The organism is Citrobacter sp. RHBSTW-00671 (genome assembly GCF_014103415.1).
Lineage (GTDB): Bacteria > Pseudomonadota > Gammaproteobacteria > Enterobacterales > Enterobacteriaceae > Citrobacter.
In genome coordinates, this window is record NZ_JABXPR010000002.1 from 57672 (window position 1) to 287499 (window position 229828).

The 229828-nt window shown below is 49.9% G+C and carries 244 protein-coding genes and 14 pseudogenes (2 of these 258 only partly in view); 159 read left to right on the plus strand and 99 right to left on the minus strand.

Annotated features, from left to right (window positions below; all coding sequences use genetic code 11):
* From HV261_RS23515 to HV261_RS23530, 4 genes are all read right to left on the minus strand, one after another.
* A protein-coding gene (locus tag HV261_RS23515; protein WP_009653863.1) for a hypothetical protein crosses the window boundary here: on the minus strand, window positions 1-198 show its 5' end (the start). It extends 264 nt beyond the left edge of the window; the window shows 198 of its 462 coding nt (coding positions 1-198); the start codon lies at window positions 196-198; its stop codon lies off the left edge, out of view.
* Window positions 199-581: 383 nt separating this feature from the next.
* Complete coding sequence (locus HV261_RS23520) at window positions 582-917, minus strand: PerC family transcriptional regulator (RefSeq protein WP_008786801.1); 336 nt, start codon at window positions 915-917, stop codon at window positions 582-584.
* Window positions 918-925: 8 nt separating this feature from the next.
* Window positions 926-1243 carry a hypothetical protein gene (locus tag HV261_RS23525; RefSeq protein WP_020996134.1) on the minus strand — a complete coding sequence of 106 codons (318 nt, stop codon included), beginning with the start codon at window positions 1241-1243 and terminating at the stop codon, window positions 926-928.
* A 109-nt stretch (window positions 1244-1352) separates the two neighbouring features.
* Window positions 1353-2423 (minus strand): phosphoadenosine phosphosulfate reductase domain-containing protein, encoded by a 1071-nt coding sequence (locus HV261_RS23530; protein WP_007372151.1) that lies wholly within the window; start codon window positions 2421-2423, stop codon window positions 1353-1355.
* A gap of 205 nt (window positions 2424-2628) precedes the next feature.
* On the opposite strand from HV261_RS23530, the gene HV261_RS23535 reads away from it, so the two are divergent.
* Window positions 2629-3326 (plus strand): IS1 family transposase gene (locus HV261_RS23535; RefSeq protein ID WP_223429336.1). Its coding sequence is split into 2 segments (ribosomal slippage): window positions 2629-2878 and window positions 2878-3326, totalling 699 coding nucleotides; the frame shifts between segments, so codons are not numbered across the junction.
* Window positions 3327-3637: 311 nt separating this feature from the next.
* Window positions 3638-4627: a hypothetical protein gene (locus HV261_RS23540; protein ID WP_007372150.1), complete on the plus strand. Its 990-nt coding sequence runs from the start codon at window positions 3638-3640 to the stop codon at window positions 4625-4627.
* Between the two features lie 26 nt (window positions 4628-4653).
* Here the strand turns inward: HV261_RS23540 and HV261_RS23545 are convergent, their stop codons facing one another.
* The 5 genes from HV261_RS23545 to HV261_RS23565 form a co-directional block, all read right to left on the minus strand.
* Window positions 4654-5058 (minus strand): hypothetical protein, encoded by a 405-nt coding sequence (locus tag HV261_RS23545; protein ID WP_008786799.1) that lies wholly within the window; start codon window positions 5056-5058, stop codon window positions 4654-4656.
* Between the two features lie 326 nt (window positions 5059-5384).
* Window positions 5385-5936: a LexA family transcriptional regulator gene (locus tag HV261_RS23550; protein ID WP_007372149.1), complete on the minus strand. Its 552-nt coding sequence runs from the start codon at window positions 5934-5936 to the stop codon at window positions 5385-5387.
* A gap of 29 nt (window positions 5937-5965) precedes the next feature.
* Window positions 5966-6202, minus strand: a complete 237-nt coding sequence (locus HV261_RS23555; protein WP_007372148.1) for a hypothetical protein — start codon at window positions 6200-6202, stop codon at window positions 5966-5968.
* A 77-nt stretch (window positions 6203-6279) separates the two neighbouring features.
* On the minus strand, window positions 6280-6570 hold the full coding sequence (locus HV261_RS23560) for a hypothetical protein (protein WP_007372147.1): 291 nt from the start codon (window positions 6568-6570) through the stop codon (window positions 6280-6282).
* A 185-nt stretch (window positions 6571-6755) separates the two neighbouring features.
* Window positions 6756-7157, minus strand: a complete 402-nt coding sequence (locus HV261_RS23565; protein ID WP_008786797.1) for a hypothetical protein — start codon at window positions 7155-7157, stop codon at window positions 6756-6758.
* A gap of 356 nt (window positions 7158-7513) precedes the next feature.
* On the opposite strand from HV261_RS23565, the gene HV261_RS27810 reads away from it, so the two are divergent.
* Complete coding sequence (locus HV261_RS27810; RefSeq protein WP_008786796.1) at window positions 7514-8197, plus strand: hypothetical protein; 684 nt, start codon at window positions 7514-7516, stop codon at window positions 8195-8197.
* A gap of 85 nt (window positions 8198-8282) precedes the next feature.
* Here the strand turns inward: HV261_RS27810 and HV261_RS23575 are convergent, their stop codons facing one another.
* From HV261_RS23575 to HV261_RS23600, 6 genes are all read right to left on the minus strand, one after another.
* A complete protein-coding gene (locus tag HV261_RS23575; protein ID WP_000217395.1) occupies window positions 8283-8774 on the minus strand; it encodes a GNAT family N-acetyltransferase in 492 nt (163 codons plus the stop codon).
* Between the two features lie 170 nt (window positions 8775-8944).
* Window positions 8945-9202, minus strand: a complete 258-nt coding sequence (locus tag HV261_RS23580; protein WP_001333498.1) for a helix-turn-helix domain-containing protein — start codon at window positions 9200-9202, stop codon at window positions 8945-8947.
* A gap of 288 nt (window positions 9203-9490) precedes the next feature.
* Window positions 9491-10069 carry a hypothetical protein gene (locus tag HV261_RS23585; RefSeq protein ID WP_020996130.1) on the minus strand — a complete coding sequence of 193 codons (579 nt, stop codon included), beginning with the start codon at window positions 10067-10069 and terminating at the stop codon, window positions 9491-9493.
* Between the two features lie 114 nt (window positions 10070-10183).
* Complete coding sequence (locus HV261_RS23590) at window positions 10184-11074, minus strand: DNA replication terminus site-binding protein (protein ID WP_007372144.1); 891 nt, start codon at window positions 11072-11074, stop codon at window positions 10184-10186.
* A gap of 149 nt (window positions 11075-11223) precedes the next feature.
* Entirely contained in the window at window positions 11224-12489 is a 1266-nt protein-coding gene (locus tag HV261_RS23595; RefSeq protein WP_009652912.1) for a translesion error-prone DNA polymerase V subunit UmuC, read from the minus strand.
* Window positions 12489-12905, minus strand: coding sequence for a translesion error-prone DNA polymerase V autoproteolytic subunit (locus tag HV261_RS23600; RefSeq protein ID WP_008786793.1), 417 nt, complete (start codon window positions 12903-12905; stop codon window positions 12489-12491). Before HV261_RS23600 ends, HV261_RS23595 begins: the two co-directional genes overlap by 1 nt.
* A gap of 253 nt (window positions 12906-13158) precedes the next feature.
* On the opposite strand from HV261_RS23600, the gene HV261_RS23605 reads away from it, so the two are divergent.
* Entirely contained in the window at window positions 13159-13662 is a 504-nt protein-coding gene (locus HV261_RS23605) for a hypothetical protein (protein WP_007372141.1), read from the plus strand.
* Between the two features lie 356 nt (window positions 13663-14018).
* On the opposite strand, the gene HV261_RS23610 is transcribed toward HV261_RS23605, so the two are convergent.
* Window positions 14019-15041: an IS110 family RNA-guided transposase gene (locus tag HV261_RS23610; protein WP_001572362.1), complete on the minus strand. Its 1023-nt coding sequence runs from the start codon at window positions 15039-15041 to the stop codon at window positions 14019-14021.
* A 23-nt stretch (window positions 15042-15064) separates the two neighbouring features.
* Window positions 15065-18103, minus strand: a complete 3039-nt coding sequence (locus tag HV261_RS23615; RefSeq protein WP_045269834.1) for a Tn3 family transposase — start codon at window positions 18101-18103, stop codon at window positions 15065-15067.
* Between the two features lie 167 nt (window positions 18104-18270).
* On the opposite strand from HV261_RS23615, the gene HV261_RS23620 reads away from it, so the two are divergent.
* A complete protein-coding gene (locus HV261_RS23620) occupies window positions 18271-18912 on the plus strand; it encodes a recombinase family protein (protein ID WP_045269835.1) in 642 nt (213 codons plus the stop codon).
* Window positions 18913-19175: 263 nt separating this feature from the next.
* Here HV261_RS23620 and HV261_RS23625 read toward each other — a convergent pair whose 3' ends face one another.
* Entirely contained in the window at window positions 19176-20834 is a 1659-nt protein-coding gene (locus HV261_RS23625; protein WP_025760366.1) for an FAD-dependent oxidoreductase, read from the minus strand.
* Window positions 20835-20994: 160 nt separating this feature from the next.
* On the opposite strand from HV261_RS23625, the gene HV261_RS23630 reads away from it, so the two are divergent.
* Entirely contained in the window at window positions 20995-21345 is a 351-nt protein-coding gene (locus HV261_RS23630; RefSeq protein WP_000928911.1) for an ArsR/SmtB family transcription factor, read from the plus strand.
* A gap of 304 nt (window positions 21346-21649) precedes the next feature.
* Here the strand turns inward: HV261_RS23630 and HV261_RS23635 are convergent, their stop codons facing one another.
* The 14 genes and pseudogenes from HV261_RS23635 to merT (HV261_RS23700) form a co-directional block, all read right to left on the minus strand.
* Window positions 21650-22126, minus strand: coding sequence for a Dps family protein (locus HV261_RS23635; protein WP_000043177.1), 477 nt, complete (start codon window positions 22124-22126; stop codon window positions 21650-21652).
* A 114-nt stretch (window positions 22127-22240) separates the two neighbouring features.
* Complete coding sequence (locus HV261_RS27815; RefSeq protein ID WP_230128415.1) at window positions 22241-22474, minus strand: hotdog domain-containing protein; 234 nt, start codon at window positions 22472-22474, stop codon at window positions 22241-22243.
* A gap of 364 nt (window positions 22475-22838) precedes the next feature.
* Window positions 22839-23300, minus strand: a complete 462-nt coding sequence (locus HV261_RS23645) for a NifB/NifX family molybdenum-iron cluster-binding protein (RefSeq protein ID WP_000626969.1) — start codon at window positions 23298-23300, stop codon at window positions 22839-22841.
* Window positions 23275-23595 (minus strand): DUF134 domain-containing protein, encoded by a 321-nt coding sequence (locus HV261_RS23650; RefSeq protein ID WP_001137910.1) that lies wholly within the window; start codon window positions 23593-23595, stop codon window positions 23275-23277. Before HV261_RS23650 ends, HV261_RS23645 begins: the two co-directional genes overlap by 26 nt.
* A 459-nt stretch (window positions 23596-24054) precedes the next feature.
* The gene (locus HV261_RS23655; protein WP_000427614.1) at window positions 24055-25059 is read right to left on the minus strand and encodes an IS110-like element IS5075 family transposase; all 1005 of its coding nucleotides are present in this window, start codon (window positions 25057-25059) and stop codon (window positions 24055-24057) included.
* A gap of 78 nt (window positions 25060-25137) precedes the next feature.
* Complete coding sequence (locus HV261_RS23660) at window positions 25138-26535, minus strand: DUF4158 domain-containing protein (protein ID WP_045269836.1); 1398 nt, start codon at window positions 26533-26535, stop codon at window positions 25138-25140.
* A 2-nt stretch (window positions 26536-26537) separates the two neighbouring features.
* Complete coding sequence (locus tag HV261_RS23665; RefSeq protein WP_001162010.1) at window positions 26538-27095, minus strand: recombinase family protein; 558 nt, start codon at window positions 27093-27095, stop codon at window positions 26538-26540.
* A gap of 129 nt (window positions 27096-27224) precedes the next feature.
* Window positions 27225-27452: pseudogene (locus tag HV261_RS23670) on the minus strand (DUF3330 domain-containing protein); the annotation flags it as partial.
* Window positions 27453-27502: 50 nt separating this feature from the next.
* Window positions 27503-27739, minus strand: coding sequence for a broad-spectrum mercury transporter MerE (gene merE, locus HV261_RS23675; RefSeq protein WP_001087807.1), 237 nt, complete (start codon window positions 27737-27739; stop codon window positions 27503-27505).
* Complete coding sequence (gene merD / locus HV261_RS23680) at window positions 27736-28101, minus strand: mercury resistance co-regulator MerD (RefSeq protein WP_001277466.1); 366 nt, start codon at window positions 28099-28101, stop codon at window positions 27736-27738. Before merD (HV261_RS23680) ends, merE (HV261_RS23675) begins: the two co-directional genes overlap by 4 nt.
* A 17-nt stretch (window positions 28102-28118) precedes the next feature.
* Window positions 28119-29804, minus strand: coding sequence for a mercury(II) reductase (gene merA, locus HV261_RS23685; RefSeq protein WP_000209296.1), 1686 nt, complete (start codon window positions 29802-29804; stop codon window positions 28119-28121).
* Window positions 29805-29842: 38 nt separating this feature from the next.
* Window positions 29843-30268, minus strand: a complete 426-nt coding sequence (gene merC / locus HV261_RS23690) for an organomercurial transporter MerC (RefSeq protein WP_000522996.1) — start codon at window positions 30266-30268, stop codon at window positions 29843-29845.
* Window positions 30269-30295: 27 nt separating this feature from the next.
* Window positions 30296-30571, minus strand: a complete 276-nt coding sequence (merP, locus tag HV261_RS23695) for a mercury resistance system periplasmic binding protein MerP (RefSeq protein ID WP_000732275.1) — start codon at window positions 30569-30571, stop codon at window positions 30296-30298.
* Window positions 30572-30586: 15 nt separating this feature from the next.
* Window positions 30587-30937 (minus strand): mercuric ion transporter MerT, encoded by a 351-nt coding sequence (gene merT / locus HV261_RS23700; RefSeq protein WP_031623830.1) that lies wholly within the window; start codon window positions 30935-30937, stop codon window positions 30587-30589.
* Between the two features lie 71 nt (window positions 30938-31008).
* Between merT (HV261_RS23700) and merR (HV261_RS23705) the strand changes: the two genes are divergently transcribed.
* From merR (HV261_RS23705) to HV261_RS23725, 5 genes and pseudogenes are all read left to right on the plus strand, one after another.
* On the plus strand, window positions 31009-31464 hold the full coding sequence (gene merR, locus HV261_RS23705) for a mercury resistance transcriptional regulator MerR (RefSeq protein WP_001166628.1): 456 nt from the start codon (window positions 31009-31011) through the stop codon (window positions 31462-31464).
* 32 nt (window positions 31465-31496) lie between these two features.
* Window positions 31497-31922, plus strand: a pseudogene (locus HV261_RS23710) (TrbG/VirB9 family P-type conjugative transfer protein); the annotation flags it as partial.
* Complete coding sequence (gene virB10, locus HV261_RS23715; protein WP_012561145.1) at window positions 31922-33082, plus strand: type IV secretion system protein VirB10; 1161 nt, start codon at window positions 31922-31924, stop codon at window positions 33080-33082. The pseudogene HV261_RS23710 and the gene virB10, both read left to right, overlap by 1 nt.
* Window positions 33083-33123: 41 nt before the next feature.
* The gene (locus HV261_RS23720) at window positions 33124-34119 is read left to right on the plus strand and encodes an ATPase, T2SS/T4P/T4SS family (RefSeq protein WP_012561144.1); all 996 of its coding nucleotides are present in this window, start codon (window positions 33124-33126) and stop codon (window positions 34117-34119) included.
* Window positions 34119-34652: a phospholipase D family nuclease gene (locus HV261_RS23725; protein WP_000792636.1), complete on the plus strand. Its 534-nt coding sequence runs from the start codon at window positions 34119-34121 to the stop codon at window positions 34650-34652. Before HV261_RS23720 ends, HV261_RS23725 begins: the two co-directional genes overlap by 1 nt.
* A 172-nt stretch (window positions 34653-34824) precedes the next feature.
* On the opposite strand, the gene HV261_RS23730 is transcribed toward HV261_RS23725, so the two are convergent.
* From HV261_RS23730 to HV261_RS23745, 4 genes are all read right to left on the minus strand, one after another.
* Window positions 34825-35139: a hypothetical protein gene (locus HV261_RS23730; RefSeq protein ID WP_000091613.1), complete on the minus strand. Its 315-nt coding sequence runs from the start codon at window positions 35137-35139 to the stop codon at window positions 34825-34827.
* A gap of 254 nt (window positions 35140-35393) precedes the next feature.
* Window positions 35394-35750 carry a cupin domain-containing protein gene (locus HV261_RS23735; protein ID WP_000215515.1) on the minus strand — a complete coding sequence of 119 codons (357 nt, stop codon included), beginning with the start codon at window positions 35748-35750 and terminating at the stop codon, window positions 35394-35396.
* A complete protein-coding gene (locus HV261_RS23740; protein ID WP_001293886.1) occupies window positions 35740-36141 on the minus strand; it encodes a HepT-like ribonuclease domain-containing protein in 402 nt (133 codons plus the stop codon). The genes HV261_RS23735 and HV261_RS23740 overlap by 11 nt, the downstream gene beginning before the upstream one ends.
* Entirely contained in the window at window positions 36138-36428 is a 291-nt protein-coding gene (locus HV261_RS23745) for a nucleotidyltransferase family protein (RefSeq protein ID WP_001247892.1), read from the minus strand. The genes HV261_RS23740 and HV261_RS23745 overlap by 4 nt, the downstream gene beginning before the upstream one ends.
* A gap of 158 nt (window positions 36429-36586) precedes the next feature.
* Here HV261_RS23745 and HV261_RS23750 point away from each other — a divergent pair, with 158 nt between their 5' ends.
* From HV261_RS23750 to HV261_RS23775, 6 genes and pseudogenes are all read left to right on the plus strand, one after another.
* Window positions 36587-39553 (plus strand): Tn3-like element ISPa38 family transposase, encoded by a 2967-nt coding sequence (locus HV261_RS23750; RefSeq protein ID WP_032640605.1) that lies wholly within the window; start codon window positions 36587-36589, stop codon window positions 39551-39553.
* Between the two features lie 78 nt (window positions 39554-39631).
* Window positions 39632-40636: an IS110-like element IS4321 family transposase gene (locus HV261_RS23755; RefSeq protein WP_022542389.1), complete on the plus strand. Its 1005-nt coding sequence runs from the start codon at window positions 39632-39634 to the stop codon at window positions 40634-40636.
* Window positions 40637-40913: 277 nt separating this feature from the next.
* Window positions 40914-41234 (plus strand): annotated as a pseudogene (trbF, locus tag HV261_RS23760) (conjugal transfer protein TrbF); the annotation flags it as partial.
* Complete coding sequence (trbG, locus tag HV261_RS23765; RefSeq protein ID WP_011191356.1) at window positions 41231-42280, plus strand: P-type conjugative transfer protein TrbG; 1050 nt, start codon at window positions 41231-41233, stop codon at window positions 42278-42280. The pseudogene trbF and the gene trbG, both read left to right, overlap by 4 nt.
* Window positions 42277-43497, plus strand: a complete 1221-nt coding sequence (locus HV261_RS23770) for a TraB/TrbI/VirB10 family type IV secretion system protein (RefSeq protein ID WP_011191355.1) — start codon at window positions 42277-42279, stop codon at window positions 43495-43497. Before trbG ends, HV261_RS23770 begins: the two co-directional genes overlap by 4 nt.
* Before the next feature lie 2 nt (window positions 43498-43499).
* A complete protein-coding gene (locus HV261_RS23775; RefSeq protein ID WP_026227538.1) occupies window positions 43500-43736 on the plus strand; it encodes a DUF2274 domain-containing protein in 237 nt (78 codons plus the stop codon).
* Here the strand turns inward: HV261_RS23775 and HV261_RS23780 are convergent.
* Window positions 43733-44629, minus strand: a complete 897-nt coding sequence (locus tag HV261_RS23780; RefSeq protein WP_011191354.1) for a LysR family transcriptional regulator — start codon at window positions 44627-44629, stop codon at window positions 43733-43735. The genes HV261_RS23775 and HV261_RS23780 overlap by 4 nt on opposite strands.
* 367 nt (window positions 44630-44996) lie before the next feature.
* Between HV261_RS23780 and HV261_RS23785 the strand changes: the two genes are divergently transcribed.
* Window positions 44997-45419, plus strand: a complete 423-nt coding sequence (locus HV261_RS23785) for a MarR family winged helix-turn-helix transcriptional regulator (protein WP_223296479.1) — start codon at window positions 44997-44999, stop codon at window positions 45417-45419.
* 26 nt (window positions 45420-45445) lie between these two features.
* A complete protein-coding gene (locus tag HV261_RS23790) occupies window positions 45446-46405 on the plus strand; it encodes a YeeE/YedE thiosulfate transporter family protein (protein WP_004099025.1) in 960 nt (319 codons plus the stop codon).
* Between the two features lie 38 nt (window positions 46406-46443).
* Here the strand turns inward: HV261_RS23790 and HV261_RS23795 are convergent, their stop codons facing one another.
* The gene (locus HV261_RS23795; RefSeq protein WP_166479491.1) at window positions 46444-46803 is read right to left on the minus strand and encodes a DUF6314 family protein; all 360 of its coding nucleotides are present in this window, start codon (window positions 46801-46803) and stop codon (window positions 46444-46446) included.
* A gap of 297 nt (window positions 46804-47100) precedes the next feature.
* Here HV261_RS23795 and HV261_RS23800 point away from each other — a divergent pair, with 297 nt between their 5' ends.
* On the plus strand, window positions 47101-47589 hold the full coding sequence (locus HV261_RS23800; protein WP_004099027.1) for a YkgB family protein: 489 nt from the start codon (window positions 47101-47103) through the stop codon (window positions 47587-47589).
* A 557-nt stretch (window positions 47590-48146) separates the two neighbouring features.
* Window positions 48147-48641, plus strand: a complete 495-nt coding sequence (locus HV261_RS23810; protein WP_004099028.1) for a MarR family winged helix-turn-helix transcriptional regulator — start codon at window positions 48147-48149, stop codon at window positions 48639-48641.
* Between the two features lie 396 nt (window positions 48642-49037).
* Here the strand turns inward: HV261_RS23810 and HV261_RS23815 are convergent, their stop codons facing one another.
* The 3 genes from HV261_RS23815 to HV261_RS23825 form a co-directional block, all read right to left on the minus strand.
* Window positions 49038-50063, minus strand: a complete 1026-nt coding sequence (locus HV261_RS23815) for a zinc-binding alcohol dehydrogenase family protein (RefSeq protein WP_004357654.1) — start codon at window positions 50061-50063, stop codon at window positions 49038-49040.
* Window positions 50063-50551, minus strand: a complete 489-nt coding sequence (msrA, locus tag HV261_RS23820) for a peptide-methionine (S)-S-oxide reductase MsrA (protein ID WP_045269765.1) — start codon at window positions 50549-50551, stop codon at window positions 50063-50065. The genes HV261_RS23815 and msrA (HV261_RS23820) overlap by 1 nt, the downstream gene beginning before the upstream one ends.
* Before the next feature lie 107 nt (window positions 50552-50658).
* Entirely contained in the window at window positions 50659-51891 is a 1233-nt protein-coding gene (locus tag HV261_RS23825) for a bifunctional alpha/beta hydrolase/OsmC family protein (protein ID WP_045269764.1), read from the minus strand.
* A 228-nt stretch (window positions 51892-52119) separates the two neighbouring features.
* Between HV261_RS23825 and HV261_RS23830 the strand changes: the two genes are divergently transcribed.
* From HV261_RS23830 to HV261_RS23850, 5 genes are all read left to right on the plus strand, one after another.
* On the plus strand, window positions 52120-52995 hold the full coding sequence (locus tag HV261_RS23830) for a LysR family transcriptional regulator (protein WP_011191349.1): 876 nt from the start codon (window positions 52120-52122) through the stop codon (window positions 52993-52995).
* A 145-nt stretch (window positions 52996-53140) separates the two neighbouring features.
* A complete protein-coding gene (gene msrB / locus HV261_RS23835; protein ID WP_004099035.1) occupies window positions 53141-53584 on the plus strand; it encodes a peptide-methionine (R)-S-oxide reductase MsrB in 444 nt (147 codons plus the stop codon).
* Window position 53585: 1 nt separating this feature from the next.
* Window positions 53586-54125: a peptide-methionine (S)-S-oxide reductase MsrA gene (msrA, locus tag HV261_RS23840; RefSeq protein ID WP_004099036.1), complete on the plus strand. Its 540-nt coding sequence runs from the start codon at window positions 53586-53588 to the stop codon at window positions 54123-54125.
* 132 nt (window positions 54126-54257) lie between these two features.
* A complete protein-coding gene (locus tag HV261_RS23845; RefSeq protein WP_004099038.1) occupies window positions 54258-54962 on the plus strand; it encodes a glutathione S-transferase N-terminal domain-containing protein in 705 nt (234 codons plus the stop codon).
* Entirely contained in the window at window positions 54959-55927 is a 969-nt protein-coding gene (locus HV261_RS23850) for a magnesium and cobalt transport protein CorA (RefSeq protein WP_045269763.1), read from the plus strand. The genes HV261_RS23845 and HV261_RS23850 overlap by 4 nt, the downstream gene beginning before the upstream one ends.
* A gap of 63 nt (window positions 55928-55990) precedes the next feature.
* Here the strand turns inward: HV261_RS23850 and HV261_RS23855 are convergent, their stop codons facing one another.
* Window positions 55991-58999: a Tn3 family transposase gene (locus HV261_RS23855; RefSeq protein WP_012817690.1), complete on the minus strand. Its 3009-nt coding sequence runs from the start codon at window positions 58997-58999 to the stop codon at window positions 55991-55993.
* 163 nt (window positions 59000-59162) lie between these two features.
* Here HV261_RS23855 and HV261_RS23860 point away from each other — a divergent pair, with 163 nt between their 5' ends.
* A complete protein-coding gene (locus tag HV261_RS23860) occupies window positions 59163-59735 on the plus strand; it encodes a recombinase family protein (RefSeq protein ID WP_001556711.1) in 573 nt (190 codons plus the stop codon).
* A 119-nt stretch (window positions 59736-59854) separates the two neighbouring features.
* Window positions 59855-60148: pseudogene (locus HV261_RS23865) on the plus strand (ArsA-related P-loop ATPase); the annotation flags it as partial.
* A gap of 30 nt (window positions 60149-60178) precedes the next feature.
* Here HV261_RS23865 and arsC read toward each other — a convergent pair.
* The 5 genes from arsC to arsR are packed head-to-tail and all read right to left on the minus strand — an operon-like array spanning window position 60179 to window position 64487.
* The gene (arsC, locus tag HV261_RS23870) at window positions 60179-60604 is read right to left on the minus strand and encodes a glutaredoxin-dependent arsenate reductase (RefSeq protein ID WP_000065758.1); all 426 of its coding nucleotides are present in this window, start codon (window positions 60602-60604) and stop codon (window positions 60179-60181) included.
* Window positions 60605-60616: 12 nt separating this feature from the next.
* Window positions 60617-61906 (minus strand): arsenite efflux transporter membrane subunit ArsB, encoded by a 1290-nt coding sequence (arsB, locus tag HV261_RS23875; RefSeq protein WP_000922630.1) that lies wholly within the window; start codon window positions 61904-61906, stop codon window positions 60617-60619.
* Between the two features lie 48 nt (window positions 61907-61954).
* Entirely contained in the window at window positions 61955-63706 is a 1752-nt protein-coding gene (gene arsA / locus HV261_RS23880) for an arsenite efflux transporter ATPase subunit ArsA (protein WP_001556710.1), read from the minus strand.
* A 17-nt stretch (window positions 63707-63723) separates the two neighbouring features.
* Complete coding sequence (gene arsD / locus HV261_RS23885; RefSeq protein WP_000783215.1) at window positions 63724-64086, minus strand: arsenite efflux transporter metallochaperone ArsD; 363 nt, start codon at window positions 64084-64086, stop codon at window positions 63724-63726.
* Window positions 64087-64133: 47 nt separating this feature from the next.
* Entirely contained in the window at window positions 64134-64487 is a 354-nt protein-coding gene (gene arsR / locus HV261_RS23890) for an As(III)-sensing metalloregulatory transcriptional repressor ArsR (protein WP_001114073.1), read from the minus strand.
* Between the two features lie 397 nt (window positions 64488-64884).
* Here arsR and HV261_RS23895 point away from each other — a divergent pair.
* Together HV261_RS23895 and HV261_RS23900 are read left to right on the plus strand one after the other, a co-directional pair.
* A pseudogene (locus HV261_RS23895) lies at window positions 64885-65946 on the plus strand (ISNCY family transposase); the annotation flags it as partial.
* A 38-nt stretch (window positions 65947-65984) separates the two neighbouring features.
* Window positions 65985-66158: pseudogene (locus tag HV261_RS23900) on the plus strand (ISNCY family transposase); the annotation flags it as partial.
* A gap of 27 nt (window positions 66159-66185) precedes the next feature.
* Here HV261_RS23900 and HV261_RS23905 read toward each other — a convergent pair.
* The 7 genes from HV261_RS23905 to glgB all read right to left on the minus strand — a co-directional run bounded on the left by HV261_RS23905 (window position 66186) and on the right by glgB (window position 76841).
* Window positions 66186-66464: a hypothetical protein gene (locus HV261_RS23905; protein WP_004197671.1), complete on the minus strand. Its 279-nt coding sequence runs from the start codon at window positions 66462-66464 to the stop codon at window positions 66186-66188.
* A gap of 334 nt (window positions 66465-66798) precedes the next feature.
* Window positions 66799-67365 carry a LuxR C-terminal-related transcriptional regulator gene (locus HV261_RS23910; RefSeq protein ID WP_004197678.1) on the minus strand — a complete coding sequence of 189 codons (567 nt, stop codon included), beginning with the start codon at window positions 67363-67365 and terminating at the stop codon, window positions 66799-66801.
* A gap of 124 nt (window positions 67366-67489) precedes the next feature.
* The gene (gene pgm, locus HV261_RS23915) at window positions 67490-69133 is read right to left on the minus strand and encodes a phosphoglucomutase (alpha-D-glucose-1,6-bisphosphate-dependent) (protein ID WP_004197675.1); all 1644 of its coding nucleotides are present in this window, start codon (window positions 69131-69133) and stop codon (window positions 67490-67492) included.
* Window positions 69134-69246: 113 nt separating this feature from the next.
* The gene (glgP, locus tag HV261_RS23920; protein WP_094543334.1) at window positions 69247-71694 is read right to left on the minus strand and encodes a glycogen phosphorylase; all 2448 of its coding nucleotides are present in this window, start codon (window positions 71692-71694) and stop codon (window positions 69247-69249) included.
* An 18-nt stretch (window positions 71695-71712) separates the two neighbouring features.
* Window positions 71713-73146: a glycogen synthase GlgA gene (gene glgA, locus HV261_RS23925; protein ID WP_004197677.1), complete on the minus strand. Its 1434-nt coding sequence runs from the start codon at window positions 73144-73146 to the stop codon at window positions 71713-71715.
* An 89-nt stretch (window positions 73147-73235) separates the two neighbouring features.
* The gene (gene glgC, locus HV261_RS23930) at window positions 73236-74519 is read right to left on the minus strand and encodes a glucose-1-phosphate adenylyltransferase (RefSeq protein ID WP_015632388.1); all 1284 of its coding nucleotides are present in this window, start codon (window positions 74517-74519) and stop codon (window positions 73236-73238) included.
* A 129-nt stretch (window positions 74520-74648) separates the two neighbouring features.
* Window positions 74649-76841, minus strand: coding sequence for a 1,4-alpha-glucan branching enzyme (glgB, locus tag HV261_RS23935; RefSeq protein ID WP_004099052.1), 2193 nt, complete (start codon window positions 76839-76841; stop codon window positions 74649-74651).
* Between the two features lie 372 nt (window positions 76842-77213).
* Between glgB and HV261_RS23940 the strand changes: the two genes are divergently transcribed.
* Entirely contained in the window at window positions 77214-78182 is a 969-nt protein-coding gene (locus HV261_RS23940) for an IS5-like element IS903B family transposase (protein WP_004099053.1), read from the plus strand.
* A 300-nt stretch (window positions 78183-78482) separates the two neighbouring features.
* On the plus strand, window positions 78483-78683 hold the full coding sequence (locus HV261_RS23945; RefSeq protein WP_022631502.1) for a hypothetical protein: 201 nt from the start codon (window positions 78483-78485) through the stop codon (window positions 78681-78683).
* A 529-nt stretch (window positions 78684-79212) separates the two neighbouring features.
* On the opposite strand, the gene HV261_RS23950 is transcribed toward HV261_RS23945, so the two are convergent.
* The gene (locus tag HV261_RS23950; protein ID WP_023307208.1) at window positions 79213-82110 is read right to left on the minus strand and encodes a Tn3-like element Tn5403 family transposase; all 2898 of its coding nucleotides are present in this window, start codon (window positions 82108-82110) and stop codon (window positions 79213-79215) included.
* Window positions 82111-82204: 94 nt separating this feature from the next.
* Between HV261_RS23950 and HV261_RS23955 the strand changes: the two genes are divergently transcribed.
* Entirely contained in the window at window positions 82205-82810 is a 606-nt protein-coding gene (locus HV261_RS23955) for a recombinase family protein (protein WP_000509966.1), read from the plus strand.
* A 72-nt stretch (window positions 82811-82882) separates the two neighbouring features.
* Complete coding sequence (locus tag HV261_RS23960) at window positions 82883-83032, plus strand: hypothetical protein (RefSeq protein ID WP_176564481.1); 150 nt, start codon at window positions 82883-82885, stop codon at window positions 83030-83032.
* A 167-nt stretch (window positions 83033-83199) separates the two neighbouring features.
* Here HV261_RS23960 and HV261_RS23965 read toward each other — a convergent pair whose 3' ends face one another.
* Together HV261_RS23965 and HV261_RS23970 are read right to left on the minus strand one after the other, a co-directional pair.
* A complete protein-coding gene (locus tag HV261_RS23965) occupies window positions 83200-85887 on the minus strand; it encodes a cation-transporting P-type ATPase (protein ID WP_016241527.1) in 2688 nt (895 codons plus the stop codon).
* Window positions 85888-85937: 50 nt separating this feature from the next.
* Window positions 85938-86369 (minus strand): universal stress protein, encoded by a 432-nt coding sequence (locus HV261_RS23970; protein ID WP_016241528.1) that lies wholly within the window; start codon window positions 86367-86369, stop codon window positions 85938-85940.
* Window positions 86370-86893: 524 nt separating this feature from the next.
* On the opposite strand from HV261_RS23970, the gene HV261_RS23975 reads away from it, so the two are divergent.
* The 3 genes from HV261_RS23975 (at window position 86894) to HV261_RS23985 (ending at window position 92151) form a co-directional block, all read left to right on the plus strand.
* Window positions 86894-87979 (plus strand): efflux RND transporter periplasmic adaptor subunit, encoded by a 1086-nt coding sequence (locus HV261_RS23975; RefSeq protein WP_016241530.1) that lies wholly within the window; start codon window positions 86894-86896, stop codon window positions 87977-87979.
* Window positions 87979-91035: an efflux RND transporter permease subunit gene (locus HV261_RS23980; RefSeq protein WP_045270087.1), complete on the plus strand. Its 3057-nt coding sequence runs from the start codon at window positions 87979-87981 to the stop codon at window positions 91033-91035. Before HV261_RS23975 ends, HV261_RS23980 begins: the two co-directional genes overlap by 1 nt.
* 192 nt (window positions 91036-91227) lie before the next feature.
* Window positions 91228-92151 carry an acyltransferase gene (locus HV261_RS23985; protein WP_024196075.1) on the plus strand — a complete coding sequence of 308 codons (924 nt, stop codon included), beginning with the start codon at window positions 91228-91230 and terminating at the stop codon, window positions 92149-92151.
* Window positions 92152-92158: 7 nt separating this feature from the next.
* Here HV261_RS23985 and pagP read toward each other — a convergent pair whose 3' ends face one another.
* The gene (gene pagP, locus HV261_RS23990; protein ID WP_045270086.1) at window positions 92159-92734 is read right to left on the minus strand and encodes a lipid IV(A) palmitoyltransferase PagP; all 576 of its coding nucleotides are present in this window, start codon (window positions 92732-92734) and stop codon (window positions 92159-92161) included.
* A 48-nt stretch (window positions 92735-92782) separates the two neighbouring features.
* The gene (gene merR / locus HV261_RS23995) at window positions 92783-93238 is read right to left on the minus strand and encodes a mercury resistance transcriptional regulator MerR (protein WP_001166628.1); all 456 of its coding nucleotides are present in this window, start codon (window positions 93236-93238) and stop codon (window positions 92783-92785) included.
* 71 nt (window positions 93239-93309) lie between these two features.
* On the opposite strand from merR (HV261_RS23995), the gene merT (HV261_RS24000) reads away from it, so the two are divergent.
* The 9 genes and pseudogenes from merT (HV261_RS24000) to HV261_RS24040 all read left to right on the plus strand — a co-directional run bounded on the left by merT (HV261_RS24000) (window position 93310) and on the right by HV261_RS24040 (window position 98498).
* The gene (gene merT, locus HV261_RS24000; RefSeq protein WP_031623830.1) at window positions 93310-93660 is read left to right on the plus strand and encodes a mercuric ion transporter MerT; all 351 of its coding nucleotides are present in this window, start codon (window positions 93310-93312) and stop codon (window positions 93658-93660) included.
* Between the two features lie 15 nt (window positions 93661-93675).
* Window positions 93676-93951: a mercury resistance system periplasmic binding protein MerP gene (gene merP / locus HV261_RS24005; RefSeq protein WP_000732275.1), complete on the plus strand. Its 276-nt coding sequence runs from the start codon at window positions 93676-93678 to the stop codon at window positions 93949-93951.
* A gap of 27 nt (window positions 93952-93978) precedes the next feature.
* The gene (gene merC / locus HV261_RS24010; protein ID WP_000522996.1) at window positions 93979-94404 is read left to right on the plus strand and encodes an organomercurial transporter MerC; all 426 of its coding nucleotides are present in this window, start codon (window positions 93979-93981) and stop codon (window positions 94402-94404) included.
* Between the two features lie 38 nt (window positions 94405-94442).
* Complete coding sequence (gene merA, locus HV261_RS24015; protein ID WP_000209296.1) at window positions 94443-96128, plus strand: mercury(II) reductase; 1686 nt, start codon at window positions 94443-94445, stop codon at window positions 96126-96128.
* A 17-nt stretch (window positions 96129-96145) separates the two neighbouring features.
* On the plus strand, window positions 96146-96511 hold the full coding sequence (gene merD, locus HV261_RS24020; RefSeq protein WP_001277466.1) for a mercury resistance co-regulator MerD: 366 nt from the start codon (window positions 96146-96148) through the stop codon (window positions 96509-96511).
* Window positions 96508-96744 carry a broad-spectrum mercury transporter MerE gene (merE, locus tag HV261_RS24025; RefSeq protein ID WP_001087807.1) on the plus strand — a complete coding sequence of 79 codons (237 nt, stop codon included), beginning with the start codon at window positions 96508-96510 and terminating at the stop codon, window positions 96742-96744. Before merD (HV261_RS24020) ends, merE (HV261_RS24025) begins: the two co-directional genes overlap by 4 nt.
* Window positions 96745-96794: 50 nt before the next feature.
* Window positions 96795-97022, plus strand: a pseudogene (locus HV261_RS24030) (DUF3330 domain-containing protein); the annotation flags it as partial.
* Between the two features lie 129 nt (window positions 97023-97151).
* On the plus strand, window positions 97152-97709 hold the full coding sequence (locus HV261_RS24035; protein WP_001162010.1) for a recombinase family protein: 558 nt from the start codon (window positions 97152-97154) through the stop codon (window positions 97707-97709).
* 84 nt (window positions 97710-97793) lie between these two features.
* Window positions 97794-98498, plus strand: a complete 705-nt coding sequence (locus tag HV261_RS24040; protein WP_001067855.1) for an IS6-like element IS26 family transposase — start codon at window positions 97794-97796, stop codon at window positions 98496-98498.
* A gap of 320 nt (window positions 98499-98818) precedes the next feature.
* On the opposite strand, the gene HV261_RS24045 is transcribed toward HV261_RS24040, so the two are convergent.
* The 8 genes and pseudogenes from HV261_RS24045 to HV261_RS24080 all read right to left on the minus strand — a co-directional run bounded on the left by HV261_RS24045 (window position 98819) and on the right by HV261_RS24080 (window position 107693).
* Window positions 98819-99319: a non-heme ferritin-like protein gene (locus tag HV261_RS24045; protein WP_001752509.1), complete on the minus strand. Its 501-nt coding sequence runs from the start codon at window positions 99317-99319 to the stop codon at window positions 98819-98821.
* A gap of 326 nt (window positions 99320-99645) precedes the next feature.
* Window positions 99646-100350, minus strand: coding sequence for an IS6-like element IS26 family transposase (locus HV261_RS24050; protein ID WP_004118358.1), 705 nt, complete (start codon window positions 100348-100350; stop codon window positions 99646-99648).
* 119 nt (window positions 100351-100469) lie between these two features.
* Window positions 100470-101450, minus strand: a complete 981-nt coding sequence (locus HV261_RS24055) for an IS5-like element ISKpn26 family transposase (RefSeq protein WP_016947617.1) — start codon at window positions 101448-101450, stop codon at window positions 100470-100472.
* 277 nt (window positions 101451-101727) lie between these two features.
* The gene (gene relB / locus HV261_RS24060; protein WP_000780222.1) at window positions 101728-102009 is read right to left on the minus strand and encodes a type II toxin-antitoxin system RelB family anti-toxin; all 282 of its coding nucleotides are present in this window, start codon (window positions 102007-102009) and stop codon (window positions 101728-101730) included.
* The gene (locus HV261_RS24065) at window positions 101990-102319 is read right to left on the minus strand and encodes a type II toxin-antitoxin system RelE/ParE family toxin (protein WP_000493286.1); all 330 of its coding nucleotides are present in this window, start codon (window positions 102317-102319) and stop codon (window positions 101990-101992) included. Before HV261_RS24065 ends, relB begins: the two co-directional genes overlap by 20 nt.
* A gap of 1046 nt (window positions 102320-103365) precedes the next feature.
* Window positions 103366-104388 (minus strand): IS110 family RNA-guided transposase, encoded by a 1023-nt coding sequence (locus tag HV261_RS24070; protein ID WP_001572362.1) that lies wholly within the window; start codon window positions 104386-104388, stop codon window positions 103366-103368.
* A 184-nt stretch (window positions 104389-104572) separates the two neighbouring features.
* A pseudogene (locus tag HV261_RS24075) lies at window positions 104573-106936 on the minus strand (Tn3 family transposase); the annotation flags it as partial.
* Window positions 106937-106988: 52 nt separating this feature from the next.
* Window positions 106989-107693: an IS6-like element IS26 family transposase gene (locus HV261_RS24080; protein ID WP_001067855.1), complete on the minus strand. Its 705-nt coding sequence runs from the start codon at window positions 107691-107693 to the stop codon at window positions 106989-106991.
* 57 nt (window positions 107694-107750) lie between these two features.
* Here HV261_RS24080 and HV261_RS24085 point away from each other — a divergent pair.
* A pseudogene (locus tag HV261_RS24085) lies at window positions 107751-109283 on the plus strand (helicase HerA domain-containing protein); the annotation flags it as partial.
* 504 nt (window positions 109284-109787) lie between these two features.
* A complete protein-coding gene (locus HV261_RS24090) occupies window positions 109788-110285 on the plus strand; it encodes a hypothetical protein (protein ID WP_016241538.1) in 498 nt (165 codons plus the stop codon).
* 36 nt (window positions 110286-110321) lie between these two features.
* On the opposite strand, the gene HV261_RS24095 is transcribed toward HV261_RS24090, so the two are convergent.
* Window positions 110322-110573, minus strand: a complete 252-nt coding sequence (locus HV261_RS24095; RefSeq protein WP_007372348.1) for a hypothetical protein — start codon at window positions 110571-110573, stop codon at window positions 110322-110324.
* A gap of 100 nt (window positions 110574-110673) precedes the next feature.
* Entirely contained in the window at window positions 110674-110880 is a 207-nt protein-coding gene (locus tag HV261_RS24100; protein ID WP_032951190.1) for a hypothetical protein, read from the minus strand.
* 554 nt (window positions 110881-111434) lie between these two features.
* Here HV261_RS24100 and HV261_RS24105 point away from each other — a divergent pair.
* A protein-coding gene (locus HV261_RS24105; protein WP_088569505.1) for an IS3 family transposase occupies window positions 111435-112642 on the plus strand; the annotation gives its coding sequence in 2 pieces (ribosomal slippage) (window positions 111435-111756 and window positions 111756-112642; 1209 coding nt in all).
* 419 nt (window positions 112643-113061) lie between these two features.
* Here the strand turns inward: HV261_RS24105 and HV261_RS24110 are convergent.
* A complete protein-coding gene (locus HV261_RS24110) occupies window positions 113062-114675 on the minus strand; it encodes an HNH endonuclease signature motif containing protein (RefSeq protein ID WP_007372347.1) in 1614 nt (537 codons plus the stop codon).
* A 137-nt stretch (window positions 114676-114812) separates the two neighbouring features.
* Between HV261_RS24110 and HV261_RS24115 the strand changes: the two genes are divergently transcribed.
* Entirely contained in the window at window positions 114813-115517 is a 705-nt protein-coding gene (locus HV261_RS24115) for an IS6-like element IS26 family transposase (RefSeq protein ID WP_001067855.1), read from the plus strand.
* 54 nt (window positions 115518-115571) lie between these two features.
* Here HV261_RS24115 and HV261_RS24120 read toward each other — a convergent pair.
* The 3 genes and pseudogenes from HV261_RS24120 to HV261_RS24130 all read right to left on the minus strand — a co-directional run.
* Window positions 115572-116117, minus strand: a pseudogene (locus HV261_RS24120) (ATP-binding protein); the annotation flags it as partial.
* Window positions 116114-117505, minus strand: a complete 1392-nt coding sequence (locus HV261_RS24125; protein ID WP_004098990.1) for an SIR2 family protein — start codon at window positions 117503-117505, stop codon at window positions 116114-116116. The pseudogene HV261_RS24120 and the gene HV261_RS24125, both read right to left, overlap by 4 nt.
* A 7-nt stretch (window positions 117506-117512) precedes the next feature.
* Window positions 117513-118082: a recombinase family protein gene (locus tag HV261_RS24130; RefSeq protein ID WP_004098989.1), complete on the minus strand. Its 570-nt coding sequence runs from the start codon at window positions 118080-118082 to the stop codon at window positions 117513-117515.
* Window positions 118083-118241: 159 nt separating this feature from the next.
* Here HV261_RS24130 and HV261_RS24135 point away from each other — a divergent pair.
* Window positions 118242-118463: pseudogene (locus tag HV261_RS24135) on the plus strand (DUF4158 domain-containing protein); the annotation flags it as partial.
* Between the two features lie 38 nt (window positions 118464-118501).
* Window positions 118502-119206, plus strand: coding sequence for an IS6-like element IS26 family transposase (locus HV261_RS24140; protein WP_001067855.1), 705 nt, complete (start codon window positions 118502-118504; stop codon window positions 119204-119206).
* A gap of 54 nt (window positions 119207-119260) precedes the next feature.
* On the opposite strand, the pseudogene HV261_RS24145 reads toward HV261_RS24140, so the two are convergent.
* Window positions 119261-119470: pseudogene (locus tag HV261_RS24145) on the minus strand (PLP-dependent transferase); the annotation flags it as partial.
* A gap of 81 nt (window positions 119471-119551) precedes the next feature.
* Window positions 119552-120454: pseudogene (locus HV261_RS24150) on the minus strand (L-serine ammonia-lyase, iron-sulfur-dependent, subunit alpha); the annotation flags it as partial.
* 56 nt (window positions 120455-120510) lie between these two features.
* Between HV261_RS24150 and HV261_RS24155 the strand changes: the two are divergent.
* A protein-coding gene (locus HV261_RS24155) for an IS1 family transposase (RefSeq protein WP_223429336.1) occupies window positions 120511-121208 on the plus strand; the annotation gives its coding sequence in 2 pieces (ribosomal slippage) (window positions 120511-120760 and window positions 120760-121208; 699 coding nt in all).
* 105 nt (window positions 121209-121313) lie between these two features.
* Here the strand turns inward: HV261_RS24155 and HV261_RS24160 are convergent.
* The 5 genes and pseudogenes from HV261_RS24160 to HV261_RS24180 form a co-directional block, all read right to left on the minus strand.
* Window positions 121314-121605 (minus strand): annotated as a pseudogene (locus HV261_RS24160) (L-cysteine desulfidase family protein); the annotation flags it as partial.
* A gap of 347 nt (window positions 121606-121952) precedes the next feature.
* Complete coding sequence (locus HV261_RS24165) at window positions 121953-122594, minus strand: ABC-type transport auxiliary lipoprotein family protein (RefSeq protein ID WP_000948259.1); 642 nt, start codon at window positions 122592-122594, stop codon at window positions 121953-121955.
* Window positions 122594-123532 carry an MlaD family protein gene (locus HV261_RS24170; protein WP_000449980.1) on the minus strand — a complete coding sequence of 313 codons (939 nt, stop codon included), beginning with the start codon at window positions 123530-123532 and terminating at the stop codon, window positions 122594-122596. The genes HV261_RS24165 and HV261_RS24170 overlap by 1 nt, the downstream gene beginning before the upstream one ends.
* A gap of 1 nt (window position 123533) precedes the next feature.
* Complete coding sequence (locus HV261_RS24175; protein ID WP_001325019.1) at window positions 123534-124325, minus strand: ABC transporter ATP-binding protein; 792 nt, start codon at window positions 124323-124325, stop codon at window positions 123534-123536.
* A gap of 5 nt (window positions 124326-124330) precedes the next feature.
* The gene (locus HV261_RS24180; RefSeq protein ID WP_001325018.1) at window positions 124331-125476 is read right to left on the minus strand and encodes an MlaE family ABC transporter permease; all 1146 of its coding nucleotides are present in this window, start codon (window positions 125474-125476) and stop codon (window positions 124331-124333) included.
* A 266-nt stretch (window positions 125477-125742) separates the two neighbouring features.
* Between HV261_RS24180 and HV261_RS24185 the strand changes: the two genes are divergently transcribed.
* Window positions 125743-126447: an IS6-like element IS26 family transposase gene (locus HV261_RS24185; protein WP_001067855.1), complete on the plus strand. Its 705-nt coding sequence runs from the start codon at window positions 125743-125745 to the stop codon at window positions 126445-126447.
* A gap of 242 nt (window positions 126448-126689) precedes the next feature.
* Here the strand turns inward: HV261_RS24185 and HV261_RS24190 are convergent.
* From HV261_RS24190 to HV261_RS24205, 4 genes are all read right to left on the minus strand, one after another.
* Window positions 126690-127816 (minus strand): IS3-like element ISSen4 family transposase gene (locus HV261_RS24190; RefSeq protein ID WP_085954994.1). Its coding sequence is split into 2 segments (ribosomal slippage): window positions 126690-127552 and window positions 127552-127816, totalling 1128 coding nucleotides; the frame shifts between segments, so codons are not numbered across the junction.
* 806 nt (window positions 127817-128622) lie between these two features.
* On the minus strand, window positions 128623-129597 hold the full coding sequence (locus HV261_RS24195; RefSeq protein WP_202039748.1) for a hypothetical protein: 975 nt from the start codon (window positions 129595-129597) through the stop codon (window positions 128623-128625).
* 23 nt (window positions 129598-129620) lie between these two features.
* Window positions 129621-130736, minus strand: coding sequence for a toxic anion resistance protein (locus tag HV261_RS24200; RefSeq protein ID WP_016241599.1), 1116 nt, complete (start codon window positions 130734-130736; stop codon window positions 129621-129623).
* A 6-nt stretch (window positions 130737-130742) separates the two neighbouring features.
* Window positions 130743-131513 (minus strand): hypothetical protein, encoded by a 771-nt coding sequence (locus tag HV261_RS24205; protein ID WP_016241598.1) that lies wholly within the window; start codon window positions 131511-131513, stop codon window positions 130743-130745.
* Between the two features lie 170 nt (window positions 131514-131683).
* Here HV261_RS24205 and HV261_RS24210 point away from each other — a divergent pair, with 170 nt between their 5' ends.
* The 7 genes from HV261_RS24210 to HV261_RS27820 all read left to right on the plus strand — a co-directional run bounded on the left by HV261_RS24210 (window position 131684) and on the right by HV261_RS27820 (window position 137631).
* Window positions 131684-132100, plus strand: coding sequence for a hypothetical protein (locus tag HV261_RS24210; protein ID WP_016241597.1), 417 nt, complete (start codon window positions 131684-131686; stop codon window positions 132098-132100).
* A gap of 4 nt (window positions 132101-132104) precedes the next feature.
* On the plus strand, window positions 132105-132833 hold the full coding sequence (lepB, locus tag HV261_RS24215; RefSeq protein ID WP_007372211.1) for a signal peptidase I: 729 nt from the start codon (window positions 132105-132107) through the stop codon (window positions 132831-132833).
* A 6-nt stretch (window positions 132834-132839) separates the two neighbouring features.
* Entirely contained in the window at window positions 132840-133475 is a 636-nt protein-coding gene (locus HV261_RS24220) for a hypothetical protein (RefSeq protein WP_016241596.1), read from the plus strand.
* A complete protein-coding gene (locus HV261_RS24225) occupies window positions 133472-133780 on the plus strand; it encodes a hypothetical protein (RefSeq protein ID WP_016241595.1) in 309 nt (102 codons plus the stop codon). The genes HV261_RS24220 and HV261_RS24225 overlap by 4 nt, the downstream gene beginning before the upstream one ends.
* A 459-nt stretch (window positions 133781-134239) precedes the next feature.
* Window positions 134240-135319, plus strand: coding sequence for a restriction endonuclease (locus tag HV261_RS24230; protein ID WP_007372212.1), 1080 nt, complete (start codon window positions 134240-134242; stop codon window positions 135317-135319).
* A gap of 232 nt (window positions 135320-135551) precedes the next feature.
* Window positions 135552-136880: a prolipoprotein diacylglyceryl transferase gene (locus HV261_RS24235; protein ID WP_007372213.1), complete on the plus strand. Its 1329-nt coding sequence runs from the start codon at window positions 135552-135554 to the stop codon at window positions 136878-136880.
* Window positions 136881-136938: 58 nt separating this feature from the next.
* Entirely contained in the window at window positions 136939-137631 is a 693-nt protein-coding gene (locus HV261_RS27820; RefSeq protein WP_016241592.1) for a hypothetical protein, read from the plus strand.
* 35 nt (window positions 137632-137666) lie between these two features.
* Here HV261_RS27820 and HV261_RS24245 read toward each other — a convergent pair whose 3' ends face one another.
* Window positions 137667-138239, minus strand: a complete 573-nt coding sequence (locus tag HV261_RS24245; RefSeq protein WP_016241591.1) for a phospholipase D family nuclease — start codon at window positions 138237-138239, stop codon at window positions 137667-137669.
* 261 nt (window positions 138240-138500) lie between these two features.
* Here HV261_RS24245 and traA point away from each other — a divergent pair, with 261 nt between their 5' ends.
* On the plus strand, window positions 138501-138836 hold the full coding sequence (traA, locus tag HV261_RS24250) for a TraA family conjugative transfer protein (protein ID WP_007372215.1): 336 nt from the start codon (window positions 138501-138503) through the stop codon (window positions 138834-138836).
* 48 nt (window positions 138837-138884) lie between these two features.
* Here traA and HV261_RS24255 read toward each other — a convergent pair whose 3' ends face one another.
* A complete protein-coding gene (locus HV261_RS24255; protein WP_007372216.1) occupies window positions 138885-139172 on the minus strand; it encodes a DUF1294 domain-containing protein in 288 nt (95 codons plus the stop codon).
* Window positions 139173-139347: 175 nt separating this feature from the next.
* Here HV261_RS24255 and HV261_RS24260 point away from each other — a divergent pair, with 175 nt between their 5' ends.
* A complete protein-coding gene (locus tag HV261_RS24260) occupies window positions 139348-140823 on the plus strand; it encodes a UvrD-helicase domain-containing protein (RefSeq protein WP_007372217.1) in 1476 nt (491 codons plus the stop codon).
* 39 nt (window positions 140824-140862) lie between these two features.
* Here HV261_RS24260 and HV261_RS24265 read toward each other — a convergent pair whose 3' ends face one another.
* On the minus strand, window positions 140863-141762 hold the full coding sequence (locus HV261_RS24265) for a DsbA family protein (protein WP_016241590.1): 900 nt from the start codon (window positions 141760-141762) through the stop codon (window positions 140863-140865).
* 22 nt (window positions 141763-141784) lie between these two features.
* The gene (locus tag HV261_RS24270) at window positions 141785-142354 is read right to left on the minus strand and encodes a hypothetical protein (protein WP_016241589.1); all 570 of its coding nucleotides are present in this window, start codon (window positions 142352-142354) and stop codon (window positions 141785-141787) included.
* A gap of 149 nt (window positions 142355-142503) precedes the next feature.
* Here HV261_RS24270 and mobH point away from each other — a divergent pair, with 149 nt between their 5' ends.
* The 18 genes from mobH (at window position 142504) to HV261_RS24360 (ending at window position 161918) form a co-directional block, all read left to right on the plus strand.
* Window positions 142504-145206 (plus strand): MobH family relaxase, encoded by a 2703-nt coding sequence (gene mobH / locus HV261_RS24275; protein WP_007372219.1) that lies wholly within the window; start codon window positions 142504-142506, stop codon window positions 145204-145206.
* Complete coding sequence (gene traD / locus HV261_RS24280; RefSeq protein WP_048242093.1) at window positions 145199-147175, plus strand: conjugative transfer system coupling protein TraD; 1977 nt, start codon at window positions 145199-145201, stop codon at window positions 147173-147175. Before mobH ends, traD begins: the two co-directional genes overlap by 8 nt.
* Window positions 147176-147177: 2 nt before the next feature.
* Complete coding sequence (locus tag HV261_RS24285; RefSeq protein ID WP_009654243.1) at window positions 147178-147564, plus strand: hypothetical protein; 387 nt, start codon at window positions 147178-147180, stop codon at window positions 147562-147564.
* Window positions 147549-148199 (plus strand): IncC plasmid conjugative DNA transfer DtrJ family protein, encoded by a 651-nt coding sequence (locus HV261_RS24290; RefSeq protein ID WP_007372221.1) that lies wholly within the window; start codon window positions 147549-147551, stop codon window positions 148197-148199. The genes HV261_RS24285 and HV261_RS24290 overlap by 16 nt, the downstream gene beginning before the upstream one ends.
* 84 nt (window positions 148200-148283) lie before the next feature.
* On the plus strand, window positions 148284-148577 hold the full coding sequence (locus tag HV261_RS24295) for a hypothetical protein (protein WP_007372222.1): 294 nt from the start codon (window positions 148284-148286) through the stop codon (window positions 148575-148577).
* A complete protein-coding gene (locus HV261_RS24300) occupies window positions 148574-149392 on the plus strand; it encodes a DsbA family protein (protein WP_007372223.1) in 819 nt (272 codons plus the stop codon). The genes HV261_RS24295 and HV261_RS24300 overlap by 4 nt, the downstream gene beginning before the upstream one ends.
* Window positions 149393-149441: 49 nt before the next feature.
* Complete coding sequence (gene traL / locus HV261_RS24305) at window positions 149442-149726, plus strand: type IV conjugative transfer system protein TraL (RefSeq protein ID WP_007372224.1); 285 nt, start codon at window positions 149442-149444, stop codon at window positions 149724-149726.
* Entirely contained in the window at window positions 149723-150349 is a 627-nt protein-coding gene (locus tag HV261_RS24310; protein ID WP_007372225.1) for a TraE/TraK family type IV conjugative transfer system protein, read from the plus strand. The genes traL and HV261_RS24310 overlap by 4 nt, the downstream gene beginning before the upstream one ends.
* Window positions 150350-150508: 159 nt before the next feature.
* Complete coding sequence (locus tag HV261_RS24315) at window positions 150509-151627, plus strand: type-F conjugative transfer system secretin TraK (protein WP_016241588.1); 1119 nt, start codon at window positions 150509-150511, stop codon at window positions 151625-151627.
* Between the two features lie 4 nt (window positions 151628-151631).
* Complete coding sequence (locus HV261_RS24320; protein ID WP_007372227.1) at window positions 151632-153029, plus strand: TraB/VirB10 family protein; 1398 nt, start codon at window positions 151632-151634, stop codon at window positions 153027-153029.
* Window positions 153026-153592: a type IV conjugative transfer system lipoprotein TraV gene (gene traV, locus HV261_RS24325; protein WP_016241587.1), complete on the plus strand. Its 567-nt coding sequence runs from the start codon at window positions 153026-153028 to the stop codon at window positions 153590-153592. Before HV261_RS24320 ends, traV begins: the two co-directional genes overlap by 4 nt.
* 93 nt (window positions 153593-153685) lie before the next feature.
* Window positions 153686-155284 carry a YadA-like family protein gene (locus tag HV261_RS24330; protein WP_007372228.1) on the plus strand — a complete coding sequence of 533 codons (1599 nt, stop codon included), beginning with the start codon at window positions 153686-153688 and terminating at the stop codon, window positions 155282-155284.
* Between the two features lie 180 nt (window positions 155285-155464).
* Complete coding sequence (locus HV261_RS24335) at window positions 155465-156229, plus strand: DsbC family protein (RefSeq protein WP_007372229.1); 765 nt, start codon at window positions 155465-155467, stop codon at window positions 156227-156229.
* A 27-nt stretch (window positions 156230-156256) separates the two neighbouring features.
* Window positions 156257-158743: a type IV secretion system protein TraC gene (gene traC / locus HV261_RS24340; RefSeq protein ID WP_007372230.1), complete on the plus strand. Its 2487-nt coding sequence runs from the start codon at window positions 156257-156259 to the stop codon at window positions 158741-158743.
* Window positions 158740-159012, plus strand: coding sequence for a hypothetical protein (locus tag HV261_RS24345; protein WP_007372231.1), 273 nt, complete (start codon window positions 158740-158742; stop codon window positions 159010-159012). The genes traC and HV261_RS24345 overlap by 4 nt, the downstream gene beginning before the upstream one ends.
* Before the next feature lie 10 nt (window positions 159013-159022).
* Window positions 159023-159547, plus strand: a complete 525-nt coding sequence (gene lepB, locus HV261_RS24350) for a signal peptidase I (RefSeq protein WP_007372232.1) — start codon at window positions 159023-159025, stop codon at window positions 159545-159547.
* Complete coding sequence (locus HV261_RS24355; RefSeq protein WP_016241583.1) at window positions 159541-160854, plus strand: TrbC family F-type conjugative pilus assembly protein; 1314 nt, start codon at window positions 159541-159543, stop codon at window positions 160852-160854. Before lepB (HV261_RS24350) ends, HV261_RS24355 begins: the two co-directional genes overlap by 7 nt.
* Complete coding sequence (locus HV261_RS24360; RefSeq protein WP_007372234.1) at window positions 160851-161918, plus strand: TraU family protein; 1068 nt, start codon at window positions 160851-160853, stop codon at window positions 161916-161918. Before HV261_RS24355 ends, HV261_RS24360 begins: the two co-directional genes overlap by 4 nt.
* Before the next feature lie 48 nt (window positions 161919-161966).
* Here the strand turns inward: HV261_RS24360 and HV261_RS24365 are convergent, their stop codons facing one another.
* The gene (locus HV261_RS24365; RefSeq protein WP_048242087.1) at window positions 161967-162710 is read right to left on the minus strand and encodes an AcaB family transcriptional regulator; all 744 of its coding nucleotides are present in this window, start codon (window positions 162708-162710) and stop codon (window positions 161967-161969) included.
* 437 nt (window positions 162711-163147) lie between these two features.
* Here HV261_RS24365 and HV261_RS24370 point away from each other — a divergent pair, with 437 nt between their 5' ends.
* From HV261_RS24370 to traN, 21 genes are all read left to right on the plus strand, one after another.
* Window positions 163148-163759: a hypothetical protein gene (locus tag HV261_RS24370; protein WP_009653893.1), complete on the plus strand. Its 612-nt coding sequence runs from the start codon at window positions 163148-163150 to the stop codon at window positions 163757-163759.
* Window positions 163760-163821: 62 nt separating this feature from the next.
* Window positions 163822-164322, plus strand: a complete 501-nt coding sequence (locus HV261_RS24375) for a hypothetical protein (protein ID WP_016241582.1) — start codon at window positions 163822-163824, stop codon at window positions 164320-164322.
* Between the two features lie 366 nt (window positions 164323-164688).
* Complete coding sequence (locus HV261_RS24380; RefSeq protein ID WP_016241581.1) at window positions 164689-165453, plus strand: single stranded DNA-binding domain-containing protein; 765 nt, start codon at window positions 164689-164691, stop codon at window positions 165451-165453.
* A 75-nt stretch (window positions 165454-165528) separates the two neighbouring features.
* Window positions 165529-167085, plus strand: coding sequence for a recombinase RecT (locus HV261_RS24385; RefSeq protein ID WP_007372238.1), 1557 nt, complete (start codon window positions 165529-165531; stop codon window positions 167083-167085).
* Window positions 167086-167142: 57 nt separating this feature from the next.
* Window positions 167143-168252 carry a lambda-exonuclease family protein gene (locus HV261_RS24390; RefSeq protein WP_007372239.1) on the plus strand — a complete coding sequence of 370 codons (1110 nt, stop codon included), beginning with the start codon at window positions 167143-167145 and terminating at the stop codon, window positions 168250-168252.
* Between the two features lie 371 nt (window positions 168253-168623).
* Complete coding sequence (locus HV261_RS24395) at window positions 168624-169001, plus strand: hypothetical protein (RefSeq protein ID WP_007372240.1); 378 nt, start codon at window positions 168624-168626, stop codon at window positions 168999-169001.
* A gap of 59 nt (window positions 169002-169060) precedes the next feature.
* Window positions 169061-170140: an AAA family ATPase gene (locus tag HV261_RS24400; RefSeq protein WP_007372241.1), complete on the plus strand. Its 1080-nt coding sequence runs from the start codon at window positions 169061-169063 to the stop codon at window positions 170138-170140.
* A gap of 59 nt (window positions 170141-170199) precedes the next feature.
* The gene (locus HV261_RS24405) at window positions 170200-171555 is read left to right on the plus strand and encodes a DUF3150 domain-containing protein (RefSeq protein WP_016241580.1); all 1356 of its coding nucleotides are present in this window, start codon (window positions 170200-170202) and stop codon (window positions 171553-171555) included.
* Between the two features lie 64 nt (window positions 171556-171619).
* Window positions 171620-173533 (plus strand): VWA domain-containing protein, encoded by a 1914-nt coding sequence (locus HV261_RS24410; protein ID WP_048242086.1) that lies wholly within the window; start codon window positions 171620-171622, stop codon window positions 173531-173533.
* 63 nt (window positions 173534-173596) lie between these two features.
* Entirely contained in the window at window positions 173597-174097 is a 501-nt protein-coding gene (locus HV261_RS24415) for a hypothetical protein (protein WP_016241579.1), read from the plus strand.
* Between the two features lie 55 nt (window positions 174098-174152).
* Window positions 174153-174461 carry a hypothetical protein gene (locus HV261_RS24420; protein WP_016241578.1) on the plus strand — a complete coding sequence of 103 codons (309 nt, stop codon included), beginning with the start codon at window positions 174153-174155 and terminating at the stop codon, window positions 174459-174461.
* A gap of 10 nt (window positions 174462-174471) precedes the next feature.
* On the plus strand, window positions 174472-174699 hold the full coding sequence (locus tag HV261_RS24425) for a hypothetical protein (RefSeq protein ID WP_016241577.1): 228 nt from the start codon (window positions 174472-174474) through the stop codon (window positions 174697-174699).
* A 33-nt stretch (window positions 174700-174732) separates the two neighbouring features.
* The gene (locus HV261_RS24430) at window positions 174733-174954 is read left to right on the plus strand and encodes a hypothetical protein (RefSeq protein ID WP_007372244.1); all 222 of its coding nucleotides are present in this window, start codon (window positions 174733-174735) and stop codon (window positions 174952-174954) included.
* Between the two features lie 27 nt (window positions 174955-174981).
* Window positions 174982-175242: a hypothetical protein gene (locus HV261_RS24435; protein WP_016241576.1), complete on the plus strand. Its 261-nt coding sequence runs from the start codon at window positions 174982-174984 to the stop codon at window positions 175240-175242.
* 24 nt (window positions 175243-175266) lie between these two features.
* Window positions 175267-175656 (plus strand): hypothetical protein, encoded by a 390-nt coding sequence (locus HV261_RS24440; RefSeq protein ID WP_016241575.1) that lies wholly within the window; start codon window positions 175267-175269, stop codon window positions 175654-175656.
* A gap of 21 nt (window positions 175657-175677) precedes the next feature.
* Window positions 175678-176199, plus strand: coding sequence for a hypothetical protein (locus tag HV261_RS24445; RefSeq protein ID WP_007372245.1), 522 nt, complete (start codon window positions 175678-175680; stop codon window positions 176197-176199).
* A 216-nt stretch (window positions 176200-176415) separates the two neighbouring features.
* The gene (locus HV261_RS24450) at window positions 176416-176754 is read left to right on the plus strand and encodes a hypothetical protein (RefSeq protein ID WP_024196083.1); all 339 of its coding nucleotides are present in this window, start codon (window positions 176416-176418) and stop codon (window positions 176752-176754) included.
* The gene (gene traF, locus HV261_RS24455; protein WP_007372246.1) at window positions 176732-177832 is read left to right on the plus strand and encodes a conjugal transfer protein TraF; all 1101 of its coding nucleotides are present in this window, start codon (window positions 176732-176734) and stop codon (window positions 177830-177832) included. Before HV261_RS24450 ends, traF begins: the two co-directional genes overlap by 23 nt.
* Complete coding sequence (locus tag HV261_RS24460) at window positions 177829-179271, plus strand: conjugal transfer protein TraH (RefSeq protein WP_009653894.1); 1443 nt, start codon at window positions 177829-177831, stop codon at window positions 179269-179271. Before traF ends, HV261_RS24460 begins: the two co-directional genes overlap by 4 nt.
* A gap of 14 nt (window positions 179272-179285) precedes the next feature.
* Window positions 179286-182804 carry a conjugal transfer protein TraG N-terminal domain-containing protein gene (locus tag HV261_RS24465; RefSeq protein ID WP_007372249.1) on the plus strand — a complete coding sequence of 1173 codons (3519 nt, stop codon included), beginning with the start codon at window positions 179286-179288 and terminating at the stop codon, window positions 182802-182804.
* Window positions 182805-183239: 435 nt separating this feature from the next.
* The gene (traN, locus tag HV261_RS24470) at window positions 183240-185897 is read left to right on the plus strand and encodes a conjugal transfer mating pair stabilization protein TraN (RefSeq protein WP_007372250.1); all 2658 of its coding nucleotides are present in this window, start codon (window positions 183240-183242) and stop codon (window positions 185895-185897) included.
* A gap of 44 nt (window positions 185898-185941) precedes the next feature.
* Here traN and HV261_RS24475 read toward each other — a convergent pair whose 3' ends face one another.
* The 6 genes from HV261_RS24475 to HV261_RS24500 all read right to left on the minus strand — a co-directional run bounded on the left by HV261_RS24475 (window position 185942) and on the right by HV261_RS24500 (window position 190053).
* Window positions 185942-186712, minus strand: coding sequence for a putative periplasmic lipoprotein (locus tag HV261_RS24475; protein ID WP_007372251.1), 771 nt, complete (start codon window positions 186710-186712; stop codon window positions 185942-185944).
* A 127-nt stretch (window positions 186713-186839) separates the two neighbouring features.
* Window positions 186840-187370 (minus strand): FlhC family transcriptional regulator, encoded by a 531-nt coding sequence (locus HV261_RS24480; protein WP_007372252.1) that lies wholly within the window; start codon window positions 187368-187370, stop codon window positions 186840-186842.
* A 2-nt stretch (window positions 187371-187372) separates the two neighbouring features.
* Complete coding sequence (locus tag HV261_RS24485; protein WP_016241572.1) at window positions 187373-187903, minus strand: hypothetical protein; 531 nt, start codon at window positions 187901-187903, stop codon at window positions 187373-187375.
* On the minus strand, window positions 187896-188456 hold the full coding sequence (locus HV261_RS24490) for a transglycosylase SLT domain-containing protein (protein ID WP_016241571.1): 561 nt from the start codon (window positions 188454-188456) through the stop codon (window positions 187896-187898). The genes HV261_RS24485 and HV261_RS24490 overlap by 8 nt, the downstream gene beginning before the upstream one ends.
* A gap of 29 nt (window positions 188457-188485) precedes the next feature.
* Window positions 188486-189016, minus strand: coding sequence for a hypothetical protein (locus tag HV261_RS24495; RefSeq protein WP_016241570.1), 531 nt, complete (start codon window positions 189014-189016; stop codon window positions 188486-188488).
* A 14-nt stretch (window positions 189017-189030) separates the two neighbouring features.
* Window positions 189031-190053, minus strand: a complete 1023-nt coding sequence (locus tag HV261_RS24500; protein WP_007372253.1) for a ParM/StbA family protein — start codon at window positions 190051-190053, stop codon at window positions 189031-189033.
* 1183 nt (window positions 190054-191236) lie between these two features.
* Between HV261_RS24500 and mobI the strand changes: the two genes are divergently transcribed.
* The 40 genes from mobI to HV261_RS24700 all read left to right on the plus strand — a co-directional run bounded on the left by mobI (window position 191237) and on the right by HV261_RS24700 (window position 215167).
* Window positions 191237-191668, plus strand: coding sequence for a conjugative transfer protein MobI(A/C) (gene mobI, locus HV261_RS24505; RefSeq protein ID WP_016241569.1), 432 nt, complete (start codon window positions 191237-191239; stop codon window positions 191666-191668).
* An 876-nt stretch (window positions 191669-192544) separates the two neighbouring features.
* Complete coding sequence (locus HV261_RS24510) at window positions 192545-193234, plus strand: hypothetical protein (RefSeq protein ID WP_009652897.1); 690 nt, start codon at window positions 192545-192547, stop codon at window positions 193232-193234.
* 594 nt (window positions 193235-193828) lie between these two features.
* On the plus strand, window positions 193829-194392 hold the full coding sequence (locus HV261_RS24515; RefSeq protein ID WP_007372259.1) for a hypothetical protein: 564 nt from the start codon (window positions 193829-193831) through the stop codon (window positions 194390-194392).
* Window positions 194393-194404: 12 nt separating this feature from the next.
* Window positions 194405-194821, plus strand: a complete 417-nt coding sequence (locus HV261_RS24520; protein WP_016241566.1) for a hypothetical protein — start codon at window positions 194405-194407, stop codon at window positions 194819-194821.
* Between the two features lie 121 nt (window positions 194822-194942).
* Complete coding sequence (locus HV261_RS24525; protein ID WP_007372261.1) at window positions 194943-195194, plus strand: hypothetical protein; 252 nt, start codon at window positions 194943-194945, stop codon at window positions 195192-195194.
* 15 nt (window positions 195195-195209) lie between these two features.
* Window positions 195210-195482, plus strand: coding sequence for a hypothetical protein (locus HV261_RS24530; protein ID WP_016241565.1), 273 nt, complete (start codon window positions 195210-195212; stop codon window positions 195480-195482).
* Window positions 195483-195495: 13 nt separating this feature from the next.
* Complete coding sequence (locus tag HV261_RS24535) at window positions 195496-195879, plus strand: hypothetical protein (protein WP_007372262.1); 384 nt, start codon at window positions 195496-195498, stop codon at window positions 195877-195879.
* 62 nt (window positions 195880-195941) lie between these two features.
* Window positions 195942-196646: a hypothetical protein gene (locus HV261_RS24540; protein WP_007372263.1), complete on the plus strand. Its 705-nt coding sequence runs from the start codon at window positions 195942-195944 to the stop codon at window positions 196644-196646.
* A gap of 168 nt (window positions 196647-196814) precedes the next feature.
* The gene (locus tag HV261_RS24545) at window positions 196815-197987 is read left to right on the plus strand and encodes a hypothetical protein (protein ID WP_048213837.1); all 1173 of its coding nucleotides are present in this window, start codon (window positions 196815-196817) and stop codon (window positions 197985-197987) included.
* 792 nt (window positions 197988-198779) lie between these two features.
* Window positions 198780-199115 (plus strand): hypothetical protein, encoded by a 336-nt coding sequence (locus tag HV261_RS24550; protein WP_007372266.1) that lies wholly within the window; start codon window positions 198780-198782, stop codon window positions 199113-199115.
* A 147-nt stretch (window positions 199116-199262) separates the two neighbouring features.
* Window positions 199263-199856: a hypothetical protein gene (locus HV261_RS24555; RefSeq protein WP_007372267.1), complete on the plus strand. Its 594-nt coding sequence runs from the start codon at window positions 199263-199265 to the stop codon at window positions 199854-199856.
* 92 nt (window positions 199857-199948) lie between these two features.
* On the plus strand, window positions 199949-200215 hold the full coding sequence (locus tag HV261_RS24560; protein ID WP_007372268.1) for a hypothetical protein: 267 nt from the start codon (window positions 199949-199951) through the stop codon (window positions 200213-200215).
* Window positions 200216-200323: 108 nt separating this feature from the next.
* Window positions 200324-200782 carry a hypothetical protein gene (locus HV261_RS24565; RefSeq protein ID WP_007372269.1) on the plus strand — a complete coding sequence of 153 codons (459 nt, stop codon included), beginning with the start codon at window positions 200324-200326 and terminating at the stop codon, window positions 200780-200782.
* 35 nt (window positions 200783-200817) lie between these two features.
* Window positions 200818-201294: a hypothetical protein gene (locus tag HV261_RS24570; RefSeq protein ID WP_007372270.1), complete on the plus strand. Its 477-nt coding sequence runs from the start codon at window positions 200818-200820 to the stop codon at window positions 201292-201294.
* A gap of 74 nt (window positions 201295-201368) precedes the next feature.
* Window positions 201369-201644 (plus strand): hypothetical protein, encoded by a 276-nt coding sequence (locus HV261_RS24575; protein WP_007372271.1) that lies wholly within the window; start codon window positions 201369-201371, stop codon window positions 201642-201644.
* 114 nt (window positions 201645-201758) lie between these two features.
* A complete protein-coding gene (locus HV261_RS24580) occupies window positions 201759-202031 on the plus strand; it encodes a hypothetical protein (RefSeq protein WP_007372272.1) in 273 nt (90 codons plus the stop codon).
* 154 nt (window positions 202032-202185) lie between these two features.
* Window positions 202186-202491, plus strand: coding sequence for a hypothetical protein (locus HV261_RS24585; protein WP_016241563.1), 306 nt, complete (start codon window positions 202186-202188; stop codon window positions 202489-202491).
* Between the two features lie 12 nt (window positions 202492-202503).
* Window positions 202504-202797, plus strand: coding sequence for a hypothetical protein (locus tag HV261_RS24590; protein WP_007372274.1), 294 nt, complete (start codon window positions 202504-202506; stop codon window positions 202795-202797).
* A 94-nt stretch (window positions 202798-202891) separates the two neighbouring features.
* A complete protein-coding gene (dinG, locus tag HV261_RS24595) occupies window positions 202892-204964 on the plus strand; it encodes an ATP-dependent DNA helicase DinG (protein ID WP_016241562.1) in 2073 nt (690 codons plus the stop codon).
* Between the two features lie 20 nt (window positions 204965-204984).
* Window positions 204985-205305: a hypothetical protein gene (locus HV261_RS24600; protein WP_016241561.1), complete on the plus strand. Its 321-nt coding sequence runs from the start codon at window positions 204985-204987 to the stop codon at window positions 205303-205305.
* Between the two features lie 87 nt (window positions 205306-205392).
* Window positions 205393-205815: a hypothetical protein gene (locus HV261_RS24605; protein ID WP_024196082.1), complete on the plus strand. Its 423-nt coding sequence runs from the start codon at window positions 205393-205395 to the stop codon at window positions 205813-205815.
* Between the two features lie 81 nt (window positions 205816-205896).
* Window positions 205897-206061, plus strand: a complete 165-nt coding sequence (locus HV261_RS24610; RefSeq protein WP_007372277.1) for a hypothetical protein — start codon at window positions 205897-205899, stop codon at window positions 206059-206061.
* Between the two features lie 26 nt (window positions 206062-206087).
* Window positions 206088-206483 carry a hypothetical protein gene (locus HV261_RS24615; protein ID WP_024196081.1) on the plus strand — a complete coding sequence of 132 codons (396 nt, stop codon included), beginning with the start codon at window positions 206088-206090 and terminating at the stop codon, window positions 206481-206483.
* A 181-nt stretch (window positions 206484-206664) separates the two neighbouring features.
* Entirely contained in the window at window positions 206665-206856 is a 192-nt protein-coding gene (locus HV261_RS24620; RefSeq protein ID WP_016241560.1) for a hypothetical protein, read from the plus strand.
* Between the two features lie 130 nt (window positions 206857-206986).
* Window positions 206987-207682 (plus strand): hypothetical protein, encoded by a 696-nt coding sequence (locus HV261_RS24625; protein ID WP_007372278.1) that lies wholly within the window; start codon window positions 206987-206989, stop codon window positions 207680-207682.
* A gap of 22 nt (window positions 207683-207704) precedes the next feature.
* Window positions 207705-207902, plus strand: a complete 198-nt coding sequence (locus tag HV261_RS24630; protein WP_032155220.1) for a Lar family restriction alleviation protein — start codon at window positions 207705-207707, stop codon at window positions 207900-207902.
* A gap of 52 nt (window positions 207903-207954) precedes the next feature.
* A complete protein-coding gene (locus tag HV261_RS24635; RefSeq protein ID WP_008786599.1) occupies window positions 207955-208413 on the plus strand; it encodes a hypothetical protein in 459 nt (152 codons plus the stop codon).
* 147 nt (window positions 208414-208560) lie between these two features.
* Complete coding sequence (locus HV261_RS24640) at window positions 208561-208701, plus strand: hypothetical protein (protein ID WP_007372281.1); 141 nt, start codon at window positions 208561-208563, stop codon at window positions 208699-208701.
* A 15-nt stretch (window positions 208702-208716) separates the two neighbouring features.
* A complete protein-coding gene (locus HV261_RS24645; RefSeq protein ID WP_007372282.1) occupies window positions 208717-209349 on the plus strand; it encodes a hypothetical protein in 633 nt (210 codons plus the stop codon).
* Window positions 209350-209806: 457 nt separating this feature from the next.
* Complete coding sequence (locus tag HV261_RS24650; RefSeq protein ID WP_008786597.1) at window positions 209807-210481, plus strand: hypothetical protein; 675 nt, start codon at window positions 209807-209809, stop codon at window positions 210479-210481.
* Window positions 210478-210942, plus strand: coding sequence for a hypothetical protein (locus tag HV261_RS24655; RefSeq protein ID WP_008786596.1), 465 nt, complete (start codon window positions 210478-210480; stop codon window positions 210940-210942). Before HV261_RS24650 ends, HV261_RS24655 begins: the two co-directional genes overlap by 4 nt.
* A 138-nt stretch (window positions 210943-211080) precedes the next feature.
* Window positions 211081-211320, plus strand: a complete 240-nt coding sequence (locus tag HV261_RS24660) for a type II toxin-antitoxin system CcdA family antitoxin (RefSeq protein WP_007372285.1) — start codon at window positions 211081-211083, stop codon at window positions 211318-211320.
* A gap of 2 nt (window positions 211321-211322) precedes the next feature.
* Window positions 211323-211631, plus strand: a complete 309-nt coding sequence (locus HV261_RS24665) for a CcdB family protein (RefSeq protein WP_007372286.1) — start codon at window positions 211323-211325, stop codon at window positions 211629-211631.
* 20 nt (window positions 211632-211651) lie between these two features.
* Window positions 211652-211810: a hypothetical protein gene (locus tag HV261_RS24670; RefSeq protein WP_016241558.1), complete on the plus strand. Its 159-nt coding sequence runs from the start codon at window positions 211652-211654 to the stop codon at window positions 211808-211810.
* 154 nt (window positions 211811-211964) lie between these two features.
* Window positions 211965-212519 (plus strand): hypothetical protein, encoded by a 555-nt coding sequence (locus HV261_RS24675; protein WP_007372288.1) that lies wholly within the window; start codon window positions 211965-211967, stop codon window positions 212517-212519.
* Between the two features lie 69 nt (window positions 212520-212588).
* Window positions 212589-213206, plus strand: coding sequence for a hypothetical protein (locus tag HV261_RS24680; protein WP_007372289.1), 618 nt, complete (start codon window positions 212589-212591; stop codon window positions 213204-213206).
* 22 nt (window positions 213207-213228) lie between these two features.
* Window positions 213229-213759, plus strand: a complete 531-nt coding sequence (locus HV261_RS24685) for an HAD domain-containing protein (RefSeq protein WP_016241557.1) — start codon at window positions 213229-213231, stop codon at window positions 213757-213759.
* A gap of 301 nt (window positions 213760-214060) precedes the next feature.
* Window positions 214061-214348, plus strand: a complete 288-nt coding sequence (locus tag HV261_RS24690; RefSeq protein ID WP_016241556.1) for a glutaredoxin family protein — start codon at window positions 214061-214063, stop codon at window positions 214346-214348.
* Between the two features lie 10 nt (window positions 214349-214358).
* Window positions 214359-214757, plus strand: coding sequence for a hypothetical protein (locus HV261_RS24695; RefSeq protein ID WP_007372292.1), 399 nt, complete (start codon window positions 214359-214361; stop codon window positions 214755-214757).
* A gap of 83 nt (window positions 214758-214840) precedes the next feature.
* Window positions 214841-215167 carry a hypothetical protein gene (locus HV261_RS24700; protein ID WP_007372293.1) on the plus strand — a complete coding sequence of 109 codons (327 nt, stop codon included), beginning with the start codon at window positions 214841-214843 and terminating at the stop codon, window positions 215165-215167.
* A gap of 362 nt (window positions 215168-215529) precedes the next feature.
* Here HV261_RS24700 and HV261_RS24705 read toward each other — a convergent pair whose 3' ends face one another.
* A complete protein-coding gene (locus HV261_RS24705; RefSeq protein ID WP_007372294.1) occupies window positions 215530-215868 on the minus strand; it encodes a hypothetical protein in 339 nt (112 codons plus the stop codon).
* A 237-nt stretch (window positions 215869-216105) separates the two neighbouring features.
* Between HV261_RS24705 and HV261_RS24710 the strand changes: the two genes are divergently transcribed.
* The 4 genes from HV261_RS24710 to HV261_RS24725 all read left to right on the plus strand — a co-directional run bounded on the left by HV261_RS24710 (window position 216106) and on the right by HV261_RS24725 (window position 218038).
* A complete protein-coding gene (locus HV261_RS24710) occupies window positions 216106-216549 on the plus strand; it encodes a hypothetical protein (RefSeq protein ID WP_007372295.1) in 444 nt (147 codons plus the stop codon).
* 118 nt (window positions 216550-216667) lie between these two features.
* Window positions 216668-217009, plus strand: coding sequence for a hypothetical protein (locus tag HV261_RS24715; protein WP_007372296.1), 342 nt, complete (start codon window positions 216668-216670; stop codon window positions 217007-217009).
* 158 nt (window positions 217010-217167) lie between these two features.
* Window positions 217168-217722, plus strand: a complete 555-nt coding sequence (locus HV261_RS24720) for a hypothetical protein (protein WP_007372297.1) — start codon at window positions 217168-217170, stop codon at window positions 217720-217722.
* Between the two features lie 49 nt (window positions 217723-217771).
* Complete coding sequence (locus tag HV261_RS24725; RefSeq protein WP_007372298.1) at window positions 217772-218038, plus strand: hypothetical protein; 267 nt, start codon at window positions 217772-217774, stop codon at window positions 218036-218038.
* Between the two features lie 67 nt (window positions 218039-218105).
* On the opposite strand, the gene HV261_RS24730 is transcribed toward HV261_RS24725, so the two are convergent.
* The 3 genes from HV261_RS24730 to parS are packed head-to-tail and all read right to left on the minus strand — an operon-like array spanning window position 218106 to window position 219275.
* Window positions 218106-218336, minus strand: a complete 231-nt coding sequence (locus HV261_RS24730) for a hypothetical protein (RefSeq protein WP_007372299.1) — start codon at window positions 218334-218336, stop codon at window positions 218106-218108.
* A 43-nt stretch (window positions 218337-218379) separates the two neighbouring features.
* Window positions 218380-218838: an RES family NAD+ phosphorylase gene (locus HV261_RS24735; protein WP_008786589.1), complete on the minus strand. Its 459-nt coding sequence runs from the start codon at window positions 218836-218838 to the stop codon at window positions 218380-218382.
* The gene (gene parS, locus HV261_RS24740; protein ID WP_007372301.1) at window positions 218835-219275 is read right to left on the minus strand and encodes an Xre family toxin-antitoxin system antitoxin; all 441 of its coding nucleotides are present in this window, start codon (window positions 219273-219275) and stop codon (window positions 218835-218837) included. The genes HV261_RS24735 and parS overlap by 4 nt, the downstream gene beginning before the upstream one ends.
* Before the next feature lie 154 nt (window positions 219276-219429).
* On the opposite strand from parS, the gene HV261_RS24745 reads away from it, so the two are divergent.
* The 13 genes from HV261_RS24745 to HV261_RS24805 all read left to right on the plus strand — a co-directional run.
* Window positions 219430-219747, plus strand: a complete 318-nt coding sequence (locus HV261_RS24745; RefSeq protein ID WP_016241555.1) for a hypothetical protein — start codon at window positions 219430-219432, stop codon at window positions 219745-219747.
* Between the two features lie 41 nt (window positions 219748-219788).
* Complete coding sequence (locus HV261_RS24750) at window positions 219789-220631, plus strand: hypothetical protein (protein ID WP_007372303.1); 843 nt, start codon at window positions 219789-219791, stop codon at window positions 220629-220631.
* Entirely contained in the window at window positions 220603-220881 is a 279-nt protein-coding gene (locus HV261_RS24755; RefSeq protein ID WP_007372304.1) for a hypothetical protein, read from the plus strand. The genes HV261_RS24750 and HV261_RS24755 overlap by 29 nt, the downstream gene beginning before the upstream one ends.
* Window positions 220882-220940: 59 nt before the next feature.
* Window positions 220941-221384 carry a hypothetical protein gene (locus HV261_RS24760; RefSeq protein WP_007372305.1) on the plus strand — a complete coding sequence of 148 codons (444 nt, stop codon included), beginning with the start codon at window positions 220941-220943 and terminating at the stop codon, window positions 221382-221384.
* A gap of 286 nt (window positions 221385-221670) precedes the next feature.
* Complete coding sequence (locus tag HV261_RS24765; RefSeq protein WP_007372306.1) at window positions 221671-221835, plus strand: hypothetical protein; 165 nt, start codon at window positions 221671-221673, stop codon at window positions 221833-221835.
* Window positions 221836-222402: 567 nt separating this feature from the next.
* The gene (locus HV261_RS24770) at window positions 222403-223245 is read left to right on the plus strand and encodes an HNH endonuclease signature motif containing protein (protein ID WP_007372307.1); all 843 of its coding nucleotides are present in this window, start codon (window positions 222403-222405) and stop codon (window positions 223243-223245) included.
* A 442-nt stretch (window positions 223246-223687) separates the two neighbouring features.
* Entirely contained in the window at window positions 223688-223918 is a 231-nt protein-coding gene (locus tag HV261_RS24775; protein WP_172743054.1) for a hypothetical protein, read from the plus strand.
* A 455-nt stretch (window positions 223919-224373) separates the two neighbouring features.
* Window positions 224374-224895 carry a hypothetical protein gene (locus HV261_RS24780; protein WP_007372310.1) on the plus strand — a complete coding sequence of 174 codons (522 nt, stop codon included), beginning with the start codon at window positions 224374-224376 and terminating at the stop codon, window positions 224893-224895.
* A gap of 46 nt (window positions 224896-224941) precedes the next feature.
* Window positions 224942-225211, plus strand: coding sequence for a hypothetical protein (locus HV261_RS24785; RefSeq protein ID WP_008786584.1), 270 nt, complete (start codon window positions 224942-224944; stop codon window positions 225209-225211).
* Window positions 225212-225874: 663 nt separating this feature from the next.
* Complete coding sequence (locus HV261_RS24790; protein WP_007372312.1) at window positions 225875-227128, plus strand: ParA family protein; 1254 nt, start codon at window positions 225875-225877, stop codon at window positions 227126-227128.
* On the plus strand, window positions 227125-228129 hold the full coding sequence (locus tag HV261_RS24795) for a ParB family protein (RefSeq protein WP_007372313.1): 1005 nt from the start codon (window positions 227125-227127) through the stop codon (window positions 228127-228129). Before HV261_RS24790 ends, HV261_RS24795 begins: the two co-directional genes overlap by 4 nt.
* Window positions 228130-228168: 39 nt before the next feature.
* Window positions 228169-228654 (plus strand): hypothetical protein, encoded by a 486-nt coding sequence (locus HV261_RS24800; protein ID WP_172745723.1) that lies wholly within the window; start codon window positions 228169-228171, stop codon window positions 228652-228654.
* Window positions 228655-228694: 40 nt separating this feature from the next.
* A protein-coding gene (locus tag HV261_RS24805) for an AAA family ATPase (protein WP_224771500.1) crosses the window boundary here: on the plus strand, window positions 228695-229828 show its 5' portion. 498 nt of this gene lie beyond the right edge of the window; the window shows 1134 of its 1632 coding nt (coding positions 1-1134); it begins with the start codon at window positions 228695-228697; its stop codon lies off the right edge, out of view.

The window sequence follows — 229828 nt, forward strand, 5'->3', positions numbered from 1 at the left end:
GAAAACCAAGAGCCCTGCTATATTGCCGACGAACTGTACAGACCAGTCAGAGGTTATGTAAAACCATATCCCGGCATTAACCGAAACCAGAACCAATAACCATGTTCCATACGCTCGCTGAAATGGAGGGAAGCAGTTATCTCGCCACATTCGAATACTTTTTCCAATGCTGTTCAGCAGGTTTTCGTTTGTTTTCATCAGTTATCTCTGTTCCTCTTCAGCATAGGCCGTTTGTATCAATTCAAACCTGTTCACCCTGACTACTTGAAGAACTATCTGATCGGTAATGCACCTAACCGGCGTAGTGCATCAGTAACCTCGTCTATGCCGAATAAAGACATTGGCGGGACTTTATCTCCAGAGATTGAGCAGGCTGTACACAATGCATTGTATGAGCTTACTCGTTCACGATGTAGAGACTGAAGGCTTACGATCAACAGATCTCGCTCTGGGCCCGTGGTAGCTCCTATAAGGTCAAATAAACTTTGTTTAACCACTTACGTAATCCTCCGTCAAAATCAGTCAAGAGTGCGCTCATTCTCCTCAGTTTCATTTTTTAATGAACGGAAAAGGTCGACAAATCAGGCGGTATTAAAGACACCATCGTCTTTTAGTCCCATCCGTGTGTATACATCATTAATATGCTTGTGAATATATTGAAGATCACTTGCCTGCTCATGCTGTCTGATACGGTCTTCATGGCGAGAATTGGATAACCGAATGCAACGTTCCCGTTGTTCAACAATGTACTCAGTACACTGGGTATGTTCAAACATGACCTCTCCCCATTGCCTGGCAGCGCGGAGATACAACCCTCTTTCTTCCAGGTCCCGGGCAAGTATCACCGATTTGGTCGCTGGTATCTGGTACATTTCTTCAGCGAGCAGGAACGCTGCTGCACATTTTCTTTGTCCCATATCTACCTCTACCCTTTGTATAGAGTCGACATCTGGGCAGAAGTGAATGAGATTAACTCTTCAACCTGCCATTCGCTGATACTCTCCTGGTGGATAACCGAGTCCAGAAGTGAGCAGAAGACCCGACCTTCACAGAAGGCATCGAATAAGGTTTGCCAGGCACCGGCGAATCGCCCGGCCAGTTTACTTCGCTGACGTTTACTGCGGCAGCGATGCAATTCTTGCTGAAACAAGGATTCGTTTTCCGCACTGCTTTTTTCATGCAGAGCATCCCATAACTGGTTGAACCGTGTTTCAGTACAATTTCTGGCCGTTACCATCGTCATAATATTTCCTTCAGAGGCGGTTAAGCCTGTATCAATGTTGCTATTTGATATCTATTTTCCACGTAATATTCAGGTGACGAAATCTCAGCTATAAATCGCTGATGGCTAATTAGTCTGACCCGCATTTCTCCCGGTTGTACGCCCCACCAGGTAGCACCCATTCTTTTGACATGTTAATGACGGGCAATGTATAGACCGGATTTACCGCTTGCAGCAGCGCTTCCTCATCCGTGATATTAATAGGAGAAATATTCTGGCTTAGATCCAGAACATTTATTCGTTTACGACTGATAGTGACCCCAAAGCGGTTTTCATAGTTGGCCATTGCGTGAATACGCTCGGGGAAATAATGTTTGATGGTTGCCCATATGCGAGCACTGTTGTATATACACGTTAAGCATGAACTGCGACCCCATCCAAGACGATACGGTACTGGGGCTGTAACACGATGTTTTGCTAAAATCTCCCAGACTTGTTCTTCAGACCATTCAAGTACTGGCCTCCAGGCATCAACTTGTCTTTTTTTGCAACTGCTGGTATGTGGCTCCAGTTGTAAGTAATTGAATCTATTAGAGCTTTCCGCTCTCCTTTCCCCCGTAATAAAAAGCACCTTTTTTCCGTCAAAGCGTCTCTGATTTGTGAGTGCTCGCCGACCAACATCAATTTTTAGTGCTGATGAGCACCAACGTGTTTTAAGGCTTGGTGATTGCTGAGGGAACCGAAGTCGCGTGGCGGGAGTGCTTCGCTGGATATCACGTTCCGCGATTATTAATCCATCTGGGGTTTCGATACATTGCGGGCGACTGTAGCCATTCTCTTTCAGCATCTCACCTTCCATTCCTCCCTGAAGCCAGGAGAACATCAACGGTATCTGAAATGTTGAAGCTATTTTGCGGTTGTAGTCGGCCATAAATGGCCAGTCCATTAAAGTACTTCCCTCGCGGCCATCAACATCGTGATGCCAGAGTTCCACCCTGGACAGATCGACCCCGATGTCAATTAAGTGGAGAAGGCAGGCTATGGAGTCTTTTCCGCCGCTAAGGCAAATGATTATCACGTCATAGCAAGATATGTCGATATCTGGAGCGTTCCTGTACGTTTGTCCTGATAGTGGCGTGGTGATGCCTGCTATGCTACTCAGTGCAGGAATAATAAAGTTATCGTCGATTAAATCACTCACTTGCCGCGCTCCTGCTCTGAAGTGAATTTGTCAGAATCGCAGCAAGTCTAGTCTCGCCTAATGATGAGGCCAGATCTGATAGCGCTAGTTTACCTGCTGCTTCCATACCAAGTGCCTTTACTCGACTGGTATCAAGAACTGCAATTCTTTGGTGATGCTGCCAACTTACTGATTTAGTGTATGATGGTGTTTTTGAGGTGCTCCAGTGGCTTCTGTTTCTATCAGCTGTCCCTCCTGTTCAGCTACTGACGGGGTGGTGCGTAACGGCAAAAGCACTGCCGGACATCAGCGCTATCTCTGCTCTCACTGCCGTAAAACATGGCAACTGCAGTTCACTTACACCGCTTCTCAACCCGGTACGCACCAGAAAATCATTGATATGGCCATGAATGGCGTTGGATGCCGGGCAACCGCCCGCATTATGGGCGTTGGCCTCAACACGATTTTACGTCACTTAAAAAACTCAGGCCGCAGTCGGTAACCTCGCGCATACAGCCGGGCAGTGACGTCATCGTCTGCGCGGAAATGGACGAACAGTGGGGCTACGTCGGTGCTAAATCACGTCAGCGCTGGCTGTTTTACGCGTATGACAGGATACGGAGGACGGTTGTGGCGCACGTCTTCGGTGAACGCACTCTGGCCACACTGGAGCGTCTTCTGAGCCTGCTGTCGGCCTTTGAGGTCGTGGTATGGATGACGGATGGCTGGCCGCTGTATGAATCCCGCCTGAAGGGAAAGCTGCACGTAATCAGCAAGCGTTACACTCAGCGCATTGAGCGACATAACCTGAATCTGAGACAACATCTGGCAAGGCTGGGACGGAAGTCACTGTCGTTCTCAAAATCGGTGGAGCTGCATGACAAGGTCATCGGGCATTATCTGAACATAAAACACTATCAGTAAGTTGGAGTCATTACCAATTCTTTGGCCTGTTGCCTTACAGACAAGCGCATATCGACATACGCTTAATGTGCGATGGATGATGAATGAGAACATTTGATTGTCGATTTGTGCGCTGAATTTGCAGATCACATTTACTTTATGCGTCAACCCATTCTGGATTATGATTGTTGCAACATCGTCTTTAGGCATATCTACCTCCGGCTTTTTACTAAGCCTAATACGACGCTAACAGCTGACGAAATTTGCTTACAGATATAACTTTCACTGCAAATATCGTGTTATGAGTGACTGATTACTGCTTTGGAGACAGAATGGATTTTTCTAAAACTACTGTAGTGAAACCCGGTTTAATTGGTGATAACAACGCGTATTGGGCGATGCACTTTTGCTCAATTATTGAAACCCTTTATGATAATAACCGGATGAAGGTACGTTTTAATTCCCCTCTCATGGGGAAACATACACCAACAATGAGAAACCTAGTTTCATTAGCTGGTGAAGGATATTTTTCTTTAATTAAAGATCAGTTCAGAAACTTCGGTCTACAAAATTTGCTCTGCCACTATCTGATGAGTTATGAAGGTAGAGAAGTCTTAAATACTATACTTATTAATTTGTCTGATTATCGCAATGTCGATATCCTCGCTAATATGAGCCAGTTTGGTGTATTCATTAGCTGCCGTGACTTTAGAAGTGGCACTAATTTTGCGGTAGAGCATAATCCTTATCTACTTGGCCATGAGAATGTCTTTTATAATTCAGTTTATAATAGCTTAAAGTTTGCAGATCTATGCATTCTTTTCCGTATGAGAACGAATCCTAACCAAGAATCAGCTACTTTGTTTGGCATTCTTGGAGAGGTCGAAGGAAACAATGGTCAGGACTTGAAGAGACCGGCCTTCTGGGGAAGGAAAGGTTTGTATTTGTCTTTTGGTATTGGAGTCAATCCTAAACCCAAGGGGGAAAAACGTTCTAATCAATTTCAGCTTAATGACTGTACTTGCCAGTGGGTAAACGCTGCTGATGGTTATAAATTTGTCGCTATTTTTGAGTCAGAACACCATCTTGTTACAGATTATCTCGATGCAATAGGTACTATTGAACACCTTAATAAATTTGGCCCCAACCATCCTTTTCTAACACATTATCCAGCTCGGCACATTCTAAACATTGTGAGAGATGGCTGGGATAAATCAGTTGATATATTGATTACTGAACTGCGACGTTATCTTGCGCCTAACGAATTAGCTTCGCTAGGAACAAATCCAGTAATACCCTTTATACCCTCATTCAAACATTAAAATAAATGGGGCTACGGCCCCATTTTTTACTCACGATATAAGATGTAATAACATTTTCTGACCTGCATACTGTTGTTCAGGTAACCACAAAGTGCTTCACGACCATCCTGACTACGACCTATCCATAGGCCAGCCAAGCGTTTATCTGGTTGCTCAGACAGTATGAAAATTTTGCTGTTAATAAGACCAATGAATGGGCGTTCTACTCCCTGGGGGACTACAAAATTCCCCAGCGGTTTGTAACTTTCCAGGTTCAATACGATCGCAGCTGTCTGGTCACTGGAATTGTCAGCATCGTCCTGTTGCTCGCTGGCAGCAGGTTGTTGGTAGTTTTGAGAAGGCTGCTGAGCATAGAAATCGTTCGGATCGATCGATTCTGCGCTGGTTATGAAGGGCAATAGTGCTAAAAGGCCAAAAACAGCTTTTTTCATATGTCCACCATAGGGTTATGCGTTTAAATATGATTAGGCTATCAGTACCAATGCTGTCAGGCTAAAAACAATGGGGACAAATTGAGGGCTTTTATGTTGTGTTTATTGCTATTTTTGTCCTGCAATAGCATCTATTTCACACAATACACAGTGACATTTAGCTGGTGGCTCAAGTCGTTCGAATTGCGTCAGATTATGCAGACGTAATCGAGGTATACGTCTGACAGCATGATGGCCACACGAAAGTTCAAGAAACCAGATTCGTCCGTTACGGCTCCCGTCCTGAACCTTTACGTTTACAACTTCTCTCCATATGCGAATCATGGCTAACCTTCTGCCGGGCTCGGTGGTTCATCGTTGTCCTGGGTAATTTTAACGTAATCACCCTGATTGATAACGATTACTTCATTAAGATGAGGGCTGTAACGTACCCTCTCTACTTCGTCGAGATAGTCCACATGTCTACGCGCCTTGTTATTCGAGAAGCCGAGCGCTTTCCCTATTGCGTGAACTGATGGCCCACGGCCACCATTTCTGTTCATGTATTTTTTGACATACGTGATGATTGCTTTCCTGTCACTGGTCATGTCCGGGAGTTCGGCAATGTCATCATGACCTTGTCCTTTCGCTACGCGCAGCGTCATAGACTTTCTTTCACCATCGATAATGATTCGTCCCTGGTCATGCAACTGCCGGATACGCCGGGAAACGAGCCCTTTTGAATACCCCAGAGAAGAACAGATCTGCTCGTAAGACGGTGCTGCACCCTGCTCTTTGATTTCTGTCACAATGAAATCAAAGAGCCTGTCCAGGTGGGCATTTGCTTTTGGGGCGTTCTGTGCTTTTCCAGAAACACTACCGGCGTTGTCTTCAGTCATATCCCTTCCGTCCAGTTGGTGGTTGTTAATTAATGCGGGCTATCGACGTTCTTCGTCGAACTGAGACTAAAAGGCACGACGTCCGCTTTTACATCAGTTAAGGAGTGATTACCGCAGAGTTGCCCTTTAACTTTAGTCAGGCCCACCAGCGCATCCTCAAGCAGTTCTGATTCCTGAGATGTCACATTACTACCCAGTTCCATACCGATTTTTTCGCCCGCGTCCTTGAGGATACTGATAGCACGATCGATAGATTCACTGTACATAATCGCCACCTTGTTCGTTTTGTTAACATAGCCAATTAGTGCGTGTTCAGCTATAGCTGAGTTGTTTTATCACCTGTTTATGCGGCCCTTTTTCTTGCCAGGCAGCGAGCTAAAACCCGTTCCCTGGCTTCATGCTGCTCATCGATACAAAGCTGAATTCCCAACCCCAGGATGTAACGCTCCTGAAGTTCTGCCGGATGGAGGAAATTGAGCGCGGTGAAACCAGCTGGCACGGAACCATATTTGGCCAGGCTGTCTTCGTAACGTCGCTGGGCTATTTCACAAATTAAGTTATATTGAGCAATAGCTGCCTCACGTCCAACTTGATTGAATATTTCAACCGCCAGGACTTCCGAACATGTCTGCATTTTTGCATCCGTTTTGTTTACCTGACATCAGTATCACCCCGATGTGCTGGCTAACGAAATTTACGGATAGATGAATGTAATGAGGGGAATAGAACGTAATGGAATGTTTATACTGAACCCAAATTATGGGGAGCTTGATAATCAAATGTGGAAGTCTGTTGAGAAGCAGACTTCCAGACTTGGTATTAACTGGTTTTCTGACTATTAAGCCAGCTGATTAGCTCATCTTGCGTGTCAAAAGACGCGACAAAGGTCTGCTCCTGATCAGGACGTTGTGCATCCCTTATCGCTCTGAATGGAGCTTCACCGCTATAGTAGAATATTGGCTCCGCACGGCGTTTGACCCATGCTGATTGCTCGCGCTCTGCGAGCTCGCAGGCTTCTTCGTAATTGTCCGCTACTCCCAGCACTGTCGAACGATCCCAAGCTCCTCCATTCAGGCATCGAACAGTGATTTTCCCGTCCGGGCAAGTAATGCCATATGGATGATCCCACCAGGCATCAAGCTGAGACTTTGAGCGCTTTTCATTAGGTGTATCGTCGAAGTTTTTAGGTAATACCGGATTAAGGGGTATGCAGTTTGGCACTTGGATTCTCCCTGTAGCCTGAATCTACAAATAGGCAGTAAGCAATGTTCGTCAGGTTAACATGTACCTCCTGTTAGGTAATTAAGTACTTCGTTCCATTTTCGATATTCGCGTTATCTGACTCATTTTCTCCGACTTCAGGAGATCTCCATGCTGCTACGTAAGCCATGTGAATCAGGCTTGTTTTTCGCCCCGCTTTGACCCCATTTCCATGATGTTCTCAAACCTCGCGCTGTTACAGTAGGACAACTGCTACTGACGAGGTGAATATGACCAGATACCTTGGATACTGCGCCCTTGCGCTCCTTACCGTCCTGCCGACCGCTTCGGTATATTCTGCTGTACAGAATGATACAATGGGCCTATACGCTCCCGATCCCAGCTACACACCTGACATCCAAAATTCAGCACCTGTAACGCCTTCTCCGGGGGATGACAGTCTGTACAGTGATGACGTACCCGATTCATCTACCGCTCCAGAAAGCACCATTACCCCCCTGAATAGCTTTGATGTTATGTCTTTTTCTATAGGGCCGGTAAGCCTGCGGATGACAGCTTCTGAAGCGATCACTGCTATCACTGACAAACTTGGCCAGTCTGCTGGTGAAGAAATTCAAAAGCGCTACAGTAACAACTCATTGAATAGTATTTTCTGGGGAGATGCTCACCAGGAGACGGTGGTCTATTTTATCCCCGATACGGCAGTTGACCCCATTGAGCCGGTGGCTTACAAAATCCGCTTTTCATTCAGCAACCCTGATCTCTTACTGAAGTCGGCGATCGAGAAATATGGAGAGCCTTCAGTCTCTGATGCCCAGAGAGGTCGTTATATCTGGTGCAAGGCACTGGCGGAGAAAACGAATAAGTGTGATGACAGTAAATCTGAGCTTACGCTGACAACGCGAGAAGTTGAAGACACTGGCATCCTGACTCTCAGCGACCCAACGGTCTCATTTGATGCCTCGCGGACTGCAACGGCCACCCCGGATAAAGACCAGGCTGCGACTGAAGATAACCAGGGGCCATTGCCACAGCTCTGAAGTCGTCCGTCGCTGTCCAGCATCCTTTTGCAGGATTACTAAACCGACTGAATTCGTCAGCCGGTTTTTTTATCTGAATTTTACATTAGCGTCTGAAAGTACGCTTTCCAAACGGGCTTATCTCTTTGACGTGAAAACCCGCATTAGTCAGCATCCTGGCCATGACAACTGATGCAGGAAGACAGGATGCCTCCACTTTATGGCCGGGAGTAGCATCCAGAATACTTTGCAACATGGAGCGCCCAAATCCTTTTTGTCTTTGACTCCTGGTAACACCAAACATCCTGATTTCCAGATGTGAAGCAAGTCCATTTGCACCATTTTTGCCCGTCAGTAGGGCAAAACCTATCGCTGCGCCATTATGTTGAGCATCAAAGACAAACAAGAAATCGGCGCAATTCTCTCCCCGTTCCCGCCTGGCAATGGCTTCTGAGATCTGACTTTCGAACTGAGACAGTCCGTCATCATCATCAAAGTTAAAATACCCATCCCGCATACCGTCGCGAATCACCGCTATGATAAAGGGAACATCCTGTTTGGTTCCAAAGCGCATTTCAGGGGCAGATAACACCGTCATCAGTTTGTCTCTCGTAACCGTTATTATTCCATCAATTTGATTACATGGAGGTAAAGAGGTCAATAGAAATGAACGGGGTATTTCGCTGATGACCATTTGATCGGTGTTAGTGGTTTCAGTAGCAGAGCCAGGAGGTATATAAGGCCAGCAAAAATGCCAGCCTTTTTCATTTAAACCGGTTTTCTTATGATTCTCTTGATCGGCATTCCTGCCTTATCAAAATATCGGGTTGGCCATATTTCTTGAGGTTCTTCACCAATTGCATTAGCGATGATGATCTCGCCTCTAGGCCAGTCACGTGTCAGTGCATTTGCCAGAGTGCTGCTTGAAAGACCGTTAGCCCTACTCAGTGAGGCAAGTGACAAACCTTTCTTATGTAGCGCAGCTATGATGTCTGCCTTATGCCAGTCCTGTTTTTCCATCTCCATTTCCTTTGGTGGTGAATCGGAACATGGTTTGCAGTACCAGCTAATGACGACTGGCGAGCCGTAAGGCTCCCACGCCCCGACCCACCATTGACAAAAAACAGGCGAGCGAGTGCGAACCGTTCAAGTACATGAACGGCGTGTCATTAGTCGGGGCTGCAAATCCCCACTCTTACGATTTAGTAAGGGCTACAACAGTTTACAGCATTTAAAGGGTGTATCAGAAGTGTTAATGCCGTAAGTTTGCGAGTCGGTTTGAAATTCAGATAATAACTATGCTTAATGGCCTGTTCAGGAAAGCACTTCGATGCTGTTCATATAGCCAAAGCCGAATATCCGCTTTCTGCCGATCCCGAAAGCGTATGCCTGTTCAAGTGCGCCGACATCTTCAATCACGCATTCAGCATCGTACTGGCTCATCGGTACAATGATCTTGTGGGATGTACGGCCAACGCTCCCGGGCTTAATAATATGGAACTTGGTGCTTCGAACGATACGTAACCGTCCACAGATCACTCCGGCCCGTTCCAGGTGATAGTGGATATAATCCGGGAGTTCATGGGCAGGTGGACAAATCTCTCTTTTCCGGCCTCCAGCTTCCTCGCGTCGAATAGTGGCCAGCGAGCCGCAGATTCGAATTTTCTGGCCAGACACAAACATGATTTCCTTCATGACTTCGCCAGGGAGCCCGAGTGCAACAGCCGTTCTCAGAACAACCTGGGTGTCGGAGGCACTTTGTTTGCGAGAGTAGAAGGTGTATGGGAGTCGCGACCCAGAACGTTCCTGGACTACCTTATCCAGTTGCTGGTGGATCCCATACACGTCACCTGGGGCGATTCTGAACCTGAGCGCACATTCAAAGTATTTCACGCCACATTCCTTGCTGAACATAATGAATTTTCAATATTAGTTTCAGGGTATGGCATGGACGGCGAGTGACGAAATTATGAGGGGGGAATACGGCCAGTCCTTTGGCCGGTGTGGTCAGAGAATCATTTCGATACTTTCGCCGTGGAATATACCGATCACATCTGTCTTGAGGCGGTTACTCCTCGGCTTTACTTCATTGGCCACGAACTCTGGCAATGGCCGAATTTTCACGTGCTCATCCTGAATGATAATGAACGGCATAGATGAAGCGGCAGAAAGACGCAGTATCTGGTCGGGGTGTTCAGGATCAGCCATCGCGATGTTTGCAGCTGGATGCACTTTAACCGGACGGCGTAAGCGAAGCTTTTCTTCCGGTACACGCGCAATAGCCTTAATCAACGAGTTGAGTCTGACTGATTTATCTTCATCTTCCTCGATGTCCTTGCCCATCTTCTGGAGCAACTCGATTTTGTTAACCCTGCTAAAAAGCGTCTTTTGCCTCCAGCCGAAACTGACCAGATTGACGTTAGCATTATCAAACATACGCAGCTGCCGATAGAGATGCAGGGTCATGACACCAGGGCAGGCGCTATGCAGCGCGTTGAAGCGCATGTATTCCGGTCGGCGATCACCACCGTAGTTTTCGATGATGTGGCGTTGAATGCTCTCTTTATGCTGGTTGATGGATGTCACCAAACGGGTAACCAGCTGAGAGAATTCCGCATCTGTATTGTCGTACCATAATACGCCGGTAGTGCGCCGAGCGGACTTCTGCGAATAGCCATCCCTGATATGCAGGTCAGCGTATGCCGCGCAGGCAGCATGGACAGCATCGTGTCCCTGTTTCAGCTCAGGCATGATGTGTTCGATGGCCATATCTTCTTCGCCATCAGCAACGGCTGGCAGGACGCAGACACTCGCCTTGAGCGGAAGCCGGGAACCCAGCACTCCACGAAGTTGTGTGATCTCGCTCTCCAGCGTCTGGAAAGTTGTTGAGATATTCATTTCTATCCCCGAAAAAGGGCTCTAAACTCCCTCCGCTGCACGGAGGACTGTATGTACATACATACTCATAACAAGCGAAACCGAGTATATCAAGTTCGTTTTGTTTACAGACGAATTTTATCGATGACGAATGAAGTTTTCACTGCTGATTAGCCAATCCTGACGCGAGGGATTTCATTAATGTTAGTGAGATAGGATGGTGACAATAACTCCCGCCGCATCGTCCAGTCTTTGTCGATGCCCTGGCCCGCAAACCATAATTTCCCCCGACCTGACCGGTTAATTCTATCCATCACGCCCATCAACGCTTCACCATTGGCAAAGAGTCGGTTCTCACCAAACAAATCGAGCTGGCTGGTGGCGCTATCATAAAAGTCAGATAGCATCACTCCGGCTTTATGGTATCGGTATCCCTCCTGCCAGATATGCCGGAGCCCTGCGACCGCAGCCGCAATGATTTCCCGGGTATCGGCGGTGGGGTTTTCCAGCTTGACTGTCTGCTGGCCACTGTAAGGGGCCGTTTTCGAATAGTAACTTGTGCCAATAAAAACCGTTATGCAGCGACAGTATTGCTTCTCTTCGCGCAGCTTCTCGCCTGCACGTTCGGCATACTCACACACCGCCTGGTGCATTGCTTCGTAGTGCTCTATTTTCTGGCCGAATGAACGCGAGCTGATGATCTGCTGCTTAACCTTCCTCACCTCTTCCAGGGCTATGCAGGACTCGCCATTCAATTCGCGCTGCGTTCGCTCCAGTACGACTCCAAATGTGTTACGGATAAGCGATGTTGGCGCATTGGCCAGATCGAGAGCAGTCCTGATGCCCATGCTGTTCAGTCTGGTGGCATATCTCCGGCCCACCCCCCAGACATCGCTTACGTCAATATATGGCAATAATTTACGTTGTCTTTCTGGACTGCTGAGATCAACCACTCCGCCTGTTTTAGTCCATGTTTTTGCAGCTTTATTTGCTAGTTTTGCCAAAGTTTTAGTTGTCGATATGCCCACCCCCACGGGTATATGGGTGCTCTTTAATACGGTTTTCTTTATTTCTCTTCCATAGTCATCAAAATTATAATTTTTCTGCATTCCTTCAAACGAAAGGAAAACTTCATCAATACTGTAGACCTCAGTATTACTGGAGAATTTAAATAATGTCTCACACACCCTACGGGAGATCTCCGCGTACAAGGCATAGTTAGAACTGAAAACATGTACACCGTTAGCTTCAAAGAATGCTTTCTTCTGGAAGTACACGTCACCATTCTGGATACCTAATTTTTTAGCTTCCGCTGAACGTGCCACGACCATGCCATCATTGTTCGAAAGGCATACAATTGGCTTGTTCACCAGATCGGGCCGAAAGACTCTCTCGCAGGAGGCGTAAAATGAGTTGCAATCCACCAGGCAGAACATCACAAGGCCTTGTACACGATGAAGGTCACCACGCCAAAAATGGCCAGTTCTTCGCCTTCTTTCAGATAGATCGGTGACATCCGGCTATTCATTGGCAGTAGCGCGGGAGCCGGGCTTAGCTGCAACCGCTTAATGGTGAAATCACCATCAACGGTCGCAATCACAATATCCCCCTCTTTCGCCTCAAGTGAGCTATCCACGATGACCAGATCGCCTTCGTGAATACGTGCCTCTACCATCGATGAACCTGTTACTCGTAAGAAGTAGGTTGCAGATGGATGTTTGATGAGGTGAGTATTTAGATCAATAAATTCATCAACATAATCGGAAGCGACTGAAGGGAAACCTGCGCTGACAGGCTCAACGAACAACGGGAATTGGCCTGGTGATTGTTGTGTCACTGGGATAAGTTTCATAATGCTCTGCTCTTCGTGGTGCTGTATATCCATACAGTATTATAGACAGGAGCCAGGAATTTTCGCACCTCCTTTTCCGAAAGTTATTTTCCGCTATCACTCTTCAGGTTTTTCTTATCACTTGTCCAGAAGTGGGTAACTGCACATAACAAATTGCAACCATATGATTCCTCAGTTCATTTTCAGAATTTACTCGTGCTTACTTCGTATACAATTCGGAATTTATCCGTACATTTTATAAGGAGTAATAACGATGAAGCAGTTTACAAATGAAGCAACTCAACAAATGCTGGCCGACTTTGACAAATCCCCTTTCTCTGACGCTGATCTGGCCGCAATGGATGTGGATGCTCGACAAATTATTGAGCAGAACGCTGAAAGGGATCGCCAACACCCGGTAACAGCAATCTGGCGTGTTGCGGTCGAGGGAAGCCTGACTGCGCGAGGTGGTGTCGTAACCGCTGTTGATAGCGCCAGGGTTATGGATCTAGGCAACGGTCAAATGGTCAAAATCGCAGTGGAGGGTGATGCAGTCACTTATACCGATGGTTCATCTGCACGGATTGTTTCAAGCGCTGGCCAGAAAGCTACACACTTCGAGAAAGGGCTCGCGCTGGTGGGCAGCGTACTGGATAACGGGGATGAAATTGTCTCGACCCCGCAGGACAGATTAGTGCTGTTATCGCGCAAAGGTATGGCTGAAGCCCCCGACTTTCTGGCAATACCCGGAGGCGTGACTCATGGGGTATCGAACTAACAATTATGGCCGGGGCCAGGCGCTCCACGGAGATAAAACCACCACAGGCGCGACCGTCCTTACTTGGGGTCAGTTTGGATATCGAAAATTATTGTACTATAAGGGCTTCCCCGGCGTGTCAACGCCGGTGTTTATGGTTTCTGTCTGCTCTTCAGTAAAAATAAAGGGGAGAGACTGCGGTACTATAAACGGCCATGATGAATCGTCATCGATTCGGACCCTGATGAAAGACGCGCGTGAGGTTCTTGTTCGTTAAGCGGATACGTATATCCTGTACAATAGCCAGATAGGCCTCACGGGGTCTAACCCTTTATCATCAACGAATTGCAGGTCAGATGGTTATTTTGTTTCGTGCTTTAGCTGGCTGAGTACAGCCTGAAATCATCACCGTAATGCAATGATGCCCAGCACAGCCTTGCGTTTTTGGCGGCGATGGCTACAACGGCACGCCAGTATCCTCTGCGATCGACCAGTGAACAGACCCAACGACTGAATAAATCAGTCCTTTTCTCGGCACCAATCAGAACCGAACGAGCCCCCTGAACCAGTAGCGTTCGCAGATACGAATCGCCAGCTTTAGTTATCCTGCCAAGCTTTGATTTCCCACCACTGCTGTACTGCGATGGCGTTAGTCCCAGCCAGGCTGCCAGTTGTCGCCCATTTTTAAAATCGTGTGCATTACCGATACTGGCGACCAGCGCACAGGCCGTTGTGGGACCAATCCCTTTCAGTTCCATCAATCGCTGGCTGCGGTGATCTGTTTTTGCCATGCGGGACAAAATCCGGTCATATTCAGTAATATTATCTTCAATACGATCAATGTGTTCCAGCAGGTCATTAACACATTGTTGAACCTGAAGTGGCAAAGAACTCTTCTGCTCAGAAACCATGTGACGCAGGGCATCTGTACTTTGTGGGGCGATGACACCGAATTCCGATATCAAACCTCTCAATCGGTTATATGTTGCTGTTTTCTCTTCGATAAAACCCTGTCTGATACGGTGTAGGCATTGCATCGCCTGCTGGCTCTCATCCTTCACTGGTACAAACCGCATATGCGGGCGACGAACTGCTTCACAGATAGCCTGAGCATCAGCTGCATCATTTTTGCCTGATTTACCGGCCATGCGGTAAGGAGATACAAATTTAGCAGCCATCAGCCGTGGTTCATGACCATATTGCCGAAACAACCTTGCCCAGTAGTGAGCCCCGGAGCATGCCTCCATCCCGATAACACAGGGAGGTAAACTGGCAATCAGCTCAGGAAGGGCAGCACGCGATACTTTGGGTTTAACCAGAACAGTTTTACCGTGTTGGTCAACGCAGTGAACAGCGAACACATTTTTAGCAAGATCGATACCGACAGTCGTGATGGTCATAACGAATCCCTCCGGGGCTATGTTTACCCCATGATTGCACAAGAGTTAATCAGGCGCATATCCAGGGGAAGTCCCTTCCATTCGTTAAGGCTATTTTTTGACCTTTCGACTTTAGCGGGTCTCAACCGACGAAACTTACCGGAAGCCGGTATCCGGTTGCTTTTCCAGATATAATCGCCTGTCAGATTGATATGCTCCCAGCCTAGCGGGGACAAATGCGACAGCAATTGATCGTTGATCTTCACCCCTTTACGCTTCAGGGCATCGACCGCTCTTTCCATATAGACGGTATTCCACAGCGAGATAGCTGCCGTCAGCAGCGTCAGTCCACTGGCGCGATAGCTCTGATTTTCCGGTTTACGATCCCTGATTTCACCCAGACGGTGCAGGAATACCGCGCGCGCCAGCGCGTTACGGGCTTCTCCTTTATTCAGTCCCGCCTGGACCCGCCGACGAAGTGCCGGATCGCGGAACCAGTCGATCATAAACAGCGTTCGTTCAATACGGCCAATTTCTCTCAGTGCTTTGGCAAGTCCATTTTGCTTTGAGTAGCTGGCAAGCTTTTTCAGCATCAGGGATGCCGTCACTGTTCCCTGCTTTATCGAGGTTGCCAGACGCAACACTTCACGCCAGTGAATTTCGATCTCTTTCAGGTTCAGGCTGGTCGTTGATATCAGTGACTGAAGCGCCGGGTACTGGTCTGCTTTCCCTTTGATAAACAGCTTCTTGTCATGGAGATCCCTGATTCGCGGACAGAACGCAAATCCCAGCAGATGCATCAGGGCAAAGACATGATCGGTGAAACCCGCGGTATCGGTGTAATGCTCCCTGATTTTCAGGTCACTTTCGTGGTACAGCAAGCCATCGAGAACATGGGTTGAATCCCTGACCCGACTTATTATGCAGGTGTAAAACGGGCTGTATTGATCCGAAATATGGGTATAAAACTGTCGTCCGGGCTCCTGCCCATATTTCGGGTTAACCTGTCCTGCGTAGCGGCCAGTGCTGCCTGTTCTGAAATTCTGTCCATCTGATGATGATGTTGTCCCGTCTCCCCAGAATGCCGCCAGCGGCCTTTTCCCCTGCGCGTTTACCAGTTCTGCAAGGGCGGCTGAATAGGTTTCGTCGCGGATGTACCATGCCTGAATATCTTCAAGTGATGATTTGGTACTCCCGGGGCAGGCTTCTGCCATTTTTGTCAGGCCAAGATTGATGCCATCCGCAAGAATGGTGGTGAGAAGCAGGCGGGTATCGGGACGGGTAATGTCATTTTTTATATGCGAAAAATGTCGGGTAAACGTCGTCCAGCCGTTTACCTCATCGAGAATTTCCGTGATTTTAGGGCGCGGTAGCATGCTGTAAACCAGCTCTGCCAGCGGTGAAACCTGCGCCGGTACGCAGTTATCCAGCGGAGAGACTTTTACGCCCCTGTCGGAAATTTCCACATCGGGCAGTTCACCAAGGGCTGCCATGGCATTGACCTCTTCAAGTCTGGACTGAAGCAGGGTCATACGGCTGGTAATGTACTCATGGTAATCAGCAGATACGGGCAGTGGCAGCGCCGGAGTGAGTTTGTCAAAGTCCTTTTCGGGAATGAGGTAATCATCAAAATTTTTGTAGCGCCGTGAGCCTTTAACCCAGATGTCCCCGGAGCGCAACGCTCCCTTAAGCTCGCTGAGCGCACAAAATTCATAATACTGCCGATCAATACCCGCAGGTGTAATCACCACCCTGTGCCAGCTTTCAGGGACAAACTCAAGCGGCGCAGTCGCCGGAACTTTACGTGAGTGCTTCAGGTACATATCCTTGATCACAACCAGCGCATCAGCCAGAGGTTGCGCTGCCGGGGTTGCGACTAACTGTAAAGTGGATAACATGCGTGGGGCATATTTCCGTAATATGCTGTATTTCTCGGTAATAATATGCAGCGGGTCAAAATTATTTTTTCTGGCGAGATGGCGTGTTTCCTCCAGACTGGCGACAAATTCAGGCCATGGGAGTATATTTTCTATTGCGAGCCATGGATCGTCACCGGAATCGCGGGCATCAGACAGCGCCTGACCGACATCGATGTACTGCCTCAGTTTTGACTGGATCAGCTTTCCGGTCTGCTGAAGGCGCTCTGCCTGTGTTCTTTTGGCTTTGCTGAAAAGGCTGTTCAGCATTCGCTCATGCAACTCAATCACTTCGTCTGTCAGTGTGGCTCTGGCTTCTTCCAGCACGCACACCAGGATCGCATGACGCCGGGTTGCTGAAAATCGGGTCAAATCACGGCTACTCATCTTCCGGCCTTCCCGCGCCAGTTTCAGCAACCGGTTCTGGTGAATGGTACGATCTATACCTTCCGGTAATGCCAGCGATTCAACGCTGCTGAGCCGATCAAGATGTTGCAGCACGTTCTTACCATTGATTTTACCCGGCGGTTGCAGAAGCCATGTCAGCCTGGAAGACTGATTATCCGATGACTCAAGTAAACGATCCAGGGCATCCCTGTGAGCCGGAGTTAACGGGGCATTCAGAGTCTGAAATACGATTTTATCGCCGCCTGCCATGGCCTCAGCACAGGTACGCTCCACGACATCAATCGCGGGGATTATTACGTTGTTCTGCCGGAGCCAGACCAGCATCTCTTCGGCCAGGAGAATACCTTTATCAGTACGCGTCGCCATCGACAGCAGGTGTGTAATACAGTCCTGCTGTATTTTGCCGGTAAATGCCTTCACGCCAAGATAGCGGTACAGTTCGGTTAAATGCTCGCGCCGGGTCGTATCCCTGCCGGAAAGGTAAGCAGGCCAGAGATCACCGGTAAGATTTAGCCTGCTGGCGATATGTTTCAGCAGTGCATCAGAGGGTGGGATTTTTTTATCCGGGGCAAAGCCAACATTTTTCAGATAGCAAAGAAGGACGGCAAAACCAAAACGGCTGGCGGGTTTACGGTGAGCACAGATAAGCGCCAGATCATGCTCACTGAAATAGGCCATCCGGGTCAGCGTTAACTCATCGTCTGGCAATGCCAGTAATGATTCTCTTTCCGACAGAGAAAGAATCTGCCTCCTTGCCATATAGTTTCCCTCATAAATTATCCGATGCGGTATTTTTAACAAAAATGGTTATCGCATAAGGGTACACCCTGACGGTATAACCAAAACGTGACATCACACGATTTATGCCATAACCTATATGCGATAGATTAAATGCAATAACTTAAATGCGATATTATGGCGGAAAAATGTTCATCAGAGCTTATTTAAGGGCATCGACGGAAGATCAGTTCGCTGACCGGGCAAAAGAGATGCTGGAGCAGTTCGTTCAGCAGCGGGGACATAAAATCGCCAGCTACTACCGGGAGAATATCAGCGGCACAAAACTTGATCGCCCTGAGCTGGGGCGCTTACTGATGGACAGTCACCACAATGATATCTTGCTGGTCGAACAGATAGACCGTCTGACCCGTCTGAGCAACAGCGACTGGATGACGCTGAAAAAGCAGATAGAAAAACATGAGCTGCGGATTGTCAGTCTTGATGTGCCCACCTCATGGCAGGCGCTGTCAGATAAAGATCCTTCGCAGGCGGACCCGATTACTCGCGCAGTAATAACCGCCATCAATAACATGCTAATCGACCTGATGGCCGCGATGTCGCATAAGGACTGGCTGAGCCGCCGACAGCGGCAAAAACAGGGGATTGAACGGGCTCATACACTAGGTAAATACCAAGGTAAGCAAGCTGATCGGGAGCGTCACCAGAAAGTACTGTATTATCGGCAGGTTAAGAAATTGAGTATTCGTGAAACCGCAGATGCAACAGGTTACAGTGCTTCGCAGGTATGTCGGATACAAGCGCTGTATAAAAATAATGAATTTTCCTGAAAGGCTGGAATAACGGTGTTTATTGCGATCATTGCATAGGCGTCATAGTTAGGGCTTGTTAATGACTAGCAGCCTGGAAGTACGCTGTGTGCCAAATCCAAAAATAGTCATTCACACCCTGAATCACTTTAAAGTGATTCAGGGTATGCGCTTATAGCTGCCATTCAAGGCGTTAATAATTTTTGTAGATTTTCTATTCCATATAATATGTTTTCAACGAATCTGGAGAAATGAAGTGCCATGTGTGTATGGCACTTCATCTCTTATTTACTCATTGACTCCGTTACCGTCTGCCAGGTTATGAAACCACCACTCAGATTATATGTCCGGAAGCCGTGAGCCTGCAGAATACGGTATGCCACATGCCCGCGCAGGCCACTCTGACATCCTATAAAAATTTCTTTATCTTTAGGCAATTTTCCAAGGTTTTCCCGCAGGGAATCAAGAGGGATGGATAGCGCGTCAGGATATTCACCAAATTGTTTCAGTTCGGCAGGAGAGCGAATATCAAGTAAACAATAACTGCCCGGTTCCCGTTGTAACACATCGCTGACATGACATATGACCGTATCTCCTTTCATTACATTTGTCGCCACCATACCAGCCTGGTTAACGACGTCCCTTGCACTGTTAAAAGGTGGAGCATAAGTCAGCTCAAGATGTTCGAGATCGTTGACGGTAAGCCCCGCGCGCTGTGCGACAGACAGGACATCGATGCGTTTATCAACCCCTTTTTTCCCTGATGCCTGAGCCCCGAGAATTTTACCGGTATCGGGGCTGAACAGCAGTTTCAGACTGATCATCGTTGCCCCCGGGTAGTAACCGGCATGATCAGCGGCATGGACGTAAACCTTCTCGTATCGGGTGCCATGAACTTTCAGCTGCTTTTCATTCGCACCGACGCTGCCAATACTCAGCGAAAATACCTTACAAATGGATGTCCCCTGACTGCCATGGTAAAGGCTGTGACGATCTAGCATGTTATCAGCAGCAATGCGTCCCTGGCGGTTGGCGGGCCCTGCCAGAGGAAAATTAGCGGGTTCCTGAAAGACAAAGTCTGGGGTTTCAACGGCATCCCCCACGGCGTAGATGTCAGGGATACTGGTCTGCATACAGGCATTGACGCTTATGCCTCCCCGTTTACCCACTGCGAGCCCGGCTCCTGTGGCAAGGCTGTTCTCAGGTTTTACCCCGATGGCGAGAATAACCATGTCGGTCTGCAGAAACCCACCCTCAGACAGTGCAACGCGGAATCCCGTCTCTGTCCGCAGTACCTCGGTGAGCGCCGTTCTGAGACGCAGATCCACGCCATGACTCCGGATTTCCTGATGCAGGGCAGATGCCATTTCAGGATCAACCGGAGCCATAACCTGTTCCCCCATCTCCAGCAGGGTCACACTGATCCCCCGTTCGCTCAGAGCCTCCATCACTTCAAGTCCGATAAATCCCCCCCCGACAAGCGTGGTGTGAGCTACGTGATGTTGCTCAATCCACCCCAGGATAGCATCCATGTCAGTAAGATTTCGCAGCGTAAAGACACCCTCTTCCTGTAGCCCGGGCAAAGGAGGGACAACCGGAGCGGCGCCGGTACTGAGGAGCAGACGATCCCATTCTTCGCTATAGACCTCCCCTGAGGTCAGATTTTTAACCGTCACCGTTTTATTAACCGGATCCACTGACGTCACTTCATGACAGATACGGACGTCTATGTTAAAGCGGGATTTAAAATCCTCCGGGGTTTTCAGAATCAGTGACTGCCTTAAAGGAATTTTTCCGCCTATATGATAAGGTAATCCACAGTTGGCGAAAGAGACATCGCTTCCCCGTTCAAACACAACAATACTGACATCCTCTGATAACCGACGAGCTCTGGCTGCAGCGGATGCCCCGCCGGCAACACCACCAACAATCACTATTTTCATTACATCCTCTCTGTTCACCCGGGGCGAAATGCCTGCCAGATATAATCGTTTCCCCGGGCCGGCAGGACGCTGCAGACCTGACGAACACGATGGCAAAATTACGATACCGTCAGTATACTAAATTATATTATATAAAAACACATAGTATGAGAAATCAGCAATGCTCATGAATGAAGACACAAAACGTCAGACAGATATGAAGAATGCGGCCCTGAGGGCAGCAGATGTCTTACGGGGACTGGCCAACAGCGACCGGTTGCTGTTGATGTGTCAGTTAAGCCTGGGGGAAGCGAATGTGGCCGGGCTGGAAGCGGCGGTCGGTATCACTCAGCCGACCCTGTCCCAGCAGCTGGGTGTAATGCGCCGCCTGAAGCTGGTCGAGACCCGACGGGCAGGTAAAATGGTATATTACCGTATTGAGGATAACCGTATCATGACGTTGTTAAATACCTTATATGATCTCTACTGCCCGCAGGCAGGCACCGGTAAAGGAAGCCATAACAACGAATAATATGATCCTGCTTTCCCCGTAAACCGTTTTATCCGTGCATCATTAACCCTGTTCAGGCTGTGAAATGCCAGACCGGAACCTGCGATACCTTAACGGGAAAACAACAGTGGTCCGGATATACCAGCCGATGATGCCCGTCACGGACAGTATTTCTCGTTCACGCATTCACTGATTAACCCACTGATTCAATGGTGTTTAATACTGTGACGGTCAGAAAAAACAGCCACAGGAACACGGATGATTCTGCACTGTCAGTAATAGCCTGTGGCTGACAAACCGTTTTTTCTGCTGCCACGGGGTGACATTATTCAAGCAGGCTACGCAACATCCAGGCAGTTTTCTCATGTAACTGGATACGTTGTGTAAGCAGATCTGCTGTGGCTTCATCATTCGCATTATTAACGAGCGGGAACAGGGAGCGTGCAGTTTTAACCACGGTCTCCTGGCCCTGGACAAGATTTTCAATCATGTTTTTTGCTGCCGGAATATCCTTATCTTCATTAACCGCTGTTAGACGTGAAAATTCATGATATGTGCCGGGCGCGAAGCATCCGAGCGAGCGTATACGTTCAGCGATATCATCAACGGCAGTGGCCAGCTCATTGTATTGATTTTCAAACATTAAATGTAAGCTGTTAAACATGGGGCCAGTTACATTCCAGTGATAGTAATGTGTTTTTATATACAGGGTATAGGTGTCAGCAAGAAGCCGGGACAGGCCGTCTGCAATCTCCACCCGGGATGATTCAGCAATACCAATATCAATGATTTGTTTACTCATAACTACCTCTTACACGGTTTCAGTGGAATATACGATATGCGATTATTCTTTCCGGTCTGAGCAAAACACGCCTCAAATTTTTATAATAACCAGGTACACCTGTCGTCTGTCACACTAGCGATGCGCCAGAGCAATATCCTGCGACGGAACAATGAATTTCGCCGTGGCACGTGCCACTGTCTGCTGTCCTTTTGTCAGCCATGCTTCAAGCAGGTAAATCCCCCTGCGTTGCCCAAGCAGTCTGGCACATACCATCAGTTTGTCTCCGGTACAAACGGGTGAAATGAATCTTACCGTCAGTTCAGCCGTCAGGGCTTGCACACCCTGCATGAACAAACAATGAGTCATTGCTGCATCCAGCAGGGTACTCGTCATTCCGCCATGTAAAAGACCCGTATACCCCTGATGCCTGTGATTGGCCGTGTAGTCCGCACATACAGAGCCATCCGGGTGCTCTGAAAACATTAAGTTCACCGTATCAGGGTTGTTGTCGCGGGAACTACAGACCATACAACAGGTATGGGCCTTTCTGGCATCAAGATAACAATTCATCTGTTTCTGCTCAGCGTCCGGTTGTACTGACGGGAGGCATCCGGAATTCAGTCAGCTGAGGGGCTCCCCCGGCATCATTACTGCCTCCTCCACACATTCCGGCTCCTGGTTTATACACAATACGGGTCTGATAAAAATCACCGCCCGTGATGAAATAAACTCATGAATGGCAACAGCGCCCGTTTCCGTGATGATGCTGACGCCCACCCTGGCACGCATTTTCTGCTGTGTTCCCGTCAGAGTGACAGCATTTTTTCCCTTTCGCCTCATGATGAAAGGACTGGCGTCCCTGCTCCGGCTTATTCAGTTCAGTCAGAACACGGGTATCCGGATCACACAGTTCAGTGAACAAACGACGACCACAGTCAGTCTGGTACACCGCGATCTGATGCCCCAGTAATTTACCCAGCATCCGTTCCCCGATGTTACGGACCACAACGCGGCTGACTTGCTGTTGAACCAGCAGGTCAACCAGCTTCCGTTTACCTGAACAATCTGCGCCCAGCGCGGGATTTTCTGTCCGGCTGAGCTCCACACCGCGCTCATCCACCAGGACAAGGTGACTCGCTTTGGTAAAATGATTTGCTACCCGGTCGTCATTCACTGGAATGGCTGTGATCATCTTGTGTAACTCCTTCCCTTTCAGAGTGCATTATTAAGGCCTTGCCCTGAGTGAGACAGTCCACAACCTTAAAACGGGCTGCTTTCAGGACATTGGCCAGTGTCTGCCTTGAAACCCCCATTGCAACAGCCGCTTCCTGCTGTTGCATGCCCAGTAAATCGACCAGCCGTAACGCTTCAAACTCATCTTCTTTTAAATGAACATGTTCAAGCTGGCTCATCGGTCGCGCATTGGGCTTAAAACAGGTATCCGCAGGGCGGCCACAGATGTTACGGGGAATTCTGGGTCTTGGCATGAAGGCTCCTTATTGGCATATGCTATATATACACTCATAAACTGGCATATGCAATATACTCTGCTCACCGGTGGAGAATTTTTTGCTTTACCCTGGAGTCTGTAAGTGGGCAGCAGGTCATGAGAGATGAAGAGAAAGAAAACAGATACTGTATGAGACTCAATTTAAAGTGCTGCCATAAGGGGGTCGTCTCAGAAAACGGAATCTATGGTCACTCCCGTTTTTGCAACACCGATTTTGACGACAAGTTGGCTTGCTTGAATCTATCCGGCGTCTGAATGGGATTTTATTCCCGCGCCTCGATGAGTTCCGCGCCTGATGAACCTCCAGAAAATATACGGCTTCAATGAGCCTTTCCGTTTTACAGGTTCCTCAACAGGCCGGTGGGCCGTTAGTATCATCAATATCAGTATTCGCAAAACCAGATGAATGATTGTTTAAACTGGTGTATTTCTGCCTTTATGCTTCGTAAGTTTGCTGTCGCGCCGTCAGTGCCCAGGCTATTCTGGCCAGCTTGTTTGCCAGAGCACAGGTGACGACAAAGTTGCTTTTCCGACACAACAACTCCCTGACCCAGTCGGCCAACTTGCCAGACTGGTGTTCCAGTTTTTGTATGAATACCCTGGCACACTGAACCAACAAAGTTCGGATCTTTTTGTTGCCCCGCTTGCTAATCCCTAACAATGTCGTCCGACCTCCCGTGCTGTACTGTCGGGGTACCAGCCCTGTTGCCGCCGCAAAGTCACGGCTGCTGGCGTACTGCTTCCCGTCGCCAATCTCAGTTGAAATAGTACTGGCAGTCAGCGTTCCAACGCAGGGAATACTCAGCAAGCGCTGTCCAACCTCATCTTCGTCCAACTTTCGTTTCAACTGAGATTCCAGATCTTTAATCTGCTCAACAAGATAGTGATAATGCTGTTGTAATTTCAGCAGTAACTGGCTGAGATAAAGAGGCAAACTACTGTCCTCAAGAAGGGTACTCAGTCGACTAATAACGGCAGCACCTCGCGGAACGCTGATACCAAATTCCAGCAGAAAAGCATGCATCTGATTAGTTGTTTTCACCTTATCCTGAACCAGGGATTCACGGACACGATGCAGAGCTCGCATTGCCTGCTGAGATTCGGTTCTGGGCTGCACGAAACGCATAGATGGACGTGATGCTGCTTCACAGATAGCTTCAGCATCAACGAAGTCATTTTTGTTGCTTTTAACGAATGGGCGGACAAATTGCGGTGATATCAGCTTTGGAAAATGCCCTAACTCTGCCAGCTTGCGTGCCATAAAGTGAGAACCGCCACAGGCTTCCATCGCGATGGTTGTTGCCGGGCATGTCGCCAGAAATTCGATTAGCTTTGGTCGGGTGAATTTTTTACGGTAAACGGCCTTCCCACGATGATCCTGACAATGAATATGGAAAGAGTTCTTACCCAGATCGATACCAATAAGCGCAATGTTTTCCATGATGGTTCTCCGAATGAAAGCCTGTCCTCAGCATAGTACTGGGAAGGAGGGAGTGACCATCTCATTAAATAAAGCACGCTAAGCCGGTGGCAGCGGTCGCAATGGCCTGAACTTCCCCGCACCGACCTTGGCACTGCTGCGCCATAGGTAATCGCCGGTCAGGTTGATATGCTCCCACCCCAGCGGGGACAGATATTGCAGCAACGTGTCGTCCAGCGCCTTGCCGTGGGCACGCAAAGCACTGGTGGCACGCTCCAGATAGACCGTGTTCCACAACACGATGGCCGCCGTCACCAGATTGAGGCCGCTGGCCCGGTAGCGCTGCTGCTCAAAACTGCGGTCGCGGATTTCACCCAATCGGTAGAAGAAGACCGCCCTGGCCAGCGCGTTGCGCGCCTCGCCCTTATTCAGCCCCGCATGGACGCGGCGGCGCAGCTCCACGCTTTGCAGCCAATCCAGAATGAACAGCGTGCGCTCGATGCGCCCATACATCCGCACCTTGTCGTTGATCGCCTTGCCGGAAGCCTGGAACTGCTGTTGATGCTTGTTCTTGGCCGCATTGAACAGCTTGCCGATGATACGGTCGTGAAGGTCGATGATTTCATCAGTGACGGTGGCCATGCCCTCGATGGCCAGTGCTACCAAGGTGGCGTGACGCCGCTGCGACTCGAACTTGGCCAGGTCGGCGGGCGTCATCTGGCCGCCTTCGCGGGCGATCTTGAGCAAGCGGTTTTGGTGTACCTGCCGTTCGATGCCAGCAGGTAGGTCAAGCGCCTGCCAGGCTTTGAGGCGTTCGATGTGTTCAAGCATGTGGCGCGAGTTCGGCTTGGCGGGCGATTGGCGCAGCCACGCTAGCCACGTCATTTTGCTACCATCCTTGCGCTTGAGGAGTTCGTCCAGGCGCTGGCGATGGACAGGTATCAAGGAATCGGCCAATGCCGCATGGATGCTTCGGTTGGCACGGGTAATGGCCTCGGCGCTTGCGCGCTCGATGGCATTCATGGCGGGTAGGATGATGCTCTGCCGCCGCTGGTTTTCAACAAGGGTGCTGGCCAGCACAATGCCTTTGTCTGTTTGCAAGGCCAGTTCGGTCAATGTATGCACGGCTTGCCGGTAATGACTCATGGTGAAGGGCTTGAATCCAAACACCGTTTGCAGCTCGACCAAGTGCTCCCGCCGTGTCTGCTCGCGCTGGCCGTAATGGTTCCAGCTTTCCACCGGCACCTTGAGTTGTGCGGCCACCATGCGCAGCAGGGGCAGAAATGGAGGATCATCGACGCCCAAGAAGATGCCAGGGAATCGCAAGTAGCAAAGCTGCACGGCGAAGCCCAATCGATTCGCGGCGCCGCGACGCTGACGGATCACCGACAGGTCGGTTTCGTTGAACGTGTAGTGCCGTATCAGTTCGTCTTTGGCATCTGGCAGTGTCAGCAGACTTTCGCGCTCGGTGGCGGACAGGATTGAGCGGCGTGGCATGGTCAGTCTTCCCGCAGGTACTGGTACAAGGTTTCGCGGCTGATGCCGAAGTCACGGGCCACCAAGGTTTTCTGGTCGCCTGCCGCAACTCGCCGTTTCAACTCGGCAATTTGTTCGCTGTTCAGCGATTTCTTTCGTCCCCGGTAGGCCCCGCGCTGCTTAGCCAGCACGATTCCCTCGCGCTGACGTTCGCGGATCAGAGCGCGCTCGAACTCAGCAAAGGCTCCCATGACCGACAGCATCAGATTGGCCATCGGTGAGTCCTCGCCGGTGAACGTTAGCCCTTCTTTGACGAACTCCATGCGCACGCCCCGTTGTGTCAGCCCTTGGACGATGCGGCGCAGGTCATCAAGGTTGCGTGCCAACCTGTCCATGCTATGCACCACCACGGTGTCGCCCTCGCGGACGAAGGCCAGCAGCCTTTCAAGTTCGGGACGTTGTGTGTCCTTGCCTGAAGCCTTATCGGTGAATACCTTGCCGACTTCTATTTGTTCCAGTTGTCGATCAGGATTCTGGTCGAAGCTGCTGACGCGAACGTAGCCGATACGTTGACCTTGCAAGATGCCTCCAAAGGTAAAAATGTCAGGATGAAATCTATTACCCTTGGCTGAATGTGTCAATAAATATAAATTAATACCCTACTCTGACGTTGTTTGTGCTCAACATCTGACATCAGGTTAGGGTATGCCTCAATCTGACGGCTGCGAACCGCCAGGGACAGGTGCAATGTCAGATTCTGTCGCGGCCTTGGCGCGTGCCTGGAAGCGTTCATAGCAATCCAGCCCGCAGAAATGTTCGACGTATTCCGCGCCTTCCGGGGTGAAGGCGGCATCGAGCGGAATTTCTTTGCAGCATACGCAGCAGGTGGTGCAACTGGCAGTGTTCGGGGCGTTTGCGTTCATGGTGGTACTCCTCCAGATTGGTAGCGAAGCTCAAAGCTGCCCACTCTCGGCTGGCTGGGAAGCGGTCATGATCTTCCCTTGAAGGCCCGCAGCAGCCGCGTCACAGACAGGACAAACAAGCCGGTCAGCGTGAGGGCTGCAATACCCCAGTGCTCCCCGATGAACGCGCCGGCCGTCGTGCCGGCTAGCACAATGGCGAGAATCGGCAAATGGCAGGGACAGGTGAGCACGGCCAGCGCGCCCCACAAGTAGCCGGTGATCGGTTTGTGCGTCTCAGACGGCAAGTGCTCTGGGCTGTTCATGGCAGACTCTCCGCGTGCTGTGCCGGTTCGGTTGGCATGGCGGCCAGTTGCATTTCGAGGCTGGCCAGGGCCTCGCGCCGACGCTCGACGAGTTGCCGCAACACGGCAAGCTGCGCAGACGCACCGTCACCGTCCGCAGCATCCAGCGCCCGGCACAGCCGCGCCAGTGCGTCCAGGCCGATACCCGCTTCGAAGGCAGCCCGTACAAAGCGCAGCCGTTGCAACGCGGTGTCATCGAACAAGCCGTAGCCGCCCGTGGTGTACGCGACCGGCCGTAGCAATCCGCGCAGCAGGTAGTCGCGCACGATATGCACGCTCACCCCGGCATCAAGGGCCAGCCGGGACACTGTGTAGGCGCTCATTGAACACCTCCTTTTCCTCATCCGGCGCAGCACGAAAGCTGCTTCACGTCCTTGCTGAAGGTCTGCGCCGCGAGCTTCAGCCCTTCGACCATGGTCAGGTAGGGGAACAATTGGTCGGCCAGTTCCTGCACGGTCATACGGTTGCGAATGGCGAGCACCGCCGTCTGGATCAGTTCACCCGCTTCCGGGGCCACCGCTTGCACGCCGATGAGCCGTCCGCTACCTTCCTCGATGACCAGCTTGATGAAGCCGCGTGTGTCGAAGTTGGCAAGCGCACGCGGCACGTTATCCAGTGTTAGCAGGCGACTGTCGGTCTCGATCCCGTCGTGATGTGCTTCCGCCTCGCTGTAGCCCACGGTGGCGACCTGCGGGTCGGTGAACACCACGGCCGGCATTGCGGTCAGGTCCAGGGCCGCATCGCCGCCAGTCATGTTGATCGCCGCACGAGTGCCGGCCGCTGCCGCCACATAGACGAACTGCGGCTGGTCGGTGCAGTCGCCGGCCGCGTAGATGTTCGGGCTACTGGTGCGCATGCCCTTGTCGATGACGATGGCCCCCTGCGCATTGACGGCTACCCCCGCCGCTTCCAATGCCAGGCTGCGCGTGTTCGGTGTCCGGCCGGTGGCGACCAGCAGCTTGTCGGCGCGCAATTCACCGTGCGTGGTGGTCAGCACGAATTCACCGTCCATATGGGCGACCTGGCTGGCTTGCGTGTGCTCCAGCACCTCGATGCCCTCGGCACGGAAAGCGGCTGTCACCGCCTCGCCGATGGCCGGGTCTTCACGGAAGAACAAGGTATTGCGCGCCAGGGCCGTGACCTTGCTGCCCAGCCGGGCAAAGGCTTGCGCCAGCTCCAGCGCCACCACCGACGAGCCGATTACGGCAAGGCGTTCGGGAATGGTGTCGCTCGCCAGGGCCTCGGTGGAAGTCCAGTAGGGTGACTCTTTCAAGCCCGGAATCGGCGGGACCGCCGGGCTGGCACCCGTGGCGACCAGGCAGCGGTCGAACATCACGACGCGCTCGCCACCCTCGTTCAAACTAACGATAAGGCTCTGGTCGTCCTTGAAACGCGCTTCACCGTGCAGAACGGTGATGGCTGAATTGCCGTCCAGGATGCCTTCGTACTTGGCATGACGGAGTTCTTCGACACGGGCCTGCTGCTGGGCCAGCAGCCGCTCGCGCAAGATCGTCGGCGGTGTGGGTGGCATGCCGCCGTCGAATGGGCTTTCCCGGCGCAGATGGGCGATGTGGGCGGCGCGGATCATGATCTTGGACGGCACACAACCGACGTTGACGCAGGTGCCGCCGATGGTGCCGCGCTCAATCAGCGTGACCTGCGCGCCTTGCTCGACGGCCTTCAGTGCTGCCGCCATCGCGGCTCCACCGCTACCAATGACGACGACCTGCAACGGGCGTTCGTTGCCACTGGGCTTATCAGCGGCCCCTATCCAGCCGCGCATCTTGTCGAGCAGGCCGGCGCGGTTGTCCGTCGGTGGCGCATCGGCAAGCGTTGCCTCGTAGCCCAGTCCGGCCACGGCGGTAGTCAGCGCATCCGATGACGTGCCCGCCTCAATGGCGAGTTGCGCTGTGCCCTTCGGATAGGACACCAGCGCCGATTGCACGCCGGGCACTTTCTCCAAGGCTTCCTTGACGTGAGCCGCGCACGAGTCGCAGGTCATCCCGGTGATTTTCAGGGTGGTCATGTATTTTTCCTTTTCTGTGGTGGCTACGGCTGTTGCCGTCAGCCACGTTGTTCTGGCAATTCACAGCTGTCCGGCCCGCAGCGGCGATGTGCTGGCGAGATGAAATCCCAGACCGACACCCCAACCATCAAGGCCAGGCCGACATAGAGCAGTCCACCGCTCTGCCAGCCGTAAGCCCGCATTAAAAACACCGCTGCCAGCACCAAGATCGGGCCTATCGTGCCGAGCGCCGTGCGTCGCCACTGTCGATGATTGAGCCAAGCGATAGCATTGGCGAGTAACGCGATGCCGGCGAACATCGGCAGCAGGATGCCAATGAATAGCCCCTCGTACTGGCTCAAGAAGCCCAGTCCGATGGCCGCGCCAAAGCTGGCGATGGCAGGAAAACAGGCGGCGCAGCCCATCGCGGAAACGACGCTGCCGAGCGCGCCGGTTTTGCCAGCGATGCGCGTGATGAGTCCCATGTGTCGCTCCCGAGTTCGGTTAACGGATCAGCGTTTGAGGCTGGACGGATAGCCCGCGTCCTCGGTCGCCTTGGTCAACTTCTGGACGTTGGTCTTGGCATCGTCGAAGGTGACGACGGCCTGGCGCTTGTCGAAACTTACGTCGGTCTTGCTCACGCCCTCAACCTTGGAAAGCGCGTGCTTGACAGTGATCGGGCAAGAGGCGCAGGTCATGCCAGGCACGGACAGCGTGACGGTCTGGGTGGCGGCCCACACGGGGGCAACAACGGCAGCGAGGGCGAGGGCGGCAAACAGTTTTTTCATGATGAACTCCTGTGATTAATAGAAAAATGGCATGACGTAGGGAAATCCGAGCGAGACCAGGACCAGCGCGGCCACGATCCAGAAAATGAGCTTGTAAGTAGCTCGCACTTGGGGAATCGCGCAGACCTCACCCGGTTTGCAGGCTTGCGCCGGGCGGTAGATGCGCCGCCAGGCGAAAAACAGCGCGACCAGCGCTGCGCCGATGAAGATCGGGCGATAGGGTTCCAGCACCGTCAGGTTGCCGATCCATGCCCCGCTGAACCCCAAGGCGATCAAAACCAGCGGCCCCAGGCAGCAGGCCGACGCAAGAATGGCGGCCAGCCCACCGGCGAAGAGCGCGCCGCGCCCGTTTTGTGGTTCAGACATACGCTTGTCCTTTCAAATTTGGTTTGGATAGCTTAAGCTTACTTCCGTAGTTATGTACGGAGTCAAGCGATATGCAAATTAATTTTGAGAATCTGACCATTGGCGTTTTTGCCAAGGCGGCCGGGGTCAATGTGGAGACCATCCGGTTCTACCAGCGCAAGGGCCTGCTGCCGGAGCCAGACAAGCCCTATGGCAGCATTCGCCGCTATGGCGAGGCGGATGTAACACGAGTGCGGTTCGTGAAATCGGCCCAGCGGCTGGGCTTTAGCCTGGACGAAATCGCCGAGCTACTGCGGCTGGAGGATGGCACCCATTGCGAGGAAGCCAGCGGCCTGGCCGAGCACAAGCTCAAGGATGTGCGCGAGAAGATGGCCGACTTGGCACGCATGGAGGCCGTGCTGTCTGAACTGGTGTGCGCCTGCCATGCGCGGAAAGGGAACGTTTCCTGCCCGCTGATTGCGTCACTGCAAGACGGAACGAAGCTCGCTGCATCGGCGCGGGGGAGTCACGGGGTGACTACGCCTTAGCGTGCTTTATTTTCCGAATTCTGAGACGACCCCAGCAGGAAAAAGCCAAAAGCGCGGCTGATAAAAAACGCATTACGCAGAAGCTGAAGCAGACGGCTTTTGCGGGGGCGAAGAACTATCAGTACGTAATGAGCGAACAGCCTGAAATGCGCAGCATCCAGCCGGTTCACGTCTGGGATAACTACCGCTTTACCCGGTTTGAGTTTCCGGCCAATGCGGAGTTACCGCAGGTCTACATGATCTCGGCCAGTGGCAAAGAAACGCTGCCTAACTCTCATGTTGTGGGTGAGAACCGCAACATCATCGAGGTGGAAACCGTCGCTAAAGAGTGGCGTATTCGTCTGGGCGATAAAGTCGTTGGCGTTCGTAATAATAATTTCGCGCCGGGCGCCGGTGCGGTAGCAACCGGTACGGCTTCCCCGGATGTGCGCAGGGTTCAAATTGGGGAGGATAACTGATGGCCCGTAAAAGTGTCGATGTAGATCAGGAACTCGATGAAAACACCGGAGACGGTGAATTTGAAAGCGAGCGTGGCGGATTTAATGGCAGTAACCGCCGTTCGGCTCCTGGTATGAAAGCCTTTGTCATACTGATGGCGCTGCTTGCTTTGGTATTCATCGGGATTACGGTCATGGGTAAAATTCGCGCCCCGGCTAAAGCTGAAGCTGATAAAGACGGTGGTAAAGCGCAACAGGCCAATACACTGCCAAACTACAGCTTTAACAGCGATCCTGATGTTAATAAACCTGCAACTGCGCAGAATAGCGCCACTGATGCCCGTGCTGTGCAGGCTGCCGCACAGGCAGATGCAGATGCGGGCAGCAGCAATACCGGCGCGCGTACCTCTAATAAGCGTAAAGAACCTTCGCCTGAAGAACTGGCTATGCAGCGTCGTCTGGGCGGCGAGCTGGCCCAGACTAATCAGGCGGCTACAAGCAATAGTCCCGGAGTGCAGCCCCAGGACAACGAAACAAGCGAAGGTAGTTCAGCACTCGCTAAAAACCTGACTCCTGCAAGGCTGAAGGCTAGCCGCGCTGGAGTCATGGCTAATCCCAGCCTGACTGTTCCGAAAGGCAAAATGATCCCCTGTGGTACCGGCACCGAGCTGGATACCACTGTTCCGGGTCAGGTTTCCTGCCGGGTTTCACAGGACGTTTACTCAGCTGATGGACTCGTTAGGCTGATTGATAAAGGCTCATGGGTTGACGGGCAGATTACCGGTGGTATCAAAGACGGCCAGGCGCGCGTGTTTGTTCTCTGGGAGCGTATCCGCAATGACCAGGACGGAACAATCGTTAATATTGACAGTGCCGGAACGAACTCACTCGGCAGCGCGGGGATTCCGGGCCAGGTGGATACCCATATGTGGGAGCGTCTGCGTGGTGCGATCATGATTTCGTTGTTCTCTGACACCTTAACGGCGCTGGTTAACCAGACGCAGAGTAATAACATTCAGTACAACAGTACAGAAAACAGCGGTGAGCAGCTGGCGTCTGAAGCACTCCGCTCTTACATGTCTATCCCCCCTACCCTCTACGATCAGCAGGGTGATGCGGTGAGCATTTTTGTTGCCCGCGACCTCGATTTCAGCGGCGTTTATACGCTCGCAGACAACTAAAAAAGTGGGCGCTTAGCGCCCGCTTTTCTTCAGGAGTAATCATGACTGATGCAGCTTTCTATCAACTTGGCCCACTGCGCGAGTATTTAGAAGATCCTACTGTTTTTGAAATTCGCATTAACTGCTTTCAGGAAGTTATCTGTGATACGTTCAGCGGCCGCAGGGTTGTGCAGAACGCGGCAATTACGGCAGATTTTATTAGGAACCTTGCTAAATCGTTGGTGAGCAGCAACAAGCTGACCATGCAGGCCATTAATGACGTGATCCTGCCTGGCGGGATCAGGGGCGTTATCTGTCTGCCCCCTGCGGTGATTGACGGTACAACGGCCGTAGCGTTTCGTAAGGATTTGGCGGCCGATAAAAATCTGGAGCAGCTGACCCGCGAGGGGATTTTCAGTGACTGCCGGAAGATTACCGGCAGCAAGCAAAGCCTAACGGATGATGATTTTTTCCTTAAAGAGCTGCACAGCAGCGAAAAATGGCCCGCATTCCTGCAAACCGCCGTTGAGAAGAAACGCACTATCGTGATCTGCGGTGAAACCGGGTCGGGGAAAACGGTACTCACGCGCGCGCTGTTAAAATCGCTACATAAAGACGAGCGTGTAATTATTTTAGAGGACGTTCACGAAGTCACGGTCGATCACGTTGTAGAAGCCGTTTATATGATGTACGGCGATGCAGGAAAGATCGGCCGCGTCAGCGCCACTGATGCCCTGCGAGCCTGTATGCGTCTGACACCGGGCCGTATCATCATGACTGAGCTTAGGGATGATGCTGCGTGGGATTATCTTAAAGCACTTAATACCGGCCATCCAGGCGGTGTTATGTCAACGCACGCTAACTCTGCGCGCGATGCCTTTAACCGTATTGGGCTGCTTATCAAGGCGACCCCTATCGGCCGTATGCTCGATATGAGCGATATTATGCGAATGCTCTACTCCACCATTGACGTTGTGGTGCATATGGAAAAGCGGAAAATCAAAGAAATTTATTTTGACCCTGAATATAAAATGCAGTGTGTGAACGGGAGCCTGTAATGAAAAACTTAGCAACCTGGCTTCTGGCCGCAGCATTTACGACAGCCGCCCTGCCCGCCTTTGCGGTGGAACCATCCGTTCAGGTTGGCTACTCGCCTGAAGGAAGCGCCCGCGTTCTCGTCCTGAGCGCCATTGACTCCGCAAAAACCTCGATACGGATGATGGCTTATTCTTTTACCGCCCCGGATATTATGAAAGCACTGGTAGCAGCCAAAAAACGGGGAGTTGATGTGAAAATCGTAATTGATGAAAGGGGCAATACGGGGCGCGCCAGCATTGCGGCCATGAACTACATAGCGAACAGCGGCATCCCTTTGCGTACTGACAGTGATTTCCCTATCCAGCATGACAAGGTGATCATCGTGGATAATGTGACCGTTGAAACTGGCAGCTTTAATTTCACCAAAGCGGCCGAAACGAAAAACTCGGAGAATGCGGTGGTGATCTGGAACATGCCTAAGCTCGCTGAATCATTCCTCGAACACTGGCAAGACCGCTGGAATCGGGGGAGAGACTACCGTTCCAGCTACTGAATACTGACCGCCAAAAGGCGGTTTTTTTGTTCAAAGAAACTGATCTCAGTATCGCGCCCGGGGCAGCTGGCCAACGTCGCCGGCATCGCGCCGGCAAAAATCGAAAAACAGAAATATCAGCAAGATAGCTTAAACAGGTGTCGGGAAATTTCGTTGAGATATTTTGAAGGAATCACAGTGTAAGCAGGCGCTTTTTCAGGGAGGCGCGTTCTTGCGGGTTGCGTCCCTTGTGATTGGCGATGCGATCCGCCGTGGCGGCCTGGCGCTTGACGGGCCAGTAGGAGCGGCCATCCTTGCCCATCGACCAGACGCTGCTGGCCTGGTTTTCCAGCAGGGGCAGATGGGCGCTCAGGGCTTCGGGCGACGCGCTGGTCAGCGCCGTGCGCTCACGGGTGCGCCAGCGCTGATGCCAGAGCTTCTTGTCCTCGCGCTCGCTGCCGCAGGTCGTGTGCCCGACGATGGGTGTTTTGCGGCGGCTGCGGCTCATAACGTAGTGGTCTCCAAGAACATTCAGGACTGATCCCAGGCGTCGATGGTCAAGACCTGATCGGCAGGACAGGCGGCTACGCGGTCGGGAACTGGATGGTGTTCAGTCTCATGCCGACCCCATTCGATTGATCGCGTCGCTTGCGGCACGCTGCGACGCAAGGAGGTTTGCGACCTGGTTTAGCAGCCGTGTCCGCTGCATGTCTGTTACCTATCTCCCCGACCGCTCATTGGACCAACTCCAGAGATTGGGCTCTATCGCTCAGCCAATACGAAACCGGCATTGGCTGATGCCACAACCGAGACTAACACAAATGGCTCGGTACCTGTATTTCGCGCCCCGTGCACTTGGCCCGGTCTTGCCACGGCTATCTCACCTTCCCTGAGGGCACGAACAATCCCATTGCCCTGAAAGTAATCAGCCATTCCCGACAAAACAGTCCACGTGTCTTGGCCGTGAGGATGAATGTGAGCCGCAATTTCCTGCCCGGGATGGACATGCCAAACCACGATAATTGAGTCTCGGGTTTCAAGCACAACGGAACGAATAGGCTCGCCTTCGGACGGCTGAACATACTCGGCTACAGAAAATATTCTCGATTCAACAGTCATCGGAGATCCCTCTTTCACAGTTGTCGTTACGGTCTTCATCGTCGGCATCCTGACGCACGGCGGGCAATTGCTGGAGCAACGCCGGCAGCCATTCCTGTACCGTCTCCCACACCACATCGAGGTTGATGTCGAAATAGCCGTGAGCCATGCGATTACGCATATTGCGCATGCTGCGCCACGGCACGTCGGCATGCGCCTGGGTGAACTCGACGTAGCCATCCATCACCTTTGTGGCCGCCTCGCCGATGACGATCAGGCTCATGATGACGGCCTGCTGGGTGCGCTTGTCGGCCAAGAAGTCGTCCTTGGCCATCCCTTCCACGAAGCTGCGCGCATCGGTTGCGGCCTGCTGAATGTGGTCGAGGTAATCGGGCAGGCGGTTCTCGCTCATATCGGTTGCGCCTCCGCGAGCACCTTGGCCCGGAACTTCGGCGGCAGGTCGCCGGGAGTCAGCAGATCGACGTCAACGCCGAGCAGCGATTTCAGTTCTTCTTCCAAATCGCCCAAGTCCAACAACGTGGCACCGGGCAGCGCATCGACCAACAGGTCGAGGTCGCTGCCATCCCGGTCGGTGCCATGCAGCACCGAGCCGAAGACGCGCGGGTTCGCGGCGCGAAAGCGGCCTACCGCTTCACGCACTGCGCTTCGCTTCATGTCAAGCACAACAGACGGTCGCATGCGCATCCTTTCTTATCGAAACTCGTTGAGATGATATGCAATCAAGAATAGAATTTCAAGAACTATTTTCGAGAATCGCAATGCCTTGATTCCCGTGCCGCGCCGGTTGCCTTGGCGGGCTTGTCACAAACCTACGTTTTCAAGAAGAAGGAAACCGCATGCCCCGCCGTTCGATCCTCTCCGCCGCCGAGCGCGAAAGCCTGCTGGCGTTGCCGGACACCAAGGATGAGTTGATCCGTCACTACACGTTCAGCGAAAGCGACCTCTCCATCATCCGGCAGCGGCGCGGCCCGGCCAATCGGCTGGGCTTCGCGGTGCAGCTCTGCTACCTGCGCTTTCCCGGCGTCATCCTTGGCGCTGATGAGCCACCGTTCCCGCCATTGCTGAGACTGGTCGCCAACCAGCTCAAGGTCGGCATCGAAAGCTGGGACGAGTACGGGCAGCGTGAGCAGACCCGACGCGAGCACCTGGTCGAGCTGCAAACGGTGTTCGGCTTCCAGCCGTTCACGATTGGCCACTACCGGCAGGCTGTCCAGTTGCTGACCGAGCTGGCCATGCAAACCGACAAGGGCATCGTGCTGGCCAGAGCCTTGATCGAGCACCTGCGGCGGCAGTCGGTCATTGTGCCCGCCCTCAACGCCGTCGAGCGGGCGAGCGCCGAAGCGATTACCCGCGCCAACCGGCGTCTCTACGACGCCTTGGCTGAGCCGCTGACGGACGTGCATCGCCGTCGCCTCGACGATCTGCTCAAGCGCCGCGACAACGGCAAGACGACGTGGCTGGCCTGGCTGCGGCAATCCCCGGTCAAACCGAACTCGCGGCACATGCTGGAACACATCGAACGCCTCAAGGCGTGGCAGGCGCTCGACCTGCCCTCCGGCATCGAGCGGCTGGTTCACCAGAACCGGCTGCTCAAGATCGCCCGCGAGGGCGGCCAGATGACGCCCGCCGACCTGGCGAAGTTCGAGCCGCAGCGGCGTTACGCGACCCTGGTGGCGCTCGCCATCGAGGGCATGGCCACCGTCACCGACGAAATCATCGACCTGCATGACCGCATCCTGGGCAAGCTGTTCAATGCCGCCAAGAACAAGCATCAGCAGCAGTTCCAGGCATCCGGCAAGGCGATCAATGCCAAGGTGCGGCTGTTCGGGCGCATCGGCCAGGCGCTGATCGAGGCCAAGCAAGCGGGCCGCGATCCGTTCGCCGCCATCGAGGCCGTCATGTCCTGGGATGCTTTCGCCGAGAGCGTCACCGAAGCGCAGCGGCTCGCGCAACCCGAGGACTTCGATTTCCTGCACCGCATCGGCGAGAGCTACGCCACGCTGCGCCGCTACGCGCCGGAATTTCTCGACGTGCTCAAGTTGCGGGCCGCGCCCGCCGCCAAGGACGTACTCGACGCCATCGAGGTGCTGCGCAGCATGAACAGCGACAACGCCCGCAAGGTGCCCACCGACGCGCCGACCGAGTTCATCAAGCCGCGCTGGCAGAAGCTGGTGATGACCGACACCGGCATCGACCGGCGCTACTACGAACTGTGCGCGCTGTCGGAGCTGAAGAACGCGCTGCGCTCCGGCGACATCTGGGTGCAAGGCTCGCGCCAGTTCAAGGACTTCGAGGACTACCTGGTGCCGCCCGCGAAATTCGCCAGCCTCAAGCAGGCCAGCGAATTGCCGCTGGCCGTGGCCACCGATTGCGACCAGTACCTGCATGACCGGCTGACGCTGCTGGAAACGCAGCTCGCCACCGTCAACCGCATGGCGCTGGCCAACGAGCTGCCGGACGCCATCATCACGGAGTCGGGCCTGAAGATCACGCCGCTCGATGCGGCGGTGCCCGATACCGCACAGGCCCTGATCGACCAGACGGCGATGATCCTACCGCACGTCAAGATCACCGAATTGCTGCTGGAGGTAGACGAATGGACGGGCTTCACCCGGCACTTCGCCCACCTGAAGTCAGGCGACCTGGCCAAGGACAAAAACCTGTTGCTGACCACGATCCTCGCCGACGCGATCAACCTGGGCCTGACCAAGATGGCGGAATTGTGCCCCGGCACGACCTACGCCAAGCTGGCCTGGCTGCAAGCCTGGCACATCCGCGACGAAACCTACGGGGCGGCACTGGCCGAGCTGGTCAACGCGCAGTTCCGACATCCCTTCGCCGGGCATTGGGGCGACGGCACCACGTCATCGTCGGACGGCCAGAACTTCCGCACCGGCAGCAAGGCCGAGAGCACCGGCCACATCAATCCGAAATACGGCAGCAGCCCAGGGCGGACGTTCTACACCCATATCTCCGACCAGTACGCGCCGTTCCACACCAAGGTCGTGAACGTCGGCGTGCGCGACTCGACCTACGTGCTCGACGGCCTGCTGTATCACGAATCCGACCTGCGGATCGAGGAGCACTACACCGACACGGCAGGGTTCACGGACCACGTCTTCGCGTTGATGCACCTGCTGGGCTTCCGCTTCGCCCCGCGCATTCGTGACCTGGGCGACACCAAGCTCTACATCCCGAAGGGCGATGCCACCTACGAGGCGTTGAAACCGATGATCGGCGGCACGCTCAACATCAAGCACGTCCGCGCCCATTGGGATGAAATCCTGCGGATGGCCACCTCGATCAAGCAGGGCACGGCGACGGCCTCGCTGATGCTCAGGAAGCTTGGCAGCTACCCGCGCCAGAACGGCCTGGCCGTCGCCCTGCGTGAGCTGGGACGCATCGAGCGCACACTGTTCATCCTGGACTGGCTGCAAAGCGTCGAGCTGCGCCGCCGCGTGCATGCCGGGCTGAACAAAGGCGAGGCGCGCAACGCGCTGGCCCGCGCCGTGTTCTTCAACCGCCTGGGGGAAATCCGCGACCGCAGCTTCGAGCAGCAGCGCTACCGGGCCAGCGGCCTCAACCTGGTGACGGCGGCCATCGTGCTATGGAACACGGTCTATCTGGAGCGGGCCGCGAACGCCTTGCGTGGCCACGGTCAAGCCGTCGATGACGGCCTGTTGCAGTACCTGTCGCCGCTCGGCTGGGAGCACATCAACCTGACCGGCGATTACCTCTGGCGCAGCAGCGCCAAGATCGGCGCGGGCAAGTTCAGGCCGCTACGGCCGCTGCAACCGGCTTAGCGTGCTTTATTTAATGAGATGGTCACTCCCTCCTTCCCGGTATTATGCTGAGGACAGGCTTTCATTCGGAGAACTATCATGGAAAACATTGCGCTCATTGGTATCGATCTGGGTAAAAACTCTTTCCATATTCATTGCCAGGATCGTCGCGGGAAGGCTGTTTACCGTAAAAAATTTACCCGGCCAAAGTTGATCGAATTTTTGGCGACATGCCCCGCTACAACCATCGCAATGGAAGCCTGTGGCGGTTCTCACTTTATGGCACGCAAGTTGGAAGAGTTGGGGCATTCCCCAAAGCTGATATCACCACAATTTGTCCGCCCGTTCGTTAAAAGCAATAAAAACGACTTTGTCGACGCCGAAGCTATTTGTGAAGCTGCATCGCGTCCGTCTATGCGTTTTGTGCAGCCCAGAACGGAATCTCAGCAGGCAATGCGGGCTCTGCATCGTGTCCGTGAATCCCTGGTTCAGGATAAGGTAAAAACAACCAATCAAATGCATGCTTTTCTGCTGGAATTTGGCATTAGCGTTCCCCGAGGAGCTGCCGTTATTAGCCGACTGAGTACCCTTCTTGAGGACAATAGTTTGCCTCTTTACCTCAGCCAGTTATTGCTGAAATTACAACAGCATTATCACTATCTTGTTGAGCAGATTAAAGATTTGGAATCCCAGTTGAAACGAAAGTTGGACGAAGATGAGGTTGGACAGCGCTTGCTGAGCATTCCCTGCGTCGGAACACTGACAGCGAGTACTATTTCAACTGAGATTGGCGACGGGAAGCAGTACGCCAGCAGCCGTGACTTTGCGGCGGCAACAGGGCTTGTACCTCGGCAGTACAGCACGGGAGGTAGGACGACATTGCTGGGAATTAGTAAGCGAGGTAATAAAAAGATCCGAACTTTGTTGGTTCAATGTGCCAGGGTATTCATACAAAAACTGGAACACCAGTCTGGCAAATTGGCCGATTGGGTCAGGGATTTACTGTGCCGGAAAAGCAACTTTGTCGTCACTTGTGCTCTGGCAAACAAGCTGGCCAGAATAGCCTGGGCCCTAACGGCACGACAGCAAACTTATGTAGCATAACGGCAGAAATACACCGGTTTAAAGAATTACTGATCTGGTTTTGCGAATACTGATATTGATGATACTAACGGCCCACCGGCCTGTTGAGGAACCTGTAAAACGGAAAGGCTCATTGAAGCCGTATATTTTCTGGAGGTTCATCAGGCGCGGAACTCATCAAGGCGCGGGAATAAAATCCCATTCAGACGCCGGATAGATTCAAGCAAGCCAACTTGTCGTCAAAATCGGTGTTGCAAAAACGGGAGTGACCATAGATTCCGTTTTCTGAGACGACCCCTGGCTGCGCGCCTACGACTTCACGACTGACCGCGGCGCCATGGCGCTCAATGACTACGCCCGCTCCAACGACCCCTTTACACGGGTCGGCCGGCAGCAGGTCGCTGTCGACGTCTCCAGCGTCATCCGCGCGTCCCCGGACAGCTTCCGCGTCGCCTGGGTCGAGCGCCGATACGAAAATGGCCAGCTCGCCGAGACCACGCGCTGGACCGCGATCCTGACGATCGTCGTGCAGATCCCCCGAAACGCCGACCGGCTCAGGGCGAACCCGCTCGGCATCTACGTCAACGCCATCAACTGGTCACGGGAGCTTGGGCAATGAAGCCGTATTTCCGTAAAGCCGGAAACCCGGCTTCACACACACACGTACTCCCGGCTCTCCGTAGAGCCGCATTCCCGGTCGTTCTGCTAGCGGCGACCGCGCTCGCGGGCTGCGCGACCACCAATCCGCCGCCGGAGATTTCCTACGACAATGCGGCTCCGGCGGTGCAGACCGTCGATCCACCCGCGCCGGTCACCGTGGTCGAGCTGCCCCGGCCGCTGCCGCTGCCTGGCCAATTGCAGCGTGTGGAGGAGACGCGGCGTGCCCCGGAGCCTTCTAATCCGACCGCTCGCGTCAACCAGGCAAACGAGGCGGCACGAGTCCAGCCGGTGCGCGACGGCTTCATTAACTCGATGCAGGTCTACCCGTGGACTCAAGGGGCGCTTTATCAAGTCTATACCGCCGTCGGGCAGATCACCGACATCGCGCTCCAACCCGGGGAGCAGCTTGTCGGCGCAGGCCCGGTGGCCGCCGGCGACACAGTGCGCTGGATCATCGGCGACACCGAGAGCGGATCGGGGGCAACGCGCCAGATCCACATCCTAGTAAAGCCCACCCGCGCCGACCTGATGACAAACCTCGTCATCAACACCAACATGCGCACCTATCACATGGAGCTGCGCTCGACAGAGCGCACCTATATGGCGTCGGTCTCATGGCAGTATCCGCAAGACCAGCTCATTGCGCTGCGCCGTCAGAACGCCGAGGCGCAGGCGGCCCAGCCGGTGGCGAGCGGCGTCGATCTCGCGAACGTCAACTTCCGCTATGCGATCGAGGGCGACCGTGCGCCGTGGCGGCCGCTGCGCGCCTTCGACGACGGACGCCAGGTCTTTATCGAGTTTCCGCGCGGCATCGGTCAGGGCGAGATGCCGCCACTCTTCGTCGTCGGCCCCGAGGGCAACACCTCTGAGCTCGTGAACTATCGCGTTCGCGGCCACCACATGATCGTTGATCGTCTGTTCGCGGCTGCCGAACTTCGCTTCGGCTCCGGCCGCGAGCAGAAGCGCGTCAGGATCGTCCGCACAGACGGGAGGCCGACCTCGTGAGCGAGAACCCGCCCCGGATTGAGGAAGTGCCGGACGACGATGCGCAGCCCCTGACCGGCGAGCCGGTCGGGCCTGCGCCGATGCGGCTGCGGGCCGAACCGCCCCGCGTCACCCGGTTGTCGCGGAAGGTTCTCGCCGGCCTCGGTCTTGTCGCCAGCGTCGGGCTCGGAGGTGCGCTGATCTACGCGCTTCAGACCCGCGACGCCGGTCGGCCGAACGACGAACTCTATTCGACCGAGAACCGCTCGACCGCTGACGGACTGGCCGGCCTGCCGCGAGATTACAGTGGCGTGCCACAGCTCGGTCCCCCTCTTCCCGGTGACCTCGGCCGGCCGATCCTTAGTACCCAGGATCGCGGACAGCCGGTGCCCACACCCGGGACGGCCACGCCCAATCCCGGCATCAGCCCGGAAGAGCAGCGCCGCCTTCAGGAAATCGAGACCGCGCGCACCAGCCGTCTCTTCTCCGGATCGGAAAGCCGGGGCACACCCGCTGCTGCGGGAGCTGCCCCAGCGCTCGCGCCGGTGCCGGATTTGGCGAGCATTGGCCTCGCTCCGCCGCCCGCCACGCCCTCGGCGCAGGACCGGCAGAACGCGTTTCTGAACGCCGCGGCCGATCGCAGGACGGTTGCGCCCGATCGCGTCGCTGCGCCAGTATCGCCGAACGTCCTTCAGGCGGGAGCAGTGATATCCGCGGCGCTGATCACCGGCATCCGATCCGATCTACCCGGCCAGATCACCGCGCAGGTCACCGAAAACATCTACGACAGCCCAACCGGCCGTATCTTGCTTGTGCCGCAAGGCACTCGTGTGGTCGGGCAGTACGACAACAACGTGCAGTTCGGCCAGAGCCGAGTCCTGCTCGTCTGGACTCGGCTCGTCTTCCCGAACGGGCGCTCGATCGTTCTCGAGCGCCAGCCTGGTGCTGACGCTGAAGGGTTCGCCGGGCTGCAGGATGGCGTCGATTACCATTGGTGGGATCTGGCCAAGGCTGCGGGATTGTCGACACTGCTGAGCGTCGGCGCCGAACTCGCGGTCGACAACGACGATCAGCTCGTTCAGGCGATCCGGAACGGTGGGCAGGACACCATCAACGACGCAGGGCAGCAGATTGTGAGGCGTCAGCTCAACGTCGCGCCCACGATCACTATTCGGCCCGGATTTCCCGTGCGCGTTCTCGTGACGCGAGACTTGGTACTGGAGCCATATGGAGGGTGATGATGTCGAAGCTTAAGCTAGGCCCCATCGCGGACGACAAGCCGCTTAAGGTACAGGTCGAGCTACCTGCAGCTCTCCACCAGGACCTTGTTGACTACGCCCACCTATTGGGCCGAGAGCAAGGTCAGTCCGCTGTTGACCCAGCTCGGTTAATCGTCCCGATGTTACAACGGTTCATCGCGACAGACCGTGGCTTCGCCAAAGCCAGGCGAACGTTGACGCCGGGGAGCGCCGATTAATCCGTGGTCCCCGCTCTAGAGGGGGTGTCGAAACACTTCAGCAGCAGCGGCAGAGTCGGGTTGTCGTTGTCACTGGAAGAAATTATAGCGGCCGTCGGCGCCCGCGCCGATGGGAGCGGGATCAACGCGATATCCGGCCGGTAGATCACGCTGGTGATGGTCAAGCCGAAGCCCTGTTCGACCATCGTCAGCAGGGTTTCTCGGCTGACTTGTTGGATCGAGAGTTGAACCGCTCCGTCTCCGGCGCCCACCATGCGCCGGAGTATGCCAGCGAGCTCACGCCCAGCGCCATCCGAGCGAACGAGGAAGACTTCGTCACAAACGTCCTCCCACGACAGCTGTGGCCGTGCTGCCAACTCGTGAAGCGGGGACAATGCCACGAACAGATCTGGTTCGCAGAGACGTCGAACTTGGAACTGAGGGCTCTTGCTCGCACTCAGGCTGATTGCTGCGTCCAGTAATCCGCGCTTCACCCCCAAAGTGTTTTCTTCTGAAGTGCCTTCCTCAAGCTTTACCTCGATCGTCGGATGTCTATTTCTGAATGCCGAGAGAATGTTGATGATCGGGCACGCCGGGAACGCTTCAAGCATTCCAAACCTCACGAGCCCGGTCTTGAGTTTCCGCGCGGAGCGGATCTCCGTTGCGGCGTTACGAAGGTAGCGCGCTCCCACCACCGCTTGTTGAAGGAAGCGCTCACCTTCTGGAGTCAGCCCTGCCCCCGCTCGCGTACGCTTGAAGAGAGAAAAGCCAAGTTGGCGCTCAAACAGCTGCACACGTCGGCTGACGGTGGATTGCGATATCGATAGGCGCTCCGCCGCTCGGCGGAAGCTGCCGGCCTCGGCGACCTGAACGGCGTACTTCAGGTATCGGAGATCAAGAGTCAGGTCGGGCATGAGACCCGTCCGATCATACCGGCGGTCTCATCGGCGAACCGCCTGCGCCCGGTGAGCGGCACCCATGCACGTCCACTTTCATCGAGCCCACCCCCGCTAGCGCCTGGGGAACGAGCACGTCCGTTGATCTCAGATGTGGAATCCGAGCTGAGCCCCTCAATGAGCATGACCATGTCCGAATCTGTCATAGATGCATGCGGCGGTCATACATTTTCACACGCTTGAAGTCTATGCGCGAAGCATATATTCTTGCGGTATGGAGCCTGAGGTCGCCAAGTACCATTTAGGTGCACTCGCGTTGGCCGTTGCAGACAGCATCGCCAGTGTCTCGGCCTCGTTTTCACCAAGCGGCCCGGGGACCGCCGTGATGGTGTTACTCAGCATGGAGCCCGGACTGCCGATCAGCGTTTTGGCTACCTCGATCGGGCTTTCTCATGCCGGGACGGTGCGATTGATCGATAGGCTCGAGCGCGAACAGTTGGTGGAACGACGAAGACAAATCACCGACAGGCGGGCGCGCTTCATTCACCTCACCAATTCGGGGAAGAAGATAACGGACGCCTTGCTCAAGGCACGGGAGCAGGTGATCTCCGAATGTATTTCGCCCCTGTCGCCCAATGACCTCGACATTCTAGGCATGCTGTCGGAGCGGCTCCTTGTGGCAAACGGCTTCGACAAAGATGGCTCGGTCAGCCTTTGCCATCTGTGCGGCTACAGCAGGATCGCGCCTTCCCGTGGTAAAGCTAAGCCGGGGCGCTCGCCACGCTGGAACGTCGCATCAGAAGGCTGACGATATGATCAGGCAGGCTTGAAATAATGGGATCGTTTGCGCTCGAACTTCTTCTATGCGTACTTGCCTTCGGGTTCGGATATGCGGCGAACCAAGGCGGAACCTGTTTAGTGGTGGCCGCTCATGAGTTACACAGAAGACAGCCGCCGAAAATGTTCGTCGGATTTCTCGCAGCGTCGGCAGCGGCAGGCCTGGTTGCGGTCCCGATAGTCTGGACGGGAACACTGGGCGCAACACTCGCACCCTCGACCAGCATCAATTTCCTCCTGCTCATCGGCGCCATCGCCTTCGGCCTCGGCGCACTCATTAATGACACATGCCTGCTCGGATCGCTGGCGCGGCTTGGGGATGGGGAGATGCGACTTCTAGCTCTACCCTTGGGATTAACGATTGGTATCTTGGCTGCCGACCATGGCAGGTTCGGCTACGATTCAACATGGCCAAGCTTAATCTCCAAACCGAGCGCAACAGGCCTCGTTACTCTCCTAGCCTTCCTAGTTGTGCTCGTGCTGGCACTCGTTTTCGTTTCCACGAAGAGCGTTCTGCGAACAAAGCCGGGTTGGTCGTTCGGCGCTTCGATGATTGGACTCGGTATCACTGGCGGACTTCTATATGCACTCTCGCCGGCCTGGACCTTCGCAGACGTGATTCAACGCGCCCTTCCTCTCAGAATGTCCCCGGCCGGCGAGGTCGCGCTCACTGCGGTGATCTCTTCGATCGCAGGCGCCCTAACCGCCTCCTTTCGCCAAGGCAATCTGCGTCTCCAACTGCCGACAGCCAATGGCATTCTGCGATCTGTCGTCGGCGGCACATTGATGGGTATCGGCATCGCGCTCATACCCGGCGGGAATGATGGGTTGATCCTCGCAGCGGTTCCGACTCTTTCACCTGGTGGGATAGTCGCCTACCTTCTGATGACGACGACAATCGTCTTCGGATTTGCAGCGCGTGGTAAGTTATTCCGGCGCTGCCTTTCACGGCCATGATAAGGGCAACAGAGGACTTGCCCTCCTGACATGAGCATTTATCCCGACCGGGAATATCGGCTGACTAGCTCGTATGCCTTTGCAGGCCCTTGGACCATGATGACCACTTCAAAGGCCGCCGGCCCCAGAATCCTGTAGGTTGCATGGTAGGTGTCGTCTCCGCAGGCATAGACGCCACTCGCTTCCAACCCGGTATCCGTCCGCGAGAAACTCAAGCTGAGGAACTGCGTCCCGATATGAGGTCCGTCTGCGAACTCGACGACAACACTGTCCTCGCTCAAGCGATAGCGATACTGCCGGCACGCGGAGAATACTCTGCCATCTGCCAGTGAGAGAATGCCGCTCTCTCGATAAGCGAGCGCGCCTTCGCCGATCGCTGCTACGATTTCGGTGGGCATGGTTATCTCGTCCAGGGCCGCGTCCATCCGTACAGGCTGGACGTTTGCCAACGGGCTATAGGCCCACCCGGAGCGCCAGCCCCATCAAGTCAAAATCCCGCAAAGGTCGCGCGTTTGCTGGGTAAAGGCATCGCCGATGAGGATGGCTTCGTGAGGCAGCGAAGCGCGAGCCAGCCGCTCGACATATCTCGCTTATTAGTATATGGTATATGCGTCGCGCATATACTGCAACGCCTGCCCGAAGCACGTAGACGACGTTCGTGACGTTCCCACGGGACCACTGTTGAGGAATTTTAGATGAGCATTTTCGACCGTTATGAATTTCTTGTCCCCGAGCACGGTCGGAGGGATCTTGGCCTGCTTAGATGGGCTCTCGTGATCGTATTTCTGTGGTTCGGCGCGATGAAGTTCACAGCGTACGAGGCCTATGGTATCGCCCCGTTTATCGAACACAGCCCGATCATGAATTGGCTCGGCATGTTCGGGACGCAGGGGCAAAGCTATTTCATCGGCGTTATCGAGTTATCGACCGGTCTCGTTCTGATCCTTGGTGCATTTCGTCCACTCTTCTCTGCGCTAGGCGCACTAATGTCAGCAGCGACCTATCTGATCACGCTGACCTTTTTCATCACCACTCCAGGTGTCGCGGAGCAGACTGCCGGCGGCTTTCCTGCGATTTCGGCTGCACCAGGGCAGTTTCTACTGAAGGACGCAGTTCTGCTAGCGGCGTCCCTCGTGCTGCTGCGTGCTTCGGTCCGCCACAGAGGGGCGCTTGTGCTCTCGTGACTGTGGTCCTCTCGTGACGGCGGGCGTGCAAATCCTGCAGAACCTCCGCGGGGCATGGATGCTCCGTCGCGATATCGAGCCCGGAGGCGCTCAGCTGCATGGCGACGCGGTCTTCGCCCGTTTCGCCGCAATCCCCGACGTCGTGGAGCACGGACTGTTCCTCAATGGGATTGATACAATCGTGATCGCGCGCGGTGACACGATGGAAGTGCGACGCCGGGGGCAAGCTAGGTCTCGCTGATCTGCACCTGCGCGGCCTGGATGACAGCGCTGACGCGGAGTGATTCTCGGGCGCGACCTACGGCGATTCCGAGCGAAAAGGCTTGCCCTATAGCCGCCAGGTATCAACGGTTCCGCGGCCTTAACGAGCCGGACCCGTTTTTTTCGGCGCGCTCGATCAGTCGAAATCCTCCGAAACCCTTCTAAAACAGGACATTTTCCACAAGCCGCGCGGAGGAAGAGGACCACGGTATGGCTTGCTGTCTATGCTCCGCGCACATATAGATGTGGCAATGGATGGACCTCGAGATCGAAACATTTTCGGGGCGTTCGCACTCATGATCAGCGACGACATCGTTCGCGCTAGTTCATCGCGGGCGCCGGAAGCTGGACCCGCCGCCTCAGCGCTGGCGTTGCTCGCGCACAAGCCCGGGCTCTCGATCCGTATGCTTGCGATCGGGGTGGGCCTTTCACATGCTGGAACTGTTCGCCTGGTGGATAGATTGGTAAGCGAGGGATTGATCGAGCGTAGGGAGCATTCGACAGACGGGCGCGCGCGATCCCTCTATCTTACTCCAACTGGCAAGGTCGCGAGCGACGAGGTCCTGGCCTCGCGCGATCAAGTGATTGCCGAAGGGCTATCGATCCTTAATCCAGACGAACTGAAAACCTTATCGGACATCGCTGAACGCGTTCTCCGAAATCGCTTGGAAAACCTCGAGCAGTCATACCGCATCTGCCGCTTGTGCTGCTACGAGGGCTGCACGAACTGCCCCGTCGATGCCGAATTGCATGAGCGAGGTGTGGACCGCGAGAAGAACGACGACGCGTAGGAGACTCGCAATTGCGGCAGCTCAACGCTGCTCAGATGGCGGGGCTTCATAATGTCAGCGAGCCTACCATCAGCCGCATTCTTTTGGCTACGCGTCAAGCCGGCCGATCGGGCATGGCGGTCTCATTCTAATATGTCGGTGATCGCCCCACTTTTAGCCGCTCAATTGATCGGAACGCGGTTTCGGAAGCGGCCGTTCAAACCACTCGCTGCATTCCCATTTCTCTATGTCCGATAGGTAGTTTCGGGGAAAAGCAGTCGGGAACAGGTTTCGGGAACGCATGCTCCGGCAGGAGCGCAGCGCGCGTCCCACACGCGTTTTCCCGGTAGAGCTTCCCAATCGGCAAAGTGCGGGCCACCTCAGACTGCGAACGCGAAAAACCGCCTGGCTGGTCACTCAAGGCAGGGTAACGACGATTTTCGCTGCGGATACACCCGCCTTCAGGGCTTCCAAGGCAGCCTGGAGCATTTCAAGGCCCTGGCCCACGATCTTCGCCGGAGGGGCGGGGACGAACGTGCGCGCCGCGAGAGCCTGCGGCAGGAATTCGCGGTAGATCATTGGACCAACCTCGTCATCCTTGAGGCTCGTCCCGGAGATGTGCGTCGCCTCGACTCCAAATGAACGCTCGTCGGGCGGGGCCAGCGTCGCTGCCACCCGGCGCGAGCCCTCGCATCTCGCAACTACGGCAAAACAGTCTTTCATGTGACCGGTCGCGTGAAGCGTTCCAGCGAGACTGCGCCCGCGCATTGCCTCAATCACGTCTTCCACGATGGCTGGACTCGAGTGGTCAAGAACCTCGCTTGCACCCAGCTCCTTCAACAGGCCGACGTTGCGCGCCGAAGCGGTGGCGACGCACCTGTAGCCCGACGCCACCGCGAGCTGGATGGCGTTGCAGCCAACGCTCGACGATCCACCCCAGACCAGAACGACCTCTGGACGCGCGGTCGGCGAGTGTAACGGTGGCGCGAGAGCCAACTGTGTCCGTCCGTAGAGCCCGCTTGCGGCGGTGCCAAGGCCAAGCGGGAGGACTGCCGCATCAGCGAAGGCAATGTTGTTGGGGATCGGCGCCGCCATGTGGTCCAGCACGATCGTGTGGTGCTGGAACGCACCCTGCGCAGGTTGATTTACGGTTGTCCCGACCGCCTGTCCGATGACTCGATCGCCGACCTTGAACCGCTCGACCGCGCCACCGACCGCCGCGACCTCACCGGAGACGTCGCTGCCGAGAATCGCGGGATAGTCGAGCCATGGCAAAAGCGCGACGTCCTGCAGAATCCAGTCGAGTGGGTTGATCGCGATGGCCGCGTTGCGGATCAATATCTCGTTCGCCGCCAGATGCGGCAGAGCGGTGACACCGATCCTCAGTGGCTGCCCCGGCGCTTTCTGCCAGGCGGCCTGATTAGTCACGGTTTCGGTCATCATCAACTCTTTCTGTCAAGTATTACAGCTGGGCGTTCGTCTGAGCGGTCCAACCGCCAGGTCGGGCGCACGAAGTGGCAGCTATAGCCCCCAGGATAGCGCACCAGGTATTCTTGGTGCTCTGGCTCCGCCTCCCAAAAGGGTTCTTCTGGGTTGATCTCCGACACGACCGGGCCAGGCCAGCTTCCTGATGCCTCGATTTCCGCGATGGTTGTGAGGGCGACTTCCTTCTGCACTTCGGTGGTGTAGAAAATCGCCGATCGATAGCTCGGACCGACATCGCTGCCTTGTTGCTCGTAGGTCGTGGGGTCATGTATCTGGAAGAAGAGTTCCAAGAGCGAGCGATAGGCGAGAACGGAAGGGTCGAAGGTCACTTCCACTGCTTCCGCATGGCCGTAATGTCTCGCGTAGGTCGGATCAGGCATTTCTCCGCCTGTGTAACCGACACGCGTCGAAATGACTCCCCTGGCTCGGCGCAGCAAATCCTCCATGCCCCAGAAGCAGCCGCCTGCGAGAATTGCTCGCTCTGTCGCGGCCGCCCTATTGCCGGTAGGCGATTGGCTCACAGTCCGTTCGCCCTCCTCCGTGTGCGCCACGGTCAAGCCAGCCTCGCGGGATCCGCAGCCTGACTGGCGCTCAAGAGCTCGGTCTGCACGTCCGAACCCCGGATGAGACTCAGATCGACGGGACACCGATCAGCGATCGCGAGGATCCGAGCGCGCTGATCATCACTCAGCGGCCCATCGAGGACAATGGTGCGGGTGAACCGGTCGGGTGGCATCATGTCCGGCACCTTCTCGTGCTGCACGGTCGTGCTCGCCCGTTCGAGCGGAAAGCCCTTGCGGTTCGCATAGAGACGCATCGTCATCACCGTGCAGGCTGCGAGGCCGGCAGATACGAGTTCGTAGGGAGATAGTCCGGTCCCGAGGCCACCGACCGATGCTGGCTCGTCGGCGAACAGAGTGTGCTCGCCGCTGCGGACCTTGAGCTGGAACGTCCCTGCAAGAGTTTCGGTGGCGACGACGCCCTCCGCAACCTCGATCTGCGGAAGATCCGCGCTGAGTGGTGGGAGAAAGCGGCTCGCCCAAACCGCCACCATGGCCGCGGCGTAGTTCGCGTCCGCGACGTCGGTGAGAAGGTGATCCGCGTTGTCGAGCGAGATGAAGCTTTTAGGGTGCCTGGACGCGACGAAGATGCGCGACGCGTGGTCGATGCCGACCACCTGATCCAGCGGAGAGTGCATGACCAGCACCGGCCGTCGCAGGGAGGCAATGGCCTTCTCGACGTCGATCCCCTCAACCGCCTCAAGGAACCCTCGGCGAATGAGGAAGGGCCTACCGGCAATCTCCACCGAGGCCTCGCCCTCGCTCGCGATGGTGTCCAGATCATTCGGTCCGAAGAGGCGCAAGATATGCTGAAGGTCGGCCGGCGCACCAATCGTCGCTACCGCCGCAATATCAGGCATGTCGGCGGCGGCTACGATCGCAGCGGTGCCACCCAGGCTGTGCCCGACGAGGAGGGACGGTGACATGCCCGCCGCCGCCATCGCATTTGCGGCGGCCCGAAGGTCCTCGACGTCCGACGCGAAGTTCACAGGTTCTCCCGTCCCACCGCCGATCCCGGTCCCGGCGAAATCGAACCTCAAGACCCCGATGCCCGCACGCGACAGCGCGCGCGAGATGTGAACAGCGGCGCGACTGTCTTTCCCGCACGTGAAGCAGTGGGCGAAGATCGCCCAGCCCCGCGGCGTCCCTTCCGGCGGTTCGAGGTGCCCGGACAGCGGAGAGCCAGCCCCACTGACAAACGTAAATGATCTTCCTGCCATGTCCATCAAACCTCCAGCACGCGGCTTGGCGGTTGCGCTCTCAGAACCTTCGACGGAGCTGAGCGGAGCGCACCGCCAACCGGTAATCGTCATCTCAGGCTATCATTTATATGTCTGGCGCATATAGACAAGCCCCTATATCATGATTATATGCGCCAAGCATACTTCTGCGACCTGCGTTCCAAAGGCGGTCTCACGGAAGAGGTATCAGTCAGGCGCGTGGGCCAAAGGACTATGGAACTCAATCAAGTCAGCTATTTCATCAACTTGGCCGAGACGCTGAATTTCACAGCGGCCGCTCGCTTGAGCGGTGTGTCACAGCCAAGTCTGACCCGCGCGATCCGCCGCTTGGAAGATGAGCTTGGCGGGCCGCTGATCTATCGCGACGGGAAGAACAGCCGCCTGACTGGCCTTGGCCATGACGTCGAGGCAGAATTCCGGCGCATGGTGGTCGCGATGAAGAGCGTTCGCAATCACTCGGAGCACTGGGCGATGGGGGGGCACCGCGTGCTGGATGTCGCCGTCGCGCCCACCGTCGGACCAAAGGAATTTACGGCATTCTTCGAGAGCGCATTGGCGGAGATGCCATCCATCGAAATCAAGCTGCACTCGCTCCAGTCGAACGAGGACACATCGGAGGTGCTTTCAGGAAAATACCACGCGTGCATCATGCCGCGTGAAACAAGACCGGAACGCAAGCTGGATGTGCATCCTCTATTTCGGGAGCGCTTCGTGCTCGGCTGTTCTGCAAACCATCCCTTGGCTGCCAACGAGATCGTGCGCGGCGAAGACCTGCTCGAGTTTCCTTTCGTCGATCGCCTGAAATGCGAGTTTCGCGATCGGATCCTCGATCACTTCGCGCGACGGGACTTGCTCATGCGACCTCGCTTTCGATCAGATCGCGAGGACTGGGTGCAACGGGTCGTCGCTGACGGCCACGCCATATGCATTCTTCCGGAACGATCGCCGACCGTGCAAGGCCTCGTCACTCGGCCGATCGACGGATTTGTCTTGGAGCGCGAAGTCGTGATCGCGACAGTATCCGGCTCCACGGCAACGGTCGAGATACGGAACATCGCGCAGCTGGCAGCCCGGTATGAGTGGAACTGAATCACGACGTGAAGAGCTTCGGCGCTATGGAAACTATACGCGCAGCGTATTGGATAAATCTGGGGCGCATGCTATAGTCGGCGCAATGACTGCAAAGATAAATGACAGTGTGTCGAGCTCTCTAGATTAATTATTGGAGACTATCATGAAGTTTGAGAAGTCACAGGCAGCAGTTGACCGCCTGACCCCCGAGCAACGCCGGATTACCCAGGATTCGGGGACCGAAAGGCCCTTCACGGGTGAGCACAACGACAACAAGGAGCCTGGCATCTACGTCGACATAGTGTCGGGAGAGCCGCTGTTCGCTTCAACGGACAAGTTCGATTCGGGTACTGGCTGGCCCAGCTTCACCAAGCCGATCGTTCCGGCAAACGTGAACGAGGTGCGGGACAGTGCACACGGCATGGTCCGGACGGAGGTCAGGTCGGTACACGCCGACAGCCATCTGGGCCACGTTTTCCCGGACGGTCCTTCCGACCGCGGCGGTCTGCGCTACTGCATCAACTCTGCGTCCCTTCGCTTCATCCCGCGCGACGAGATGGAGTCCGAGGGATACGGTGAATATCTCGATCAAGTAGAGGAGGCTTAACATGCATCAGCGCGCTGTTCTCGCAGGAGGATGTTTCTGGGGCATGCAGGATCTGATCCGCAAGCGGCCCGGCATCATCTCGACCCGTGTGGGTTACACGGGCGGCGATATTCCGAACGCCACGTATCGTAATCACGGCACGCATGCCGAGGGGATCGAGATTGTCTTCGACCCGACAGTGACGAGCTACCGGCACATCCTGGAATTCTTCTTCCAGATCCACGATCCGACGACGCTGAACCGCCAGGGCAATGATCGTGGGCTCTCCTACCGGTCGGGCATCTATTATGTCGACGAGGAGCAGAAGCGCGTCGCCGAGGATACGATCGCCGATGTGGATGCCTCGGGGCTGTGGGATGGCAAAGTGGTGACCGAGGTCCAGCCGGTCGGCGAGTTCTGGGAGGCCGAGCCCGATCACCAGGATTATCTGGAGAAGCGGCCGGGCGGCTACACCTGCCACTTCGTCCGTCCCGACTGGGTTCTTCCAAAGCGGCATGAGGCCGGCGATGTGAGCCCTGCGGCCGGGGCTGCAGCGGAATAGGCTTCGCTGCCGTTAGTGCCGCGCCGATCCGGTTCGCAACCTCCGACGACCGCGTCAATCGACGCGGTCGTCGAACCCGGCCTTGAAGCAGATCATTCCATTCAGCCGCCGTCGCAGTGCCAGGATCCAGATATGACAGACCTCTCCTCCTTTCCCATCACGCAGCGCTGGCCAGCATCTTATCCGGATCGCTTGCAACTATACGCGGCCCCCACGCCCAACGGCGTCAAGGTCTCGATGATGCTGGAGGAGACTGGCCTGCCGTATGAGCCCCACTTCGTCGACATCTCGAACAACGAGTCGAAGGATCCAGCGTTCGTGTCGTTGAATCCCAACGGCCGCATACCCGCGATCATCGATCCGGCTGGCCCTGACGGCCAGCCCATTGGCATATGGGAAACCGGTGCGATCCTCATCTATCTGGCCGACAAGACGGGGCAGCTCATCTCAACAACACCCGCCCAGCGGTACGAGACTCTGGCCTGGGTGTTCTTTCAGGTGTCGGGCGTTGGGCCGACCTTCGGACAGCTAGGCTTTTTCCTGCGATTTGCCGGCAAGGACTATGAGGACAAGCGACCTCGGCAGCGCTTTGTTGATGAATCCAGGCGTCTTCTCGGGGTCCTGGATCACCGGCTGGAGGGCCGCGAATGGATTGTCGATGATTACTCGATCGCGGACATTGCGACGTTTGGCTGGGTGAATGCGCTGGTCGAATTCTACGCAGCGGGCGACATCCTCGGCCTAAGCAGCTATTCGAACGTGCAGGCATGGCTCGAACGCGGGCTGGCGCGACCGGCTGTACAGCGTGGCCTGCGAATTCCTGCGAGGCCTGCATGACCATTATCGCCGCATATTATTACAACGAAGGTAAGCGAGTCCGTGAAATCAGGCTCGATGAGCACGTCGAACTAAACGAGAATCGCTCGGGCTTCTGCTGGATCGCGCTTAGCGAGCCCACCGCAGACGAACTCAGCGCGATCCAGACGACGTATAACCTCCATCCTTTGGCGATCGACAACGCCATGCACCCGCTGTGCCCGCCCAAGCTCGAGGTCTACAACAATGAGTTGTACGTCGTCGCCCAGACCGCCGAGCTGGTCGGCGACCGGATCAGCTACGGCAAGATGGCGATCTTCACCGGTCACAATCACCTTATCACCGTGCGGCACGGCAATGCCGGAGCGCTGGGCAAACTTCGGGAGCAACTCGAGGCATCGCCGACGCAGTTCGGCAAGGGTGTCGACTATGTGCTGCACGCGATCTTGCACCGAGTGGTCGACCAGTATCTGCCCATCTTCGAAATGATCGAGGACGACGTCCTGGCGATGGAGCGACGGTCGCTGCACGATTTCCTCGGGCCAGAAGAGGTGGCGCGAATCTTCGAACTAAGGTCCGAACTCACGCGGTTCCAGCGCACGCTCGGGGCTATGGCCGAGCTGGTGCGAAAGCTCGTTCGCGGCCACTTTCCCTGCATCAGCGCCGAAATGACACCATATTTCCACGACGTCGCGGACCATGTCCACCGCGTGCAGTCCATGGTCGACGGCCTCCTGCTTGTCCTGTCCACGGTCTTCGAGGCCAGCAGCCTTCTGGAAGCGCAAAGGATCGGTGTGGTCACTCGCCAGCTCGCGGCCTGGGCGGCGATCTTGACGGTCCCGACGGCGATCGCCGGAATATATGGCATGAACTTCAAGCACATGCCGGAACTGGACACGCCATATGGCTACTTCGTCGTGCTCGGAGTGATAGCGGTGTTCTGCCTTCTCCTGTTCATGCGCTTCAAGAAGGCCAAGTGGCTATGAGTAACGCACTTCGCGAGCTTCTCCGTCCGCGGGGTTTGAGAGCCAATGGAACGAAAACGTACGCTAAGAAGTTAATTCATTGTTTAAATTGAAATTTAGTTCTCTCAGTTCCCCCTTCAAAATATCCTCCGGTAGCGTAAACGTATAATGCCCCAGCATATTGATATGCCCGTGCATCAGTGGGGACAACCGGGCGATATCTTCAACCCCGATTTCTTCTCCATTACTGCGTATCCAGCTCAGGGCTTCCTGCATATAAAGTGTGTTCCACAGTACCACTGCGTTAGTGACCAGGCCCAGTGCCCCCAGCTGATCTTCCTGACCTTCACGATAGCGCTTTCTGATCTCACCGCGCTGCCCGTAGCAGATCGCCCTCGCCACAGCATGGCGGCCTTCCCCCCGGTTTAGCTGCGTCAGGATCCGCCGACGATAATCCTCATCATCAATATAATTAAGAAGGTACAGCGTCTTGTTGACGCGCCCCACTTCCATGATCGCCTGTGCCAGCCCTGATGGGCGCGAGCTTTTCAGCAAAGAGCGAATGAGTTCTGAAGCATGAATGGTGCCCAGTTTCAGCGAACCGGCGGTTCGCATCATCTCATCCCACTGATCCTCGGCTTTCGACAGATCGGCACAACCACGTGCCAGTTCGTCCAGTGCACCGTAATTTGCCGATTTATCCACTCGCCAGAATACCGCTTCACCGGCATCGGCAAGCCGGGGGGAAAACTGGTATCCCAGCAGCCAGAAGAGGCCAAAAATAATGTCGCTGGTACCGGCTGTGTCTGTCATGATCTCAACCGGATTCAGCCCTGTCTGCTGCTCCAGAAGGCCTTCCAGCACAAAAATGGAATCTCGTAATGTGCCGGGGACAACGATGCCGTGGAATCCAGAGTACTGATCAGAGACGAAGTTGTACCAGGTGATGCCACGTCCGGAACCAAAATATTTTCTGTTAGGTCCTGAATTGACGGTTTTCACCGGCGTGACAAAGCGCATGCCATCAGCTGAAGCCACTTCGCCACCACCCCAGCGGCCAGCAAGCTCCAGTGTGGACTGAAAATCAACCAGGCGGGCATTGGCGCTGACCAGCGTTTCTGCCCGGAGGTAATTCTGTTTTACCCAGCTAAGCCGGTGGCGCGTCAGCGCCGGTATATTGTGCTTTATCAGCGGTTCCAGCCCGATATTGCAGGCCTCTGCCATCAGGACCGCGCACAGGCTGATGTGCAGATCCTGTGCCCGGGCCCCGGATTCACTGACATGCGTAAACTCACGTGTAAATCCCGTTCTGGCATCTATTTCAAGCAACAGTTCCGTCAAATCTACTGGCGGGAGTAGCAGCCTTACCCGACTGTTGAGACGATGCAACGATGTTGGCTCCTCCAGTTTCTCCAGGCTGCTGATAGTCAGGGAAGGATGTTTACCGTCATGGCAAATATGAACCTCCGCATTTCCTTCAAAGCGGGATGCGACGGTTTTCCAGGTTTCATCTAGCTGGACCGCCAACTGTTGCACGCCTTTATGTCCATCAGTGGGATGTCCCAGCGCCCGGCAAACGGGGACCCGCTGAGCCTGCCATTCTTCCCCCTGCAACAGCTTCTCGCGGGGATTTCCCCAGCGATCGCTGTTTTCGAGCCAGATGTCCCTTCGACGTAGTGCATCCTGAAGGCGCTCCAGCAGACAAAGCGAGTAACCGGCACGCTGTATCCGGCCCTCCGCATCGTATACCAGGCGTTTCCAGGGGCCGGTAATAATATGTTCAGGCGCATTGTCCAGGATGCGCTTTTTCGAGCAGTTCAGTTCGGTCAGATAATGAATGGCGGACAACGTATGTTCTCCGGCTGGCGCTGCCTGGAAATGCAGGTCGCGCAATACCGCCGGAAGAAAGCGCTTTACCCGCCCGTACTGCTCCACCATTTCGTCATGGAAATTGTTGTTCTGAGGCCGGGCCAGCTCATTTACCTTGCAGACGGATTCTGCCAGCCTGCTTTTCGGTATGCTGTTGAATATGGTCTCCCTCAGTTCAGCATCGTCAGCCTGTTCATCCAGCAACAATGAACATGCCCGCGCCAATATTAGCGCAGCACGATCAAGATCTTTAAGCGTCCTGAGCCGTTTTTTCTGCCCCGTTTTCTTCGCCGCACGAGTGATATCCAGTATCAGCATATCGAGCACATCAACGGCCTCATCCAGCGCCGCAGTCTCCTGCGCTTTAACGAATGCTGTGAGTACGGCCAGTTTTCTCTGCTGTGGCATTCGCGCGATATATTTTACCGACGCCATGCCTGCGTAACGGGCCAAATTACGCAGTTGTATAGCAGGCAGACCGGTAAAATTCAGTCGGGAAAATTCCAGGTTTCGCAGCCGGATATACCGCTCCAGCGCTTCGGTAAATGCCGGGCCGCTGACGGTGACCGGTCCCTTTTTCAGTTGCTCCAGCGGTGAAGTACGCTGCCCCTCAGGAATGTCCAGAAGCTCCGTCACGCGGGCGGTCTGCCAGCTGTCCGGCAACGCGGCCAGTTTCTTCCACAGCCGCTGATTTGCCCGTTCGCGTATTTCACTGACGAGACGTACAAGTGTGGTTGCTCCGGGCAGCAGGACCTTATTCTGAAGCAGCCACGCGGTGGCAAAATCAAACATAAGGCCGGGTCGCTCATTACTGAGCCATGCGCGGGTGTACAGCAGGCGCTTCAGGCGGAAAGACCAGGGGAAATCGCCAAATTCATGGTAACCGTAATATTCCTTAATCAGCGCAGTATGCTCTCTGAGGGTGGTAACCCGTTCTGCGTAGCGGGTAAGGACTTCTGGACGGCGAATATTAAGCTGCACCGCGACAAATTGCTGAACACCTGGCAGAACCCGGGTTAAGTCTGTCAGAAAGGTGCCCAGAAAACGGGCGGTGGTGAGCTGAAGCGCAATTCCCAGCCGGTTATGCCTTCCCCGCCGCTGGTTAATGAAGGCAAGATCCCGCTCATCAAGATGAAAATAGCGCGCCAGCTGCACGTCATTGGGTTCTGCAACATAGCGACCATAATTCAGTTCCTGCTCAGTGGTCAGAAAATCGACGGGCATACCGGCCTCCCTGCCTGATGGTCATGAATTAACAATTTCGCAACCGTCCGAAATATTATAAATTCTCGGACACACTAAAATGGTGTTGTCTAGGTGTCTATTAAATCGATTTTTTGTTATAACAGACACCCACTGTCCGATATTTGATTTAGGATACATTTTTATGCGACTTTTTGGTTACGCACGGGTATCAACAAGCCAGCAGTCCCTCGATATTCAGATCAAGGGGCTTAAAGAGGCGGGGGTGAAAGCCAGTCGCATATTTACCGACAAAGCATCCGGCAGTTCTACCGACAGGAAAGGACTGGATCTGCTGCGAATGAAGGTGGAGGAAGGTGACGTCATCCTGGTGAAGAAACTCGACCGGCTTGGCCGCGACACTGCCGATATGATCCAACTGATAAAAGAATTCGACGCTCAGGGAGTCGCGGTCCGATTCATAGACGACGGGATCAGCACCGACGGTGAAATGGGGAAAATGGTTGTGACCATTCTTTCAGCTGTAGCCCAGGCCGAACGCAGGAGGATTCTGGAGCGTACGAACGAAGGACGGCAGGAGGCCAGGCTGAAAGGTATCCGGTTTGGCCGAAAGCGCATCATCGACAGAAATAGTGTACTGGCACTTCATCAGCAGGGAACTGGTGCAACAGATATTGCCCGCCGGCTCAGTATTGCCCGTTCCACTGTTTATAAAATTCTGGAAGATGAGAGCCGGGTTAATCTGAGCAAAATTTGAGGACGAACATGAGTGATGTAAAGGCATTCAACAATTGCATGAGTGTGTTCTGGCGACAGCATGAAGCCGAATTCTCTCGCTTTCTGACATCGAAGACAGGTGATAGCGAAAAAGCAGCAGACCCGGAGAAGACGAAGGTGATTATCGTGACGCTTGCCGAAACGACACCTGTACTGGAAGCCGCTAACCTGCAGCAGGATCTACGCCGAGCTGGCATCGAGCCGTGGGCATGGGTCGTTAATAACAGCCTGGCAGCTGCTCAACCGTCTTCGCCTTTCCTGAAGATCAGGGCGAACCGCGAGCTGCCTCTCATCTCTGATGTGGAAGAGCAGTATGCAAAGCGTATTGCATTAACAGCGCTACAGAGCGAAGAGCCGGTTGGTATTGACCTGCTGGAAGAAATGGCGAAGTAATAATGAAGGGGGCAAATGCCCCCTTCGTCTTTATTTCAGTCTTTTACCTGAATCATCAACGACTTTTTCACCGTCTTCCTTGGTGAAAGCCGCTTTCTGGGCATCTGGAAGGATATCGAGAACAACCTCTGAAGGACGGCAAAGTTTAGTTCCCAGTGGCGTCACTACGATCGGACGGTTGATCAGAATCGGATGCTGTAGCATAAAGTCGATGAGCTGGTCGTCAGTAAATTTATCTTCTGCAAGACCCAGTTCCTCATACGGCTCGACGTTCTTACGCAGCAAAGCCCGGACGGAAATGCCCATATCCGCAATGAGTTTGAGCAGCTCATCGCGTGAAGGTGGAGTCTCAAGGTAAAGAATAACGGTCGGCTCGATACCGCTGTTGCGGATCATCTCCAGCGTATTACGCGACGTGCCGCAGGCTGGGTTGTGATAAATGGTGATGTTGCTCATATCAGTATCTCATTACAAAGTGAAAGAGAGACGTAGCGCCAGCGCGGCCAGCGTTACAAACAGCACAGGCAGAGTCATGACGATCCCGGTGCGGAAATAGTATCCCCATGTGATGGTCATGTTCTTCTGTGAAAGGACATGCAGCCAGAGCAACGTTGCCAGGCTACCAATAGGTGTAATTTTCGGTCCAAGATCGCAGCCAATCACGTTGGCAAAAATCATCGCCTCTTTGATAACGCCTGTTGCAGTGCTGCCATCAATAGAGAGAGCACCAACCAGCACGGTAGGCATATTGTTCATGATGGAAGAGAGGAAAGCCGTCAGGAAGCCAGTACCAAACGTCGCGGCCCAAAGTCCTTTATCTGCCAGCACGTTCAACACACCGGAGAGGTATTCTGTTAGTCCGGCATTACGCAGACCATAGACCACCAGATACATTCCCAGAGAGAATATGACGATCTGCCATGGCGCACCGCGAAGCACTTTGCCAGTGTTAATGGCATGGCCTCGCTTCGCCACCGCAAACAGAATGACAGCCCCTACAGCAGCAATCGCACTGACCGGGATACCCAACGGCTCAAGGACGAAAAAGCCAACCAGAAGAAGGATCAACACTATCCAGCCGGTTCTGAAGGTTGCCAGATCTTTAATCGCTTTTGCCGGTGCTTTCAGGAGAGCCAGGTCGTAAGTTGGCGGAATATCTTTGCGGAAGAACAGATGCAGCATCACCAGCGTGGCGATAATGGCTGCGATATCCACCGGCACCATTACCGACGCATACTCAGTGAAACCCAGCCCAAAGAAGTCTGCAGAAACGATGTTAACCAGGTTGGACACGATAAGCGGCAGACTGGCCGTATCGGCAATAAACCCGGCGGCCATGACAAATGCCAGCGTAGTGCCTTTGCTGAAACCTAATGCAAGCAGCATGGCGATAACAATTGGCGTCAGAATCAATGCCGCACCATCGTTGGCAAACAGTGCCGCCACCGCTGCGCCGAGCAAAACGATATAGGTAAACAGCAAACGCCCGCGACCGTTACCCCAACGTGAAACGTGCAGCGCCGCCCATTCGAAAAAGCCCGATTCATCGAGCAGAAGGCTGATAATAATCACGGCAATAAAGGTCGCCGTCGCATTCCAGACAATATTCCACACTACAGGGATATCACCAAAATGGACTACGCCAGAGATCAGCGCCAGTACCGCGCCCAGCGTCGCACTCCAGCCGATCCCTAATCCCTTCGGTTGCCAGATAACCAAAACGATGGTCAGGACAAAAATAGCGCCTGCCAGTAACATAAATCCTCCAGACAGGACGGCTTTGCCGCCCTGTATATACAAAAAAAATTAAACAACCAGCTCTCTGAGTTTCTCGATGCCAGTGGGCTCTGCAGCCATTACCGGTACTAACGCTATGCGGCTTGCATGCTGGTTTTTCACAACCTCGATTTGAGGACGCTCTTGTAGGGCGCGCTGGCAAAGCAGCGGCGATTGCGTCTGTGCAATCGAAAGGCTGTTATTGATAATCCAGCCCCAGGGATGAATCCCCGCACGTTCAAGATCGGACTGCAGGTTTGCCGCTTCCAGTACAGGTGTGGTTTCAGGCAGAGTGACCAGCAAAACTTTGGTACGTTCCTGGTCCTGAAGCTGCATCATCGGAGTGGTAAAATGACCTTTATCCCCCATCTTCCTGGCAATCTCACGGTGATAAGCCCCGGTAGCATCAAGCAGTAATAGCGTATGCCCGGTAGGTGCCGTATCCATGACCACAAACCGTTTGCCAGCTTCACGAATTACGCGTGAAAACGCCTGGAACACCGCAATCTCTTCTGTGCAAGGAGAACGTAAATCCTCTTCGAGCAGCCGTTTCCCAGCCTCATCCAGATCCCTGCCTTTCGTCTCAAGAACATGCTGACGATAGCGTTCAGTTTCATCGTGAGGGTTGATTCGGCTGACCTGCAGATTTTTGAGGCTGCCATTGAGCGTTGTACTGAGATGTGCAGCAGGATCTGAGGTGGTGAGATGCACATCAAAACCCTTATCCGCCAGACTGACGGCGATAGCCGCAGCCATTGTGGTTTTGCCCACACCACCTTTGCCCATCAGCATAATCAAACCGTGTTCACTGCGGGCGATATCATCAACCAGGACAGACAACGACATATTCTCTGGCTTGTTCTGTGGGCTTTGTTCAGGAAGCGATGTTATCTCAGCGTGTTCGTTGAGCAGGCCTTTCAATGCGGATACACCAACCATGTTCAGCGGCTGCAGGTATAAGTTGTCTGTCGGCAAATCAGATAACCCGGCAGGAAGATTTGCCAGCGCCTCTTGCTCCCGTTGCCATATTGCAGCGGCCAGTGCATCACGTTCTGCTTCGCTCGCAGGCAGGACACCGTTAATGACTAAATACTGATTTTTAAGGCCAATAGCTGATAATTCGTCATGAGTACGAGCGACTTCCTGCAGTGTTGATTTTTGCAATCGCGCGACCAGCACAAGGCGAGTTCGTTCAGGATCGGATAATGCCTCAACCGCATGAGCATATTGCTCGCGTTGTTTTTCCAGCCCAGCCATTGGACCAAGACAGGAAGCACCATCCGGGTTACTTTCGATGAAGCTGCTCCAGGCTCCGGGAAGCTGAAGAAGGCGAATAGTGTGGCCAGTTGGGGCAGTATCAAAAATGATGTGATCAAAGCGGGTCAGCAGAGAAGCGTCAGTCAGTAAGCCAGTAAACTCGTCGAATGCAGCGATCTCTGTCGTACAAGCTCCTGAAAGCTGTTCACTGATGCTGTTAACAACGTCATCAGGCAAAAGACCTTTAATAGGGTCAACGATTCTGGCGCGGTATTGCTGGGCGGCGTCCTGCGGGTCAATCTCCAGAGCCGAAAGACCAGACACAGCAGTCACGGGCTGGATAGTGTTACCGATAGTCTGATCGAATACCTGACCGACATTGGAAGCCGGGTCGGTACTGACAAGCAGAACACGCTTTCCCAGTTCAGCCAGACGTATAGCCGTTGCGCAGGAAATCGAAGTTTTGCCTACACCTCCCTTACCGGTGAAAAACAGGTAAGACGGGATATTCTCTAAGAATTTCATATGTCCTCCTGACATACTCAACAACAGGAAGTTTTACCACCACAGCAACTGGTGGAAGCTAAACCCACCTTTTCCAGCGGTATACCAAACCAGCGAGCCAGTTCAGCGCGTTTTGGGTATCGCCCGGCCATCACCGTTTCACCATCAAGCAACAGCAGCGGAAGCCCTTCAGCTCCAGAAGCCTCAAGGAATGCTTTCGCTTTTTCGTTCTCAACGAAGCTCATAGGCTGCTGCGCCAGGTTATAACGTTCGATCTGAACCCCACGCCCTTTCAGCCATTGCACATCAGCAGAAAAATTGACCAAAACCTGATCGACATCTGAACCACAAACGCCGGTACTGCAGCACATCGCCGGATCAAACACCGTTAACATTTTCATCTTTAACACCTCATATTCGTAAAAACATATATGTACAGGCAAAATTTTTAGATACAAACAGCCTTACCGCTGCCAGAGCAGTTGGCCGATGCCAGCTTACGGGCGATGGCCTGTACGTCGTCCTGTTGACTTAACCAGGCCTGCTCAATCACCAGGGCAGCCCAGGAAGGAATATGCGGGGATAAGCGATAATGAACCCATTTCCCCTGCTTGCGATCCAGCAACAGGCCACTTTCCCGAAGCATCGCCAGATGGCGGGAGGTCTTGGGTTGTGATTGTTCCAGCGCTGTGCAGAGATCGCATACGCACAGCTCCCCCATCTCCCTGAGCAGTAGCACGATACCCAGGCGGGTTTCATCAGATAGTATTTTGAAAAGTTGTAGGGATGCAATTTCTGGCATTATGTACTCCTGCTATGAATGGGTATTGTCTCTCCACCAAAACAAGAAGTCAAAATCATATGTGTTTTCTCGCATGTGAGTGCAGGTGTCACTATGCGGTTGAAAAACGACCTGATGTGCGATCGTTACGTTAGTTGGGTAGGTAAAAAAGTCATTTGAGGCTAAAACATTGCTTAGTGCGGGCTTTCAGTTCATAGAGAAGAATGAATAATATCAATTATAACAATTGGTTATTTCCTTAGCGTACGTTTTCGTTCCATTGGCCCTCAGACCCCGACTTAGTTTATCAAGGGTATCATCGGGAAAAACCTCACTAACACAGAGGCTTATGTTAATTCATTAAAAACAGAAAGTTATCGTCTTGGCGTGGTTTTTTACATCATTGACCGTCAAACCCCTACGTAAGCTTATGACCCGGGATGGTTTATGGATCCCTCGTAAGTTACGGCCACCTCGTGTGCATCAGCCACGCCCACGTCGGGCCTGCACCGGCGAACTCATCCAGATTGATGGCAGTGAACATCGCTGGTTCGAGGACCGTGGTCCGGCCTGCACGCTGCTCGTTTACGTTGATGATGCAACAAGTCGGTTGATGCAGCTTCTGTTCGTCAGTTCGGAGTCCACGTTCACCTATTTTGAAGCCACCCGGGGATATCTGGAGCGCTACGGTAAGCCTCTGGCATTCTACAGCGACAAAGCCAGCGTCTTCAGGATCAACAACAAGCAGGCCACCGGCGGAGATGGCCAGACTCAGTTTGGTCGTGCCATGAACGAGCTGAATATCACTGGTATCTGTGCCAACACCAGTTCAGCCAAGGGGCGTGTTGAACGGGCTCATCTGACATTACAGGACCGCCTGGTCAAGGAACTGCGGCTCCGCGGTATCAGCACACCTGAGGCTGCAAACGCCTTTGCTGATGAGTTCATGGAAGATTACAACCGTCGGTTTGCAAAGCCGCCACGTCACGATTTTGACGTACATCGCCAGCTGGATAATGGCGAAAACCTGCAGGCGACATTCACCTGGCGCGAGCAGCGTAAGGTCTCGAAAAACCTGACATTACAGTATGATAAAAAGCTTTATCTGCTTGAAGATAATGAAGAAAACCGGCGTTTTCAGGGGAAGTACATCGAGGTATGGCAATACCCGGATGGTGACATTGAGCTCCGGGCCAGCGGCACTTCCCTGCCCTTTACCACTTACGACCGACTGGGAGAACTGGACCAGGGCGCCATCATCGACAACAAGCGTCTGGGACGTGCCCTGGAAATGATAAAGCTGGTTCAGGACAAACGGGACAACACCCGCTCACAGGCCCTGCCATCACTGGACGGCCAGACCTCACGCAGAAAGAAACAACCCGGCAAGAAATCACAACGAAGTCTGGACCATAACGACATGCTGGAAGCCCTGCAGCAACTTCAGACCCGGAGTAAAGACATCTTCGGCAAAGGCTGAAACATAACCTACATGCGGACATTTCAATTTAGATTGATGTTCAGGATAAACGCGATAACAACCGTTCACAGGCGATCCCTGCCGGTGATGGCTCTTTGCGGCGGCGCAGAAAACCAACAGAGAAATAATCGCAGCGCTCACTGAACGGCGACGACATGTTAGATGCGTTGAAGACATTGCAGTCACGTTCTGAGAAAAGTTCCAATGTTTAACGAGCGATTAAAAAATATATTAAATCATTATTCTCTCATTTCTCTGTTGCAATACTGACCTCCCAGGGCCTGTGTAATTCTGTCACCAAATAGTATCGTCAGACTACGATCATAGTAAATGGTTTCACCAGTGATAGATTCATGCTTTAATATTATCCCATAGCCATATCTTTCAAGCATATTCATACCCACCCTTGCCAAATTGTAAGAATAATTTATTCCCCAAATGGAACCATTTCTTCCTTCAAAAAACTCCGCTCTGTAATATCTTTTTAGAAATTCATAGTGTGCGTCTTCACTAAACATACCCCCTCCCGCTACAGAATTTACATAACAGTTTTTTATAATAAAAAGATGAAATGCATAAATATATATCCCGTTTTTCCTCTGCCGCCCACCATTCACAGATAGAGGATATAATCCTATATTATTTATTGTATGCTTAAATCATTTGATGACTATAGTTTCATATATTTTCATCATGTTAGCACCCATGATGTATGTTTATTTTTTCTGAAGCATACCAATAATCAAACCCCGTTCAACATAACAACATAAAATAATTTATAACAAATTTAGTTGAAACTTAATATATGAAATAGTGACTTTCCATAAGCAGATCATTAGTTTATAGGGCATCCTAACGATGCAGGCTCCTCCTGGCAAAACTGTCGATGATGAGATTTTTTTTGCGGTATATTCCACTTATTTTGGTGGTATTCAGTTTATGCAAAACAATACCGACAAAAGACTGAACCGTTTTTTTGGAGATCAGCAGGCTACGGGAAATTTCATCTATCGAATAACCATTTAAAATCATATTGATAACATGTGTTTCTCTTTTGGTAAATGACAACTTGTCCCTCTTCAGATTGATCCCCATTTTTTTAAACGCCTGCCTCATCATGAGATATTCATTACCGCTTAATTCAGTGTCAATGCATACCGCTTCACGCCCTGTCCCGCTCATTCCTGACGCCGGTTTTAATAAAAAGATAAGATTGACCGGTGAAATGTGTAGGTACTTGAGACGTTCGGCATCGCCGGTGTTCAGCTCTGACTCCACAATCACCACATCGCTGTTGCTGAAGGCAATATCGCTGACCCGTGAAAACACAACCCTGTTGACGGAGAGGCTGTTGTCGCTGAACATACATTTCAGACCTACAAGCATGAAATTATTATTGGTAATAACATAGATATTCATATAGTCCCCGCAGCAATACCTTTTGCGAAGCGTCCCGTTCCTTATGTTCTGACAAAGTGGTGCCTGTATTGGTGTCGCCGGGTAACTATGACGTACTCCGGCTCAGCGGAGTACGTCAACTGCTCTACTGGTGCGCCGCTAGCACGCTATTCACGATTTCCACCGCTTCTTTCTCGATCTGCTTGCGATGTGCTTCCCCGAGGAAGCTCTCGCAGTAGATCTTGTAAGCGTCTTCCGTACCTGACGGTCGGGCGGCGAACCAGCCGTTGTCGGTCATCACTTTCAGGCCACCAATCGATGCGCCGTTGCCCGGCGCGGCGGTCAGACGCGCAGTGATCGGGTCACCCGCCAGCTGACTGGCCCTGACCATTTCCGGCGACAGCTTCGACAGCACCGCTTTCTGTGCGGAAGTGGCCGAAGCCTGCAGCCGGTTATAGCTCGGCGCGCCGAAGCGGGCGGCCAGTTCGTCGTAGTGCTCCTGCGGGTTTTTACCGGTGACGGCGGTGATTTCCGCCGCCAGCAGGCACATGATGATCCCGTCTTTGTCGGTCGACCACGGCGTTCCGTCAAAACGCAGGAACGAGGCGCCCGCGCTCTCTTCTCCGCCGAAGCCGAAGCTGCCGTCGAACAGGCCGTCAACAAACCATTTAAAGCCCACCGGCACTTCAACCAGCCTGCGGCCGAGGTCGTTCACCACACGGTCGATCATCGCGGAAGAGACCAGCGTCTTGCCCACCGCCACATCCTGGCCCCACTGCGGGCGATGCTGGAACAGGTAGTTAATCGCCACCGCCAGATAGTGGTTCGGGTTCATCAGCCCTGCCGGCGTGACGATGCCGTGACGGTCATAATCTGGATCGTTAGCAAAAGCCAGGTCAAACTTATCGCGCAGCGCCAGCAGGCCCGCCATTGCGCACTCAGATGAGCAGTCCATGCGAATGGCGCCGTCTTTATCCAGATGCATAAAGCGGAAGGTTTGATCGACGTGATCGTTGACGATAGTCAGGTCGAGCTTGTAGTGCCCGGCAATACGTTTCCAGTATTCGATACCGGACCCGCCCAGCGGATCGATCCCGAGCTTGAGGCCGGCTTTCTGAATTGCCGCCATGTCGACGATATCCGCCAGCCCTTCGATAAACGGCTGTACCAGATCCTGCTTTTTAACATGACCGGATGCCAGTGCCGCATCGAGGGAGATGCGCCTGACGCCCTGCAGACCCGAGGCCAGCAGTTCGTTAGCGCGATTCTCTACCACTTTGGTGACGTTGGTATCCGCCGGGCCGCCGTTCGGCGGGTTGTACTTAATACCGCCATCTTCCGGCGGGTTATGAGACGGCGTGATCACGATGCCGTCTGCCAGCGGACCACCTTTTTTGTTGTGCACCAGGATGGCATTGGAAATGGCCGGCGTCGGGGTGAAACCGTTGTGTTCCTGCACGATAACATCAACGCCGTTGGCCGCCAGCACTTCCAGTACGGAAATAAAGGCCGGTTCGGAGAGCGCGTGGGTATCTTTACCCACGTAGCAGGGACCGGTAATCCCGTTCCTGGCGCGGTCTTCCGCAATCGCCTGCGCGATCGCCAGAATATGCTGCTCATTGAAGTTATGGCGCCCTGCACTGCCACGATGGCCAGAGGTACCAAACTTCACCGCATGCTCCGCGTTGCCCGCTTCCGGCCTCAGTACGTAGTACTGCGCGGTCAGCTGAGCGACGTTAATCAAATCACTCTGTTGTGCAGGCTCCCCTGCGCGTTTACTGTCCGTCATTTTTCTCTCCTGTCATATCCGTCAGGCTTATTTATGTGTTGCTGCCGGGTCGCTCATCGACGGGGCCGGTCTCCTGCCACCCGCCCCGGCGTTTCCTGGTTGTCAGTACGCGCTCAGAGTTGCGTTTTGTCGATATACCAGATCTTTTGCGCATACTCCCGCACCGTACGGTCCGATGAAAAATAGCCCATGTGGGTTATGTTGAGCATCGCTTTGGCGGTCCACTCTTCCGGGGTTCGGTAGAGCGCATCCACCTTGTCCTGACAGTCAACATAGCTGCGGTAATCGGCCAGCACCTGATAGTGGTCGCCAAAGTTGATCAGCGAATCCAGCAGACCGCGATAGCGGCCCGGCTCCTGTGGGCTGAACACCCCGGTCCCCATCTGGGTCAGCGCCTGGCGCAGCTCTTGATCCTGGTCGTAGTAATCATGCGGCTGGTAGCCGTTGCTGCGCAGCGCCTCGACCTCTGCAGCGGTATTACCGAAGATAAAGATATTGTCCTCACCCACGTGCTCCAACATCTCAACGTTGGCGCCGTCCAGCGTGCCAATGGTCAGCGCACCGTTGAGGGCGAACTTCATATTACTGGTCCCGGAGGCTTCAGTCCCTGCCAGCGAAATCTGCTCAGAAAGGTCCGCGGCCGGAATGATCATCTGCGCCAGACTGACGCTGTAGTTGGGAATGAACACCACCTTTAGTCTGTCGCCAATCTGCGGATCGCTGTTGATGACTTTGGCGACGTCGTTTATCAGATGGATGATCTGTTTTGCCGTGTGGTAAGCGGACGCGGCTTTGCCGGCGAAAATCACCACTCGCGGCACCCATTCGGCCTGCGGGTCCGCCTTGATACGGTTGTAGCGGGTGATCACATGCAGCACATTCATCAGCTGGCGTTTATATTCGTGGATCCGTTTAATTTGCACATCAAACAGCGCGTTCGGGTTCACCACCACGCCCAGCTGACGGGCGATATAATCGGCCAGACGCTGTTTATTCGCCAGTTTGGCGGCGCTGACGGCCTGGTTAACCAGCGGATAATCCTGATATTCCCCCATTTCGCTCAGCTGGCTTAAATCCGTTCGCCAGGTCTGGCCGATATGGCGGTCCAGAACCGCGGCAAGGGACGGGTTAGCGGCAGCCAGCCAGCGGCGCGGCGTGACGCCGTTAGTCACGTTGGTGAAGCGGCGCGGAAAGATTCTGGCGAAATCGGCAAATAGCGACTCCACCATCAGCCGGGAGTGCAGTTCCGACACGCCGTTAACCTTGTGACTGACCACTACCGCCAGCCAGGCCATCCGCACGCGGCGACCATTGGACTCATCAATAATCGAGGTCCGGCTCAGCAACGCCATATCATCGGGATAGTGCTCCTGCATCGTTTTCAGAAAATAGTCATTAATCTCGAAGATAATCTGCAAATGGCGCGGCAGGATTTTCCCCAGCATATCGACAGGCCAGGTCTCCAGCGCTTCGCTCATCAGGGTATGGTTGGTGTAGGAGAAGACCCGACAGGTCACCTCAAACGCGTCATCCCAGCTGAAGCGGTGTTCGTCAATCAGCAGACGCATCAGCTCCGGGATCGACAGCACCGGATGGGTGTCATTGAGGTGGATAGCAATTTTATCCGCCAGGTTGTCATAGGTTTGATACAGCTGGTAATGACGGGTGAGGATGTCCTGTACCGTCGCCGAAACAAGGAAATACTCCTGACGCAGGCGCAGTTCACGCCCGGAATAGGTCGAGTCGTCCGGGTAAAGCACGCGGGAAACGTTCTCAGAGTGGTTCTTATCCTCCACGGCGGCGAAATAGTCCCCCTGGTTAAATTTACCGAGATTAATTTCACTGCTGGCCTGGGCACTCCACAAACGCAGGGTGTTGGTGGCATCGGTGTCATAACCCGGGATAATCTGATCGTAGGCCACGGCAATAATTTCTTCGGTTTCCAGCCAGCGTGAGTTTTTGCCCTCATGTTGAACACGTCCGCCAAAGCGCACGGTATAGCGGGTTTTATGGCGCTCGAATTCCCACGGGTTACCGTACTCCAGCCAGTAGTCCGGTGACTCCATCTGCCGGCCGTCGATGATGTTTTGCTTGAACATACCGTAGTCGTAGCGGATACCATAGCCGCGGCCTGGCAGCCCCAGTGTGGCCAGGGAATCGAGAAAACAGGCCGCCAGACGACCGAGACCGCCGTTGCCCAGCCCCGGATCGTTCTCCTCATCAATCAGCTCTTCCAGATCCAGCCCCATCCCTGCCAGAGCCGTTTTCACATCCTCATAGATGCCCAGCGACAGTAAGGCATTAGAGAGGGTTCGGCCGATGAGAAACTCCATCGACAGATAATAAACCTGCCGGGCCTGCTGCGAGATCCGCGCCCGATGCGCCCGCAGCCAACGTTCTACCAGCCGATCGCGAACGGCGAACAGCGTGGCGTTGAGCCATTCATGTTTATTGGCAAGTGAGGGATCTTTACCAAGAATAAACATGAGCTTATAAGCGATAGCATGCTGTAGCGCTTCTTCATTCAGACTGGGTGAAATATAACTTAAGCGTGGTTCCATTTTTCTTATCCGTAGCAATTAAATAATACGCTGATACAACTGGTGGAAAGACTTAGCGGCAATTTGCCAGCTAAAATCCATGCTCATTGCCTGACGTTGCACGTACCGCCACAGCGATGGACGGGACCACAGGACAAAGGCCCGGTGGATGGCATGTAATAGTGATTCAGTCTCGCTGTCGGTAAACACAAATCCGCTCGCGATCCCGTCAGCAAGGTTTTCGAGCGAACAGTCGGCGACGGTATCCGCCAGTCCGCCGGTGCGACGAACCAGCGGCAATGTGCCGTAGCGAAGGCCATAGAGCTGGGTCAGACCGCAGGGTTCAAAACGGCTGGGCACCAGGATGACGTCGGCGCCGCCAATCATCTGATGCGACAGCGCCTCGTCGTAACCGATCCGGATACTCACCTGCCCGGAGTATTGCGCCGCAGCGGCAAGAAAACGGGCCTGCAAATCCGGGTCGCCGGATCCCAGTAGCGCCAGCTGCCCTCCCTGCGCAATGATTCCCGGCAGTGCGCCAAGGAGCAGATCCAGCCCCTTCTGGCTGGTGAGCCGGCTCACGACGGTGAACAACAGCGCCCGGCCGTCCTCCTTCAGCCCCAGCGTCGTCTGCAGCTGCTGCTTGTTCTTCGCTTTCTCAGCCAGCGAGTTCCGGTCGTAAGGCGCAGCCAGCAGCGGATCGCGGCGCGGATCCCAGATGCTTTCGTCGACGCCGTTAAGGATCCCCGACAGTCGCCCTTCCCGCTGACGTTGCCGCAGCAACTCTTCCAGACCGAACGCGTACTGCGGTTCGGTAATTTCACGGGCATACGTCGGGCTGACGGTGGTGATATGGTCAGCGAAATAGAGGCCCGCCTTAAGGAAGGAGATCTGTCCTTTAAACTCCACCCCATGCATCTGGAAGAATGACCACGGTAAAGCGATCTCCGCCATATGCCGGGCGAGGAACAAGCCCTGATAGGCAATGTTGTGCACCGTAAACACTGACCTGGCGGGGTTGCCGCGGGCGGCCAGATAAGCCGGCGTGAGGCCCGCATGCCAGTCATGGGCGTGGACGATTTCAGGCCGCCAGAACGGATCCAGACCGCCAGCAAGCTCAGCCGCGACCCAACTCAACAGCGCGAAACGCAGGACGTTATCGGGATAATCCTGCATCTGCGGGTCATGATAAGGATTACCCGGTCGGTCATAGAGATGCGGGGCATCAATCAGATAGATGCCCACGCCGTTAAAGTCGCCAAACAACAGCGTCATCGGCCCGGCGAAGGTCTCCCTGCTGGCCACCACCTGCGGTTCCCCTACTCCGTCGCGGATCGCGGGAAACCCCGGCAGCAGCACGCGGGTATCCACGCCCTCGGCTATTTGCGCCGCCGGGAGAGCACCGGTCACATCAGCCAGCCCCCCCGTTTTCAACAGAGGGAACATCTCCGCTCCTACATGTAAAACTCGCATGGATGCTCCTTAATTATTCAGGCATGAAGGCGACGCGATGCCAATGACGGCAATCACAGCTGCGGCAGCTTTTATTTCCGCCAACGGCTTCATAGTTCAAGTCGGTTCAGCATTTCTTTGGTAACCAGAACGATGCCTTCTTCCGAACGATAAAAGCGTCGCGCATCCTCAACGGCATTTTCGCCAATCACCGTCCCCTCCGGAATAACGCATCCCCGGTCGATCACGCAGCGTCTTATCCTGCAGGAGCGACCGACCCAGACGCCCGGTAATAAAACCGACGAATCAATATTACAGAACGAGTTAATCCGAACTCTGGAAAATAGAACCGACTGCACCACCACCGAGCCAGAAATAATACAGCCGCCGGAGACCAGAGAATTCATGGTCATGCCATGACTGCCGGAACGGTCCTGAACAAATTTGGCGCTGGGCAGCGATTCGACATAGGTACGGATAGGCCAGTTACGGTCATAAACGTCCAGCTCTGGCACTACTGAGGCTAAATCCAGATTCGCTTTCCAGTACGCCTCCAGGGTTCCGACATCGCGCCAGTATGGCTCGGCATTATTATCCGACTGAACGCAGGAGCGCGGGAACGGATGCGCATACGCTTCACCTGCCGCCGTTATCCTGGGAATAATATCTTTGCCAAAATCATGGGTGGAGTGTTCATCCCGATCGTCGTCTTCCAGCAGCTGGTAGAGATATTCCGCATCAAACACATAAATGCCCATACTGGCAAGCGAGCGGGTTTCATCGCCAGGAATGGTGGGCGGATTAGCCGGTTTTTCAACAAATTCAATGATTTTGTCATTCTCATCCACGGCCATGACGCCAAAAGCGCTTGCCTCTTCAACCGGGACCGGCAGGCAGGCCACGGTACAGCGCGCCCCTTTTTCAACGTGATCGAGCAGCATCCGCGAATAATCTTGTTTATAGATATGGTCCCCGGCCAGAATAACGACATATTCCGCATCATAGCGGCGGATAATATCCAGATTCTGGGTCACGGCATCCGCCGTCCCCCGATACCAGTTCTCACCATGCACCCGCTGCTGCGCCGGTAATAAATCCACGAACTCATTCATTTCTTCGTTAAAGAATGCCCAGCCGCGTTGAATATGCTGCACCAGTGAATGGGACTGATATTGTGTAATGACCCCGATACGTCTTATTCCGGAGTTAATACAATTCGATAAAGCAAAATCAATAATTCTGAATTTACCGCCGAAATGCACCGCAGGTTTTGCGCGAATAGTGGTCAGGTCTTTTAATCGTGTGCCACGTCCGCCGGCGAGGATCAGGGCCACGGATTTAAGCGGTAACTGGCGCGACAGCATTAAGTTGTCAGTATATTCAAGTTTACTCATAATAATGTCCTGCTATTAAATAAAAGCCATAAAAGAAAATAATGAAGAAAAAGCCTCACTCTTCTGCAAAATAATTCAGAAGTGATCACCTCCGGTAATAAGTCAGCTGCAATAAATCAGCTGCGCGTTTTATTGCCCTGCAGATTCCCGTACCAGCCAGATTGTCGCCAGCGGCGGCAGAGTCACCGACAGCGAATGCTCCCGACCGTGGCTGGCGATCGCCTCGCTTGCCACGCAGCCGCCGTTGCCGGTGTTGCTCCCGTGGTAGTGCATCGAGTCGGTGTTCAGCTCTTCACGCCAGCGCCCCGGCTGGTTAATCCCGAAGCGATAGCCGTGACGCGGTACTGGCGTGAAGTTGCTCGCCACGATTATCTCGTTCCCGGCTTTATCGCGACGGACAAAGATAAACACCGACCGTTCATGGTCATCCACAACAAGCCATTCAAAGCCGTAGGGGTCAAAATCCAGTTCGTGCAGTGCCTTATGGTGGCGATAGGTATGGTTCAGATCGCGCACCAGACGCTGCACCCCGTGATGCCAGTTGTCGCCCCCTTCCAGCAGATGCCAGTCGAGGCTGGCGTCGTGGTTCCACTCCCGCCCCTGGGCAAACTCGTTGCCCATAAACAGCAGCTTTTTACCGGGGAAGGCAAACAGCCAGCCGTAGTAGGCGCGCAGGTTGGCGAACTTCTGCCAGGCATCGCCAGGCATCCGGTCAAGAATCGATTTTTTGCCGTGAACCACTTCATCGTGTGACAGCGGCAACACGAAGTTTTCGGTGTAGTTGTAGAGCATCCCGAAGGTCATCTTGTCGTGATGATAACGACGATAGATGGGATCGAGCTGCATATAGTCGAGGGTGTCATGCATCCAGCCGAGGTTCCATTTGAACCAGAAGCCAAGACCGCCCGTCGAAGACGGTCGTGTAACCCCGGCGAAGTCGGTGGACTCCTCCGCCATCGTGACCGCTCCCGGCGTCTGCTCACCGAGCACACGGTTGGTATTGCGCAGAAATTCAATCGCTTCGAGGTTTTCCCGGCCGCCGTACTCATTGGGCACCCACTCCCCCTCTTTGCGGCTGTAGTCGCGGTAGATCATTGACGCAACCGCATCCACGCGCAGGGCGTCGATCCCGAAGCGTTCAATCCAGTACAGCGCGTTCCCGACCAGAAAGTTGCTGACTTCACGGCGACCGTAGTTGTAGATCAGCGTATTCCAGTCCTGGTGATAACCTTCTCGCGGGTCGCTGTGTTCATACAACGCGGTGCCGTCGAACGATGCCAGCGCAAAGTCATCCGACGGGAAGTGGCCCGGCACCCAGTCGAGGATCACGTTCAGACCCGCGGCATGGGCAGCATTCAGGAAGTAGCGGAAGTCTTCACGGGTACCAAAACGGCGGGTCGGCGCGTACAGCCCGGTGGGCTGATAGCCCCAGCTGCCGTCGAACGGATGTTCGTTTACCGGCAGCAGCTCCAGATGGGTGAAGCCCATCCACTTCGCGTAAGGCACCAGCTGGTCCGCCAGCTCGCGGTAGCTGAGCCAGAAATGGTTATCGGCGTGGCGGCGCCACGAGCCAAGGTGCACTTCATAAATCGAAATCGGTGCATCAAACTGGTTGGCCTGCTGACGGGACTGTGGCTGTTCGACCTTTTCCGGCATGCCGCAGATAAGCGACGCGCTTTCCGGGCGCATCTGTGCCTCAAAGGCATACGGGTCGGATTTCACCCGCAGGTGGCCGTGGGCGTCAATCAGCTCGAACTTATACAGCTGGCCGTTATGCGCGCCGGGGACAAACAGCTCCCAGATGCCGGACTCTTTGCGCAGACGCATCGGGTGGCGGCGGCCGTCCCAGTAGTTGAACTGTCCGACCACCGACACACGACGGGCGTTCGGCGCCCAGACGGAAAAACGCGTCCCGGTGACGCCGTCCATGGTGTCGGCATGGGCTCCCAGCGTCTCGTAGGGCCGCAGATGAGTCCCTTCAGCGAGCAGCCAGGCATCAAGCTCCTGCAGCAGCGGGCCAAAGCGATAGGGGTCGTCAATCAGGTTTTGCTGACCGTGCCAGGTGACGGCCAGCTGGTAACGAAAAGGATTTTTCCGGCGCGGCAGAACGCCGCTAAAGAACCCGCGTGTGTCGAGGCATTCGAGTTTACCGACTTTGCGCCCGGTTTTCGGTTCAATCACCCATACATCGGTGGCATCGGGTAATAATGCGCGCACTTCCAGACCCGCATCGGTTGAGTGCATGCCAAGCACGGAAAATGGATCGGAACAATGACCTGCGAGAAGTGCGGAGATCGCACTTTTTTCATTATAATCAGACATGGCAGTCACCCTACTATCATCCTGCGGAAAGAATTAAAACGCCTCTTCCTGCTTTATTGATCCGGTAACATTCCGCTGCATGCTACGCATCGAAATATCAACACGTTATTCCAGAGCCTTAAGACATGTCGGTTGTCCACAAATAGAGAGTGATTAACCTCCTGAGAAGTGAGTTAAATGCGCTGTACGACTTCTGTATTATCTGTCTTCAGAATAATTACTCCTGATTTTCTTTCTGTGAGTAAACACTCATTTCTATATTAATGGGGAAACTAATTTTTATTTCGTCACGAATGATGAGTTTCCTTCTGCTGAATTCGTCAGATCGTATATAAAAAAAGGCTTTGTTGAATAAATCGAACTTTTGCTGAGTTGAAGGATCAGATCACGCATCTTCCCGACAACGCAGACCGTTCCGTGGCAAAGCAAAAGTTCAAAATCACCAACTGGCCCACCTACAATAAAGCCCTCATCAACCGTGGCTCCATAACTTTCTGGCTGGATGATGAAGCTATTCAGGCCTGGTATGAGTCAGCAACACCTTCTTCACGAGGCAGACCTCAGCGCTATTCTGACCTTGCCATCACGACTGTGCTGGTCATTAAACGCGTATTCAGGCTGACCCTGCGCGCTGCGCAGGGCTTTATTGATTCCATTTTTTCTCTGATGAACGTTCCGCTACGCTGCCCGGATTACAGCTGTGTCAGCAGGCGGGCAAAGTCGGTTAATGTCAGTTTCAAAACGCCCACCCGGGGTGAAATCGCACACCTGGTAATTGATTCCACCGGGCTGAAGGTCTTCGGTGAAGGCGAGTGGAAAGTCAAAAAGCATGGCCAGGAACGCCGCCGTATCTGGCGTAAGCTGCATCTCGCCGTTGACAGTAAAACACATGAAATCATCTGCGCTGACCTGTCGCTGAACAATGTGACGGACTCAGAAGCCTTCCCGGGTCTTATCCGGCAGACTCACAGAAAAATCAGGGCAGCATCGGCAGACGGCGCTTACGACACCCGGCTCTGTCACGATGAACTGCGGCGTAAGAAAATCAGCGCGCTTATCCCTCCCCGAAAAGGTGCGGGTTACTGGCCCGGTGAATATGCAGACCGTAACCGTGCAGTGGCTAATCAGCGAATGACCGGGAGTAATGCGCGGTGGAAATGGACAACAGATTACAACCGTCGCTCGATAGCGGAAACGGCGATGTACCGGGTAAAACAGCTGTTCGGGGGTTCACTGACGCTGCGTGACTACGATGGTCAGGTTGCGGAGGCTATGGCCCTGGTACGAGCGCTGAACAAAATGACGAAAGCAGGTATGCCTGAAAGCGTGCGTATTGCCTGAAAACACAACCCGCTACGGGGGAGACTTACCCGAAATCTGATTTATTCAACAAAGCCATAAAAAAATAAAACATACGCCTGATGACAGCTCAATCATTCTGGGTTGCAACTTCATGGCAGCATTTACCTCCACCAGACGGCCTGACAGGCGGATTGCGGCGGCAGGAAACGCCCTAAAGTACAAAATCTGCGGCTGGCCTCACAGTTTTCGCGACTCTGCAGGAGAATATCGAGAGGCTGGGCCATACTGAAAATAGCAGAGCATAAACCTTACTCTTCATGGCGATTAAAAGGGAGGAATATGCAGGCAATACACCACGTAGAAAAGTTTCATCCAAAAGATTTTGATTTTATTGCATTAAGTCTGGCCCAGATGAACTCACAAGGGCGGAAAGTGGACGTTGAACAGGTCACCGGCAGTATGAATGATGCATGTAAATCCCGGTTCCTCGACAGCTACCGCTACCATCTCAATCTATTTGTCGAAAAATCACCAAGTTGACACAACAGGCCGGATAGCATAATCCGGCCTGTTCATTATTGTGTTCCGGCAACATCTCTGTGAAGGCAGATAACACCCCCAGATGGGGTTCACGACTTTGCAGAAAAAGTATTTTTCCACCCTGCTCCTCATTACCAGTAAGAGACGTTGTCAGTCGCTGATGCACGTATCGGTGTATACCCCTGCAAATCACATATCTTTTTTCCGCATGCTGGTTCCCCGGTCAGCAGACTTATCTATGGTGATAAAAATTACTAATGAGACATGCGAAATAAAAAATTAATTTTATGACTTAAATTCGCTGTATTCGGGCATCACCTAAAACCCCTGAAATGTTATCAAATGGTTAAATAATATGATTTAAAACCACCATTAATTAACATTTTATTTTGTCTTCCCCCATCAATCCCTCATGATTTAACACAAAATCAACATAAAAAATCATGAATTTTAACATTAATGTGCATAACTCACAATTACGTAATCCTGACTTCCTGGGGTCGGTTCCGGCTGAGGGCGAAATGACACCCTAAGCTTTCGGTTCCTTGGGCCAAAGATATTCGCCAGTCAGTAGAATGTGCGCCCAGCCCAATGGGGATATGTGGGGAAGAAATTCAGGGGGAACATCCAACCCTTCGTTCCGCCGCTCCGTGACGGCATGACCAAGATGGACGGTATTCCAGTAAATGATCACCGCAGTCAATAAATTGAGCCCAGCGATTCGGTAGTGCTGCCCCTCTGTCGTGCGATCGCGAATTTCCCCCTGCCTCCCGATACGGAGCGCATTTTTGAGCGCATGGTGGGCCTCTCCCTTGTTAAGACCGATCTGAGCACGCCGCTGCATGTCCGTATCCAGGATCCACTCAATAATGAAAAGGGTCCGTTCAATACGACCAACTTCACGAAGCGCAACTGCAAGGTTGTTTTGTCGTGGGTAAGAAGCGAGCTTGCGCAGGAGTTGGCTGGGCCTGATTTTGCCAGCGGTCATCGTCGCGGCACAACGGAAAATATCAGGCCAGTTCGCAACGATAAGATCCTCCCGGGCTTTTCCACCTACCAACTTGCGTAACTCCCTGGGGGTCGTATCGGGATTAAATACGTACAACCGCTTCGATGGCAGATCCCTGATTCGCAGAACGAGATTGTAGCCGAGCAGGCTACTGGCTCCGAACAAATGGTCGGTGAATCCTGCTGTATCGGCATACTGTTCGCGAACATGGCGACCGACCTCGTTCATCAGTAGTCCATCGAGAATATACGGTGCCTCGCTCACGGTCGCCGGGATCGACTGACAAGCGAATGGCGCGAACTGGTCGCTTACGTGAGTATACGCTTTGAGGCCGGGAACAGAACCATATTTGGCATTGACCATGTTCATGACTTCGCCATGCCGCGCTGTCGGGAAAAACTGACCATCGCTCGATGCTGACGTGCCCATCCCCCAGACGCGTGACATCGGCAGTTTACCCTGCGCGGCCACCACAATTGCCAATGCCTGGTTCATGGCTTCGCTTTCAACATGCCAGCGGGCAAGGCGTGAGAGCTGCCAGTAATCATGCGTGTTTGTAGCTTCCGCCATCTTACGCAGGCCCAGATTGAGCCCTTCAGCGAGCAGGACGTTGAGCAGACCGATCCGGTCGCGACATGGAGCCCCGGTTCTCAGATGGGTAAACGCATCTGTGAAACCAAGGGCTGCATCAACTTCAAGCAGCATGTCGGTAATCCGAACGGACGGCATTCGGCGATACAGATCCAGTATGAGTGCCTCGGCACCATCCGGCACGTCTGCTGTCAACCTGTCGATCCGCAACGTTCCATCTTCTATGCTACCGTGCGGAATAGTGCCGTTACGGGCAGCCCGGGCCAGCCGCTTAAGAGCGATCGTGAGTCGCGCCTTTCTGTCTGCCAGCCAATCCTGTGGGTTGGAAGGCACGGCCAGTTTTGCATTTTCCTGCGCCGCGATCATCGGCACCAGTACCTGCTTGAGGTCACCATAGCGGCGCGAATGAGCGAGCCAGACATCTCCGGAACGAAAAGCATCCCGGAGGTGAAAGAGTACCGCCACTTCCCAAAGACGGGTATCTCCTTTTTCCTGAGCTCGTAAATGACGGTTCCATTTGGAGCTGGGCCGCAGGAAACGCCTTTCTGGCGATGCAACACCTTTCATCTCTCCGATCGACAAAGCTGCTGCTACCAATGGTCCGGCGACCGGCGCGGCTTCGAGCTTCAGACAGCGCAACATGCGGGGCGCATAACGACGAAAGCGATGGTATCCCTGCCCGACATATGCAAGAGGCTCATCGGCTAGCGTGTTGCTGAGTTGAGTCCCTGTCGCTACCAGTTGAGCGAGCCGGTCCCATGCAACCGAACTGGCGACAGCCATCTCCAGCGGGGTTCCGTCACTGCGGGCCTCAAGCAACGAAGCTCCCAGCGCGGTGAAGGTACGGATCGTATCCGTGAGTGTGGCTTTAGAGCCGGAAATTGTTTCGTCATGCTGGCGCTTCGCTTCCCGCCAGGTTTTTCCTACGATCCTGTCATGGGTTTCGACTATGGCATCAGCAATCGCCGCTTCCCACTCCACAACACAGACGGCAAGGATCGCCCAGCGGCGGTCCGAAGTGATGTCACGCAAACCGTCGGTGAAGTAGCGTTCACCCTGCCGACGCAGCCGGGCAATGCGATGGGCAGGTATGCTGGCCAAAGCACTATGATTGATATTCAGGGTACGCAGAAATTCGAGCCTGTCGAGCAAACGGTTAGCAGCAGCCGAGTTGTTACCAACCTCGAAGTTGCGAAGCCAGATGAAACGACTGATATTGCCGGCGAGCATTTCACTCAGAAGTTTGTCCAGGTGATCGCGAACATCCGCTGTTAAATTTTCCGCAATCCGCGTTTCAATCCGCCGCTCAGCGGCGACCAGAGCATCCGCGCACAAGCGCTCGATTGTCGATACTGCGGGCAGAATGGTGGAAGTTTCCCGACACCGCACAATAAAACGATGAGCAAGATCCTCGTTTGATCTGGCATCTTCGGCCTGGCCGAAAGTCCACTCCCGCAGATCACGGGCACCACGGCCCGTGAAGGTCTTGTAGCCGTAAATTTCGCGCAGCGTGTCCATGTGCTGCTGACGGGTTTGGCGCCGTGTGGCATAAGTGAGAAGCGCATCAGCCGGAACTCCAAGCTGAGCACCGACGAAGGAAAGGACTTCACGCGGGATCATCTCACCAGGAGCCAGTGCACGGCCCGGATATCGTAAGGCACAAAGTTGCAGGGCAAAGCCAATCCTGTTTTCCGGTCTGCGGCGCTGCCTAATGTTTTCCAGGTCATCATCGCCCAGCGTGTAGAACTTCAGTAGCGACAGTTCGTCCGTGGGCAGATCGAACAGCGCTGCTCGCTGCCGTTCGGTGAAAATATGGCGTCGTGACATACAAATTCGTCCCTTTTGAAGTATAGTCTGTTTTGGACAACAGCCAGCCCATATAAATCAGGGCGTTCCGATACAAAAATCCAGGAGGGTTCAATTGGGACATCGTGCCGCCATTTACTGCCGGGTTTCAACAGCGGATCAGTCTTGTGAACGCCAGGAATTTGATCTGCGAGCCTTCGCCGGCCGTGCCGGCTACGACGTGGTGGGAATATTTAAGGAAACAGGTTCAGGAACTAAACTCGACCGGGCCGAGCGAAAGAAAGTCCTGGCGCTTGCCCAGTCCAGACAAATTGATGCAATCCTGGTCACTGAGCTTTCCCGGTGGGGGCGCTCGACGCTCGATCTGCTCAATACGCTACGTGAACTGGAGAACTGGAAGGTTTCCGTGATAGCCATGAATGGAATGGCGTTCGATCTTTCGTCGCCGTATGGACGAATGCTGGCGACGTTTCTTTCCGGCATTGCGGAGTTTGAGCGGGATCTCATCAGCGAGCGGGTCAAGTCAGGCCTTGCTGTTGCGAAGGCACGTGGTAAGAGGCTTGGTCGTCAGGCCGGAGTGCGACCAAAATCAGACCGACTTTTGCCTAAGGTGGTTGCGATGAGGGCCGAGGGACGCAGCTATCGCTGGATCGCACGCGAGCTCGGTATCAGCAAGAATACCGTCGCTGACATCGTGCAACGACACAGAGCTAACGCTTAGGGTGTCATTTCGCCCTCAGCCGGAACCGACCCCTTCAAGCGTCATGAGTGGGATTTCACTGAACCAAAATATGTGGATTTCCCGTCACGCGGTATTTTCCATGTGCAGGTCGGCGGCGGTGCCACCACTGGCGTGGTGAGCGCGGTCAATAACAACAGCAGCAGCTGGATGCGCGCGAAGCTGGCGGCCTATCGTAATAACCCGGTTAAACTCAAAGATTGATCGATTAAGATCGTGTTCTTTGTCTGAAACGGAAAAGCCGACGCGTTATGCGTCGGCTTTTGTTTTTTGGTTTTCCACGGTGGCGGCGCGCTGCGTCTGTCCGGGCTACCGATTATGCGGCTGTCTGGTAGCCCGGACAGGTGCGCAGCACCGCCTCCGGGAATGACTCAGGCCGTGCGCCACTTGCGCGTCAGCGGCTTCTCAATTTCCACAATCAGGAACATCACAAAACCGATAATAAAGGTGATCACCCAGTAGCGGAACGGCAGCGCTTCGGTACCGAACAGCATCTGCATAAACGGCGCGTAGATAATCAGCAGTTGCAGCACCAGCAACACGCCGCTGACAATCCAGATACCCCGGTTCGCCAGCAGCCCTTTGCTCAGTGAGAAACCATCCGCCACCCGGCAGTTGAGCATATAAAACCACTGTGCGGTGACCAGCGTCTGCAACAGTACGGTGCGGATAAACTCAGGTGAGTAGCCTCGCGGCTGTAGCCAGGCCTCCAGCACAAAGGCGCTCACGGCGATCATCGAACCGACAAAAATTACCCGCCAGATGGCAAAGCCGTCCATCGCATGCAGCTTAGGATCGCGCGGCGGACGGCGCATGATGTTCTTTTCACCGGCTTCGAACGCCAGACCAAACGACAGCGTGGCCGACGTCGCCATGTTCATCCACAAAATCAACACCGGCGTCAGCGGAATCAAATTCCCCGCCAGCAGCGCGATAATGATTAACAACCCCTGCGCCAGGTTGGTTGGCATAATGAACAAGATCGTTTTCTTCAGGTTATCGTAAACCCGCCGCCCTTCCCTGACTGCACTGGCGATGGTGGCGAAGTTATCATCGGTCAGCACCATATCAGCGGCCTCTTTGGTCACTTCGGTGCCCTTGATGCCCATCGCGATACCAACATCGGCCTGCTTCAGCGCCGGGGCGTCGTTCACCCCATCACCGGTCATCCCGACCACCTCTTTCCTGCTTTGCAGCGCCTGAACCAGACGGAACTTATCTTCCGGACTGGTACGGGCAAAAATATCGAATTTCTGCGCCGCTTCACTCAGTTGGGTATCGTCCATCACCTCCAGCTCGCGCCCGGTAATGGCGTTCCCGGCGTTGCCGATCCCCAGCATCTTGCCGATACTCATCGCCGTTTGCGGGTGGTCCCCGGTGATCATCTTCACGCGGATCCCCGCCTGCAGGCAGTCGCCGATAGCGGTAATGGCCTCTGGTCGCGGCGGGTCCATCATCCCGGCGATCCCTAACAGAATGACGCCATGCTGCAAATCCTGATGGGTGAGTTCGGTTTGCCCGTCAGCCGCCGGTTTCCACGCTGCCGCCACCATGCGCAGCCCTTCCCGCGCGTACTCTTCAATTTTCGCTTCCCAATACGGCTGGTCCAGCGGCTCCAGCCCATGGTCGGTTTGCTGATGCTGACACAGGCGGAACAGCACATCTGGCGCACCGGTAATTAAAATCGTCTCCTCATTGCCGATGCGGTACAGCGTTGACATATATTTGTATTGCGAATCAAAGGGGATCTTACTGCGCAGTTCGGTGCTCGCCGGCGAAAGCGTCACTTTCGCCGCCAGCACCTTCAGCGCCCCTTCCGTAGGGCCGCCAGTGATTTTCCACAACCCGCTTTCATCTTTGATTAGCTGGCTGTCGTTACACAGGTCGATGGTGCGCAGATAGCGCTCCAGCAGCGTGCCCGGCGCGACGGTTATCGGGTCCGGCTCATCGATCGGGTGAATATTCCCCACCGGCTCGTAGCTGTCCCCTTCCACCCGATAGACTTTATCGGCGGTGATAACGGCCTTAACCGTCATCTCGTTCATGGTCAGCGTCCCGGTTTTATCCGAGCAAATAACCGTCATCGCCCCTAGCGTTTCGACCGTCGGCAGCTTGCGGATAATCGCCTTCTGCCGGGCCATGGTTTGCACGCCAAGCGAGAGGATAATCGAGATAATCGCCGGCAGCCCTTCCGGTACCGACGCCACCGCCAGGCTAATCAGCGACAGCATCAGTTCAGAAACCGGCATATCGCGGAACAGCAGGCTAAAGACGAATAGCGCAGCCATCATCACCAGAATGATGATAAAGATGGCTTTGCCGAGCTTATCCATCTGCACCAACAGCGGAGTACGGTGTTTCTCGATATCCGCCATCATCTGGTTAATGTGGCCCAGCTCGGTATCGCCACCGGTTGCCACCACCAGGCCTTTGCCACCGCCGGAGCTTACCGTGGTGCCTGAGAACAACAGGTTCGTCCGGTCACCCAACGGCAGTTCGCCGCTAAGCGCTTCGGTACTTTTCTCCACCACCGTTGATTCACCGGTCAGAATCGCCTCTTCCACCCGTAGGTTATGCGCTTCGATAACCCGCAGGTCTGCTGGAATGCGGTCGCCGGCGCGGATCACCACGATATCGCCGGGAACCAGCGCCGTGGTCGGAATGGTTTCATGATTCCCCTGACGAACCACCACCGCTTCGCTGGAGAGCATATTGCGAATGCTCTGGAGCGATTTTTCGGCGTTACTCTCCTGAATATGACCAATCAGGGCGTTGATCACCGCCACGCCGAGGATCACCAGAGTATCGACCCAGTGGCCCATCACCGCCGTCAATAGCGCCGCCGCCAGCAAGACGTAAATCAGCACATCATTAAAATGCGCCAGAAAACGCAGCCATGCCGGTTTACCCGCTTTTTGCGGTAGCGCATTTTCACCGTACTGCTGTAAGCGCGCCGTCGCTTCAGCGCTGCTGATGCCATCGGGAGTGCTGTTGGTGCTGGTCAGGGTTTCATCCACGGAGAGCTGATAAAACGGGCCGCCCGGTTTTTCTGTATTCATAGTTATCTCCTCACTCCTGTAACGGAAATCAGGACAGCCTCAGGCTGCCCTTAGCGCACCACAAAAACCGGCACATGGGCATAACGCACGATACTTGCCGCCTCTGAACCCAACAGATGGGTTTGAATATTGGGATTGCGTGAGCCAATGATCACCACATCCGCCTTCAGTTCATCTGCCAGTTTCGTCACTTCATCGCGGACGTTGCCGCTGCGAATATGAATCTGGACATCGCTTTCCTTCAGAGAGAGTTTATTGATGAGTTCAGCGAGTTTTTCTTTTGAATTATTAACCAGATAGTCTTCCATTTTTCGCGCATCGGAAATAAATCCGCGCGTCAGTGCAGGAGAAAATGTCGGGATGACGTTGAGTAAATGAATCTGCCCGGAGGAGCTTTGCGCGAGGAATTGAGCATGGGACAAAGCCTTGTCCGCAAGGCCGGTTTCAAACACATCAACCGGGACGAGGATATTTTTATACATAGAGACAATCCTTTTATTACCTATAAAAAAAGGTGGTGAAAACAGCGCAGACAATGGCGCTGAGGAAGAAATCTCGATTCGAAGTATGATGGGTATAATTAAACGTAGCACACGGCGATTAACATTATTAAGATGCCAATTAATATATTGAAAAATATCACAGACTCAGTCGACCTCAGACAATTCAACTGAAAACCCAGCAAAATCGTCAACATTACCGCAAATTTTACTCTTTTTAACATTTCCTTTTTTCAACGACTATGCTCATTATCAGAGGCCTGCGCGCCTCTAAAAACCATTCAACAATTATGTAGATAAGAATCTACTTAGCACAAGGTTGATACCAGAGGAGGAGCAATGTTCGGCTACAGCCTGTTTCGCCTGAGCCTGTTTATTGCCCTGGCAATAATCGCCTGTACGGCTTCCGGGTTATTTACCTATTTAGTGGTCTCAGCGCTGGCTGAATAAAGCCGGCATTTGTGAAAAATATGTAAAATAAAACCTTTAGCACCGAGGGGAATACAGTGAACCGTTATTTTTCTCTCATTCCCGTTGTTATTTTAATAACAACGGCTTGCGATCAGAAAGCACCGCAAGTTACCCCGCTGCCGCGGATGGTAAAAGTTGCGGATGTCGTCGCCATTGGTGATTCACAGCAGCGCATTTTTCCTGCCCGTATTGAATCCGGGGATTCTACCGATCTGTCGTTCAAACGCGGCGGACAGATTGAATCCCTTGATGTGCGTCAGGGAGCCAGTATCTCTCAGGGGCAAGCGCTCGCCCGGCTCAACGCCCGGGAAGCGCAGCAACGCGTCAACGAACGGCAGACCGCAGCAACCCTCGCTCAGCGGCAGTTCGACCGCTTCCAGACGCTGGCCGGTCGCCAGGCCATTTCAAAAGCGGAAATGGATATCCAGCGGGCCAACCGTGATTCCGCCAACGCTGCGCTAAAAATCGCCCGCGAAGAGCTAAGTCAAATGACGCTCACCGCGCCGTTTAGCGGTATTGCCGCCAGCGTCCCGATCCGTAATCACCAGGTTGTCGCCGCCGGACAGCCGATCGTCACCCTGACGCGAACCGATCTGCTCGACGTGGTGTTCAGCATTCCGGAGAATCTTTTTACGACTATTGATATCCGCAATGCGCAGTATCGTCCGGTGGTGAAAATCAACTCTATGCCGGACCGTCAGTTCACCGCCGAATATAAAGAACATACCGGTAGCAGCGACAGCAACACTCTGACCTGGCAGATCATTTTAACCATGCCGCGCCCGGCCGATTTTCCGTCAGTGGGCGGCGTGAGTGGGACCGTGACGGTCAATCTGGCAAACCTGCCCGCCAGCGCGGGCGATAAAGCCGTCGTGGTGCCGGTTGAAGCGGTATTTAATCCGGATAATCGCCAGCGCAATGAGCCCCACGTCTGGGTAGTTAAAGGCGAAGGCGAACAGCTACAGCTTGAGGACAGAAAAGTTGGCGTCGGCCAGGTCACCTCTCAGGGAGTGGTCATTACCGAAGGGCTTAGCGTCGGCGAGCGCGTCGTGGCGGCAGGCGTCAGTGAACTGCATGCGCAGCAACCGGTTCGAATCTGGACGCGTGAACGAGGTTTGTAATGGATATCTCTCGTCAGTTTATTAACAACCCGATTCGCGTCTGGCTGACTATTTTACTGCTGGGCATCGGGGGTATTTTCGCCCTGCTGAATATCGGTCGCCTGGAAGACCCGGCGTTTACCATCAAGACCGCCGTGGTCATCACCCACTATCCGGGAGCCTCGGCGCAGCAGGTTGAGGAAGAAGTCACCCTGCCGCTGGAGAACGCGCTGCAACAGCTGCCCTATCTGGACAACGTCAGCTCAATTTCCTCCAATGGTCTGTCGCAAATCACCGTCAATATCGCCTCGAATTATCACTCCAGCGAGCTGCCGCAAATCTGGGATGAGCTGCGCCGTCGGGTAGGAGACGCCGCCCGGATGTTCCCGCCCGGCGTGGCCTCCCCCTTTGTGAACGACGATTTTGGCGATGTCTTTGGCTTCTTCTTTGCTATCTCCGGCGAGAGCTTTACCAACCCTGAGCTGGTCCGCTACGCCGAGCAGCTCAGGCGCGAACTGGTGCTGGTTCCCGGCGTTGGCAAAGTCGCTATCGGCGGTGCGATCCCACAACAAATCAATATCGATATCTCGCTGGCAAAAATGACCGCCCGCGGTATCACGCTCAACCAACTGGCGGCAATCCTCAGTCGCTTGAACGTAGTGTCTAACGCCGGTGAGATTAAATCCGGCAGCGAGTCAATTCGCCTGCATCCAACGGGGGAGTTTGAAAATCTCGACGAGCTGGGCGATTTGTTAATCAGCCCGCACGGCTCAGGTTCAGCGACGCGATTGCGCGATATTGCCACGCTATCGCGCGGACTCAGCGAATCTCCTTCCAGCATTTATCACGCTAATGGCCGCCAGGCGGTCACTATGGGGGTGTCGTTTATTCCCGGCGTCAACGTCATTGACGTTGGTCGCGCGCTGGAAAGCAAACTGGATCAGATGTCGGCGGAAAAACCGGCAGGGATCAAAATTGACCTGTTCTACGACCAGGCTGCAGAAGTGGCTCACTCGGTGAACGGCTTTATCACTAACTTCCTGATGGCACTGGCCATTGTCGTCGGCGTGCTGCTGATCTTTATGGGCGTGCGCAGCGGTATCATTATTGCCCTGTCGTTAGCGCTTAACGTGCTCGGTACGCTGCTGATTATGTATCTGTGGGGCATCGAGCTACAGCGTATCTCGCTGGGGGCGCTGATTATCGCCCTGAGTATGCTGGTCGATAATGCCATCGTCATCGTCGAAGGGGTACTCATTGCCCGCCAGCAGGGGTCGACGCTGCTCACGGCGATTAATTATGTGATTCGCCGCTCGGCGCTGCCGCTGCTGGGGGCGACGGTGATTGCTATTCTCGCCTTTGCGCCGATTGGCCTGTCGCAGGACTCCACCGGAGAATACTGCAAATCACTGCTCCAGGTGCTGCTGATTTCACTCATGCTGAGCTGGTTCTCAGCGTTAACCATCACGCCAGTACTGATTAAATGGTGGCTGTTCAAAGGGCAACAGCCGCCTGCTGAAACCTCGGATACCGACCCCTACAGCGGGCGCTTTTATCGCATTTATCAGCAGATTCTGCACACCCTACTGATGCGCAAAGCGATCACCCTGACCGTCATGGCGGCGCTGCTGGCAGCTTCAATATGGGGATTCGGCTCGGTGCGGCAGAACTTTTTCCCCTCATCGAACACGCCTATCTTCTTTGTTGACCTCTGGCTTCCCTATGGCACTGATATTGCGACAACCGAAAAGATGGCCAGCGATATTGAAACCTCGATTAACGGCCAGCCGGGCGTTGTCACCACCATCGCCACCGTTGGTCAGGGCAGTATGCGTTTTATCCTCACCTACAGCGGGCAACGGCAATACAGCAACTACGCGCAGATCATGGTACGCATGGACGACCAGCGCAGTATTAACGCTCTGACGCAGCATGTTGACAGCTATATTGCGCGCAACTATCCGCAGGTTAATGCCAGCAGCAAACGCGTGATGTTCGGCCCTTCCGGCGATAGCGCCATTGAAGTGCGCATCAAAGGCCCGGATCCCGACCGCCTGCGCCTGCTCGCCAGCCAGGTGGGCGATATTCTCTCCGCAGACCCGGCCACCGACGGCGTGCGCAACGACTGGCAGAACCGCAGCAAGGTTATCCGCCCACAATATTCCGCCAGCTTAGGCCGCGAACTGGGAGTAGATAAACAGGATATCGATAACGCGCTGGAGATGAATTTCTCTGGTAGCCGTGCGGGACTCTATCGCGAAGGGGCTGACCTGCTGCCGGTGGTGGTTCGCCCACCAGCCGCCGAGCGCCAGGATGCTAACCACCTGAATAATGTGCTGGTCTGGAGCCAAAACCGCCAGCAGTATATCCCGCTCAGTAACGTGGTCAGCGGCTTTAATCTCGAGTGGGAAGATCCTTTGATCCTGCGCCGCGACCGCAGCCGCGTACTGACCGTGCAGACCGACCCCGATCCGCTGAGCAATCAAACCTCAGGCGATATTCTGGCGCGCGTGAAGCCGCAAATCGATGCCCTCGCCCTACCGCACGGCTACAGTATTGAGTGGGGCGGCGACGCGGAGAATTCCCGCGAAGCGCAGCAGGGGTTGTTCACCACCCTGCCGCTGGGTTACCTGGTGATGTTTGTTATCACTGTGCTGATGTTCAGCTCGCTGAAAAACGCGATCGCTATCTGGCTGACGGTGCCGCTGGCGCTGATTGGCGTAACGCCAGGCTTTTTGATTACCGGTATTCCTTTTGGCTTTATGGCATTGATAGGCTTGCTTAGCCTGAGCGGGATGTTGATTCGTAACGGCATCGTGCTGGTTGAGGAAATTGAGCAGCAGAAGCAGGAAAAAGCGCAGCAGGAAGCCATTATTTATGCCGCCACCTCGCGTCTGCGCCCTATTCTGCTGACCGCCTTCACCACCGTTCTCGGTCTGGCCCCTTTATTATTGGATGTCTTCTTCCAGAGTATGGCGGTAGTTATTATGTTTGGTCTGGGTTTTGCTACTATTCTGACGCTGCTGGTTCTGCCAGTGATTTACGCCTGTTTCCATAATAAGAGCCTATCCCAGTAGGCGTATATTGTTGCAGCCAGTTTGGGCACGGACAGCGCGCAACAACCGAAGCGTACACGCAGTACGTGAGGCTTGTGAGCACTGCCCAGGACCAAAATGGCAAATAAAATAGCCTAATGGGATAGGCTCTAAGGATATGAAGCCACAATAATGAACAGTACCGGATTAAATATTATTAAAACGCTGGGATGCATGACGGCGGTGACCTTCTTCACCATTTATAACACCCGGGATCACTATGATTACGACTATCACTGGATCCTCGGTTTTCTGACGTTTATTTCGACCATAGCCACGCCGCTGTTTTTTGTGGTGGCGGGCTATCTGGATTCGCAGTCACGGCACGATGCGCAGTGGCAAATGGGTAAAATCAAAAGCGTAGTTATCGTCTTCCTGTTCTGGATGACAGTGTACTATCTCTGGGAACCCTACCAGCGCGGTTATCTTATCCAGCCGTGGTTTGTTTTTGCCTTTATTGTGATTTACACCTTTCATCCGCTTATCGAGTGGCTCAGCCAGCGACGCAAGCTATTTTTCGGCGTGGTATTTGCGCTGCTGTTGCTCTCATATGGCTACGATCTGCTGTCCGCGCTGTATCCTGATGTTCATGCGCTGAGCCTGGCCCCGCAGTACCGTTTGTGGACCTGGCTGCTGTTTTACCTGACCGGCCAGCTGTTCAGCGATCCGCTGGTCGCCAGTTGGCTGACCCGCGAGAGAGTGGTGAAAGGCGCGATGATCGCCATTCCGTTTATTTATCTCTTCACCTGGTTTTACGAGCGCCATTTCTTCTTCGCCCTGTTTAAGGCTGACAGAAATGCGTTCATTCTTACCGGATCACAAATTTATATTTTGGTGGTGGCGCTGGTGATTGCCGCCAACGGCGTGCGGTTTCGTAAAAACAGCGAGTTTAAAGAGACCATTCTGGCGACTATCAGCAAAACGATGACCGGCGTCTATATTCTTCACTACTCCGTTTTTCATCTGCTGACCGCGCTTATCCCAATTAGCTCGCTGGGAACCAAGTTAATGCTGATTGTCCTGACGTTCATCGCCTCGGTGTTAATTTCAATGCTAGCGCTGTCCAATTCGCTGGTGAAAAAGGTGATTACGATTTGATGCCCTCTTAAAAACCGTAGCGCAGCCACGCAAACAGCACGTTGCCGTTATTGTAGGTGCCGGGAATATAGGTGAACTGCACGCTCAGGCGGCGATAGCTGGCGGAAAAGAGCGGCAAAATAATCGGTAGCGGTACGTAGTTGGCGAAGTCTTCTCGGGCGGTGATCCCGGCGGTCACCCCAAGCCCCAGGCGAAAATCGCGACTACTGTCCAGATACCAGCCCTTCTCCCAGCCGTAGCCGATAATCGGCTGCCACTCGTTGTGCGAATCCTTAAACATCATCGCGTAGAGTGAGCTCCAGTTACCTTCTTCGTTATATCTTGAGACACCAAATCCCCCGCCCCACGGCATCTCATTGTAGTTATCGGTTTTCTCTTTATCGTACATAAAGCGGTTGTGCCAGCTGAGAAATGGCAGATACAGGTCGTAGTTTTGCGGCTGATTCCAGGTTTGCGAGACATCGTCTTTTAGCCAGTTCCACCAGCCGCTGACGCGTTGTTCGCCATAAACCTTTGTTTCCGCCTGTACCGCAAAGGCGAAAATAAACAGAGTTCCCCACACTATCCGCAGACAACGTCGCATTGTTTTATCCTTAAAGGGGTCGTCTCAGAATTCGGAAAATAAAGCACGCTAAGGCGTAGTCACCCCGTGACTCCCCCGCGCCGATGCAGCGAGCTTCGTTCCGTCTTGCAGTGACGCAATCAGCGGGCAGGAAACGTTCCCTTTCCGCGCATGGCAGGCGCACACCAGTTCAGACAGCACGGCCTCCATGCGTGCCAAGTCGGCCATCTTCTCGCGCACATCCTTGAGCTTGTGCTCGGCCAGGCCGCTGGCTTCCTCGCAATGGGTGCCATCCTCCAGCCGCAGTAGCTCGGCGATTTCGTCCAGGCTAAAGCCCAGCCGCTGGGCCGATTTCACGAACCGCACTCGTGTTACATCCGCCTCGCCATAGCGGCGAATGCTGCCATAGGGCTTGTCTGGCTCCGGCAGCAGGCCCTTGCGCTGGTAGAACCGGATGGTCTCCACATTGACCCCGGCCGCCTTGGCAAAAACGCCAATGGTCAGATTCTCAAAATTAATTTGCATATCGCTTGACTCCGTACATAACTACGGAAGTAAGCTTAAGCTATCCAAACCAAATTTGAAAGGACAAGCGTATGTCTGAACCACAAAACGGGCGCGGCGCGCTCTTCGCCGGTGGGCTGGCCGCCATTCTTGCGTCGGCCTGCTGCCTGGGGCCGCTGGTTTTGATCGCCTTGGGGTTCAGCGGGGCATGGATCGGCAACCTGACGGTGCTGGAACCCTATCGCCCGATCTTCATCGGCGCAGCGCTGGTCGCGCTGTTTTTCGCCTGGCGGCGCATCTACCGCCCGGCGCAAGCCTGCAAACCGGGTGAGGTCTGCGCGATTCCCCAAGTGCGAGCTACTTACAAGCTCATTTTCTGGATCGTGGCCGCGCTGGTCCTGGTCTCGCTCGGATTTCCCTACGTCATGCCATTTTTCTATTAATCACAGGAGTTCATCATGAAAAAACTGTTTGCCGCCCTCGCCCTCGCTGCCGTTGTTGCCCCCGTGTGGGCCGCCACCCAGACCGTCACGCTGTCCGTGCCTGGCATGACCTGCGCCTCTTGCCCGATCACTGTCAAGCACGCGCTTTCCAAGGTTGAGGGCGTGAGCAAGACCGACGTAAGTTTCGACAAGCGCCAGGCCGTCGTCACCTTCGACGATGCCAAGACCAACGTCCAGAAGTTGACCAAGGCGACCGAGGACGCGGGCTATCCGTCCAGCCTCAAACGCTGATCCGTTAACCGAACTCGGGAGCGACACATGGGACTCATCACGCGCATCGCTGGCAAAACCGGCGCGCTCGGCAGCGTCGTTTCCGCGATGGGCTGCGCCGCCTGTTTTCCTGCCATCGCCAGCTTTGGCGCGGCCATCGGACTGGGCTTCTTGAGCCAGTACGAGGGGCTATTCATTGGCATCCTGCTGCCGATGTTCGCCGGCATCGCGTTACTCGCCAATGCTATCGCTTGGCTCAATCATCGACAGTGGCGACGCACGGCGCTCGGCACGATAGGCCCGATCTTGGTGCTGGCAGCGGTGTTTTTAATGCGGGCTTACGGCTGGCAGAGCGGTGGACTGCTCTATGTCGGCCTGGCCTTGATGGTTGGGGTGTCGGTCTGGGATTTCATCTCGCCAGCACATCGCCGCTGCGGGCCGGACAGCTGTGAATTGCCAGAACAACGTGGCTGACGGCAACAGCCGTAGCCACCACAGAAAAGGAAAAATACATGACCACCCTGAAAATCACCGGGATGACCTGCGACTCGTGCGCGGCTCACGTCAAGGAAGCCTTGGAGAAAGTGCCCGGCGTGCAATCGGCGCTGGTGTCCTATCCGAAGGGCACAGCGCAACTCGCCATTGAGGCGGGCACGTCATCGGATGCGCTGACTACCGCCGTGGCCGGACTGGGCTACGAGGCAACGCTTGCCGATGCGCCACCGACGGACAACCGCGCCGGCCTGCTCGACAAGATGCGCGGCTGGATAGGGGCCGCTGATAAGCCCAGTGGCAACGAACGCCCGTTGCAGGTCGTCGTCATTGGTAGCGGTGGAGCCGCGATGGCGGCAGCACTGAAGGCCGTCGAGCAAGGCGCGCAGGTCACGCTGATTGAGCGCGGCACCATCGGCGGCACCTGCGTCAACGTCGGTTGTGTGCCGTCCAAGATCATGATCCGCGCCGCCCACATCGCCCATCTGCGCCGGGAAAGCCCATTCGACGGCGGCATGCCACCCACACCGCCGACGATCTTGCGCGAGCGGCTGCTGGCCCAGCAGCAGGCCCGTGTCGAAGAACTCCGTCATGCCAAGTACGAAGGCATCCTGGACGGCAATTCAGCCATCACCGTTCTGCACGGTGAAGCGCGTTTCAAGGACGACCAGAGCCTTATCGTTAGTTTGAACGAGGGTGGCGAGCGCGTCGTGATGTTCGACCGCTGCCTGGTCGCCACGGGTGCCAGCCCGGCGGTCCCGCCGATTCCGGGCTTGAAAGAGTCACCCTACTGGACTTCCACCGAGGCCCTGGCGAGCGACACCATTCCCGAACGCCTTGCCGTAATCGGCTCGTCGGTGGTGGCGCTGGAGCTGGCGCAAGCCTTTGCCCGGCTGGGCAGCAAGGTCACGGCCCTGGCGCGCAATACCTTGTTCTTCCGTGAAGACCCGGCCATCGGCGAGGCGGTGACAGCCGCTTTCCGTGCCGAGGGCATCGAGGTGCTGGAGCACACGCAAGCCAGCCAGGTCGCCCATATGGACGGTGAATTCGTGCTGACCACCACGCACGGTGAATTGCGCGCCGACAAGCTGCTGGTCGCCACCGGCCGGACACCGAACACGCGCAGCCTGGCATTGGAAGCGGCGGGGGTAGCCGTCAATGCGCAGGGGGCCATCGTCATCGACAAGGGCATGCGCACCAGTAGCCCGAACATCTACGCGGCCGGCGACTGCACCGACCAGCCGCAGTTCGTCTATGTGGCGGCAGCGGCCGGCACTCGTGCGGCGATCAACATGACTGGCGGCGATGCGGCCCTGGACCTGACCGCAATGCCGGCCGTGGTGTTCACCGACCCGCAGGTCGCCACCGTGGGCTACAGCGAGGCGGAAGCACATCACGACGGGATCGAGACCGACAGTCGCCTGCTAACACTGGATAACGTGCCGCGTGCGCTTGCCAACTTCGACACACGCGGCTTCATCAAGCTGGTCATCGAGGAAGGTAGCGGACGGCTCATCGGCGTGCAAGCGGTGGCCCCGGAAGCGGGTGAACTGATCCAGACGGCGGTGCTCGCCATTCGCAACCGTATGACCGTGCAGGAACTGGCCGACCAATTGTTCCCCTACCTGACCATGGTCGAAGGGCTGAAGCTCGCGGCGCAGACCTTCAGCAAGGACGTGAAGCAGCTTTCGTGCTGCGCCGGATGAGGAAAAGGAGGTGTTCAATGAGCGCCTACACAGTGTCCCGGCTGGCCCTTGATGCCGGGGTGAGCGTGCATATCGTGCGCGACTACCTGCTGCGCGGATTGCTACGGCCGGTCGCGTACACCACGGGCGGCTACGGCTTGTTCGATGACACCGCGTTGCAACGGCTGCGCTTTGTACGGGCTGCCTTCGAAGCGGGTATCGGCCTGGACGCACTGGCGCGGCTGTGCCGGGCGCTGGATGCTGCGGACGGTGACGGTGCGTCTGCGCAGCTTGCCGTGTTGCGGCAACTCGTCGAGCGTCGGCGCGAGGCCCTGGCCAGCCTCGAAATGCAACTGGCCGCCATGCCAACCGAACCGGCACAGCACGCGGAGAGTCTGCCATGAACAGCCCAGAGCACTTGCCGTCTGAGACGCACAAACCGATCACCGGCTACTTGTGGGGCGCGCTGGCCGTGCTCACCTGTCCCTGCCATTTGCCGATTCTCGCCATTGTGCTAGCCGGCACGACGGCCGGCGCGTTCATCGGGGAGCACTGGGGTATTGCAGCCCTCACGCTGACCGGCTTGTTTGTCCTGTCTGTGACGCGGCTGCTGCGGGCCTTCAAGGGAAGATCATGACCGCTTCCCAGCCAGCCGAGAGTGGGCAGCTTTGAGCTTCGCTACCAATCTGGAGGAGTACCACCATGAACGCAAACGCCCCGAACACTGCCAGTTGCACCACCTGCTGCGTATGCTGCAAAGAAATTCCGCTCGATGCCGCCTTCACCCCGGAAGGCGCGGAATACGTCGAACATTTCTGCGGGCTGGATTGCTATGAACGCTTCCAGGCACGCGCCAAGGCCGCGACAGAATCTGACATTGCACCTGTCCCTGGCGGTTCGCAGCCGTCAGATTGAGGCATACCCTAACCTGATGTCAGATGTTGAGCACAAACAACGTCAGAGTAGGGTATTAATTTATATTTATTGACACATTCAGCCAAGGGTAATAGATTTCATCCTGACATTTTTACCTTTGGAGGCATCTTGCAAGGTCAACGTATCGGCTACGTTCGCGTCAGCAGCTTCGACCAGAATCCTGATCGACAACTGGAACAAATAGAAGTCGGCAAGGTATTCACCGATAAGGCTTCAGGCAAGGACACACAACGTCCCGAACTTGAAAGGCTGCTGGCCTTCGTCCGCGAGGGCGACACCGTGGTGGTGCATAGCATGGACAGGTTGGCACGCAACCTTGATGACCTGCGCCGCATCGTCCAAGGGCTGACACAACGGGGCGTGCGCATGGAGTTCGTCAAAGAAGGGCTAACGTTCACCGGCGAGGACTCACCGATGGCCAATCTGATGCTGTCGGTCATGGGAGCCTTTGCTGAGTTCGAGCGCGCTCTGATCCGCGAACGTCAGCGCGAGGGAATCGTGCTGGCTAAGCAGCGCGGGGCCTACCGGGGACGAAAGAAATCGCTGAACAGCGAACAAATTGCCGAGTTGAAACGGCGAGTTGCGGCAGGCGACCAGAAAACCTTGGTGGCCCGTGACTTCGGCATCAGCCGCGAAACCTTGTACCAGTACCTGCGGGAAGACTGACCATGCCACGCCGCTCAATCCGGCACTGTTGCAAATAGTCGGTGGTGATAAACTTATCATCCCCTTTTGCTGATGGAGCTGCACATGAACCCATTCAAAGGCCGGCATTTTCAGCGTGACATCATTCTGTGGGCCGTACGCTGGTACTGCAAATACGGCATCAGTTACCGTGAGCTGCAGGAGATGCTGGCTGAACGCGGAGTGAATGTCGATCACTCCACGATTTACCGCTGGGTTCAGCGTTATGCGCCTGAAATGGAAAAACGGCTGCGCTGGTACTGGCGTAACCCTTCCGATCTTTGCCCGTGGCACATGGATGAAACCTACGTGAAGGTCAATGGCCGCTGGGCGTATCTGTACCGGGCCGTCGACAGCCGGGGCCGCACTGTCGATTTTTATCTCTCCTCCCGTCGTAACAGCAAAGCTGCATACCGGTTTCTGGGTAAAATCCTCAACAACGTGAAGAAGTGGCAGATCCCGCGATTCATCAACACGGATAAAGCGCCCGCCTATGGTCGCGCGCTTGCTCTGCTCAAACGCGAAGGCCGGTGCCCGTCTGACGTTGAACACCGACAGATTAAGTACCGGAACAACGTGATTGAATGCGATCATGGCAAACTGAAACGGATAATCGGCGCCACGCTGGGATTTAAATCCATGAAGACGGCTTACGCCACCATCAAAGGTATTGAGGTGATGCGTGCACTACGCAAAGGCCAGGCCTCAGCATTTTATTATGGTGATCCCCTGGGCGAAATGCGCCTGGTAAGCAGAGTTTTTGAAATGTAAGGCCTTTGAATAAGACAAAAGGCTGCCTCATCGCTAACTTTGCAACAGTGCCTGATTCGATGTGTTTGCGGGAAAAAAATCGGCCCAGATCCGCGAAATTTTAATCAGCGAGTCAGCTTGGGAAGAAATGACCTGCTTATTCGCACCTTCCTTAATATAAAGACACAAGCAGAGACATTTTTGGCACGATATAAAAACGCTAAGTTAAAAAATCACTATGACGTGTTGGGTATCAAATGTTCACTGGCATAAACCTCTGTTTCTGATGTAAAACAGATTTTCTGAGGAGGCGTAAAACCTCCTCGTACTGCGAAATTGATTTAGTGATAGCGATCGATCACGCCAACCAGATAGTGGTCGGTTTGCTGCATGTTGATGCCCGCTTTTTTAGCGCTGCGGACTTCATCCAGAATGATTTGCAACAGCGTCCCGTCCACGATTTCCTCTTTTCTGTATCGCTTCAGGAAGTTAATCGCTGACTTATCGTTTGCTGCCTGGGCGTCTTCCGTCAAAGAGGTCAGCGCATTAATGCGCTTCTGGTAATCGCTTACCGTCTGCTCAAACAGATCTTCCAGCGTGGAAAATTCACCGCACCGGGCGTGTTGCTCCTGTAACACCGGCGTGGCGCCGCTCTGTTTGATGTATTCGTACATGCGCATCATTTGCGTCACCGTATTTTGCGCCTGATGACGCAAAAATAGTGCGGTGCCATTAAGGCTATTCTCGCTGCACCTCTGGCTGAGCTGAAGATACAAATTTGAGGTATAAAACTCCTGATTCATTTGCGCATTCAGTTTTTGAACTATTCCGCTAGCGATCATAGGACTTCCTTATTTCTTGTCATCTCAGAAAACGGTCACTCTTCGAAAAAACAACCAGAATAAAAGCGATTCTTTCGCTTTTTTTATTGCGCCTGGTTACGCAGTCATATTCATTTTAAGTCGGGATGCTCCTTATTTAAATATCCAACCCTACTATCGCATTTCTATCTGGCATTATTCTGTGATGGTGTTTCGATATTCACACTCCCTGTGCCAATCCTTTCTTATCGACAGTAGGAAACTTCCTCCGGCTATTCTGCTGAACACGATTAGGGGCACTGTTGCAAAGTTAGCGATGAGGCAGCCTTTTGTCTTATTCAAAGGCCTTACATTTCAAAAACTCTGCTTACCAGGCGCATTTCGCCCAGGGGATCACCATAATAAAATGCTGAGGCCTGGCCTTTGCGTAGTGCACGCATCACCTCAATACCTTTGATGGTGGCGTAAGCCGTCTTCATGGATTTAAATCCCAGCGTGGCGCCGATTATCCGTTTCAGTTTGCCATGATCGCATTCAATCACGTTGTTCCGGTACTTAATCTGTCGGTGTTCAACGTCAGACAGGCACCGGCCTTCGCGTTTGAGCAGAGCAAGCGCGCGACCATAGGCGGGCGCTTTATCCGTGTTGATGAATCGCGGGATCTGCCACTTCTTCACGTTGTTGAGGATTTTACCCAGAAACCGGTATGCAGCTTTGCTGTTACGACGGGAGGAGAGATAAAAATCGACAGTGCGGCCCCGGCTGTCGACGGCCCGGTACAGATACGCCCAGCGGCCATTGACCTTCACGTAGGTTTCATCCATGTGCCACGGGCAAAGATCGGAAGGGTTACGCCAGTACCAGCGCAGCCGTTTTTCCATTTCAGGCGCATAACGCTGAACCCAGCGGTAAATCGTGGAGTGATCGACATTCACTCCGCGTTCAGCCAGCATCTCCTGCAGCTCACGGTAACTGATGCCGTATTTGCAGTACCAGCGTACGGCCCACAGAATGATGTCACGCTGAAAATGCCGGCCTTTGAATGGGTTCATGTGCAGCTCCATCAGCAAAAGGGGATGATAAGTTTATCACCACCGACTATTTGCAACAGTGCCTCGAATCAGCCTATTTAGGCTATTTTTTCCACCATTTCTGGCGTTATTTCCGGTTTTTACTGAGATCTCTCCCACTGACGTATCATTTGGTCCACCCGAAACAGGTTGGCCAGGGTGAATAACATCGCCAGTTGGTTATCGTTTTTCAGCAGCCCCTTGTATCTGGCTTTCACGAAGCCGAACTGCCGCTTGATGATGCGAAACGGGTGCTCCACCCTGGCACGGATGCTGGCTTTCATGTATTCGATGTTGATGGCCGTTTTGTTCTTGCGCGGATGCTGCTTCAAGGTTTTTACCCTGCCGGGACGCTCGGCGATCAGCCAGTCCACATCCACCTCGGCCAGCTCCTCGCGCTGTGGCGCTCCTTGGTAGCCGGCATCGGCTGAGACAAATTGCTCCTCTCCATGAAGCAGATTACCCAGCTGATTGAGGTCATGCTCGTTGGCCGCGGTGGTGACCAGGCTGTGGGTCAGGCCACTCTTGGCATCGACACCAATGTGGGCCTTCATGCCAAAGTGCCACTGATTGCCTTTCTTGGTCTGATGCATCTCCGGATCGCGTTGCTGCTCATTGTTCTTGGTCGAGCTGGGTGCCTCAATGATGGTGGCATCCACCAAAGTGCCTTGGGTCATCATGACGCCTGCTTCGGCCAGCCAGCGATTGATGGTCTTGAACAATTGACGGGCCAGTTGATGCTGCTCGAGCAGGTGGCGGAAATTCATGATGGTGGTGCGATCCGGCAGGGCGCTATCCAGGGATAATCGGGCAAACAGGCGCATGGAGGCGATTTCGTACAGGGCATCTTCCATGGCACCGTCGCTCAGGTTGTACCAATGCTGCATGCAGTGAATACGCAGCATGGTCTCCAGCGGATAGGGCCGTCGGCCATTGCCCGCCTTGGGATAAAACGGCTCGATGACAGCGGTCATATTCTGCCATGGCAGAATCTGCTCCATGCGGGAGAGGAAAATCTCTTTTCGGGTCTGACGGCGCTTAGTGCTGAATTCACTATCGGCGAAGGTGAGTTGATGGCTCATGATGTCCCTCTGGGATGCGCTCCGGATGAATATGATGATCTCATATCAGGAACTTGTTCGCACCTTCCCTAAGTCACCGGCGGCTTGCCTGCCACACATTGAACATTACAGACCAATTAGCACTTTGTCACCGGGGAAAGATGTAAAGATTATGTATAAATAGATTGGCTTAGAAGTGACATTTCAACTTTGGAGAAACAGGTGACATTTTAAACTTGCTTTAACAAAATTTTGGGACTGACCGAAACAAAAAGGCCAGCCCCGGAGGGCTGGCTATTCAGTACAGGGCAATGACAGGTTTCTTGATGCCGCAGGCGTGAGCGTAGCGGGTCAGTGTGTCGATGCTGGCTTTGGTGATGTTGTTTTCCAGGCGAGAAATAACCGGAGGTGTAACCCCCATGCGTTCAGCAACCTGCGCTTTTGTCAGGTTGTCATGCTTGCGCCATTCAGCAAGCAGCTCCCTGAGCTTTTCCTTACGTTCTTCTTCCTGCCATGCAGCGCGATATTCATCGTCCTGCATCCACTCGTTATGCAGTTCTTTATGGCTTACCAGTTTCATTAAGTACCTCCGCTAACCGCTTTTTGGCGAGATCGATTTCTTTCGCTGGCGTTTTCTGTGACTTCTTGATGAAAACACGGAGCATGATGATGGTATTGCCTTTGTGGTATACCCAGATTCCCCTGGCTATGTCCGTCCCCATCGTGCGGATCTCAAAAAGTCCATCGCCCAGGGGCTTCGTGTCCGGCTCCCGCAGTAATCGGGCGTCATACTCCAGTTTGCCGATGAGACGGTCAAACTTCACCCTGATTTTTACGGGTAATGCTGTGGCTTCTTCCCTGGCTTCCGGGTGATAAACAACGCTAAACATGTGACCTCCCATTTCTATTAATATTAACCTATAGGCTAATTTCAGACAAGGTAGAATTAACCTATAAGCTAATTTTGTTGGCAGTTATCGTGGCTACCCGGTCACTACCCTGTTAGCGTGAGTTTTCGTTCCACTGAGGAACGGGGATTTATGCGCGTTAGCGCATGTAAGGCGGCAGGATGAAATGACAGGTAGCACCGAGGGTTAGCCGCCGATACCAGTGAGGGATCGAAAGGGATCGCCTATCCATCCCTTCACCCTGCAAAGCCATATTCCGCTAAAAGCGGCTCAGAGGCTTTTGTGCGCGGTCGGAGTGGTCACAACAAGGCCGAAGCCGCAGTTGGGGCGTATCTCCGCGTTAGCGGGTCGTAAGAGCCGCTTACGAGCGTGTAATCTAATTCTTCAGCGATATTTGCTGACGTATCCGGCGTGGCCGGATTTGTCCAATCCCTCGATGGCTAACAGGCGAGCTGTTAGCCATCGAGGGATTCCGTTCTGAATGCCCCGCGCTTTAGCGTGGGGAGCTACTTTTGAGGCGCTCGCGCCGATGCTGTTCGGTTATCCACTTTTTAAAGGGGATAACAGCAATGTCTTTTATTTTTTGGTTTATCTTTTAATACGTAAGTAATTAAAAGATAAACCAAAAGAGTATTTGCGCCATCTCGTTTGCACTTCATTATCACTTACCCACAAGCTATACAGCAGTTGTGGTGGGTCTACGCCGGAACCGCCGAAAAATCCGTCATTCCTGTAGGCGGGATGGGTTGGATTTCGAAAATTATTGTACTATAAGGGCTTCCCCGGCGTGTCAACGCCGGTGTTTATGGTTTCTGTCTGCTCTTCAGTAAAAATAAAGGGGAGAGACTGCGGTACTATAAACGGCCATGATGAATCGTCATCGATTCGGACCCTGATGAAAGACGCGCGTGAGGTTCTTGTTCGTTAAGCGGATACGTATATCCTGTACAATAGCCAGATAGGCCTCACGGGGTCTAACCCTTTATCATCAACGAATTGCAGGTCAGATGGTTATTTTGTTTCGTGCTTTAGCTGGCTGAGTACAGCCTGAAATCATCACCGTAATGCAATGATGCCCAGCACAGCCTTGCGTTTTTGGCGGCGATGGCTACAACGGCACGCCAGTATCCTCTGCGATCGACCAGTGAACAGACCCAACGACTGAATAAATCAGTCCTTTTCTCGGCACCAATCAGAACCGAACGAGCCCCCTGAACCAGTAGCGTTCGCAGATACGAATCGCCAGCTTTAGTTATCCTGCCAAGCTTTGATTTCCCACCACTGCTGTACTGCGATGGCGTTAGTCCCAGCCAGGCTGCCAGTTGTCGCCCATTTTTAAAATCGTGTGCATTACCGATACTGGCGACCAGCGCACAGGCCGTTGTGGGACCAATCCCTTTCAGTTCCATCAATCGCTGGCTGCGGTGATCTGTTTTTGCCATGCGGGACAAAATCCGGTCATATTCAGTAATATTATCTTCAATACGATCAATGTGTTCCAGCAGGTCATTAACACATTGTTGAACCTGAAGTGGCAAAGAACTCTTCTGCTCAGAAACCATGTGACGCAGGGCATCTGTACTTTGTGGGGCGATGACACCGAATTCCGATATCAAACCTCTCAATCGGTTATATGTTGCTGTTTTCTCTTCGATAAAACCCTGTCTGATACGGTGTAGGCATTGCATCGCCTGCTGGCTCTCATCCTTCACTGGTACAAACCGCATATGCGGGCGACGAACTGCTTCACAGATAGCCTGAGCATCAGCTGCATCATTTTTGCCTGATTTACCGGCCATGCGGTAAGGAGATACAAATTTAGCAGCCATCAGCCGTGGTTCATGACCATATTGCCGAAACAACCTTGCCCAGTAGTGAGCCCCGGAGCATGCCTCCATCCCGATAACACAGGGAGGTAAACTGGCAATCAGCTCAGGAAGGGCAGCACGCGATACTTTGGGTTTAACCAGAACAGTTTTACCGTGTTGGTCAACGCAGTGAACAGCGAACACATTTTTAGCAAGATCGATACCGACAGTCGTGATGGTCATAACGAATCCCTCCGGGGCTATGTTTACCCCATGATTGCACAAGAGTTAATCAGGCGCATATCCAGGGGAAGTCCCTTCCATTCGTTAAGGCTGTTTTTTGTACTGAGGTTTATTGCAGACGTGCAGAATCCCCGCCAGCTAAGGCGGTAGTGGGGTTCGAGGTCCAATGATGTAAAAAACCACGCTAAGAGGTTAATTCATTGTTTGTATTCAAATTTAATGGTCTTAACTCGCCCTTCAGAATATCTTCCGGTAACGAAAACGTATAATGTCCCAGCATATTTATATGGCCATGTATCAGCGGCGATAATCTTGCCAGATGCTCCTCTTCAGGTGTTTCCCCCGATTTGCGAAGATGTGACAACGCCTCCTGCATGTAAAGTGTATTCCACAGCACAACCGCATTGGTCACCAGACCCAGAGCACCGAGTTGATCTTCCTGCCCTTCACGGTAGCGTTTTCTAATCTCACCACGTTGTCCGTAGCAAATGGCTCGAGCCACTGCATGGCGTCCTTCTCCCCGGTTGAGCTGAGTGAGGATCCGACGCCGGTAATCCTCATCATCGATATAGTTGAGAAGATACAACGTCTTGTTGACCCGGCCCACTTCCATAATCGCCTGAGCCAGACCAGATGGTCGGCTACTTCTCAACAGTGAACGAATAAGCTCTGATGCATGGATGGTCCCAAGCTTCAGTGAGCCCGCCATTCGCATCATTTCATCCCATTGGGATTCTATTTTTGACAGTTCAACACATCCCCGGGCCAGCTCATTCAGGGCACCATAATGTGCCGTTTTATCTGCCCGCCAGAATATCGCCCCGCCTGCATCGGCCAGACGAGGGGAAAACTGGTAGCCCAGTAACCAGAACAGGCCAAAAATGATATCGCTGGATCCTGCCGTGTCCGTCATAATTTCTACCGGATTCAGCCCGGTCTGCTGCTCCAGAAGCCCTTCCAGTACAAAGATGGAATCACGAAGCGTCCCGGGAACTACAATGCCATGGAAACCGGAGTATTGATCGGAGACGAAGTTGTACCAGGTGATACCGCGTCCTGAACCAAAGTATTTACGATTTGGTCCGGAATTAACCGTTTTAACCGGTGTGACAAAACGCATACCATCTGCGGAGGCAACCTCACCACCTCCCCAGTACCCCGCGAGCGGCAGCGTGGACTGAAAATCAACCAGCCGTGCATTAGCGGTGACCAGCGTTTCTGCCCTGAGATAATTTTGTTTAACCCAGCTCAGACGATGGCGAGTAAGCGCGGGAATATTATGCTTTATCAGGGGTTCATGCCCTATATTGCAGGCTTCTGCCAGCAGTGTTGCGCACAGACTGACCTGGAGATCCTGCGCCCGAGCACCTGATTCACTGACGTGGCTGAATTCGCGGGTAAAACCGGTTCGGGCATCTATTTCAAGCAACAGCTCCGTCAGATCAACCGGAGGGATCAATTCTCTTACCCGACGATTCAATTGTATCAGTGCCGGTGGCTCATCCAGTTTATCCAGACTGCTAATCGTCAGTGAGGGATGCTTACCTTCATTGCTTATGCTGACCGCTGCGTTGCAGGCAAAACGTGAAGCCACTGATTTCCATGTGTCATCAAGCCGCGTAGCCAGTTGTTCTGCTGCTTTAGTTCCGTCTGATGGATGACCCAGCGCCCGACATACCGGGATGCGTTGTGCCTGCCATTCAGCTCCCTGAAGCAATTTTTGACGCGGGTCCCCCCACCGATCACTGTTCTCCAGCCAGAGATCACGACGGCGCAAAGAATCTTGAAGGCGCTCGAGAAGACACAGCGAGTAACCCGCTCGTAGAATCCTACCATCTCTGTCGTAGACCAGACGTTTCCATGGGCCGGAAATGATTTGCTCTGGTGCATCGTCGAGAATTCGCTTTTTTGAGCCACTCAGTTCGGCCAGATAATGGATTGCTGACAACGTGAGCTCCCCGGCCGGGGCGGCCTGAAAGTGTAAGTCACGCAACATCGCGGACAGGAAACGCTTCACCCGTCCATATTGTTCCACCATTTCATCCTGAAACTGAGTATCTTGCGGGCGCGCCAGCTCATTTACCTTGCCGACGGATTCAGCCAGTTTGTCCTTTGGTATGCGGCGAAAAATAGCCTGCCGCAGAGCTGCTTCATCGGTGTTCTCATCAAGTAATAACGTGCATGCCCGTGCCAGTAATAGCGGGGCACGATCAAGATCTTTCAGGGTCCTGAGCCGCTTTTTCTGCCCGATATTTTTTGCAGAACGCGTGATATCCAGAATAAGCATATCCAGCACATCCACGGCCTCGTCAAGCGCCGAAATTTCCTGTGCTTTCACAAACGCAGTAAGCACGGCCAGTCGCCGTTCGTCAGGCATTCTTGAAATGTATTTCACCGAAGCCATTCCGGCATAACGGGCCAAATTCCGCAGCTGGATGGCAGGCAGACCGGAGAAATTCAACCGGGAAAACTCCATGCTACGCAGTCGGGTATATCGCTCCAGGGCGTCTGTAAATGACGGCCCACTGATAGTGACAGGACCTTTTCGGGCACTGTTGCAAAGTTAGCGATGAGGCAGCCTTTTGTCTTATTCAAAGGCCTTACATTTCAAAAACTCTGCTTACCAGGCGCATTTCGCCCAGGGGATCACCATAATAAAATGCTGAGGCCTGGCCTTTGCGTAGTGCACGCATCACCTCAATACCTTTGATGGTGGCGTAAGCCGTCTTCATGGATTTAAATCCCAGCGTGGCGCCGATTATCCGTTTCAGTTTGCCATGATCGCATTCAATCACGTTGTTCCGGTACTTAATCTGTCGGTGTTCAACGTCAGACGGGCACCGGCCTTCGCGTTTGAGCAGAGCAAGCGCGCGACCATAGGCGGGCGCTTTATCCGTGTTGATGAATCGCGGGATCTGCCACTTCTTCACGTTGTTGAGGATTTTACCCAGAAACCGGTATGCAGCTTTGCTGTTACGACGGGAGGAGAGATAAAAATCGACAGTGCGGCCCCGGCTGTCGACGGCCCGGTACAGATACGCCCAGCGGCCATTGACCTTCACGTAGGTTTCATCCATGTGCCACGGGCAAAGATCGGAAGGGTTACGCCAGTACCAGCGCAGCCGTTTTTCCATTTCAGGCGCATAACGCTGAACCCAGCGGTAAATCGTGGAGTGATCGACATTCACTCCGCGTTCAGCCAGCATCTCCTGCAGCTCACGGTAACTGATGCCGTATTTGCAGTACCAGCGTACGGCCCACAGAATGATGTCACGCTGAAAATGCCGGCCTTTGAATGGGTTCATGTGCAGCTCCATCAGCAAAAGGGGATGATAAGTTTATCACCACCGACTATTTGCAACAGTGCCCTCGGAAATACTGGTAGCGGTAAGTCTTGCTCTGTATCTGGATTAATCCAGTGGTCACTCGAATCTGCATTGGAATCACAAATAAAACCAAATGCCAGATTTATCATCCTAGACCCCAACGGCGAGTATGCACGTGCTTTGGGGCCAACGACGAAATTTAAAGGTAGAGTATTTAAGGTTGAGGCTGAAGGCAGTGAAAACCAATTACAAGTACCCTCATGGTTTTGGAATAGTTCGGAGTGGGCATCATTCACGCAAGCAAGTCCTAAAGCACAACTTCCATTACTAAAACGCTCCTTGAGAGCAATGAGAAATGAAGAATTTGATTTACAAAAGAATATAGATATAGAAGTTAAAAAATACCTAGGTACAATTTTGGTTTCTTTAAAAGCGGATAAATCTAAAGGAGCAGCGGCACTTAATGATTTCCCTGGAGCCAAAAATCTTTTGGCTAAAATTAATATTTGGCGTCAGAGTCTGGAAGAATACAAAGCGAGATTAACTACACCATGCCCTGAGCTAGATAAATTAATCATCTCTATTCAAGATTTTTGTGGGCAAAGAGAAGGCAGATATCCAGATTACAATGCTAAAGTTAGCGCAGTTGATAACATCATAAATGGAGTGTTATCTTCATTTCAGAGCCTTGGAGGCGATGAGTGTGAACTCCTTCCTAAAAACGAGGATATCCCCGTCCCTTTTGACGGAAATAATTTAGTCTCCTATTTAGAGGCGTTAGCACAAGAAAATGGTAGCGAGCAATATGTTGAATATCTAGTAGCTAGAATACGCACAATGCTTGCGGATACAAGAATGAAACCCATAACCAATGACTCAGAGCATAGAGTTGACTTGGCTAATTGGTTAGAAACATATATTGGGAAAGATGGTGATGGTGATAGCTGCGTTTCAATTATTGATCTTTCTTTAGTACCAACTGAAATTACTCATCTTGTGACAGCTGTCATTTCAAGAATTATTTTTGAATCATTGCAACGTTATAGACGACTATATAACAAATCTTTACCTACGGTACTTGTTGCTGAAGAAGCACATACATTTATTAAACGGTATCGTGAGGACAGTGAAAATCAGGATGTCGCAGCTGTTTGCTGTCAAGTATTTGAGAAAATTGCACGAGAAGGCAGGAAATTTGGTCTCGGTATGGTTATTTCTTCGCAACGACCATCAGAATTATCACCTACAGTTTTATCTCAATGTAATACTTTTCTTCTGCATCGAATTAGCAATGACAAAGATCAGGAGCAAGTTCATAAAATGGTACCCGACAATTTGCGAGGATTACTCCGTGAATTGCCTTCATTGCCATCTCAACATGCAATACTGATGGGCTGGGCATCTGAACTTCCTGTCTTAGTTAAAATGAAAAATTTGACGAAAGAGCAGCAACCCCATTCTGATGACCCTGATTTCTGGGATGTTTGGACAAGAAAGGATGCTGATGGGAAATTGGTCGAGAGAACGGCCAATTGGGAAGCTGTTGTAAAGGAATGGCAACAAAATTGAACTGAAGTAGGATGTGAAAACGGGAGGGCAGATCGGAATTGAAGGAACTTTATGCAATCAATCTACTTGGTATTGCGTTCCATCGACCATCAGCCCCATGATCATTGGAGTAGCTGTAAATGCAGCACCTAATAATTAAAATAAAACAATAGGTTAACCTATTAACGTGGTTTTTTACATCGTTGGCCCTCAAACCCCTAAAATCAGAAAAGTATCTTTCCAGACCTGTCAAATGGAAGCATTAACAAATCAGTTAACAAAACGGACAATATAGTAAAAAGTGGCTGGTAAGCATACTAACCACCTGATAGGCAGGTAGCAGCATAAAAGGGGAACCGAGTAATGAAAGGCTGTATCACCCGAAAAAGGTGTTTTCAGAGATGCACTATATGATGGAATAACAAGTTTTTGCAGATACTACCGGCGTAGAGGATGTCCCGAACACCTATAGCTGGAGTATCGATATTCACGGCATAATACGAATAAACCGAATGGGATATAAATATGGCAATTATTTTGGGTGTTTTATTTGTGATAACATTAACACTTAGCATCTATCAGTTGCGGAAGATAAGAAGACTATCATCCCGAATTAACACATTGGAATCCGTTATCCTGGGTGAACGGACGGGAAAGACAATTCCTTATGAATCGTTGCACCTTCTCAATATTTTGAGATTACAGGCACGACAATGGACTAGTTCGGAGGAAAATCCCGCTTTATTAACTATCCGGCCAGTTTGTATTGAACTGCTGGATGATTATATGTCTAAACTTTTAGCTTCTATTCCAGAATTGAATTTGATGATAGAACCTCGTCCTTCATATGCATCGCTATACAGTATCAATTCTGTAATGTTCTACATCGATAGTGAGAAACATGAAAAGTTGCCTATTCGCTTTCATTGCGCCAATCAAGACCTGGCAGAGCGCATTGCAAACTTGTTGCTATCGAAGGGCATTGAAGCTCGCGCAGCGATTGAAATGTCACACGTAGATTAGCCTGATATAAATAGATGGGCATTCTGTCCGGGTTGTTTATGCAGCCCTGTTTACAATGCACTGAATAAAACGGACAGCAATAACATAAGCCGTTAGCAAAAACCCCTCAATCAGAACCGTGGAAACAGCGACAGTCGTAAAATCCGTTGTTAGCTTGATCGCTGCTACTATCACCAGTCCGCCAAAAAGAATGCAGCGGGTAGCGATAGTTTCACGTTGAAACCAGCTAAAGAAAGCGCCCGCGATAATGACCAGGGAACAGTAAATCGAAAAAAGAAGTGTCATCATATTCTGTTATCCTATCTAACACAGAAAAAACTGGCCCGAAGCTTTTGAAACATATATGGAAATCAATCAGAGCACGTCTAACGAGCACGGTCTTATATATTCAATAACTATACATGTTGCTTATCATCATAAATGGATTTGGTATAGAGTGGCCAAAGAAAAAGGTAACAACAGTGGCAAGGACAACACAGGCTAACAATATCCACTCAAACTTTTCTGGAATGAATAATACCCGGATGGAACCTGCTGCGATAGTGCCACCAACTAAACCACCAATCAACGCTTCAGAAATTGTTGATAGTTCCATAAATTAAGTCTCCTGGTGTTTGGAGGGCTTCGGGAAGTTGCACCAGCTTATTCGCCAGACGCGTCCACTCACGTTAATAATAAAATCTGTCAGAAAACAACTCTACCAGAACCGTTGAAACTTCGATAAAAAAAGGACGCTGTTTTGAGGGCGTTTTCTATGCAAGTTATTTACAATGTTTCAGGCAATTACTTCACTACCGTAAGTTTTCGTTCGACAAACATTCAGATCCCATAGTTTGCGCTGGAACTGACCTATGTGGACGAGATCTGCTGTAGGTCTGTAGGGATTGGGGGCCATAGAGTAAATCTGGCATTTTTAGCTATAAAGTAATGATTGGGCTACACGTATGTAGGTTTTAAGGTTATGTTATCTCTGCCTCGTAATTCTGCGAGCACCTCATTAGGGAATAATATGAGTAACTTAAACCACATGGATAGAACCGTAACACAATACGTAAACATGATGTAGCCCCCTGAAACTCCAGACAGTAGCTGTATCTCCAGATAAGAGATAGGCTTGAATATATGTCTAACACTAACGCCAATTTTGAGATGACCGGGATCCTGTTAGGGCAAGAAGTCCGTAAACGTAAAACTCCTCAGGAGAAGATCGCCATTATCCAGCAGACGATGGAGCCGGGCATGAATGTCTCCCATGTCGCCCGCCTGCATGGCATCCAGCCCAGCCTGCTGTTTAAGTGGAAGAAGCAATATCAGGAAGGCAGCCTCACCGCCGTTGCGGCCGGAGAAGAAGTTGTTCCAGCTTCTGAGCTTACTGCTGCTCTGAAGCAGGTCCGGGAGCTTCAGCGCCTGCTGGGCAAGAAGACGATGGAAGTTGAGATCCTGAAAGAAGCCGTGGAGTACGCTCAGTCGCGAAAATGGATAGCGCACGCGCCCTTGTTGCCAAAGGACGGGGAATAGCCCTGGTCAGCCGCACCATGGGCGTGTCGCGTGCGCAGCTGTCACTGCGAATTAACCGTTCTGCCGACTGGCAGGACAGGCGCTGTAACCGGCGTGATGACGAAGCAGACGCTGAAATACTGTCAGAGATCCTCGATATCATCAGCGATATGCCCAGTTACGGCTATCGCCGTGTGTGGGGCATCCTGCGTACGCAACGCCGTACAGAGGGACTGCCCCCCGTGAACGCCAAACGGCTTTACCGGCTTATGAGCGAGCATAATCTGCTGTTACTGCATGACAAACCAGAGCGGTCGAAGCGTGAACATAAGGGCAAAATCGCGGTGGCAGAAAGCGATATGCGCTGGTGTTCAGATGGCTTCGAGTTCGGCTGCGACAACGGTGAGAAGCTGCGGGTCACGTTCGCGCTGGACTGCTGCGACAGAGAAGCCATAGACTGGGCAGCGAGCACAGGAGGCTACGACAGTTCGACGGTGCAGGATGTGATGCTGAGGTCGGTGGAAAAGCGCTTCGGCGACGGGCTGCCGACCACACCGGTTCAATGGCTGACGGATAACGGTTCAGCATATACCGCGCATGAAACGCGGAGGTTCGCCAGAGAGCTGAATCTGGAGCCGTGTACAACAGCGGTGAGCAGCCCGCAGAGCAATGGCATGGCCGAACGGTTCGTGAAGACGATGAAGGAAGACTATATCGCGTTCATGGCAAAACCAGATGTGAGAACAGCCCTGCGAAACCTTGCAGCAGCGTTCACACATTACAATGAAAACCACCCGCACAGCGCGCTGGGATATCACTCCCCGAGGGAATATCGGCGGCAGCGGACATCGTTAACTTAAGATACAAAAGCTGTCCGGAGATGGCGGGTCAAGATCAACACAATACGTAAACACTAAAGTATTAGTGGCGCGTTTAGTACATCTTAGCGCCACTATCAGAAAGCTTGAATCCTACCAATCGTCATCTTGGGCAGATAGAGCTCTCCATGATTTATATGCAGAACTTCAGCGAATTTGGCCACAGGTGGAAGAGTATTATACTCAGATGCCAACATACCAAATGGAACGTGAGTTTTACGCTGAACTCGTGCAAATAAAGATAAAGGCTGAAGAGTACCTACGTAGAACTAAGCAGGAACAATAAAACAATTCGTTTTTGGGGAGCCCGGTGGGCTCCTTTTTTGTGATGGTTCAATCCGGTGACGTGGGGTTACCGAGCTGGCGCATTCCCACGATTCGCACCTGATGGATTACCGGTTTTACTTGGTCAGTTCTAACCGGCGCTGATAACGCTCCCAGCGCATGACGAGATTCGCCGGGTCTATCGGACGGCAAAGCCCGGTAATCACATGGCCATCGTATTGCTGCAAATCGGGATCTTCGGCCTGCGCGACAGGGTCAACGTGGACGGTCAACGTCTCCGGGCAAATGGCAAGGACGTTGTCGTCAAACAGCCGGTGCAGATCGATACGAAGCAGCAAGCCATTACTCCAGTGATCCAGACCACCAGCACTATGCTCTACCAGGTGTGCGGCCTCTGTCCTGCGGCGTAAGCTTGCTCCTGTAATCACGCAGCGGTCGTTACAGTTTCGACGGACGGTAGCAGCGAAATCAGCCTGATCCGGCCTGGTCACCACGCAGGTTGTAGAGCCTTCACGTTTAGGGTGCGCCAGGGGCGCAACAGACGGTTCCTGCATGGAGACGCGGGATTGTTCAACTTCGACGGAGATCAGGGCTGGCTGGGGTGCTGGCTGCGATTCTCGCACTACATCGTGCGTAATGCCGTTGGTTTCCGCTTCTTTAAGCTTTCCGACCTGGCTTGCTGCGGCCAGCGCACGGTCACGCGCTTCCTGCTTTTCTTCCTTCGTCCATTTACGTTTGGCAGGTTCGTGTGTGGGAGCCGGGAGATTATCTGGTTCATTGACCGGCACAGGGTCAACCATCTTTTTGCCTTGCATTGACTCAGCCATAAACCGGCGAGCCAGCACATCAGCGCGTAGTCCCGTATCGCGATGCTCATAAAGATAGGTGCGAAATTCCGTCACACGTCCGCCCACCAGCTTAATGGCCTCACTCATTCCGGCCTTGTTGATGGAAGCGCTACTGGTTTTCAGGTTGGGCAAACCGTACTGACGTGGGTTTTCTTTCTGGGTGCTTTCAGCGCCGGTCAGACGGCTCTCTCTGATTTTTCCATTATGCCGGGTCGGTGAATCGCCATTCGGATGTTCAGGAGATCGCCAGGTGTCTGCGGGAGGCGTATACGTTGTACCGTTCTTCTGGGCCATGTAGGCGAGCACTTCCCGCATATCAACACGGGTCTTTTTGCGCTCGGCAATACCTTCATCAATCTGACGTTCAAGATCCGCTCGCTTCTCTTTGTGCAGGCGGCGCGATTCCAGTACGGTTTCGTTATCATTCAGGCGTTCTACTATCTCACCGGTATTTAAATTCTGGTTTGCCAGTTCGCGCACCATGCTCAGCACTAAATCGCCCATTGGATGCCGGGTTGTGATACCCAGGCGCTCAAACGCCCGGTTGGTGATCTCGTTTCTGCGGGTTTGATTGGCCAGTTCCGTGATCTTCTTCAGGCGCTCGATTTCGGCAAGCTGTGCCCGCTTCATCAATTCGCTGCCGGTTAGCATGGCAACAATCTGAACCTGACTCTCACCCTTCAGTAAGTGCTCGGTGATGAATGTAGAAAGAGCTGCCCGCCCACCGTGATTTTTAGGGATACCCAGCGTGGCCAGAATGTCTCTCTTTAGAATATTACGCAGGTTAGCGGCCTTTTTTTCCGCTTCATGTTTGGCCTGCATGTCCCGGCTATGCTGCTTACGTTCGGCCCGGGTTTTCTTCACCTTCACTTTCGTCGTCACTACTCTTTACCTGGCAGGGCATCATCATCATTGATACCGGTCGCGGAGGCCTGCGGTCGTTACCTATCCCCCGCGGCACTGTTGCAAATAGTCGGTGGTGATAAACTTATCATCCCCTTTTGCTGATGGAGCTGCACATGAACCCATTCAAAGGCCGGCATTTTCAGCGTGACATCATTCTGTGGGCCGTACGCTGGTACTGCAAATACGGCATCAGTTACCGTGAGCTGCAGGAGATGCTGGCTGAACGCGGAGTGAATGTCGATCACTCCACGATTTACCGCTGGGTTCAGCGTTATGCGCCTGAAATGGAAAAACGGCTGCGCTGGTACTGGCGTAACCCTTCCGATCTTTGCCCGTGGCACATGGATGAAACCTACGTGAAGGTCAATGGCCGCTGGGCGTATCTGTACCGGGCCGTCGACAGCCGGGGCCGCACTGTCGATTTTTATCTCTCCTCCCGTCGTAACAGCAAAGCTGCATACCGGTTTCTGGGTAAAATCCTCAACAACGTGAAGAAGTGGCAGATCCCGCGATTCATCAACACGGATAAAGCGCCCGCCTATGGTCGCGCGCTTGCTCTGCTCAAACGCGAAGGCCGGTGCCCGTCTGACGTTGAACACCGACAGATTAAGTACCGGAACAACGTGATTGAATGCGATCATGGCAAACTGAAACGGATAATCGGCGCCACGCTGGGATTTAAATCCATGAAGACGGCTTACGCCACCATCAAAGGTATTGAGGTGATGCGTGCACTACGCAAAGGCCAGGCCTCAGCATTTTATTATGGTGATCCCCTGGGCGAAATGCGCCTGGTAAGCAGAGTTTTTGAAATGTAAGGCCTTTGAATAAGACAAAAGGCTGCCTCATCGCTAACTTTGCAACAGTGCCTTTCCGAGCACTGCTATATGACGACCAAATAATCTATCAGGATCTACAGCTACATTTGCATTGTTCGCAAGTGGACTTTGTCCAATGATCACTCGCCTATTATTTCCAGATTCGACTATTGATCTAAGTTGTAAATCTGTCGGTAGTAAAATAGCAGCCCCAATAGAAGGAAACGATTCAGAACCTCGTTGAAATCTGAAATAATCAGTACCATCTTTGGACAAACGTTTAAGCATTCCCACCGGATTCAAACTTATTTTTTTTCGGGGGAATGGTAGATTTACTAAACCAAATTCTTGAACATCTCTTTGTTTTGGATAAGGCGAATGTTCTACAGCAAGCCACTCTATTTGCCCAACTAAGTAACCATTATCACATGATATTAATACATAACTGTTTACTCTTGGAAAGTTTCTAGGCGTTCCTGCATTCAAAGCAACAGTATCAGGTGAGTCAATCTCTAATATTGCTCTAATTTCATTAGGTGAAACAAAATCTACAGTGCCGACCCTGAGTTGCTCACCTTGTTCAATCGGAAATGAGTTCATTCAGCATCCTCGCTATTATTTGAAATTGTTGTACGATATAAACCCCTTGATTTCAATAGTTCTGCCATACGAATTGATGATCTGTCTATCGCTGCTTTAGGAAGATAAAAATCCACTAAATTCTTGATATCTCCAAAGTGGTCACCAAGTAATAAAGATATTTGAGCTTTTCTTCCACTTTCGTTTACAAAGCGCATAATTCTACCGAGTGGATCGCCGTAGGCAATTATTACTATATGCGTTGAGGGTATTGTCAGCATGTCAATAATAACACGGTTTATATGTTCATCTCCAAAACTATAACCATATGTTACCAAAGTACTATTAGGACGACATGTTGCAGATGCTAAGTCTCTGAATAGTTCAACATAAGGGTATTCTGATGTTTCTCGGTCTTTAACCGAGTTTGGATAAATCATTAATTGATGATAGTTCGCTGCTCCAGCAGCCTCCACTTGTAAAAAGGGTTCCACCGAACTCGCACCAAAAGGTAATCCAAATCGCCTTATGGCTCCTTCGGTAGTATACCAGTCCAATGAGCCATGTAATTTAGTAAAGCGCGCCACACCTTCCAAATATCTTGGTTCACCACGAATACCCGGTGGATTATAATGATAGTCGACTTCTAGTCGCGAAGATCTGAAAATAGGCGCTATAGTACCAACAAATCTGTCAATTAGTCGAATACCTGCTATTTCAGCTCCTGCTTCAATTATCCTGTCGTAATTCGTCGTGAAAATATGTAATCGATCCCTTGTCGCTGTTCGACTTGAAAAACTCATCAAAAAACTTACTAAATAATTAAACGTTTGTGTTTTTAAATCGTTTTTTGCATCGCGAATTAACTTTTCCCCATTACTAACTGAATCTGAGAATAATTTCAAACATCTTGTTAGCTCATTATTTAACTCAACTAACTCACTTTTTAAATTTCGATATGGGAGAGCACCAGGAGGCGGTTCTGGAAGTGGGAGATTTTGCGCAGTTAAAATCTCTAATCCTTTAATTAACTCATTAATTGAACGGATTTGGTCTTCAATATTACCTCTTCCTCTTCCTGAGGCTTCAGCTGTTTTAGCTACATAACTATCTATTTCAGCCTTGCAAACTTTGAGATCATTAATCCATCCCATGCCTTGAGGTTTCGTGCCTGTCGCTGACTCTTGGATTGCTGAACTAAGTCCCGCGCCAATAAGTATATTTAGGTGTTCAGACTGAAAAAGAGCAGTTAACCAAGGTTCTATTCTTAAACGCAAAAAATCAGGAGTGATTTTATCTCCTGGTTTTGCCCATGAGCAGTGTCCAACAACTTTAAATGCACCAACTTCGCTGTGTGGATCCAACTGAACCGGAGACTGGTCATCTCCAAGCTTTAAGTATTGACTCACTTTGAATTCATCCTTCGTTAGAGTTAATAGCTGTTTTTCTTTTCAGCCTAAAATAGGTCGCCCTTGATATACCCGTTTTTTCCATTACTTCCTTAACTTGTACGTCCTTATTAATCAATTCATTAGCTAATTCAGCCTTCTTGTGAGGCTTTCTTCCGAATTTGACCCCCTTAATCATAGCGGTCTTCCGCCCATCGTTAGTTCGCTCCAAGATCCTTTCTCGTTCCGCCTCGGCAACAGCTGCTAGTATCTGGATAACCATTTTTCCCATTGTGCCTTCAGTACTAAGACCATTCTCTAGAAATCGGATAGCGATGCCTTTTTTATAGCAAGTATCCACAATACGAATCATATCAGCGGTATTACGTCCTAGACGATCCATTTTAGTACAGAGGATGATGTCATCTTTCTCCGCTCTGGCAAGGAGTCTCTGTAGCCCTGCACGCTCATCAGTTGCTCCTGACATCATGTCAGTAAATACACGATCATCCCTCACTCCCGCTGTTTTGAGTTCAGTAATCTGGCTCGTCAGTTTCTGATGGCTGGTTGATACTCTTGCATATCCTAATAATGCCATTTTGGTCTCATAAATCGATATTGATACTGCGTAGTATCATAAGGTATAAATCGCGATTTTTGATACTAATGTATGATGCCGTTTTGAGCAGTCTCACAATTTATAATATTTGAGACGGTTAAAAAAAGGACAGAACTCCCGTTTACGAAAGGATGCGCAATGAGTGATGACTTTCTTACCAGCGAACAGACAGAAAACTACGGTCGCTATGTGGCAGACCCAAATGAGGTTCAGCTGGCTCGGTATTTTCATCTGGATGAGCGTGACCTTGCTTTTATTAATCAGCGACGGGGAAAACATAACCGGCTGGGGATTGCACTTCAGCTGACTACGGCGCGCTTTCTGGGAACGTTTCTGGCACTGTTGCAAATAGTCGGTGGTGATAAACTTATCATCCCCTTTTGCTGATGGAGCTGCACATGAACCCATTCAAAGGCCGGCATTTTCAGCGTGACATCATTCTGTGGGCCGTACGCTGGTACTGCAAATACGGCATCAGTTACCGTGAGCTGCAGGAGATGCTGGCTGAACGCGGAGTGAATGTCGATCACTCCACGATTTACCGCTGGGTTCAGCGTTATGCGCCTGAAATGGAAAAACGGCTGCGCTGGTACTGGCGTAACCCTTCCGATCTTTGCCCGTGGCACATGGATGAAACCTACGTGAAGGTCAATGGCCGCTGGGCGTATCTGTACCGGGCCGTCGACAGCCGGGGCCGCACTGTCGATTTTTATCTCTCCTCCCGTCGTAACAGCAAAGCTGCATACCGGTTTCTGGGTAAAATCCTCAACAACGTGAAGAAGTGGCAGATCCCGCGATTCATCAACACGGATAAAGCGCCCGCCTATGGTCGCGCGCTTGCTCTGCTCAAACGCGAAGGCCGGTGCCCGTCTGACGTTGAACACCGACAGATTAAGTACCGGAACAACGTGATTGAATGCGATCATGGCAAACTGAAACGGATAATCGGCGCCACGCTGGGATTTAAATCCATGAAGACGGCTTACGCCACCATCAAAGGTATTGAGGTGATGCGTGCACTACGCAAAGGCCAGGCCTCAGCATTTTATTATGGTGATCCCCTGGGCGAAATGCGCCTGGTAAGCAGAGTTTTTGAAATGTAAGGCCTTTGAATAAGACAAAAGGCTGCCTCATCGCTAACTTTGCAACAGTGCCTAGATACCTCCTTCCAACTCAGCCAAGGCGGTTTCATATGCATATCTTGTCGGGTTACTGCAACGGGAATAACAAAACTCCCCTTCTTCGCCTAAATTTGGCTGAATGAAGGAACTGGCGGTAGTAATCGGTGGAAAAATAGCATTATTGCCCCGGTCAACTTGATCTCCGGCATGGATAACCAGAGTCGCGATCGATTTTGATTTGCTCATTATTTGTCCCTTTAAATTTTAACGATAGCCCGCCGATCATTATTAATAATGACGTTAGGCCACGCGGTTAAACCGTAATATTTATTTACGTGTCATTATACTGATAATTTCTTTATCTGTTTGCCTCATTGGCGATAACACTAATTTACATAAATTATTGATAGAACCTTCAACATCGCAGGAAACAATGCCATCACGCTCCCCTGCAACACTATTTTGTTGCGCCATCAACACCGACTTAAATGCACAGGCGGTAGCGGTAGACACTTTCATGGCACAACTATTTGATGCACCATCGCAAATAATGCCACTAATATCACTGATCATATTACTGACCGCGTAGGAGATAGTTTGAAAATCTTGGGTCAATAACCAACTCATACCTGCCGCCGCCCCCATTGCTGCCGTTGACGCCGCACACAATGCAGACAATCGGGTATAACGCATATGAATTGAGATTGCGGCTAGATGGGCCAACGCTAATGCCCGGGCCAGTGTTTCATCATCTGTATTAAGATGTCGGGCAAGTGTCACTACCGGCATTGTCACGGTAATCCCCTGATTACCAGAGCCATAATTTGACATCGCGGGTAAGGGTGCGCCGCCCATACGGGCATCTGATGCCGCAGTGGTGTTGATCAACATTTGACTCAGTAAGTCAGTGCTGATAAAGCCATTTTTTCTGGCTTGCGACAACGCGCCACTCACGTTCAAACCATAGTTCTTCCTTTGCCCCTCGTCAGAAAGCGCGGTATTAATCTCAGCACTTTTCAGCATAAACATGATGTCTTTAGCGGCGACATCGGTTACAAATTTAAATGCGTCGTTAAGGGAAAATTCGGGTAGTACCCCACTATCATTGGCGGCAATTAGGTCTCGGACTAATATTTGCTTTATATTATTAATATAAACTTCAGTGACATTAGTATGGCTACCTTGAATCACTACCCGGCACTGATCACTAAGACTATATAGCGTAATATCGGGTGATGCTGCCAACTTACTGATTTAGTGTATGATGGTGTTTTTGAGGTGCTCCAGTGGCTTCTGTTTCTATCAGCTGTCCCTCCTGTTCAGCTACTGACGGGGTGGTGCGTAACGGCAAAAGCACTGCCGGACATCAGCGCTATCTCTGCTCTCACTGCCGTAAAACATGGCAACTGCAGTTCACTTACACCGCTTCTCAACCCGGTACGCACCAGAAAATCATTGATATGGCCATGAATGGCGTTGGATGCCGGGCAACCGCCCGCATTATGGGCGTTGGCCTCAACACGATTTTACGTCACTTAAAAAACTCAGGCCGCAGTCGGTAACCTCGCGCATACAGCCGGGCAGTGACGTCATCGTCTGCGCGGAAATGGACGAACAGTGGGGCTACGTCGGTGCTAAATCACGTCAGCGCTGGCTGTTTTACGCGTATGACAGGATACGGAGGACGGTTGTGGCGCACGTCTTCGGTGAACGCACTCTGGCCACACTGGAGCGTCTTCTGAGCCTGCTGTCGGCCTTTGAGGTCGTGGTATGGATGACGGATGGCTGGCCGCTGTATGAATCCCGCCTGAAGGGAAAGCTGCACGTAATCAGCAAGCGTTACACTCAGCGCATTGAGCGACATAACCTGAATCTGAGACAACATCTGGCAAGGCTGGGACGGAAGTCACTGTCGTTCTCAAAATCGGTGGAGCTGCATGACAAGGTCATCGGGCATTATCTGAACATAAAACACTATCAGTAAGTTGGAGTCATTACCTAATATCGATAAAAATAAAATCCGTAGCATCTACTGCGTTTAGACACACGTTACCTGATTCATTAAATATATAGGCTTCGGTAATTTGTGTCGCAGTAATATCTTTTAATACTTCTAAATCGGCATCCGCGTTACCACCAATAGCCCCTATTGCCGCCGCAAGAGTGACTCCGCAATAGCTTGTTCCCGGAATAGTGACTCCCATCGCATTTTTATACAGATTCTCCGATATATTCCCCGTTATTTTTAATATCGGTGCGTTGAGATATTTAGCAGCCACTGCGGCAGCATACGCAATAGCAATAGGCTCAGTACAACCTAATGAAAGTTTCACTTCCTTTTTCAACCAATCGAGTAATTGTTGATGTGTTATTTTTTGCATTTGAAGTAATTAATCAGTGATTTGGATTATTTTTATCTTAGGGTTTTACGGGGAGAAATACTTTTCCTATTTTCTTGTTGTTTTTAATGCTTGGAGAATATTGTTCTCTTTAACAAAAAAGATAACCACAGAACAATTTAAATAAAAACATATTAAAAACAATGAAATAGATAACTCAAACACCATTAATCCCTTACTCAATGAGATACTAATCACAAAACAATAAAGAGAATATTTTCCCCTTAGACGCAATTATTCGCCTTGAATCATTAAACTAGACGATAAAAAAGGCGAGTTAGCTACTGCCAACTCGCCTCAGATAAAACCAACCGGTGCTGGTTTAGATATCAACCCTGCGCAGGGGATTGCTGCATCGTCCAGTTGAGCACTTGAGTGGCTAACTGGTCACTGGCCAGGCCAAAGGCCTGAACCACCTCGTTCATCTCGTTACCTTTTATCGGTTGGCGAATGTCAAACTGGCGAGTCGCAATAATCCTACGATCTGAAATTCTTACCAGCCGAGCATCAAAACGGATCAGCACTTCGCTGCTACCAACATGGTATACCCCTTGGAACGCGGACAGATCACCACTCAACTCCACATCAGCCTGCAAGCTATCATCGTCGCTACTGACTGCACGGATTCGCCCATCGCTACGGAACGCCTGAATAAGACGATTGCGCACCAAAATCGGCGCCGAATCACTCCAACGGGAGTTTTTATAAACCGCAATCTCCTGGCCCTGAGGCTGCACCGCTATGCGTGAGCTATTAAGAAACTGGTTCGTCGCCGGTTGTGAAACCCGTAATGACCAGTTTACTGTCTGCGCGTGTGGCACACTGACTGCAGGTGGCACCGGCAGAAGATAAACTTGTGATACAGGGGCCGAAGGTAAAATGGTGCAGGCAGAGAGCAGTATCGCCCCCCCGGATATCATCAATAGCCACACGCGGCGGCCTGCATAGCGCATCACATTAAAAGAGAGCATTAAGGCGTAAACTCCTGTGTTCTTTCACGGCCGCGCAACAAGGCCGCTGGGTTTTCTTCCAAACGAGAAACGGCGGCACGTAATGTCGCTAATGTTCTGCGCAGCTCATCTACTGCCGGCCCCAGCTCATTCATCCCTTGCATCCCGTTATTGAGTGAGGTTTTATTTTCACTCACCAATTTATTGAGGATGGTACTGGTATTTTGCAACGATGCCATGGTTTTGGCGGCATCACTGACCAGTTGTTTCCCCTGCCCATCCATTAAGCCGTTAGCATTACGCAGCAGGCGATTGGTTTGAGTCAGTGTCTCATTAGCCTGTTTACTGGCCTGCGCCAACTGCTGCAACAGGGTACGGAGATCACCACGTTGATCAGCCACAGTTTGGGTGACCAGCGCGAGATTATCCAGTGTCGTTACTAGGCGCTGCTGGTTATCCGGTGCCAGCAACTGGTTCAAACGCACCAACACTTCATTCGCATTGGTCATGAAATTCTCACCGTTAGCCAGTAACTGGCTCATCGGCGAAGGGGTAGCAATAATGATAGGAACCTCGTCATCTTTGCCCTCCAGCAACGGGCTGGTCTGGCTGCCACTGCTGAATTGAATATTTGAGGTGCCGGTAATACCCGCGACGGTGAGACGAGCTTGGGTATCTTCGCGTATCGGAGTAGATGCAGAAACGCGAATACGTGCCCAAACCTTATTCGGATTGTCTCGGTCCAGGCGTAATTGCGTCACCTCACCGACTCGAATCCCGCTGTACTGAACGGTGCTACCCTGTGACAGGCCACTCACAGGCTCATTGAAAACGATATCGTACAATCTGAACTGGCGATCAGAACCGGAATTTGTCAGCCATAGGCAAAACAGCAGCGCGGCACTCACCACAATAAGAGTGAACAAACCAATAACGACATGATGAGCACGGGTTTCCATATTACAACCTCTCTCCACTGTTAATTGCCGCTGCCTGATAAGCAGCCCGGCCACGTGGGCCATGAAAATACGCCTGAATCCAGCCATCATCAGTCGCTGCAACTTTATCCAGAGTATCAACCACCAGCACTTTTTTCTGCGAAAGCACCGCCACACGATCACACAGTGTATACAGCGTATCCAGATCGTGGGTCACCAAGAATACCGTTAGATTGAGGGCATCCCGCAGGGTGCGGATCAAACTGTCAAACGCCGCCGCACCAATGGGATCAAGACCCGCAGTCGGTTCATCAAGAAACAGAATATCCGGGTCCAGTGCTAAGGCACGGGCTAGCGCAACACGCTTGACCATACCACCCGACAGAGATGCTGGATACTTACTGCCAGTGCCCGGCGGTAGCCCAGCCAGTGCCAGTTTAACCTGAGCCAATCGCTCAGCCTCAGACCGGGGTAATCCGGCGTTTTCTATTAATGGTAATGCCACGTTCTCGGTCACGGTTAGAGAACTGAACAGTGCGCCTCGTTGAAATAATACGCCGAATCGGCGCTCGACCATGGCGCGGGATTGACCTGACAGTGCCATTAAATCCTTGCCAAAAACATGAATTTTCCCGTCAGTCGGACGACGTAACCCAACAATACTGCGTAACAGAACAGATTTACCGGTACCCGAGCCACCAACCACGCCAAGAACTTCGCCGCGCTTAACATCAAGATTCAACCCTTGATGCACGCACTGTACGCCAAAGCAGTTAACCAGATCGCGAATTTGAATGATTGCATCTTGCGTCATTTGGCTCACCACCCCATTTCCATGAAAAATAGCGCTGCCACGGCATCAAGCAAAATCACCACAAAGATCGAATGCACCACACTGGTGGTGGTATGAACCCCGACTGATTCAGCACTACCGGTTACTTTGAACCCCTCCAGACAGCCAATAATAGCAATCAGGAAAGCAAAAATAGGGGCTTTACTTATTCCCACCAGAAAATGCTGCAACCCATTACTGTTTTGCATAATCGACAAAAACATAGTGGGAGAGATATCCAGTGTTAAGGCACACACCACCATGCCACCGAAAATACCGCAAACCATGCCAATAAAGGTTAGCATCGGCAGAGAGATCAATAGTGCCAAGACGCGCGGTAGCACCAACAGTTCGACCGGATTCAAGCCCAGTGTTTGGATAGCATCAATCTCTTCATTGGCTTTCATCAAGCCAATTTCAGCGGTAAAAGCACTGGCTGTTCGCCCTGCCATCAGGATCGCGGTAAGCAGTACCGCAAATTCACGTAGAAAAGAAAATACCACCAAATCGACGGTAAAAATGCCCGCGCCGAAAGTAGTGAGTACGGTTGCACCGAGAAAGGCGATAACTGCCCCCACCAAAAAGGTGAGCAACATAATGATCGGCACAGCATTGAGGCCAATCTGTTGAATATTGGCAATTAATGAGGTAATGCGCCAGCGGGAGGGGCGAAAAAGTGTTCCCAGCAAGGTTTCCAGCGCCAGACCAATAAAGCCCAATAGTGACTTAATATCTTGCCATAAGTTATCTACCGAACGGCCGGTATTAGCCAGCATCTCAAGCCAAAACCGTGTGGGTTTTTCAGACAACTCAGGGGTTAAGTCAGGCAATACATGGCTTACCGTTTCAAGTAATATCCTCCGCTCTTCTGGCAATTTAGGCGCAAGTTCGCGTAAATTTGCTACACGGTCCTCACCCAGAAGCAGAGCTAACAACGTTGCACCGGCGGTATCTAACGCCCCCAGTTGGTTGAGATCAAATACCCCCCCACTGGGCATATTAGCGCGCAATTGCGCAACGCGCGGCTCCAAAACGCAGTAATGCGCCAACACCCAGTCCCCCCGGATATAAACTCTGGGGGGCTGAGCCGCGCTATCGAGATCAAGTTGTGCGGGGGACGTTTGCTCAGTCATTGCTCAGACCTTACCTATTTCAAACTCTAATGTTTCAAACCCTAAATAGGTATATCACACAGTTAAGTAAGAGTAATGACTGTTTAATTAATGAAGTGTTAACCACACCCTAATCAGTGAGGTGTGGCACGCTGTTTGCCCAATTGCCGTATTTTCCTCTCTGGCAGGGTAAACCAAACGACTACCGCCAGCAGAATTAACAGGGCACTGTTGCAAATAGTCGGTGGTGATAAACTTATCATCCCCTTTTGCTGATGGAGCTGCACATGAACCCATTCAAAGGCCGGCATTTTCAGCGTGACATCATTCTGTGGGCCGTACGCTGGTACTGCAAATACGGCATCAGTTACCGTGAGCTGCAGGAGATGCTGGCTGAACGCGGAGTGAATGTCGATCACTCCACGATTTACCGCTGGGTTCAGCGTTATGCGCCTGAAATGGAAAAACGGCTGCGCTGGTACTGGCGTAACCCTTCCGATCTTTGCCCGTGGCACATGGATGAAACCTACGTGAAGGTCAATGGCCGCTGGGCGTATCTGTACCGGGCCGTCGACAGCCGGGGCCGCACTGTCGATTTTTATCTCTCCTCCCGTCGTAACAGCAAAGCTGCATACCGGTTTCTGGGTAAAATCCTCAACAACGTGAAGAAGTGGCAGATCCCGCGATTCATCAACACGGATAAAGCGCCCGCCTATGGTCGCGCGCTTGCTCTGCTCAAACGCGAAGGCCGGTGCCCGTCTGACGTTGAACACCGACAGATTAAGTACCGGAACAACGTGATTGAATGCGATCATGGCAAACTGAAACGGATAATCGGCGCCACGCTGGGATTTAAATCCATGAAGACGGCTTACGCCACCATCAAAGGTATTGAGGTGATGCGTGCACTACGCAAAGGCCAGGCCTCAGCATTTTATTATGGTGATCCCCTGGGCGAAATGCGCCTGGTAAGCAGAGTTTTTGAAATGTAAGGCCTTTGAATAAGACAAAAGGCTGCCTCATCGCTAACTTTGCAACAGTGCCTTCCTGAATACTCCAAGCTCATTAATCAAGGTATCGTGCCTGAAAAACTAAGTACGGGGGCTATTCACTTCCACGAAACGGCAAAGAGCGACATTGCTCAAGCCTGTTGTGAGTTGTATCAGCAATCACCTGAAAATAGTCGCGTCATGGCACCGACCAAGTGACCTGCCCCCACGATTAGATACAACACTCAGTTAGTAACGTCGGAATCTTCATTCTCAGAATGACCCTTTCTCCAGCCCGCTGCAAATTCAGACGGTGTCTGATAATTCAGCGTGGAGTGCGGGCGGCATTCGTTATAATCCTGCCGCCAGTCATTAATAATTTTCCTGGCATGAACGATATCGCTGAACCAGTGCTCATTCAAACATTCATCGCGAAATCGTCCGTTAAAGCTCTCAATAAATCCGTTCTGCGTTGGCTTGCCCGGCTGGATTAAGCGCAACTCAACACCATGCTCAAAGGCCCATTGATCCAGTGCACGGCAAGTGAACTCCGGCCCCTGGTCAGTTCTTATCGTCGCCGGATAGCCTCGAAACAGTGCAATGCTGTCCAGAATACGCGTGACCTGAACGCCTGAAATCCCAAAGGCAACAGTGACCGTCAGGCATTCCTTTGTGAAATCATCGACGCAGGTAAGACACTTGATCCTGCGACCGGTGGAAAGTGCGTCCATGACGAAATCCATCGACCAGGTCAGATTGGGCGCCGCCGGACGGAGCAGCGGCAGACGTTCTGTTGCCAGCCCTTTACGACGTCTTCTGCGTTTTACGCTCAGGCCACTGAGGTGATAAAGCCGGTACACGCGCTTATGATTAACATGAAGCCCTTCACGGCGCAGCAACTGCCAAATACGACGGTAGCCAAAACGCCTGCGCTCCAGTGCCAGCTCAGTGATGCGCCCTGATAAATGCGCATCAGCAGCCGGACGGTGAGCCTCATAGCGGCAGGTCGACAGGGATAAACCTGTAAGCCTGCAGGCACGACGTTGCGACAGACCGGTCGCATCACACATCAACATCACGGCTTCCCGCTTCTGGTCTGTCGTCAGTACTTTCGCCCAAGAGCCACCTGAAGCGCCTCTTTATCCAGCATGGCTTCGGCAAGCAGCTTCTTGAGTCTGGCGTTCTCTTCCTCAAGCGACTTCAGGCGCTTAACTTCAGGCACCTCCATACCGCCATACTTCTTACGCCAGGTGTAAAACGTGGCATCGGAAATGGCATGCTTGCGGCAGAGTTCACGGGCGGGTACCCCAGCTTCGGCTTCGGCTTCGCGGAGAATACTGATGATCTGTTCGTCGGAAAAACGCTTCTTCATGGGGATGTCCTCATGTGGCTTATGAAGACATTACTAACATCGGGGTGTACTAATCAACGGGGAGCAGGTCACTATTGCCTTCTTTTATGAATTTTACTCAGAAGAAGTTAACCTTTAATCCACGCTAAATCAATTGCTTCCAAGCGTACATCATTTCGCTAAGTAAGCGCTCTAGCGGTTTCGCGCCCGCAAGACCGTGGTTAAAAACTTAATAAGAAATACTAAACGTTAAATCAGCTTATACTGTTGATGGATAGTGCAGGTGTTTGGGAGATTTATTCGTGGATTAACTAAAACCTGCAATTCAGTAACAGCCAAAGTCAATGTCCGTTTTTGGCACAAAGCCGAGATCCGACGAAGTGGTACTTTCCGTGAAAGTTGTGGTGCGATTAATTTGCAACACGTGGTAAGGAGCGGTTGCAATGTGGTGGTAAATTAAGTGCAATTAATCAAGAAGGTGAATCAATGAGTGAACAACTGAACTGTCAAAGCCGCATGGATGCGGCGACAACTCTGTACTTGCCGCAAATAACTATCCCCGTCCTGCTAAACCAATGACGTAACTCCTATCTCTCCCGACTTGTTGGAACAAGTCGCACTCACAAGGTGCAATTAAACACTGAACAAAAATTCATGGATGAATGGTTACCGCCGAAGGACTCGGCGCAAATAAAAAACGTACATACCATTATACACAGTATGTACGTTTGAAATGAAAGCCGCTGACGTTATATGTAAAGCCCTGTCACTCACTCACACGCGAATAGACACTGTTTTTACTATATACTCCGCAGGGGCGTTTTATTTTATTTCGACAGATATTTAATATTAGACTCTATCAAATAAGTAAGCCTACGGCCATTTCTAACCGTCAGCAGTATAATCACCACAAAAATTACGGCAAGTATAAAAAATATTAGAGCAGTACTTTTTATAATATATTTAATATAATTGGATTTAAGATCATTTCCCGACTTCCAAGCAGAAAGAGGATTTGAAGCAAGCGCACCAGACTTGTAACCAATGTCATAAATATGGTAATCAATAGCTTTATAAAGTTGTGAATCAAACAGTGTGTTTTTGTCTTTGACACTATCCTCTTTATATTCAGGCATTAACAAAACCAAGTTTCCAAGATGATTTTTATAATTGCTATCAGATACTTTTTCAGCAGTAATTATTACACCTCTGAGTAACAGGCCATCGATATCTCCCAGTTTTTTTGCAGTAGCTGGTTTAGGATCTGCAAGTGCTTTTTCAACTGACTTTCTTAGTAAACTCCCTCTGTCTCCATAGATTTCATACAAAGAGTCCAAGTCTCCAGTTTTCATAGCAGTACTTATTTTGTCGGTATTGTATTTATAATTATGAGGCTCATCACCAAATGCAGCAATAAATAAATTAAACCCTACAAACAATACTATGCAACTTGTCATTATCTCAAGTTGTAAACCATTCCCATTAATAATTGCCCCTAGTATTACAATCAATATACATACACCCACACCAACTCTTCCATATATGGAAATAAATGATCCTGTCGTATCAAAAGCATTTTCAGGAACTAACTCATTGGAGCGTAGAATGTTGAATATATCGTCAGAAACCTGTTTGACTTGCTCATCTACTGGCATGTCTGATGGAATACAAAACCATAATATTAGAAATATAATAGCGAAGATTAGAGATATAGCTAAGGTAAAATATATAGCTCTATCACGCTTCCGTCTAATAGCATTCTCAACATCATCATATGGATTACTTTGTCTGATTCTAGCCATAGCACATCCTCTAAATTTAACTATTATTTGGAAGACAGTTCTTTTGCTACCATAAAACGCTTCTCCTTCCATTGCGCTGCGCGAGCTTCAAGCTGGGTATGTTGCGTCTTGGCTCGGTCGTGGATTTTTTTAATTTCTCGACCGGCCTCATTGATCTGGTTTGATATGTAATCAATTGTCTCAACATCATATACAGTACGATTAGCTGTTTTGGCTACACGAATACTGCTCTCTTTTACTAACAAAGCTTGACGTCTGGCTTGTTGATTTACAGAATCACCAATTGCCTGAATCAGTAATGAGCTTTTATCACTCCTTTCGGCCTGGTCAATAATAAGATGGCTGCGTTTAGAAGATGGTATCGTTACTTTAATAATAGTTTCAAACTGGTCTACCATCGAGAGGTTATTGAACTTCATCATTTTCATCATCTTTAGGTCTTCAAATGCCTTTTGTTGTTCCGTGATCATGTCATTTCGACGTTTTGTTATGAGGGCGATTTGATGTTCAATATTCATTGCTTCCATGCTCAGCATGGTATTATCAGGCTGATTTTTTAGTTCCTTACGAATAGAAGCCTGAACTGTTTGTAACTTCTCCAGAATGTAATAGGCAGCTACAATGTTAACCCCTGTATTTTTTACACTAGTTAAAGCTTGGTCATACATTCCATCAATATTTTTATTCATTTCAAACAACCCCTCCGATATGCTTTCGATATCCGAGGTTAAAATATCGATTTGTCCTTTAACTAAATCAAATCTTGACATTGCACTAAAATGAAGACCGATGGCTTTCATTATGAAAGGCCCAACATACGGTATCCGTGACAGTTTCTTTTGAAGATAACTTGGTTCGACTGCATTACTGACTTCACGAGCCAGTGCAACAATCTCATTCAGAGTCTCTCCCTTCTTGCCCTGAGATGATGAGCTGACGCTGAGAAGGAGGTTATCAAGATAATTAATATCAGTAGTGTCCTCCAATCGTCCAAAGTTATGCGCGGCATCAATATCACCAATCTGGAAAGATCTGACTGCATCTTTTATTGATGATTCCATACTTACATCAACAGCATATTTATCAAATTCCTTAGCCACTTTGACATCTAATATATCAATACTATTTATGATCTTCATGTTATCTCACCTTATGTTCTTATTTAATTTATTGACCAGCTTCTTGAATTTTTCATGAGCCACTTCATCAATACCACTACAAACACCACTGGCGTTGATGTTCTTAGCCTGCCCTTCCCACATAGGTAATAAATTATCTTTAATATCTCGAAGGCTATCTTTTACATCGACAGCTGTTTCATAGCTCATTTGTGCTTGAACCTGACTTAGTTTTAAACCAACAAGAACTCCCTGAAAGTTATTAACTCTTATCCGTAGCCTGTTAATTGCCATATATTCATTGCTTGTGACACTATAGTCACACTCGTTCTTATTTTTCAGATATGACTCAACAACATCTATGAAAACCTCTAGCTGATGAATATCTTGCGCATAGATTGCCTCCAAACCCTTCGTGATTTCAGCATGAGCGGTTAGCATTTTGAAATGATCAGGTATCCGTTCGCATAGTTTCATAACTACTTTGTTATAAATATCTAGCTGGGCTTTCCGTAAGATTTCGGAACCTGTTAAATGATCGAACATCCGACGAAAAAGATTCTTTTTTCCCTTTGAGAAATTGACTTCCGCTTTTGTCATTGCGTCTATGAGATGGTAAATTTCATCTAAGAGCGACTTTTCAATATCACTCATCTTAACTGCTTCATCAATTGACATTTCATGCCCATTGATGTTGAGGACACATTTTTGATTTGAAATAAGCTCTGGCCCAAATCTATCGTAACTTAATGGGTCTTTAACAAAGGCTTCAACCATCTTAGTGGCATCACTGCTCATTTCAATTCTCCACAAATTTCGATAGAAAAAATTTACCATGTTCTCTTAAACTATCGAAATTCCTGACCATATAATGTCCGTTTTTCGGGGTCGTTTTGCGTTCAAAAAAAGTCGGAGAAAATTTGTCTGTCTATAAGATGGTGTAAACAAGTATAACTATGGTGGATTTCATGGTTAAATTTATACCCATTATGGTGGTAGCGGGCAGAACGCAGGCCAACTCTATTGCCAGGTTTCTACTGGATTCAGTGCTGGTGTGGTCATTATTGTGCTGGCTCAATACAATTATTCCATTCTATGTGCCGTTGGTAATAACCATTACAACATGCACAATTTATGCACGAGTTGGTTATAAAGTATTTTTCAAGCCGTTAACCTTCATGAAAACTAGAAGTTTTTATGTCGATGCTGAAAAACCAACAGTTCAACTCAATTACACATTAGCTGGTGGGCAGGCGAACCAATTTTTCACTTTAGCCCAAAAAACCACCAGCATCCATTTTGTTTACCTTTTCACCTGTCTCGTATACCTGTTTTTGGGTAAATCGCTCTCTAATTACGCAAAAAATATTAAGCGTGGTATATAACTCCATGAAACCGTTAATTATTGTTTTTATCATCTCTGCACTTTACCTCTCTTATCAGCTGATAAGGTCTCGTCGTCCAAAACATTGGTTGATAGTTTCCTCCTCATTGTCGCTTGCGGTTATTGTGTCCTTTCAGTTTCTCGGCGGTGTATTCCTGATCCCGACAGAATCCATGTACCCAACTATAAAACCTGGAGACTTGGTTATCGCTCAGCGTGTAGGTGGTTTATTCGATCATCGCGCTATTAGGCGTGGGGACGTACTCGTTTTTAACGCCCCTTCTGTTCCCGGCGTTTACTATGTCAAACGCGTATTAGGTATTCCTGGCGATACCGTCACATACAACGAAGAGAAAATCTTCTCGATAAACGGTAAACAAAACGGAAACCAGATTAAAAAAGATGGTTTTACTACTCAATACCAGGCAGATACCGACACTGCCGGTCAAAGTTATATCTTCCAGACAGATAACCGTATCGGCTACGTGAAAACGGGTAAGAAATGGATCATTCCCGAAGGATACTACTTTATGGCCGGTGATAACCGAGACCATTCGCTTGATTCCCGTTACTGGGACAATCCCCCTGGCACACCTAGGAACCTCAGAGGTCTCATTCCCCATGATAGTCTCGTAGGGCGAGTAAATTTCAGGATCGTCAATTTAGGCTTTCTGGCGCGTGGGGATTCAGGTGACCGTTCCATTAAACAACGACAGCAGCCGCATCAAAGGTAATCAGTCATGATGATCGAAACCTTTTACAAAACCAATAATGTGGAGGTCAGAAGCACTTACGAGGAGGTACTATCTGCCTACCAATTGTGGTTCAGGTTAACAAACCAGCTCTGTAACGATGAAGGATTCGAAGGTTTTACTGCTCATGATTTTTGTGTGCCTGATTTGTTTCTGCGATCAGTCGAATGCCATATCCAACGTGTGTCTGGTTTCCGTCAATTCAAAGAGCAATGCTTAATTAGCCCCGACAATACTATTCCTTTTGCCCTAAGAACAGACCATGAACATGGCTCTGCGCTATTCAATAGGTTTAATGATATATCGAAGTCTGCACTGACATCGCTGGGTATCGATCCAATACGCTTTGGTAACCCACCATTTGGTTTTGCGAAGGCTGTATTTTCGATTCTGAAAATTCACCATGAAGCAAAATTAAATGGATTAGTTGGGTACAGCCAGTTGTGGGCACTTGAAAACCAGTTCGACGAAATCCTGTTTGTTTGTTCTCTACCCGTAGCAGGCTGCGGGAGAATTCCATTTTATGAGGCTCCAGCCATCCCTCCTTACTGGATACCCATCACGGGAACTGAAGCCATCGACCTCTTTAATACCCACAACACCAAAATGAGGAAGAGAGAATGAAATCTATCACGACTGTTCTTTTATGCTTCCTTATCCTGGGTTGTGGAAGTCGGGATAAATTACCAATTCCCGCAACCAAGGCAATAAACGCGCTTCCAGATGCGATGGCAACCCTTTCTAATGCTGGTCTCTGGAATGAAAATGAACTTTCTGGCGCTGAATTCCTTGAAAACAGTGACAGAAGTATGATAGTTGCGAACTTAACGAGCGTTCCATGCAGAATGGTGTTCAGTTACGTCAAGACTTCAAATCATCCTTATTGGATGCCGAGCCAAATTGCTTGTGAGGGAGATGAGAATGATTAACTAGATACACTGATATGCTTCGTCAATCGCTACACGGTGGTATTCTGTTATACAGGCCTGTAAAGTGTATGAGGAAACCATGAACTCTCTACTCCAGCGTGTTGTGATTTACGCCATTGTGATTCTGATATGTAGCGTTTATTGCGTTCTGTACTTTGTGCCGCTCACTTCCATAAAGACGATCAACGCCATAGGCATTGCAAACTTAGTGGTACTGGCGTTACTCACATGGTTGTTAGTAAGACCACGGTTGTTCCAATTGTGGGGTGGGTATCTTGTACTGTCAGCAATTTATTTAGGTGCGATTTACCCTGATTTTCCATATGTTGAAGAAATCATCGTTTATACATTTGCCCTGATTTGTTTATCAGTCATGTTTTACGATGTATTCATTGATAACTGTAATGGGATACTGAGGCGCACCTTTCTTAGAATTAATTCTGAATGAATGGTGACCATATGGTTTTTAGAAAATTGGCAGCAAAAGGAATGTCCCGATGCGCCAAATTCCAGTGGTGCTTTTTCCTGCTAGCGTCATTAGCTTTATTCTTTCTACATGATGGCCCGTTGGTCATTGCGGGCCTCTTTATTACACAATTGTCTCTCCAGATGTCGATGACCCGTACAGGAAAGGAAGTCTTCGGCGTTATTTTTAATATCCAGTCATGGAGAAACAGTGGTGCTAGCCAGCAAACCTATTTTTTCCGGTGGTATATCGGCTTCCCGATTTCCTGCTTGCTATATATTCTTTCTCTTACTAATTATGTGTACGTTCCAGGCGATTTGTATTATCAGTTTATTGCAAGCAGTACTGATGACCTAGCACTCGTAATGAATCGTTTTGCTGTAGGCGTGAGTAACATACTCCCTGAAATCCTTCGAGGCGCATCTCTAACCCTTTCGATGATGATGTTTGTCGCAACATTGCTAAAAAATGTACAACTTGCTGAAGTACGTCGAATTTACTCCTCCATTCAGGATGGAAATGATTCCCAGAAAATTCTCTCGAATATGACATGGGAGCAATTCGAAAAGATTATAAGACTGCATTTCGAACTCAATGGCTACAAAGCAACTCTGACTAATACAGGAGCTGACGGCGGAGTCGACATTCTGCTGCAAAAAGATGGTCGCCGCGAAATGGTACAGTGCAAATTATGGAAAACCAGCAAAGTAGGAGTCTCGGTAGTCCGCGAAATTTACGGTGTAGTGCAAGCCAATGCATATGAGCGGGGTTATATCATCACCTCTGGGTTCTTTACTCAGGATGCATGGGAATTCGCTCTTAGCGCAAATGTTAAAGGAACATTATCGCTTATCGATGGTTCCAGACTTCTGAAAATAATCAAGGATAAAGAAATCCCCCCGCCTGCCACTGAGATAATAAATGTTGGTCCAGGTGAGAATCAAATATACGATCTTAATGTCATACCTAGCTGTCCCCGTTGCCATAGCAAAATGGTTAGAAGAATGTCGAATGGAAATTATTTCTATGGTTGCTCGGCTTACCCAATTTGTAAAGGAACCCGTAACCTCTAGAAATCTATTTTCAAGAAAACCATCTCATTTTGCGGTCGTTTTCAGGCCGCAAAATTTCGAGAGCTACCTCCCTCAAGATATAATCCGTTTATTATCGCGAGAGCATATTTTCCTAATCAATTCCGGGGCAACCATCTCACGCGATTATGGGGCTTTCCATATCATGCTCACTTTCATATACACCGTGAGTTGGGGCTTCGGCCAGAACGAATAGTGATCAACGAGGTTTTCAATGACGAGTGAAAAACGTGGCACAAGTGCTGAATACGGCCAGGAGAAATTACGCGAACGCGCAGCGCAGAATGCTGGAGATGAAACCCCCAGTGTTAAGGCGCGATTTTCTAAAAAAACCTTGAGTATCCTGGTTGCCGGTATCTTTGCGGTAAGCACATTAGGCGCATTTATTTTAATGAATGGTAAACCAGACAAAGAACCGAACCTATCTATCGTCGAAGTTGCAAAGAGTGGGATCAGCGTTAACCCGGATATTGCAAAACAACATGGTATCGATGTGGATGACGATGACCTTGATACCGATGAGGCTGGGCCTCAGCCAACACTGACACTTCCTATCACAAATAATGAACAGGAACCCGCATCAGCGCCCCCTGATGATGATAAAAGTGAACCTACTGTCACAAAGCAAGATAGCGCCGGTGTTTCCCCTGCATCGTCTGATAATCTTGGCGATCAGATGCTAAAAATGGCCACAACCACGCCACCAGCTAACCCGGATGCAAATTCACCAGTTGTATCTAAGTCAGATCCTGCTACGCAGTCATTGGTTGACTCAATTAAGGCTGAACCTGGGTTTACTGACGGTAGCGAGGTTTCACAAAACGCAGAGCAACCTGGAACGGTTGAGATAACTCCTGCACAGGAAATCGCTAAAAAAGCACTATCTGGGGCCACTAGTGAAGCCCCGGCTTCAGCTCCAGTTACAGCAGAACCAAATCAACACGCTGCGGCGCAGACCAACCCGGTTCAAACACCGCCATCACCTACCACACGTGATATTGCAGGTGTTGAAAACATCACTAAAGATACCTCTGGCCATCAAATTGACCCAGCTGAGTTCGGTTATACGGAACCCACTAAAACTACTGCTACGTCAGACTATAAAGCAGCATCAGAAGGCTATACAGCCCAACAGTTTGTTGTTCAGGAGAAGAATGCGCTTACTGGCGCTGACCTGGACTATAGTGGGCACTTTAAAACTGTTGAATACAATTCGCAGGGACAAAATACGGTATTCGTTTATTCAACCTTTTCATCAAAAGTATTCTTGTTACCATCGAAAGGTAAGGTCAACGTATACCTTTCTGATGAAAAAGGTTGGTCAGTCTCACTCCTCCCAGGAAATATCCTGCGGGTACAGCGTTCTGAAAACAAGGGGGCATGGTCGCAGGCAACCGACCTCTTTGTACTCAATGGCGAAAACTCCTACTCGTTGATTCTTCAGGCTGTTGGCGATCCTGATAAACGAACCGATTCCCTCAAATTCACAAAAAAGGAACTTTCTAAGCAAACGGACAAGTTGGCCAAAAAATCCAAAGCCTGACTGTTGAATTGAAAATACGAGCGCATCTTTGGTGCGCTTTTTTTTCGGGAGAAGTTACATGACAGATTCATGCATCGACGGCTTAAGGCTGGTTTCGACCAGTTACCACATTGGTTTACCCTGGATTGAATGGTCAGAGGCGAGATCCTACATCGTATGCCGAGCACTGGTAGATCAGGGAGTAATTGCCGGAACTGCTACTATAGGAACACGTCGAAAAAAGGTCAAAGAACGCATCAATCCAGGAGATCGTGGGTTATACCAAGTCACTGAAACTCAGTACGGATGGATAGCACTTAAGGGTGGTGGCGTGATCGATCCCTGCGGCTTTCTTGGTAACTCTTTTTCCGGCCCGGAACCCCAGTTTTGTATCCTTGAGAATGATGAGTGCTATATCAGGGGTATAAATCCTGTTCAGTGCCCGAGAACTCACTTACCTGAACATCTTGTAAGTGATGAGTTATTCCCGCTAACACGCGGTGTTATGCGCGATACATGCAGCCGTCTGCTGGGTTACAGGTTGCATATACAGGGATTGACTATGTCAGAGGCAGCATACCTTCTGTCGAGACCGCTTACCGATTTTGACCGGTACAGCCGCCTGGTATATGAATACTTTATTAAAATGGGACTAAGCAGCATTATGCCATTAAGCAACATCAAAATGCTGCATCCGAATTTAGCCCGTAAAGGTTGGCGTTCATTTTATAACGACCTGGATATGGACGAACTTGAAGCGTTTCTTAAATGATAAAATCAGGGTTCATCCCGAACCCTGATTAAAATTCAATAATTAGGTATGTAATCCACACCACCAGTCCAACGAGATTCCCAGTGGGCCAGATACAGCGCTGTAACATCTGGTGCGTTATAAAGTACAAGGCTATTTTCACTATTTTTATTGAAAGCCGAACTTGAGTAATTATAACTACCGGTTTCAACAGATATCCTATCAACACACAAATACTTATCATGGTGCAGAAGAAATTGATCATTCGTCCGTAACGGAATGCCCGCGTTAACTACTGTATTCATAGTCGAGACTGCATATCGGTTATTATTTTGCCCTTTGTCAACTACGATCCTGACATCTACTCCCCTTCGGTGAGCATTAATTAATGCTTTCGCAATTACGGGTGACGTAAAAGAGTATGCCGCCATACGGATTTCCTGCTGAGCTGAATTGATCAGATCCAGTATTGCTTTCTGTGCAGACCCTTCAGGTGAAAATCCGACAACGACTCTAACGCCACCAGCCGGTAGCATTACTTCTGTTGGATTATCAGCCTGTGCAAAAGTAGAAAAAAATAATAATCCCAACGATGTCAACGTACTGACCAACACCTCTGATTTCAACATATCCACCTCGTTTAAATGTGACACTAGTAAAGTTGGCTTTCATACTCAAAAAGAAGTTTTCATCCAGATTTTCATATATGTTAATAGACACGGATAAATGTCACCTTATATCACACATTGCTATTGTATAACGCCCTGCTTTAACAATGAAATCAAACAAAACAAATTTTATATTAATAAAGTTCCCGGCTCAAACTCGTTAAATAGCTGGAGAACATCCAAAGATCGAAATTATTAAAACTCGTTATTAAGGATGTTTAAATGAACGCTATCAAATTTGAGAAGTTTAAAACCCCGCTGGTGATCACCGGCATTCTGATTCTTGCCATTGTTACCGCTCACGCTTCTGGTTCAACCCAGGCAGGTTTTGACGATGTATGGCTCAAAATCTCTGATTACATGCAGGGTTCTCTGGGTAAGGTGCTGATCGGTCTTATCGTTCTGGTTGGTCTCGCAGCTGCTGTTGTACGTCAGAGTCTGATGTCACTGGCGGTTGCTGTTGGTGGTGCGATCTCCCTGTACTACTCACCGGACATTATCAATGGCATGATGGCCGCATCCCACGCAGTGCAAACCACTTTACCGGCATTCATGTAACCATCATGGATGTAAAAAAAACCGGCTCTGGCCGGTTTTTTTACATCTTCATATTTTATTTCCCGCCCATAGAAAATTCCATAATCCGATGTAAAGAACTATCCAGACCGCAACGATAACCCGGAACCGACGTTGGTAAGCACTGCGTGTTTTGTGTTTAAACATTCGTTGAGCAATGAAACAACCTGGCCACCCGCCCAGCACAATGAGCGCATCCAGCGTCAGTTCATCCACACGGTACTCGCCAGCAGTCGCGGCCTTTTTATCTTTGTAATAGATGTAAATCGAAATCAGACTCCAGATTGACATCCAGACAAAGGACGATAAATAAAACATAGATTACCTCCTGTTGAGGGCCGCAGTAATAGTTTGATGGTACTATCTTATTGTATTACTCATGAACAGATAAATTTGTATTCTTAAAAATGGGTACAATTTGCCCCCATTTTTAAATCATTCGCGCCGTGTCAAAAGGTACTATGAAACGATATCTAACATAAAGGTAATTCTGATGCCGGTAACTGATGAACAGAACGTGATCATAGGTTTCAAACCTACACCTGGCAGTATTGTTTCAGTACAGGCATACGCGGGGTCTGGTAAGACCTTTACACTAAAAGAATTCGCGGATGCAAACCCCTCACTCAAAATTCTCTATATCGTTTTTAATAAAGCTATTAAAGATGATGCAAAAAAGAAATTCCCAAAAAACGTCGAGTGTAAAACATCTCATGGTTTGGCCGTGACCCGGTACAAACACTTTGCTCATAAATACAGACAGTTTATATCCGTGAGCGAATACCGCGCAATGATGGGTGAAGATGACTGGAGAGTGGTTAAGCTTGCAATAAATGGGCTTACCCATTTCATGAATTCAGATGAACACGAAATTACTACTGAACACGTACTTAAAGACTTAAGTAAAACCGATAAAATATCTCAAAGCAGGTTGGATCAAGCGCTACGTGCAGCAAAACGTACATGGCAAATGCAATCTGACCCACTCAACGATGCCTATTGCTCACCGAATACCATCCTCAAGTTGTTCCAGTTATCGAACCCAGCCCTAGACCAGTTCTACAATGTCATTCTCTTCGACGAATCGCAGGACGCAAATCCGGTAACGATCGATATCGTTCTTAGAAACAACTGCTGCAAAGTTTTTGTCGGCGACCAGCACCAAGTGATAAACCGCTGGCGCGGTGCGGAAAACGCCCTTGAGATTGTTGAAGACCACGGGGCTCAGGTTATGCGCCTGACTAAGTCATTCCGGTTTGGGCCTCTTGTTGCAGCACTGGCCAACGTTGTGCTGTCAATGAAGGGTGAAACGTTCCCCTTGGTAGGCCTGGGTAGTCTTGATGCTATCGTTGAGCCATCGGCGATACAGGATCAAAACTTTTACGCCATCATCAGCCGCACCTACATGGGAGTCATACAATCTGCCTACGAGTCGATTATGTGGGGCAAACGGGTGATGTGGAATGGAGGTATTTCAAAATACCGTCTCGACGAGCTCCTTGATTTACATGCGCTAAAAACAGGTAACATTGCTGCTATTAAAAATAACCGTATCACTACGGAATACGGGAACTGGGCAAATTTTTTAGAGATCGCAGAAACCACCAAGGACGTGGACATGGTGCGGGCGATTAAGTTAATGGAAGTCTATGCTGATATCCCCGGGATGGTTGAGACCATGAGGATGAATGAAGCCAGAACAGAAAAGGAAGCTGATTTAATTGTTACCACAGCCCATACCTCGAAGGGAAAGGAATTTGACCATGTCATCATCAATGACGACTTCCCATCCATTATAGAAGCCGTTGTGATGAAGAAGCCACGGGAAGTAATTATTGACGAACTTAATCTGCTGTACGTAACTATTACCAGAACCAAGAAATCTGTAAACATCAATACTTCGTTAATGGAGCTATTAGAAGAATACCGAAGTCGTATTGAGCGAAATGTTTCAGTAGTGATAATCTGACAAAAAAAGCCCTGGTTAATTCAGGGCTCTTTTTTATTTCTATTTATCTTGTTGAGCTGGTGAGGCTTCGCCTGATGTGTCTCTCTGAGAATCGACAACCATAGACTGGATCACTTCAACGAATTTTGAGAAGGGCTGTGCGCCTACAACAGAGACTTCTTTACCGGTGACATTATCACGCACAATCGTGGTTGGTGTACCATCAACACCGGCAGCTGAACCGGCCTCCATATCCTGCTTAATGCGCTTAATCACTTCAGTACTGCCCATACAGGTATCAAATTTCGCCTGGTCTACCTCAAACAGTGCTGGGATGCTGTCCGCATCCTTAAAACCTTTACCGTTTGTTTCAGTATGGTTAAACCAATAATCAGTAACGGCCCAGAAAGCACTCGGCCCTTTCTGCTCCGCAATACACTCAGCAACAGCTGCGCCCTTCGATGCGACCGGCTCATGGAATGACATAGGGTAATGACGCCATTCCCAGTTAACAGCCCCGGCTGTCGCGGTATCAACGATATACTTCGGCGTTTCTTTGAAGCGTTTGCAGAATGGACACTCCAGATCTTCATAGTTGATCAACGAAAACCGAGCGCCAGGCTCGCCATAGATATAACGGCCATCAGTATTTTTATTTGCTTTGTCCCAGCCTTTATAGAGTGCCTTTCGTTCTTCCGCGAGCTTTTGGTCGGCGATAGACTTAAGAGCACCCTTTACTTCGTCCTGAATATTTCCGTTCACTCCCTGTTGAACTGCGGGGTTCTTGGCCAGCGATGTACTAATTTTATCCAGCAGTTGATTGGTCATCACCTGGGTTTTGTACGAGATAAAACTAATTACCATCAACCAAACCATTCCGATTACAACAACGATTCCCCCGGCCCAGGCAAAAATTGTTTTATTTCCAGAACTGCACTTTTCATTTCTTTGCTTATCCATTGTACCCTCGCATTTTGATGGATTAGGACTTAGGTTGTTGGTTATCGATCTGCATCTGAATTCGATATTTCCGCAGCTCTTCCGGTTCACCACTGGAAAGCACATTTAATTCGTGGGCACTTAACCGATAGCCAGGTGTTGAGCAGTATTTATCTTTGATACGGAGGTATTCAGCCCTACTGGCGTTCTGTGTGTTATTAGGAAGGAGAAAGGTATTTTCCCCGCAAAATGCTGGGGTCTGTGTGAACGTGCCACGCGGCCCATTGGCATACTTTGTGTTTGCCACTGAAGTGAGCAAGACCTGGGTGTAATTGTCATGTGCCACATATCGCTTCCCGGATGGATCATTGATGGCATACGGACTCACGAGCGTATGCTCATACCCAGGGTAACGTATAGCCGCGCCACCGCGTTCTGTACCACGCCAGGATTCGGAGTACTGATACTGGTAGGGGTACTCGGCCCTGGCGGGGAGATTGCGCGTTTCGTCGAGGTAAGTACGTTGTGGCTTACCTGTCCCACTGCAACCGCTGGTGATTACGCCGGTAATAACCACCAGCAGGGGCAAAACAATTTTATTCGCCAATTTCATTGCTTAGTCTCCAATTGGATAGCAACGTCATTATCTTAATTTCTCACCCTTGACGTTATGTTTTATGAAGACAAAACGTCGTCATTTTCCAGCACGATTTTTTTCTCAATCGGTTAACTTACAAGGTACTTAACCGGAGAAATCTTTTAATGCTGAGACACATTAAAAATATTCTGAATACTTTTTTGCCTGATAACAAAAAGGCTACCACTGATCTATTCGGTGACGAAATCGATATGTCAGTAGATGAAGAAATCGGGAAACTCATTTCATCACGAGATAATATGCGCTATCCGGCAAGCGAAATCGGATTCCCGGCTCAAGTACCGGGTGAGTACGTATTACGTCATTACCAGAAACCACTTGTGATGGCGATTAAACGAGAACTGGATATTAGGGACTCTGAGTTTAATCAGCTTATTCTTCCTATGCTGATAAATTTCGCTAACTTTGTTCACCTCTTCCCGGCATCCGAAAACCATCATCACCGTGCTGCAACCGGATTGTTGCGTCATTCATTGGAAGTGTGTTTCCAGTGTATCCGGCGTTCTAAAAACATCGAGTTTGATTCAATGGCGGTTCCCGTACATAAATCAAATCGTGCATTAGCATGGCGACTTGCAGTCGCAGCTGGTGGGCTACTTCATGACCTCGGGAAACCATTTACCGATTTTGAAGTATGGAACGAAGACGGGAAAATTCACTGGCCTCCAGGCCATGAACCAATCCATGTCTGGGCAAAAGAGAACAATGTAAAAAGATACTATCTTGTATGGAAACCAGGCCGTCACCGCCAGCATACCTCCAGCACGAGCAATATGTTGTTGATGATCATGCCAAAAGAAATGCATGTTTACCTTCTTAACGGCGGGAATGATATTTTCAATGAATTGACCCGGGCACTGAATGCCAGTGCGCAGCTCAATGCAGAAAAAATCAGTGGTCAGGACGTCAAAAACAAGATCCTCACTACCATTAAGGCCGCCGACTCAGCATCCGTTAACTATGATATGCGGCAATACGCCGGTGATGCGATTCGTGCAAGCCAGTCAGGTGTACCTGCGGTTCAGCGTGTAGTTGATGCCATGCGCCATAGATTGAAAAAAGGAGATTGGATTCCCAACAAGCCAGGAAGCCCTGTATGGGTGACTACCTATGGCGTATTCATCGTCTGGGGTGTTGCGGTCAAGGATATTATTGAGACCGTTAGGAACTCCGGCGCTGTTATTCCACAAACCCAGAATAGTCTGGCTGACCTGATGCTAAGTTATCATCTCTGTCGACCAAACGTTCACCAGGACGATGACACTGCATACTGGCGTATTGCCCCTCATATCTTGAATGATAAAAGTTCAAGAGAAAGCAAAGACCCTAAAGTTGCGTTGAGCTGCATCCTTCTGATATCTCCAGAAGTACTATTTGTCGATACTGTTGACCCTCTACCATGCAGCAGCCGCATCCGTATTGAAGGTAAATGGGTGGAATACCTGACCGGGAGGCCAAACCAGCCAAAACTCGTCGAAAGCGAACCCTACATTGGTCAGAAGCCGGTTCCGTCAACCGGAATACCGAATGAGGTCGACCGCTCAGTTTTACAGGGCGGAACAATCATTGCTGATGAACAGGAATCTCCACTGGAGAGTATTTTTGGAAACCGACAGGTTACGCCGGAAAACGCCCACGAACTGCTGCATAAGCTCAATCTGCTTTCTGATGAGGACTACAATCGTGTAAAGGAAAGAAATACCAGTACCAAAAATCAAAAAGATTGTCTGGATGACACTAATTCACCAACAACTGAGCTGGCGGGCAGCGGGGAATCAAAAGGGCTCAAAGATAATCAACCAAAGCCAGTGTCGGAGAATAATGAACCCAAGCGCCGTCTTTCCCTCAAAGAAACCCTGGCATCGGCACAAACAGAGATTGAGTTCTCTGTACCCAGTTCACTTATAAAAGAACCAAACCATAAAACTCTGAACGAAACCCTTGAGTTTCATTCAATCATCAACTCGTATAATAGCAACGAACCAACTTCAAGCGATGCATTGGATCAGACCCAGCCCTCACCTACCCGTCAGGCATTAAAGGAAATTCAGCTGCACCAGGATGCTGTCGATACCGGCATTCAGTCTGGTGAGGTAATTGATGATTATTCAATTTACGAAGATTATGATTCCATGTGGCAGGATGACGTGAAAGCTGATAACGATTTTGGTTACTCGGCTCATGCGGATACTTCGGCCAACATACCGGCTAACGTAAAATTTTACGATAAATTTAGTCAGCTATACGTATCTGGTCTTGAAGCGGCCAAAGAATTTCTCGTTAAATATGTTACCGACCACTCAGACGATCTTTTCATTGAATCAGGCCACTTAATCATTGCTATTGATAAAGATTTTGATGAGCGTAATTATGCTCTGCTTCAGGACTCCAACTGGTTATGGCAAAGGTTTATGGAAGCCCCAGCCCAGTATTATTTCCATCGTACTCAGAAGTGCTTATATCTCAGAAAAGAACTTAATAATGATATCGACTTGCTGATGGATGGGAAGTTTAACGATCTGCTTTACTCTGCTTTAACTGATGTTTCTGATAAAGATTACAACATTACAGATTTATGCAATGAAATGATTTCAAAAGGTATGCTGAAGCGAACCTATTCTGGAGAGCCTGTCATTGCCGTAAGCGTTGCCTTAAAGCGACGTATTGCGGATGAACTCGGCATTGATATTACTCAATTGCAGAAGATTATGCTGATGCACTTTGATTTCTATTCAAAGACCGGTGTTGACTACATTCTTCCTAATAGTGAACGAATGCATAATCAAATGGTGGATAAAGATGAGTGAGTGGAAATATAACTTACGTTGGCGCACAAATTTTGAAGGCCTTGAGACTCTTGGTTGGACAGCAGGTATAGCCGCAACTATCGGGGTTAATACACTGTTTAACATGCCATCTCTACCCTGTTACCTCTCAGTTGCAGTCCAGGCTGCTTATGGTATTCGTAGTCTCCCGGCAGCATGGGATATTTATACGCACAAACGCCGCCTGAAGCGAAAACCAAAACCACTCGTAATGGACATGAAATCATTTATCGAACAGATGATTCGTGAGCCTGACAGCTATCTTATTTGCAGAGGCTTTGAGTGGGGCCAGAATGAGGGTCAACTGGCATCTGAGTTGATAAAGCGTGACATAAAGAAATTTGTAGCCAAACCATCCAAAAATTTTATGGGCCTCGGCTGGATTCATGCGCTAGGTAAAAAAAACGAATGGATCGGAATTTCTGAAGAACTTTTATCGTTGCATACGCTTATAACTGGCACAACCGGCTCAGGCAAAACAACATATTTTAAACTACTTATTCTTCAAGCCGCACTAAAAAAACAACCACTAATCCTCATTGACCCCAAAAATGATGAAGAACTGGCTGAATGGATGAAGTTCTGTCTGGAATTGGTGGATCGCTCAACGAAATATAATTACGTTTCATTGGCGCATCCTGAAAAATCAGCTCGAATATCTCCAATTACTAACTACACTCAGGCTGGCGAGGTAGCTAACAGAATTACATCGGTTATTCAACGTGCTGATAGTACGAGCAATCCGTTTGTTTCATTTGGTATTATGTCATTAACTACGGTTGTTGAGCTGATGAAAATCTGTGAAATCAAACCGACTTTACGCAATATTAAATCACAACTGAGTGCTGACATCTCTTCATTAGCATCTCTATTGATTATGGCCATCACTAAATTCGGCCACAAGACTTTAGGAGAGTCCGATTTCGACATTATTTTACAGGCGAAAATTGACCGTTACTCGTCTAAAATTAAAGGCCCAAAAGAAATAGCAGAAATATGTGCAGACATTTACCGAAATGACATTAAAGGTAATAAAGGGAAAGGCGATACTTCAATTGAAGCCGGTATTGATATGTTCGGTCATCAGCGCGAACACTTCCAGAAAATGATTCTGAACGTGATGCCAATTCTTAGTCAACTAACTCAAGGGTTTATGTCAGAGTTGTTATCCCCTGACAGTGCTGATGAAGATGAACTGAATGATACTCGTCCAATTTCGAATATTCAGGATATCATCACTACCGGGGGAATGTTGTATTTGGGGTTAAATTCCCTTGCAGATGCTGAGACTGGATCTGCGGTCGGTTCTATTTTCCTGTCTGATATAACATCTGTTAGCTCGACTGTGTACAATTTTTTAAAACCTGGTGGTCAGGACTTGGCTTCTGTAATGGTGTTAATCGATGAAGCAGCTGAAGTTATTAATGACCAAGTTATTAAAATGTTGAATAAAACCCGTGGTGCTGGGTTCCGCTTATTTATTTCGTCGCAATCGACTTCCGACTTCGAAGCCCGTCTCGGTTCAGAAGCCAAAATGAAGCAGGTTATAACCAATACGAACCACTTTACGGCGCTACGCACACCAGATCCTGATGCCCAGGAAGCAGTCATGAAACGAGTACCACCGACAAAGTTCAAATATATTATGCGTGGTCATGGCTCCAGCGCAGGTGCAGATCCTGAACAAATCACCGGCAGTGTCGGGGAACGATTGATGGAGGAAGAAGGCGAGTTATTTCAATCTCAACTGCTAGGTTGGTTACCCAACCTCGAATGCATGGCCATAAATCAGGCTAATAAAATAGTAAAAGGTAAAGTCCCCGTCATATTAATGCCGAGGAATGAGTCCGAGTTAAGCGATGTCCGAACTATCGCTAAAAAGTACCTTTCAATCTACGAACGTCAACAAAAGGTTCGTGGTGAAAAATCACGTATCAGCGCCGAGGGGTAAATATGATTAAAACCAAAACTCTATTAAAGCGTAAAGATGATCAAGCCTCATATGACGGTTTGACCATGATCTGGCCATGTGTTGATGGCATCACTGGGCAAATGTTAGCTCTACTGAAAACCCTTACTCCTGATGAACGCGTTGGTGCAGCAGTGAGCTCCGCTATCAAAGCTTATCATCAGGACAACGAGCAGGAGCTGAATGACTGGGAGCGGCTTGCGATCTATATCATTGAGCTTGGCTTGTTCGTTTGCCGGGAACTTCAACACACGTTGAATTTCTGTGAAATTACTTCACGGATAAATCTCCCGAGAAAGCTAACCAACGAACTGATTATCCAGGCTGGGAGGAAGGCGAAGATTGGGGATATCGAATGTCTGATAAGTTGAATGAGGAAAAGTGGCCTAAGACGATAAAGACACTGATCATCTGGAGTTCGACGATTCTCCTTTTTATCTCTGTCTTCTTTCCGGTTGAGTATTTTAAGTCTAATGCTCTGAAAGAAATCGCATGGGGTCATAAAATGATAGGCGAAAAAGATTTCGTCATGGTATTGCAAAAGGCTCGCGACAATTATACTGAAGCATTTGTAAATACGGGGATTGATAAGGCGTTAAAGGATTTTTACCAGCTTCCTCCCAGCGACATGGCCAACCACGGCGGGCCACTGAAATACTTTGTTGGGCTTTTCCAGAACATTGCCGAGAACCTGAATTATTGGCTCTACATGATTATGTATCGTTTAACACTTGATATGTATTGGTTACCGTACATGGCCGTGGTCATCATCCCGTCTCTGTTTGCAGGGGTAATGCGGTGGATGGCAAAAAGATATAACTTTGGATATGCCAGTCCGTTTCTTAACCGTCGTAGCATGGTATTGATTGGCTGGGGTGTATATAGCGTTCTCCTGTCGCTTTTTATACCGTTACCTGTGCCTCCAATGATCGGGGCACTCATAATGATAGTAATGATTCCTATTGGTTCATCTCTACTTATTTCAAACCTACCAAAACGTATTTAACCTTAAGAAAAGCACCTCAATTTGCGGTGCTTTTCTTTTTCCTCAATATTTCATGTTTGTTAAATTAGCTGTGCGAGGTGATGCATGACTAATTCGAAACCATTTATTCTTTCTGCCCTGCTCTGCCTGACGTTTACCGTAGGGATGATTAGCTATTTGCTAATTTCTGATGTCCCAGAAAAAATCCGTATCCTCAATCAGAAGATCACGGCATCAACTTACCCTCAGTCACGGGATGTCCTGAACAAAGACATGGCTGAAATCATACTGCCCTATCTTAAAAAGCAAAAAGCTGCTGAGGCGTCTCAGGTCAAAGTCCAAAAGCCAAACGAAATCTATACGCCGGAACAATTGCAGCAATCAAGAGGCTACAAATGAAAAAGAACATTTTGAACTCTCTTATATTTGGAATTCCGCTCATGGTTATGGTAAGCACGGCTGCATTTTTTACTTACCAAATCGATAGACAGTCCCAACTTCTTAATGACCTAGCGATCGTTGCTGAGACTCACAAGCCCGTAGTAAACAACAAAAGCGAACTACTGGACGCATTTGCAAAATACATTAATGCAGCGGGCCTAAAACCTGAATCGCAGAAACAATCCAATGTCGGTTACCGGACTGGAAACAAACCCGATACCGCCTATGCGCCTTCTACGGACAACGAACGTATTTATGGGAACCCGGATGCTCAGTTCTATATCATTGAGTATTCCGATTTTGAATGTCAGTACTGCAAACAACATTTCCCAATCGTTATGGATCTCGTGGATTCATCACAAGGGAATATTGCGATGGTTTTCAAACATGTTCCTGTTCACGGGCAGGCTTCCCGTACTGAAGCTTTAGCAGCGGAGTGTGCTGTTGAGCAGGGAGGAAATCCATCTTTCTTCCAGTTATCTAAAGCGTTATTCCGCTACAGCCAATCTGACGGGCACGGTCTTAGCGCACCGCTAGACCAAATCGCCCGCGAAACTGGTTTAGACCCGAACCGCTTACTTGAATGTATCAATGCGGCCAGGCCGTCCAGCAAGATAGCCGACGACGTTCGTGAAGCAGGTCAGCTTGGTATCCAAAAGACCCCTACAAACATTGTTGTCTACGGTGATAAGTCAGCCATTGTTCAGGGCGCAGTAGATGGAGCAGGCCTTATGCAAATGATGGCTCAGCTTGCAGGCTCTGGTCAGAAATAGGCGCATTTTGTCGTCAATAAATCTGAAAAAATTCATATGAGAGGTCATCATGGAACCTGTTTATATTTCTCACTCGATTGACGAACCACCAAAGTTATTTTTTTGGTCGATTGATGAAGCCATGCCATTTTTCGTTGCTCTCGCGGTTGGGATTATCACTGGACGATTATTACCGATGATAATTCTGGGTGTTGTAGTTTCACGTGTTTATGGCGGTTTTCTGGCGCGAGCTTCTGAGAAATATTTTATGCACCTCTGTTACTGGAAATTCGGAGTCACATTCGGTGGTGGCACTTTTGTACCTGAATCCTTCGACCGGGAGTTTATTGTATGAATATCCATAATTTCAAAAAAGGGTTAGTTGGACTTCAGTTAGAAAACAAAAGTTTCAAGTTAATCTCTGCCTCAATGATTCTGGCAAACCTTGTACTTGGTTATGCTCTGTTAGCCAAAACACAACCCATCACTATTATTCCGCCAAACCTTACAGAAACAGCCTGGCTGGATGAAAAAGCCGCCAGCAGCTCTTATATGAAGGCATGGGCGTTATATATAGCCGACAGTTTTGGAAATGCTAACCCAGCCACTTTAGATCTACTCAAGAATTCTATCGGCCCGTTTCTTGACGCTTCAATTTACACAAAAGTTATGAAAGCAATGGACGACCAGATTGACCAAATTAAGCGCGACCGAATCTCGCTTTCTTTTAATCCGGTCGGGGTTATCACCGACCCGTTAGCAGTTGGTACTTTTTATGTCACCGGTAACCAAACTCTCGAAGGTATCACCGGCAAACCATCGACCACGCCAGTCTATTACGAGATTACTGTTAACGTAAAAGGCTACCGGCCCATTATTACGTTCATTGAGATAAAGAGTGGCAAACCGTTGCTGCCAAGTGAAGAAGATAAACACAAAGGTCAAAGGCAGAAATCTTCGGCAGCTCGAACTTCCTGACAGAATTTCGTTAGTTGATTTAACCGAGATATAAATCTTTAAGCGAGAGATTAATAAATCAGCAATCAGTAAACAAAACGGATGTGCCGAAATGAATTTTCTGATTGGTAATAGCCAATTTAAAAATGAACGTAGTGTTGCCACTTATCGGGGGGCTAAATGTTGAATAGTAAACGCATAATTATCCTGTTGCTTACCGCGTCGTCCACATTAGCGACCCATAGCGTAACGGCGGGCGAAATGTCTGTTGATCAAGGCATGGTATTTGAGCAGCCTGATGCGCAGTCGCAACCCAAAGTCACTGCAAAACTCGCCTCTCGACCAGCATCCTCAACTCAGGCAATGCTCAGCACAGAAACACGCCCATATCCTGACAACTATACACCACCAGCAAGTAACTCTATCAATGGCGGGAGTGAACCAGCTATTGATGGCCGTAATATTCAACCAGTACCTGCTGCAATTGCCAGTCCCGTTCCACTCACAAAAGAAGTCATTCCTTCTCGGCTGGAATATATCGTTGCGCCTGGCGTGAACACCCTCGTACCGATTTCGATTAACCAGATCAACCGGCTTGTTACACCGTTTGAACACCCTGTAGTGCAGAAAGTTAAACAGGAGGGTGTAACTGTAAATGTAAAAGATAACGCTCTCTACGTTTCCACCTCAGACAGTAACCCGGCAAGTCTCTATATCAGTGAGAAAGGTGACGAAAGTGTAGCGATCTCCGTGTCGTTAGTACCTCAGAAAATTGCACCGGTGCAAGCCACTCTCATGCTTTCACGAAAGCTGAACAACACGAGTACTTCTGGTGTTATGCCTGCGGCATATAACAACTATGGTGGAAGCGAAGTCAAAGCCAGGCGATGGGAACAGAAAGATAATTACATCGAGACGATTCGCAACATAATGCGAACCATCGCGCTTGGGGACATTCCACCCGGATACTCTCTGGGAAATCTCTCTTCAGGAGTTGGTATCCCGAACTGTAATTTCCGCACGGGTACTGACCAGGATCAGATTCGCTACTCCTTTGCAAATGGCCAGTATCTTCAGGGTAGTCAATTCAGTGTCATCATCGGCGTTGCACAAAACACTGGTTCATCAACAGTAATGGTTGATGAATCACTCTGCACCCATCCTCAGCTTGCAGCAAGAGCACTATGGAGTCGCAACACTCTCCAGCCTGGCCAGCGAACTGAAGCTTACTTCGTTATCCGCAACATCCAGCCAAACGAACAAGCTAACGATTCCATGCGCCCTAAACTCGCGGAGTAAAATCATGCTTATCCCCTTAAAAGAGAAATGGGCCTCAATTTCAGCAAAGCATAAAAAATGGGTTTTATGGGCTGGCGTATTTACTTTCGCCGTTCTTTTTTTGCTCTTGGTTATACCCGACTCAGCTGGCCCCCGAAATCGAGCGCCACAAGAAAAAGTGATTGCCAGCGTCCTTACCGATGGTGATACCAATGGAGTTAGCCAGAATGCTATTGCGGCGCGAATTCGCGCACTCGACAAGACCATTAAAGAGCAAGGTCAACTGATTAAAACGTTAACCGAGAAATATGGTGCTGATCAGACAGCTCAGCGTCTTAGCAATCTGGAGAACAACCAGAAAAAATCAGGCGCTGAGGTTGCAGCTATTAAGAAACGCGTTGATACCGTCTCTAACCCTGTGCCTTACTCACAACAGTCTCGCGGAGCGACACCACTGGCTGGAAACGGCCAACGTAACGTCCCTACTCTGTATAAACCTGAAGAGATATCTGCCCCTTCAGTTGCGCCAAGAAACTCAGGAAGTTTCAATAACGGGAAAACATTACAGCGCGTATACGAAGATGCGGCCCCCCCTGTCGTACCGGAACCCGCAGCAAACCAGCGTCAGCAGAAAGGGAAGGATGGCAAAGCAGTACCAAGCCAGGCAACTCCTGAAATCATCACTGTACAGGAAGATATTGAAGCCGCACCCGTTGCTGACGAAGATGATAACCCCGAGAACCAGACCTACCTTCCTGCAACGTCGATCATAAGTACTGTTTTGATTGCGGGGATGGATGCACCAACATCTCGTGATGCACGAAAAGACCCTTATCCGGCGCTGGCCAGGGTGAAAAAGGATGCAATTCTCCCAAACCGTTTCCGTGCAGATATACGTGAATGCGGAATGCTTGCAGCTGGGTTCGGTGATTTGTCCTCCGAAAGAGCTTATTTCAGATCGGAAGTCATAACGTGCATTCGGGATGACGGTGCAGTTTTTGAAGCCCCACTCGTAGCCTACGCTGTTGGTGAAGATGGTAAATCAGGTGTTCGTGGTCGACTGGTTACCAAACAAGGGCAATACCTGGCACGAGCCCTGACCGCTGGCTTCCTACAGGCTGCATCTCAGCTCTTTAACGTACAGAGTATTCCGACAATCAGTATTAAACGCGATGGAGATAGTAGTGACGCTACTCCTTACCAGCAGGTTATGAGCTCTGACGCACTCCAGGGCGCAGCAGTTTCTGGCGTAGGTGGCGCATTGAATCGTCTTGCCGATTTCTATATGCAAATGGCCGGTGACCTTTTCCCTGTAATTGAAATTGATCCAGGCCGTAGTGTTGATTTTATTGTGCAAAAAGGGGTCATGCTGAAATTCACACGTGTTACTTCAAAAACTCAAACCGTTGGGGGCAAGAAATGATGACGAAGAAAATTGTATCGGCATTGTTTTTAGTTAGTGCCGGTTTTGCGATGTCGGGTTGCTCACTACTGGGCCAGAACGATGAATATGGATGCAAGGGAATGCCCAATTCGGTCACATGTATGAATGTCCGAGATGTGTATGCCCTGACCGATGGAGATGATTACCAGGAGCAGATTGACACCGCATCTGAAAACCAACTTTCGGGAAAGCCTGTGGAGGTTAAGCGGCTGCGCACTACAGCCGGGAACGGTGGACGGAATACTGCCGATGGTGGTCGATACGTCCCTGTGCCTGCTACTGCTGCTGATCCTCAACCCATCCGAACGCAATCTATCGTCATGCGGGTGCTGGTTGACCCCTATGAGACCGCAGATGGAGACCTTAACGTCCCTGGCTACGTCTATACCGAGATTGAGCCGCGTCGTTGGGAAGTCGGTGCAAGAAATAGTGCCACATCAACTGCTGTTATCAGACCAATGTCTGCACCGGTTGCCGCTGCTCCAGCACAATCCCAGGGTGAGACATCACAACCTCCTCAGAAAGGGAGTTACATTAAATAATTGTCCAGTAGTACCGGTATACCGGTACTACTTTTTTCATGTGCTGTATTCCTTGGTCGTCTTTTTAATACCCATCACTGAAAAGGTAAGCACATGAAACAAAAGTCATTATATATTGCTATTGTTCTGGCACTTCATTGTGCTGTAGCCGTGGCAGATAACTCAATCGATAGCACCCAAATTGACGAAGTTACTGTAAATGGTGATGGCAATAACATTTCAGGGCTAACACCCTGTGCAACCCCATCAAACTGTAAATCACCACTCGGCAACTCAAGTGTTTCAGGGAATAACAACACAATTACTTCGTTAACAAACTATATTATTACCGGAAGCAATAATGACTTATCATTTAGTTACGACCCAAGCCAATTCTGGAATGACTACGCCAATAGTTTCAATGTTTACGGGAATAATAATACTGGCACTGGTCTTTTTGATTTGAATCTGGTTGGGAGTGACAATAAAGTTCTAGGACAAAACCTTGCCGTTATGGGTTATAGCAATAACGTTTCAGGAAGTGCATTGCAAGTAATAGGCTCTTATAACGAACTGGATATGGTAGGTATGGGAGCAATTCTTGGTTCCAGAAACACTGCTACTAATTACGCTGGTTCTATAATGGGTACATTCAATACGGTGAGTGGTGGTTCCTACGCTTTGACTATCGGTTCCTTAAACAATATTACAGCTGCACCGATTAATGACCCCTCTGCTGTTTTTAAATTTGGCAACATCACAATCGGCACAATTAATACCATTGATTCCGACGAATCGATCGTGCTTGGCAACTACAATACTGTATCCGATGATAACGCAATTGTTATTGGTAATTATGCTTCTGCTTCAAATGGAGGTATTTCCATTGGGAACGGTTCATTCTCCAATAGTGCTGATACCGTATCGTTTGGTTCAGCTACGGTACAAAGAACACTGACTAATGTTGCTGATGGTTCCAGCCGGTATGATGCGGTGAACTATGGTCAGCTCATGAATTCCGTTAGTTCACTTCAGGCGTACACTGATAGTGCCATCAGTTCGTACCTTTCATCCATTGGCTCTGGCTCTAACACAACGCCACCTACTACAGGCGGAAATAACAATAACGGTACGGACGGCAGCGGGACAGGAAGTGGTACAGGGTCTGGTAGCAGTAACGACAATAGCCAGACTGCCACGGATACTAATACTTATACCGACGAGCGTGAAGTGTCGATCAACGCTCGTACCGACAGTCTAATTGCAACTGAAAGCGCATCCCGAGTTGCTGGCGATGCTCAAACTCTTGTAAGTGCAAACAGTCATACGGATGCCCGTGAATCTGTCATCAACTCAAGGACTGATTTCCTTGTCGATACTGAGCGCCAGTCACGGATTGATGGTGACCGACAGACCTTGGCTTCAGCTAATAGCTACACAAACCAGAAGTTCTCTGACCTTAAAAAGACGGTTGACCGTAATGATAAAAGAGCAAAAGCAGGCTCAGCAAGCGCAATTGCTATCGCTTCAATTCCCTTCCTCAATAACGTGTCGGGTTTTGGCATGGCGATGGGCGCGTACCGAGACCAGGGGGCAATTTCGGGAGGAGCGAATTACGCTATCAATGAAAAAGTAAACGTCCGCTTTAGCATGTCGGCTGATACAGCCGGTGGTGTTGGAGCTGGTGCAGGATTTGCGGTTGGCTTCCAGTAATAATAAAGCATAAATAAAAAGCCACTTTTTTGTGGCTTTTTATTTGGACTAATTGAGTAATTAAAACCGATATTAACATTTCATCACTTCCTTTTTTTGGGGACAGTTTGCAGCCCTTTTCCCTGCGGCAAAATAAATCAATATGTGAAAATGAAACCTCTCTCATTTGGAGCGGTTACTATGAACTTTATCAAACATGTCGCGACTGCGGCACTTTTGGTGGCACTTTCTGCATCAGCTTCTGTATTCGCCGATACAGTAAAAACAAACACCGGGAATATCGATACGATTTTCAATGAAAAAGCGTTCAAGAACATTCCTCAGAATTCGCAGGAAGTAAAACGTTTTGTCGTCCCTACTAACGGCATCATCGCACTAGAGATTGATGGGAAAGTTAATTTGCTGTCTTCTAATGGCCGCTTCGTTATACAGGGAACGCTCTATGACACATGGGCTAAAAAGCCTCTGACCACCATGAGCGAAATAACCAAGAACGCCAGCATCATTCCGATGAAAGAGCTGAACCTAAATATCGCGGACTTGCGCCCAGCCGTATGGGGCGATGGGCCTAAAAAGGTCATGATATTTACCGCACCTGGTTGTGAAGCCTGTGCAGCCCCACTTTCAGCACTTGCTGACCTCGACCCGAAAGAATTCACCGTTAGCGTTCTGTCGCTCGGAGCTCTGGGCCCGGCAAGCCAGCAGCGAAATATTGAATTGTATTGTGCATCCGACCGCTACCGCGCAGACCGCGCAATTATCAGCGGAAATTCCACTCAGAAATTCGACCAGGTAAAGAACTGCGATATGCAGGCTCTGGCTCGACGTGAAGTTACGGCTCAGATACTAGGTGTCAGCATGATCCCTTTCATTGTGCGTGATGACGGCTCCTACGTACTCGGCTCACCAAAACAAGGCCTCAAAAACTTTATCGAGAACAAGTAACACTTTCTTGGGAATCCTGGAGGCATTATGAGTGAATCTTTAATTTTTCAGCGACTCAAAAACCTGAAGCGTTTTTCTGACTTGTGTCCTGTACGTGCATATGACGAATCCAATCATTTGTTTATGTGCGACAACAAATATGTTGGTTTCGGATTTGTTTGTCGTCCCTTAAGCGGGACAACCGGCAAGGAGATGACTAACCTTCAAACGTTGCTGTCTTCCAACTTCCCCGCCAAAACTATCGTTCAGTTTGACCTGGTTGCAAGCCCAAACATCGTACAGAAAATTAACCGGATGGACGTATTGCGTATGGATTGCCGGGACGCAATCCTGCGTAACGCAATTTATAACCGCTCTAAATTCCTTTTGAAAAGCACCGAAACGCCGATGAAGCGAACCGGGACTCGCGTCCGAAATTGTGTGCTTCTCATTACAGTAAAAATTCCGATCAAATATAACTATGAAATGCGTGAAGAAGAATTCAATCACGTTAACGAGCTGCGGAATGTGTTCGAAACGACGCTGAGCATCACTGGTTTGTGTCCCGGTGCATTGACGCGTGAAAGTTACATCGATGTTCTGAGCTCCATTTGCAACCAGGGTGAAAGCGCCTCCTGGAGAGACCGGACGCCGGTACAGCCACAAGAAGACAAGTACATTTCAGAACAGTTAGTCGACCACGATCGCATGTTTTTCATTAAGAAAGACTATTGCGGTTTTGGTGATCCGACAGATTCCGAGCTTCGTGGAGAAGCACCTACACCGACAACGTTTGTGAAAACATTGAGTGCGCGAAAATTCCCGAAAAGATTCTTTCCCGGGCAAGCGCAATACTTTCTCGGCGATATGATGAGTGGTGTTACTGGAATTAAATCATCCTGCATCATCTCAATGAGCCTGATTTTCTTTGATCAGCAAAGTGAAAAAACTAAATTCACCTCGAAACGTAACTGGGTTGTTCAGCAAACCAGTGGCCCATTAATTAAGTGGGTTCCATCACTCATAAACTTGCGTGAGGGCTTCGATCTTCTTAGCGAAAAAGTTGATAACAACGACCCAATTTGCAAAGCCAAATTTACGGTATCAATCTTCTCTAACTCAAAAGATGGCGTGTTACGCGCTGCTCAGGAAGCTGCAAGTTATCTGAACACCTATCAGTTTAAGATGATCCCAGATACCTACTATGTTGCGCCAATTTTCCTGTCAGCTCTGCCAATGTTTAACGAAGCATCAGCAGAAAAGTCCATTGGCCGATATCGAACAATGGCACTCAGTGAAGCGATGGTACTTTCACCTCTCTATGCAGATTGGCAAGGTACAGACAAACCCGCCTTAATGCTGACATCGCGCTCTGGCCAGATCCAATCACTGGACTTGTTTGATTCTGATACTAACTATAACGCCTGTATCGCAGCTGAGTCGGGGTCGGGTAAGTCATTCCTGACAAACTACATTATCACCGCCTACAGAAGCCTCGGGGCTAAAGTCTGGTGTATTGATGTAGGTGACTCGTACAAAAATATCTGTGAGACCTACCAGGGCGATTATCTCGACTTCAATCCCAAAACCAGGCCATGTCTTAACTTCTTCGAACTGATCGAAGACTATTTCGGTGAGTCTGAAGATGATGACTCCAGTGGCGGTGAAGAAGATCTGATCATCGGATTGTTATCGGTGATGGCAGCTCCTAAAGAAGGTCTGAATTCATTCGAAGAGTCTCGACTTAAACAACATGTAGCTGATCTTGTCCGTGTACACAAGAAGCTGACCACCGTTGATATGGTTGCTGATTCACTGCTGAAAGATGAAGATAAAGACATTAAACGTATTGGCCATCAGCTCTATCCGTTCACGAGTGCGGGCCAGTACGGGAAGTACTTTGTTGGTAAGAACAATATCGACTTCAAAAATCCGTTCACTGTACTTGAACTTTCCCGACTGGAAAGTTCAGAACACCTTAAACAGGTTGTCCTCCTTCAGCTGATTTATCAAATCCAGCAGGACATGTTCATGGGCGACCGTAGCCAGATGAAGCTGGTCATTATCGATGAGGCCTGGGCATTGTTATCAGGAAATATCGGGGCGTTCATCGAGAAAGGTTATCGCCGGTTCCGTAAATATAACGGAGCTGCAATTACCATCACCCAGTCTATCAACGATATTTACAAAGATAGTATCGGGAAATCGATCGCAGATAACTCAGCCTTTATGCTCTTGCTGGGGCAAAGTGAATCCGCAGTGAACGAAGCTGAAGCAAATAAACGTCTGGCGCTGGACGAGGCTGGTTACCGGTTCCTTAAAACCGTTCGTTCCACGAAAGGTGTCTACTCAGAAATCTTTGTCATTTCTAAAGCGGGCCAGGGTATTTGCAGACTTGTGGTTGACCCATTCAGCTTACTTCTCTATTCGACTGACCCGAAAGACGTTGCCGCGATCAAAGACAGAAAGTCCCGGGGGATCAATACCGAAGAGGCTATCAACGAAATTCTGGTTGAGCGGGGGTTAGCCGCATGATTAAAACCGCTGCAATTGCGCTGCTTTTTGGTTTCATCGGAGCCGCCCTTTTTGGGCGGTTATTCCCACCAGCCTCGCCCTATGACTATGTTGCAGTCATCAACTTTATGGACGATAAAGGTCAACCGTTAGGTGAAGCCCAGTCAAGGCTGGTATTAGCCCGCGCTGAGAAACTGTCAGAGGCGGGGTATCTTGTGCTCAATGCCTCAGCCCTTTATAGCTACCCTACGGGGCTCAAGATCCCCCAGACCATCAACACTCAGCAATAGCGGTGGGCGAATGAATACACCCAAATCAGTATGGAGCTTAATATTTCGTAAAAAGCGAAGCTGGAGGCAACATATTGTTTTCAGCATCGTTGTTATTTTCTTAACCGCACCGCTGACGCTATACGTGCTTAACCGGTATGAGATTGGTATCGATCCACAAAATAACCAATGTCTTCCTCCGTACCGAATATATCTCGTCGATAAAATGGACAAATCAATCGTCAAAGGGAAAATTTACGCCTTTCATTCTGAGCTAATGCAACCATATGGCAAAGGGCTGAAAATTGTTGATGGCATTGCGGGAGACACAGTCTCCGTTGATCCCGAAGAGACTGCAATTAACGGCTCTATGGTCGGTGAGGGACTGGCATTAGCAGCAGAATCTGGCCATACCGAACAGGAGCTAACGCGTAGTGGTGTCGTACCGAATGGTCGCCTGTGGATGATGGGGCGCACCAGATACAGTTTTGATTCCAGGTACTGGGGATCATTAGACGAGTCACAAATTATAGGCCGAGCGTATCCATTATGGTAAAAAAAACACCTTTTCGACTTTCGATATTGGCATTTGTAACCGCTGTTGTTTTCACTCCAGTCTGGGCCGAAAACACTGGTATCTATTTAAGTGATCTGCCGTCAAGACCGGTATCCAACTTAGATAATATTCCGACAAGACCGGCTAATAACTACTCAGTCACTGACATTCAAAAAGCTAAGCGTCAATTATCTGCAACTGAAATGAAAGATATTGACAGTCTCATAAAAGCGGCTCGTGATAATCAAAATGCCACTGCCGACCGCGCTACTGACACGGTTAAAGATAATCGAAAAATGATGGGTGAAATGCCCGAGTATAAAAATACAGATGAACTAGTCGATGATGCGGTAAGAGGAGCGTTAGCAAAGTCTGATATGACTAACGAGAAACAAAATAAGCCAGCCGGTGATTTTATTTATATTCTCGTCTCCGCGTCTCTCAGCGATGCTGAAATCACCGACATTCTCAAGTTATACGATGGACGCACGGATATCGCTCTGGTTGTCCAGGGGGCAAAAGATAAAAAGAACCTGCTTGATGAACTTACCCACTGGCAGAAACTTTCCTTCGACTCCAAGTCTTCTCTGGCCGTAAACCTCGATCCAACTGTATTCAAAAACTACAACGTTAGTTCTGTACCGACCATTATCCATGAAAAAGATGGTGAGCTGGTGGCCAGGGTGACAGGCATCTATGACATCGCGTACCTGAAAGACAAGACCGGCGACCTTGGTGTGGCCGGGCCCGCTGTTGGGGTCGTAGAGAAGAACCTTATTGATGAACTACAGGAGAGTGTCGCTAAACTCGATTTTGATGGCATGAAGAAAAAGGCCATTGATAACTACTGGCCCCGCCAGGTTTTCCAGGAATTCCCGGAAGCGACAAAGCGAGCTACCAGAACCATCGATCCGACGGTCATTATCCCTCAAAACATTACTTCACCTAACGGCGATATCGTTGCAAAACGGGGGCGATTTAACCCGCTAACTGTGATGCCATTTACCATCAAGCTAATCTTTTTCGATGCACGTGAAGAATGGCAACGCCAGTTCGCCAGGTATCAGTTTGAACATACACCAGCCTCCCTCACGCCAATACTGGTCACGACAAACGTGTATGGTGATGGCTGGCAGACCTTCCGTGACACCAAGAAAGAATACGGTGACTTCGCAAGGCTATACATGATTCAGCCAGGCATGGCCGAACATTATGGTTTGATAAACGTGCCCAGCGTTGTGACAGCCGACAGTAAGCGATTCATTAATGATGAATATTCACGCAAAGATTTTGAGGAGCTGAAATGAAAAAAATTCTCTCAGTTCTGAAATCACCCAAGACCCTGGTGCTCGCATGTCTGGCTTTTACTATGCCGGTTTTTGCGGCTGACGTTTCATCACCCGTACAGAACAAGGTCTGTCATGATAACCAAGTCTTATCAGCGAAACTCATTACGGATGTTTGCTGGAACTGTATTTTCCCGATAAAGCTTGCCGGTATTAATCTGTCGATGACAGGTACTGCACCTGACAATGCAGCATCAGGGACAGTATGTGCCTGTAAGGATGGATTGAACGTCTATCACCCGGGTGTATTGACCGCGATGTGGGAACCGAGAAAGCTCATCGAGTTAACGAGAACACCCGGGTGCATGTCATCCCTAGGAGGGGTAACACTCGACCTTGGTAATGATTTGCAGTTTGGCCCGCAGACCGATGGAGCAGCCGAGGAACAGCGGGAGCGTTTCTCAATAAGTTTCTACAACGCACATATGTATGCTATGCCGTTATTAAGAATGTTGGATATGTATCTACCCGGTCAATGTAATGCCGACCCATACAGCGATTTTGATATCATTAATTTCACGGAGATTGACCCGACCTGGAATAATACGATGCTGGCATTCTTCCAGAACCCGGAATCAGCAGCTGTGGCTAACGTGATAGCAATGCAGGCTTGCGCCGGTGAAGCAGCGGCACAATTTGCAGGTAAACAGCCAATAGACTCACTTTGGTGGTGTGCCGGTTCCTGGGGTGGGCAGTATCCTTTAACTGGATCGGTACGGAGTATGGATGCCCCCAGAACAACCAGCCTGGTCGGGATCCGTATGCTGGCCGCAGAACATCGTCGTGGACTGGCCTACCGTTCGATGGGAAACGATACTGTTTGTCGCTCCAAGATTTACCCAACGTTGCCAAAGCAACAGTACAAATTGAATATGTTCTACCCTACCCCGGAGACAAAAAACAGTCATGAGGTCGGTGAGTCCCCATACCAATGGCAAGGTGGGCCTTTCCGTTATCCAACCGGTAAAGGCCAGGACAGCACCTACATGATTTTCCAGTGGGTAGATTGTTGCCGCACAATGTAATAAAAAAACCCTGCAATGCAGGGTTTTTAATTTCTGTTTTTCGTTGAATTAAGCCTGCCGTTTAATGGCCTCATTCTGATCATCATTCGCTTCATTACTGGCATCCTGCAACACCTTTGTTTCCTGGTCTACCTGGGTAGGTTCTGTCTCAGTGCTTCCAGCCAATTCTTTTTCAGCGGCCCGGCCATTGGCCTGATTAAGCTCATCAGCAGATGCCTGCGCGTGACGTTTGAGTGATGCTGCCAGATCACGAATGAGATTATGAAGACGAGACTTAAACTCCTCGACCTCATCCTGATTAAAACAGTTATTTAACCAGAGGGTATCGATGATCTGGTGCAATTTATCAAAGTTCTGAATAATGCGGATAACCCGCAGCGCTTGCGGCGTTCTGATGCGAACCTCATGTTCTTTTGGATGGGTATACCCGACTTCATTGAGGCTGCTGCGTTCTTCTTCTTTTACCGCACGGTTCAGAATAGCAATGTTATTTTCCAGTTCTTTCTCAGGCATGTCGATTACTTCGTTAACCGCCTTCAGTGTACGTTCAATCGCACCACTGTATTTAGTGCCAAGCCGTTCAAGGGCTCGGCTGTTATTGGTCAGATTGAAGAGAGCCTGGGAGATAATGTTAAAATTACGGGACTGTACCCGAATACCTTCCTGGGTGTGAAGAGTAAATTTCACGACAGCTTCAGGATTGGAATATTCGACACGAGAGTTAGGGGTTCGGTTATCCTGAGCCCCACTCTTTTTAGCTTGTTTTACGGTTTGTACCGGTGCTTTAGCCATAACAGAACCTCGGAGTTAATTTGTATGCCAATTGATTAGGCCAAAACTCAGGATAGTTGTCATTGAAAAATGGCTGCAATATGACCATGAAAAACCGACTTGAAAAATTAAACCAATATGCTTAAATGAATAAGAACCGAGCTGACGGACATCAGCACAACTTCCTAGTTAATTTCGCGCTCAACCAGCGCCCACCGGATGACCTCCTCCCGGGTTAACTACGCCTTCTACAGGCCCGAGCATCTCTGATGTGTTTAGGTTAAACCTGACATGTCTCTTTGCTTACCCAAACGGGTATTTTGGTTCTCAATCCCAAACAAAAAAAATTGTTAATCCTTTTAACTCCAGCGAATCAACAGATGTGCAGTTTTGTGTACATCCGTTTAGTTTACCTTTTAGGTAGCTAAATTTTCGCATTCTAAATTTATAGGTGATCTATGTCTGACCCAATCTCATTAATGGCAGGTATCGTATTTTTTGGTGCTGTGTATTACCGTGCCGAATATATCAGATTCCTTGGCCCAATCTGGCTGGCAATTTTTATAACGGAACGCGGTTTACTGTTCACTGGTCTCGGTTTTGTTACCGCGACTGTATGTGTAGTTGTTGCTTTACTCGTTATTTATAATTCATTCTTTACCAAGTCTGGGAAAAAATCTAATGAAGCAACTAATGGAAACATGGTTGAAGGTGTTTCTCGGGCTGGGTCAAATAATGACAAAGCCAAATATGCAAACCATCGTTTTGAAGGAAAGCTTGTTTACCACGGTCTCGAAAACTGGAAACACGATCCTAATAACGATAAATCGTATTTAGTCACAATACGTAGTGGTGGGAAAGACCATGAAATTTGGGCTGTTGGGCTCAAAAATGCTGTTGAGACTTGTGGAGCACAAGTTGGTGATATTGTTTCAGTCTGGAAAGAGTCTGAAGTAAGAACCGACAAAGCACAAGTGTTTGACGAAAGCGGTAAGGTTACAGGGTATCGTACTCTCCTTAACGAAAAACGTCGCGGCATTTGGGTTATGCAAGTACTCGCCGAAAGCTAAAATATTCTTAATTCAGGCTATAAGCCTTAACTTTTTAATCTTTTAAATATATGAGGTATATTATGACAATTGTCTATGGTAGTAGCATTGAGCCGGGTGGTATGGAACTGGATGATTACACAATGATTGCAGAGTGTGAAAATTGTGGGAAAGACTGCCGACATCGGATTTATGAAGACTGTGTTGCAGGGGCAATAAACCAGAGATTCTCTTATACGTGTAATCACTGCGGTTATCATTCCTGTAACGCTGAAGTATGTGACGTATGCGATAGCATCGAATGCGAAGAACATGCTGGTCGTTATCAGTCTAATATTTTCTTCGAAATGCATGAGCTCATTGAGCTCATGAAAATAGAGGGAGATATACTGGCAATCAGAGCAAAAATCAATGTAGGCGCTCACGACTTTGGAGATCTTTCAAAGTTAGATGATTGCCTGCATAGGCTCACCTTTCCAGGTTACTATGAACGGCGAAATACTGATCTCTATAAAGAGATATCAGATGCTTCAACCGACATGGCAATCCAAACATGGAAGCGTCTGGAACGCTTGTTATGCTAAACCTCCCTATAAAAACCCAGCGAAAGCTGGGTTTTTTTCTTTTCTGGATTGACCAACCAAACGTCGTATCATAATCTTATATCGCGGGCATCCCGCTTAACTTCTTTTAACACTCTTTATTTCGGCAACGCGCCATCCCTGAATGAATAAGTTCATTCGCACGGCTTCCCTACGCCCATAGAATTCGACACACGGTGCATCATGCATCGTGTTTTCTGCGCCGTCGAAAAAGGTGTTTTTCCTCTTGTTGAGGATACAGTGAGTCCAGCACTCTAACTGGATGCTTCACAAATCTTTCTAATTTTTGTGCCTATAGCACTAAATCATTTTAACTTTTTTAATTTAAAAATTTATGAGGTATAAACTATGCAATCCAGAGCAAAGGGTATTGTTGCGATAGAACCTAAATATGTGCCTGCATCTAACAATGCAGATTCATATATTTATTTCCGTTTGCGCTGTGACATGTCCATTAGCGGCAAGTCTCAGACCGAGTTCTATTCGATAAAAGCATTTGGTAAAGTCGCGGATTTTCTACGCGATAATATTCAAATGAATACCGAACTGTATATCGAAGCATTAGCTCGATCATTCCGTTATACAAAACATGGTATTGACCAAATGAGGACTGAGTTTCATGTTTTCATGGCTCGAATCATTCAGACTGGTCAATCAATAGATACCCGTGCAAATGAAACTGTAAAGCCACCATCTACATCAACCGTCACTTCGCTATCCCCTCAAGTAGCGCAAAAACTTAAGGACGATATGAAGTGGCAGAAAATGTCTGATGAAGAGGTAAGAACTGCTTCTGAAAAATGGAGAACAGTATATGCCGAGCAAAAGCAGCTGCACCCTGGAAAAGAGTCTGTATCACCAGACAACAATAAAAATTCAGTAGAGAAGATACCAGAAGCTTCGCCGAAGCTGGATGCTAAGAATAGAGCCGTGCAGACATCACGTCCGCAAGCCGCAACCTCTAAGCACCCTGTCAACATGCAAGCCTGGACAAATCTGCCAGCCGATAATTCGACAGCAGCCGTTATTGTAGCTCGTATGAAACTTAATGAAAAATTAAGCTCCTCCGGGCAAGTAACTTTAACTAACGCATATTCATCAGTTCGCGGTTGATATGACTGGTTGCTGATTCCTCAGCAACCTTCTTCTTTTTTAATCTTATAATTTATTTAATTTAATGAGGTATATATGTACTCAAATAAATCACGTAGTTCTGGTTCATTCTCAAACAACAATAAAGGGAACACCGATATTGTCGTTAAGATAGACAGCATTGCTCGACATATGTTGTCGCTCGAAAAGATGTTTGCATCCGCAGGTTCCAGTTCACCTCACATCTCATTCGAACGTGAATGCGTTTTTGCAAAACATATTGTCAACAATAATAACTACTTGGCTGACATAGCAGTTAATAATCCAAAGTCCTTCGAAACAGCATTCCTTCAGCTTGCAAGTAGCGGCCTTACTCTTGACCCGGCGCAGAAGCAGGCTTACCTGGTTCCACGCGATGGTCGTGTCATTCTTGACGTGTCCTATATTGGGCTCAGCAGGATGGCCACCGATGAAGGTTTATGCGAAGACATTGTGGCTGAATTAGTTTTTGAAAAGGACTCATTTAAAACCAATGGTCGTCGTTCCAGCCCAGACCACGAATTTGACCCCTTTGCTTATAAAGGGGGACTCGTTCTCACAAACACCGATCAGGGTGCTTTAGGAGATCGAGGCATGTTCAGGGGGGCTTATGTCGACTATTTAATGAAGGATGGACGTCATCTGGTATTTTTCATTGACCTTCAGGATTTAGCTCAATCTCGGGCGAAATCCGAATCTTGGGCAAAAGTGGAGAAACGGCAGTATTCACCGTGGACTCAGTTCCCTTGGAAGATGGTGCTCAAGTCAGCTATTAAGCAGACCATACACTTAATTCCTGGTAACCGTACTCGCCTGAGTTCAATGATTGAATATCTGAACACTGCTGGTGGTGAAGGTTTCCGTACAGCAACAATACCCGTCGCAGCTGCTGAAGCTGAAATGGAGGTTAGACAAGAAGCCAGGACGGCTGGTAATACGGATACTACAATCCGAACTGCAAAGTCTGATGATAAAGTTATTGAAGGTGAGTTTAATAAGCTCCCTGAAGAACCTGATTCAACCGAGCAGCAGGACATCAAGAGCAATACACCAACCGATGTTTACGATACGGCTGAGGGAAATACACCTCCAGCTGACGTAAATGGTTCGGCTGATGATATTCTCCCTCCACCCGGAGAAACCAATGGGCAGTCCAATGAAGAAATGTCTGAGCATCCCGGGGTCAGAAAATGGGCTGAACGCAGAATTAAAAAGTTAGTAAGCCGGGCAGAAAAGACGCTTGGATACGAAACTATTTTAAACGATGCAAAAAGCAGTTTCGATCTGAATGAAAGTGAGCTGGCATTCGCTCGCTTATCTTTAGAAAAATCCCGTCGGTCACTTCTCAAAAATCATTTAACTAACGCAGTAGGTAGCTTCGATTTTACTCAAGTACTTAACTTCATCGAAAAAATGGGTAAGGGTGAGTTTAAAACCGACGCGGCCAAATGGGTCGGTGAAGTCCAAGCCGAATCAATGGAAATACACAAGTTATATCTTGAGGCTGTTAATACATCTGATTTTGTGAGGCTCAATGCCGCTCTCAACAATGTGACATTTCCCCCTCTAAAAGAAATGGTAGAAGGTCTTATTGAAGATCTTCTGGCCGCTTAACTTATCCGGCAGGAAACTGCCGGTTTAACTTTCTAAATTTATCTTAAGGTGATCATTATGTCTGACATTTATGAAGTCGTTGATGTTGTGCAGGGCTCAAAGGAATGGCTCGAATGGCGTAAAACTGGTGTGACAGCAACATGCTCCCCTATTCTGTTAGAGGAGGCTGGTGCAACTAAAACGCCCTACGAACTCTATTTGCAATACGCTGGCCTGATTAAGGCAGAAGACCTTTCTGTCATTAAACAGGTTGATGCTGGTAAAAAGCTTGAAGCACTTGCCAGAAGTTACTGCGAAAAAGAGATTGGACAAATCGCCCTGCCTTTCTGTGTAAGGAACAAAAAGTATCCTTACATGATTGCTTCGCTGGATGGGCAGTTCGACGATGGTTCAATCCTTGAGATAAAGAATCTTTGCGAGAGCAAACATCTTTCTATTCTTCAGCTTGAAACCAAATCGCCAGAATTCCGTTATTACTACTGGCAAGTTCAGCACCAGCTGCTGACAACAGGCGCACCCCAGGCGTATCTTGTGTTTTGGTCGGCCACTGACCAGACCAAGGTCTTTAAAATTATGCCTTCGAAGAAAGCGTTTTATCGAGTCCAGGTTGCCTGCGAATACTTCTGGAATAAGGTTCAGACAAAAACAGCTCTACCGTTTGATAAGGAAAAAGATATTTTGCTTATCTCTGACCCTGAAATCATGTCTCAGACACAAGGCTTTAAGCTTCCAGACGACCTCGAAGCTCGTGTGGTAGACATAGCCAGACAAGTTGGAACATTGCAGCAGATGGAGAAAGAGTTGGCTTTAAAGAAAAAGCAGTTCGAAGAATACCAGAACGCGGTCAATTTATTGATCCAGGGTCTAGGTGCTTCTATTGGCTTTTCCTATAACGAGCTGGTTAGAATCGATGGCTTTGGCTTTCGTTTTCTTCAGTCTCGCGTACCGGAAAAACCGAGCTACAAACGAATCTGCGATAAATTATCTATTGACCCCAAACATCATCCAGAATGTTACGGTCAGTCATCGGTACGAAATTCGTTAAGTACCTATGAATATAAATCAACTCTGACTGATACTGTCTACATTCCTTTGGATGACACTTCCGTACTGGTATCTCCTGGTGCAGAAGAGACAGACTCAGCCCAACAATACGTTGTTTTTTAATTATTGAGCCCAGTTTAAAACTGGGCTTTTTTTTTGCTTGACCAATTACACATCCTTTATTATCTTTAAATAGCGGCTTAGTCCGCTTAACTTCAGGCAACTGCCTTTAAACACCTTCTAAATTCGGCGCTCAAGCCACTCCTGAATACCTCCTGGTATTCACAAGGATTTCTTTCGCCTAAACAAATTCGATAGCCTGCGGCTCTCATAAGCGGCAGGCTTTTTTGTCCGTCGAAAAAGGTGTTTTGTTGTCACGTAGACAACAACAAGTGCCTCAGTCACTCCCAAACTGAAACTAGTACCTAACTTCAGCCTTCATGCAAGGCCTAATTCATCTAATTCACTAATCTTTTTAAATGAGGAGTCTGATCATGTTTCTTGTAAATATGACTGCATATCTTGCATCCCCAGAACAACGGGAAATGGGCGTTATTGATGTCGATCAGCAAGTATCACACGCATTACGTGAACTGTTGACCTTTAATACCTGTCCTTCAGAAGATGTTATGACCGATAAAGCTAAAGAATTTGCTGAAATCGCTACATCACTCTGTAATAAATATAAGGCTGATGGTGTACTTGTTTATGCCAAAACCTATTTTATGCCTGTTCTGGTCTCTGCATTGAGAGCCAGAGGCATCGTTTCTTATGTAACGTATGCACCAAAGGTTACCAGTGTTGATAACAGTGGCAGTGTTAGCCGCAATTATAAGCATGTCGATTTAGTACGTGCTGATATTGCTGCATAACATCATTCTTCTTAATTAATTTTTAATTTTTAAATCTATCTAATTTAATGAGGTATATCATGACTACTAATTTCGCAAACCTGTCTGTTGAAATCATGGCGCGCTCTACACCTGTCCACCCTTCTGTATTTGGTATTGTTGTTCCAGATCATCAGATGGATAAAGTTAAACCGTTCCAGGGATTTGACTCAGCCAATCCATTTAGTGCATTCGTGCCTAAACAGAATGACGACTATGTTTTTGAAGCGTATTTGCGTTCATCTGTACTGATGTGGATTAACTATCCACAAAATCAGTCTCTGTGGATCTCTGGCCCAACAGGTTGTGGCAAAACCAGTGTTGTCGAACAAGTAGCAGCAAGACTTAACTGGCCTGTCATGAAAACTACAGCTTCACAAGACCTGGATATTAACAATCTCATTGGCGGTCTCCGGCTTCAGTGTAATGAACTGACCGGTGATACCAAGACTGTTTTTGTTCATGGCCCACTGACGCTGGCGTACAAGTATGGACTGATTTTCCTACTCGATGAGTACGATCAATTAGACCCATCCTGTGCCAATGCCTTTAACGCCATCCTCGAAGGAGGGAATTTAGTTATTCCTGAAACCAACGAGGTAATTAAACAGCACCCGAACTTCAGATTTGTTGCAACGGCTAACTCAATTGGTCAGGGCGATTTTACTGGCGTTTATGGCGGTGTGAAAACATTAAATGTGGCCAACCTTGACCGCTATATGTTTATCACTGCTGACTATATGCCAAAAGAAACCGAGACTAAATTGATTACCAAATATATCCCCGACACCAAAGTCGCGGAGAAATTTGTTGACGTTGCGAATATGATTCGCGGTCTTTTTGTAGGCAAGAATATCACCGGTGAAATTGACACTAGTGTCAATACTAACAGTGCAAAACTCCCGGACGGTGTTCTTCCCGACACTCGTTTATCAGTAACGTGTTCAACTCGTTCGCTGGTGGCCTGGCTTGACCGCTACTCAATGATGAAAGCTGCAAAGATGCCACGTGCATTATTAACAGCTTTCGATTATCAGATTGGTAATCGTGCATCAGCAGATGATAAAAAATCTTTGCATCTCATCGTTGAAGCTGTATTCGGTTCTGAAGCACTTAAATAAAACCCCGCTTGGGGTTTTTTAATTCTTTTTAAATCAATTTTAAATTAATGAGGTATGTCATGACTATCAAATCCAATGCCACTCAGGTTCTGGAACAACTTATTCTCGTTTCTCTTTCTGATATCACCAGTATTAGTGGTCGTCGTAAGCTGAAAAGAGAAGATCTTGGTAACAGTGCTGATTTGCCACCTGATGTACTTGTTTCATTAGGTAGCAAGAAAATCATTGACCCACAACTCATCAATCCATTTACCCGCAAGAAGAATTCAGCTCACGCTTTATGTCTTGAAGCGGGTATTAAATTTATGGGAGGCTATGCAATTCCAGCCGACAAGGTTAATGATTTAATTGGTAAACTGAATGTACTTAAGGGCGAGTTTTACGATTACAAAAAGGAATTTATGAAAGCTGATTTTAATAGCTGGATTAATTCTTTTGAAGAAAAGTATCGCTCTATACTTTTGCGTGATGCTGCGATCGATTTGTCTTATATGGATAGCCAGATACAATTTGGCTTTACTGCGATTCATATCACACCTTATGGTAACAGTGTCATTCAGGATGGTTTAACTGGGCAAGTTAAAAGTTTAGCGGATGAAGTTTATGAGGATGTGGCTGATGTTGTTGAAGGTTTCCTTAAAAACAGGAACCCCGATGCGTTTTCTCAGCACACACTAAATCCTTTACGCCGCTGCGGCGATAAACTCGCTTCCCTAGCTTTCATCGCACCAAGCGTCCAGTCTCTTAGCGACTATGTTAATCAGGTAATGAAAGACATTCCGCTAACCGGCAAAGTGACGGGCAAACCTTATAACGACATTCTCTCTCTCCTCAATAACCTACGCGACCCAATTCATGCAAAACAGTTTGTAGAACTGCTGTCATCAGCCAGTACTACAGATGGTAACGATGCGATTGACCCATCACTTTCAATGAACCTTATTGGAGATGATGATGCCATGACTTTAGCGGCCATTTCGGCAACTCAGGTTCAGGTAGAAACGCTTCCTCCTCCGCATACAGATGCGTTTGCATCTGCTGTGGTAGTAGAAGATCCGATCGGATTGCAAAGCGTTGATTCACTCGCTGAAGCCCCATCTGTTCTGGTAGAAATCAATGGTTCAGCTGATACGTCTTTGGCAATCGAACCGGTTAATACGTCGGCTGATACTGACGTTAACGACTTGTCCGATACCCAGGAGCATGGAATTGTTAATGACGCTGTAATACCGGCGTTTAGTGCGGTTATAGTCGATGATGATTCATTTTTGGGCGGTGATTCGATTGTACCCCGCTCTCTGCCAGACTCAGCTCTTATTTCGGGTTTGGATTCTGAAAAAGTCATTGATGGAAAAGAGCCTGAAATTGTAATTTCGTCTTCACTCGATGATGACGAAACAATAATGGTGTTTTAAAAATAAAAGGCCCACTCCGGGCCTTTTTTCTAATTAATCTATTTAAATTTATTGTGAGGTATATATGGGTATTTATAATTCCCTTCCTATTGTCGCACGTGCATTAAGCTCTCAGATTGGTCTTAATGTTTCTGTTGGCGGCAATGAAGCATATGCTACGGAGACTGGTGCTGGTTTTCTTATTAACCTTCCATTCTTCAAGGACGCTGAAATGTTGGCAAATCCGTTATTAGGGTATGCCGTACATGAAGCAGCACATATCCGTTTCACTGATTTTGGTGATCTTAAGATATTCATTCAAGAGCATATGGAGTCGGATAAATACAACGTTGAGGTACTTAGACACCTGGTCAATCTTTGCGAAGATTTGCGCATTGAACGTGCGATGAGTTGTCGCTATCCAGGTACATTGAAGTATCTCAATTCACTGAATCATTTTTTGTTCAGTGAAGAAGCGGAATCCTGTGATAAAGCTTCATCGGTATTTCTGGATACCCTGCTTACTTGTGGTTTGAACCGCTTCAACGGTTTAACTATCCCAACAAAGCAAGTGCGTGAAGACTTTGAACGCATCTTCGGGCTGGAGCTGTACGACAAAGCTATGACGGTTATGGCTGAAGCAGTACAAGCAACCTCGATTAAAAAGGTGTTTGAAGTTGCATGTCGGTTATATGACCTCGCAGTAGATGCATTTAACGAAACTAATGAGCAAGAAGAACCTCCGCAGGATGATAATCAGGGCGCTGATTATGGTGACAGCAAAGGCGATGACAGTTCGTCAGAGCCGGGCCAGTCATCCGACAGTTCTGACAAAAATGGGGATGTCCAGACTGTAAGTTCAGGCGGTAATGGCGGCTCGCCGTCATCGTCAGCCGGTCAGAATGGGCCTTCTTCAGATCCTGATGGTAATACCGGTGGCGCACCAGATAAAGAACATGGGCAAAACGATAGCGATGATGAAAACGATAACTCATCGTCAACGTCAGCTAATCGTAATACTCCTGCTTCCGACTCTGGTGACAACAAAGCCGGAGCTTCCCAACCGGGCTCAAATGCTTCGGGTGAAGCTTCTGTCGTTAACATGTCCCAGGGCGGTAAAGACCCTTTCGAAGGAACCACATCGAATGACCTTGGCCGTACTGGACAGAACACTTCAGATAAGCTCAATCAGTTAATCAAAGACAAAGTACCCCCGCATCAACGTATCGTTTCACCTACTCCATATTCAGTAGCACCTGCGAAGCGGCACGATACCGGTAATGCATCCGTAAGTTTAGGGGTGCAGATGGCTACCGGGTTACGCCAATCACTTCATGGGTTGTTACAGGGTGTAAGAGCGGTGAGAAGAACACATCGTGAAACTGGTCGTAAGCTTGATTCTCGACTGGTTACCAGTGCCATGCTGGGCAATACGCGTCTTTTTAAACATAAGTCCAAGGCAGTAGATGTCAGTTCTGCTTTTACTATCCTGCTGGACTCTAGCGGGTCAATGAGCCGGTCGGTTAAAGAGGCTGAAGCCGCTGTTGTATCAATGTTGTATGCGCTCGATGGTATTCAGGGGGTAACTACCTCGGCATACCATTTCCCACACGCCGCACATAATAGCGTAGGTCTGTTAAAAGGACGGGAGCAAACTTTACGGACAGCTATAGGAACTCATCAGTTTGGTATTGGTACGCAAGGCTGTACTCCTCTTTGCGAATCGTTATGGCCTGCACTTGCAGACCTGACGTCAGCTAAAGCGGATCGCCATGTATTGGTTATAGCAACTGATGGCCAGCCTGATGATATGGCTTCTGCGCGAGCGATGATACAAAGCGCTAAAGATGATGACATCATCGTTATTGGCATCGGTTTCGGTGATGCCAGTGACCGCATGATGAAAAGTCTTTTTGGTGATACCGGTGTTTCTGTCGGTTCTGTTTCTGCCTTACGTAGCAAACTCTTTGAAGTAACCCGTAAAGCTCTCATGTCTTAATCTGTATTTTAATTTCCGTTTTAGCTTTCTAAATTAATTTAATTTATTTTAAAGGTGATCATTATGTCTGCAACCGCAAAATCTAAAGTGGTTCACGAAAATCAACTCTCATTCATGAGTATTTTCGATGCCACTGAAAGTGAATATGATCTGATATCAGCCGATTCAGAACATAATTATGAACTTCGTTTTTCATCAAAGATGGCTTACGAAATAATTCGGGATAGTATATATATCATGACTGCATACCGTAGTACTGGTGAGCAGCGTGTGGATGAAATCCTCTGGATTTGTTCGGAAGAAAATCAGGAAGACTTATGTTCATTTACGAGTTGCTGCAAAATAGCGGGTCTTGATCCATTCGAAACCCGGATGGAAATCCTGCACGAGTGGTCAAGTGAATTGGCAAAACAAGCAAGACTGATTGCGTGTCATCACTTTACTGCTCCCACTAATATGGAACATGTTGCATCCCAACGTATTGGATACGAAAAATACAGAAAAGCGTTTTATCACACTTATCCTAAAGAGGCTGCGAAGCCGCTTAAGAATAAACCTCTGTAATAATACAAACGCTGACTTCGGTCAGCGTTTTTTTCGTGCCACGCTGGAGACTAACATGAATATTTTAAAACATGACTTCGATAGTTCCTCTGAACTGCTACAAGCGGGTTTATTGCTTAATCAATTGGAGGATCTAATAGGGTTTATTTCCACGAATGAGTTCAGGAAAACCTCAATCAATCAGTTCATTGAGGTTGAGGCATCTGAACTTATGGTTTTTAACCTATGGCATCCGATGTGTCCCGATATCACTGAGGTTCATTTCTTCCGTGATATGGATTCAAATTGGTGGCCATACAAGATTTATGAACTCATGTCTGATATAACCACCCAAACCCAATTCATTCCTCGGGTAAATCAATAAAGGTGACATCATGATTCATTATTGGGTTAAAGTGAGACCCGGTGAAACAGATATCCTCGCACCTCTTCGTCATGGGGTTCTCGCCATAAAATATTTGGATGGAGCGCCATTGCTTTTCCAATGGCCTCCTGAAGAAGGATGGACGTTCGAAACCCTGGATAAAGTACAGCCTTGTGGTGTTGAGTTTGGGGCCGATGCATATATTAATGATGTATGGATTGGTACTACAGAATTTTAATCTTTAAAGACTGAATGTCTGGAGTCTCATTTAATGGATATCCCATGCATTTTGTTTATATCAAATAGTCGGCATTATGTAATTACTGAAGACTCTGTTATCGCTTCATGGCCATCACGTTCTGATAAAGAAAGTGAGATCATTCAGCTTAATGACGGTCGGATTATTACTGCAAACAATGTACGACGATTTAACTTCATCGACATTTCAAAGATCGAAAGCCTGACGGCGATTGATGATGGAATTGTCTTTTAACTATATAGATTAATAACTGGAGTCTGTATGAGTGGCTGCGCGTTGATAGAGTATAACAACCGCACCGCCAGAATACGCGGTGAAGTTGCACAAGGCGATAAGCATTATATTCAGTATGCTCTCGCTCACTGGGCTGTCATTGCAATCAGGATTCGCAATACAGACCATCATTTTACCCGATTGCCGGTTGATGAGTGGATTGAAGGAATTGCAAAACAAGTAAATCCTTCTGAGGCTCGTGAGCAGATATTTAATGCTCTATTGCGGTGTAAGCCGGGTATCTTCTAATTCATTTAATTTATCGAGGTATATATGTTTCATTCTGAAACCGAGGATATCTATGGTTTTGTGTCTGGCGATATGTCATTGCGACCTCATTCAATCGATAGAGATTTGCAGGACTTAAGGTTACTACTCGCCGATATGGATACCATTAATATTCTGAACGAACGAGGGATAGGAACTCAGAAAACCATCTTTCATGTAACACAAAATGAGTCGAAGGCATTAATGCTGGTTACTCGTTTAACTTACTGCCAAGGTGGTGGACGATTTACTCACCCTGAATGTGCTCTTCTTGTTGAACAGATAACTGATCTAGGACGTAAGTTGGGTAATAAACATTTCGATGCGGCGATGAATGAAGCAAAACGCTTTATAGCGAATGAGGCTGACTTCATGAAAGAACAAACTGTCTGGTAGAAAATTTCTAAGGAGTCACTCATGTATACTTCAACTACTGCTAAATCAGATCATATTGATAGCTTTAATAACGCACAAAACCGTATGTTGATGAATTACGAACGTGATGAGTTTGAACAAGCTCCCGCTGCCGTACTTTATGATGCTGTCGGTGCTGTCGTAAACGATGAATCTGATATTGATATAATTTTTCGCCTTATGGATATGGAAGGAGAAATGTTGTTTCTCCGCGCAATGAAAAACCTCGGTTGCCAAGAGAATGTTTTTTATTACGCATCTGAATCTGGTGCGGTGCTGACTGCTAACGATGCAACGTTGCTTGAATTTGCTTATAACCTGGGCAAACATATCAGCAATGAGTTCTTTACGCGTTTCTTGCGTAATTCTCAGTTAGCCCGTGAACTCATCGGTAACATCATTCGTATAGGCAACGATGCCCTTAAATTTCCAGATGACGGCCTGAATACAGTATTTGAATGCTGTGTGATGGAGAATTCATCCTGGAAGAACCAAGGCCATTTTAAAGATAACTTTGGTCTTTAAAGCATCTAATTCTTTTAATTAGCTAACACAGAAAAACCCAGTCTTCGGACTGGGTTTTTTTGTATTTGCTGATTTCAAATCATGTAAACAAAACGGATGCACATGAAAATTACTTTTGATTTTTACAGTCAAAACGTTGCCATTTTTGAACTTGTTATTTTAACCCATATGGCAAACTAATCGTAATGCCGTCCGTATTTCTGATAAGGGAGTTTTATGAAGACACTTAAATGTTCTCATAACAGGGCAATGCTTATGCCAGCACACAAAATCCCTGCGGTATTAGTTAACGACGACCCTAAGAACATAGTTACTGATGAGCTGTTGCGTAAATATGGAACACGCATGACTCTCGATGAGGCTTGCTCCGAAATTGGTGTTAAGTCGGATAGTGTAGCCAAACGTATAGGACAGGTCAGATATAGGCATTATGCATTAACTCGCCAACTTGAAAGTGCAAGGGTCTTTAGTGGAAAAAATAGCTTTTTCTGGACGGAGTCTATCGCAAGAATAATTTCCGAGGGTAATTCCGATGAAATATCAATTTTTAACTAAAATCATTATTCCCCTGCTAGTGGGATTTGCTTTTTCTACCTCAGTTCTTGCGGATGAGGGTAACACCCCAACGTCTCAATCCCCTCAGACCACCAGTGACGACCTCGCTGGTGGTCAGGCATTTCTGAATGGAAAAGAGGAAGGTTGGTTCTGGCGTAAATCGCCACCTGAGCCAGTGAAGAAAAAGCCAGTGAAGTTACCTCCTCCGCCGACTTTACCGCCTCAAGAAACGCCTAAACAGGTTGCTCAAACACCTATGGAGTCGACTCCAGAACCTGCCGCAACTGAAAAGCCCGGCCCGGCTCCGTTCACCGTAGCCTGGTTTAATGAAAACATTCAGAAACTACGCAACCAGGCCATCGACAATCCTACCCAAGAAAACGTTAGGGCATATTTTCTGGCCCAACGCATTATGCTGGATAAAGCCAGCCGCTTTACTGATATGGCTAGGTTGGTTACTTCTACCGACCCCCTCATAGATGAGAATAGCCGCCGCTCAACCTCAACATTTGGGGCAATGGATCAATCGAATGAAGCTGAAAACAATTCGAGAACGGTCATAAAAGACGTAGCGACAAAAGCAGGATTGTTTTTCTTCTTCCGTGGGGAAAACTGCTCCATATGCGTAAAGCAAGCTTCTGTTATGAATACGTTTAGTTTCATGACAGACATGAAGGTCATCCCAATTTCACTTGATGGTAAACCTCTTCCAGGGAATATTTACCCGGACTGGAGGCCTGATTCTGGCCAGGCATCAAAGCTCCAAATATCAAACGCACCTGCGATAGCTCTGGCAATCCCGCCATCTACAACACGCATTGTCTCATTTGGGCCTATCAGTGCAGACCAGTTAATTTCAAGAACAGTCCTTATTGCCCACGATGCAGGGATCATTTCTGACCAGCAATATAAGAGCACCTTGCCATATAACGATACCGGCTATATCGACTCAAACATTCTGAATGACATGCCTAAAGACCTAACTCAACAACCTGATGAGTTTATCAAATATATACAAGCTAAAGCTGGCTACGGTTCGACACCTAACCCAAATGCTAATAACCCGGGGGAAAAATGAAGATTTCGCGCAACTATAATATAAAGAATGTATTCCGTAGAAACATTCTTGCAATTTCTATCTGCCTCTCCGGGTTGACAGCTTTTCAATGCGAGGCCACCAGCATTAGTACTCAGCTAGACAGTATGTTCGGCTCTATGTCGAATGTTACAGCTCCCGGTGATTATCAGAGCGTTACACGTGATGGATATACCGGTGGCGGATTTGTTCTACGTAATAAGCTCCGTACATTGACACCTATTAGTATTAGTCTCCCTTCTGCGTCGGGAGGATGTGGAGGGATAGACCTTTTCGGCGGGTCATTCTCGTTCATCAACGCTGATCAGTTCGTCCAGATGCTACGTAATATTGCTTCTAATGCTGCCGGTCTAGCTTTCCAGTTGGCCCTGAACGCTATGGATGCCGTTCTGGATAATGCTATTTCGAAAATGCAGGCAATCATCCAGCAGATGAACGATCTGACCGCAAATTCGTGTCAGTTAGCGAAGGGGTTGTTAGTCGACACTGCCTCTGCATTTGGTGACAGTGCAAAGGCTGCTGTATCTTCTCAGCTGTCCTCTGATGGCCTCTCAGACCAATTTAAAGCCATGTGGGGCAATATGGGTGGTGGTAAAGCACCCGACGTACAAAAACAAGAGGCAGGGAAAAGAAAGGCATGTGACGATTACGGTAACATTGTGTGGTGTTTGCTCCAGAATGGTAGCTTTAGTAATCAATTCATCGGCTCCGAAGATGAGCAAAAAGAACTTATTATGTCTATGACCGGCACCATCATCGTCGGTAGCCAGTTGGGTACAGATAAAGATGGGTCAGCTAAAAAGAGTGTGGTTAGGATTGCTCCACTCGCAACTTCAAATGTCCTGGATTCTTTTATAAATGGTGATGATAGTTTCGATTTCTGGTCTTGTTCAGGTCAGACTAGTACTTGTGAGAATCCCAAAAAACAGACCAAAATAATTAAAGGTCTCGCTGCCAATATCACACTCTTCTTTATCGATAACGGATATTTGAGCTCGGCCAGAACTGGTTCAAACCCTGGGGATGCTAAATTACGGCAAGCAAACTACTACAACGTAGCTGGTGCTACCAGTAAAGCGACTCAAATTGCACGTCATGATTTAGCCGCATCTTATTCCTATATACGTGAACTATCTCCTGTCATAGCCTATTCAGCTGCTTATAACTACCTCAGCGAAATGCTTACGGCTGCTGCGACCGGCGCACGGCTCCAGCAGGAAAATGATAAATCGGCGTCAGTTTATTATAAGGATGCTGGAGAGCTAATCGAAAAGGCAAGGCAAAATCTGTATGTCTCCTATAACGCCATGATATCCCGTTATGGTGGCGAGGCCCGTATACCTGAATCATTCAGCAACTATATGACAACGCTTCCGCAGGTTCATTATGAATCTGAAGGTTCTCTTGATGGCTCGCTCTAACAAGGTAACTTAATATGAGTGAATGGAACGTATATACTGTTGGCAACATTGAATTTATTTATAATATATTCAATTCCGTTGCCATGTTATTGAATGATGGCACTTACGGATCCTTGTTTAGGATTTCAGCACTCATTGGTGTAATTTGTGTCGTGCTTGCTGCTGCTATATCAGCCGGGAAATCATTATCCCTTTCTCATATGTGTGTGGCCGTCGTGATGTATTACCTGTTTTTCAGTGTATCGATGCGCACCAACATTGAAGATGTTACAACGGGTAAGTTTCGTGCTGTTGATAATGTACCAGCGGGATTAGCCGTTGCCGCATCTGTACTGTCTACTGTTGGGTATGCAACTACCGAGAAGATGGAGCAGGCATTTTCTGTCCCAAGCATGACTGAGTATGGGTCTCTGGATCCCCTTTTCACTCTGGCCACTTTATACGACACATTGAAAACGCCAATGCGCTGGACGGGTCAAACTGGTGCTTACGGTGATCTGGACGCAAGCGTTTCAAACTATGTGAAGAACTGCGTAGGCAACGATATTATTCGTGGGTCTAAAACCTTTGCTTCAATGTATCGCTCTAATCAAGGTGTATCAGGGCTAGCCTCGAACGATTCCTTCCAGCGGGTTGTTATTTACGACAATGTACGTAGCGGCTGGTCTACCAGTACTGAAGAATCTTCAAATGGGGGCTCACTTTATACCTGTTCTGACGCGTACACGAAACTTAAAGGACTCGCTACCCAGAACGCTTCTAGCCTGGACTCAGCTTTTGCCAGCTCTTATACCGCATCCGGGCGCACTTGCGGTGGTGCGCCATGCTCAGGTTCAGGAAAAGCCCAGGAAGTACTGAATTTCTTCAACATAAGTGGCACTGATATTCGTGATTTCCAATTGATGTTGGTCATGTACCCTCATTTCAGGGAACTGCCAATGTACGGACTCGAAAGCTCATTTCGTGGTACTGCTGCTGTAACTCGCGCCCAAACCATGACTCAACAGGCATTCCAATGGTCTTCTTCTGGTTCATCATTCTTGAGCTGGATGGGTTCATTTATGCCGATTTTCCAGGGAATAATATACGCACTCGCACCATTTATGGCCTTCCTTTTCGGTCTGGGTATTATGGGTTTGCGACTGGTGATGAAGTACTTCCTCGTTATCATCTGGACATGGACTTGGCTTCCCCTCGCAGCGGTCGTCAACATGTATGTGTTAAACAGTATCCGTGATACGTCAAGCCAAATTCTTGTCAGTTCGGGTTCTGGCGGACTTAGCTTTGCTCAGCTTTATCAGCTCCTGTTTGAGACTCAAAAAAGTATAGGTCTTGCTGGTAATTTATACGCGATGATCCCGGCCCTGGGTGGATTCATTGTCTGGGGCAGTTCTGTTGCCTTTAACTCTCTTGCAAGCTCAGCAGCAGCACCTTCAGCTGCCGATACTAAAACTCTCGCACCTGATGTCACCAACGCTCCTGCGATAAACAGTCGTGGTTCCGATGTTGAATTTAACCCAACACAAGGAACTATCATGGGTGGGTCTTCTGGCACTCTCCCTGCCATTGACATGAAAAAGGTCGCTACTCACAACCTGTCCAGCGCTAAGCAAGAACTAGATTCAGCATCCAGTTCCTTGACTGCCCAATCTGGAGCAATGATTAGCCAGGTGGCCAGTAACATGAATTCTGGTGGACATTCGCAAGTTTATAGTGACGCTTCCAATGCAGCATTTGCCAGCCTGAGCAGCTCAGATCGTGCCCTTGTCAGTTCTGTGGCTAAAGAACAAGGTATTTCTGATATGCAGGCGCTTGTCTCTATCGCCAAAGGTGATGTGAGTGTCGGTGGCGGTGCGGGAAGTTCAAGTGCTGGTGTTGGTGTTAAAGGTGGAATGTCACGTTCAGAGGCAGAAAGCAGTGGCCTGAGTAATGACAACAGTGCTAAGTACGGTTCTACAGACAGCGCCTCGTCGCACAAAATAGACAGTGCGACCCAGTCACGCATCGTCAATACCGCAGCAAGTGCGATGTACCAGTCCTTATCGCAAGAAGGTGAGAGTTCTCAATCGACTCGTTCTTTTGCTGAGGCAAATCAAAGAATGCAGTCCGCACAAAAGAACTTCCAGGAAGCAAACTCCTTCGTTTCAAGTACCTCAATGGGCCAGACAATGAATGCTGCGCAACTTGCTACAGCCATTGGTCGTAATCATGATGCACAAGCAACATTGACTCAAACCCTCGCGGCGCACCCGGAACTGTCCAGCAAAATCGCCGGTGATGCAGCGAGCCTGACCTCTTTAGGTATGACTCACGAAGACGCGCATACCTTTGCTCAATTCAAAGCAGCCAGTGAACTTGGTGTTGCCGGTGCAGTAGCTGCCAAAGCCGGGTTCATTAACGCTGATTCCAGCCCAGTACTGACGACAACTGCATCTGAGCAATACCGTGGCGTGAGTGGTGGAGCTGAAAGCGCTGGTGGCCGCGCAGTTGCTGGTGCAGCGGACGTTGGCAACTCCGTTAATGCAGTAACAGGCCGATCTTACGGAGCGCTTGGTGAAGCACATGCGTCATCGTCTGATGGTTATGGGCAAGGCCAGGTTAATACTGTCGGGGGACAGAATAGCGGTGCAGTTGAGCAAATTCACAAGGGAAATGAGGGTGAAGTCATGACGAAAGCGGGTAACACCGCCGCAAATGATTTCGAAAACAACCACTATAATCTTGGCGGTATTACTGGCGATTTTAATAAACTCGTTTCTCATGTCAGTAATGCGTTCAAAGAAAGCCCGGTATATGAACAGGTACATGATCAGGCCAGAACCATCGCTGGGGAAATTCCGCTTGGTGGAGATGCAAACCGCGAAGCGGCGCGAGATTCTATTGTGAACTACTACGCCATGACTAAAGCTGGAGCGTCTGAGCAACAACTTTCCCAGGCCCGCAGTGACATGATGGCACGTATTCAACTCGCGACGGGTGGTGAAAATGACAATGGAACGGTTATGGGCGGAAATACTGCTCTTGCCCGTGGTATTGCAGCCCGTATTGATAATGCCGGTTTAGACCGTTCAGCCAATGATGGCTCCATTATTCAACAGGCTACTACTGCACTGAATACCGATCGCCAAACCCACGAATACAACACCGGTGGCATGGCCAACAACCTTGGAGGGATGCATCAGGCATCAAATGGAGGTTCTGCTGTGGGTGATGGCGTCCCTTACGCGATGGGAACCCACAACCAGGGATACGGCGAGGCTGAGACAATGACCGTTAATGCCCAAGGTGCTGAAGGTCATAATGGTTTAAACCAGAACTCAAACTATGGTGGGTCTGAGACAACAAACATTAATACCCAAGGCGCTGGTGGTCATAGTGATTCAAATAACGGAGGTACAATGTTCAGTGATCCGCCACCTGCACGTGCAACCCAGTCGCATCAGGAGTATGTACCTGTGCATCCACGTAATAAAGAGAACAATGGAGGTCATAGTGGTGGAAATGACGACATGATAATTTCATCGAGTAAGTGATTCGCAATAAAGCCCTGCAATCTTGCAGGGCTCTTATGTGGTCACGAACATGTATACGACAGGAAGGCTCAGTAAAGAATAGAGCAGAATATAAAACTCCCACATACGCTCACATTTGCTCTTGAACGTTCTGCCATTTTTTCCACGTCCCCTCTTACCATTTCCACCACCATAATCTGAATCGCTTGGCCCCGATAATGGGATAAGGCCAGTAATACCAAACATGTCCATAAGTACCTCCAGTCGGTAATATTCAAGACGCTGAAAACACCCTCGTTTTGCCGTCCTTCTTTATTGTCTGAAACCAGTCTGTTTAATACGCTGCCTGCTTAATCCTTCATTTTAGTAGCTTCGCATAGAAATGCTGGCTGACGAAATTTAGTTACCGAGATCTCTGATTTCATAATCAGTAACCACGACAAAGGTGATCATAGAATGAAAAACCTTTTCCGCAAAAAATGGTTTTACAGACCACTCTGCACAATAACGATGTTATGTCACCTTGGTGTTGTATCCTACGTGCCGTATGCCTTTTCAGCAACGACCCAGGAAAACGTTACATCTGCCACTAATTTCTATAAAACACTGCCGCAAGTTTCAGCTACGTCAAATGGTACGGTTCAGTATGGAAAAGGCCAGGCCGTTGATTTGAACTCTGCTTATCCAAATCAAGGTTCATCAACTTCACTGGATAGCCTGAAAGGAACCTACGGAGATGACAGCAACACGCTAAAACTGGGCAATACAACCAACGCCAATCTGAAAACCGAAAATTCACTGCGCGGCGAAGCTTACCGAACGCTGGTGGGCTCAACGAAAACTACAGCAAACATTAAACCTGATGATTCCATCTTTGATGGCCATAAAGACTTCCTGGAGAATCAGGATAAGTACATGCAAGATCTTGGTGATTGTTCTATGACCAAGACCATGACGAATAAGGACACCGTCAACCATATCCCTGATTATCGCGAATGTACCCGTACCACAAGTGTCAGCGGCACATTCACCCTCTACCATCCTTACGTTGCCGGTATGCTCTCGCATTATAGTGGCGCGGCGAACATCGGTTCTTGCGGCACTAACTGCATCGAACTCTGGCTCGGGACTGTCGGTGATAACTACTGGGACGGCAACTGCACAATATTTGAACAGGCAATGGCCGTCACTGTCTACAATCCCCAGGCAGTTACCAGCGCCAAGATCATCAGGGCTAAATGGGATGATTACATGCAGATTTATGTCGGTGGTACAGATAGGGGTAGTTTGGTTTGGGCAGGGCCAAAAGGTTTAAACGTCTTCCCGCCAGAGACATCAGGAGCCTGTGAATTAAAAACAAGCTGGGATCAGTCGATTAATGTAGATGTAACAGCACAAATCCGAAATACCCCCCAAAATGGCGTTCTTAATTTCAAAAACCGTGTGTCAGTGACTGGCAGCGGCGAAGGTTATGCTCTCATTTATATTTACTTTGACCCAAACAAAATTATCTCGGATAACGCCTGGACTGTTGATAAACCTGAACAATTCGATACGTTGCTGAAGGCCATCAACGCCGGGTATTGCCAGAATTACACGGTAACCTGCCGCGAGACAGTCATTCCTGATGCAAATGGGTGCGCAACCATAAATGGCGCACGTATCTGCGAAAACCAGCTTGCTAAGCCGCCGATCGGAGGTCTCTCACCTTTCTGTAAGTCTGCAACGGTAGTTTCCAACTGCGGAACCGACGGTGGCGTTAACAATACTTGCAAGCAGTACGATGCAAACACTGCATGTAAATTCATTAAGTCCACTTGCATAACAGGTGCGGAGGGTGACAAAAATGGGTGCTGGCAGGCAACCGAGGTATGGGATTGCGGAACGGATGTCGTTGTACCCAATACCTCCTCCACCGATACCTATACTTGTCCTGGCGCTGTGCAATGCCTTAATGGGTCTTGCCTACAGCCTTCTGCTGAACCAAGCGGCGATTTCAACAAAGCAGTTGCAACTCTTCAGGCCGCAACTTACGCATTGAATGAAATGAAGTGTGGCGATGATACTGACGAAACCAACCGTTCCTGCACTCTTTTTAAAGGTGAGTCTGCACAATGTAAATCGGCGATGGGGGGATGGGTGGATTGTTGTGATCAGCCCGTAGATGTCAGCTGGATTCAGTATTTGCAGTTGTCCTACTACACTCTAAAAATTGCTGATGCTGTCTCTGTAAAAGCCGGTATGTTCGAACAGGGAAAAGGTATTTTTGACATGGGTTCCGAACTTATGACTAATGCCATCGATACAATAACTCGACCAGCTATTTCCGCTTTCAACAGTCTGGTTGGGTCGGCAGGTACTGAAGCGGCTCAGCAAGCTACAGAAGCAGGTTTGTCCGGTTTGATGAATCAGGCTATAGGAGCGCTGACGAAACAAGTTGCTCAATGGACTCTTGATACCTTCGGCCCTGCTGCGACGAATCTGATATTTGAAAGTGCGGCCTCTGGCGGTGGCGCAGCCGTAACATCGTCTGGCCTGGCTACATCTGTTCAATTGTCGTCAACTATTGTTTCGGCAATATCCGTGGTTGGATATGCTTACATGGCGTACCAGATTGCTAATATACTGGTCAACATCATCTGGGCTTGTACTCCTGATGAATTTAAGCTTGCCGTTAAGAAAGAAACAAAATTGGCCGTGCATATATCCAGCTGGTGTGAAACAAAGTTTCTGGGTGTCTGTATCGAGAAACGGTCAAGTTATTGCACGTTTGATTCTCAGATTGGTCGCATCATTCAGGAACAAGGGAGACCAATGTTAGGTATCGGCTGGGGGGATAAAAAGAACCCGGATTGTCGACCACTGACGTTAGAAGAATTTGGACGGATTGATTTTAACAAACTCGATTTGTCAGAGTGGATTGGTTCACTTTACGAGGCGAAACTTTTACCTAAAGCGTCGGAAATAAATCTGGATAAGATAACCGGTAAAGGAAACGTATTGAATATAGATGGATCTCGCCAGAACTCCCTGGAGCGATTCCAGAGCGGTGTTGACAGTATCGATGTTGATGCGGCGAAATCTAGCACAGAGGCTGTTTTGAAAACTCAATAGCTTTGCAGGATAAGAAGCCCCGACTTTATGTCGGGGCTTTTTTTTTACTTTCTGAACAGGTATTGCTTACCGTCACTGAATACCATTGGTTCATGTTCAGGAGAGCCTGGTAAGAACAGAGCCCGCTGAGCACCCAGTTCTTTACTCATTTCTTTAACCAGACCTACGTTAGAGGCTCGTGTTGCATAGAGGTTGAAGCAGTCATTACCGATAATGAATGTCACCTGACCGCTGGTGCTGATAGGTGGTTTCGGCAACGTTGGAGCTATATCAGCATACGATACCCAATCACCGTTCGTCGCTTTCCGACGAACTGCATTTTCAACAGCACCGCCTTTCCCCTCACACATCCCACCAACTTTGTATCCATCCATCCGGGTTAGTGTTTTCCAGAAAATCGCATTGACCTCACGCTCATTATCTTCCTGAGATTTACCGTTCCATGACGCGACACGCACCACGCCATCAACAATAGCAGTAGGCTGTTGGGCCGTTAAAACAGACAGCACAGGGATGAAAGATGTGTGTGTCGCGAAGCCCGCAGCCACATCGGCCACTCCATTACCTCCCAGGTTGGTTACACCTTTTTCACCAGCCTTAACCGGGGTTTTGAGAGGGACAAGCTGCCCATTGGACGCGAAACCGTTATAGATAAGGTATTGATCGCCAGCATCGGTGATCTGACGTAAATCCATCGCTCGGGCAAATTTCAAAGCATCAGATGGATTGCTGTCAACCGGCATAGCTGGTGGTTGAGAAGCCGCGCAACCAACTAACATCAGCGATACCAAAGCAAGACCAGAGATTTTCTTCATTTTATTTTCCTTGGGACACCAGTAGGTTTGTTATTCAATACTAACCCGACTCATTCACGTGACGAAGTATCCAGGCAATAAAAAAGCCCGTTAAAACGGGCTTTTTTATGAAATTTAACTTAGTCACTTACGAGCTTTCATTTTCAGCTTCTGTATCAGAGCAGAACGGACAAATATGTTTTTTCCGTGGACGGTCACAACTCTGCGGTGAAATAAATGAAAGATCGCAACGGTAACACCTTACCATACGTATTTCTTCAGCTCGAAAATCACGAGCAAGAGTCCAGGCCTCGTTGGCATCAATCATCATTTTCGAGGCTTCTTCCGGGCGGAATTTAAGGTTTAGTTCCCGGTAGATTTCGAACGCACTCACCACATCAACGATGTTGTCACTGTTGTTTGGGTCTTTCGAACGACGCAGATAGATGCTCATAAAATTGGTTGCCTCAACCTTTTTATGTGTCGTATTGAGCAGCGTCTCTGAATGTTTAAGTCGTCCGATTGATACATCACTCAGATGGAACTCTTTTCGCAAAAAATCAATAACACGGTCACTTGCATTAAGCGAATGCACAATGATCTTTCTACGAAATCCTAATTTTACCATTTTCTGTGTTAAAGCAAATTTATCTTCATCCCGGACAAGAGCAGCCTTCATAATCAATTACTCCAATGAGAATAGCGCGACTGTAAGTAACCTGTTAATTCTAAGGTTGGGTTGGGGGCTCCAATAACTGTACTGAAGTCACAATCTACTAAATCGGCAAATGGACGAATAGGTTTAAAATATATTTTGCCGGTTATGATTGCATCGATTGTTTGTGCATCATCCATACGTTCGACAAGCTGTACGGTTTTTTCATTATCAAACCAGTAGAACGTTTGGGCAACAGTCCCCGTATTAATGAAAACACGAACACTGAATACCAGCAGGGCAAGCCGTAGGATGTATGAGTCATGACGAACGAATTTTTCTACCTCAGTAGATATCTTGCGCTCGGGATCATGACAGATATTAAAGATGGGCAAGTCATACTTCTCCATCGATAAAGCGAGCTTGGCCTGATTAGATTTCTCTATCAAAAATTCCCGGTCTCCTTCTGCTAACTCAAAAGGGCTTTTATACAACGATTGCGCACGGGTAATAATTGAGATGGCAGTCTGTAGAAAATACAAATTTTGATTAATCATTTTCGATAAGCCTCTTCCATACGCGTAATACGCGCTGACCATATTCACGAGCCTTGCCTTCCAACTTAGGGTTTTGAGTGTTGTATCCACCTATCGCCAGTTCTATATCGCCAGGGTTAGCTTTGATGGCTGCACACAAAGTCTTTGCCCCGATTCGGATGTTTGTATCGACATCCAGGAGTTCTTCAGGATGGTTAACATACTGTCCGTTCCAACGAAAATTAATTTGAACGATTCCAATATCTGTTACCGGAGTGGCTGAGAGATAGCGGGCTAGCGCTCTCTTTGCATCTTCATAACTTGTCGGGTAATACGACCCATAAACATAGTTGTTCAATGCCCAGGGGCTGGGAACAACATACCCCTTGGTTCCTGCATTATTTTTACTCTCGGTGAGTGCCACCGCGTAGAGAAGGTACGGATCGAGGCCACACTCTTTCTGGGAATGCTTTTCCCAAGAAGTGCCACGAAGATCTACAAGCCTGGCGTTCGTACTCGTGCAGTAAGCAGCACATAGTAAAGCGAGCACCAAACTCTTCGTTGCTATCTGCATTTCCCCTCCCCACAAACCCTACAACGGCATCAACTTATGCGAACACGCCTTGGTGTAACCTTTTCATTAACGCCGCTATCTTGATTGTCGCCTGTCTCCCCAACGCCCGATTTATCTCCAGGATTGGGATCCGGTATTTTTCCAGCAATCTCAGGCTTACTGGTAAGGTTCGCCGTCGATAACTGGTCATCTTTAACTTCGAACTCTTGAATATCACTGCCCACACAAAATGGCGGGCCTGTATTGACTATATCGTTGCTAACCACGTGACGAAATTTTGGTTCAGTGTCCTCATTTACTTTGGGTAAGTGGCCGTCTCTCTGACTAGTCATCAGACCAGTCTCATTTTCTGTATTCGGCCCACGGACTGATTTCTTCTGTTCTGATTTACGTTTTTTTGAAGTCTCACGGACGATACCGGGTATAAAACTGTCACCTGCTAGCAATGCTCGGTTTGCCAGCGCCAATAGTGAACTGCTGCGCTGGCCAGACTGTTTTGATTCCAGATAATTAATCAGCTCTGGAAACAGTATTGGATTAATCGTCACTCGAACTTGCATGAAACCCCCTTTGCTCAATCATCGCCGTAAAGCATCAAGTCAACGCCATAGTTCCAGAAACCAATGGCATTACTGGCAACAGGCAACGGGCTCGATACGATCCTGGCTCGGGGGAATTCTTCTCGTATGGTCTGTTCGTAGAACCTTGTCCCACCACCGGCAGCTGCAATGATATGGACTGGCCCGAGAACCCTTGTCGATTTTCGCAACTCTTTGACTACATCACTGGCGATGGAGGGAATAGCTTCTTCAAGCAGAGGACGTAGGGAAATGTGGCGGAACCCATTAAAGAAAGACTGCTCATTGTTACGGAGAGCGATTTCAATAATTTCTGGTAGATCATCAATTCGCTCTTCCGGGTTATCGGCATTAAGGCGGTTCACAATGCTTTCGATAATTGCACTGGTTGCTTTTAATGATGAACCTGAAGAGCCTGATACCCTGCTTCCGCTCTTAAAGGCGATGTAGTCCATCGAGAAGAAGCCAGGGTCAACCACGAGAATGGTCGACTTCTCTAATTCTTCCTGACTGATAAGGCCCGGTCTGTTAACGATGTCATTGATGACACCAACGCCCTGCTGAAGAACGAGGCATTTTTTAACAGTCACTGTTTTTCCTGGCGCAATAGTAAACGTACCGGTGAGCCTCGCAGTCAGTTTCGCGCGTTCACTTTCATTAGCAAGACGGACAGGTAAACCAGTTACTACCAGGTCGATTTCATTGCCTGCTTTAGCAGTGATTTTATCCAGTGAGGCCAGATATAGTGCCAGGTACATTTCTGTCATGTGGTAACGGTCATGCAGCTCACGCGCATCGGGGCGTTCGGTAAAAGCCCGCCATTCTTTACCTCCTGGGTACACCAACACTTCATGTTCGCAGCTACGCTTTACCAGCCGCACATCATCTACTGGCTCATTCGTAGCGTAGGCCGGATAAATACTGACTGTGGGTTTGTCATCCGCTGAATCCCCTACAGCAATTTTTACATTGCTGTATCCAATATCAATTCCGCAGACAACCAATTTGTCATTGCTCATTCGTTAACCCTGCAAGTTAAAAATGAATTACTGCCACTCCGATAACATTTGAGCGCCAAAAAGGGGTTCGCACTAACGTAAAGAAAGGTGGCCTCCCTCTGTCAACGTCGGGAATTAACCGTTAACAAGTTGTAACATGGTATTCAAACGATCATCGATTACCATTTTTTTTATCGGCAAAACGTCCCCATTTTTGACATTAATAATGGCTAGATACGGACGTTTAAAATGTCAGATATGTACATAAATGCTGCATGAAACTGGACGTCATATATGGCTAAATCCGGCCCTAAAAACCTTAACCCCTAACCTAAATCAGACTGAGGAAATTAGGTGGTAATGTATGAGGGCAACACATTTAGATTGGCTTTCCGCCTGGGGATTTCGCGGAGTATATATACTAAAAACACATGCTTCGGTGAGGTGAATTAAGGTATGTTGTGGCGATTACTCAAGGGTACACTTCGTGAAAATTTTACTTAAGCACAAGTTATAATTTCACTTAAATATGCATATCTCCCCTTCACTTCCCCCCCAAAAAAACTCTCTCAAACTAGTATATATACCTACAAAATGTGACATAAATCACTATGAAGTTACTGTGATTTAGGATTGATCCTGAAGACGGAGGGAGGTGATGGAAGTTTCAGCTGCGTTTGCCATTGTATTCTCCAGAAAGGTAACAAAAAGTGGAAAAGCCAGAAACATAAGTTTCTGCCATATCATATAGCGACTCTACATAATCGTTTACTAAGAGGTTTGTGCAGCGGTGGGCGTCATCCCGTTAATCGCCTCTACATTAGGGGAAGTAAGTTTCCATTATATTCCCCAGAAACCTATTAAAAATCAGAAATGCCCAGAAACGTAGTTTTCTGCCATATCATATAGAGATTGGCAAACTGCTTGATTAAAATAAAATGGCTTGATAAAAGTACCCGTACAGATAGATATTAATAGCTCAATCACCAGATTGCCATTGTATTCTCCAGAAACATGCAAAAAATGAGAACACCCAGAAAGATACTTAACTGGAGAATCAATCTTTCCTGTTTTGGAACTGAAAACTAAAAATCGAACCTGAAAAGGAGTTTTCTCTTTCTCCAGAAACATAGAGTTCTGGCGTAATAATAGAGATTCTCTTTTTTGGGGTTAAGTCCTAATCAAAAAACATCGAGGTGGTTTTATGCAACTCGTCGGGTACATCAATGATCTGGAAAAGGCTCGTGATGCGGTTGATTCAGCCGCAGAACTTCTGTTTAACGAGGCCAATAGTCTTCGGGAGGAATACTGGGACAAAGCTATTGCTGATGACGAGAAGGCACGGTACAGCTTTAACGTAACCAGGCAAGGAACAACTATCAGGATCCGCTGGGCCAGATTGACACCTTTGCGCAAAGCTGGTGGAGGCATTGATCGTGTCGTTCCCAAATACCTACCTCTCAACAAAGGCGAATCATATCCACCAGCGAAATTTAAGGATGCAAGCCAGCGAGAACTTGCGCTTATCGAACTGTATGAAGGTCAGCTTATTTGGTTGCGTGATGAGTTACGAAAAAACCGTGCAATTCGGCAGGCACTTTCACTTCGAATAACTCACCTAAGAAAACAGCTTTAGAAATACAAACCGCTCTGGAGTAAACATAACGGATATACATGAATACCAGGCGATGACCTGGTATTTTTGTTAGTGAGCCTTCAGGCGATCTGTTAGTGAGCCTTCAGGCGATAGCGGACTTATCGCGGCGGAAATGAATCAGGATGATCGCAATATGATCGCGAGTGTTTTCGCCCGGGTATGATCGGGTGGGAATGCAGCGGACTATTTCGCGGGCGCGAATATGGAAGGTAAACAAAGCGGAAGCGATAGCGTCGGTTTTCTCTATTTTTACATCGGGAGGTTGAGCATGGTAATAATCAAACCGCACGATGTCGGAGGAAAGATGAATTTCCTCCGGGGGTTTTTATGGGCAACCGGAGGTTGCCCTGGTTTTAATCGCCGGGGAAAACCAAAAGTGAATAACCAACATGGTTTTCCTCCGGGGGTTTTTGTCGCGGCGAGTACCGCTTAGAAATTGTGATCGGCTATCGAAACGGACAATATGAAGTCGATACCCTCGTTCGGAATAACTTCCCTCCCGATACACGCGTAAACAAAACGAAACCATTAACAAATTATCGCTCAGATTATCAAAGTGGATCATCTCCGTCTCATACCAGCCAAATTCCCTTGTAAACCGATCTGTATTCGCAAAAGGATCCGTTATTGGGATAAAACCACGCCAGAATCGCCTCAGAACGATTCTGAGCTTATCCCCCTGGTATTTTCACGATCGGATTGATTAAAACGCGCCTGAGCGTTTTGAGCGCGTTTTGTAGATCGACATATCTGTAAATTTCCTGAGTATGGTTTGGCTATGCCCTGATTTTGTTCCGAACGGGGAAGCCGTTATGATTAGGTCTGAATGTAAAGCACTTGTAGAGGTGATGCGGTATGAGTCACGAGCGCATTGAGGTTTTTGGTGATGGAGGCAGCTGGATAGCCGAAAGGCTTAAGTCATTCAGGTTAACGATCTTGGGTCAAAGTGAGTCGTTGTCTATCGTCAGGAACCCGACTGACAATTCTGCCTGGGTGACTCACGATGATACCGGCCTTGTTTTATGTCCCCTCCATGTTGATGGTTCGTTGGCCCCGGATATCGCTGAAGCTACTGAGACGGTGGAGAAATACATCTCCCGAGTGAGCCCTGCGGGAATATCAGCACGGATAAAGCAAGCCCGTAACCACCTGGATAGAATTGCCGCACCGGTAGACTCACGTTCTGCGGCAGCACTGTTAAGACGTGGCGGAATCCCGATTCTCTCACTGCGAACCACGGAATATCTGAAGTGGTACGAGTTGTTAGCGAGACTGGCGAAAGGTCAGGCTCTGTCACCATCCATCTGGGTGGATAACTACCTTGCCGGTGATACACCAGAAAGTGCATGGGCTAATGGACGCGGACTCTATGAGTTAATCAACAATGGGAATATGACATCAGCCAATACGATTTTCCCGGTCTGGTATTCTGTAGCTCTCGCACTGGGAAGATTCACAACAGAAGAACTACCTGTGATGAACGCCTGGCCGAGCTATTGTGATGGAACCCGTGTGGAGAGTTTTATCCAGTTGTATCGTGATTAATTCTTATTCATATGTCATATGATTAACGCTAAAGAAGATCTGCGGTAAGTCTGGCCGTTACCCGGAACCCCGGGACAGACCGAAACTTGCTTTCGGGTTGTCTCGGGGTTGGCCGAGCGAAGCGCTGGCAAGCACCACACCTATTTTGAGGAGAAGCCAATGTTAATTTCGTATAAGAGCAAATTGAAATTAGGATCTATCGCACTATGTTCATTTGGTGTAGGTATGGGCGTTATGCTATCAAAAACCGTTCCACTATCTTTAAGCGCTGTAGTAGTACTCGCCTTTTTCTGGTTACTCTCAATCATTTGTTTAGGGGTTGCTGCTTTCTTTTGTTCCGATTGAAATTGTGTAGTTCATACAGTACCCCGAATAATCCCCGCCTTTGTCAGTAGATAACCGTGAGGCAGACCGAAACTTGTTTTCGGGCTGTCGAGGGGTTGGCCGAGCGAAGCGCTGGCAAGTACAGACCATATTGTTCCCCCTGCATTTCTCATCGCTAAATTCTTTCTTGAAATATCGTCAGATTCCCTGTTTGTCACCCACCAGCCTCATGTTGTTATTGACCTAACTGCCATTCAATGGGAAGCAACAATGTTTAATTTAATCGCGAAGGCTAAAGAAGCAGGTTATCAATTCTGGATCAGTGCCTCCAAGGTACTGACAGTTACTACCGGAACCGAGATGGGGCTGACGATTATTAAAACTGTAACTGATATTAACCCTTGCTTGCTGGTGGCGGAGTTAATGAACCTTGGGATCACGTTATCCCCAGATAATAATTATTTCTGCTGGTTGGATAGCGAAGGTGTCCTTTGGGCCGTTGACCGCCACCATCTCTATCGAGGAAATACAGGGGAGCATGGGGTAAACTGGGATGTCGTCTATCATCACGGCATGGTAATTAATACCCCTGAGCAGGCATCCATCCTTTTCAAAATTCCCCACATTGGGCGCTTTACTGCCACTGTAATGTATAGCGCTGGCTATACACCCGACTGGGCTCTTCCAGCCTTTGTTGATTTTTCTGGTGAACCGGATCATGAAACAATACTGTCGTGGTTATCCGAGGTAGGCATTCGTAATGCAGGAATGCATCTCGAAGATATTGAGTTTCTTTCTGTTGAAGAAAATCCCGACGCTTATATCTCTCTTTAATGAGGTCTCTGTATGTCAAACGTTAAACCTTATTCCTGGGTAGTTCGCTTCGATGTTGCTCCTCAGTGGGTAGCTGACGGCTTTATCATGACAGATACCACAGCTCTCGAAATGCTATCTGATGTTATCAACTATGCAAACGATCACGAACTTGCCGCATTGGTTATTTCAGCACCCGATGCAGAAAGAATTTCCGAGGAGCAAGGCTATTTGGCTTCTAACAATGCGGAGCTAATGCGTCAGGTGCTAATCGGCTCACCGCAGGCATATGCTAAAGCATCTGTGGCAAATACCCTGCTAAAGGCTATAACCGCACTTGAGCAAACGCAGGATAATAAGCAGGTCGTTAAAGAACTGCATTCCAGCCTCGCTTTACTGACGGGCAATAAGCCTATTTCGGACATTATCTGGTTTCCAACCCCAGAATAATTCTTTCATAAAGAGCTTAAATCTTTAGCTCATTTATTTATGGATTTTCTATTCGTCAGCCACCCAGCGTGTGTTTAACTGAAGTTAGTAAACAAAACGAAAAACATACGCGGGGTGATTTATGAATACTGCAATTCATCAAGTACGAAATAACGTTCGTCGCACTACATCTGCACGTCCTGTTTGTTATCCAGTTCGCCCGCAGACAGAGAAAGAACTTTTTTCTGTAGGCCGCAGCCTCTGGTATCGCTACACCACTTCATTTGGCCCGTGCCGTGAAGTTCACCATCATCATGTGCAGCAGCTTGCACACCTGGTGGGTAAATCTGTTGGCTATGTTGAACATGCCATTAATCATTACCTCACGCATTGAACGAGGCGGCTTAATATGTCTACTCAAATCTATTGTGCGGTGCTTCGCCATTTCATGATGATGGCTGCATCCTCCCAGCACTCATTGATTGTGCTGAAGCAATTATATAACGCAGAGATTTCATCGAAAGCTCACCTGGCCGGTCTCTCCGTGTCCGAAGCTGAAGCGCTCCTGGCTCTACCATCCACCAGCTGGCGCAAACGCGATGATGTAATTCATGAGCTGAACATTCGCCTTAAGCAACTCACTAGCGTAGCCACACCGCCAGCTCAACAAGTCGCAAACTGAAGGAGTCTATAACATGCTGCCATTTCTCATTTTGCTGTTCTGCTCATCGCCTGAGACGGCGCGAATGATCCTAATCTACGCTACCGATGAATCTGCGGCCCGCCTCCAGGCGCTTGAAGATTTCGCACGTCTGAATGATTCGGGTTTTGCTGCTTCCGCCCAAACCCCATATGAGTGGGAGAATCCTCACGGTGACCAGCTCTTTATTGAGTCGGTATACCCGGTTCCATCCGGCGATTTATCTGCTATCCGCCGTATGCTCGGGGATGACGATGCCCCATATACCGACAAGCACCTTATTGCCGGTTTACTGGAGGACAGCCGACGTATCCAGATGATTGAACCGAATGCCGGTACTCTTTCTCGTATTGCTCAGGCAGAGCAGTACCTTCAGTAGACTTGTGTTCCGACCGCCCACCAGCAGGTGGGCTTCGGGCTAATTTCCTGTACGAGGTATGTATGCAAGGTACACCACGCTGGTGGCAGAACGGTCGTCGGGTGCAGGCCGTTCTCGCAGAGAATCAGACCGCAGATGTAAGGCTCAATATCGGCCCAGAAAATGACTTCTGGTTTACTGATGATGGTAATAATCCTGTTGCTGTGCTTAGGGTTATCGGCCCGGTCTGTCCACTGGATCCGCTAAAATTCACCTCCAGTATCACTGATGTCCTTCCTGAAGATGTCCATAGCTATAAAAAAGCCCTTCAGGAACACCAGATGATAAACCGGCCTGTCTCGTTCTATCTTGCACTTGCCGATGCCTGGTTGCTTGTTAACGAACAGCAGCCGGTTTACCAGTTCCGCATCCGAAACCAGTACAACGGCATGACTACTGAATGGAATTCCGTTGCCCGGGACAAAGTCATTGAAGTGATTAAGATGCAGCCGGAAACCGCTGAATTCCGGGTTCTCGTCCCATCGGCTCCTGAGCCTGCTGCGAATGCCCGGCAGTTGATCTCAGAAATTGAAGGTCTGCGTGAAGCTATTGGGAAACTCTACCCGGCAAATACTGATGTACGTCGTATTGCCAGAAACAGCGGCTGGATGCATGTATACGACGACACCAATGCCAAAATGAACTTTGCAGACAATGCCAGAAATACCCCTTATCTCGATGCCTTTGTGACTCAACTGCATCTCTTCCTCACAGATGATCGAGAGTAGATGTAAAACCTCCCTGAATCTTTCTGCTCTAACCAGCGCTGTCATATAGCATTTTTTTGACGGCGCTGCCGGTTGCGCTTTTATCAAACATGGTAAATACATTGTTTCATGCTGTCTGGCTCCCGGGCGCGGAGTTATCGTTGATGGAACCAAGTTGAGATATTCGAAATGAAAAGACCAACGGCACATAAAAATGACCGTCTGCCGGTGCGAAGATCTAACCCTACAACGCCTCAAGCAAGAGAGCGCGTTATTGCCGGGCTGGTGGCCTCAGCTACATCTGACTTCGTCTACCTCGTTCAGTGGCTGAAATCAGGAAAGCAGAACGGTGACCCTCTACAGCTATCCAGATGGGATAGCCTGAGAAATGCAATAAGCCACCTTGAGACGCTTGATGCTGGTGTACAACCTGACTGGCGCAAAGTCCTCACCCTGGTGTCGCGGGAAATTCATACCAGCCATAATGTCCAGGCGGTTGTTACTCCTCCGTCTAAAATCGCCGGTGGTATACTCAGCAACCTTAACGACATCAGCCAGAAGATAGCGACCGGGCTTGCTTCCCCTGACATGCTCGGCAGGCTCGATTATATGCTTCAGTTGACCGCAGGCCTGGCAGGTGGTGATGATCTGACGCAAAGCATCCGTAAGGTTTCAGACAGTGCAGAAAAAGCCCTACGTGGTTATGACAAGCCGCAGGCAAAGGCCAAAACGCCTAAACCGGCCCCACCAGCTCCTGCATTCCGGGATGATCAGACGTTCAGGCAAGAGTGTGCGCCACTGATTGGGGTTGATGACCTCTTTGTTCTGGCTAATTGCCTTATTGCGATGTCCGCCCGCCTGGGCCGTTCTCCTGTCAGCCTAGCGAAACGCGCAGCGGGTTTAAAAGGTGTGATTAAACCCGATATGCTGGCTGACCTGCTGGAGCTCTTACAGCAGGACGTGGATCTGACCGCCCTGGCCCCGCCACCCAGGGTTAAAGACGATAATAGCCGCAGTGATGGAGGTAAGCTCGTCGGTTTAACCGGGGTCGTCGAAGGTGGCGCGTCAATCGGTGCTGAAGCGCAGCGTATCATCACCGCAGAACTGAAGAAGCACTCGCCGCTCACTTCGGCGCAGCGCGTATCTTTCGATACCGCCCGTGCGGGTCTGGCGCTGGAGAGCGATACATTCCGGGTTATTGAAGAGATCAGACGTATTGCAGCATCACTCAACTGGAGACCGCTGGCTGTCGCGGCCCATGCCGCGCATAAATCGCCTGGTATCCGCCCGGAGATTGCCGGGGATGTGATCACGTTGCTGGCGCAGGATGAGGCCTTAACCACCAGCAAGCCTAGCCGTTAAGTACCTGCCGCGCTGACTACAGCTTACCTCGCGATATTGCACCAGCAGCTCAGAAATAATACCGGTATAAACGTCCGCGTTTTGCCGGTATTTTAATTCGCCCTATTTTTAGAATTAGCGATAATAGCGTTGCTTATTACGTATTTTTACACTCAGAAACCTTCGTCACATGAATAGGGTATGGTTCACTGAATAGACAAAGACGTTAAATCTGGTCAGCTACAGAAAGGAGGATTTATGTAAATGCTCTCGTTACGTTCAAACTCTTAAAAAACTGCCGCGCCTGCCTATATAAGCCAGGCTGTAGACCTGAAGTCTACAAATTTAGCGTTACTGACAATTCACAATCCAGTGAACCGGCCCACACTAAGGAGGTTATATGCGAACGCGTAACTTTAAATCTGAGTCTATGTAATCTGATCAGCTGGCGCTGCCGAGAATGGCGGACTCCGCTACCCCGGTGATAGACCGGGGTAGCAGGAAGAAAGAGTAACGATTTACCGGTTTTAAAACCAAATTTTCGTCAAATGGGATACAAGCGCCCAAGGCCGGTTCCCGTCTGACAGACCGAAGTTGTGATGTGTGCATCGCCCCCCTGGAAGTTGTTTTATTGAATTGCTGTGTGTAGTTTTGCGGGGATAATACCCCGCTTTTTTTTTGCTTATTCTTCTTCGTCACCCCACCTTCCTGTGCCATCATACGTATAGAAAATAACTTTTCACTTCTGACCCTTTTTCAGTTGAAGTCTTATGATTTGATATTCCGCTAATACACACACATTAAGGAATGAAAATGAGCAACGATATTCATAACAAAATTGCTGATGCTTTAGCTTCTGTTGGTTTAAAACTTTCCGATGGATATACCCGGGCCGCACTCTTACTGAAGATGAAAGGTTCAGTTAGTCTCAATTTTGCTGTTGATGGCAAACCTGTCACTGTCACTCTCCATATGACTGAATCGGGTGATGTTACTGCTACCACTGATTATGACGATTCAACCGCTACTGCCGCAGCAGCAGCCGCAGCCACTACAACGCCAACACAAGAGTCGGTGGAAAAACCAGCAGAAGAGTCGGTGGAAGAGCCAGAAAAAAGTAATACACGAAAAGGCCCAAGGCCTAAGTAATAACTGCGCTGGAACTACATGTTGGCATAATTATAAATATCAAAACTGGCGGGGTTAAATCCCCGCTTTTTTATGCCCGATTTCCTTCGTCACCTGAATACCCCGTGAGACTATAAGTAAACAAAACGAACAACACGGGGCAACGCCATGACCACCAGCAAAGAGAAAAATGTATTCTACGTTCACTACTATGAATCCGACTCCAGTGGTGGCGAACTGCCACTGATGCGCATTGAAGCGGAGAACGAAGATGAAGCCAACCTGATCTGTCTTCGCAACCTCGCGGATGTTTATGACGTTGATCATGACGACATCAGTCTTGAAGACGGCTTCGAAGTGAACGGCAATAGCGTTTATCTGCAAGGTATCTACCCGGCGACCTCAGAGCAGGCACTGGTAGTTGATGCGGTATTTAATATGACTTCTGTAGAACCAGTCGCTGAGGCTGTGACCGGCACGGCGGAATCCGCCTGCGGTATCAGCCTGGTCTCTGATAAGGTCTGGCTGGAAAGCTGGTTCGACCTCGAAGACAAATTTGCTGATCAGATGGCCCACGTCGCTGAAGATGACAAGTCTGATACACGCTTCTTGCTCTACCGTGACCAGGTCATCGATGTGCGTGAATGCGAGACATCTTCTGTCCCAGGCTGGGATCTCCAGTTCGGCTTGAGCGGCGGTACGCAGATGCTATTCATTCGCCTTTCTGATGATGGCGATCACGTTGCACTGGGTCTCGAATAACTGCTGCCTGCGCCCGGGCTTGTTTGCCCGGGTTGCTCCCCTCCCCTGAATCAAACCGAGTATCATGACATCATTCTGAGGAGTACCAGACGATGAGCGAAGTAAAGCACTTCAGCATCACGAAAACCGTTGATTTTTACATCAATGAAGCATCCCCGGAAATTATTGCGGGCCGCAGGATCTATCTGGAAACCGTATTGATTCCTCGCCTTCGTACCGGCCTTGCCGTGCTCAATAAGATGGGCCTGACCGAGCGTGAAGATATGGAGCTGCGCGATGTGTACCAGCGTGGCGTGGAATTTTTTGACAAATTGTTCGATGGCCCTGTCCCGCAGGCCAATACCACCACCAGCCACTAATCCGCAAATTTTGTCCTTTTTTTACCCGGCTCTGACTTCGTCACCCGGGTAACCAGTGATTTAATAAGTAAACAAAACGAACATACCAATAATCACTGGGGATGCACCATGTTTAAAAGTCTGTCTGAATTGATGACCAGCGTTGGCAAGACTGATGCGCATAAAGTCTCGATAGTCCAGGTTAAAACCGGTGTCACCTCGTGGGGCCGCAAAAACCAGTCATCCCGGCCTACGGCTGAATACCAGATCTGGATGGATACTCCTGACAACGACAGTCGTATCGTCCTGAAGCTGAATTTCGTGCTGAGTTCCCGCCGTAACCAGCCTGAGAAGAATGCGCCCCTGAATATTGAAATCAGCCAGTACGCTAACTGGGATACGGTGAAACGCGCCTGGGCGGAATGCGCTCCTGAACGCTATATGCGGCTGGAGAATGAAACGACAGATGAGTTTATGTCCACCAGCGGGGTCTGGGAAGAAGCATCCGTCATCACCAATGACATGCAGCCGGATTACCGCTACTTCTATCCAGGCACGTCCTATTACGTGGCAAACGACAGCTACTGAAGCCAGAAAACACACCATATAACCGAGGATCTACCATGACCGACGCTATCCAGACTGCCCCTGAAAGCTTCAGCCTTTCTTCCCTGACCGACCTGTATCGCACAGTGCAGGCAACCGAGTCCCACGCTCTTTCAATGATGCGTGTCCAGAGGGGGATCACCTCCTGGGGGAGCCGTCGTATAACTGACCGCCGAACTGAGGGGTTCACCGTCTTTCTGGATGCGCCGGATAACGCCAGCCGTATTACTGTTAAAACGGAGTTCGTGCTGAATGCAGCAAAGACCGGCCCTGATACGTCTAATGATCTGGTGGTGGAAGCGCGTGAACATTCAGGCTGGGATGAGAGCCGGAATTGTTTCACTGTTACCCGCGAGATCGGCGAACTGCGGGTTAATGCTGGTGGTGAAAATCATGCTGCTACACTTCGTCAGCTGTGGAAGCTGCTTCACGCGCAGGCAAAAGCCTACCAGTCCAGAAATACTGCCGGTAACGCCACCTGGCTTATGTTCTGATAAGCCCCGGGCATGGTAATGTGCGTCACGACATTACGCCGTGGCGCACTACGTTCGTTTAGAAGGAAATGAAGATGAAAATAAGCCAGCTGGAAGTCGGGATGAGTGTCTGGTCGGTTAGCCGGGTAAATATGGGCAACACCACACTTAAAACAGTTGTCGTCCACCCGGTCGTGATTGTCGAAGTCCATGATAACCACGTCATAGCCACCTGGAATGGTAACGCCCCGCGTCGTTTCGGTGAGTCCGTCGTTAAGGGCTGGAAGAAAGAAAAGCCGTTGCTGATCCGTGAAGGTTTCGGGCAAATGCGCCTGGCTACCAGGGAAGAGAAAGCGCTGGCTGGTAAGTAACCCCCTTCGTGACCTGTATGACCCGTGGTGTAATGGCTCCGACAACCTGGCAGTTTTCGCAACGCAACACTCTGCCGCAAATCACCCTCCACGGGGCCAGACAGGGAATACACGATGACCGATGCCATTCTCTCTGAAGAGCTGTACTTCAAATACCTCAACACCTACGAACGCGAAAGCAGGTTTCGCATTGACTCTTTTCGCTTTGATGGCGAGCCTCAGTGGACAACCAAATTCGGTCAAGCTCGCATCCGCCCTTCTCAGGTACGTGTACTGCTCTGCCGCTGCGGGGCAAACAACTGGAAAGACGATGGCAGGTTCGCCAATGAGTACTGCTGCGACAGCTGCGGACAGTTCGTGGAGGTGCTACAGCATAACGACCGTTGATTCGCGTCCCGGGGCCGGAGCTGATGGCTCACTGATAAACCATTTCAGACCGACATATTCATTCTGATAATACCCGACGTATCGCCTTCGTCACCTGCCGGGCCCGTGTTGTACTGGTATCAGTACAACATAAAACGAGATCACGGGGCGCATCATGCAGACACTGACCGACGTATTCAGCGATAAGGCGAATAAAGCCTTTCATTCGATTTTCGCCGATTTCCTGCCCACCAGCGCGGATGGGGTAATCACCTTTACGGTTCGCGGCTATGGCGGAAAAACTGCCTGCATGACCGTCCCCTCTGGAACCCCGGTTTTCGTCTTTGGCACTGAAGAGCTCGCCGACTTCCATCGCTCCGCCGTGGCGGGTGAATTCTACATCGTTGATCACGGTGGTTTCCGCACCCTGAATCAACAGGTAGAACGTGGCCGCGTCCCAGTCATCTACGACATCCTCTGAAGGGATCCGATTATGGCAATCGACACAGTTTACCGCCTGCGGCTCGATTTCGACGTGTATAACGGCGATGTCATCGACACCAAAGAGCAGGAAGACAAAGACCAGATCTCCATTGCGAAAATCACCCAATTTATCTTCGATGCCTCCGTTCGGCTCAAGCTTGATGCCTGCGAAACCAGCGATGGCGGGCCAGCACATGGGCCTTACTGTGTTCTTGAGCACTGCAACCGAGCTGTACTGGAACAGGCCGAAACTGAAATTAAACGCTATGTGAGACGCTTTAAAGGCCATTCACTGGAAGACTGATGAACCCGGTACATCCACCAGCATGAGGATGTACCTGACTTCGATAGCCGCTGCCGGGCTGTGCCTCCTGAGCAGCAGAGGACAAGGTACGGATATGCCAGACAATAAACCCCGGATGACTGCCGCTGAAATGACTGAGCGAGCCTATCACTTCTTCCTGGACGCAAAGGGTCTGTCCCCTCGTGCCGGGCAGGTAGACATGATGGCGTTTTGCAGCGCAGTCGTTAACGCTACCCCCGCTGAGGAGCAGTATCGCGTCGGGGTTATTGAGGCCGGTACGGGGACAGGGAAAACACTCGGGTATTGTCTGCCGCTGATCCCCCTGGCGATGGAAAAGCATAAGACGCTGATCATCTCCACGGCAACCGTTGCGCTTCAGGAACAAATCATCTCCAAGGATCTGCCAGAAATACAGGCGAGAGCGGGCCTGAGCTTCTCCTATGCGATGGCGAAGGGCCGTAGCCGTTACTTCTGCCAGATGCGCTGTGACGTTCATATGGAAAGCGAGATGAATGCCTATGGCTACATCCGCGATGATGTGGAGGATATCAGCAAGGCCTTTGCTGGTGGTCACTGGACAGGAGAGCGTGATTCCTATCCTGATGAGATCAATGAGGCGGTATGGGGTCGGGTCAATGCTATTGGCAGTCAGTGCCCTAAAAAGCGTTGCCCACATTATCACCGTTGTCCGTTCTTCCTCGCCCGCGCCCTGCTGGAGTCGGTGGATGTGGTTATCGCCAACCATGACATCGTATTGTCTGACCTGTCACTGGGAGGCGGTATTATCCTTCCCCCGCAGGAAGAGTCCATTTATGTGTTCGACGAAGGTCACCACGTTCCGCAGAAAGCAATTAACCACTTTGCGACCTCCGCCTCTCTCGATGCCAGCAGGCATTTCATGAGCGAAATCTTCGACATGGTAATGACCATGCCAGAGTCCTACGGCGGGACTATGGAAAAGCACGTGCAGCAGCTGGTGGAGCTTGCGGGCCATGCCGGTGATGAGCTCGGTGAGCTGCGGGGGACACTTTTACGCTCCCTGAACTGGCGAAACGATCACGAAATGCCAAATGGCACGGAATCGGACATCTATCGCTTCCCGGAAGGTTTCGTTCCTGAAGATATTGCGGCCCTGTTTAAGCCTGGGTTAAAGACAGTAAACGAGATGCAGAATATCGTTGTGAAAATGACGGCGATTGTAGATGAGGCCGGGCGGGATATCAGCGAGGAAGAACTGGCCCTTCAAAAGATGGCTGTCGGCGAGCTGGCAAATCGCCTGGCGGGTATGCATCAGGCTCTGGCCTCATACTGCGGGAATAAAACCGTCTCTGGTATGCCTATGGCCCGGTGGATTAACGTCCGTCGTACTAAACGCAGCACCGAAGTGGTGATTAATTGCAGTCCGGTCTATGCGGGCGAACACCTGAAATCCGAGCTCTGGTCGAAGGCTTATGCCACCATTGTGACCTCGGCAACAATCCGCTCCCTTAGCAAGTTTGACGCATTCCTGGAGCAGGCCGGTCTTCCAGTCGATACACCTACCCTGCTGGCCCGCAGCCCGTTTGATTACCAGAACAACGGCGTGTTGTTCATCCCCCGTATGCGCTCGGTTCCGACCAATCATGAAGAACATACGGCGGAGATCATCGAACTCCTTCCCAAACTGGTGCTTCGGCTTCAGGGTTGCCTCGTGCTGTTCGCCTCCCGCAGGCAGATGGAAGAAGTCAGCAAGGCGATGCCTCAACACATTTCACCGCTTCTGCTGATACAGGGGGCACTTCCAAAACGGGAAATACTGCTGCGCCATAAGCTCAGAATCGACCGTGGTGAGCCGAGCATTATCTTTGGTATGGCTTCTTTCAGTGAAGGGGTGGATCTGCCTGGCGTGTACTGCAACAACGTCATCATTGCCAAGCTGCCTTTTAGCGTTCCGACCGACCCGGTGGGCCAGACCCTGACGGAGTGGCTGGAGAAAAACGGGCGTGATGCTTTCCGGGAAATCTCGATACCGGAGGCCTGCCTCAAACTGACCCAGTCCGTTGGTCGGCTTATCCGCACAGAGAGCGATACCGGCGCGGTGACTATCCTGGATAAACGCCTGAAGACAAAAGCCTACGGGAAAGACATCCTCGCATCCCTGCCCCCTTTCAGGCGCGAAATTCGTTAATCAACAGTCGAGAGGTTGCTATGCATAAAATTGAATGCCCACGCTGTCTGGGTGGTAAGGGTGAGATCCGAGCGTTCCGGCACGTTCAAGGCGGTGTGTGTTTTCGCTGCAAGGGCCGGGGGTATGTCGAGGTGAAAACCATCCCGAAGCCTTCTATCCGGTTTGTTGCTATGCAGAAATGGGCAAATCCAGAGGACGTTAACTACAACAATGGGGATTTTATCAGGACGTTCTATTTCAAGGCCCGAAGTCAGGCTGAAGCAACAAAGAAGCTTCAGAAAAAACTCGGCGCGTCAGGTCGTGAGTTTTATGCCACTCCTGCGGATGATGTCCAGCAATAAATGGGGGCGTTTTGTAGTGGTTTATTCACTCTGAAATCTATCACTCTGGTTATGATTGGTTTCGAAACAAATGACAGGTGGTAACACATGAAAAACCAGGCTAAAACACAACATTCTGTTTTTAAGTTCATTCGAGCTGCGATTCCGGTAACAGTTCTATCGGCTATACAGTACGCTGTCATTTCTACATTGCTGGTGGTTGGAAAAATTGACCTTCAATGGTCGGAACTCGCTACATCACTTCCGTTATGTATTATTGCAATATTCTCAACAGCATTTGTATTTTACGACCCAAATGAATATGAGTACTTTCTTTCAGTGCTGGGAATGCTTACCGTTTGGGTTTTAGTGTTTATTGCATCAATACTCCTACTTGTAATCGCGCGAGGTTTTTCCTTCATCACAAGCAATTATGTAACATATGCTGAATTGGCTTCCTATTCCATACAGATAGGAATGATGATTGTATTTTACTTCAAGAGGGATAGTCTTAATCAACAGACCCTATAGATACAGTATTTCGCGATTAATATTATCATTGAACATTAACGCACAAAATTTACCCCCACGTCATACAAGGTTACCGATGCAATGAAAAATAAAATTATCGATGCAAAACTTGCATTTTTTAAAGTAGAGGGAACTCCAAGTACTGGTCACGTTGTGGTTATCGGGAAACCATCATCTGGGAAAAGTTTCTGCCTTACTGATGAAATAACGCGTTTGTTAAAAGCAGGTAAAAACCACGAAAATTAATTTGAATATTGCAAGCGGGGTTTGCTATGACATCAATTATTACCACTTTATATGAAAAACTTTCATTTCGTGTGCTCGCAGTTCCGCTGATTATTTTCAGCATTGAATTTTTGATATGGGCAGTGCTTATTCGAGAAAATGTTATATCCGGGGACTGGCCTTTGTATAGAACTTGTTTGTTCGCTTGTTTTTCCTCGCTGATTATAACTGGATTCACATTCCAGAATCCTGAAGGCAGTGATTTCCTAAAGGCAGCAGCAGGTCTCCTTGGATGTCTGGCCTTGGGGGGATTGATAATTATTATTTATTATATTGGCACTCTCGAATTTCCGATTATCACTGCCAAGATGGTTTGGATTTTCATGATGGCAAGCTTTACGTCTCAGCTTTTCACTTGCCTGATGAAATCGATGACTGATTAATTTGAAGTTCAGCAAAAACAATTGCAGAGCAAAGTTATTTATTCACTCATTTTGCGATCTAAGTATGCTTACGCTGAAGTAACCGAAAAGTACCTTTCTTGAAAAGTTTTTTCGGGATTTTAGGAGAAATGGATAATGGCATTCTCACTTACTTTCCATCAATACATTCTGGAGTAATAACATGTTTACTTTAGTTCTCGTGATTGGGCTTTATTCAAGTGGTCTTAATCCAAGTGGTGTCACCTCTCAGAAAATACCTGACTACAAAACCTATGATGAATGCCAGAGTGCCGCGCCTAAAGCAAAGCGTGGGGAAACTATCACCATCTTAAGTTATTGCATTCCCCAGCCTGCGGATAAGACAAAGGCGTAAAGGCTTCGCTATATGTGAATTATCGAAGGGGTGTCCATTTCATACCCGATTACTTCGTCAATTGTCGACCGGTGGGATAATAGGATTAAAACAGTTTTTAGCTTCACGATATTATGGAGAAACCGCCGTCATGCACCCATTCGATTCGGTCAGAGTAAAACTGAGTTTTGCCGGAAAGCCACCAGCGGCTTTACTGCAAAGCGCCCTATTTCTTGAAAATCAGCGTCCCGAATCCTCCAGTTGGAGCGACCCGGGCACGGCGGGTAATACACTGCTTCGCGACATCCTCCGGTCACAACCGGTTGAACTGAGCACTCTACAAGGCGTGGTTAATCTGACTACTGGCAACCTCGGTAAAGCCGAATGTAGTGAGTTGCTTGCACTGATGGGCCTTCGTAGCTTCGGTGAAGAAGCTGCTGAGTTAATGGTTCGCAATGCGTCAATGGTTTTTGCGAGTGGACAGGCTAATGCAAAGAACCTGATTCGCATGGAAGTCACTAAATCACACCTTACTTCTGATAAGCAGGTCATTGTCAGTACTGAAACCCTTGAGCGGCGTATGTACGTCATGAACAGCAACGGTATCTGCTTCGTCGTTGAGCCTGAGATCTGCCTTGATGCCGAGAAACTGCCGGGCGCGGATTTCTTTATCACTGAAGACGAAATGGATGCTGCGGGCGTGAGCCGCTGGGGTGAAAACGGCAGTCAGCACTGGCGATGCATGGTTACCTGGTTCAATGGCAGTAGCACCATCATGAACGAAATGGGACACATGTACGAGCTCGGTGATGAACCTGAAATTCGGCTCAATAGCTTCGGTGGATAAAGCCCACCAGCGAGGAAATACGATGAGACACGATAACGTCAAGCCCTGCCCTTTCTGCGGTTGTTCATCTATCCGGGTTCGGGAGATTTCGAATAATTTTCGCGCCTGCTGCAATTCCTGTGAGGCCACGGTGGCGTTTCAGGACTCCGAACAAGCCGCTGTGACGCGCTGGAATACCCGCGCTGAAGAGAAACAATCTGGCGGACTCCAGTCAGCATAAATTAAGCCCCGGGCTGCTCTGGGCCTGAATACCGATAAGAGGAAACACCGACATGAAATTTTACATCAGCGACGTTTTATGGAAATCCGGGCAGGCATTCATTTTCTCGTTTGTCACTGCTCCGGCAGTTGCGTTACTGCTCATTCTGTTCTGCACAGTTCTTACCAGTTCACCATCCAAGGTCTTCCTCGATCAGGCCCGTAGTCTGGTTGGAAATGCCACCAGCACCTCGGTCATGGTTTGCCCTGAAGAGAAAGCAGTGTTTGCCGCGTTCCGCTCCTCAGAATGCCAGCGACACGTGGTGAATGCCGATGATGCCATTAAACAATGGGACTCGCTGTTGCTCAAAGGCTACCTGATAGTGGCGGGTATCGCTCTTATCTGCTGGATGGTAAGCGAGGCAGTTAACTACCGCAGAAAGCCGTGGCGCTATGGGATCCGTCCCTCTGATATGACATTTAGCTATACAAAACTCGTGCCGAAAGAATCCGATGATGACGCGGATAAATAACCACTCATTTAGCACGGCAGACAGCCGGTCAATGCCAGCAGCACAGGGGGCAGTATGGGTAGACCTACAGGCAATATCGTCAGACTCACAAAATCAACAGGCCGCAGCAGCGACTTTTTCGGGCCATGTGAGTTGTGTGGAAAACATATGTCAGAAGCATTCCGTACCCGAAAAGCGCGTGAGTGGCAGCGTGAAAATGGCGAACTCTATTACGGCCATGATTCCGCCGTCATGTATGCACATGAAAAATGCATTCTGAATCTGGAAAGCAAATTTACCTCAAATTAACGACTGGTGAGATTTATGAAAATACCTCTGGGTAAGACGTTCCCAATTTTTTTTATCTTATTGGTGGTGGTGCTGGGGGGCGCTATCGCCGAGAAACTGCTATGGGAGGGACACCTCTATCCCGATTTTCTTATCAGTGATGCCTATGTGGCGAAAGATACTCAATTGCAGGCCAGTAACGACACAACACTGTTGAAGCAGTGCTACGCTCAGCACTTAACTGGATGTGAAAAGTATTATAGAAGCTTCAGCCAACTGGAGGTCAGGGGTAACGATCTCAAGTCGCTGTGTAAAGTCCTGACAAATAACACTGATCTGGACGTCTTTCAGAGTGATGCTCAATTGCTGGTTCGTTGCTCACGATGGAATGTTTTCCGTGTAATTCCATTTAAACCTACAGATAACGCAACTGATAAATTTAAGCCAATGGTCGATATGGTTGGGAGCTGGATGGCCTACAACCGGCTCTCAAAAGAGCTACTTCATGAAGATCCGGTCGATATCTTTTTTGTTGGACTGGATGAGGGAAAAAAGCAACTATCCCTGAAATATTGCTTTACCGGGGTTGATCAAATTCCTCCTCAAGTAGCTTTCCAGCGATGTGACACCGAGTCGGATACGACTAAAACCCAGAGTGACAAATCATGATGACATTTCTCGCTAATTTGCATCGCCATACTACGGCCTGCCGCAGCTTCGCATTCTTCACTCTGGTCTCCGGCCCGGCGATTGCTTTATTTATCACGTTCATCTGCATGAACTATTCAGGTTCACCTTCAGCGCATCTGGTTAGTGCAGCCAGGGCTGTCATTGATGGTGCTCCGGTCGGCAAACTAATGGTATGTACCGAAGAGCCACAATCCACGACTCCCCCGACACTTATCGAATCTCCCTGCGTTCGCGAGGCGGTCGATGAATCAATAGTAACCGCGAAGTGGGATTCAAACTTCCGAATGGTTTACGCAATGCTTGCTCTGCTTTCTTCTGTTATCTGGTGTCTAGTGAGCGCCACACGAGCGAACATATTCAAGGACGCTAAACCCCCTACTCGATAAGCCTGTCAATTCTCAAATAAAATGATGAAAAGTTGTGAAATTAAGGAGTGATGATGAACATAAATTACAGTATTAATAACAGTGTGCTCATGATGATGAGTGAGTTTATGATTACAGCTTTTGTAATCGTAATACTTTTTGTGATTGTATTAGTATATAACAAAGCGTTTAAGTCTGAATTAAGCATAAAAATATTTTGTTTTAGTCAGTTAACAGCCATTTTCATTTCCGTATTAGAAATAACAACAAAAAGAACAAATGCTGGAAGTATCAGTATTACATGGAGTGACGGCATCCATCAGTTTTATACTCACGTTTTTCTGGGGTTTGCTTTTTCTTTCTTACTTTTTTTGCTTGGTCTTTATGACTACAAAATGAAAGGCAACAAAGATGGTTTAAAGGATTGCAAAAAACATGTTTTACCGTGTTTCATAGGGAGTTGGTTCGTATTAATAATATTCTTTTTCTCCGCTTCGCCTTTGCGCTATGAGGAGAATTTGATTACGGATGCTCGCGTCGTAGCTTCGGATCCCAATCGAACCACAATTATCTATGCTGATGGGTTCTACTGGCTATTTGATATGGATAGAAATGAATTTGATAAGTCTATATCCAGAGAGATAGTCAGAGGCAACTACAAGATGTTATGTACTTCAGATACACCAGCTACCTGCTGGGCGGGCAGAAAATTCCCCAAAAACACATCACTGGATAAAGTTTTATGAAAGATTGTAACGCTGAGAAATATAGCTATTCATGTCTTTTCGCAGCGGTATTTAGACCAGGTGAAATGCCTGTCATTTCCGCGTTCCGGGCGCGGTATTGGGCTCTAATCATTCGATGGGCATTGCGTTTCGGTTACACCGTTTGCCTGATTGGCAGCACTGGAACCGGAAAAAGTTACCTCATCGAAAGAACGCTACCAGGACGGATCATTGATGCCCGACTGTTACTGGTAAAGAATGATTGGCATGGCCCTGTGCCATTCAGTTTGCGCGGTGCAAAGCCCGGCCCAGTTGGCATTGATGAGTCGTCCAGCTTTTCAGAGGAAACGCTGCGTCAGAACGCGGAGAACCTGAAAGAAAGAGGGGTAGTGTATACAGCACAAAGCATTGATAAAGCAGCTAAAGTTGCAGCCAACCTGCCAAACAGGCGTGTGTTGCTTATCATGATTGGAAAAACGTAGCCTCTGCGGTCTAGGCCATCTGACCTGCTGAACTGACGCAGTAGACTCTCTCGGAGGCAAACAAATTTGCTGGTGGGATAAAATGGGCGCATACTTAAAGCACGTGTAATCGACACGTGCTTTTTTATTGGAGGACACATGCAGGCTACAGCTGCTCGCCAGAAAAAAACCGTCAGTGTCACCCTTGAGCCAATGCTCGTACAGCAGGCAAAAGACGCTGGGATTAACTTGTCCGCCACGCTGGCAGAAGCGCTTCAGAGCAAACTGAAGGCCAGTGCAGCGGAAGAATGGAAACGACAGAATCGTGCTGGTATTCAGGAGTTGAACCGCATCACTGAAGAGCATGGGTTACTGTCTGACGAATACAGGACGTTCTGATAATGCAATATACCGTTTACCGCAATCCCGGCAACAGCCAGGCATACCCTTACCTGCTGGATATACAGAGCGACATCATTGGCGAGTTAAATACCCGCCTGGTGATCCCCCTTCATCGGCTTAAAAAAGGAGCCTCGGCCCCGGTTGCGCGATTAACTCCGGTCATACAGGTGGAAGGGAATGACGTTATCCTGATGACGCATGAAATGGCTTCAGTCCGCGTGAAGCAGCTCGGTCAGGCGGTCATGGACGCATCTCCGTTCCGGCACACTATCAAAAGTGCGGTGGACTTCCTGCTGGATGGTTTCTGACAGAGATAATGAGCGAGAAAATGATGAAGCAAAATGAACTGCTGGAAGTGGCAAAAGCCATGCGCGATTATATTGATGCCCTCCCTACCGATGTCGTTGCAGCATTACCGGTGATGCCGGGATTTGATCGAGACTGGGCCGACGAAGTCATTTACGAAGCCGAATCCGCCAGCAAATAACCCCCCGTCTGCGCCCGTTTCATCTGAATTCGGGCCGTCACAATCTTTCTGATTTTATTGAGAAAACAGCCTCTTTTTGTCCCCTTTTTTCCTTCGTCAGCAGACTCAGTCGTTCGATAATAAAAACAGACCAACACAACCACTGAGGTGTTTCATGTTAGCGATTATCCCGGCAGCAGGCACTGACAAGGTTTTTAAAACCTCCCTCAAACACGTGCTCGATGAGGACTTCCTGTTTGCAATGGCTTCAAAAGCAAGCGCGACGTACATTTCATCCCATATCAGCGATGACGGTGAGGGCACAGTGTTTTTCAGTCTGAGCGACTGGGATAACCTCAAGCCTTCCTTATCGGCTGATGGCTGGGATGGCGATACGATGCCCGGCTTCATTGATTTGCTGGATGCAATCGCAGCGCAGGGCTATAACACCGTCGAATTCCACATTTCTCACCCACTGGTGGTTGGCGCGGTCTGGTTCACCGATGAGTATTACTTCACGGTTACCCCGCTGGCGTATGACCTTGCCACGCTGGATGGTCAGTTTGTTCTGCCGGATGGCTCTTCCTACCGGCTGGATGACCTTGATGAAGTCAGCTATGACGAAATGACCGACTACTTTGACGGCATTATCGAAGTCGATGGCGATACCATGCTGGGTGTAAAGCGTAACGACGATGACACCGTAAACGTCAGCAAAATCGAAAGCTAACCCCTCCTCCCCGGTGTCGGTATCCGCCGCGCCGGGCTATTTTCCTGCCATCATCCTCTGGAGTGTTTCATGAAAGACCGTTTTTATCTGGTCAGCTTGCGTGACACCGTTGGTAGCAATACCGCTTTTCATAGCCATCACGGCAGAGGTTACAGCACCGATCAGCGTAATGCCCGGGTTTACACCCGCGAGGAAGCACAACGCGCATGGAATACGGGACGGGAGTTTGACCTGCCGGTTGATGCCGATGCAGTCGACCGCCATCTCGTGTTTCATGTTGATCATCAGTTTGTACCGGGAAAAACCATTCTCTCCGAAAGCGCCACCAAATATGTCGGCTTCGTTAATGGCCAATGGGACGGAAACGATCTGTTCTGGCTGGCTGATGCGGGTACTACCACGGATTTTTCCCTTGCCAGAGTTTTTGACTCACCACAGGCAGATAGACCTGATGTCGTCTGGTTACCCCATCACATCCCTGACGCTGCAAAGCGCCCTACCTTCAGTGTTGAGCGGATAGACCGCCGTAAAATGACGCAGGGGGCCGGTCTGCTGATGCCTGCCTGGCTGAAACGCCAAAATCGCCGACAGTCAAAGGGGCTGACTCGCTGGAATTGCCCCGGGTGTGGCCGTATTTCATGGCAACAGAATCCGTATGATTTTGATGGTTGCCGGTTCTGCATATAGTCAACTACCGCGAGAGGCCTCTATGTTCCGATTATTACAGAAGTGGTTAGTCAGGTTTACCTGTCAGGACGATATAGATTGTATGTCGACCCGGCGCTCTGCGGGCGAGTTCTGGCTGGAAATAGATGCCCGTCGTCACTGGATTTTCCTGGACATCGACGGTGTACTCCACCGGGCGGAAAACGGGTCACTGGAGTTTATGCCTGTGCTGGATCACGTGCTGACGCAATGCCCGCAGACGGGAATTATCCTTTCCACAAACTGGCGTACCGGCGTACCCCGGGAGATGGTGCTGAGTCATTTCCCTGCGGGTATACGCGATCGGATTGCTGGACTCAATCCCGATCTGGATGGGCTGGTGAATAACCACGTGCGTTATCACGAATGCATGGCGGTCGTTAAACGGTTCGGCCTACAGCATTACACCTTCGTGGACGATACCGCTCGACTCTTTCCAACTGACTGCCCTGCCCTGTTCCTGACTCACCGGCACGAGGGGCTGAATGCAACGCAGGGTAGCGCTTTGATAGACCGGATTCGGTTAATGAAATGACCGGTTTAAGGCTGAATACAAATTATTAATGAGGATGCGTTATGAATGAAATCCCACAATACGTCTATGACCTGATCGGTATTTGCCTCTTTGTTGGAATGTGGGTCGGAGGCGTTCTGCTTATTTGGTTTATTTTCTCTAATGGAGAGAGCGACGAATAGCCAGGCAACTGGCGCAACTGATGTTGCAGGATGGCCCCAACAATATCTTACCTGCTTACGCTCTGATTACCCGCGCAACGCTTCGTCAGAAGCGGAAAGCTGGGATAATGAATATATCCCGTATACACCAGGCTATCCCAATGAAAATTACTGTGTTTACTGCCCCTGATTGTCCGAAATGTCGCATGACGCTTACCCGCTTTTCTCTGGCTGGGGTGGACGTGAATGAGATCCCGCTGGTGGACAACGCAGATCTCGTTCGCCTGACACAAAATACCGGTGCGCCGCTGGTGGTGGTGGTCAACGATTCGGGCCGTGTGACGGGTTGGGGTGGGTTCCGGCCAGATCTTATTGCGACAACTGCCAATGGCTGGAGTGTCGGGTCACTCGATATCCCCCCGTCGCTGGTTAATCACGTCCTTCACTGAGGTAAACGCCATGCACAATATCTCTGTCGAAATCCCTGCGGCCCTCGGCGTACATCCTCCTTCAGGAGCGGATGTCGTGCTTATAGACGATCTGAATAACGCCCTCGCCGGTGCTGGCTTACCGCAACTGAAGATAGAGCCGATAACGTGGACACCGCCATCAGGCCGACCGGTGATCTACCGGTCTGAGGTTCCCGATATCCTGCGCATTGCAGGTATAAACCCTGACACCTCTGACATGGTGAAAACCTTCTGTTCCGGGCCACTGCCGATTGACGATAACGAGCTGGATGCCCTTCTGGAGATGCGCGAACGGGACGGTCATAGCGAAAGCTTCAGGATCGCGCTCTGTGGGGCGCTGGACGCGATTCTCATTCGACTCTACTCAGCAGAGCGTCAGCTTCGTTGAAACGCCAGTAAAGACGCTGGTGGCCTCATATGAGGTATCAATCGGCTCGGTTCCGTCTCAATAATTTAAAGAGAGCACGGTATATGAGTCCTGAAGAAGAAAAAGTGCTGCATCAGCGGCTGATACAGCTTGGCGATATGATGGGGGATGGCCTGCACTATGAGCGCGACGGTCAATGGATCACCCGGGAGTACAAAGCCACGTTGCGGGCGCTGGGGCTTTTGAAGGCTCCCAAGCGTAAGCATAACCCGACCAAAACACTCGCTGTGGATGAGCGAATGGCACAACGTGTGAAGGACGTAGCCTGTACCCAGTGCGCCGGGAAACTGAAACAGGTGCGCTCCGGGTCTCTGAAAGCGCAATGCACCCGGTGCAAAACCAAGTTCACCCTCCTGAAAACCATTAAGTAACTATACCCGCAGCTGGTGGTCACCCCACCAGCATAAAATATACCCGAAACTGTGACACCTGCGCTTGCCTGCCTCAATGTCGTGATAGCTGACAACCCCCACGAAGAAAACAAACCTCACACCTGCGATCGTCGTGATGCAACGATTTTGTCGAGCCAATTATATGAAGAGACTGTTATGAAAGACTTCCATTTCCTGTATGTCGAACTCCTGGTCGAATTGCTTCGACTGGTCAATTTTCTTCTGCCGTTGTGGTTTGGTAGTTGAAAATAGCAGGTAATACCCGGGCAAGACCTTCCCGTTTTTTTAAAATAAAAGGGCGCACATAGCGCCCTGTCAGAAAGGTATTTTGAAGCAGCAGACTACTTACGAAACTCCCATTGTTTAATCAGCTTTTTGACAAACGTCTCGCCATAGATCTCATGTGACTCCATGTATGCACAAAGCTGTATCAGGGTCATCATGCCATCGCGAAGGGTATCGCATGACTCGTTACGGCAATAGGCCGTGAGTTTGTACATATTCGCCCCGCAAACGTCCGGGTTGTAGAGATTAACAATCAGGCTTGCCGCGAATTTCTTTCTCTCTGCGATAGCGCCCAGATAAGCCAGCTCCCTTTTCAGGTCTTCCGGGATAGGTGTGACAGCACACGCTCGCGGGTTCAGGTTTATCTGGATATGGTCAAAGTCGAGTTCCTGCATTGTCCTGGTTCCTTCTGCTGATATTCGGTATCCGTCTGCCGGGCCACACGATTCTGCATGTAATGCCCTTCATATCACCATTGTACCGGATACCTGCAATTTGCCCCGTAACTACCGGTGCTGATGATAAAAAATATCTTTATTTTGCGAACGATATACACCAGTCCGTCCTGATTTCGTCAGCTGAATTGTGCCGGGTAAGCTGGTTGCCATGTGAGTGACCTAATGGAGAACACCATGCAGCACACTGCAACCACACACCCGCAACCGGCTAACACCGTGAGTATCGTCAGTACGACCTACGGTCAGACGCTGGTGGTACTGAACGGGAAATGTCTCTACTGCGCACCACCAGAGCGAGGAGACGAAGCCCGGCAGCTGGCATCAACCACTGCCGGGGCACTCAACGTGCCGGTCGATGTCGTCCACCTCGATACATTTGCTACCGATACAACCGAAAGCCAGCTGATGGCCCGCTTTGAAAACCAGAATGCCGGGCCGTGGTATAGCCATGCGTTTACCATCGCGTTCAGTGTTGAATACCCGGCGAAGAGTAGCGATGACATTCCACCAGCGGAATTACACCGTGCATTGATGAAGCGGGCCAGAGAGTTTACCGGTGATCTGGATGCGCTGGTGGAAGCCTGCGGGGCATCTTATGACAGTTATCAGATGGGGTAACTCCTGCTGGAAATGACCGCATTCTGCTGGCGTTTTCAATGAGATATCGCCAGCCGCTTTGGTAGAGTTTTCCAGATAGCAAGCGAACATCATAGCCAGTGGCAAGAGGTAAACCTATATGAATTCTGTCTGTCTTGATTACGAGAAAGTGGATTTTCTGGCGAATCTCCTGATCCCCACCCTCGCCAGACACCCCATCAGTAACAGTTTCCCGGAGCGCGGCCTCGCACTTAAGGAAAAGCACCCTGAGCTGGTGGGCTGGCCCGAGCGCAAACTGGGTGAAGTGGAAAATTACCAGAATGCACTGTCCAGACAGCTACCGAGCCTGAACAGCATGTCCTTGCCGGAGTTTATCGACTTCATTCTCACCCCGCATGTCGCGGAGTATGTTCTTGAGCAGGTTGGCACTCCGCTTGCTGAAGAAACCATGCAGCTGTTTATGGCGAAAGTGAAGGCATAACGCGGTTTTCAGCCCCATATACTCCAGATCATAACCGGCCTTAATGGTCGGTTTTTTTTGTGAATTTTCTGCCCCGAAAGCCTTCGTCACCTGCGGGGAGCGTGGTTAACTGGTTATGTAAACAAAACGAACAACACACATAACTACAGGGGTCTACCATGTTAAATCCAGCTATCTGCGCCATGTTCATGTTTCAGGGCTTCCAGCATGAAGTCTCCCGTCTGACCGCATTATCAGTGGCTAATCCTATCCCCCTCACCTTCAACTGTGACAGCGTACAGACAATGATCTGTGAAACGCTGGCTGGTGGCGAAATTGAATGTGCTCACTGGATGTTGGATGCCGCAGAGCAGATCTGTAAAGCCTGCGAACCTGCGTATCAGGCATCTGAAGAACCGGGAGTCTGGTACTACGACATTGCTGAACGTCTGGGCGCTGAAGTGGCCTGCCGTTGCGTAAAAGGTGATATCAGCACTGACCAATTGGTCGCTGTTGCAGTTAACCTCACTGAGTCATGGAACACGCTGAGCGAAGACAGCAATCAGGAGCCTGATTGCGGATCATATGAAAATACCGTCAGGACGTTGGTAGAACGTGCTGATACAGCAGAAGCGGCTTGCGTAGAAGCAGTCAGAATCCTTGATGGTGGTGAGCGGCAGGCGTTATCAAAGGCGATAGCAATTCTTCGCCCTGTGGCCGCAACGTTGCAGTAGATAGTGGCAGAACACCAATACACACAACACTCACTACAGGAAAATGACCATGAAACTCACCGTATCGACTCGCCCGGTAAGAATTGAAGGGAATTATGTCTCTGTCGTCTTTAATCGTTCCCATAACTCCATGCCGGAAACAGCAGAGGTTAAAAATGCCGATCAGGCGCGGGCATTCATCAACGATTACATCGCCCGTAATATCAACGAAACGCCGATGCATCTGGTGCTGACAAAAGAGGGCCGGGCATTTGGCGGGTTCGACGCGCTGAATAGTAGCCTTCCGCCCGCGATTGAATCATCAACCCGTTTGTAATGACTGACTGGTGGCGCTCAGTGAGGAGCGTCACCCGGCATCACGGAGGGAGTTGCAAGAGTTCTGATTAGCCTTTCCTGACCCACGCCCAAAGCATCGCACCCGCCAACACCGTCAGCATCAGAGCAAACACGGAACCAACCAGACTCGCATCGCCATTCTTGCCGGAGTAACCGCAGGTTTGAGATGCGTCACCAACTGCCTGACAAATTGAATCGGGATCAAGTCCCCAGTAGACAAAGGCGAACAAGGCAATTACAGAGATAAACGCTTTAGCGACTTTCGCTTTCTGAATCATCAGAGACACCTCAGTTCGTCAATGCCGGGGAGTTGCCTGTGTGTTATTTCAGGCGGGAATCAAACCGGAACGGAATTTTCTTAACCGTAGCCATCAGGTCAAAGAGTTCAGGGTGTGCCGGATTCAGCAAGTAGTTAAATTCAACCGGAGACAACGCACTTGGAATACGCAGCGCGATAGAAGAACCGCTTTCAGCCCAGTTATCACCGTAGAGCGCCAGCTCAGCAGGAGCATCCTCACTCGCCCAGTTATCAGGGAGACGGCTCATGTCGAAGGTCTGGATCTGATCATCCGGTACATCAAGACTCAGCAGTGTAAAGTCGTCCAGTAACTGCGGCGCGTGAATGTGTACCAGCGTTTCAAGCATGGTAAGGCTGGCCGTTTCAGACAGGTAGACCATTGCAGTGCCTACGCTGTTCCAGCGGCCCCCCGTTTCTTTCGCACCCAGACCAGACCACGCAGTCATCAGATAACGGGTCTTGGTCAGTCGGTAAAGGATCACGAGTATACCCCGTGCTCAATACGCGTAATCAGGCGCATCACTTCAAGCGCACCTGTCTCAGAAGAAACAAGCTCTGCCGGTGATTTCCAGCTCAGACCACGGTTCGCTTCGTTCAGCCATTTGTGCGCCGCTTCTTTGTCACCTTCAAACAGCTCTACAGCGCGTTCAATTACGCGGATAATGCGCACCAGACGTTCGCTCTGATCGGCAGTGAAACGGTCTTTGATGCTACGATTAAACGTCGTATTAGGTATACCCGACATTTTGCGCAGCTCAGACGGCGTGATGTTAGCCCATTCAGAAATGTGCTTAGCTACTGTGCCATCGAGACCGTGATTGATTTTATCCATCAGCGCGATACCGTCATTATCCAGCCCAGCAACCTGCCATAAGCAGTGCTGATTCGTTTTGGTAACGTCTGGAGAAAAAACTTTCATCGTCATAACTAGCCCTCCCATTTGGTAATTCAATTATACCATATGGAACACTAACGGCAATCTTTTAACCATCAGACAACCTCAGCGCCCTTCGTCACCAGCCCCACCTGCCAGATAATAGGTCAATAACGACAAAACTATGACAGGGGGCATCATGCCGAATCTCTTACGTTATGACCAACTGGACTCCTCACGTCAGCCAGCAGCGCGGGCATCAGCCGCTAGTGGCGAATTATGGTGTGCCCGCAACAACGTAAAAAAGCAGGCGGCAGCGTCAAAGGCCGCAATTCACCAGGCAATCAATGATCAGCACCGCATTACCCGGCTGCGAAACACCTTTTCGCTCGCGAAGGATATGCGTGAAAAGCCGGTCGTCTGGATTGAAAAGCGCATCCTCGAAAATCTGTGCATGTTCAATGAGCAGGACGATATGTACCTGTTCACGCAGCAGAACTTTGTCAGCAAACTCTGAACCTCCGGCCCGGCTCGTCGGGCCATTAAAAGGAAACCGATATGACAGACTTCATTGATAAACTGGCAGCGAATGGTGTGGCCTTTACCCTTCAGGACGGACGAATCATCGTTGAAGGCGATCTTCGTGTCGGGTTTACGCTTGAGCCAGAAGATCCGGCAATTCCCTGCGACTATATTCCCGCGAATCTGACCGTGACGAACACCCTGACCATTCTGTCGGGCATTCATAGCATCCCTGCCGGGCTGGTGGCCCGCAATCTGTTTATCAGCTACTCTGAGCTGGAATCTCTCCCTGACAACCTGACCATTACCGGTACGCTCATGGCGAATTCTTCACGTCTTAAGTATCTGCCGGAAAATCTGACGGTGGGCCGCGTTCTGGACATCATGTGTACTGATATCGCCTATCTGCCGGATACGCTGAAAGTAGCTGGCAGTATGATGCTGTCAAACACCCGTATTACCACTTTGCCGGATAACCTGCATCTTGAAGAAAATCTGGCCCTCGAAGCCATGCCGTTGCAAGCGTTGCCAAAAAACCTGAAAGTGGGCCACAGCCTGTATCTGGATGCTGTGGCTCTGAAGCGGATCCCTGAGTGTATATCGTGCCCCGTGATTAACCTGGTTAACCCTGGTAATTTTGAAAATGTCGCGTCAGTCACCGGTATCGGCGGAAAGCCTAACCGCCATGTCTATGCGCTACGTACAGCGCTTGGCGTTCGCGTATGCATGTACGATTTGTCTGTAGACCCGGAAATATTTGGTCTGCTGGTACGTGGCATCTATGATGAACCCACGGCTGAACTACTTGATAAGGCCGCACAACAATGTATTCAGCGTCTGGAGGATATGTATGCTTCTGAAAACGCAGTTCGGCACTGACTCGGGTATGATTTATACCCGGAAGGTGTATCTGCATTACACCGACACTGACGGGCATTCACGCAGCAAGCTGATAAAAGGTTACTACTACCCGGGCGAAGTCCCGGTTGAGTCGTTTTCAGAGCGGGCACTTGCTCCTGGTATGCGCCAGCTGTTGAGTTGCCGCTGCGGCGCAATAAACTGGGTCGCAACTGGTGGTATCAACGAATACCAATGCGACTGCTGCGCAAAGGAAATAACCGTTTACTGACGGTCTGCACGGGGATACCGTTCGACCGGCATACCCATGACAATAAGAGCAGGTGCTAAATGACAAAAGAAGAATCACAATTTTATGCTGGTGCAATCTGGGCCGCATCGACCATTTACCGGATGCATTCTGACTCGGTGGTAGCGAAAGATTTTCTCCGTGAAATTAACGATCTGGATGTGGCAGCAAAATGTGGTGCTGAGTACGACGTTCTCCCATTACGCCTGTTTGTTTTGCGCGATTTACCATTGGGCCACGATGCGGATTATGAAGCCATCAGCTTCGGGCCGGTAGACCGTCACGGCAATATCATCTGCGATCACTCTCAGACTTCGGTCACCGATATCTCCGGCCAGCGAGCGTATGGGGTTTATGCCCGCCGTGCGGGTGAGTCGAATCTGACGCTCATCGACAATCTTGATGATGAAGAAGAAGCCGAACCACTGGCGAAGGTGCTGGCTGAACAGCTCCAGCAAATCAAAGAAGGTCGCTACGATATTTAAGCGTTAGACCACGTACTGCTGGTGGCAATACACTGGCGATTAAGGGGGTTAAGTGACTTAAATGATCCACTGACCTGTCTGTGTAAAGCCTGTTTATCCCAAAGCCGTCTGGTTCACCAGGCGGTTTTTTTATGCCCGGAATAGCAAGCACAACACAAAACGAAACCGATATTATCTTTCTGAAAATACAGGGCTTTTTATGCCCTGGTTTTCTTCGTCACCTGAGTCACTCACCAGATACTGGATACAGAAGCCACAACATGTAACCCGTTATCAGGAGCGACCCATGAAAGCACAAGCTGTTCGTAATCACTCTTTTGGCTCACTGAAGCTCAGCGCAAGCAATGCGGCAGCAGCCGCGCTGGCGCACCCGGTAACCCATTTCTTCATGCTGTTCGCCATCGTGATGTACCTGGTCTATGGCGGTGTAGTACTCGGCATTAAGCCGTAGCATTCCCTGTGGCCGGTCGCCCAACCGGCTTTGCCTCCAACCCTTCTGGAGGTAGTTGTTAACTTCCCCGGTAAACCGGGGATTTTTTTACCCGTAGTTCCAGCGTTCGCCACTGGAGCTAAAACCCACCAGAGCGAATTCCGTAACATAAGCGCTTCTTCTACGTCCGATCAGTACCTTACCCTATGAGCAACCCGTCACACTCTGCTAGCCTTCCTCCCGGAATGAACGACACTCTGATGTCCCTATATATCGAACCGGATATGCCTGGTATCGATGATCTCGTTATAACAATTATTCGGCTTCGGCGTGAGGGCTGGACAGCATCTGAACTGACTTTCCGTATACTTTCGTCAGTTGCATATCAGGTGATTCCTCCAGAGGCGTTTACCGACCCTAAGCATCACCTCCTGAAAGAGTATGTCAGTTTGTCCCGTGAGTTCGGCCTAGTAAGCGGGGCAAGACATAATGCTCACCTCCGTGGTGTCATTCGCAGAGGGATAATGTCGGGAATAGATAGAGCAGAGGTAATACGCCGCGTTCTTTTCTCCCCGCACTATTCAGAACATGAGGAAGATAACCAATCTGATTCGTTCCCTCGTTCGTCGTAACAACCGGGTGGCATTAACGCTTTTTCCCCGAATGTTCCGGTACAAAGCCTTTGGCGTGGTTGAAACAGGATCTGGTTATCCGCGACGGCCTGAACATCAGGAATCCAAAGTTTGTCTACTGGCAGGATATCTCAGAGTCCAGGAAGAAATTCGTGCTTCTCAGGCCCGTCTGGCTTTACTAAATACTGAAATCGAAAAGGAGAATGCTCAGGAGTACGCACGTAACAAAATTCCGGCATCACGGTTGGCTCACTTCAGGCTCTGGTTCACTCGCCGATTTGGTAATGACACATCCCGTTTGATTGAGTCCGTGGACACCTACTGCGAGGAGCAGAATCCAGTAATGGATGAGCAACCGGCTGTATTGCCATTACCACGCGGTCACCTCCCCCATGCAGATATCCGTATGCGCTCCCCGAGCTTCCGCCGAGAGGTTAGCGTTCGCGATGTGCATGTCCAGTCTCAGTTCCGTGAGTTGGTGGATAAGAATTTCGGAAGCCTGTGCGCGGTATCGGGCAAACACCTCAACGGTGTGCTGGAGGCAGCACATATTGAACCAACATCCGTAGCAGGCTGCTATAACGCCAGTAACGGCATTTTGCTATCACCAACATTCCACAGGCTGTTTGACACAAACATGATGGGTATTGATCCTGATACACTACAGATTCACTTCGCCAGCGGTATAGAGTTCCCTGAGTATGAAGGGGTCTGTATAAAACCGTTGTTCTACAATCTGGATAAAAACAGGCTCGGGGCAAGATGGCTTGAATTTAAAGTGAAATCACCTGCGGAGTAAGCCCTCTCCCCTCTTCCATCTCCCTGCCCTATCCAATCTATTTATTGGAAAGGCATAGCAGCATGGAGATAAGTAGCACACAAGTAACTCACCGATAATTCACATAAAAACCATATCAAAACAAATCAATCAGTTTATCGCATTTCCTAGCGCACTTTTAATTCACATTTTATGGACTTTTAATCCAATCCTCTCCTGTTCACTTTGAATTTAAGTGATATCAGTGAATGATAAGGTACGAATAATTCACTAAATAACAACTATGTAAATTCAACAGCATAAAAACCAGAGCGCTATCTTCGGACTGGTTCCAGTAATTGATGGTTTGAGTCCGGCCCGCATGTCATACTGATTTATATCTTTCGTGTAGCCCTGCGGTAGGCACGATTTCATCCCAATACATCCAGTGGCATGTGACTATATGATCGACCAAGCAGAGTTAATGAAGAGTGTTTTAGCGGTTCTGCAAGCCAGAAACGTGTCATTATCAGAGAGCCCTACGCGAATTCTGATGATGCTTCCAACACGGTTACGCGTGAATGTCACTGTAATCGATGCTCAAAATGAACCGTTAACCGCGACACTGATGCTGGATCAGGAAGGTCAAGTGACCTGTAAGCTGGCAACAGACCCCGCTGATACCGTCGTTGATATCAGTCGATATAGAGTATGATTTAAATCTTCGCGTTCCAGCCAGCCGTTCCCAGCTTCGTTGTAGAATATTGCAATAAGCCAATCCCCAGCCAGCCCTGTAATGTAACCGAAGAAAATCGTGCGCAATGCGCACGTAAAAATGTCTGCCCGCCACGCGGGCAATCGCCGTCCAAAAGCTTCGCTCTCAAGCGAAGCAGGCACGGCATGTAAATTCGAATAGAGCCCTCACGGGGCGATTAGGCGAATTCGCGGCCCGCTAGGGCAAAGTCTCAAAGCGTATGGGGGTTAACACCCCCAAAACGCTGTGGAGACTGTTGTGGCTTTTCGGAACTACGATCCCGAAGTACTGACTAAGGGTTGCGGCTGCCACCAGCCCGGCTATCAGGCGACCCAACAATTATTTCTCCGTATCACTTCGTCACCTGCTCAAGGTGATTGAAAATAGAATCACAATTAGAAAGCGGGGAACACACAATGAACACTCAGACAAGAATCAAATTGAAAGGCCTCAAAATCTATACTGGCATGAGCCAGGAAACAGTCTGCTTTAACGCTACTGTCCTCTTCGACGGGCTGAGCATAGGTACAGCTGATAATGATGGGCATGGTGGCGAAACTCGCGTACTGTTCGAACCAGGAAAAAAAGAGCTGTTCCGCCAGGCCGAATCATATGCGAAGGGTCTTCTGCCAATCTGCCTTGGCGAACACAATGGCAAGCCATTTCTCATAGACTCAAACCTGATTGAAGTAATCGACCAGCTTGTCAGTGACGAGGAGCGTAACCGGAAAACTAAATCAAGTTTCAAGAAGGTTTACCGCAAGAAAATCTGCGTCTTACGCGAAGGTAGACTTTGGACAGTGGGCTACAAAAGCCAGGCTCAATACGCTTCATACATCGCACAAATCAAAAAAGAACATGGCCCTGATATCGTTATCCTGGACGATTTGGAACATGATGAAGCTTTCGAGCTGTACAGTAAGCACTTATACGCCTGACCATCAAGCGTGGTAGAATTGGATAATTCTAGCGCAGAGGATCACTATGAAAGTTAAAGAGCTTATCGCCCAGCTTCAGCTACACGACCCTGATGCTGTTGTCGTAATTGCCGGATTTGAAACCCAGAGTACTGGACTGGTTGCCGAGGCCGATACTATTAAAGAATGCGTGACAGTTCCTGTCCAAGCGGACAGCATGACGGGTGACCGTTCGTTGGCAAAGGAGGGTTCACCTTCTGTCTGGTTGGGATGGGGGAATGATTACCGCACGGAGTTCTTCGTTAGTGCCATCAACGACCCGGACGAATTAGCCTAACTATATCGAATACCCAAGAGCCTCTACTTCAGAGGCTTTTTTATTTGATGGGTCTTACGGGAAACCTTGTCATTCATTTACCAATAGTTGCAGGGCGTATCCTCCAGCGCTAAGTCACTTAACCCCCTTAATCGCCAGCCAGCATCTCCGGGTTCTGCCCGACCCGTGGATTACTTAACACCCTTAATCGCCAGTCAGCCTCTCCGGGTTCTGCCCGTACCGTGGGTCACTTAACCCCCTTAATCGCCAGCCAGCCTCTCCGGTTTCTGCCCGTACAGTGGGTCACTTAACCCCCTTAATCGCCAGCCAGCCTCTCCGGTTTCTGCCCGTACCGTGGGTCACTTAACCCCCTTAATCGCCAGCCAGCATCTCCGGGTTCTGCCCGACCCGTGGGTTACTTAACCCCCTTAATCGCCAGTCAGTCTCTCCGGGTTCTGCCCGCCCCGTGGATTACTTAACCCCCTTAATCGCCAGAAGAGAAAGATGATGTGTCATTGAACTGCATTTCGAGATCGCAAAATGAAGAAAAAACAAAATAGAATGTTAGCGTCTCAATCTGATTGCCGTTACAATTATACGCATAGAGCGTCATTTTACGCATTATACGTAAAGTATACGCATATGCGTTTAAATTCATAATTCAGGTTTGAGGGTATGACGAGAATGAATCTAATAGATAAAATTGCCCTTGTCGGGCAACGCATGAAGTCCGAACAAATTTCATTGAAAGAATCGTTACTGGCTTCTTCCCGGGTATCTGTATCAGATGACAGTGTGGAGGGGGTAGATCGCCTTATCTATAACCACTGCCTGAATAAAAAAAATCTCTCCGACTTCTTTGGAAAATCTCGAGTTACCTTCAATAAAATTCTCGCTGATCTCGAAGAAAAAAGGCTGGTGGGTCAACCTATTTATCAGAACAAAAACCACCTTTATACCCGCTGGGATGTCCAGAATATTATGGATGCCCTGGGTTATCCGCGCTATAGAGATTACTACCAGAGCCGAACAATCATTGTTCAGAATCATAAAGGTGGGACAGGAAAAAGCACGACCTCAGTGGCTCTGGCTGTAGCAGCAGCACTTGATCTCCAGTTGAATGCCAGAGTTTTAGTAATTGAATGGGATCCGCAAGGCTCTATTGGTAGCGGTATGATTCAAAGCGTATCTGAAGACGACGTATTCCTGACTGCAATCGACGCAATCCTGGGCGTGTATGAAGAAGGTTCTGAATATAAAAAATACCTCGACATGGGTTACTCTGAGGCTGAAATCATTGAGAATATGCCGTTCTCAACCCATCTGCCAAATCTTGATGTAATTACTGCGTTCCCAACCGATGCGAGATTCAAAGATAAATACTGGCAGTGCAGTAAAGAAGAGCGCACTCAGTTGTTGCTACGATTCAAAGAAGTGATAATGCCAGTCCTGAAAGCTAAGTATGACCTTATTATCTTCGATACCCCTCCAGAAGACTCGCCAATTATCTGGGCCGCTGATGAGGCCGCTGACGGTATTCTTGTCGCAGTTTCTCCGCGAGAATACGACTATGCATCCACAACTGATTTTATGCTGACGATCAGTGAGCGATTCCGTCAGTCTCCCAATAAAGGTGAAAATATTAAATGGTTTAAAGTACTGGCCGTTAACGTCGATGATAAAAGCCCATACGAAAAAATAGTCCTCGATAAGTTAATTCGAACCGTTCAAGACCTGTTTATGGCAACCAATATCAAAAACTCTGAAGCATTCAAAGCAGCTGCGTCACGGGGTAGGTCGGTTCTCGATATTAAGAAATCTGAAGAGTTATGTTCACCAAAGCAGCTGGATATTGCCGAAGAATCCGTAATGTCCGTATATCAACAGTTTATTAATGAGATAAAGAGTTTTTCAGCGAAGGAAGGAGTTAACGCATGAGTGATGAACAGCATATCGGAAACGATAAATCGCGTTATCTAAATACGCCAAAGCGAACCGATGTAGGCCACCGTTCCGGGTTAGCTAACCTTAAGAGTCCCCCTCGCATTAAGAAACTCTTTACCCTTCATAACGGGCGAAAACTTGAAGCTGAGCACGTCACTGTAGCAGCTGAAAATGTCGCTACTGAGACCGCCGTTCACCCAATGAACCCGCGAAATCAGGAAGCGCTTACCACAAACGCAGTACGAGATATCCTGCAACAAATTGAGTCAAGGGGTGTTGATACTGAAGGTGTTGCCGTTAAACGTGATGGCGTGTACCTGCTTATTGAAGGTAGCCGCAGACGTTTTTGCTGTATTGCGGCTCAAAAAGATCTGCCTTTATGGGTGCTACCAGATGATCTATCAGCTGAGGACATCAAGGCGATTATTACCGCTGCACAAACATCACGCCGATTCTCATACCGAGAGGTTGGGCTTCAGTATCTGGAACTAATGCAGGAAAAAGGATTCACCAAAAATGAAGAGCTTGCCCTCTTTCTTGGCATAAGCCATGTGTCAGTCTTTAAACGTATTCAGGCGGCGCGTATTGACGGTTCGTTGATAGCTCTGTTCCCGGATTATGAAGGTATACCAAACTCCTTCTACAGCCGGTTGTCCAAACTTCAGAAATACGTAGAGAGCAACCTTTTCATTCTTGCAGATGTAGTTGATAGGGTGAAAGAAGAAATTGCTAATCTGGACATCAGTGACATCCCGGAAGCGCAGAAAATTGTCATGGCGCAGATCACAAAGGCGGTTGAATTACTCGATCAAAAGCCACCTGCAAAAAGTTGGGAAACCCGTGATCTGGCTAATTTTGCTAATAAGGACAAATACGCCCGTATCAGCAAAAATGCATCGGGCCGTAAAGTTCGCTTTGAATTTAACCGAATGAGTACCGAGCTCATGGCAGAAATTGAAGCATTTATTACGGATAAACTGAGTAGCGAAAAATAACAATTCGCCATTGCTTGATTATCGAAACTGCACCTCCTGGTGCAGTTTTTTTTTGGCCGCAAACCTATTCGTCAGGAGGAGACACCGGTTGATAATAGGAAAAAAACAGCTCATGAGGTGGCTATGCTTTCGGAAAAAATTGTAACCCTGTTTTCAAATGACGCATTAAAGCGTTTCACGATTCTTGAGGCTTACGCCGAGCTAAAACGTCAGGGTACTTTTAGCGTTTTCCTTTCGTTCATCGATCCTCGTACTGATTGTCTCGTAGAGGGTAACTTTCAATTCTACCCGAACCCCGTTAAGACCTACTCAAACATGGGAGTATGCTATCTCACTGAACATCTTGGGCTAACGTTAAAAATCCCAAGCTCTATGGAATGGTGGGCTACACATGAAAAGTCAACATTTCATAACCAAGACATCACCTATCTGAAGGAGGGTGAATACGTAAAGGCAACCATTAAACTGGAAATAGGCTCGCGGATCAGAGTTCCTAATGCGTTCGAAGTTGCCCCTTCCATGTGAACTTAAGGCATATCAAAGTAAATTACTGACGAGGACGGCTATGGCACTCACGATAAAAACAGAAACACTAAAAGCTACCACAAGCCCAACATTTGAGGCTTTACGTAATCGTTATAGCCACCGTAGTTCTGACGATGAGATTGCCGTCGATCCGCTATGTTTATCTCGGGATGATCTGAATGAACTTTTACAGGCATGTCGTGGTGATGGAGAGTCAAAAAATCGACGAGCTCTTGAATCGATCATCACTGCACTGGAAGGTGATTTCGATAAGCCTGTGAGCAGTTTTCCGGCATTCGGTCGTGTGTTACTACAGTATCTGAAGTCAAATCGAATTGATGGCTGGATATACCGACGCGGTCATGACGGCAACCTGTACCCCGGTCTTGTTACAGCAATAAAAGAAGTAAAATCAGAAAAAAACTCTGACCGTCCCCCATCACTATTGTTACAAATCAGCTGGTATGGGTTCGGCGAATATTCGCACTCCAAAAAGGTTTACGGAACCCAGCTTACCGCCCTGAATTTCGAGCCTAATGAGGTGGCGCGGCGCAGTGTCGCTAAGACACTGGCCGACCGTGATATCTACCATGAAACGCATGAGCTGAAACAAGAGTACCTGGAACAACTAACGCGGTTTAAGGAAGTGGTCGACGGGCAATTTGGCAATCAGTTTAAAGCAACCGGCAGGGCTGTCAGAATGGAATCGTATAGCTACAGCGACCGGAATCTGGAAATAGCAGGGCATAAACTGATACACGATTTGCCTGATAGTGAGTGCGATGCCTACGGTGCAGAAGTGGAGTCGCCTCTTTTTGAAGATGACCAGTTTGGCCTTTTACCCGAAATTCCTGTGCAGCGTTATTTTGATCTCTCGCTGCAAGACTTTATCTGGATACATGCCAATAACGTAGAACCATACAAGTATGATAAAGAACTGCCAAAAAAGATGGTTTTGCCGGAAGACCACCGTGATTTACTCGATATACTGACCACGGATATCAGCGCTTTCACCAGCGATATTGTTGAAGGGAAAAGCGCGGGTAACATCATCATGTGCGTGGGCTCACCCGGACTTGGGAAGACATTAACTGCTGAAGTGTATGCAGAGGTCATTGAACGGCCCCTGTACTCAATTCATGCTGGCGCACTGGGAACCAACGCCGATGACATT

Coding starts and splice junctions, on each gene's coding strand:
- HV261_RS23520 (WP_008786801.1), bottom strand. CDS start 917: ATGGGACAAAGAAAATGTGCAGCAGCGTTCCTGCTCGCTGAAGAAATG.
- HV261_RS23525 (WP_020996134.1), bottom strand. CDS start 1,243: ATGACGATGGTAACGGCCAGAAATTGTACTGAAACACGGTTCAACCAG.
- HV261_RS23540 (WP_007372150.1), top strand. CDS start 3,638: ATGGATTTTTCTAAAACTACTGTAGTGAAACCCGGTTTAATTGGTGAT.
- HV261_RS23545 (WP_008786799.1), bottom strand. CDS start 5,058: ATGAAAAAAGCTGTTTTTGGCCTTTTAGCACTATTGCCCTTCATAACC.
- HV261_RS23550 (WP_007372149.1), bottom strand. CDS start 5,936: ATGACTGAAGACAACGCCGGTAGTGTTTCTGGAAAAGCACAGAACGCC.
- HV261_RS23555 (WP_007372148.1), bottom strand. CDS start 6,202: ATGTACAGTGAATCTATCGATCGTGCTATCAGTATCCTCAAGGACGCG.
- HV261_RS23560 (WP_007372147.1), bottom strand. CDS start 6,570: ATGCAGACATGTTCGGAAGTCCTGGCGGTTGAAATATTCAATCAAGTT.
- HV261_RS27810 (WP_008786796.1), top strand. CDS start 7,514: ATGGGCCTATACGCTCCCGATCCCAGCTACACACCTGACATCCAAAAT.
- HV261_RS23575 (WP_000217395.1), bottom strand. CDS start 8,774: ATGACGGTGTTATCTGCCCCTGAAATGCGCTTTGGAACCAAACAGGAT.
- HV261_RS23580 (WP_001333498.1), bottom strand. CDS start 9,202: ATGGAGATGGAAAAACAGGACTGGCATAAGGCAGACATCATAGCTGCG.
- HV261_RS23590 (WP_007372144.1), bottom strand. CDS start 11,074: ATGAATATCTCAACAACTTTCCAGACGCTGGAGAGCGAGATCACACAA.
- HV261_RS23595 (WP_009652912.1), bottom strand. CDS start 12,489: ATGTTCTGCCTGGTGGATTGCAACTCATTTTACGCCTCCTGCGAGAGA.
- HV261_RS23600 (WP_008786793.1), bottom strand. CDS start 12,905: ATGAAACTTATCCCAGTGACACAACAATCACCAGGCCAATTCCCGTTG.
- HV261_RS23605 (WP_007372141.1), top strand. CDS start 13,159: ATGAAGCAGTTTACAAATGAAGCAACTCAACAAATGCTGGCCGACTTT.
- HV261_RS23610 (WP_001572362.1), bottom strand. CDS start 15,041: ATGACCATCACGACTGTCGGTATCGATCTTGCTAAAAATGTGTTCGCT.
- HV261_RS23615 (WP_045269834.1), bottom strand. CDS start 18,103: ATGGCAAGGAGGCAGATTCTTTCTCTGTCGGAAAGAGAATCATTACTG.
- HV261_RS23620 (WP_045269835.1), top strand. CDS start 18,271: ATGTTCATCAGAGCTTATTTAAGGGCATCGACGGAAGATCAGTTCGCT.
- HV261_RS23625 (WP_025760366.1), bottom strand. CDS start 20,834: ATGAAAATAGTGATTGTTGGTGGTGTTGCCGGCGGGGCATCCGCTGCA.
- HV261_RS23630 (WP_000928911.1), top strand. CDS start 20,995: ATGCTCATGAATGAAGACACAAAACGTCAGACAGATATGAAGAATGCG.
- HV261_RS23635 (WP_000043177.1), bottom strand. CDS start 22,126: ATGAGTAAACAAATCATTGATATTGGTATTGCTGAATCATCCCGGGTG.
- HV261_RS27815 (WP_230128415.1), bottom strand. CDS start 22,474: ATGACTCATTGTTTGTTCATGCAGGGTGTGCAAGCCCTGACGGCTGAA.
- HV261_RS23645 (WP_000626969.1), bottom strand. CDS start 23,300: ATGATCACAGCCATTCCAGTGAATGACGACCGGGTAGCAAATCATTTT.
- HV261_RS23650 (WP_001137910.1), bottom strand. CDS start 23,595: ATGCCAAGACCCAGAATTCCCCGTAACATCTGTGGCCGCCCTGCGGAT.
- HV261_RS23655 (WP_000427614.1), bottom strand. CDS start 25,059: ATGGAAAACATTGCGCTTATTGGTATCGATCTGGGTAAGAACTCTTTC.
- HV261_RS23660 (WP_045269836.1), bottom strand. CDS start 26,535: ATGCCACGCCGCTCAATCCTGTCCGCCACCGAGCGCGAAAGTCTGCTG.
- merE (WP_001087807.1), bottom strand. CDS start 27,739: ATGAACAGCCCAGAGCACTTGCCGTCTGAGACGCACAAACCGATCACC.
- merD (WP_001277466.1), bottom strand. CDS start 28,101: ATGAGCGCCTACACAGTGTCCCGGCTGGCCCTTGATGCCGGGGTGAGC.
- merA (WP_000209296.1), bottom strand. CDS start 29,804: ATGACCACCCTGAAAATCACCGGGATGACCTGCGACTCGTGCGCGGCT.
- merC (WP_000522996.1), bottom strand. CDS start 30,268: ATGGGACTCATCACGCGCATCGCTGGCAAAACCGGCGCGCTCGGCAGC.
- merP (WP_000732275.1), bottom strand. CDS start 30,571: ATGAAAAAACTGTTTGCCGCCCTCGCCCTCGCTGCCGTTGTTGCCCCC.
- merT (WP_031623830.1), bottom strand. CDS start 30,937: ATGTCTGAACCACAAAACGGGCGCGGCGCGCTCTTCGCCGGTGGGCTG.
- merR (WP_001166628.1), top strand. CDS start 31,009: ATGCAAATTAATTTTGAGAATCTGACCATTGGCGTTTTTGCCAAGGCG.
- virB10 (WP_012561145.1), top strand. CDS start 31,922: ATGGCCCGTAAAAGTGTCGATGTAGATCAGGAACTCGATGAAAACACC.
- HV261_RS23720 (WP_012561144.1), top strand. CDS start 33,124: ATGACTGATGCAGCTTTCTATCAACTTGGCCCACTGCGCGAGTATTTA.
- HV261_RS23725 (WP_000792636.1), top strand. CDS start 34,119: ATGAAAAACTTAGCAACCTGGCTTCTGGCCGCAGCATTTACGACAGCC.
- HV261_RS23730 (WP_000091613.1), bottom strand. CDS start 35,139: ATGAGCCGCAGCCGCCGCAAAACACCCATCGTCGGGCACACGACCTGC.
- HV261_RS23735 (WP_000215515.1), bottom strand. CDS start 35,750: ATGACTGTTGAATCGAGAATATTTTCTGTAGCCGAGTATGTTCAGCCG.
- HV261_RS23740 (WP_001293886.1), bottom strand. CDS start 36,141: ATGAGCGAGAACCGCCTGCCCGATTACCTCGACCACATTCAGCAGGCC.
- HV261_RS23745 (WP_001247892.1), bottom strand. CDS start 36,428: ATGCGACCGTCTGTTGTGCTTGACATGAAGCGAAGCGCAGTGCGTGAA.
- HV261_RS23750 (WP_032640605.1), top strand. CDS start 36,587: ATGCCCCGCCGTTCGATCCTCTCCGCCGCCGAGCGCGAAAGCCTGCTG.
- HV261_RS23755 (WP_022542389.1), top strand. CDS start 39,632: ATGGAAAACATTGCGCTCATTGGTATCGATCTGGGTAAAAACTCTTTC.
- trbG (WP_011191356.1), top strand. CDS start 41,231: ATGAAGCCGTATTTCCGTAAAGCCGGAAACCCGGCTTCACACACACAC.
- HV261_RS23775 (WP_026227538.1), top strand. CDS start 43,500: ATGTCGAAGCTTAAGCTAGGCCCCATCGCGGACGACAAGCCGCTTAAG.
- HV261_RS23780 (WP_011191354.1), bottom strand. CDS start 44,629: ATGCCCGACCTGACTCTTGATCTCCGATACCTGAAGTACGCCGTTCAG.
- HV261_RS23785 (WP_223296479.1), top strand. CDS start 44,997: ATGGTGTTACTCAGCATGGAGCCCGGACTGCCGATCAGCGTTTTGGCT.
- HV261_RS23790 (WP_004099025.1), top strand. CDS start 45,446: ATGGGATCGTTTGCGCTCGAACTTCTTCTATGCGTACTTGCCTTCGGG.
- HV261_RS23795 (WP_166479491.1), bottom strand. CDS start 46,803: ATGCCCACCGAAATCGTAGCAGCGATCGGCGAAGGCGCGCTCGCTTAT.
- HV261_RS23800 (WP_004099027.1), top strand. CDS start 47,101: ATGAGCATTTTCGACCGTTATGAATTTCTTGTCCCCGAGCACGGTCGG.
- HV261_RS23810 (WP_004099028.1), top strand. CDS start 48,147: ATGATCAGCGACGACATCGTTCGCGCTAGTTCATCGCGGGCGCCGGAA.
- HV261_RS23815 (WP_004357654.1), bottom strand. CDS start 50,063: ATGATGACCGAAACCGTGACTAATCAGGCCGCCTGGCAGAAAGCGCCG.
- msrA (WP_045269765.1), bottom strand. CDS start 50,551: ATGGAGGATTTGCTGCGCCGAGCCAGGGGAGTCATTTCGACGCGTGTC.
- HV261_RS23825 (WP_045269764.1), bottom strand. CDS start 51,891: ATGGACATGGCAGGAAGATCATTTACGTTTGTCAGTGGGGCTGGCTCT.
- HV261_RS23830 (WP_011191349.1), top strand. CDS start 52,120: ATGGAACTCAATCAAGTCAGCTATTTCATCAACTTGGCCGAGACGCTG.
- msrB (WP_004099035.1), top strand. CDS start 53,141: ATGAAGTTTGAGAAGTCACAGGCAGCAGTTGACCGCCTGACCCCCGAG.
- msrA (WP_004099036.1), top strand. CDS start 53,586: ATGCATCAGCGCGCTGTTCTCGCAGGAGGATGTTTCTGGGGCATGCAG.
- HV261_RS23845 (WP_004099038.1), top strand. CDS start 54,258: ATGACAGACCTCTCCTCCTTTCCCATCACGCAGCGCTGGCCAGCATCT.
- HV261_RS23850 (WP_045269763.1), top strand. CDS start 54,959: ATGACCATTATCGCCGCATATTATTACAACGAAGGTAAGCGAGTCCGT.
- HV261_RS23855 (WP_012817690.1), bottom strand. CDS start 58,999: ATGCCCGTCGATTTTCTGACCACTGAGCAGGAACTGAATTATGGTCGC.
- HV261_RS23860 (WP_001556711.1), top strand. CDS start 59,163: ATGCGACTTTTTGGTTACGCACGGGTATCAACAAGCCAGCAGTCCCTC.
- arsC (WP_000065758.1), bottom strand. CDS start 60,604: ATGAGCAACATCACCATTTATCACAACCCAGCCTGCGGCACGTCGCGT.
- arsB (WP_000922630.1), bottom strand. CDS start 61,906: ATGTTACTGGCAGGCGCTATTTTTGTCCTGACCATCGTTTTGGTTATC.
- arsA (WP_001556710.1), bottom strand. CDS start 63,706: ATGAAATTCTTAGAGAATATCCCGTCTTACCTGTTTTTCACCGGTAAG.
- arsD (WP_000783215.1), bottom strand. CDS start 64,086: ATGAAAATGTTAACGGTGTTTGATCCGGCGATGTGCTGCAGTACCGGC.
- arsR (WP_001114073.1), bottom strand. CDS start 64,487: ATGCCAGAAATTGCATCCCTACAACTTTTCAAAATACTATCTGATGAA.
- HV261_RS23905 (WP_004197671.1), bottom strand. CDS start 66,464: ATGTTTAGTGAAGACGCACACTATGAATTTCTAAAAAGATATTACAGA.
- HV261_RS23910 (WP_004197678.1), bottom strand. CDS start 67,365: ATGAATATCTATGTTATTACCAATAATAATTTCATGCTTGTAGGTCTG.
- pgm (WP_004197675.1), bottom strand. CDS start 69,133: ATGACGGACAGTAAACGCGCAGGGGAGCCTGCACAACAGAGTGATTTG.
- glgP (WP_094543334.1), bottom strand. CDS start 71,694: ATGGAACCACGCTTAAGTTATATTTCACCCAGTCTGAATGAAGAAGCG.
- glgA (WP_004197677.1), bottom strand. CDS start 73,146: ATGCGAGTTTTACATGTAGGAGCGGAGATGTTCCCTCTGTTGAAAACG.
- glgC (WP_015632388.1), bottom strand. CDS start 74,519: ATGAGTAAACTTGAATATACTGACAACTTAATGCTGTCGCGCCAGTTA.
- glgB (WP_004099052.1), bottom strand. CDS start 76,841: ATGTCTGATTATAATGAAAAAAGTGCGATCTCCGCACTTCTCGCAGGT.
- HV261_RS23945 (WP_022631502.1), top strand. CDS start 78,483: ATGCAGGCAATACACCACGTAGAAAAGTTTCATCCAAAAGATTTTGAT.
- HV261_RS23950 (WP_023307208.1), bottom strand. CDS start 82,110: ATGTCACGACGCCATATTTTCACCGAACGGCAGCGAGCAGCGCTGTTC.
- HV261_RS23965 (WP_016241527.1), bottom strand. CDS start 85,887: ATGAATACAGAAAAACCGGGCGGCCCGTTTTATCAGCTCTCCGTGGAT.
- HV261_RS23970 (WP_016241528.1), bottom strand. CDS start 86,369: ATGTATAAAAATATCCTCGTCCCGGTTGATGTGTTTGAAACCGGCCTT.
- HV261_RS23980 (WP_045270087.1), top strand. CDS start 87,979: ATGGATATCTCTCGTCAGTTTATTAACAACCCGATTCGCGTCTGGCTG.
- HV261_RS23985 (WP_024196075.1), top strand. CDS start 91,228: ATGACGGCGGTGACCTTCTTCACCATTTATAACACCCGGGATCACTAT.
- pagP (WP_045270086.1), bottom strand. CDS start 92,734: ATGCGACGTTGTCTGCGGATAGTGTGGGGAACTCTGTTTATTTTCGCC.
- merR (WP_001166628.1), bottom strand. CDS start 93,238: ATGCAAATTAATTTTGAGAATCTGACCATTGGCGTTTTTGCCAAGGCG.
- merT (WP_031623830.1), top strand. CDS start 93,310: ATGTCTGAACCACAAAACGGGCGCGGCGCGCTCTTCGCCGGTGGGCTG.
- merP (WP_000732275.1), top strand. CDS start 93,676: ATGAAAAAACTGTTTGCCGCCCTCGCCCTCGCTGCCGTTGTTGCCCCC.
- merC (WP_000522996.1), top strand. CDS start 93,979: ATGGGACTCATCACGCGCATCGCTGGCAAAACCGGCGCGCTCGGCAGC.
- merA (WP_000209296.1), top strand. CDS start 94,443: ATGACCACCCTGAAAATCACCGGGATGACCTGCGACTCGTGCGCGGCT.
- merD (WP_001277466.1), top strand. CDS start 96,146: ATGAGCGCCTACACAGTGTCCCGGCTGGCCCTTGATGCCGGGGTGAGC.
- merE (WP_001087807.1), top strand. CDS start 96,508: ATGAACAGCCCAGAGCACTTGCCGTCTGAGACGCACAAACCGATCACC.
- HV261_RS24040 (WP_001067855.1), top strand. CDS start 97,794: ATGAACCCATTCAAAGGCCGGCATTTTCAGCGTGACATCATTCTGTGG.
- HV261_RS24045 (WP_001752509.1), bottom strand. CDS start 99,319: ATGATCGCTAGCGGAATAGTTCAAAAACTGAATGCGCAAATGAATCAG.
- HV261_RS24050 (WP_004118358.1), bottom strand. CDS start 100,350: ATGAACCCATTCAAAGGCCGGCATTTTCAGCGTGACATCATTCTGTGG.
- HV261_RS24055 (WP_016947617.1), bottom strand. CDS start 101,450: ATGAGCCATCAACTCACCTTCGCCGATAGTGAATTCAGCACTAAGCGC.
- relB (WP_000780222.1), bottom strand. CDS start 102,009: ATGAAACTGGTAAGCCATAAAGAACTGCATAACGAGTGGATGCAGGAC.
- HV261_RS24065 (WP_000493286.1), bottom strand. CDS start 102,319: ATGTTTAGCGTTGTTTATCACCCGGAAGCCAGGGAAGAAGCCACAGCA.
- HV261_RS24070 (WP_001572362.1), bottom strand. CDS start 104,388: ATGACCATCACGACTGTCGGTATCGATCTTGCTAAAAATGTGTTCGCT.
- HV261_RS24080 (WP_001067855.1), bottom strand. CDS start 107,693: ATGAACCCATTCAAAGGCCGGCATTTTCAGCGTGACATCATTCTGTGG.
- HV261_RS24090 (WP_016241538.1), top strand. CDS start 109,788: ATGGCAATTATTTTGGGTGTTTTATTTGTGATAACATTAACACTTAGC.
- HV261_RS24095 (WP_007372348.1), bottom strand. CDS start 110,573: ATGATGACACTTCTTTTTTCGATTTACTGTTCCCTGGTCATTATCGCG.
- HV261_RS24100 (WP_032951190.1), bottom strand. CDS start 110,880: ATGGAACTATCAACAATTTCTGAAGCGTTGATTGGTGGTTTAGTTGGT.
- HV261_RS24115 (WP_001067855.1), top strand. CDS start 114,813: ATGAACCCATTCAAAGGCCGGCATTTTCAGCGTGACATCATTCTGTGG.
- HV261_RS24130 (WP_004098989.1), bottom strand. CDS start 118,082: ATGGCATTATTAGGATATGCAAGAGTATCAACCAGCCATCAGAAACTG.
- HV261_RS24140 (WP_001067855.1), top strand. CDS start 118,502: ATGAACCCATTCAAAGGCCGGCATTTTCAGCGTGACATCATTCTGTGG.
- HV261_RS24165 (WP_000948259.1), bottom strand. CDS start 122,594: ATGCTCTCTTTTAATGTGATGCGCTATGCAGGCCGCCGCGTGTGGCTA.
- HV261_RS24170 (WP_000449980.1), bottom strand. CDS start 123,532: ATGGAAACCCGTGCTCATCATGTCGTTATTGGTTTGTTCACTCTTATT.
- HV261_RS24175 (WP_001325019.1), bottom strand. CDS start 124,325: ATGACGCAAGATGCAATCATTCAAATTCGCGATCTGGTTAACTGCTTT.
- HV261_RS24180 (WP_001325018.1), bottom strand. CDS start 125,476: ATGACTGAGCAAACGTCCCCCGCACAACTTGATCTCGATAGCGCGGCT.
- HV261_RS24185 (WP_001067855.1), top strand. CDS start 125,743: ATGAACCCATTCAAAGGCCGGCATTTTCAGCGTGACATCATTCTGTGG.
- HV261_RS24195 (WP_202039748.1), bottom strand. CDS start 129,597: ATGGCTAGAATCAGACAAAGTAATCCATATGATGATGTTGAGAATGCT.
- HV261_RS24200 (WP_016241599.1), bottom strand. CDS start 130,736: ATGAAGATCATAAATAGTATTGATATATTAGATGTCAAAGTGGCTAAG.
- HV261_RS24205 (WP_016241598.1), bottom strand. CDS start 131,513: ATGAGCAGTGATGCCACTAAGATGGTTGAAGCCTTTGTTAAAGACCCA.
- HV261_RS24210 (WP_016241597.1), top strand. CDS start 131,684: ATGGTTAAATTTATACCCATTATGGTGGTAGCGGGCAGAACGCAGGCC.
- lepB (WP_007372211.1), top strand. CDS start 132,105: ATGAAACCGTTAATTATTGTTTTTATCATCTCTGCACTTTACCTCTCT.
- HV261_RS24220 (WP_016241596.1), top strand. CDS start 132,840: ATGATGATCGAAACCTTTTACAAAACCAATAATGTGGAGGTCAGAAGC.
- HV261_RS24225 (WP_016241595.1), top strand. CDS start 133,472: ATGAAATCTATCACGACTGTTCTTTTATGCTTCCTTATCCTGGGTTGT.
- HV261_RS24230 (WP_007372212.1), top strand. CDS start 134,240: ATGGTTTTTAGAAAATTGGCAGCAAAAGGAATGTCCCGATGCGCCAAA.
- HV261_RS24235 (WP_007372213.1), top strand. CDS start 135,552: ATGACGAGTGAAAAACGTGGCACAAGTGCTGAATACGGCCAGGAGAAA.
- HV261_RS27820 (WP_016241592.1), top strand. CDS start 136,939: ATGACAGATTCATGCATCGACGGCTTAAGGCTGGTTTCGACCAGTTAC.
- HV261_RS24245 (WP_016241591.1), bottom strand. CDS start 138,239: ATGTTGAAATCAGAGGTGTTGGTCAGTACGTTGACATCGTTGGGATTA.
- traA (WP_007372215.1), top strand. CDS start 138,501: ATGAACGCTATCAAATTTGAGAAGTTTAAAACCCCGCTGGTGATCACC.
- HV261_RS24255 (WP_007372216.1), bottom strand. CDS start 139,172: ATGTTTTATTTATCGTCCTTTGTCTGGATGTCAATCTGGAGTCTGATT.
- HV261_RS24260 (WP_007372217.1), top strand. CDS start 139,348: ATGCCGGTAACTGATGAACAGAACGTGATCATAGGTTTCAAACCTACA.
- HV261_RS24265 (WP_016241590.1), bottom strand. CDS start 141,762: ATGGATAAGCAAAGAAATGAAAAGTGCAGTTCTGGAAATAAAACAATT.
- HV261_RS24270 (WP_016241589.1), bottom strand. CDS start 142,354: ATGAAATTGGCGAATAAAATTGTTTTGCCCCTGCTGGTGGTTATTACC.
- mobH (WP_007372219.1), top strand. CDS start 142,504: ATGCTGAGACACATTAAAAATATTCTGAATACTTTTTTGCCTGATAAC.
- traD (WP_048242093.1), top strand. CDS start 145,199: ATGAGTGAGTGGAAATATAACTTACGTTGGCGCACAAATTTTGAAGGC.
- HV261_RS24285 (WP_009654243.1), top strand. CDS start 147,178: ATGATTAAAACCAAAACTCTATTAAAGCGTAAAGATGATCAAGCCTCA.
- HV261_RS24290 (WP_007372221.1), top strand. CDS start 147,549: ATGTCTGATAAGTTGAATGAGGAAAAGTGGCCTAAGACGATAAAGACA.
- HV261_RS24295 (WP_007372222.1), top strand. CDS start 148,284: ATGACTAATTCGAAACCATTTATTCTTTCTGCCCTGCTCTGCCTGACG.
- HV261_RS24300 (WP_007372223.1), top strand. CDS start 148,574: ATGAAAAAGAACATTTTGAACTCTCTTATATTTGGAATTCCGCTCATG.
- traL (WP_007372224.1), top strand. CDS start 149,442: ATGGAACCTGTTTATATTTCTCACTCGATTGACGAACCACCAAAGTTA.
- HV261_RS24310 (WP_007372225.1), top strand. CDS start 149,723: ATGAATATCCATAATTTCAAAAAAGGGTTAGTTGGACTTCAGTTAGAA.
- HV261_RS24315 (WP_016241588.1), top strand. CDS start 150,509: ATGTTGAATAGTAAACGCATAATTATCCTGTTGCTTACCGCGTCGTCC.
- HV261_RS24320 (WP_007372227.1), top strand. CDS start 151,632: ATGCTTATCCCCTTAAAAGAGAAATGGGCCTCAATTTCAGCAAAGCAT.
- traV (WP_016241587.1), top strand. CDS start 153,026: ATGATGACGAAGAAAATTGTATCGGCATTGTTTTTAGTTAGTGCCGGT.
- HV261_RS24330 (WP_007372228.1), top strand. CDS start 153,686: ATGAAACAAAAGTCATTATATATTGCTATTGTTCTGGCACTTCATTGT.
- HV261_RS24335 (WP_007372229.1), top strand. CDS start 155,465: ATGAACTTTATCAAACATGTCGCGACTGCGGCACTTTTGGTGGCACTT.
- traC (WP_007372230.1), top strand. CDS start 156,257: ATGAGTGAATCTTTAATTTTTCAGCGACTCAAAAACCTGAAGCGTTTT.
- HV261_RS24345 (WP_007372231.1), top strand. CDS start 158,740: ATGATTAAAACCGCTGCAATTGCGCTGCTTTTTGGTTTCATCGGAGCC.
- lepB (WP_007372232.1), top strand. CDS start 159,023: ATGAATACACCCAAATCAGTATGGAGCTTAATATTTCGTAAAAAGCGA.
- HV261_RS24355 (WP_016241583.1), top strand. CDS start 159,541: ATGGTAAAAAAAACACCTTTTCGACTTTCGATATTGGCATTTGTAACC.
- HV261_RS24360 (WP_007372234.1), top strand. CDS start 160,851: ATGAAAAAAATTCTCTCAGTTCTGAAATCACCCAAGACCCTGGTGCTC.
- HV261_RS24365 (WP_048242087.1), bottom strand. CDS start 162,710: ATGGCTAAAGCACCGGTACAAACCGTAAAACAAGCTAAAAAGAGTGGG.
- HV261_RS24370 (WP_009653893.1), top strand. CDS start 163,148: ATGTCTGACCCAATCTCATTAATGGCAGGTATCGTATTTTTTGGTGCT.
- HV261_RS24375 (WP_016241582.1), top strand. CDS start 163,822: ATGACAATTGTCTATGGTAGTAGCATTGAGCCGGGTGGTATGGAACTG.
- HV261_RS24380 (WP_016241581.1), top strand. CDS start 164,689: ATGCAATCCAGAGCAAAGGGTATTGTTGCGATAGAACCTAAATATGTG.
- HV261_RS24385 (WP_007372238.1), top strand. CDS start 165,529: ATGTACTCAAATAAATCACGTAGTTCTGGTTCATTCTCAAACAACAAT.
- HV261_RS24390 (WP_007372239.1), top strand. CDS start 167,143: ATGTCTGACATTTATGAAGTCGTTGATGTTGTGCAGGGCTCAAAGGAA.
- HV261_RS24395 (WP_007372240.1), top strand. CDS start 168,624: ATGTTTCTTGTAAATATGACTGCATATCTTGCATCCCCAGAACAACGG.
- HV261_RS24400 (WP_007372241.1), top strand. CDS start 169,061: ATGACTACTAATTTCGCAAACCTGTCTGTTGAAATCATGGCGCGCTCT.
- HV261_RS24405 (WP_016241580.1), top strand. CDS start 170,200: ATGACTATCAAATCCAATGCCACTCAGGTTCTGGAACAACTTATTCTC.
- HV261_RS24410 (WP_048242086.1), top strand. CDS start 171,620: ATGGGTATTTATAATTCCCTTCCTATTGTCGCACGTGCATTAAGCTCT.
- HV261_RS24415 (WP_016241579.1), top strand. CDS start 173,597: ATGTCTGCAACCGCAAAATCTAAAGTGGTTCACGAAAATCAACTCTCA.
- HV261_RS24420 (WP_016241578.1), top strand. CDS start 174,153: ATGAATATTTTAAAACATGACTTCGATAGTTCCTCTGAACTGCTACAA.
- HV261_RS24425 (WP_016241577.1), top strand. CDS start 174,472: ATGATTCATTATTGGGTTAAAGTGAGACCCGGTGAAACAGATATCCTC.
- HV261_RS24430 (WP_007372244.1), top strand. CDS start 174,733: ATGGATATCCCATGCATTTTGTTTATATCAAATAGTCGGCATTATGTA.
- HV261_RS24435 (WP_016241576.1), top strand. CDS start 174,982: ATGAGTGGCTGCGCGTTGATAGAGTATAACAACCGCACCGCCAGAATA.
- HV261_RS24440 (WP_016241575.1), top strand. CDS start 175,267: ATGTTTCATTCTGAAACCGAGGATATCTATGGTTTTGTGTCTGGCGAT.
- HV261_RS24445 (WP_007372245.1), top strand. CDS start 175,678: ATGTATACTTCAACTACTGCTAAATCAGATCATATTGATAGCTTTAAT.
- HV261_RS24450 (WP_024196083.1), top strand. CDS start 176,416: ATGAAGACACTTAAATGTTCTCATAACAGGGCAATGCTTATGCCAGCA.
- traF (WP_007372246.1), top strand. CDS start 176,732: ATGAAATATCAATTTTTAACTAAAATCATTATTCCCCTGCTAGTGGGA.
- HV261_RS24460 (WP_009653894.1), top strand. CDS start 177,829: ATGAAGATTTCGCGCAACTATAATATAAAGAATGTATTCCGTAGAAAC.
- HV261_RS24465 (WP_007372249.1), top strand. CDS start 179,286: ATGAGTGAATGGAACGTATATACTGTTGGCAACATTGAATTTATTTAT.
- traN (WP_007372250.1), top strand. CDS start 183,240: ATGAAAAACCTTTTCCGCAAAAAATGGTTTTACAGACCACTCTGCACA.
- HV261_RS24475 (WP_007372251.1), bottom strand. CDS start 186,712: ATGAAGAAAATCTCTGGTCTTGCTTTGGTATCGCTGATGTTAGTTGGT.
- HV261_RS24480 (WP_007372252.1), bottom strand. CDS start 187,370: ATGAAGGCTGCTCTTGTCCGGGATGAAGATAAATTTGCTTTAACACAG.
- HV261_RS24485 (WP_016241572.1), bottom strand. CDS start 187,903: ATGATTAATCAAAATTTGTATTTTCTACAGACTGCCATCTCAATTATT.
- HV261_RS24490 (WP_016241571.1), bottom strand. CDS start 188,456: ATGCAGATAGCAACGAAGAGTTTGGTGCTCGCTTTACTATGTGCTGCT.
- HV261_RS24495 (WP_016241570.1), bottom strand. CDS start 189,016: ATGCAAGTTCGAGTGACGATTAATCCAATACTGTTTCCAGAGCTGATT.
- HV261_RS24500 (WP_007372253.1), bottom strand. CDS start 190,053: ATGAGCAATGACAAATTGGTTGTCTGCGGAATTGATATTGGATACAGC.
- mobI (WP_016241569.1), top strand. CDS start 191,237: ATGCAACTCGTCGGGTACATCAATGATCTGGAAAAGGCTCGTGATGCG.
- HV261_RS24510 (WP_009652897.1), top strand. CDS start 192,545: ATGAGTCACGAGCGCATTGAGGTTTTTGGTGATGGAGGCAGCTGGATA.
- HV261_RS24515 (WP_007372259.1), top strand. CDS start 193,829: ATGTTTAATTTAATCGCGAAGGCTAAAGAAGCAGGTTATCAATTCTGG.
- HV261_RS24520 (WP_016241566.1), top strand. CDS start 194,405: ATGTCAAACGTTAAACCTTATTCCTGGGTAGTTCGCTTCGATGTTGCT.
- HV261_RS24525 (WP_007372261.1), top strand. CDS start 194,943: ATGAATACTGCAATTCATCAAGTACGAAATAACGTTCGTCGCACTACA.
- HV261_RS24530 (WP_016241565.1), top strand. CDS start 195,210: ATGTCTACTCAAATCTATTGTGCGGTGCTTCGCCATTTCATGATGATG.
- HV261_RS24535 (WP_007372262.1), top strand. CDS start 195,496: ATGCTGCCATTTCTCATTTTGCTGTTCTGCTCATCGCCTGAGACGGCG.
- HV261_RS24540 (WP_007372263.1), top strand. CDS start 195,942: ATGCAAGGTACACCACGCTGGTGGCAGAACGGTCGTCGGGTGCAGGCC.
- HV261_RS24545 (WP_048213837.1), top strand. CDS start 196,815: ATGAAAAGACCAACGGCACATAAAAATGACCGTCTGCCGGTGCGAAGA.
- HV261_RS24550 (WP_007372266.1), top strand. CDS start 198,780: ATGAGCAACGATATTCATAACAAAATTGCTGATGCTTTAGCTTCTGTT.
- HV261_RS24555 (WP_007372267.1), top strand. CDS start 199,263: ATGACCACCAGCAAAGAGAAAAATGTATTCTACGTTCACTACTATGAA.
- HV261_RS24560 (WP_007372268.1), top strand. CDS start 199,949: ATGAGCGAAGTAAAGCACTTCAGCATCACGAAAACCGTTGATTTTTAC.
- HV261_RS24565 (WP_007372269.1), top strand. CDS start 200,324: ATGTTTAAAAGTCTGTCTGAATTGATGACCAGCGTTGGCAAGACTGAT.
- HV261_RS24570 (WP_007372270.1), top strand. CDS start 200,818: ATGACCGACGCTATCCAGACTGCCCCTGAAAGCTTCAGCCTTTCTTCC.
- HV261_RS24575 (WP_007372271.1), top strand. CDS start 201,369: ATGAAAATAAGCCAGCTGGAAGTCGGGATGAGTGTCTGGTCGGTTAGC.
- HV261_RS24580 (WP_007372272.1), top strand. CDS start 201,759: ATGACCGATGCCATTCTCTCTGAAGAGCTGTACTTCAAATACCTCAAC.
- HV261_RS24585 (WP_016241563.1), top strand. CDS start 202,186: ATGCAGACACTGACCGACGTATTCAGCGATAAGGCGAATAAAGCCTTT.
- HV261_RS24590 (WP_007372274.1), top strand. CDS start 202,504: ATGGCAATCGACACAGTTTACCGCCTGCGGCTCGATTTCGACGTGTAT.
- dinG (WP_016241562.1), top strand. CDS start 202,892: ATGCCAGACAATAAACCCCGGATGACTGCCGCTGAAATGACTGAGCGA.
- HV261_RS24600 (WP_016241561.1), top strand. CDS start 204,985: ATGCATAAAATTGAATGCCCACGCTGTCTGGGTGGTAAGGGTGAGATC.
- HV261_RS24605 (WP_024196082.1), top strand. CDS start 205,393: ATGAAAAACCAGGCTAAAACACAACATTCTGTTTTTAAGTTCATTCGA.
- HV261_RS24610 (WP_007372277.1), top strand. CDS start 205,897: ATGAAAAATAAAATTATCGATGCAAAACTTGCATTTTTTAAAGTAGAG.
- HV261_RS24615 (WP_024196081.1), top strand. CDS start 206,088: ATGACATCAATTATTACCACTTTATATGAAAAACTTTCATTTCGTGTG.
- HV261_RS24620 (WP_016241560.1), top strand. CDS start 206,665: ATGTTTACTTTAGTTCTCGTGATTGGGCTTTATTCAAGTGGTCTTAAT.
- HV261_RS24625 (WP_007372278.1), top strand. CDS start 206,987: ATGCACCCATTCGATTCGGTCAGAGTAAAACTGAGTTTTGCCGGAAAG.
- HV261_RS24630 (WP_032155220.1), top strand. CDS start 207,705: ATGAGACACGATAACGTCAAGCCCTGCCCTTTCTGCGGTTGTTCATCT.
- HV261_RS24635 (WP_008786599.1), top strand. CDS start 207,955: ATGAAATTTTACATCAGCGACGTTTTATGGAAATCCGGGCAGGCATTC.
- HV261_RS24640 (WP_007372281.1), top strand. CDS start 208,561: ATGTCAGAAGCATTCCGTACCCGAAAAGCGCGTGAGTGGCAGCGTGAA.
- HV261_RS24645 (WP_007372282.1), top strand. CDS start 208,717: ATGAAAATACCTCTGGGTAAGACGTTCCCAATTTTTTTTATCTTATTG.
- HV261_RS24650 (WP_008786597.1), top strand. CDS start 209,807: ATGATGAACATAAATTACAGTATTAATAACAGTGTGCTCATGATGATG.
- HV261_RS24655 (WP_008786596.1), top strand. CDS start 210,478: ATGAAAGATTGTAACGCTGAGAAATATAGCTATTCATGTCTTTTCGCA.
- HV261_RS24660 (WP_007372285.1), top strand. CDS start 211,081: ATGCAGGCTACAGCTGCTCGCCAGAAAAAAACCGTCAGTGTCACCCTT.
- HV261_RS24665 (WP_007372286.1), top strand. CDS start 211,323: ATGCAATATACCGTTTACCGCAATCCCGGCAACAGCCAGGCATACCCT.
- HV261_RS24670 (WP_016241558.1), top strand. CDS start 211,652: ATGATGAAGCAAAATGAACTGCTGGAAGTGGCAAAAGCCATGCGCGAT.
- HV261_RS24675 (WP_007372288.1), top strand. CDS start 211,965: ATGTTAGCGATTATCCCGGCAGCAGGCACTGACAAGGTTTTTAAAACC.
- HV261_RS24680 (WP_007372289.1), top strand. CDS start 212,589: ATGAAAGACCGTTTTTATCTGGTCAGCTTGCGTGACACCGTTGGTAGC.
- HV261_RS24685 (WP_016241557.1), top strand. CDS start 213,229: ATGTTCCGATTATTACAGAAGTGGTTAGTCAGGTTTACCTGTCAGGAC.
- HV261_RS24690 (WP_016241556.1), top strand. CDS start 214,061: ATGAAAATTACTGTGTTTACTGCCCCTGATTGTCCGAAATGTCGCATG.
- HV261_RS24695 (WP_007372292.1), top strand. CDS start 214,359: ATGCACAATATCTCTGTCGAAATCCCTGCGGCCCTCGGCGTACATCCT.
- HV261_RS24700 (WP_007372293.1), top strand. CDS start 214,841: ATGAGTCCTGAAGAAGAAAAAGTGCTGCATCAGCGGCTGATACAGCTT.
- HV261_RS24705 (WP_007372294.1), bottom strand. CDS start 215,868: ATGCAGGAACTCGACTTTGACCATATCCAGATAAACCTGAACCCGCGA.
- HV261_RS24710 (WP_007372295.1), top strand. CDS start 216,106: ATGCAGCACACTGCAACCACACACCCGCAACCGGCTAACACCGTGAGT.
- HV261_RS24715 (WP_007372296.1), top strand. CDS start 216,668: ATGAATTCTGTCTGTCTTGATTACGAGAAAGTGGATTTTCTGGCGAAT.
- HV261_RS24720 (WP_007372297.1), top strand. CDS start 217,168: ATGTTAAATCCAGCTATCTGCGCCATGTTCATGTTTCAGGGCTTCCAG.
- HV261_RS24725 (WP_007372298.1), top strand. CDS start 217,772: ATGAAACTCACCGTATCGACTCGCCCGGTAAGAATTGAAGGGAATTAT.
- HV261_RS24730 (WP_007372299.1), bottom strand. CDS start 218,336: ATGATTCAGAAAGCGAAAGTCGCTAAAGCGTTTATCTCTGTAATTGCC.
- parS (WP_007372301.1), bottom strand. CDS start 219,275: ATGAAAGTTTTTTCTCCAGACGTTACCAAAACGAATCAGCACTGCTTA.
- HV261_RS24745 (WP_016241555.1), top strand. CDS start 219,430: ATGCCGAATCTCTTACGTTATGACCAACTGGACTCCTCACGTCAGCCA.
- HV261_RS24750 (WP_007372303.1), top strand. CDS start 219,789: ATGACAGACTTCATTGATAAACTGGCAGCGAATGGTGTGGCCTTTACC.
- HV261_RS24755 (WP_007372304.1), top strand. CDS start 220,603: ATGCTTCTGAAAACGCAGTTCGGCACTGACTCGGGTATGATTTATACC.
- HV261_RS24760 (WP_007372305.1), top strand. CDS start 220,941: ATGACAAAAGAAGAATCACAATTTTATGCTGGTGCAATCTGGGCCGCA.
- HV261_RS24765 (WP_007372306.1), top strand. CDS start 221,671: ATGAAAGCACAAGCTGTTCGTAATCACTCTTTTGGCTCACTGAAGCTC.
- HV261_RS24770 (WP_007372307.1), top strand. CDS start 222,403: ATGAGGAAGATAACCAATCTGATTCGTTCCCTCGTTCGTCGTAACAAC.
- HV261_RS24775 (WP_172743054.1), top strand. CDS start 223,688: ATGAAGAGTGTTTTAGCGGTTCTGCAAGCCAGAAACGTGTCATTATCA.
- HV261_RS24780 (WP_007372310.1), top strand. CDS start 224,374: ATGAACACTCAGACAAGAATCAAATTGAAAGGCCTCAAAATCTATACT.
- HV261_RS24785 (WP_008786584.1), top strand. CDS start 224,942: ATGAAAGTTAAAGAGCTTATCGCCCAGCTTCAGCTACACGACCCTGAT.
- HV261_RS24790 (WP_007372312.1), top strand. CDS start 225,875: ATGAATCTAATAGATAAAATTGCCCTTGTCGGGCAACGCATGAAGTCC.
- HV261_RS24795 (WP_007372313.1), top strand. CDS start 227,125: ATGAGTGATGAACAGCATATCGGAAACGATAAATCGCGTTATCTAAAT.